The 215,145-nt window shown below is 63.7% G+C and carries 192 protein-coding genes; 133 read left to right on the top strand and 59 right to left on the bottom strand.

Annotated elements, in window-relative coordinates; all coding sequences use genetic code 11:
* Positions 1-142 precede the first annotated feature (142 nt).
* Positions 143-1,045: a hypothetical protein gene (locus ACIQUG_RS25760; RefSeq protein WP_402324974.1), complete on the top strand. Its 903-nt coding sequence runs from the start codon at positions 143-145 to the stop codon at positions 1,043-1,045.
* 136 nt (positions 1,046-1,181) lie between these two features.
* Here the strand turns inward: ACIQUG_RS25760 and ACIQUG_RS25765 are convergent, their stop codons facing one another.
* The 7 genes from ACIQUG_RS25765 to ACIQUG_RS25795 form a co-directional block, all read right to left on the bottom strand.
* Positions 1,182-2,105 carry a response regulator gene (locus tag ACIQUG_RS25765; RefSeq protein ID WP_402324975.1) on the bottom strand — a complete coding sequence of 308 codons (924 nt, stop codon included), beginning with the start codon at positions 2,103-2,105 and terminating at the stop codon, positions 1,182-1,184.
* Positions 2,098-5,484: an ATP-binding protein gene (locus ACIQUG_RS25770; RefSeq protein ID WP_402324976.1), complete on the bottom strand. Its 3,387-nt coding sequence runs from the start codon at positions 5,482-5,484 to the stop codon at positions 2,098-2,100. The genes ACIQUG_RS25765 and ACIQUG_RS25770 overlap by 8 nt, the downstream gene beginning before the upstream one ends.
* Before the next feature lie 201 nt (positions 5,485-5,685).
* On the bottom strand, positions 5,686-7,089 hold the full coding sequence (locus tag ACIQUG_RS25775; protein ID WP_402324977.1) for a CehA/McbA family metallohydrolase: 1,404 nt from the start codon (positions 7,087-7,089) through the stop codon (positions 5,686-5,688).
* Between the two features lie 7 nt (positions 7,090-7,096).
* The gene (locus ACIQUG_RS25780) at positions 7,097-8,200 is read right to left on the bottom strand and encodes an ABC transporter ATP-binding protein (protein WP_402324978.1); all 1,104 of its coding nucleotides are present in this window, start codon (positions 8,198-8,200) and stop codon (positions 7,097-7,099) included.
* Positions 8,201-8,213: 13 nt separating this feature from the next.
* Complete coding sequence (locus ACIQUG_RS25785) at positions 8,214-9,047, bottom strand: carbohydrate ABC transporter permease (protein ID WP_402324979.1); 834 nt, start codon at positions 9,045-9,047, stop codon at positions 8,214-8,216.
* Positions 9,047-9,955, bottom strand: a complete 909-nt coding sequence (locus ACIQUG_RS25790; protein ID WP_043617508.1) for a carbohydrate ABC transporter permease — start codon at positions 9,953-9,955, stop codon at positions 9,047-9,049. Before ACIQUG_RS25790 ends, ACIQUG_RS25785 begins: the two co-directional genes overlap by 1 nt.
* Positions 9,956-10,071: 116 nt before the next feature.
* Positions 10,072-11,433: an extracellular solute-binding protein gene (locus tag ACIQUG_RS25795; RefSeq protein WP_402324980.1), complete on the bottom strand. Its 1,362-nt coding sequence runs from the start codon at positions 11,431-11,433 to the stop codon at positions 10,072-10,074.
* 232 nt (positions 11,434-11,665) lie between these two features.
* Here ACIQUG_RS25795 and ACIQUG_RS25800 point away from each other — a divergent pair, with 232 nt between their 5' ends.
* Both ACIQUG_RS25800 and ACIQUG_RS25805 read left to right on the top strand, forming a co-directional pair.
* Positions 11,666-12,706: a LacI family DNA-binding transcriptional regulator gene (locus ACIQUG_RS25800; protein ID WP_402324981.1), complete on the top strand. Its 1,041-nt coding sequence runs from the start codon at positions 11,666-11,668 to the stop codon at positions 12,704-12,706.
* Between the two features lie 11 nt (positions 12,707-12,717).
* Positions 12,718-14,652, top strand: coding sequence for a DUF5054 domain-containing protein (locus ACIQUG_RS25805; RefSeq protein ID WP_402324982.1), 1,935 nt, complete (start codon positions 12,718-12,720; stop codon positions 14,650-14,652).
* On the opposite strand, the gene ACIQUG_RS25810 is transcribed toward ACIQUG_RS25805, so the two are convergent.
* A complete protein-coding gene (locus tag ACIQUG_RS25810; protein WP_402324984.1) occupies positions 14,639-15,949 on the bottom strand; it encodes an adenylate/guanylate cyclase domain-containing protein in 1,311 nt (436 codons plus the stop codon). The genes ACIQUG_RS25805 and ACIQUG_RS25810 overlap by 14 nt on opposite strands.
* A 325-nt stretch (positions 15,950-16,274) precedes the next feature.
* Here ACIQUG_RS25810 and urtA point away from each other — a divergent pair, with 325 nt between their 5' ends.
* The 6 genes from urtA to ACIQUG_RS25840 all read left to right on the top strand — a co-directional run bounded on the left by urtA (position 16,275) and on the right by ACIQUG_RS25840 (position 22,777).
* Entirely contained in the window at positions 16,275-17,567 is a 1,293-nt protein-coding gene (gene urtA / locus ACIQUG_RS25815; RefSeq protein ID WP_402324985.1) for an urea ABC transporter substrate-binding protein, read from the top strand.
* Between the two features lie 172 nt (positions 17,568-17,739).
* On the top strand, positions 17,740-19,356 hold the full coding sequence (urtB, locus tag ACIQUG_RS25820) for an urea ABC transporter permease subunit UrtB (RefSeq protein ID WP_402324986.1): 1,617 nt from the start codon (positions 17,740-17,742) through the stop codon (positions 19,354-19,356).
* On the top strand, positions 19,353-20,513 hold the full coding sequence (urtC, locus tag ACIQUG_RS25825; RefSeq protein WP_402324987.1) for an urea ABC transporter permease subunit UrtC: 1,161 nt from the start codon (positions 19,353-19,355) through the stop codon (positions 20,511-20,513). The genes urtB and urtC overlap by 4 nt, the downstream gene beginning before the upstream one ends.
* 4 nt (positions 20,514-20,517) lie before the next feature.
* On the top strand, positions 20,518-21,282 hold the full coding sequence (gene urtD / locus ACIQUG_RS25830) for an urea ABC transporter ATP-binding protein UrtD (protein ID WP_402324988.1): 765 nt from the start codon (positions 20,518-20,520) through the stop codon (positions 21,280-21,282).
* 35 nt (positions 21,283-21,317) lie between these two features.
* The gene (urtE, locus tag ACIQUG_RS25835) at positions 21,318-22,013 is read left to right on the top strand and encodes an urea ABC transporter ATP-binding subunit UrtE (RefSeq protein WP_043617532.1); all 696 of its coding nucleotides are present in this window, start codon (positions 21,318-21,320) and stop codon (positions 22,011-22,013) included.
* Between the two features lie 305 nt (positions 22,014-22,318).
* Complete coding sequence (locus tag ACIQUG_RS25840) at positions 22,319-22,777, top strand: Rrf2 family transcriptional regulator (protein WP_029742909.1); 459 nt, start codon at positions 22,319-22,321, stop codon at positions 22,775-22,777.
* A 47-nt stretch (positions 22,778-22,824) separates the two neighbouring features.
* Here ACIQUG_RS25840 and ACIQUG_RS25845 read toward each other — a convergent pair whose 3' ends face one another.
* Entirely contained in the window at positions 22,825-23,538 is a 714-nt protein-coding gene (locus ACIQUG_RS25845; RefSeq protein ID WP_402324990.1) for an SDR family NAD(P)-dependent oxidoreductase, read from the bottom strand.
* A 51-nt stretch (positions 23,539-23,589) separates the two neighbouring features.
* On the opposite strand from ACIQUG_RS25845, the gene ACIQUG_RS25850 reads away from it, so the two are divergent.
* From ACIQUG_RS25850 to ACIQUG_RS25860, 3 genes are all read left to right on the top strand, one after another.
* Complete coding sequence (locus ACIQUG_RS25850; protein WP_402324991.1) at positions 23,590-24,207, top strand: Crp/Fnr family transcriptional regulator; 618 nt, start codon at positions 23,590-23,592, stop codon at positions 24,205-24,207.
* A 66-nt stretch (positions 24,208-24,273) separates the two neighbouring features.
* Complete coding sequence (locus tag ACIQUG_RS25855; protein WP_402324992.1) at positions 24,274-24,849, top strand: class I SAM-dependent methyltransferase; 576 nt, start codon at positions 24,274-24,276, stop codon at positions 24,847-24,849.
* A 140-nt stretch (positions 24,850-24,989) separates the two neighbouring features.
* A complete protein-coding gene (locus ACIQUG_RS25860) occupies positions 24,990-26,216 on the top strand; it encodes an acyl-CoA dehydrogenase family protein (RefSeq protein ID WP_402324993.1) in 1,227 nt (408 codons plus the stop codon).
* 79 nt (positions 26,217-26,295) lie between these two features.
* On the opposite strand, the gene ACIQUG_RS25865 is transcribed toward ACIQUG_RS25860, so the two are convergent.
* Both ACIQUG_RS25865 and ACIQUG_RS25870 read right to left on the bottom strand, forming a co-directional pair.
* Positions 26,296-27,693: an LLM class flavin-dependent oxidoreductase gene (locus ACIQUG_RS25865; RefSeq protein ID WP_402324995.1), complete on the bottom strand. Its 1,398-nt coding sequence runs from the start codon at positions 27,691-27,693 to the stop codon at positions 26,296-26,298.
* Positions 27,694-27,772: 79 nt separating this feature from the next.
* Positions 27,773-28,990 carry an SfnB family sulfur acquisition oxidoreductase gene (locus ACIQUG_RS25870; protein WP_402324996.1) on the bottom strand — a complete coding sequence of 406 codons (1,218 nt, stop codon included), beginning with the start codon at positions 28,988-28,990 and terminating at the stop codon, positions 27,773-27,775.
* A gap of 395 nt (positions 28,991-29,385) precedes the next feature.
* Between ACIQUG_RS25870 and ACIQUG_RS25875 the strand changes: the two genes are divergently transcribed.
* The 14 genes from ACIQUG_RS25875 to ACIQUG_RS25940 all read left to right on the top strand — a co-directional run bounded on the left by ACIQUG_RS25875 (position 29,386) and on the right by ACIQUG_RS25940 (position 46,798).
* Entirely contained in the window at positions 29,386-29,772 is a 387-nt protein-coding gene (locus ACIQUG_RS25875) for a hypothetical protein (RefSeq protein ID WP_043617543.1), read from the top strand.
* A gap of 156 nt (positions 29,773-29,928) precedes the next feature.
* On the top strand, positions 29,929-30,831 hold the full coding sequence (locus ACIQUG_RS25880; protein ID WP_402325205.1) for a LysR family transcriptional regulator: 903 nt from the start codon (positions 29,929-29,931) through the stop codon (positions 30,829-30,831).
* Positions 30,832-30,930: 99 nt separating this feature from the next.
* Entirely contained in the window at positions 30,931-31,419 is a 489-nt protein-coding gene (locus ACIQUG_RS25885) for a GAF domain-containing protein (protein WP_402324998.1), read from the top strand.
* 57 nt (positions 31,420-31,476) lie between these two features.
* Positions 31,477-32,595, top strand: coding sequence for an FAD-dependent oxidoreductase (locus ACIQUG_RS25890; protein ID WP_402325000.1), 1,119 nt, complete (start codon positions 31,477-31,479; stop codon positions 32,593-32,595).
* Positions 32,596-32,810: 215 nt separating this feature from the next.
* The gene (locus ACIQUG_RS25895) at positions 32,811-33,755 is read left to right on the top strand and encodes an ABC transporter permease (protein WP_043617548.1); all 945 of its coding nucleotides are present in this window, start codon (positions 32,811-32,813) and stop codon (positions 33,753-33,755) included.
* A complete protein-coding gene (locus ACIQUG_RS25900) occupies positions 33,752-34,570 on the top strand; it encodes an ABC transporter permease (protein WP_192450370.1) in 819 nt (272 codons plus the stop codon). Before ACIQUG_RS25895 ends, ACIQUG_RS25900 begins: the two co-directional genes overlap by 4 nt.
* Entirely contained in the window at positions 34,567-36,195 is a 1,629-nt protein-coding gene (locus tag ACIQUG_RS25905; protein WP_402325002.1) for an ABC transporter ATP-binding protein, read from the top strand. The genes ACIQUG_RS25900 and ACIQUG_RS25905 overlap by 4 nt, the downstream gene beginning before the upstream one ends.
* Before the next feature lies 1 nt (position 36,196).
* Positions 36,197-37,054, top strand: a complete 858-nt coding sequence (locus ACIQUG_RS25910; RefSeq protein WP_402325004.1) for a serine hydrolase — start codon at positions 36,197-36,199, stop codon at positions 37,052-37,054.
* Positions 37,055-37,085: 31 nt separating this feature from the next.
* The gene (locus ACIQUG_RS25915; RefSeq protein WP_402325005.1) at positions 37,086-38,630 is read left to right on the top strand and encodes an ABC transporter substrate-binding protein; all 1,545 of its coding nucleotides are present in this window, start codon (positions 37,086-37,088) and stop codon (positions 38,628-38,630) included.
* 112 nt (positions 38,631-38,742) lie between these two features.
* A complete protein-coding gene (locus ACIQUG_RS25920; protein WP_402325007.1) occupies positions 38,743-40,182 on the top strand; it encodes a M20 family metallopeptidase in 1,440 nt (479 codons plus the stop codon).
* A 250-nt stretch (positions 40,183-40,432) separates the two neighbouring features.
* Positions 40,433-41,692 (top strand): plasmid partitioning protein RepA, encoded by a 1,260-nt coding sequence (repA, locus tag ACIQUG_RS25925; protein ID WP_402325009.1) that lies wholly within the window; start codon positions 40,433-40,435, stop codon positions 41,690-41,692.
* A 5-nt stretch (positions 41,693-41,697) separates the two neighbouring features.
* Positions 41,698-42,777, top strand: a complete 1,080-nt coding sequence (repB, locus tag ACIQUG_RS25930) for a plasmid partitioning protein RepB (protein WP_402325011.1) — start codon at positions 41,698-41,700, stop codon at positions 42,775-42,777.
* 341 nt (positions 42,778-43,118) lie between these two features.
* Positions 43,119-45,962 carry a DNA translocase FtsK gene (locus ACIQUG_RS25935; protein WP_402325012.1) on the top strand — a complete coding sequence of 948 codons (2,844 nt, stop codon included), beginning with the start codon at positions 43,119-43,121 and terminating at the stop codon, positions 45,960-45,962.
* Between the two features lie 158 nt (positions 45,963-46,120).
* Positions 46,121-46,798: a DUF930 domain-containing protein gene (locus ACIQUG_RS25940; protein ID WP_402325013.1), complete on the top strand. Its 678-nt coding sequence runs from the start codon at positions 46,121-46,123 to the stop codon at positions 46,796-46,798.
* A 77-nt stretch (positions 46,799-46,875) separates the two neighbouring features.
* Here ACIQUG_RS25940 and ACIQUG_RS25945 read toward each other — a convergent pair whose 3' ends face one another.
* The 6 genes from ACIQUG_RS25945 to ACIQUG_RS25970 all read right to left on the bottom strand — a co-directional run bounded on the left by ACIQUG_RS25945 (position 46,876) and on the right by ACIQUG_RS25970 (position 50,940).
* Positions 46,876-47,754 (bottom strand): SDR family NAD(P)-dependent oxidoreductase, encoded by an 879-nt coding sequence (locus ACIQUG_RS25945; protein WP_402325015.1) that lies wholly within the window; start codon positions 47,752-47,754, stop codon positions 46,876-46,878.
* Complete coding sequence (locus ACIQUG_RS25950; RefSeq protein WP_402325016.1) at positions 47,751-48,533, bottom strand: hypothetical protein; 783 nt, start codon at positions 48,531-48,533, stop codon at positions 47,751-47,753. Before ACIQUG_RS25950 ends, ACIQUG_RS25945 begins: the two co-directional genes overlap by 4 nt.
* A 10-nt stretch (positions 48,534-48,543) precedes the next feature.
* On the bottom strand, positions 48,544-49,131 hold the full coding sequence (locus tag ACIQUG_RS25955) for a protein-S-isoprenylcysteine O-methyltransferase (protein WP_402325207.1): 588 nt from the start codon (positions 49,129-49,131) through the stop codon (positions 48,544-48,546).
* Between the two features lie 186 nt (positions 49,132-49,317).
* Positions 49,318-49,887: a hypothetical protein gene (locus tag ACIQUG_RS25960; RefSeq protein WP_402325018.1), complete on the bottom strand. Its 570-nt coding sequence runs from the start codon at positions 49,885-49,887 to the stop codon at positions 49,318-49,320.
* 144 nt (positions 49,888-50,031) lie between these two features.
* Complete coding sequence (locus tag ACIQUG_RS25965) at positions 50,032-50,163, bottom strand: ABC transporter (protein WP_082006004.1); 132 nt, start codon at positions 50,161-50,163, stop codon at positions 50,032-50,034.
* 189 nt (positions 50,164-50,352) lie between these two features.
* Positions 50,353-50,940 (bottom strand): L,D-transpeptidase, encoded by a 588-nt coding sequence (locus ACIQUG_RS25970; RefSeq protein WP_402325019.1) that lies wholly within the window; start codon positions 50,938-50,940, stop codon positions 50,353-50,355.
* 336 nt (positions 50,941-51,276) lie between these two features.
* Here ACIQUG_RS25970 and ACIQUG_RS25975 point away from each other — a divergent pair, with 336 nt between their 5' ends.
* The 13 genes from ACIQUG_RS25975 (at position 51,277) to ACIQUG_RS26035 (ending at position 68,778) form a co-directional block, all read left to right on the top strand.
* Complete coding sequence (locus ACIQUG_RS25975) at positions 51,277-52,032, top strand: SDR family NAD(P)-dependent oxidoreductase (RefSeq protein WP_192450384.1); 756 nt, start codon at positions 51,277-51,279, stop codon at positions 52,030-52,032.
* A gap of 178 nt (positions 52,033-52,210) precedes the next feature.
* The gene (locus ACIQUG_RS25980; protein ID WP_402325022.1) at positions 52,211-53,284 is read left to right on the top strand and encodes a LacI family DNA-binding transcriptional regulator; all 1,074 of its coding nucleotides are present in this window, start codon (positions 52,211-52,213) and stop codon (positions 53,282-53,284) included.
* 19 nt (positions 53,285-53,303) lie between these two features.
* On the top strand, positions 53,304-54,050 hold the full coding sequence (locus tag ACIQUG_RS25985; RefSeq protein WP_192450385.1) for a transporter substrate-binding domain-containing protein: 747 nt from the start codon (positions 53,304-53,306) through the stop codon (positions 54,048-54,050).
* Positions 54,051-54,129: 79 nt separating this feature from the next.
* The gene (locus ACIQUG_RS25990) at positions 54,130-55,785 is read left to right on the top strand and encodes an amino acid ABC transporter permease (protein WP_402325023.1); all 1,656 of its coding nucleotides are present in this window, start codon (positions 54,130-54,132) and stop codon (positions 55,783-55,785) included.
* 10 nt (positions 55,786-55,795) lie between these two features.
* The gene (locus tag ACIQUG_RS25995) at positions 55,796-56,458 is read left to right on the top strand and encodes an SDR family oxidoreductase (RefSeq protein WP_402325208.1); all 663 of its coding nucleotides are present in this window, start codon (positions 55,796-55,798) and stop codon (positions 56,456-56,458) included.
* A 13-nt stretch (positions 56,459-56,471) separates the two neighbouring features.
* Positions 56,472-59,504 (top strand): aminotransferase class III-fold pyridoxal phosphate-dependent enzyme, encoded by a 3,033-nt coding sequence (locus ACIQUG_RS26000; protein WP_402325024.1) that lies wholly within the window; start codon positions 56,472-56,474, stop codon positions 59,502-59,504.
* A 194-nt stretch (positions 59,505-59,698) separates the two neighbouring features.
* A complete protein-coding gene (locus ACIQUG_RS26005) occupies positions 59,699-60,847 on the top strand; it encodes an ABC transporter ATP-binding protein (protein WP_402325025.1) in 1,149 nt (382 codons plus the stop codon).
* A gap of 21 nt (positions 60,848-60,868) precedes the next feature.
* Positions 60,869-62,098: an ABC transporter substrate-binding protein gene (locus tag ACIQUG_RS26010; protein WP_402325027.1), complete on the top strand. Its 1,230-nt coding sequence runs from the start codon at positions 60,869-60,871 to the stop codon at positions 62,096-62,098.
* Positions 62,099-62,117: 19 nt separating this feature from the next.
* Positions 62,118-63,077, top strand: coding sequence for a carbohydrate ABC transporter permease (locus ACIQUG_RS26015; RefSeq protein WP_402325029.1), 960 nt, complete (start codon positions 62,118-62,120; stop codon positions 63,075-63,077).
* Positions 63,070-63,882, top strand: coding sequence for a carbohydrate ABC transporter permease (locus ACIQUG_RS26020; protein ID WP_402325031.1), 813 nt, complete (start codon positions 63,070-63,072; stop codon positions 63,880-63,882). Before ACIQUG_RS26015 ends, ACIQUG_RS26020 begins: the two co-directional genes overlap by 8 nt.
* A gap of 4 nt (positions 63,883-63,886) precedes the next feature.
* Positions 63,887-65,590 (top strand): amylo-alpha-1,6-glucosidase, encoded by a 1,704-nt coding sequence (locus ACIQUG_RS26025; protein WP_402325032.1) that lies wholly within the window; start codon positions 63,887-63,889, stop codon positions 65,588-65,590.
* Between the two features lie 14 nt (positions 65,591-65,604).
* Positions 65,605-66,639: a LacI family DNA-binding transcriptional regulator gene (locus ACIQUG_RS26030; RefSeq protein ID WP_402325034.1), complete on the top strand. Its 1,035-nt coding sequence runs from the start codon at positions 65,605-65,607 to the stop codon at positions 66,637-66,639.
* A gap of 126 nt (positions 66,640-66,765) precedes the next feature.
* Complete coding sequence (locus tag ACIQUG_RS26035) at positions 66,766-68,778, top strand: beta-galactosidase (protein WP_402325035.1); 2,013 nt, start codon at positions 66,766-66,768, stop codon at positions 68,776-68,778.
* Positions 68,779-69,057: 279 nt separating this feature from the next.
* On the opposite strand, the gene pcaF is transcribed toward ACIQUG_RS26035, so the two are convergent.
* The 3 genes from pcaF to ACIQUG_RS26050 are packed head-to-tail and all read right to left on the bottom strand — an operon-like array spanning position 69,058 to position 71,917.
* Positions 69,058-70,263, bottom strand: coding sequence for a 3-oxoadipyl-CoA thiolase (gene pcaF, locus ACIQUG_RS26040; protein ID WP_402325036.1), 1,206 nt, complete (start codon positions 70,261-70,263; stop codon positions 69,058-69,060).
* Positions 70,263-71,045 carry a CoA-transferase subunit beta gene (locus ACIQUG_RS26045; RefSeq protein ID WP_205236215.1) on the bottom strand — a complete coding sequence of 261 codons (783 nt, stop codon included), beginning with the start codon at positions 71,043-71,045 and terminating at the stop codon, positions 70,263-70,265. The genes pcaF and ACIQUG_RS26045 overlap by 1 nt, the downstream gene beginning before the upstream one ends.
* An 11-nt stretch (positions 71,046-71,056) precedes the next feature.
* A complete protein-coding gene (locus ACIQUG_RS26050) occupies positions 71,057-71,917 on the bottom strand; it encodes a CoA transferase subunit A (protein ID WP_402325037.1) in 861 nt (286 codons plus the stop codon).
* 178 nt (positions 71,918-72,095) lie between these two features.
* Between ACIQUG_RS26050 and ACIQUG_RS26055 the strand changes: the two genes are divergently transcribed.
* From ACIQUG_RS26055 to ACIQUG_RS26070, 4 genes are all read left to right on the top strand, one after another.
* Positions 72,096-72,851 carry an IclR family transcriptional regulator gene (locus tag ACIQUG_RS26055; RefSeq protein ID WP_402325039.1) on the top strand — a complete coding sequence of 252 codons (756 nt, stop codon included), beginning with the start codon at positions 72,096-72,098 and terminating at the stop codon, positions 72,849-72,851.
* Positions 72,852-73,489: 638 nt separating this feature from the next.
* Positions 73,490-74,389, top strand: a complete 900-nt coding sequence (locus ACIQUG_RS26060; protein WP_402325040.1) for a LytTR family transcriptional regulator DNA-binding domain-containing protein — start codon at positions 73,490-73,492, stop codon at positions 74,387-74,389.
* Positions 74,390-74,562: 173 nt separating this feature from the next.
* Complete coding sequence (locus ACIQUG_RS26065) at positions 74,563-81,441, top strand: autotransporter domain-containing protein (protein ID WP_402325042.1); 6,879 nt, start codon at positions 74,563-74,565, stop codon at positions 81,439-81,441.
* Positions 81,442-81,750: 309 nt separating this feature from the next.
* A complete protein-coding gene (locus ACIQUG_RS26070; RefSeq protein ID WP_402325043.1) occupies positions 81,751-82,413 on the top strand; it encodes a sulfite oxidase-like oxidoreductase in 663 nt (220 codons plus the stop codon).
* Here ACIQUG_RS26070 and ACIQUG_RS26075 read toward each other — a convergent pair.
* A complete protein-coding gene (locus tag ACIQUG_RS26075; protein ID WP_402325044.1) occupies positions 82,398-83,063 on the bottom strand; it encodes a TetR/AcrR family transcriptional regulator in 666 nt (221 codons plus the stop codon). The genes ACIQUG_RS26070 and ACIQUG_RS26075 overlap by 16 nt on opposite strands.
* On the bottom strand, positions 83,048-84,517 hold the full coding sequence (locus ACIQUG_RS26080; RefSeq protein ID WP_402325046.1) for an amidase: 1,470 nt from the start codon (positions 84,515-84,517) through the stop codon (positions 83,048-83,050). Before ACIQUG_RS26080 ends, ACIQUG_RS26075 begins: the two co-directional genes overlap by 16 nt.
* Before the next feature lie 31 nt (positions 84,518-84,548).
* Here ACIQUG_RS26080 and ACIQUG_RS26085 point away from each other — a divergent pair, with 31 nt between their 5' ends.
* Positions 84,549-84,992 carry a hypothetical protein gene (locus ACIQUG_RS26085; RefSeq protein WP_402325047.1) on the top strand — a complete coding sequence of 148 codons (444 nt, stop codon included), beginning with the start codon at positions 84,549-84,551 and terminating at the stop codon, positions 84,990-84,992.
* Positions 84,992-85,933, top strand: a complete 942-nt coding sequence (locus tag ACIQUG_RS26090) for a sterol desaturase family protein (RefSeq protein ID WP_402325048.1) — start codon at positions 84,992-84,994, stop codon at positions 85,931-85,933. The genes ACIQUG_RS26085 and ACIQUG_RS26090 overlap by 1 nt, the downstream gene beginning before the upstream one ends.
* A gap of 29 nt (positions 85,934-85,962) precedes the next feature.
* Here ACIQUG_RS26090 and ACIQUG_RS26095 read toward each other — a convergent pair whose 3' ends face one another.
* The gene (locus tag ACIQUG_RS26095) at positions 85,963-86,850 is read right to left on the bottom strand and encodes a LysR substrate-binding domain-containing protein (protein ID WP_402325050.1); all 888 of its coding nucleotides are present in this window, start codon (positions 86,848-86,850) and stop codon (positions 85,963-85,965) included.
* A gap of 272 nt (positions 86,851-87,122) precedes the next feature.
* Here ACIQUG_RS26095 and ACIQUG_RS26100 point away from each other — a divergent pair, with 272 nt between their 5' ends.
* The 5 genes from ACIQUG_RS26100 to ACIQUG_RS26120 are packed head-to-tail and all read left to right on the top strand — an operon-like array spanning position 87,123 to position 92,347.
* The gene (locus ACIQUG_RS26100) at positions 87,123-88,118 is read left to right on the top strand and encodes an ABC transporter substrate-binding protein (protein WP_402325051.1); all 996 of its coding nucleotides are present in this window, start codon (positions 87,123-87,125) and stop codon (positions 88,116-88,118) included.
* A gap of 42 nt (positions 88,119-88,160) precedes the next feature.
* Positions 88,161-89,525 carry an MATE family efflux transporter gene (locus ACIQUG_RS26105; RefSeq protein WP_402325052.1) on the top strand — a complete coding sequence of 455 codons (1,365 nt, stop codon included), beginning with the start codon at positions 88,161-88,163 and terminating at the stop codon, positions 89,523-89,525.
* Positions 89,522-90,529: a FecCD family ABC transporter permease gene (locus ACIQUG_RS26110; protein WP_402325053.1), complete on the top strand. Its 1,008-nt coding sequence runs from the start codon at positions 89,522-89,524 to the stop codon at positions 90,527-90,529. Before ACIQUG_RS26105 ends, ACIQUG_RS26110 begins: the two co-directional genes overlap by 4 nt.
* Positions 90,529-91,557: a FecCD family ABC transporter permease gene (locus ACIQUG_RS26115; protein WP_402325054.1), complete on the top strand. Its 1,029-nt coding sequence runs from the start codon at positions 90,529-90,531 to the stop codon at positions 91,555-91,557. Before ACIQUG_RS26110 ends, ACIQUG_RS26115 begins: the two co-directional genes overlap by 1 nt.
* 7 nt (positions 91,558-91,564) lie before the next feature.
* Complete coding sequence (locus ACIQUG_RS26120; RefSeq protein WP_402325055.1) at positions 91,565-92,347, top strand: ABC transporter ATP-binding protein; 783 nt, start codon at positions 91,565-91,567, stop codon at positions 92,345-92,347.
* Positions 92,348-92,393: 46 nt separating this feature from the next.
* Here the strand turns inward: ACIQUG_RS26120 and ACIQUG_RS26125 are convergent, their stop codons facing one another.
* On the bottom strand, positions 92,394-93,842 hold the full coding sequence (locus ACIQUG_RS26125) for an NCS1 family nucleobase:cation symporter-1 (protein ID WP_402325056.1): 1,449 nt from the start codon (positions 93,840-93,842) through the stop codon (positions 92,394-92,396).
* Positions 93,843-94,088: 246 nt separating this feature from the next.
* On the opposite strand from ACIQUG_RS26125, the gene vapB reads away from it, so the two are divergent.
* Positions 94,089-94,322 carry a type II toxin-antitoxin system VapB family antitoxin gene (gene vapB / locus ACIQUG_RS26130; protein WP_402325057.1) on the top strand — a complete coding sequence of 78 codons (234 nt, stop codon included), beginning with the start codon at positions 94,089-94,091 and terminating at the stop codon, positions 94,320-94,322.
* A complete protein-coding gene (gene vapC, locus ACIQUG_RS26135) occupies positions 94,322-94,729 on the top strand; it encodes a tRNA(fMet)-specific endonuclease VapC (protein ID WP_043626407.1) in 408 nt (135 codons plus the stop codon). The genes vapB and vapC overlap by 1 nt, the downstream gene beginning before the upstream one ends.
* Positions 94,730-94,741: 12 nt before the next feature.
* Here the strand turns inward: vapC and ACIQUG_RS26140 are convergent, their stop codons facing one another.
* Entirely contained in the window at positions 94,742-95,629 is an 888-nt protein-coding gene (locus tag ACIQUG_RS26140; RefSeq protein WP_402325059.1) for a helix-turn-helix domain-containing protein, read from the bottom strand.
* Between the two features lie 121 nt (positions 95,630-95,750).
* Between ACIQUG_RS26140 and pobA the strand changes: the two genes are divergently transcribed.
* Positions 95,751-96,923, top strand: coding sequence for a 4-hydroxybenzoate 3-monooxygenase (gene pobA, locus ACIQUG_RS26145; RefSeq protein ID WP_402325061.1), 1,173 nt, complete (start codon positions 95,751-95,753; stop codon positions 96,921-96,923).
* 62 nt (positions 96,924-96,985) lie between these two features.
* Here the strand turns inward: pobA and ACIQUG_RS26150 are convergent, their stop codons facing one another.
* The gene (locus tag ACIQUG_RS26150) at positions 96,986-97,561 is read right to left on the bottom strand and encodes a GNAT family N-acetyltransferase (protein WP_402325063.1); all 576 of its coding nucleotides are present in this window, start codon (positions 97,559-97,561) and stop codon (positions 96,986-96,988) included.
* Positions 97,562-97,648: 87 nt separating this feature from the next.
* Complete coding sequence (locus tag ACIQUG_RS26155; RefSeq protein ID WP_402325064.1) at positions 97,649-98,563, bottom strand: LysR substrate-binding domain-containing protein; 915 nt, start codon at positions 98,561-98,563, stop codon at positions 97,649-97,651.
* A gap of 302 nt (positions 98,564-98,865) precedes the next feature.
* Between ACIQUG_RS26155 and ACIQUG_RS26160 the strand changes: the two genes are divergently transcribed.
* The 16 genes from ACIQUG_RS26160 (at position 98,866) to ACIQUG_RS26235 (ending at position 115,540) form a co-directional block, all read left to right on the top strand.
* Entirely contained in the window at positions 98,866-99,972 is a 1,107-nt protein-coding gene (locus ACIQUG_RS26160) for an extracellular solute-binding protein (protein ID WP_402325065.1), read from the top strand.
* A 114-nt stretch (positions 99,973-100,086) separates the two neighbouring features.
* A complete protein-coding gene (locus ACIQUG_RS26165) occupies positions 100,087-101,073 on the top strand; it encodes an ABC transporter permease (RefSeq protein WP_156133980.1) in 987 nt (328 codons plus the stop codon).
* Positions 101,073-101,867 carry an ABC transporter permease gene (locus tag ACIQUG_RS26170; RefSeq protein ID WP_127889868.1) on the top strand — a complete coding sequence of 265 codons (795 nt, stop codon included), beginning with the start codon at positions 101,073-101,075 and terminating at the stop codon, positions 101,865-101,867. The genes ACIQUG_RS26165 and ACIQUG_RS26170 overlap by 1 nt, the downstream gene beginning before the upstream one ends.
* Positions 101,867-102,949: an ABC transporter ATP-binding protein gene (locus tag ACIQUG_RS26175; protein WP_402325066.1), complete on the top strand. Its 1,083-nt coding sequence runs from the start codon at positions 101,867-101,869 to the stop codon at positions 102,947-102,949. The genes ACIQUG_RS26170 and ACIQUG_RS26175 overlap by 1 nt, the downstream gene beginning before the upstream one ends.
* 69 nt (positions 102,950-103,018) lie before the next feature.
* Complete coding sequence (locus ACIQUG_RS26180) at positions 103,019-104,128, top strand: NAD/NADP octopine/nopaline dehydrogenase family protein (RefSeq protein WP_402325067.1); 1,110 nt, start codon at positions 103,019-103,021, stop codon at positions 104,126-104,128.
* The gene (locus ACIQUG_RS26185) at positions 104,129-105,316 is read left to right on the top strand and encodes a glycine C-acetyltransferase (protein ID WP_402325068.1); all 1,188 of its coding nucleotides are present in this window, start codon (positions 104,129-104,131) and stop codon (positions 105,314-105,316) included. It begins immediately after the preceding gene.
* Positions 105,317-105,329: 13 nt separating this feature from the next.
* Positions 105,330-106,364 (top strand): L-threonine 3-dehydrogenase, encoded by a 1,035-nt coding sequence (tdh, locus tag ACIQUG_RS26190; protein WP_402325069.1) that lies wholly within the window; start codon positions 105,330-105,332, stop codon positions 106,362-106,364.
* Between the two features lie 129 nt (positions 106,365-106,493).
* Positions 106,494-107,489, top strand: coding sequence for a LysR family transcriptional regulator (locus tag ACIQUG_RS26195; RefSeq protein ID WP_402325070.1), 996 nt, complete (start codon positions 106,494-106,496; stop codon positions 107,487-107,489).
* A gap of 63 nt (positions 107,490-107,552) precedes the next feature.
* Positions 107,553-108,653 carry an extracellular solute-binding protein gene (locus tag ACIQUG_RS26200; protein ID WP_402325072.1) on the top strand — a complete coding sequence of 367 codons (1,101 nt, stop codon included), beginning with the start codon at positions 107,553-107,555 and terminating at the stop codon, positions 108,651-108,653.
* A 78-nt stretch (positions 108,654-108,731) separates the two neighbouring features.
* On the top strand, positions 108,732-109,712 hold the full coding sequence (locus ACIQUG_RS26205; RefSeq protein ID WP_402325074.1) for an ABC transporter permease: 981 nt from the start codon (positions 108,732-108,734) through the stop codon (positions 109,710-109,712).
* A gap of 10 nt (positions 109,713-109,722) precedes the next feature.
* A complete protein-coding gene (locus ACIQUG_RS26210) occupies positions 109,723-110,514 on the top strand; it encodes an ABC transporter permease (RefSeq protein ID WP_192450441.1) in 792 nt (263 codons plus the stop codon).
* 4 nt (positions 110,515-110,518) lie between these two features.
* On the top strand, positions 110,519-111,589 hold the full coding sequence (locus tag ACIQUG_RS26215) for an ABC transporter ATP-binding protein (RefSeq protein WP_402325075.1): 1,071 nt from the start codon (positions 110,519-110,521) through the stop codon (positions 111,587-111,589).
* 13 nt (positions 111,590-111,602) lie between these two features.
* Positions 111,603-113,072 (top strand): NAD(P)-binding domain-containing protein, encoded by a 1,470-nt coding sequence (locus ACIQUG_RS26220; RefSeq protein WP_402325076.1) that lies wholly within the window; start codon positions 111,603-111,605, stop codon positions 113,070-113,072.
* Between the two features lie 31 nt (positions 113,073-113,103).
* The gene (locus tag ACIQUG_RS26225; protein WP_402325077.1) at positions 113,104-113,610 is read left to right on the top strand and encodes a CMD domain-containing protein; all 507 of its coding nucleotides are present in this window, start codon (positions 113,104-113,106) and stop codon (positions 113,608-113,610) included.
* A gap of 1 nt (position 113,611) precedes the next feature.
* Positions 113,612-114,190, top strand: coding sequence for a peroxidase-related enzyme (locus ACIQUG_RS26230; RefSeq protein ID WP_402325079.1), 579 nt, complete (start codon positions 113,612-113,614; stop codon positions 114,188-114,190).
* Positions 114,191-115,540: an MATE family efflux transporter gene (locus tag ACIQUG_RS26235; protein ID WP_402325080.1), complete on the top strand. Its 1,350-nt coding sequence runs from the start codon at positions 114,191-114,193 to the stop codon at positions 115,538-115,540. It begins immediately after the preceding gene.
* An 18-nt stretch (positions 115,541-115,558) separates the two neighbouring features.
* Here ACIQUG_RS26235 and ACIQUG_RS26240 read toward each other — a convergent pair whose 3' ends face one another.
* Entirely contained in the window at positions 115,559-116,797 is a 1,239-nt protein-coding gene (locus ACIQUG_RS26240) for an NAD(P)/FAD-dependent oxidoreductase (protein ID WP_402325081.1), read from the bottom strand.
* A gap of 24 nt (positions 116,798-116,821) precedes the next feature.
* Positions 116,822-117,646 (bottom strand): M55 family metallopeptidase, encoded by an 825-nt coding sequence (locus tag ACIQUG_RS26245; protein WP_402325083.1) that lies wholly within the window; start codon positions 117,644-117,646, stop codon positions 116,822-116,824.
* A gap of 109 nt (positions 117,647-117,755) precedes the next feature.
* Here ACIQUG_RS26245 and ACIQUG_RS26250 point away from each other — a divergent pair, with 109 nt between their 5' ends.
* The 19 genes from ACIQUG_RS26250 to ACIQUG_RS26340 all read left to right on the top strand — a co-directional run bounded on the left by ACIQUG_RS26250 (position 117,756) and on the right by ACIQUG_RS26340 (position 138,671).
* Positions 117,756-119,213: a M81 family metallopeptidase gene (locus ACIQUG_RS26250; protein ID WP_402325084.1), complete on the top strand. Its 1,458-nt coding sequence runs from the start codon at positions 117,756-117,758 to the stop codon at positions 119,211-119,213.
* Positions 119,214-119,388: 175 nt separating this feature from the next.
* A complete protein-coding gene (locus ACIQUG_RS26255) occupies positions 119,389-120,021 on the top strand; it encodes a helix-turn-helix domain-containing protein (protein WP_402325085.1) in 633 nt (210 codons plus the stop codon).
* Positions 120,022-120,144: 123 nt separating this feature from the next.
* Positions 120,145-121,686 carry an ABC transporter substrate-binding protein gene (locus ACIQUG_RS26260; RefSeq protein ID WP_402325086.1) on the top strand — a complete coding sequence of 514 codons (1,542 nt, stop codon included), beginning with the start codon at positions 120,145-120,147 and terminating at the stop codon, positions 121,684-121,686.
* Between the two features lie 133 nt (positions 121,687-121,819).
* Positions 121,820-122,833, top strand: a complete 1,014-nt coding sequence (locus ACIQUG_RS26265) for an ABC transporter permease (protein ID WP_402325087.1) — start codon at positions 121,820-121,822, stop codon at positions 122,831-122,833.
* Between the two features lie 2 nt (positions 122,834-122,835).
* The gene (gene ddpC / locus ACIQUG_RS26270) at positions 122,836-123,744 is read left to right on the top strand and encodes a D,D-dipeptide ABC transporter permease (protein WP_402325088.1); all 909 of its coding nucleotides are present in this window, start codon (positions 122,836-122,838) and stop codon (positions 123,742-123,744) included.
* A gap of 2 nt (positions 123,745-123,746) precedes the next feature.
* Positions 123,747-124,766: an ABC transporter ATP-binding protein gene (locus ACIQUG_RS26275; protein WP_402325089.1), complete on the top strand. Its 1,020-nt coding sequence runs from the start codon at positions 123,747-123,749 to the stop codon at positions 124,764-124,766.
* Positions 124,763-125,755 (top strand): oligopeptide/dipeptide ABC transporter ATP-binding protein, encoded by a 993-nt coding sequence (locus ACIQUG_RS26280; protein ID WP_402325090.1) that lies wholly within the window; start codon positions 124,763-124,765, stop codon positions 125,753-125,755. The genes ACIQUG_RS26275 and ACIQUG_RS26280 overlap by 4 nt, the downstream gene beginning before the upstream one ends.
* Positions 125,756-125,982: 227 nt before the next feature.
* Positions 125,983-126,354, top strand: a complete 372-nt coding sequence (locus tag ACIQUG_RS26285) for a hypothetical protein (protein WP_402325209.1) — start codon at positions 125,983-125,985, stop codon at positions 126,352-126,354.
* A gap of 61 nt (positions 126,355-126,415) precedes the next feature.
* A complete protein-coding gene (locus ACIQUG_RS26290) occupies positions 126,416-127,240 on the top strand; it encodes a creatininase family protein (protein WP_402325091.1) in 825 nt (274 codons plus the stop codon).
* A gap of 63 nt (positions 127,241-127,303) precedes the next feature.
* A complete protein-coding gene (locus ACIQUG_RS26295; protein WP_402325210.1) occupies positions 127,304-128,917 on the top strand; it encodes an ABC transporter substrate-binding protein in 1,614 nt (537 codons plus the stop codon).
* A 259-nt stretch (positions 128,918-129,176) separates the two neighbouring features.
* A complete protein-coding gene (locus ACIQUG_RS26300) occupies positions 129,177-129,668 on the top strand; it encodes an AAA family ATPase (protein WP_402325092.1) in 492 nt (163 codons plus the stop codon).
* Positions 129,669-130,029: 361 nt separating this feature from the next.
* Entirely contained in the window at positions 130,030-130,794 is a 765-nt protein-coding gene (locus ACIQUG_RS26305; protein ID WP_402325093.1) for an IclR family transcriptional regulator, read from the top strand.
* Positions 130,794-131,906: an ABC transporter substrate-binding protein gene (locus tag ACIQUG_RS26310; protein ID WP_052201714.1), complete on the top strand. Its 1,113-nt coding sequence runs from the start codon at positions 130,794-130,796 to the stop codon at positions 131,904-131,906. Before ACIQUG_RS26305 ends, ACIQUG_RS26310 begins: the two co-directional genes overlap by 1 nt.
* Before the next feature lie 121 nt (positions 131,907-132,027).
* Positions 132,028-133,746 carry an ABC transporter permease gene (locus ACIQUG_RS26315; RefSeq protein ID WP_402325095.1) on the top strand — a complete coding sequence of 573 codons (1,719 nt, stop codon included), beginning with the start codon at positions 132,028-132,030 and terminating at the stop codon, positions 133,744-133,746.
* Positions 133,739-134,818, top strand: coding sequence for an ABC transporter ATP-binding protein (locus ACIQUG_RS26320; protein ID WP_402325097.1), 1,080 nt, complete (start codon positions 133,739-133,741; stop codon positions 134,816-134,818). Before ACIQUG_RS26315 ends, ACIQUG_RS26320 begins: the two co-directional genes overlap by 8 nt.
* A gap of 21 nt (positions 134,819-134,839) precedes the next feature.
* Positions 134,840-136,054, top strand: a complete 1,215-nt coding sequence (locus tag ACIQUG_RS26325; protein WP_402325098.1) for a CaiB/BaiF CoA transferase family protein — start codon at positions 134,840-134,842, stop codon at positions 136,052-136,054.
* Positions 136,051-136,899: an HpcH/HpaI aldolase/citrate lyase family protein gene (locus ACIQUG_RS26330; RefSeq protein WP_402325100.1), complete on the top strand. Its 849-nt coding sequence runs from the start codon at positions 136,051-136,053 to the stop codon at positions 136,897-136,899. Before ACIQUG_RS26325 ends, ACIQUG_RS26330 begins: the two co-directional genes overlap by 4 nt.
* A 36-nt stretch (positions 136,900-136,935) precedes the next feature.
* Positions 136,936-137,961: a hydroxyacid dehydrogenase gene (locus tag ACIQUG_RS26335; protein ID WP_402325102.1), complete on the top strand. Its 1,026-nt coding sequence runs from the start codon at positions 136,936-136,938 to the stop codon at positions 137,959-137,961.
* A gap of 23 nt (positions 137,962-137,984) precedes the next feature.
* Entirely contained in the window at positions 137,985-138,671 is a 687-nt protein-coding gene (locus ACIQUG_RS26340) for an RraA family protein (RefSeq protein ID WP_402325104.1), read from the top strand.
* A gap of 201 nt (positions 138,672-138,872) precedes the next feature.
* Here ACIQUG_RS26340 and ACIQUG_RS26345 read toward each other — a convergent pair whose 3' ends face one another.
* Both ACIQUG_RS26345 and ACIQUG_RS26350 read right to left on the bottom strand, forming a co-directional pair.
* The gene (locus tag ACIQUG_RS26345; RefSeq protein WP_402325105.1) at positions 138,873-139,484 is read right to left on the bottom strand and encodes an outer membrane protein; all 612 of its coding nucleotides are present in this window, start codon (positions 139,482-139,484) and stop codon (positions 138,873-138,875) included.
* A 97-nt stretch (positions 139,485-139,581) separates the two neighbouring features.
* Complete coding sequence (locus tag ACIQUG_RS26350; RefSeq protein WP_402325106.1) at positions 139,582-140,736, bottom strand: ATP-binding protein; 1,155 nt, start codon at positions 140,734-140,736, stop codon at positions 139,582-139,584.
* A 398-nt stretch (positions 140,737-141,134) separates the two neighbouring features.
* On the opposite strand from ACIQUG_RS26350, the gene ACIQUG_RS26355 reads away from it, so the two are divergent.
* From ACIQUG_RS26355 to ACIQUG_RS26380, 6 genes are all read left to right on the top strand, one after another.
* Positions 141,135-141,971 carry a MurR/RpiR family transcriptional regulator gene (locus tag ACIQUG_RS26355; protein ID WP_043614872.1) on the top strand — a complete coding sequence of 279 codons (837 nt, stop codon included), beginning with the start codon at positions 141,135-141,137 and terminating at the stop codon, positions 141,969-141,971.
* Positions 141,972-142,095: 124 nt separating this feature from the next.
* Entirely contained in the window at positions 142,096-143,217 is a 1,122-nt protein-coding gene (locus ACIQUG_RS26360; RefSeq protein WP_402325107.1) for an ABC transporter substrate-binding protein, read from the top strand.
* A 60-nt stretch (positions 143,218-143,277) separates the two neighbouring features.
* On the top strand, positions 143,278-145,023 hold the full coding sequence (locus tag ACIQUG_RS26365; protein WP_402325108.1) for an ABC transporter permease: 1,746 nt from the start codon (positions 143,278-143,280) through the stop codon (positions 145,021-145,023).
* Entirely contained in the window at positions 145,020-146,120 is a 1,101-nt protein-coding gene (locus tag ACIQUG_RS26370; RefSeq protein WP_402325110.1) for an ABC transporter ATP-binding protein, read from the top strand. The genes ACIQUG_RS26365 and ACIQUG_RS26370 overlap by 4 nt, the downstream gene beginning before the upstream one ends.
* Entirely contained in the window at positions 146,117-146,722 is a 606-nt protein-coding gene (locus tag ACIQUG_RS26375; protein WP_034801808.1) for a histidine phosphatase family protein, read from the top strand. Before ACIQUG_RS26370 ends, ACIQUG_RS26375 begins: the two co-directional genes overlap by 4 nt.
* Before the next feature lie 22 nt (positions 146,723-146,744).
* On the top strand, positions 146,745-148,430 hold the full coding sequence (locus ACIQUG_RS26380; RefSeq protein ID WP_402325112.1) for a Na/Pi cotransporter family protein: 1,686 nt from the start codon (positions 146,745-146,747) through the stop codon (positions 148,428-148,430).
* An 82-nt stretch (positions 148,431-148,512) separates the two neighbouring features.
* Here ACIQUG_RS26380 and pcaQ read toward each other — a convergent pair whose 3' ends face one another.
* The gene (pcaQ, locus tag ACIQUG_RS26385) at positions 148,513-149,439 is read right to left on the bottom strand and encodes a pca operon transcription factor PcaQ (RefSeq protein WP_402325113.1); all 927 of its coding nucleotides are present in this window, start codon (positions 149,437-149,439) and stop codon (positions 148,513-148,515) included.
* A 93-nt stretch (positions 149,440-149,532) separates the two neighbouring features.
* On the opposite strand from pcaQ, the gene pcaD reads away from it, so the two are divergent.
* The 5 genes from pcaD to ACIQUG_RS26410 all read left to right on the top strand — a co-directional run bounded on the left by pcaD (position 149,533) and on the right by ACIQUG_RS26410 (position 153,279).
* The gene (gene pcaD / locus ACIQUG_RS26390) at positions 149,533-150,345 is read left to right on the top strand and encodes a 3-oxoadipate enol-lactonase (protein ID WP_043614862.1); all 813 of its coding nucleotides are present in this window, start codon (positions 149,533-149,535) and stop codon (positions 150,343-150,345) included.
* On the top strand, positions 150,338-150,742 hold the full coding sequence (gene pcaC / locus ACIQUG_RS26395; RefSeq protein ID WP_034801802.1) for a 4-carboxymuconolactone decarboxylase: 405 nt from the start codon (positions 150,338-150,340) through the stop codon (positions 150,740-150,742). The genes pcaD and pcaC overlap by 8 nt, the downstream gene beginning before the upstream one ends.
* Before the next feature lie 12 nt (positions 150,743-150,754).
* Positions 150,755-151,504 carry a protocatechuate 3,4-dioxygenase subunit beta gene (pcaH, locus tag ACIQUG_RS26400; RefSeq protein WP_402325115.1) on the top strand — a complete coding sequence of 250 codons (750 nt, stop codon included), beginning with the start codon at positions 150,755-150,757 and terminating at the stop codon, positions 151,502-151,504.
* Complete coding sequence (pcaG, locus tag ACIQUG_RS26405) at positions 151,504-152,118, top strand: protocatechuate 3,4-dioxygenase subunit alpha (RefSeq protein ID WP_402325116.1); 615 nt, start codon at positions 151,504-151,506, stop codon at positions 152,116-152,118. Before pcaH ends, pcaG begins: the two co-directional genes overlap by 1 nt.
* Before the next feature lie 105 nt (positions 152,119-152,223).
* On the top strand, positions 152,224-153,279 hold the full coding sequence (locus ACIQUG_RS26410; RefSeq protein WP_402325118.1) for a 3-carboxy-cis,cis-muconate cycloisomerase: 1,056 nt from the start codon (positions 152,224-152,226) through the stop codon (positions 153,277-153,279).
* Between the two features lie 21 nt (positions 153,280-153,300).
* Here ACIQUG_RS26410 and ACIQUG_RS26415 read toward each other — a convergent pair whose 3' ends face one another.
* Together ACIQUG_RS26415 and ACIQUG_RS26420 are read right to left on the bottom strand one after the other, a co-directional pair.
* On the bottom strand, positions 153,301-154,038 hold the full coding sequence (locus ACIQUG_RS26415) for a FadR/GntR family transcriptional regulator (protein WP_402325120.1): 738 nt from the start codon (positions 154,036-154,038) through the stop codon (positions 153,301-153,303).
* A 108-nt stretch (positions 154,039-154,146) separates the two neighbouring features.
* Positions 154,147-154,935, bottom strand: a complete 789-nt coding sequence (locus ACIQUG_RS26420) for an NAD-dependent epimerase/dehydratase family protein (protein ID WP_402325122.1) — start codon at positions 154,933-154,935, stop codon at positions 154,147-154,149.
* A gap of 287 nt (positions 154,936-155,222) precedes the next feature.
* Between ACIQUG_RS26420 and kdgD the strand changes: the two genes are divergently transcribed.
* From kdgD to ACIQUG_RS26450, 6 genes are all read left to right on the top strand, one after another.
* Positions 155,223-156,134, top strand: coding sequence for a 5-dehydro-4-deoxyglucarate dehydratase (gene kdgD / locus ACIQUG_RS26425; RefSeq protein ID WP_402325123.1), 912 nt, complete (start codon positions 155,223-155,225; stop codon positions 156,132-156,134).
* A gap of 20 nt (positions 156,135-156,154) precedes the next feature.
* Complete coding sequence (locus ACIQUG_RS26430) at positions 156,155-157,297, top strand: mandelate racemase/muconate lactonizing enzyme family protein (protein ID WP_402325126.1); 1,143 nt, start codon at positions 156,155-156,157, stop codon at positions 157,295-157,297.
* Positions 157,294-158,166 (top strand): amidohydrolase family protein, encoded by an 873-nt coding sequence (locus ACIQUG_RS26435; protein ID WP_402325127.1) that lies wholly within the window; start codon positions 157,294-157,296, stop codon positions 158,164-158,166. The genes ACIQUG_RS26430 and ACIQUG_RS26435 overlap by 4 nt, the downstream gene beginning before the upstream one ends.
* 121 nt (positions 158,167-158,287) lie before the next feature.
* Positions 158,288-159,265 (top strand): TRAP transporter substrate-binding protein, encoded by a 978-nt coding sequence (locus ACIQUG_RS26440; protein WP_043614729.1) that lies wholly within the window; start codon positions 158,288-158,290, stop codon positions 159,263-159,265.
* A 79-nt stretch (positions 159,266-159,344) separates the two neighbouring features.
* Entirely contained in the window at positions 159,345-159,866 is a 522-nt protein-coding gene (locus ACIQUG_RS26445) for a TRAP transporter small permease (RefSeq protein WP_402325128.1), read from the top strand.
* The gene (locus ACIQUG_RS26450) at positions 159,867-161,147 is read left to right on the top strand and encodes a TRAP transporter large permease (RefSeq protein ID WP_205236266.1); all 1,281 of its coding nucleotides are present in this window, start codon (positions 159,867-159,869) and stop codon (positions 161,145-161,147) included.
* A gap of 71 nt (positions 161,148-161,218) precedes the next feature.
* On the opposite strand, the gene ACIQUG_RS26455 is transcribed toward ACIQUG_RS26450, so the two are convergent.
* The 3 genes from ACIQUG_RS26455 to ACIQUG_RS26465 form a co-directional block, all read right to left on the bottom strand.
* Entirely contained in the window at positions 161,219-161,551 is a 333-nt protein-coding gene (locus ACIQUG_RS26455) for a tetratricopeptide repeat protein (protein ID WP_402325130.1), read from the bottom strand.
* A gap of 25 nt (positions 161,552-161,576) precedes the next feature.
* The gene (locus ACIQUG_RS26460) at positions 161,577-162,173 is read right to left on the bottom strand and encodes a flavin reductase family protein (RefSeq protein ID WP_402325132.1); all 597 of its coding nucleotides are present in this window, start codon (positions 162,171-162,173) and stop codon (positions 161,577-161,579) included.
* A 151-nt stretch (positions 162,174-162,324) separates the two neighbouring features.
* Positions 162,325-162,933 carry a superoxide dismutase gene (locus ACIQUG_RS26465; RefSeq protein ID WP_402325133.1) on the bottom strand — a complete coding sequence of 203 codons (609 nt, stop codon included), beginning with the start codon at positions 162,931-162,933 and terminating at the stop codon, positions 162,325-162,327.
* Between ACIQUG_RS26465 and ACIQUG_RS26470 the strand changes: the two genes are divergently transcribed.
* Positions 162,932-163,708, top strand: coding sequence for a helix-turn-helix transcriptional regulator (locus ACIQUG_RS26470; RefSeq protein WP_402325134.1), 777 nt, complete (start codon positions 162,932-162,934; stop codon positions 163,706-163,708). The two genes, ACIQUG_RS26465 and ACIQUG_RS26470, sit on opposite strands and share 2 nt — an antisense overlap.
* Positions 163,709-163,768: 60 nt before the next feature.
* On the opposite strand, the gene ACIQUG_RS26475 is transcribed toward ACIQUG_RS26470, so the two are convergent.
* The 5 genes from ACIQUG_RS26475 to ACIQUG_RS26495 form a co-directional block, all read right to left on the bottom strand.
* On the bottom strand, positions 163,769-164,536 hold the full coding sequence (locus tag ACIQUG_RS26475) for a 3-hydroxyacyl-CoA dehydrogenase (protein ID WP_402325136.1): 768 nt from the start codon (positions 164,534-164,536) through the stop codon (positions 163,769-163,771).
* A 105-nt stretch (positions 164,537-164,641) separates the two neighbouring features.
* Entirely contained in the window at positions 164,642-164,962 is a 321-nt protein-coding gene (locus ACIQUG_RS26480; RefSeq protein ID WP_051659531.1) for a FliM/FliN family flagellar motor switch protein, read from the bottom strand.
* Between the two features lie 155 nt (positions 164,963-165,117).
* Positions 165,118-165,474, bottom strand: coding sequence for a hypothetical protein (locus ACIQUG_RS26485; RefSeq protein ID WP_402325138.1), 357 nt, complete (start codon positions 165,472-165,474; stop codon positions 165,118-165,120).
* Between the two features lie 307 nt (positions 165,475-165,781).
* Positions 165,782-166,045, bottom strand: a complete 264-nt coding sequence (locus tag ACIQUG_RS26490; protein WP_402325139.1) for a hypothetical protein — start codon at positions 166,043-166,045, stop codon at positions 165,782-165,784.
* Complete coding sequence (locus ACIQUG_RS26495; protein WP_402325140.1) at positions 166,042-166,845, bottom strand: DUF899 domain-containing protein; 804 nt, start codon at positions 166,843-166,845, stop codon at positions 166,042-166,044. The genes ACIQUG_RS26490 and ACIQUG_RS26495 overlap by 4 nt, the downstream gene beginning before the upstream one ends.
* Before the next feature lie 243 nt (positions 166,846-167,088).
* Here ACIQUG_RS26495 and ACIQUG_RS26500 point away from each other — a divergent pair, with 243 nt between their 5' ends.
* From ACIQUG_RS26500 to ACIQUG_RS26525, 6 genes are all read left to right on the top strand, one after another.
* Entirely contained in the window at positions 167,089-168,933 is a 1,845-nt protein-coding gene (locus tag ACIQUG_RS26500; protein WP_402325141.1) for a phospholipase D-like domain-containing protein, read from the top strand.
* Positions 168,934-169,241: 308 nt separating this feature from the next.
* Positions 169,242-170,414, top strand: coding sequence for an ABC transporter substrate-binding protein (locus tag ACIQUG_RS26505; protein ID WP_043614704.1), 1,173 nt, complete (start codon positions 169,242-169,244; stop codon positions 170,412-170,414).
* Positions 170,415-170,592: 178 nt separating this feature from the next.
* On the top strand, positions 170,593-171,459 hold the full coding sequence (locus ACIQUG_RS26510; protein WP_205236273.1) for a branched-chain amino acid ABC transporter permease: 867 nt from the start codon (positions 170,593-170,595) through the stop codon (positions 171,457-171,459).
* Positions 171,456-172,460, top strand: coding sequence for a branched-chain amino acid ABC transporter permease (locus ACIQUG_RS26515; protein WP_402325142.1), 1,005 nt, complete (start codon positions 171,456-171,458; stop codon positions 172,458-172,460). The genes ACIQUG_RS26510 and ACIQUG_RS26515 overlap by 4 nt, the downstream gene beginning before the upstream one ends.
* Positions 172,460-173,224 carry an ABC transporter ATP-binding protein gene (locus ACIQUG_RS26520; protein WP_402325143.1) on the top strand — a complete coding sequence of 255 codons (765 nt, stop codon included), beginning with the start codon at positions 172,460-172,462 and terminating at the stop codon, positions 173,222-173,224. The genes ACIQUG_RS26515 and ACIQUG_RS26520 overlap by 1 nt, the downstream gene beginning before the upstream one ends.
* Positions 173,205-173,921, top strand: a complete 717-nt coding sequence (locus ACIQUG_RS26525) for an ABC transporter ATP-binding protein (protein WP_402325145.1) — start codon at positions 173,205-173,207, stop codon at positions 173,919-173,921. The genes ACIQUG_RS26520 and ACIQUG_RS26525 overlap by 20 nt, the downstream gene beginning before the upstream one ends.
* A 35-nt stretch (positions 173,922-173,956) precedes the next feature.
* Here ACIQUG_RS26525 and ACIQUG_RS26530 read toward each other — a convergent pair whose 3' ends face one another.
* The 3 genes from ACIQUG_RS26530 to ACIQUG_RS26540 all read right to left on the bottom strand — a co-directional run bounded on the left by ACIQUG_RS26530 (position 173,957) and on the right by ACIQUG_RS26540 (position 180,617).
* Positions 173,957-175,963, bottom strand: a complete 2,007-nt coding sequence (locus tag ACIQUG_RS26530) for a CHASE2 domain-containing protein (protein WP_402325146.1) — start codon at positions 175,961-175,963, stop codon at positions 173,957-173,959.
* Positions 175,963-179,631 (bottom strand): FecR domain-containing protein, encoded by a 3,669-nt coding sequence (locus ACIQUG_RS26535; RefSeq protein ID WP_402325147.1) that lies wholly within the window; start codon positions 179,629-179,631, stop codon positions 175,963-175,965. The genes ACIQUG_RS26530 and ACIQUG_RS26535 overlap by 1 nt, the downstream gene beginning before the upstream one ends.
* Before the next feature lie 299 nt (positions 179,632-179,930).
* Positions 179,931-180,617, bottom strand: coding sequence for a GntR family transcriptional regulator (locus tag ACIQUG_RS26540; protein ID WP_402325149.1), 687 nt, complete (start codon positions 180,615-180,617; stop codon positions 179,931-179,933).
* 204 nt (positions 180,618-180,821) lie between these two features.
* On the opposite strand from ACIQUG_RS26540, the gene ACIQUG_RS26545 reads away from it, so the two are divergent.
* From ACIQUG_RS26545 to ACIQUG_RS26580, 8 genes are all read left to right on the top strand, one after another.
* Entirely contained in the window at positions 180,822-181,865 is a 1,044-nt protein-coding gene (locus ACIQUG_RS26545; protein WP_402325150.1) for a 4-hydroxythreonine-4-phosphate dehydrogenase PdxA, read from the top strand.
* A gap of 75 nt (positions 181,866-181,940) precedes the next feature.
* The gene (locus tag ACIQUG_RS26550) at positions 181,941-182,927 is read left to right on the top strand and encodes a Bug family tripartite tricarboxylate transporter substrate binding protein (RefSeq protein WP_402325152.1); all 987 of its coding nucleotides are present in this window, start codon (positions 181,941-181,943) and stop codon (positions 182,925-182,927) included.
* A gap of 78 nt (positions 182,928-183,005) precedes the next feature.
* The gene (locus tag ACIQUG_RS26555) at positions 183,006-183,506 is read left to right on the top strand and encodes a tripartite tricarboxylate transporter TctB family protein (RefSeq protein WP_043614681.1); all 501 of its coding nucleotides are present in this window, start codon (positions 183,006-183,008) and stop codon (positions 183,504-183,506) included.
* Between the two features lie 119 nt (positions 183,507-183,625).
* Positions 183,626-185,164, top strand: coding sequence for a tripartite tricarboxylate transporter permease (locus ACIQUG_RS26560; protein WP_402325153.1), 1,539 nt, complete (start codon positions 183,626-183,628; stop codon positions 185,162-185,164).
* A gap of 88 nt (positions 185,165-185,252) precedes the next feature.
* Complete coding sequence (locus ACIQUG_RS26565; protein ID WP_402325155.1) at positions 185,253-186,191, top strand: sugar phosphate isomerase/epimerase family protein; 939 nt, start codon at positions 185,253-185,255, stop codon at positions 186,189-186,191.
* Positions 186,192-186,204: 13 nt separating this feature from the next.
* On the top strand, positions 186,205-187,923 hold the full coding sequence (locus ACIQUG_RS26570) for a dihydroxyacetone kinase family protein (RefSeq protein ID WP_402325156.1): 1,719 nt from the start codon (positions 186,205-186,207) through the stop codon (positions 187,921-187,923).
* Between the two features lie 340 nt (positions 187,924-188,263).
* Entirely contained in the window at positions 188,264-188,788 is a 525-nt protein-coding gene (locus tag ACIQUG_RS26575; protein WP_034800084.1) for a DUF992 domain-containing protein, read from the top strand.
* Between the two features lie 185 nt (positions 188,789-188,973).
* Positions 188,974-189,570, top strand: a complete 597-nt coding sequence (locus ACIQUG_RS26580; protein WP_402325157.1) for a DUF922 domain-containing Zn-dependent protease — start codon at positions 188,974-188,976, stop codon at positions 189,568-189,570.
* A gap of 32 nt (positions 189,571-189,602) precedes the next feature.
* Here ACIQUG_RS26580 and ACIQUG_RS26585 read toward each other — a convergent pair whose 3' ends face one another.
* Genes ACIQUG_RS26585 through ACIQUG_RS26600 form a run of 4 tightly spaced genes read right to left on the bottom strand, consistent with a single transcriptional unit; the run spans position 189,603 to position 192,575 of the window.
* Entirely contained in the window at positions 189,603-190,217 is a 615-nt protein-coding gene (locus tag ACIQUG_RS26585; RefSeq protein ID WP_043623290.1) for a DapH/DapD/GlmU-related protein, read from the bottom strand.
* Entirely contained in the window at positions 190,214-190,921 is a 708-nt protein-coding gene (gene phnL / locus ACIQUG_RS26590) for a phosphonate C-P lyase system protein PhnL (RefSeq protein WP_034800087.1), read from the bottom strand. Before phnL ends, ACIQUG_RS26585 begins: the two co-directional genes overlap by 4 nt.
* Before the next feature lie 2 nt (positions 190,922-190,923).
* Entirely contained in the window at positions 190,924-191,700 is a 777-nt protein-coding gene (gene phnK / locus ACIQUG_RS26595) for a phosphonate C-P lyase system protein PhnK (RefSeq protein WP_043623284.1), read from the bottom strand.
* Positions 191,697-192,575: an alpha-D-ribose 1-methylphosphonate 5-phosphate C-P-lyase PhnJ gene (locus tag ACIQUG_RS26600; protein ID WP_402325158.1), complete on the bottom strand. Its 879-nt coding sequence runs from the start codon at positions 192,573-192,575 to the stop codon at positions 191,697-191,699. The genes phnK and ACIQUG_RS26600 overlap by 4 nt, the downstream gene beginning before the upstream one ends.
* Positions 192,576-192,619: 44 nt before the next feature.
* Here ACIQUG_RS26600 and ACIQUG_RS26605 point away from each other — a divergent pair, with 44 nt between their 5' ends.
* The gene (locus ACIQUG_RS26605) at positions 192,620-192,811 is read left to right on the top strand and encodes a hypothetical protein (protein WP_402325159.1); all 192 of its coding nucleotides are present in this window, start codon (positions 192,620-192,622) and stop codon (positions 192,809-192,811) included.
* A gap of 29 nt (positions 192,812-192,840) precedes the next feature.
* Here the strand turns inward: ACIQUG_RS26605 and ACIQUG_RS26610 are convergent, their stop codons facing one another.
* From ACIQUG_RS26610 to phnG, 3 genes are read right to left on the bottom strand one after another with little or no spacing between them, the layout of a single operon-like run.
* The gene (locus tag ACIQUG_RS26610; protein WP_402325160.1) at positions 192,841-193,950 is read right to left on the bottom strand and encodes a carbon-phosphorus lyase complex subunit PhnI; all 1,110 of its coding nucleotides are present in this window, start codon (positions 193,948-193,950) and stop codon (positions 192,841-192,843) included.
* A gap of 3 nt (positions 193,951-193,953) precedes the next feature.
* Positions 193,954-194,562: a phosphonate C-P lyase system protein PhnH gene (gene phnH, locus ACIQUG_RS26615; protein ID WP_402325161.1), complete on the bottom strand. Its 609-nt coding sequence runs from the start codon at positions 194,560-194,562 to the stop codon at positions 193,954-193,956.
* The gene (gene phnG, locus ACIQUG_RS26620) at positions 194,562-195,029 is read right to left on the bottom strand and encodes a phosphonate C-P lyase system protein PhnG (protein ID WP_402325211.1); all 468 of its coding nucleotides are present in this window, start codon (positions 195,027-195,029) and stop codon (positions 194,562-194,564) included. Before phnG ends, phnH begins: the two co-directional genes overlap by 1 nt.
* Positions 195,030-195,113: 84 nt before the next feature.
* Here phnG and phnF point away from each other — a divergent pair, with 84 nt between their 5' ends.
* The 3 genes from phnF to ACIQUG_RS26635 all read left to right on the top strand — a co-directional run bounded on the left by phnF (position 195,114) and on the right by ACIQUG_RS26635 (position 197,548).
* Positions 195,114-195,869 (top strand): phosphonate metabolism transcriptional regulator PhnF, encoded by a 756-nt coding sequence (gene phnF, locus ACIQUG_RS26625; RefSeq protein WP_402325162.1) that lies wholly within the window; start codon positions 195,114-195,116, stop codon positions 195,867-195,869.
* Between the two features lie 161 nt (positions 195,870-196,030).
* Positions 196,031-196,888, top strand: coding sequence for a selenium-binding protein SBP56-related protein (locus ACIQUG_RS26630; RefSeq protein WP_402325163.1), 858 nt, complete (start codon positions 196,031-196,033; stop codon positions 196,886-196,888).
* Between the two features lie 33 nt (positions 196,889-196,921).
* Positions 196,922-197,548: a hypothetical protein gene (locus ACIQUG_RS26635; RefSeq protein WP_402325164.1), complete on the top strand. Its 627-nt coding sequence runs from the start codon at positions 196,922-196,924 to the stop codon at positions 197,546-197,548.
* Positions 197,549-197,564: 16 nt separating this feature from the next.
* Here the strand turns inward: ACIQUG_RS26635 and ACIQUG_RS26640 are convergent, their stop codons facing one another.
* Both ACIQUG_RS26640 and ACIQUG_RS26645 read right to left on the bottom strand, forming a co-directional pair.
* Positions 197,565-198,257 carry a glutathione S-transferase family protein gene (locus tag ACIQUG_RS26640; RefSeq protein WP_402325165.1) on the bottom strand — a complete coding sequence of 231 codons (693 nt, stop codon included), beginning with the start codon at positions 198,255-198,257 and terminating at the stop codon, positions 197,565-197,567.
* Positions 198,258-198,350: 93 nt separating this feature from the next.
* Entirely contained in the window at positions 198,351-198,941 is a 591-nt protein-coding gene (locus ACIQUG_RS26645; RefSeq protein WP_402325166.1) for a VOC family protein, read from the bottom strand.
* A 264-nt stretch (positions 198,942-199,205) separates the two neighbouring features.
* Between ACIQUG_RS26645 and ACIQUG_RS26650 the strand changes: the two genes are divergently transcribed.
* The 5 genes from ACIQUG_RS26650 (at position 199,206) to ACIQUG_RS26670 (ending at position 202,597) form a co-directional block, all read left to right on the top strand.
* Positions 199,206-199,646: a hypothetical protein gene (locus ACIQUG_RS26650; protein WP_402325167.1), complete on the top strand. Its 441-nt coding sequence runs from the start codon at positions 199,206-199,208 to the stop codon at positions 199,644-199,646.
* A 101-nt stretch (positions 199,647-199,747) separates the two neighbouring features.
* Positions 199,748-200,752 carry a GNAT family N-acetyltransferase gene (locus ACIQUG_RS26655; RefSeq protein ID WP_402325168.1) on the top strand — a complete coding sequence of 335 codons (1,005 nt, stop codon included), beginning with the start codon at positions 199,748-199,750 and terminating at the stop codon, positions 200,750-200,752.
* A 104-nt stretch (positions 200,753-200,856) separates the two neighbouring features.
* Entirely contained in the window at positions 200,857-201,456 is a 600-nt protein-coding gene (locus ACIQUG_RS26660; protein ID WP_402325169.1) for a hypothetical protein, read from the top strand.
* Positions 201,456-202,046, top strand: coding sequence for a hypothetical protein (locus ACIQUG_RS26665; RefSeq protein WP_402325170.1), 591 nt, complete (start codon positions 201,456-201,458; stop codon positions 202,044-202,046). Before ACIQUG_RS26660 ends, ACIQUG_RS26665 begins: the two co-directional genes overlap by 1 nt.
* Positions 202,047-202,057: 11 nt before the next feature.
* A complete protein-coding gene (locus tag ACIQUG_RS26670) occupies positions 202,058-202,597 on the top strand; it encodes a hypothetical protein (protein WP_402325171.1) in 540 nt (179 codons plus the stop codon).
* On the opposite strand, the gene ACIQUG_RS26675 is transcribed toward ACIQUG_RS26670, so the two are convergent.
* From ACIQUG_RS26675 to ACIQUG_RS26695, 5 genes are read right to left on the bottom strand one after another with little or no spacing between them, the layout of a single operon-like run.
* Positions 202,578-203,900, bottom strand: coding sequence for a hypothetical protein (locus ACIQUG_RS26675; protein ID WP_402325172.1), 1,323 nt, complete (start codon positions 203,898-203,900; stop codon positions 202,578-202,580). The two genes, ACIQUG_RS26670 and ACIQUG_RS26675, sit on opposite strands and share 20 nt — an antisense overlap.
* A gap of 12 nt (positions 203,901-203,912) precedes the next feature.
* Positions 203,913-206,051 (bottom strand): methylmalonyl-CoA mutase, encoded by a 2,139-nt coding sequence (gene scpA / locus ACIQUG_RS26680; RefSeq protein ID WP_402325173.1) that lies wholly within the window; start codon positions 206,049-206,051, stop codon positions 203,913-203,915.
* Positions 206,052-206,091: 40 nt separating this feature from the next.
* Entirely contained in the window at positions 206,092-208,095 is a 2,004-nt protein-coding gene (locus tag ACIQUG_RS26685) for an acetyl-CoA carboxylase biotin carboxylase subunit (protein ID WP_402325174.1), read from the bottom strand.
* A gap of 32 nt (positions 208,096-208,127) precedes the next feature.
* Positions 208,128-208,418 (bottom strand): hypothetical protein, encoded by a 291-nt coding sequence (locus tag ACIQUG_RS26690; protein ID WP_402325175.1) that lies wholly within the window; start codon positions 208,416-208,418, stop codon positions 208,128-208,130.
* A gap of 11 nt (positions 208,419-208,429) precedes the next feature.
* Positions 208,430-209,962 (bottom strand): acyl-CoA carboxylase subunit beta, encoded by a 1,533-nt coding sequence (locus ACIQUG_RS26695; RefSeq protein ID WP_402325177.1) that lies wholly within the window; start codon positions 209,960-209,962, stop codon positions 208,430-208,432.
* 158 nt (positions 209,963-210,120) lie between these two features.
* Here ACIQUG_RS26695 and ACIQUG_RS26700 point away from each other — a divergent pair, with 158 nt between their 5' ends.
* From ACIQUG_RS26700 to mmsB, 4 genes are all read left to right on the top strand, one after another.
* Positions 210,121-211,539 carry a short-chain fatty acyl-CoA regulator family protein gene (locus tag ACIQUG_RS26700; RefSeq protein WP_402325178.1) on the top strand — a complete coding sequence of 473 codons (1,419 nt, stop codon included), beginning with the start codon at positions 210,121-210,123 and terminating at the stop codon, positions 211,537-211,539.
* A 197-nt stretch (positions 211,540-211,736) separates the two neighbouring features.
* Positions 211,737-212,879 (top strand): isobutyryl-CoA dehydrogenase, encoded by a 1,143-nt coding sequence (locus ACIQUG_RS26705; protein WP_402325180.1) that lies wholly within the window; start codon positions 211,737-211,739, stop codon positions 212,877-212,879.
* Between the two features lie 23 nt (positions 212,880-212,902).
* On the top strand, positions 212,903-213,961 hold the full coding sequence (locus tag ACIQUG_RS26710; RefSeq protein WP_402325181.1) for an enoyl-CoA hydratase/isomerase family protein: 1,059 nt from the start codon (positions 212,903-212,905) through the stop codon (positions 213,959-213,961).
* 58 nt (positions 213,962-214,019) lie between these two features.
* A complete protein-coding gene (gene mmsB, locus ACIQUG_RS26715) occupies positions 214,020-214,916 on the top strand; it encodes a 3-hydroxyisobutyrate dehydrogenase (protein ID WP_402325182.1) in 897 nt (298 codons plus the stop codon).
* Positions 214,917-215,145: the final 229 nt, after the last annotated feature.

Consider the following 215,145-nt stretch of genomic DNA (forward strand, 5'->3'; position numbering starts at 1 on the left):
GGTTTATGTTCGGTGTTACGTGCTTTTTGCCTTTTTCAACCGATCTGGGTGCTCGGGTCCGCCTAAAGGCGCCCGCCAGCCACCGGTTCATTTCACGCGGTCGCAAGCAACGAACAGCGGCTACGCTGTCAGGGGGCTGCCCGTGACGGCGCGACCCGAATGTGTCCGCTCCCCGCACGACGAAACGCCGTTCACGCCTGCGCGGCTGGTCGGCGATCCGCTCTTTGGGGAGGCCTTGCGTCAGGCGGCTCTTCATATGGTTGCGATCCATGACGCCGCTCCGCGCATCGTGCGCTATACTGCCAGCCTGAGAAAATGGCTGCTCACTCAAGCCATCCTGACGTTGCACTTCGAGCGGCTGACCGATCCAACCCGCCCGGACCTGACGACGGCAAGGCTGATCGACTTTATCGCCGGCAACAACGTAGCCAGCAAGAACACGGCAGCGGCGCACCTGGCCGAGATGCGCAACTATCGACTGCTTCTCGATGCGGAGCAGGGCGGCGACAAGCGGATCAGGCCCCTGATCCTTTCCGATGTCGCCGAGGACCTGATCCGGCAGTGGTTCGAGGGGCACCTTTCATCGCTCGACAGGCTCGACGAGGGGACAAGGCTGGCGCAGTCGCAAACCGAGCCGACCTTGATGCATCATGCGCTCCCGCGTGCGATGCGGCGGCTCATCGCGGATCGCGCCTGGTGCGACCCACCCGAAAGCATCGCCGCTTTCGTCTCGACGGAGTCAGGCAGCAACATCCTGCACGACCTGGTGGCGCGGCTGCCGACGGGCGTCCTGCCCGATCAGCGGATTTGGATCGGGCCCCTCAAGCCAGGTGAGATCTCCAGCCGCTACATCATCTCGCGCACCCATGCGCAAAGGGTTTTCGCGCGTGCCGGTGATCTCGGCGTTCTCGGCTGGGAGAGTTCCGGCAGCCGCGGTCCGCTCTGGATTTCGCGCGACCTGGTCGACGATTACCGCCATTGGCAAGCGGTCAAGTTTGCCGCACTCGATGAGGCCTTCGCCTGGGCAACGTTGCAGGCAAGGTGAGCGGCGGGCGCGGCCTGAGCGCGTGCAGATTGCTGCTTGCGATGCGTGCCGGTCGGCTGTCGCTTTCAGGAAGTGCTGACCCGCCCATGACGCTGGACGTGCGGCAGCAAGAAGCGGAAATCGGACCGCAGCCTGCCTACAGACTGTGCAGAACTTGCGTGGCTTTCACCGCGGCGGACGCCCGGTTCTCGACGCCGAGCTTCACATAGATCTGCTCCAGATGCTTGGTGACGGTGCGCGCGCTCAGGCCGAGGATCTCGCCGATGTCGCGGTTCGCCTTGCCCTTTGCGATCCACAGCAGCACCTCCGATTCCCTGGGGGTCAATGCGAAGTGCTGACGCAACACCGCATCGTCTGAGCGCCGATTTTCCGCCGTCAGACGGAAGAGGTGTTCATTCGGGCCGATCGAGCCGAGGAAGGATATCTGCAGCGACGACTGCTCGGGCTGGTCGAGCATGAAGCTGCCGTCTTCGGGCGCGCCTGCGCGCAGGCGGGTTGCTATCCAGCCCGCGATGCGCCGGGTGACGATTGCCATACCATCGTCGCGGCCGGTTGCGGCGTTGACGAGACGCGTTGCCTGTGGCGTCGACCAGCAGACGCTCCCGTCGCCGCGCACCGCGAGCAGATGACGGCCGGCCGCGTCGAGGGCGACCCGTGCGCTCTGGGCCGAGCGGGCATTGGAGAGATGTACGCGGATGCGCGCTCTCAACTCATCGATGTTGATCGGCTTGGTCAGATAATCGACGCCGCCGGCTTCAAGCGCGCGCACCACGTGTTCGGTCTCTGTCAGCCCGGTCATGAACAGCACCGGCGTCTGGCCGACGGCGGCGTTGCCCTTGAGGCGGCGGCAGGTCTCGAAGCCGTCGATGCCGGGCATGACGGCATCGAGCAGGATGACGTCGGGCGTGATGCGCTCGGCAATCGAAAGGGCGGCGTTGCCGGAGGTCGCGATCAGCACGGAAAAGCCGGATTGCTCCAGCGCTTCCGTCAGGAAGCCGAGCGCCTCCGGGGAATCGTCGACGAGAAGCACGATGTCGCGGCGGGCGCTGGTCTCAGCCATGGGCATCGTCTCCGTTGGCCGCGTTGTTCTTGAGGAAGGCGTCGTAGCCCGAGAGGTCGAAGGCCTGCACATAGGCGCGGGCGGCCTCGGCAAAGGGCTGGTGTTCGGGCTGCAGGGCAATCTCCGTCAACTTGGCCTCGATGCCCCTGACATAGCCGATCTCTCCAAGGCGGATCAGTTCTTCGACGTGGTAGGCATCGGGGCGCCTCAGCGGCTTCGAGACCGGTGCCGGGCCGGCTTGCTTCTCTTCTCCCTCGTGAACCCAGGTGAGGCCAAGGTGCACGGCGAACTTGTCGGCGAGTTGGCCGACCGGGAAGGGTTTGGCGAGCGTGTCGTTGTGGCCGCGGAACGCTCCGGTCGCCGAACCGTCGCCGATATTGGCCGACAGCATGATGATCGGCGCGACCTGTCCGCCCTGGCGCAGCCGATCGACAAGCTCCCAGCCGCTCATGCCCGGCATCGAGATATCGATGAGGAAGAGGTCGGCGCCGAGGTCTTGAAGCAGCGCCAGGCAATCGGCTCCGGACGCGGCGGTCAGCACCTTGAAGTCCATCGGCACGAGGATCTCGCGCATGAGGTCACGATGGTCGGCGTTGTCGTCGACGACGATGATGGTGCGGCGCGGGCCGAGATAGGAGGTGATGCGGCGCGGGGCCGCGGGAGGTAGCGGTCGGTCGACCGCCGACAGCATCAGCCGCACGCGGAAGCTGGTGCCTTCCCCAAGCGCACTGGTGACAGCGATTTCGCCGCCAAGCGTCTGCGTCAAAAGCCGCGTGATCGTGAGGCCAAGGCCGAGGCCCGGCATGCTGCCTTGATGTTCGGCCTCGCCGCGCTGGAAGGGATCGAAGATGCGCGGCAGGTCCTTGTCGGCAATGCCGCGGCCGCTGTCGGCAACCGTGAAGGTCGCCACCTGGCTGCGATAGGCGACATCCAGACGAATGCCGCCGCGCTCGGTGAATTTCAATGCGTTGGACAAGAGATTGACGAGGATCTGGCGCAGGCGTTTCTCGTCGGTCTTCACGTAGCGTGGCAGGCTGGCGGCGCGTTCATGCTCGAAGCTGATGCTCTTGGCCAACGCCTGCGGGCGAAACATCTCGACGATCTGGTCGAGGAAATCGTGAATGTTGATCTCGTTGGAATAGACCTGCAGCTTGCCGGCCTCGATCTTGGAGATATCCAAGAGGCCGTCAATCAGGCCGGAGAGGTGATCGGCGCTGCGCTTGATGACCTTGATCGCGCCCTGGCGCGCCGGCGGTATCGTCTCGTCGCGCTCCAGCACCTGGGCGTAGCCGAGCACGGCATTGAGCGGCGTTCGGAGTTCATGGCTGAGGCCGACGACATAGCGGCTCTTGGCGCGGTTGGCTGCTTCCGCCGTTTCCTTCGCCTGCTGGAGTGCAGCGTCGGTCTTCTTGTGGGCGGCGATTTCTTTCAGGAGCAACGTGTTCTGTCGGGAGGATTCTTCCTCGGCGACCACGCGGCTGTCATGGGCAAGCACGTAGAACCAGGAGACGATACCGGCGAGCACGGCAAAGACGAAGAAGACGACGGCGACGGTGCGCTCGACGACGGCAGCGACCTCCCGGGACGTGCCGGCCGTCTGGTGGGCGATCATTGCGAGGATGAGGCCGATGCCGGCGATCGACAGCACCGCGGAGATGGCGTAGCGGCCGAGCCGCGTCGCGAGCTTCTCGGTGACGGTGCGGGGAAGCAGTGCGTTGGCGACGGTCGCGACCTGAGCGTTGAAGCGCGCCTTCGGCTTGCACATGTCATGGCAGCGGCTATCGAGCGAGCAGCAGAGCGAGCAGATCGGCGCCGCATAGGCCGGGCACCAGGCCATGTCCTCCGGCTCGAACGGGTGCTCGCAGATCGAACAGGTGATGTCCGTCCGGTTAGCCCAACTCCGGCGCGGTTTGCGGGCAAGGTAGAACTGGCCGTCGGTCGCCCAAGCGATCGCAGGCGAGGCGAGGAAGGCGGCGACCAGCGCGATGTAGGGCGCAAGCGAGGCAGCGATTTCGCCGAAGGCGCCGAAATGCGCCGTCAGCGCCACCGTCGCCGAGATCGCCATGGCGCCGAGGCCGACAGGGTTGATGTCATAGAGATGGGCTCGCTTGAATTCGATGCCGGGCGGCGACAGACCGAGCGGCTTGTTGACGAAAAGATCCGCTGAGATGGTGCAAAGCCAGGCCATGGCGATGATCGAGAAGACGCCGAGCGTTTCTTCAAGCAGCCGGTAGATGCCGAGCTCCATCAACAGAAGCGCGATCGCGACGTTGAACACCAGCCAGACGACGCGGCCCGGGTGGCTGTGGGTGAGCCGCGAGAAGAAATTCGACCAGGCAAGCGACCCGGCATAGGCGTTCATGACGTTGATCTTCAGCTGCGACACGACGACGAAGGCGACCATCAGCAGCAGGGCTGCCGTATCGGAGGGGATCATGTAGCCGAAGGCGGTGTAGTACATCTGCGCCGGATCGGCGGCCTTGGTCGATGGCACCCCGGCCGAAAGCGCCAGCACCACCAGGAAGGAGCCTGCGAGCAATTTCGGCGCGCCGACGATCACCCAGCCAGAGCCGGCGAGGAAGACGGCGATGCGATGATGCAGCTTGCGCTGACCATCGGGCGGCAGGAAGCGCAGGAAGTCGACCTGCTCGCCGATCTGTGCCATCAGCGCGAAGATCACGGCGGACGCCGCGCCGAACTCGACGAGATCGAACGGCGCGAAGGTACCGGGTGGACCGGAGGTGTGATGCATGCCCGCATAGGCGAGCCAGGCGCCGACCTTTTCCCAATCGGCGAAGGCGATGAAGACGAAGGGCAGGACGTTGAGCACGATCCAGAACGGCTGCGTGATCAGCTGGAACTTGCTGATCAGCCGCACGCCGTGGGTGACGAGCGGAATGACGACGACCGCACTCAGGATGTAGCCGATCCATAAGGGAATCCCGAGCGCCAGTTCGAGCGCGCCCGACATGATCGAGGCCTCGATCGCAAAGAGGATGAAGGTGAAGCTGGCATAAATCAGCGAGGTCACCGTCGAGCCGATATAGCCGAAGCTGGCGCCTCGGGTGAGGAGATCGATGTCGACGCCGTGGCGGATGGCGTAGCGGCTGATCGGCAGCCCGACGGTCAGGATCATCAGGCTGGCGACGACGATCGCGACGATCGCGTTGGTGGTGCCATAGGACATGGTGATGGCGCCGCCGATCGCTTCCAGCGCCAGAAACGAGATCGCGCCGATGGCCGTCTGCGAAATGCGCTCGGACGAAAACCGCCGGGCGCTCTTGGCGGTGAAGCGCAGCGCATAGTCCTCGAGCGTCTGGTTGGCGACCCAACGATTGTATTCCCGCCTTATGGGAATGATGCGCTGGCGTGCCGCCATGGGGGTCCTAACGTGCCGTCGAGGGAATTTATGCCTCTTTTCTTAGCACGGAAGATTTCTGCTTAAAATTGCTGCAAACGAAAAATTTGCCGCGAAGGGCAGATTGGGTTGCGGCCGATCCCAATCGCCATCGGTCGGCGACCGGCAGCGACGGAAGCCGATGCCGTGAAAACCATTTCAAGCGAAAGCAGGAAGCAAGCGTCAGGCGGGGCGGCAATAGATTGGGTTGCTGATCGCCCGGCGGATCGTCTGGCGGGCGAGATCCTCCTCGGAAAGCTGCCAGGGTAGGCTTTTGCCGGCGAATGCGTCGCGGAACTCGGAAACGATCGTCTCGCGGCTTGCGACGGCGACGATTTCGGTCCGGAGGAAGCGATCAGGCGAACCGGCATAGTGGCCGGTCCAATCGTCGGCTTCGATCACCTGTTCGCTGACAATGCCCGAGGCGTCGAGCCACAGCAGCCTGTCGCCGCCGGCGCCGCGAACCAAAGCCTCCGCAGCCACCGGGCCAGCCACCGTCGATCCCATCGGCTGGCCGTTGGCAACGAGTTCCAGATGCGGCCCGGTTGGGCTCTCCGTGACATAGCCGTGGCCTGACTTCATGGCCCCGAGCACGGCGTCTTCGGAAAGCTCATTCAGATAGAGAACCGTCGTCGGCCGAGCAAGAACCAGCGGTCCCTCGGGCATCAGCCGTGCCGGCTGGTGGAAATCGCTGCCGCCGATCGCCGAGATCTTCAGGCCGGAGGCGAGGCGCTGCTGGTAGCGCTCGAGTGACACCCAGTTCCACGCCAGCCAATGGGACTGCCAGACCTCCATGCAGTCGATTTCGGGCAGGTCGTAGTCCCAGGGGATGGTCGGCTTGTCGTGGTTGACCGAGAGCAGGCCGCCACGCTCGTGTACCATGCGCGCGAGCGTGTGGGCGTGCTCCGGCTTCGTCATGCGAAAATCGATCCAGTCGTCGACGCCGAAGACATTGGCGTGGCCGACCGCGGTGGTGATTTCCATGGCACGGATGAAGACGAGGTCGGCGGAGGAATGCGGGTGAAAATAGCGCCGCTGGGTGATGGTGTTGTGGTCGGCAACCGCAAGGAAATCGAGACCTGCCTGGCGGGCGGCGGCGTGCAGCAGTTCGGGCGAGCCGGCCGCATCGGAGTGGAAGGTGTGGCAGTGCAGATCGCCGCGATACCATTCGGCCTGTTTGCGCACCGGGAACGTTCTTTCCGGCTGCGGCACGATGGAGCGCGGGCTCTTGTCGAAATCGACCGTCACGCGGACATCGGCGCCTTCTTCGGGGATTTTGTAAAGACCGAGCATCACCTTCCACTGGCCGGGCGGTATCTCGCCGTGGATGTAACCGGGCGTGGCGTCATCGGTGGCGATGAAGAAGCGGTCGCGCGCCCCGCCGCTCCAGCCGCGAAAACCTTGGCTGGCCGGGTAATCGGTCGCCCGCGGATCGAGAGCGCCGAGATCGATGATGCAATCTTCCGCCTTCGGATAGCTTAGCGTGGCGTCGATGCGCGTCACCCCATCGGGCACCGCGAAGGGCAGGTAGAAATAGGGGTCGGCCGCCTGATGCTGCCGGGTGATCCGCACGAAAAATTCCTGCATGGTTGCCTCAGCGCTCGTCGGCGTCGGGAATGCGGGCGCCGCTGTCGTCGAAGAGGGTAATGTGCCTGGCGTCGAAGGCGAGATGGACTGATGTTCCGACCTTGATCTCGTCGTCGGTAAAGATGCGTGCGGTCACGCGACCGTTGTCGCCGCGCTCCAACGTGACGAGGCTCTCCGGTCCCATGTTCTCGTTGGCGAAGAGTTCGCCGGAAACCACATTCGGGTCACCCGCGGCAGCAATGCGCAGATGTTCGGGGCGGACGCCGAGCGTCATCCTGCCGGATCTTGCCGCCTTGGCGATGGCGTCCGTGAGTGCGATCGGCGCAAGCTGAAGGCCGTCGGCGCGGAGGTGGAGAGCGCCTTCACCGACCGATGCCTCGACCGGCACCAGGTTCATCGGCGGGTTGCCGACGAAGTTGGCGACGAAGGTCGTCGCCGGCCGGCGGTAGATCTCGATCGGCGGCGCGAACTGGACGATCCGGCCCTTGTCCATGACGGCGATGCGGGTTGCAAGCGCCATGGCCTCGGCCTGATCGTGCGTGACGTAGACCGCGGTCATGCCCATGTCGCGCTGTAGGTGGTTGAGGAAGCCGCGCGCTTCGAGCCGGAGCTTGGCGTCGAGGTTCGAAAGCGGTTCGTCGAAAAGATAGACCTCGCTCGGATAGACGAGCGCACGCGCCAACGACGTTCGCTGCTGCTGACCGCCGGAGATCTGGCTTGGCAGCCGCTTCATCAGGTCGCCGATCTTCAGGACATCGGCGACTTCCTTGGCCCGGGCGTGGCGCTTGGTCTCCTGCTCGCCGCGCACTTTCAAGGGGTAAGCGATGTTGTCGGCGATGTTCATGTGCGGGTAGAGCGCATAGTCCTGGAAGACCATGGATATGCCGCGGTCCTTCGGATGCAAATAGGTCACGTCCCGTCCGCCGATCATCACCCGGCCGGAGGTCGGGGTTTCGAGTCCCGCGATCATGCGCAGGCTGGTGGTCTTGCCACAGCCCGACGGGCCGAGCAGGCAGATGAATTCGCCATCGGCGATCTGGAAGCTGATGTCGGGCACGGCGACGAAGGCGCCGAAGGTCTTGGAGATATTCTGGAATTCGACAGAGGCCATGACAGATTTCCGATTACGACTTGATGCCACCGAAGAACCGGAAACCGAATTTCCAGTTCACGAAGAGATAGAGGGCGATGACGGGCAGGGAGTAGATCAGCGAATAGGCGGCGAGCAGCGTGACGATCGGCGTGCCGGCCTCCGAATAGAAGGAATAGATGGCGACCGACGCCGGCATCAGCTTGTCGCTGCGCAGCAGGATGAAGGGGATGAGGAAGCTGCCCCAGATGTTGACGAAGGCCCAGACGACGACCACGACGATGCCCGGCCGGATGACCGGCAAAGCCACGTCGAAGAAGGCCTGCAGCGGCGAGGCGCCGGCGACCATTGCGCTCTCCTCGTAGGAACGTGGAATGGCGTCGATGAAATCGCGCAGAATGAACATCGCCGTCGGCAGCAGCCCGCCGGCAAAGACGAGGATCACGGCGAGATGGGTATCGATCAGGCCTGCCGCCGAGATGATCAGGAAAATCGGCACCATCGCCGCCGAGCCTGAAACGACCGACGAGAACAAGAGCAGGATATAGGTGACGGCACCCTTGCCCGGGATCGGCGAGCGCGAGAGCGCATAGGCGGCAAGCGTCGCCGCCGCGCCGACCAGCACGACGCCACCCGCTGCCTGGATCAGACTGTTCAGCAGGGCCTGCATCGCAAACGTGTTCTGGAAGACAGTAGTGAAGTTCGAGAGCGTGAAGGGCGAGGGGATCGCGAGCCCGAGTTCGGCACGCGCGTTGAACGGTGCGAAGATGAACCAGACGAGCGGCAGCGCGAAGACCGTGCCGAGGAAAGTGGCGGCGGCGGCAAAGATCGTGCGCCGCACGAAGATGTTCTGAGTTTTCTTCTGCATCATTCGGCCTCCACCGGCTTCTTGTGGGCAAGGCGAAGATAGACGAGCGCAAAGGCCAGGTTGATCAGCATGATGACGACGCCGACGGCAGCGCCCTTGCCGAACTCGAAATCCTTGAACGCGATGCGGTAGGTGTAGATCGAGAGGATCTCGGTGCGATAGGACGGCCCGCCATGGGTGAGCAGGAACGGCGTGAAGACGTTGAAGGTCCACATGGTGATGAGGATCAGGTCAGTCACAACGTGACCGCGGATCAGCGGCAGCGCGATGTCGCGCAGCTTCTGCCAAGAGGTGGCGCCGGCCACATCTGCCGCCTGGAAATAACTTGGCGGGATCGACTGGAACGCCGAATTGAACAGCATCATCGAGAACGCGGCACCCCGCCAGGTGTTGAAGAACACGATCACCCAGAAGGGCTGCTGCAACAGCCAGTCGCCGGGCGGCAGGCCGAGACCACGCAGGATCATGTTGAGCGTGCCGTTGTCGTAGTCGAGGAAGGCGAACCAGGCAAAGCCGATCACCACCTCCGGCAGGATCCAGGCGGCGATGACGGCGGTTTGCAGGAAGGATTTGAGCGTCGGCGTCACCGTCTGGCTGAGCCAGGCGAGCAGCAGGCCGAGCAGCGCCTGGCCGATCAGGGCCGAGAGCAGCACGAACTGGATCGTCAGGATCAGCGAAAAGCCGAACTGGCCGCGGGTGAAGAAGGTCGCGGGATTGAAGAGCGCGAAATAGTTCTGGAGGCCGACGAAATCGGGGTCGACGGCCGTGCGGCCGAGCAGCGTGCGGTTGGTGAAGGATACGAAGATCACCCAGAAGAAGGGAATGATGACGAAGACCCCGACGAGGGCCGACGCCGGTGCCAGGAAAAGCGCGCCGGCGCGCGTCGAAAGCAGGGAGAATTTCTTCATGCGCGTTTCATGCCCATATCCTGGATCGGGAGCCCGGCCACGGATGGCAGCCGGGCGCTCTGTCGTTGGATCGAAGCGGGATGAGGGCCTCGTTGCGGTCGCATCCCGCATTGGCGCTAGAGCGTGCTGACGGTGTTTTCTTCGCCGACGATGGCGATGACAGCCGCCTTGTACTGGGCCATTGCGTCCTCGGGCGAAAGCTCGCCGGAAACGACGCTTTCGGTCATGCGCTGGATCTCGGTCGAGACCTTGTTGTAGTTGGCGTCGTTCGGACGGGCCGTGGTGATCGGCAAAAGCGTCGTTGCCGTTTCCGTCAGGAACGGCGAGTTCGGGATCGCCACGTCGTCGCGGATGCGGATGGCCGGCTGGATTTCCTGGAACGCGTCGAGCTGCTCCTTGCTGTTCATGAAGGAAAGCAGCGCCCAGGATTCGGCAGGCGCGTCCGTATGCGGATTGATGACGAAACCAGTGCCGCCGGACATGGTGACGAAGTCCTGGCCGCGCAGGCCCTTGCCGGGTGCCGCGGCCGGCATCTTCTTCCAGGTCATGGTGTTGTCGCGATCGGCGACGGCGAATTCGGCGCCGGGCGCCGTCACCGAGCGATAGAACCAGTCGCCTTCCACCAGCATCGCCGTCTTGCCGTCGCGGAAATTGGCGAAGGTGCGGTTGCGGCCGTCGGCCAGCAGCTGCGCGCGCTGGTCGCCGAGCTTGTCGTCGACATAGATGGTCTTGTAGAGCTTCAGCGTGTCGAGAATGCCCTGGCTCGAAACGATGTATTTGCCGCTGTCGTCGGTGACCTGTTCGCCGGTGCCGAGCAGTGCCATCCAGTAGCCCTGCATCGTCGTCGCCTCGCCCATGGAGACGCCAGCATTGAGCTGCAGCGGGAAGCTGTCGGGCGCTGCAGCCTTGATCTTGCGGGCGGCATCGAGCAACTCGTCCCAGGACTTCGGCTGCCAGTTGTCAGCGTCGAGGCCGGCCGATTTTAACAGGTCCTTGCGCACGAAGATCATGCGGGCGTCGGTGCCAAGCGCAATGCCATAGGGCTTGCCCTGGTAGCTCATCAGCGCCTTGGTGCCGTCGGAGATGTGCTGCCAGCCCTCCCACTTCGGAACGTCTGGGCCGGCCACTTCCTCAAGCGACTTCAAGAGATTGCCCTGAACGAAGCTCGGGATCAGGAAGCCGTCGAAGCCAGAGACATCAGGGCCGGCGCCCGTCGAAAAGTCGAGCGCGAGCTGCTGCGTCAGTTGCTCGTCTTCGCCGCCGAACTGGGTGAGCTTGACGGTGACGTCCTTGCCTTCGGCCTTCATCTTCTCGGTAAAGGCCGGAATGACCTTCTTTTCGATCCACTCGGCCATGCCGCTGTTTACGCCGCCGATGATGCAGCGGCAGGTAATGTTGAGTTCGGTGGCGCTCACGGGTGCTGCAAAGGCGATGGCCGCGGCTGCGCCGAGCAATAGGGAATGAAACCTGGTACGCATGTTTTCTCCTCCCGGTCGATCCTCTCAAGGACCTATGTGTCTGGCTGCGACAGTCCGTCCCTCCTCCAGGGCCGGCGTCCCGACGATGGTCAAGAATGAACACGCTTTCATTTTTGTCAATATGGATCATGTATTCCGTACGTAAAATTTGGCGGAATATCTATTCTGCTTGACGAAATCGCCGCTTTGCTCTCTTCTGTGAATGAACACGTTTTCATTTTGTGACGGATTGATGAACGAGCGCGCCGACAAGAAAGCTGCCCGAGCCACCGCAGACCAGGTGGCGCGCGAGGCCAATGTTTCCCGCGTGGCGGTCTCGCGGGCCTTCAACCCGAACGCGTCGCTGAAGCCGGAAAAGCGCGACCGTATCCTGCAGGTGGCGCGTGACCTGAACTACACGCCCGACATGGCGGCCCGCTCGCTGGTCACCGGCCGCTCGCATCTCGTCGGCATGATCGTTCCCGACGTCTGCAGCCCCTGGGAGAGCCAGGAGATCGACGCGCTGACCACGGCACTGCAGGCGGAAGGCTTTGCCACGCTGCTGTTCAAGGCCAAGGCGGATTTCAGCATGGATCCGCGCCTTCTCACCTATATGCGCGGCTTCAACCCGGACTCGGTGATCGCCTTTACCGAGAACATCCTGCCCGATGTGCTTTGCGGCTTTCTCGACCGCGCCGTACCGATCTACGTGATCTACGACGACGTGAAGCAGTTTGCGGGTGCGGCCTCCGGCACGCTTTATGACCGGCTGCTCGTGCGCCAGAAGAACGGCATCGAGCAGGCCGTGGCGCTGCTTCAGGGCTATGGCGCGCGACGCATCGCGTATCTCGGCGGCAAGGCGCAGTCGCTCGCCAATGCCGAGCGCGAGCGTACGCTGAAGGAAACGCTGGCCGAACGCGGCATGGATGCGCCAGTCGTACTTGCCGGCGACTACACCTATGACACCGCTTACCAGGCGACGCTCGATCTCTTTCGGATCGGCGAAGGTGCCGATGCGATCTTCGCGGCCAACGACGTCGGCGCCTTCGGCGCAATCGACGCGCTGCGCCACGAACTCGGGCTTTCGGTGCCAGAGGACGTCAAGGTCGTCGGCTTCGACGACATCCCGCAGGCGCACTGGAAGAGCTACAACCTCACCACCGTGCGCATCGACCTCGAAGAGCGCGTGCGTGCGCTCGTCCGCCTCATCCTCATGCGGCTCAGGGCGCCCGATGCCGAGCCGTTTACCGAGACACTCAACACCCGCCTGATCGTGCGGGGCACCGTCGGCTGAAGGTAGCGAACATGACCGAAAAACGCATTCACGTCGTCTTCAAGACCCATCTCGATATCGGCTTTACCGATCACGCCGAGAAGATCCGAAAGCAATATCACGAGCGCTTCATTCCGCAGGCGATCGAGACGGGTGCGCATTTTTTCAACGAGAACCCGGACGAGCCGCAATTCATCTGGACGACCGGCGCCTGGCTGATCTGGGATCATCTGAATACACGTTCGAAGGAGGAGGTCGCCCGGCTGGAGCAGACGATCGAGCGCGGCCTGATCCGCTGGCATGCGCTGCCCTTCACCACCCATACGGAACTGATGTCGCCGGATCTTTTCAAGGCCGGGCTTTCCTATGCGCAGGAACTCGACCATCGCTTTGGCCTGAAGACGATCGCCGCCAAGATGACCGACGTGCCCGGCCATACGCTCGGCATGGTGCCGCTGCTCGCGGAAGCCGGCGTGCGCTTCCTGCACATCGGCGTCAACTCCGCTTCGCCGCCGCCGGAAATCCCGGATATTTTCCGCTGGCGGGCGGCGGGCGGCGAGGAAATCGTCGTCATGTACCAGCGCTCCTATGGCGAGACCTATTTCCCCGAGGGTCTCTCCGATGGCCTGAGCTTCGCCCATACCAGCGACAACATCGGCCCGCAGAGCGTGTCGCAGGCGGCCGAAGCCTATCGCGAAATCCTCAAACACGAGCCGGGTGCAACCGTGCGCGCAGCGACGCTGGAGGACTACGGCAAACTGATGTGGGCGGCGCGCGAGCGTTTCCCGATCGTCGAGACGGAACTCGGCGATAGCTGGATCCACGGCAGCGGCACCGATCCGGAAAAGATCGCCCGCTATCTGGCGCTGCAGCGGCTCTACGACCGCTTTGCCGGTGAGCGGATGACCGCAAGCCGCCAGGCCTTTGGCCGCAAGCTGGCGCTGGTGGCCGAACACACCTGCGGCGTCGACATCAAATCCTTCCTGCGCGACGAGAAAGCCTGGGCACGCCCCGCCTTCGAGGCGGCACGGAAATCCGATCAGCGCTTCCACTATACTGAGGCCTCCTGGGCGGAGCAGCGCGCCTATCTTGAACAGGCGGTGGCGGAACTCGACGGAGAAGATGTCGCGCGTGCGGGAGCGGCGCTTGTCGAGCTTGCCGCGCCACCGTGTCCTGAGCCCGCGAATTCTGCCACTCGGCTACAGGTGGGCGGCTGGATCATCGACCTCGATCCGGCCACGGGTGACGTCGCCGCCTTGACCGCGCCCGACGGCCGGACGGTCCGTGGCGACAAGGGTTCGCTGATCGCCTATCGCTACGAAAGCTATGATGCCGGCGACGTGCGGCGTCATATGGATACTTACCTGACCCAATGGATGGACTGGGCGGTGCTTGATCACGACAAGCCCGGGCTTGCCAATGTCGCGGAGGCCCGGTCGCAGAGTTATGCGCCCAGGCTTCGGGGTACGACGGCGACATCGATCGTCGGGGAAATGCCCATCGAGGCCGTGGAGCAATTGGGTGCGCCGGCCGAAATCGCCATCGACTTTTCCGCCGGCAAGGACGGCCTAGACATCCGGCTGACGCTTTACGGCAAGAACGCCAACCGCATGCCGGAAGCGAGCTTCCTGTCGTTCACGCCCGAGGGGCGTTCCGCGTGGGGGGTGCGCAAGATGGGGCATTGGCATGCGACCGACAATTTTGCCCGTGCGGGTGGTGCGCAGTTGCAGGCGGTCACGGCTGTTCGCGGGCAGACGGAAGGCGGTGTAGAACTCCTGGTCGAAAATCTCGACACGCCGCTGGTCGCGCCGCAGTCCTGGCCGTTCATGGCCTTCTGCAAGGACCTGCCCGACTATGCCTCGGGGGTTCGCTTCAACATCCACAACAACAAATGGGGCACCAACTTCCCCATGTGGTGGGGCGGCGATTTCACCACGCGCTTCAAGCTCAGCTTCAACGGTCGGTGATCGTCAGCGACTGCGGAGTGGTGGAGGGCTCGTCCTCGTTCGGGTGGGCCAGGTGGGCCTCCCGTTGGAGGCACCAGATGTCGACCGGAAGGCGACGACCCGGCAGCACGACCGCCTCGTGCGATATCCATGCGGCCTCCGGTGCGGGTCCTTGAAGCCGGCACATCAGCGAGGCGGAGACGACGAGCGGCACCTGCAGCGTCTTGGTCATGGATTCCAGGCGCTGGGCGACGTTGACCGCATCGCCGATGACAGTGAATTCGCTGTGGCAGCCGCTGTCGAGAACGCCGCCGACGACGGTGCCGTAGTGCAGCCCGATGCCGGCATCGAGCGCCGGGTGGTTGTTGCGCGCGTTGTGGTTCTTCCAGTCCGTGAGGATGTCGACGAGATCGAGTGCGCAGGCAAGCGCCCTGTCGGCATCGTCTTCCTTTGGCCTTGGCTGGCCGAAGACCGCCATGACGCCGTCGCCGATGAACTTGTCGACCGTACCGCCGTGTTCGAAGATCGTCTGCGAGACGAGCTGGCGGTATTCGGCAAGCACGAAGGCGAGTTCAGGTGCCGGTGCGGCCTCGGCAAAGCTGGTGAAATCGCGCAGGTCCACGAACATGATCGCGGCGCTGCGCCGCTCAAGGCCGAGCACATCGCCTTTCTCCTGAAGCGCAGAAACAACCAGCGGCGAGAAGAAGCGCGAGAGATTTTGCCGCCGCTGGTCGGCCTTCAACGCTTCCTTGCGCGTCCGGTCGTGGTCGCGCGCAAGAAGATAGATGGCAAAGGCGGTGAAGCCGAAGCTCACGGTCAAACCAAGATCCTGGTTGAAGAACGCTCCGAGCAGCGAAAGCGGACCGGACGCATCGTGCCTTGCCGCAGTCATGGCCAGCATCGTTACCCAGGATAGGAGCACAATGGCGGAAAAGAGCAGGACCAGGCGTCGCTCGAGCTTGAGGCCGACATGGACAAGCAGGATAAAGGCGACGACGAGGCTGGTCGTCGTCAGATTGTGGTTCGCCGTCACCGGACCGGCCAGGATATGGGCATAGAGCAGCAGCGCGACCAACAGCGCATCGAGAACGACGAAGAGGGTTGTCAGCGAGGTGCGGCCGGGCAGATAACGCGCCGTCGCCACCGACGCCACGCTGATGGCGAGGTAGCTGACGACGACGACCGCGTGCATGCGTTCCGCACCCGCATTGCCGCCGAGCAGCAGGCTTGCCAGCAGGATTGCGAAAGCAACGAAGCGCAGGGTCAGCGAACGCTTCTCCCGGGCGGAATCCCAATGCGGATGGAGTGAGGACGTCATGTCTTTCGGCATTCCCCTGCGTCAACGGCCGGCGATAGCCGCTCTGCTACCAGTCGATTCGCGTCGAATATGTGGCGAGGCCGCACGCCCGCTGACCTGCGCCCAGATCAGGTTCTAGGGCTTCCAACGATGGGAAGGTCAAGGCCGCTGCCGTCGCTGCGTTGCAACTGCCCGCGACCAGGCGATCTCTGGCGTTCCTCTTTGCCCCCGGCGCCTACGTAGAATGACGTATGTGCAGTGCAGCGTGGCTGTCCGATGATCCCCTCAAGCAGCGGCTAGAAGCACCGAAAGGCCAGTTGCTCCAGAACGAGAGGGGTTCCATCAGATGACTATCAAGGCAAGCGTGACCGGCGCATTCTTGGCCGCCATCCTGTCGACAACGGCGTTCAGTGGCGCTTTCGCCGCTGACGACACGATCAAGGTCGGCATCCTGCATTCGCTCTCCGGCACCATGGCGATTTCCGAGACGACGCTGAAGGACGCGATGCTGATGCTGATCGACGAGCAGAACAAGAAGGGCGGCCTGCTCGGCAAGAAGCTCGAGGCCGTCGTCGTCGACCCGGCGTCCGACTGGCCGCTCTTTGCCGAAAAGGCGCGCGAACTGGTCTCAGTCGACAAGGTCTCGGCGGTGTTCGGCTGCTGGACCTCGGTGTCGCGCAAGTCGGTTCTGCCGGTATTCGAGGAGCTGAATTCGATCCTCTTCTATCCCGTCCAGTACGAGGGTGAGGAAAGCCAGCGCAACGTCTTCTACACGGGGGCAGCACCCAACCAGCAGGCGATCCCGGCCGTCGACTATCTGATGGAGAACGAAAGCGTCGAGCGTTGGGTGCTCGCAGGCACCGACTATGTCTACCCGCGTACGACCAACAAGATCCTCGAAGCCTATCTGATCGCCAAGGGCGTAAAGCCCGAGGACATCATGATCAACTACACGCCGTTCGGTCATTCCGACTGGCAGACGATCGTCTCCGACATCAAGAAGTTCGGCTCGGCCGGCAAGAAGACCGCCGTCGTCTCGACCATCAACGGCGATGCCAACGTGCCGTTCTACAAGGAACTGGCGAACCAGGGCGTCAAGGCCGAGGACATCCCGGTCGTCGCCTTCTCGGTCGGCGAAGAAGAGCTTGCCGGCCTCGATACCGGCCCGCTCGTCGGCCATCTCGCCGCCTGGAACTACTTCCAGTCGGTCGACACGCCGGCCAACGCCGAGTTCATCAAGACCTGGAAAGCCTATACCAAGAACGACAAGCGCGTGACCAACGACCCGATGGAAGCGCATTACATCGGCTTCAACATGTGGCTGAAGGCGGTCGAGAAGGCCGGCACGACCGATACGGACAAGGTTCTGGACGCGATGATCGGCGTCTCCGTGCCCAATCTTTCGGGCGGCTACTCGACGATGATGCCGAACCACCACATCACCAAGCCGGTGCTGATCGGCGAGATCCAGGCCGACGGCCAGTTCGAGACCGTCTGGGAAACGCCCGGCCTCGTCGTCGGCGACGAATGGTCCGACTACCTGCCGGACTCCAAGGATCTGATCTCCGATTGGCGCGCACCGATGTCCTGCGGCAACTTCAACGTTGCCACCGGCAAGTGCGGCGGCAAGGGCTCCTGATTTCATCACCTAGTCAAAGGCCGGGCGGCTTGCCGCCCGGACAGTGATTGCATGACGAAAACTTGAGACAGGCATGCCCTTCGTTCGGCGGCGCGCACGAGCGAAGGGAGCCTGCCTGGGGCTATGACGGGTTTGTGCATGCGCCGCATGACCGGACCCGGACGAGGGGGCCATGTACCGAATTCTGCAGATCCTGTTTGTTGCGCTGTGCCTGGTGATATCGGCCCATGTGGTCGGTGCCCGCGCAGCCGAAGACCTCGGCCCGCTGATCGACCAGCTGGGCAGCGCGAAACTTTCCGACATGGACGACCACATAACGGCGCTGGCCAAGACCGGCGACGCGAAGGTCATTCCGGTGCTTGAGGCCTTGGGCGAGGGTGAGCTTTACCAGCGCAAGTCCGACGGCAAGGTCTTCCTCGTCAAGGCGCAGGGCGCAGACCTGTTGCTCGTCGATCCCGTGACCGCCGCCGAGGCCGGAACTGCACCGAAGGCGACGATGCAGAAGGTAAAGGTCAACAATGCCGTGCGTCGTGCGGTGCGCAGCGCGCTCGGAGGCCTTACACTCTTCAGTGACGACACCGGCGCGCGGATGAAGGCGGCACAATCCATGTTGCAGGCGCCAAATGCCGATGCGCTCGAGTCAATCGAAACGGCGATCGCAGCCGAAAAGGACGGGGCTGTGCGCCAGGTTCTCGACGAGGCCCGCGCGGTGACACTGCTCATCTCGGATCGCCCCGACGATCAGAAGCGCCAGGCGATCACGCTGCTTGCCGAAGGCAACGGGCGGAGCGGGCTTGCCGTCCTGACCTCTGCTCTCGCGACTGCCGATGTTTCTCTCAAACCCGATATCGAGGCGGCGATCGCCCGGATCGAGCAGACCCAGGCCTTCTGGAGCGCCGGGCAGAACGTCTGGTACGGGCTGTCGCTCGGCTCCGTCCTTTTGCTGGCGGCAATCGGCCTTGCCATCACCTTCGGCGTCATGGGCATCATCAACATGGCCCATGGCGAGATGGTCATGCTCGGGGCCTACACGACCTTCCTGGTGCAGGAGGTCATACGCAATGCCTATCCCGGCCTCTTCGACTGGTCGCTGGCGATCGCGCTGCCGCTTGCCTTTCTCGTGACCGGCGCGGTCGGCCTTGCGATCGAGCGCGGTGTCATTCGTTTTCTCTATGGCCGCCCGCTCGAAACGCTGCTTGCCACCTGGGGCATCTCGCTCATCCTGCAGCAGTCGGTGCGTTCGCTCTTCGGGCCGACCAACCGCGAGGTTGGCAATCCCTCCTGGATGTCCGACGCGTTTGATCTCGGCGGGCTGACGATCACCTGGAACCGCCTCTGGATCATCGTCTTCGCGCTGGCGGTCTTCGCCGCCCTCCTGTTTCTGCTGAAGAAGACGCCGATGGGGCTTCGGATGCGGGCCGTGACCCAGAACCGGCGCATGGCGTCCTCCATGGGTATTCGCACGCCGCTCGTCGATGCCCTGACCTTCGCGCTCGGCTCCGGCATTGCCGGCATGGCGGGTGTGGCGCTCTCGCAGATCGACAACGTCTCGCCCAATCTCGGACAGGGCTACATCATCGACAGCTTCATGGTCGTCGTCTTCGGTGGTGTCGGCAATCTCTGGGGCACGCTCGTCGGCGCCTTCTCGCTCGGCATCCTCAACAAGTTCCTCGAGCCCTATGCCGGCGCCGTGCTCGGCAAGATCCTTGTCCTGGTGCTGATCATCCTCTTCATCCAGAAGAAACCGCGCGGGCTCTTCGCGCTCAAGGGAAGGGCGGTGGAAGCATGATCACCTCGTTTCTGATGAAGTCAGCAGACCGCAGCATCCTCACGGTCGTGGCGATCCTTGTCGGCCTCGCCATGCTTGTCCCGGCGCTCAACCTCTTGACCGCGCCCGACCATCCACTGCACGTGCCGACCTTTCTGGTCTCTCTGTTCGGCAAGTATCTCACCTATGCGCTCCTGGCGCTGGCGCTCGATCTCGTCTGGGGTTTCTGCGGCATCCTTTCGCTCGGGCATGCGGCCTTCTTCGCGCTCGGCGGCTATGCCATGGGCATGTATCTGATGCGCCAGATCGGCGCGCGCGGCTCCTACGGCAATCCGCTGCTGCCAGATTTCATGGTCTTCCTCAACTGGAAGGAACTGCCCTGGTTCTGGCACGGCTTCGACATGTTCTGGTTCGCCGCCCTGATGGTGGTGCTGGTGCCGGGGCTGCTTGCCTTCGTCTTCGGCTGGTTCGCCTTCCGCTCGCGCGTCAACGGCGTCTATCTCTCGATCATCACCCAGGCGATGACCTATGCGCTGCTGCTCGCCTTCTTCCGCAACGACATGGGCTTCGGCGGTAACAACGGCCTGACCGACTTCAAGGACATCCTCGGCTTCAACATCCAGGCCAACGGCACGCGTGCCGCCTTGTTCGCGGCCTCGGCGCTGATGCTGGCGCTCTGCCTGATCCTGACGTCGGCGATCGTGCGCTCCAAATGCGGCAAGGTGCTCGTGGCCGTGCGTGATGCCGAGAGCCGGACGCGCTTCCTCGGCTACCGGGTCGAACACATCAAGCTTTTTGCCTTCACCGTCTCGGCGATGATGGCGGGCATTGCCGGCGCGCTCTATGTGCCGCAGGTCGGTATCATCAATCCCGGCGAGTTCGAGCCCGGCAATTCGATCGAAGTGGTGATCTGGACGGCGGTCGGCGGGCGCGGCACGCTGATCGGCCCGATCGTCGGCGCCATCCTCGTCAATGGCGGCAAGAGCATCTTCACCGCGGCGTTTCCTGAATTCTGGCTTTTTGCGCTTGGCGGCCTCTTCGTGCTCGTCACCCTGTTCCTGCCGAAGGGCGTCGTCGGAACGGCCGGCGGCTATCTCGCCCGCCGGCGTGCGGCGCGCAAGGCGCGGGCGGCTGAAGTGCCGGACAATCTGGCCGTTGAACCCATGGCGGCGGAGTAAGATCATGAACCAGACAATCGGGCAGACCAAGCCGACCAGCCTTCTCTATCTCGACGGCGTCTCCGTCTCCTTCGACGGCTTCAAGGCGTTGAATGCGCTCTCGTTCGTTATCGAGCCGGGCGAACTCCGGGCGATCATCGGCCCGAATGGCGCCGGCAAGACGACGATGATGGATATCATCACCGGCAAGACCCGGCCGGACGAGGGACAGGTGTTCTTCAAGGGCGAGGTCGACCTGACGAAGAAGGACGAGGCCGAGATCGCCTCGCTCGGCATCGGCCGCAAGTTCCAGAAGCCGACGGTGTTTGAAAGCCACACGGTGTGGGACAACCTCGAACTTGCGCTCAACCGCCAGCGCGGCGTGTTTTCGACGCTGTTCTATCGGGTGACGGCCGAGGACAAGGCGCGGATCGAGGAGATCCTTGCCACCATCCGCCTGTCTTCGCGTCGGGGCGATCTCGCCGCCAATCTTTCGCACGGCCAGAAGCAATGGCTGGAGATCGGCATGTTGCTTGCGCAGGAGCCGGAGTTGCTGCTGGTCGACGAACCGGTCGCCGGCATGACGGACGCCGAGACCGCGGAAACGGCCGTCCTGTTGAAGGAGATCGCCAGGACCCGGTCCGTCGTCGTGGTCGAGCACGACATGGGCTTCATCCGTGAACTCGGGGTCAAGGTCACCTGCCTTGCCGAAGGCGCGGTGCTGGCAGAAGGCTCAATCGATTTCGTCAGCAGCGATCCGAAAGTGATCGAGAACTATCTTGGCCGGTGATGGTCCACACCGAAAATCTTCAAGGAGGGCGCGCCATGCTCAGCGTCGAAAACGTCAATCTGCATTACGGCGCCGCGCAAGCGCTGCGAAACGTGTCGATCACGGCCGAGATGGGCAAGATCACCTGCGTGCTCGGGCGCAACGGCGTCGGCAAGTCGAGCCTGCTTCGGGCGATCACCGGCCAGCATCCGGTCAGCGCCGGCGCGATCGGCTTCAACGGCGCAGCACTCGCCGGCATGGCACCCTATCGGCGGGCAAAAGAAGGCATCGGCTACGTCCCCCAGGGGCGTGAGATCTTTCCGCTGCTGACGGTCAAGGAAAACCTGGAGACCGGTTACGCACCACTGAAGCGCGGCGACCGCTCGATACCCGAGGACGTCTTCAACCTTTTCCCGGTTCTGCGCTCGATGCTCGGCCGTCGCGGCGGTGACCTCTCCGGCGGCCAGCAGCAGCAGCTGGCAATCGGCCGGGCACTGGTGACACGGCCGAAGATCCTGGTGCTCGACGAGCCGACGGAGGGCATCCAGCCTTCGATCATCAAGGATATCGGCCGGGCGATCCGCTACCTCCGGGATTCGACCGGCATGGCGATCCTCTTGGTCGAGCAATATCTCGATTTCTGCCGCGAGCTCGCCGACCACGTCTACATCCTGGACCGCGGCGCTGTGGTCCACGAGGGCGCACCCGAAACGCTGGACACGCCAGAGGCGCGGAGACACCTCACGGTGTGATCGCATCCTGAACAGCGGCGCCTGAGGCGCTCCAACGCTGGATTTCGTGGGGCTTGGGGCAAGCGATGGCAGGCATTTGAGGCAAAACCGCCTGCTCAAGGGAGCGGAAATTTTCCCCTGCCATAAAAGCGCCTTCTAAAATCACTAAATCTATGCAGTAACTTACGTATTTTATTGAGAATGGTGCAGTTTGGGTGTACGACATCCTAAGCGAAAGAGTGCGGCCGTCACAACCCGTTTCCCCCGGTGAATGCCGCGGAACGCGGACTTGTGGCGGCTTTCCTTGTTCAGGAAAGTGAAGTGACATGTTGACCAAAAAAGGAAAATACGGGCTCAAGGCCCTTGTCGACCTGGCTCAACTTGAGCCGGGTGAGACCGCCTTCATCACCGAGATCGCCACGCGGAACAATATTCCGAAGAAGTTCCTGGATGCGATCCTGCTCGAATTGCGCAATGCCGGCATCCTGCGCTCGAAGAAGGGCCCGGGCGGCGGCTATTCGCTTTCCCGGCCGGCCTCCGACATCCGCATCGGCCAGGTCATCCGCACGCTCGACGGCCCCTTGGCGCCGATCCGCTGCGCCAGCCGCACCGCGTTCGAAGCCTGCGACGACTGTGCCGATCCGGTCAACTGTCATGTGCGCAAGTCGATGAGCAACGTTCGCGACGCGATCGCCTCGATCCTCGACAACATGACGCTGGAGCAATTCGCCGCCAACGACAACGCCTCCGAGATCGTCGCCTTGAGGGACGCCGAAGCCGGCTGACCTCGTCGGCTGTACCTGCTATCGCGCGCGACCGAACAATCGCGGCGTCAGAGCTTCCTGATGATCGCGGCGGCCGCTGGTGGCGCTATGATTTCGAGCAGGCGCAGCAGCCGTGCCTTGCCGACATGGATGCGGGTGGCGCCCGGTTCGAGCGCGCGCAGGATTTCCTTTGCCGCATAGGCCGCGCTGATCTTTCCCTTCCCCCGCCCCGAGGTCATCGGGGTATCGACAAGCGGCAGCACCATATCGACCACCCTGACCGCGCCTGCCTGGTGCTGGACGGAGAGCGCGTCCGAAAACATGCGCAGCCCCGCCTTGGTCACGCTGTAAACCGCAGACGTCGTCTTGGGATGGCAGGCGAGCGCTGAGCCGACATTGACGATGACGAAGGGGCGTCCGGGCGTCTTCGGCAGAAGCAGCCGCGACAGCAGCATCGGTGCTAGGAGATTGGTGTCGACTTCGTCGGCGATGTGCTCGACGTCGTAGTAGGGGTCATCGAAGCGGACATTGTGCTGGATGGCCGCGTTGTTGATGAGGCCGTCGATCGAATCCCCCGCCAGCGCGCTGCCGCAGGCAATGGTTGCGGCCCGATCGCGGAGGTCCACCACCCGGGTTTCGATCCGCCGTTTTCGCAGGGTCAAGTCCTGCAGCCGCTCCCGGTCGCGGCCCAGCGCGACGACATCGTGCCCGCCCGCAGCCAGTTGCAGTGCGATCTCCCTGCCGATTCCCGAGCTTGCCCCGGTGACGACGTAGCGTGCCATGTGATCTATTTCCCGTTGTTGCGCAGTCGAATCTGCAACGGGGGGACGGGGATGGCATTAACCGAGGTTAAGCGCGGACAGGGCGCTGCGATTTCGCTGTTCGAGCGCATCGCCGGGCACCCGTTGGCGCAGGCGGAGCGGCTAGCCGAGGCGATCCAGGTGCGCAGCATCAGGGCCGGCGAAACCGTATTCCATCAGGATGAGCCGCATCCCTATGTCTACGTGATCGAAAGCGGCCTGGTGAAGCTCACCTATCTGCGTGCGGATGGCGAGGAATGGATCAAGTCCTTCGCCATCGAAGGTCGGTTCTTTGCCAGCCTCTCGGCCCTGGTGCCCGCCGGTCGGGCAAGCTTCTCGGCGATCGCGGTCGAAGGTGGGCGCCTCGAGAGAATTCCGTTCGTGACGCTGCAGGCGCTGGCCGATGCCGATCTCGGCTGGTCGCGGATGATCCGAAGCGCGCTGATGATGCTGGCTGAGCGAAAGGAGCGCCGCGAACGCCAGTTCCTGACGCTGGATCCCGAGGAACGTTATCGCGCGCTGCTCGTCGAGGAACCGGAGGTGGTGGCGCGCGTGCCGCAGAAGGACCTCGCCGGTTATCTCGGCATCACCCCGGTCGGCCTCAGTCGCATCGCCAAGCGCGTGCGGGCGGAGGGTGGCGCCCAAGCTTAACCCGGGTTAATGCGCAGCATCCGACAAGGAGCGATACCAGCCGCCGTTGCAAAACGGAGGCTCATCTTGACCAAACAGAAAACGGCATCGGATTTCCTGCTCTTCCTCAGATCCTGGGCGGCAAGACCGCTTGAGGTCGCGGCGATCGCACCTTCAAGCAGGCGGCTGGCGGTCGCCATGACCACCGAGATCGGCCCGCTCTGCGGAAACGTGCTCGAACTTGGGCCCGGCACCGGAGCCTTCACGCGGGCACTGCTGCGCAATGGTGTCTACGAGGACAATCTCATCCTGGTGGAGCGCAATCCGGCTTTCGCGACCCTGTTGCGGGAGCGGTTCCCGAGCGCGACGCTGATCGAGGGCGACGCCCAGCACTTGGCGCTGCCGGCGGTGAAATTGGTCGGGGCGGCGATCAGCGGCCTGCCGCTTCTGTCCATGCCGGCGCAGACCGTGCGGGCGATCCTTTCGTCTGTCTTCCATCACCTTGCCGAAGACGGAAGCCTGTTCCAGTTTACCTATGGACCGCGATGCCCGATCTCGCCGCAGGTCCTCGGCGAGCTTGGCCTCAAGGCTTCGTTCCGGCGCTGGGTGCCGCTCAACCTGCCGCCTGCCAGCGTCTACCGCATTTCGCGGAGCTGCGCCTGAGGTACGCGGTCTCATTACCTTGACGGCGCGCGCCGGCTGGGCGGGTAGGACTTTCTCGGCCTCCTGCCCAAGTCGGAATCCATTTGCTGTTATTGTCTATAGAATAAGTTCATTATCGCGTCTCAACCAAGGAGAGGCGGATGAGCAACGTACACTTCCTGAGAGAGCCGGCGCCAGCGAGCGCCGAGCATGACGAAAGGCGCCGAGAGCTTTTCGCGCGCGCCGAGGCACTGTCACAGGATCTTGCCCGGCGCGGCGCCGAACTCGACCGGGTGGGCGCGCCGCCGCGCGAGGAGATCGCGGCACTCCGCCAGGCCGGTCTGTTGACGGCGCTGCATTCGCCGGAGATCGGCGGTGCCGGCTTGAACTGGGTCGACGGCTTGCGACTGGTGCGCATCGTCGCGCGCGGTGAAAGCTCGATCGGGCAATTGCTTGGTTACCACTACGTCAACAGCCAATACGTCTACTGGGCGGCCGCCGACCCCCGGCAGGCCTGGGTGCTGGGCGCCGAAACGGTGGAACGGCAGCTCTACTGGGGGGCCGCCGTCAACCCGCGCGACCCCGGGCTGACGCTGGAGCGACGCGGCGCACACTACGTCTTGAATGGCCGCAAGACGTTCTCGACCGGCGCCCATGTCTCCGATCGCATCAACGTCAATGCGACGCTCGACGGCAAGATCGCCAACTTCGTCGTGCCCACCGACCGCCCTGGCTATATCGCCAACGACGACTGGGACAATATCGGCCAGCGCCTGTCGGACAGCGGCAGCGTCGAGTTCCGCGACTTTCCGGTCTATGGGCGAGATTTCATCCTGCCGCTTGCCGATCCGTCCGACCCGCCAGCGGTGCTGGCGACCTTCAATACGCCGCTGATCCAGCTGGTCTTCGTCAATTTCTATCTCGGCACGGCCGAGGGCGCGCTGGCAGCAGCGCTCGACTACGTCCGCAGCACGACGCGCCCCTGGGTGACATCAGGCGTCGAACGCGCTGGCGATGACCCCTATATCCTCGAGGCGATCGGAGAACTCCAGACAAGCCTGAAGGCATCTGTCGCGCTTGCCGATGCGGCAGCGGCGGCGGTGGAAGCGGCCTTGTCGCAGGGCAGTTCGGTGACGGCCGAGGCACGGGGTGCGGCGGCGATCGAGGCCTATGCTGCCAAGGTGCATTCGACCCACGTGGCGCTCGACGTGACCGCAAGGGTATTCGAATTGATGGGCGCGCGGGCGACTGCCGGCCACTATCGCTTCGACCGTTACTGGCGCAACGTTCGCACCCACACGCTGCACGATCCGGTCGCCTACAAGGCGCGCGAGGTCGGCGACTTTGCGCTCAACGGGCGGATCCCGCTGGTCAGCCTCTACAGCTGAGCCTGACGCACAGGTACTTGTGCAAAAAAAAATCGCCGCCTGAACAAAGGTTCCGGCGGCGTTTCTGTGATGTCTTCGCTTAAGCGGAGGCTGCGACGGCCTGCCTCTGACCGGCGAGGTCGCGATAGCCGGCGCCCGGGTGCGGCGCCGCAAGCCTTGGACCGGCGCCGAAGAGCTTTTCTCGCAGCGTGCCTTCGCGGTAGCCGGTCTTGTAGACGCCGCGCCTTTGCAGTTCCGGCACCAGCAGGTCGACGGCGTCCTCAAAGGTCCCGGGCGTGACGGCATAGGCAAGGTTGAAGCCGTCGACATCGGTGTCCTCGACCCATTCCTGCAGCAGATCGGCGACCGTCGAGGGCGAGCCGACGAACACCGGGCCGAAGCCGCCGATGCCCACCCAGTCGGCCATTTCGCGCACGGTCCACACCCGGTCCGGGTCGATGGTCGTAAAGGTCTCGACGGCCGATTGCACCGCGTTGGTGTACCTGTGGCGCAGCGGTTCGTCCGGGGCGAACTGACCGAAATCGATGCCGGTCCAGCCGGAGATCAGCGCCAAGGCCCCCTCGTAGGAGACGTGCCGGCGGTACTCGTCGAACTTCTTTTTCGCCTCCGCATCGGTTTCGCCGAGGATCACCGTCTGCAGATTGAAGGCCAGGATTTCGCGCGGGTTGCGGCCGGCGCGCGCTGCCGCCTCGCGGACATTGGCGACGTAGCGCTTCAATACGGTTTTGGATGGCGCGGCGACGAAGATGCACTCGGCATGCGCCCCGGCAAAATCCTTGCCGCGGCTCGAAGAGCCCGCCTGGTAGAGCACGGGCGTGCGCTGCGGCGACGGTTCGCTGAGGTGAATACCGGGAACGGTGAAGTGGCGGCCATGATGGTTGATCGGGTGCACTTTTTCCGGATGGGTGAAGATGCCGCTTGCCCGGTCGCGCACGACGGCTGCGTCCTCCCAGCTTCCCTCCCAGAGCTTGTAGCAGACCTCCAGATACTCTTCGGCGAGATCGTAACGGTCGTCGTGGCGCGCCTGCTGCGCCTGGCCGATGTTGAGCGCGCCGCTGTTGAGATAGGAGGTGACGACGTTCCAGCCGACACGCCCCTTCGTCAGATGGTCGAGCGTCGAGATGCGGCGGGCGAAGGTATAGGGGTGCTCGAAGGAGAGTGAGGCCGTCAGCCCGAAGCCGAGATGCTGGGTCTCATAGGCCATGGTCGGCACCAGTTGCAGCGGGTCGTTGACCGGCACCTGGGCCGAATGGCGAAGGGCTGCATCCGTATTGCCGTTCAGCACGTCATAGACACCGAGCACGTCGGCGATGAACAGGCCGTCGAACTTGCCGCGCTCGAGCGTCTTTGCCAGATGCACCCAGTAGTCGAGATCCTTGTAGCGCCAGGACTGGTCGCGCGGGTGGGTCCAGAGCCCCGGCGACTGGTGGCCGACGCAATTCATGTCAAAGGCATTCAGCCGGATTTCGCGGCTCATGGGTTTCTCCTTCGGGCAAGGTTGGGCGTTGCCCGAAGCGCCGGTCACGCCTCGGGCCGATCGCGCGCGGTCGATGGGCTCAGAGTGCGCCGTTCTTCGGCGGTTTGATGCCGTTCAGGTGGTAGTTGCCGACGACGTGATGCTTCCAGCGCACCGGGTCGTGCAGCGTATGGGTGCGGGCGTTTCGCCAGTGGCGGTCGAGGTTGAGGCCGATCTTCGTCGATGCGGTGCCGGCGAGTTCGAAGAGCGTGTTGCTCGCTTCCAGGGCGATTTCGGTCGTCAGGACCTTTGCCGCGGCAACGGCGAGCGTCGCTTCGACCACGCTTTCCTCGGTGCCGTTGATCTGGGCGACGTCGACCTTCTTGCCGGCACGCTCGACCGTTGCCGTTGCCGCCTCCAGGCGAATGGCAAGCTGGCCGATGCGGGCGATCGTCAGCGGATCGTCGGTCGCCCGTTCGACGCCGCTGTCCATCCAGGGGCGGGCATGATTGCGCACGAAATCCAGGGTCTCGGCAAAGGCCGCGCGGGCAATGCCGAGGTCGATGCCGGCATGGATGATCTGGCCGACGGAACCGATCGTCGTCGGTCGCTCGAAGCCGCGGTGATGGCGCACCACCGCATCGGCCGCCACATAAACATTCTGCAGCACGGTCGTGCCGCTGCCGGTCGTGCGCTGGCCGAAGCCGTCCCAGTCGTCGATGATCTGCAAGCCCTCGGCACCACGGGGCACGAAGGCCATTGTCAGCTTGTCGTTCGGATCGAGCGCGAAGACGACGATCCATTCGGCAAAGAGCACGCCGGTCGAATAATATTTGCGCCCGTTGAGGCGGAAGCCGGGGCCGTCGGGGGAAAGCCGGGTCTCATAGTCGCCGACGGTCTTCGTGCCGCGCTCGGAAAGGGCGTTGCCGAAACGATCGCCGGCAAGCGCCCGGCCGAAGAAAAAGGCCTTCTGCTCCTCGGTGCCGTCGGTGCGCAGCGCCTCGAGAATGTAGAAATGGTTCTGCGGGATCTGGCCGATCGAGGAGTCCGCTTCCGAAAGAATGGCGGTGACTTCGGCAAGAACGGCATTGGAGACGTCTATGCCGTCATATTCCGGCGGCACGGTGATCGCCAGCAGGCCGGATTGGGCGAGCGCATCGAGCTCGTCGAAGGGCAGAATGCGATCGGTATCCCGCTCGTTGGCGCTCCCCGCAAATTCCGCCGCCAGCTCACGCGCGATCGACAGCGCTTCCTCTTCGCTTTCGATCCGGTGCGCCGGGGCTCTTGTTTTCTCGGATAGCCGCGAGATCGTTCCCATGTGACTGCTCCCTGTCGATTGAGGTGCATATCAGTGAATTATCTGGCCTGATCGGGTAAGATAGTATATTCTATAGAAATTATCGATTGGAGTATTTCGTTTCGGCCTTGATGGCGACTTGGTGTTTACCTTCGGGTCGGGATGGGTAAAATCGATTCGGGGGAAGGCCGGGGAAGAGGACCCTGGTGACGGTCGGCGGCGTGTATGCTCACCGATTTCCCGCCAAAATTGACTGCGGCTCAGGGAACCATCGCCCGATTTGTGCATTGCCTCATCGCCTGCAGTTTGACCCGTCGCGTGGCCCCAGAGTATCGGCCACCCGGCACGAACACAAATACATGCTGACAGAATTGGCCATTCGCGTTTCCCGGCCTTAACCACTGAAGGAGACACAAATGACGAATTTCCTGCCTGCTCTCCATGAAGGGCACGCCTCCATCACGCTGCAGAACCTGTTTCGTGATGCTCTGGAGGCCTATGATGACTGGGGCGCCAATATGCCCGAGCCCATCGTTGCGTTCGAAGGCAAGCGCATTCCCATCAGCGAGGTCTTCGACTGGATGAAACCTTGCACCGACATCATGCCGGCAAACCTCATCGGCATCGTGACGGACCGGCTGAACAAGCCGTGGAGCGGTGAGGGGCCGCTCGACGCCATGACCGTCTCGACGGCGGCGCGTGTCATGTCGGTGCTGACGCGGCGGCAGCTGCGCAGCTTCGGCCGCGGCTCGATCGAGATCTTCGCCGACCGCTTCAACCATCCGGTCCATGCCAGCGCGTGAGACCGGTGACCTCTGGGGAGCGCGTGCGCGCGCTCCTCGTTCCCGGCCGGTGTCCGGCACGGATTTTCCCGCAGCTTGCCCACCCCTTCCTTGAAGCATCGCCTTCCCGTAAACACGAGGGAGAGCAAGCGGATGTTCGAGCGGACCGGGGGCGGCGTGAATTTTCGACAATTGGAAGTGTTGCGCACGCTGTTGGCGACCGGATCGACGATCGCTGCCGCAAAGACCATGGGGCTCAGCCAGTCCGGCGTCAGCCGCCTGTTGCAGCAGCTCGAGGAAGAGCTGTCGCTGACGCTATTTGCCCGCGACAAGGGCCGGCTGATTGCGACGCCCGAGGCGATGAAGCTCGCCGAGGATGCGGAGCATATCTTGCTCGGCATCGACCGTTTCACCAATCTGGCGCAGGATCTGCGCAGCGGCGCCGTCGGGCCTGAGGTCGTTCGCATCGGCCTGCCGAACAGCATGTCCGAAACCTTCGCCCCGGCGATGCTCGCCGACTATGCCAAGGATTTCCCCGGCGTGCGCGTCGAAACTTTCTTCGACACGACCGTCGCGATCGCCCGCCTCGTCGAGCAACGCATCATCGATTTCGGCTTCCTGCGCTATGAGGGGCAGCTGAGTGCTGGCCTTGAAATGCAGCCGGTCGCAACCGGCCTCAGCGTCTGCGTCATGGAAAAGGGGCATGCGCTTTCGCAGCACCAAACCGTGACGCCGAAGGAACTGCGCGGCGTGCCCTTGATCCTCATCGGCCGCCGCCGGCCGACGCGGGTCATGCTGGACGAGATCTTCCGCAAGGCCGGCGTGCCGCAGAAGGTCAAGATCGAGACCCACAGCAACAGTTCTGCCTGTGCCTACGCGGCCTACGGCCTTGGGGTCGCGATCATCAGCAGCTTCTTTGCCAATCTGCACCGGCATCTCCCGATCGAGATCCGCCCGTTTTCGCCGCACCTTACCCAGGATTTCGGCGTTGCCACCGCGGTCGGCGTTCCGCTGTCGCTCGCAGCGCAGGCAATGATCGACTGCCTGAAAAGGCAGGTCGCCGCTTCGCAGCAGCCGTGAGACAATGGCCTGTCGGCTGCGGACAGGGCGCGCCATTGGCAATGGGGCGGGCGCGACACTACATTGCCGGCCGAGACGAACAGGGAATTGGATGGAATCATGTTTCAGGCGGCCGCAATCGACACAGGCGACAAGCACGCTTTCTACACGGAACTGGCCCAGCAGCTCGAATCGCTGCTTCACGGCGAGCCCAACCTGATCGCCAATGCGGCCAATACGTCGGCGCTGATGTTCCAGGCCATGCCTGATCTCAATTGGGCGGGGTTCTATTTCCTCGAAACCGACCAAGAGCTCGTGCTCGGACCGTTCCAAGGCAAGCCTGCCTGTGTGCGCATCGCCGTCGGCCGCGGGGTCTGCGGCACGGCCGTCAAGGAAGACCGCTCGATCCTCGTGGAAGACGTCCACGCCTTTCCGGGCCACATCGCCTGCGACGCTGCCTCGCGCTCGGAACTCGTCGTTCCGGTCCGGCGCAACGGCCGGGTGATCGGCGTCATCGATCTCGACAGCCCGGAGCCCGCGCGCTTCGATCGTGACGATCAGAACGGCGTCGAAAAACTTGCTGCGATCTTCGCGGCGGCGATCGCGTAGGGCCGCCGCGGTGGATGATCTGGCAAGGGTAGACAAGCTCCGGCTTCGGGGCGCGCCATGACGGATGCCGCTCCGACCGTGGATGTCGAAACGCATGCGCGTGTGGCCCGCAAGATCGACGTCGTCGTCATCGGTGCCGGCCAGGCGGGACTGTCTTCGGCCTATCATCTGAGCCGGCTCGGGCTGGTGCCTCACAGGCAATATGTCGTTATCGACCGGTCGCCGCAGCCGGGCGGCGCCTGGCAGTTTCGCTGGCCATCGCTGACCTTGAACACGGTCAACGGAATTCATGATCTCCCCGGCATGAAATTTTCCGAAGCGGTCGATACCAGCAAGGGCGAGGTCCACGCGGCCGTCGCCGTGCCGCAGTATTACGGCGCCTACGAGAAGGCGTTCGATCTGCCGGTCCGCCGGCCGGTGTCCGTCAAGGTCGTGTGCGACCGGGGCGAGCGCTTCAGGGTGGAGACGGATGACGGCGCCTATGCCGCCCGCGGCATCATCAACGCGACCGGCACCTGGGAGGCCCCCTATATTCCGCCCTATCCCGGCGCGGAGCGCTTCAAAGGGCGCCAGTTGCACACGAAGGATTATCAGTCGGCGGGGCAGTTCGCCGGGCAGCATGTGCTGGTCGTCGGCGGCGGCATCTCCGCCATCCAGCTGCTCGATGAAATATCGCAGGTGACATCGACCACCTGGGTTACGCGGGAGGAGCCGGCCTTTCGCGACGAACCGTTTACGCCTGAGGTCGGACGCGCCGCGGTAGCGATGGTCGAGGATCGGGTTCGCCGCGGCCTGCCGCCGGGCTCGGTCGTCTCGGTGACGGGCATTCCGGTGACACCTGCGATCATCGCCGCACGGGCACGCGGCGCGCTTGAGCGCCAACCGATGTTTGCCGAAATGACCGAACAGGGCGTGCGCTGGCCGGATGGACGCGAACTGGCCGTCGATGTCATTCTGTGGAGCACCGGCTTCAGAAGCGCGCTCGATCACCTGGCGCCGCTCCAATTGCGCAACACCGACGGCGGTATCCTGATGACCGGTCGGCTGGCGACGCAGGTGGCAAAAGACCCTCGGATCCATCTCGTCGGCTACGGTCCGTCGGCTTCCACCATCGGCGCGAACCGGGCGGGAGGCGCTGCCGCTCGCGAACTCTCAGATTTTCTTCATCTGACCTGACGGAACCGGCGCGATCGCGAAGGCTTCGTCGCCGGCAAGGCGGCGGGCAACGCCCGTCCCGCGGCGCTGAAGTTGCATGCCGTTTTCATAGAGGTATGACGTTTACTCATAATATTGCGCGATTTTTTCCAATCGATCATAGTCCCTGTAACAAGAGAGCCGACGGGCGGGAGAATCGCGGTAACGCGTGCGGCCTGCCTCAGTACGGGGAACCCATGATCAAATTCATTCTCAATCGCCTCGTGATGGCGATACCGACGATCGTAATCGTCTCGGTGGCCGTCTTCACGCTTATCCGCCTCATTCCCGGTGACCCGGCAGCGCTGATGCTCGGCGACATGGCCGAGCCGCAGCAGATTGCCGCGTTGCGCACGGAGCTCGGTCTCGACCGCAGCATCCCGGAGCAATTCGTCATCTGGGCCGGCAATATCCTCTCCGGGGATTTCGGCACCTCGATCGTCACCGGCGAGCCGGTGCTGCATCTGGTGGTCAGCCGCTTCTTCGTCAGCGCCGAAATCGTCGTCATCGCCGTGTTCCTTGCAAGCCTGATCGCGGTGCCGGCCGGCGTCATCGCCGCCTGGCGACAGAACAGCCTGACCGACCTGGCGCTCGTCGGTTCGGCGACCGTGCTTCTGTCGATCCCGACCTTCTGGCTCGGCCTTCTTCTGCTTCTCGCCTTCGGCCTGAAGCTCGGCTGGCTGCCGGTGCTCGGCTACGTGCCGATCTCGGAGAACTGGAAGGCCGGGCTTCTCTATCTGGTGCTGCCGGTCATGACCCTCGTCATCCACGAGATGGGCGTGATCATCCGCATGGCCCGCGCCTCGACGCTGGAGGTGCTCAGGCTCGACTACATCACCCACGCCCGCGCCAAGGGGCTCTCGGAAAGTGCCGTTCTCTGGCGCCACGCCTTCAAGAACGCCTTCGGACCCACCTGGACGATGATCGGCCTGATCCTCGGCAATCTGCTCGGCGGCATCGCCGTCATCGAGACGGTGTTCACCATTCCGGGTCTCGGCCGGCTGATGGTCGATGCGATCTTCCAGCGCGACTATCCTGTCATTCAGGGCTGCCTGCTGCTCGTCGCCTTCTCCTATGTCGTCGTCAACCTCGTGGTCGACCTCCTCTATCCTCTCTTCGATCCGCGGGTGGTGGCAGAATGAGAAAGCTCACTTTCAACGGCGTCATTGGCGGCGGCCTGATCGGCCTGCTGGTCGTCACCGCCCTCATCGGCCTTTTCTGGACGCCCTATGACCCGATGGCGCTCGGCTTCACCGCGCGCCTTGCCGCCCCTGGTGCAGCGCACTGGCTCGGCACCGACGAGTTCGGCCGCGATGTCGCCAGCCGCCTGATGGTCGGCGCCCGCGCCAGCGTCTGGATCGGCTTCCTGACCGTCACCTTCGCCGTCGTCTTCGGCACCTTCATCGGCATCGTCAGCGGCTATGCCCGCGGCTGGATCGATGGCGTGATCATGGCGATCAACAATGCGCTTCTGGCCTTCCCCGGCATCCTGCTTGCGCTCGGCCTGCTCGCTGTCTTCGGCGCCAACCAGTACGGAATCATCTTCGCGCTCGGCATCGCCTACACGCCGTCGATGGCCCGCGTGGTGCGCGGTGCAGTGCTGTCGCTGCGCGAACGTGAGTTCATCGAGGCGTCGCGGGTGATGGGCAACGGCGAGATCTACACGATGCTGCGCCATATCCTGCCGAACTGCCTGGCGCCGATCACGGTGCTTGCGACCTCGATGTTCGGCTGGGCAATCCTGTCGGAAAGCGCGCTTTCCTTCCTCGGCCTTGGCGTTCCGCCACCGGCGCCGACCTGGGGCAACATGCTCGCCGCCGGCCGCCCGTTCATCGAACAGGCCGTCTGGCTCGGTTTCTTCCCCGGTCTCTGCATCGCTCTCACTCTGCTCGGCATCAACCTTCTGGGCGACGCCCTGCGCGACAAGCTCGACCCCCGCATGCGAGGCCTGAAATGACCGGCAAGACCCTCTTAAGCGTCGAAGGCCTTTCGTTGGCCGTCAGCCATACCGGCAACCAGGTGGTCAAGAACGTCAGCTTCGACGTCGCGCCCGGCGAAATCGTCGGCATCGTCGGTGAAAGCGGTTCCGGCAAGACGCTGGCGACGCGGGCGATCATCGGCCTCATTCCGCCGGCCGTCCGCCATATCGGCGGAACGATCTTCTACCGGGGCAAGGATGTGCTCGGGATGAAGGACCGCGAGTTGCGTGAGCTTCGCGGCGGCGAAGTCGGCGTCGTCTTCCAGGAGCCGATGACCTCGCTGAACCCGTCGATGACCATCGGCCGGCAGCTCGAAGAAGGGCTGATCCTGCACACAAAGATGTCGGTCGAGGAGCGCCGCACCGCGATCCTCTCGATGCTTGGTCGCGTCGGCATCCGTGAGCCCGAGCGGGCCTTGACCGCCTATCCCCACGAGTTCTCCGGCGGCATGCGCCAGCGCATCATGCTGGCCTCGGTCATGCTGTTGAAGCCGGCCTTGCTGATCGCCGACGAGCCGACCACTGCGCTCGATGCCGTCGTCCAGCGCGACGTCATGGAGTTGATGGTCGAGCTGACCCAGGCCCAAGGCACGGCGGTGCTGCTCATCAGCCACGACCTGCCGATGGTTGCCCGCTACACCAACCGTTTCGTCGTCATGGAAAAGGGCGTCGTCGTCGAGCAGGGGCTGACCGAGAAGATCCTGCAGGCGCCGCAGCATCCCTATACCCGCAAGCTGCTCTCTTCGCTGCCGTTCCGCGGCGCGGCGCGTGAACTCGACACGACGCGCACGCCGATGGTTTCGGCGCGCAACATCGTGGTCGAATATCCGGGCCGCAAGGGGCTGTTCCGTCGCCACGAGCCGAAGCGCGCGCTGCATGGCGTCAGCGTCGATATCCACGTCGGCGAGGTCGTGGCGCTTGTCGGCGGTTCCGGCTCCGGCAAGACGACGCTCGGCCGCACCATCGCCGGCCTCGTCCAGCAGGCCGAAGGCGAGATCCTGTTCCAGGGCCGCGAGCGCAGCGCCGACTGGCGCGACTATCGGCTGAACTGCCAGATGGTCTTCCAGGACCCCTATTCGTCGCTTGATCCGCGCATGACCATCCAGGCGCTGGTCGAGGAAGCGTTGCGGCTCGTGCCGGATCTCGACACGCCGGCCAAGCGCCGCCGTGCGCTTGAAACGCTGGAGGAAGTCGGGCTCAACGCCGATTTCGCCAATCGTTACCCGCATGAACTTTCCGGCGGCCAGCGCCAGCGCGTGGCGATTGCCCGGGCGATCGCGCGGCGACCGAAGTTCCTGATTGCCGACGAGCCGGTTTCGGCGCTCGACGTCACGGTTCGCGCCCAGGTGCTGGAACTCTTCTCCAATCTGCAGAAGCGCTACGGCTTCTCGTGCCTGTTCATCAGCCACGATCTCGGCGTTGTCGAGCAGGTCGCCGACCGGGTCATCGTCATGCAGGACGGGCGCATCATCGAAGAAGGCGACCGCGATCGTATCTTCGATGCGCCGAAGGAGGCCTATACCCGCAAGCTGCTGTCCGCGATCCCGGCGCTCGATCTCAACCAGACCGGCGGCGTCACCCTCAAATGGCGTCTGGAGGCCTGAGATGAACACGGAAACCAAGACCGGCGCGATCGCGGCCGAACTCCATGCGATCGCCGATGCCGAGCCCTTCGTCACCCGCTTCCTCGTGCGCAACCTTCGGACCGGTGAAACCATCGGCCGCGGCGAGCGTGAGGAGACACCGTCGGCCAGCACCCGCAAGACCTCGATCATGATGGCGGCGCTGAAGGCCGTGGCCGAGGGGCGGCTCGATCTCAACGAGCGCATCACCTACGAAGCACGCCTCGCCCAGGAAGTGGCGAGCGGCATGTTCCGCTACCTGACGCCCGGGATCGTCATTTCGCTGCGCGACGCGATCGTCGGCATGATGGTGCTGAGCGACAATGTCTGCACCAAGATGGTGTTCGAGCGACTGACGCTCGAGGAGGTCGACGGCTACTGCAAGGCGCTCGGCATGGTTGGCACGCACCACCGCTTCCTCATACCGCCGCTGGCCCTGAAACCGGATCATTCGCTCGCCGATGTCACGACGACGACGGCCGCCGATCAGGTGATGCTGCTGGAATTGATCCTGGCCGCCGAGCACGATGCCGCGGCTGCGGCGAAGCTTGGCATTACGGTCGAGCTGGCCGCCTTTGCCGTGCAGACGTTGAAGAATCAGGTTCTCCGCTACGGCATCCGCGCGCGGCTGCCCTTCGATACGGTCGCCGCCTGCAAGGGTGGTCGTGGCAAACGCGGCCGCATGGATGCCGGTGTCGTCTATCGCGACGGCAAGCCGCTCTACGCCATTGCTGCCTTTACCGACGGTGTGCCCGCGCTGATGCCCGACGGTACGCCCGGCTACACCATCGCGCTCGAAACCATCGGCAAGCTGTCGCAGGCCTGCTGGCGCGCATTTTGAACCGACAACCAACAACAAGAGAGAGGAACCCATGAAAACCATACTTCTTGCCGGCACCATGCTGATGAGCGCGATCGCACTCGGCCATGCGCGCGACCTGACGGTTGCCCAGAGCTCGGACATCCGCAGCAACGAGCCCGGCGTCAACCGCGACGGCAACACCGACTCGGTGATCTTCCACATCGTCGAAGGCCTGGTCGGCTACGCCGAAAACGGCGAAGTGAAGCCGCTGCTGGCAAAGAGCTTCGAGGCCTCCGCCGATGGCCTGACCTATACGTTCAAGCTGCGCGACGACGTGAAGTTCCACAACGGCAAGCCGCTGACGGCCGAAGACGTGGTCTGGAACTGGAACCGCTACATGAAGCCGGAGACCAAGTGGACCTGCGCCGCTGACTTCGACGGCAGCAAGTCGATCAAGGTGACGAATGTCGCCGCCACGGATGCATCCACCGTGACCATGAGCATCGAGAAGCCCTCGGCGGTCTTCCTCGGCCTGATGGCGCGGCCGGAATGCGGCTACACCGGCATCGTCTCCCAAGAATCCGTCGGCGCTGACGGCGCCTATGTCGCGCCCATCGGCACCGGCCCGTTCAAGTGGGCCGAGTGGAAGAAGGGCGAATACGTCCGGCTCGAAAAATACGCCGATTACGTTTCGCCCGCCAATGACGGCAAGCCGGATGGCATGGTCGGCTCGAAGCGGCCGCTCGTCGACGGCATCAAGTTCATGGTGATCCCGGATGCGTCGACGGTAAAGACCGGCCTGCTTTCGGGCGCGCTCGATACGGCCGAAGTCTCGGCTGATCTCATTGCCGAGTTCAAGGACAGCGACACGATGCAGCTCATCGTCAAGCGCAACAACGGCAAGAACCTGCTCTACTTCCAGACCCGCGACAAGGTGCTGAGCAACGTGGCTGTGCGTCGCGCCATGGCCGAAGCGCTCGACCTTGACCAGCTCGTCGCTGCCGTCTCCAACGGCACCGGTGAAGCCAACGCATCGATGGTCTCGGCCGACTCGATCTTCTACTCCGACGTCCAGAAGAAGAAGATCCCGATTGATCTGGAAAAGGCGAAGAAGAACCTCGCCGATGCCGGCTATAACGGCGAGCCGATAACCATCATCGCCAACAAGCGCGGCAACGTGCCGAGCTTCCCCGCTGCCGTCGTCGCCCAGGCGATGATGCAGCAGGTCGGCCTCAACGTGCAGATCGAAGTGCTCGACTATGCGACCCAGGTCGATCGTCGCCGCTCCGGCAACTACCAGGTGATATCGCAGTCGGTGTCGCCGCGTCTCGATCCGGCGCTGATGTACAGCTTCTATGTCGGCAACAAGGACAAGAACGCCTCGCTGATGTGGGACAACCCGAAGGCGATCGAGCTGATGAAGGCGGCCTATGTCGAGGCCGATCAGGCCAAGCGCCAGGCGATCTTCGACGAGTTTCACCAGCTGATGCTCGAAGAGGTCCCCGGCATCTTCATGTACGACATGGTCGACATCTGGGGCGCCACCAAGAAGCTGCATGGCCAGCCGGTCTGGCAGTCCAACACCCGTCTTTGGGAAGTGACGCTCGACGACTGATGCGGGCGTAGCCCTTCCTCTCCAGCGGATGGCGGCCGTTTGCCGCCCTCCGCACCTCCCTAGACAAACTGCTGATGCGACCGCGCCCCGCGCCGTCGCAAAAGGATGATTGATGCCAAATCCAGCCGCACGAACCGCCCTTGTCGAAACGATCGAAGCGCTGAAGCCCGAATTCGCCGCAATGAGCGACGCGATCTGGGACCACGCGGAACTGAGTTTTCATGAGGAAAAGTCGGTAGCGACACAGATCGCCATGCTTGAGAAGCACGGGTTTCGCGTGTCGCGCGGGCTGGCGGAGATCGACACCGCTTTCGTCGGCGAGAGCGGGCAGGGCCTGCCGGTGATCGCCTTTCTCGGCGAGTTCGACGCGCTGGCTGGTTTGAGCCAGGTAGCCGGCGTTGCCGAAGCGCACGCCGAAGTCGACGGCGGTACGGGCCATGGCTGCGGCCACAATCTGCTCGGCACCGGCTCGCTGCTCGCCGCTGTCGCGCTTGCCCGCTACCTCAAGGAAAACGGCTTGCCGGGCACGGTGCGCTATTACGGCTGCCCCGGCGAGGAAGGCGGCTCCGGCAAGACCTTCATGGCGCGCGCCGGCATCTTTGCCGATGTCGATACGGCGCTGACCTGGCACCCGGCACCCTTCAACGGCGTGCGCTCGACCAACAATCTCGCCGTTCTCGAAATCTACTATCGCTTCAAGGGCGTGGCCGCGCACGCGTCGAACGGTGCCCATCTCGGCCGCAGCGCGCTCGATGCGCTGGAACTGATGAATGTCGGCGTCAACTTCCTGAGGGAGCATATGCCGCAGGATTGCCGCGTGCACTATGCGATCACCGATGCCGGCGGCAAGGCAGCAAACGTCGTCCAGGCCCGTGCCGAGGCGCTCTATCTCGTGCGTGCGCCGCAGATGCCGGAGGCCCTGGCGCTCGCTGCCCGCATCGACAAGATCGCCAAGGGTGCGGCGATGATGACGGAGACCGAGGTCGAGATCGTGTTCGACCGCGCGGCGACCAACCTGCTGCCCAACATCGCGTTGGAAACGGCGATCCACGACAACATGGTGGCGCTCGGCCCGGTGCCCTTCGACGAGGCGGATATCGCCTTTGCCAAGGACATCCAGAAGACGCTGACGGCCGAAGCAATCTCGAGCAGCATCCGGCTCTATCAGATCAAGGCCGACGTTTTCGCCAACAGCCGCATGGACGGTTCGACCGGACTGCATCTCGGCCTGCGCGATTTCGAGGGGCAGTCGCATTTCCGCGCCGGCTCGACCGATGTCGGCGACGTCAGTTGGATCACGCCGACGGCGCAATGCTGGGCGCCTGCCTGGGCGATCGGCACGGCGCCGCACACCTGGCAGGTGGTAGCGCAGGGCAAGAGCCCGGCCGCGCACAAGGCGTTTGCCCACGCGGCAAAATCACTGGCCACGACCGGTCTCGACCTGATCCTCGACGCCGATCTCTTGGCGCGGGCAAAGGCCGAATGGCGGGAAAAGACCGAGGGCAAACCGTACCAGTGCCCGATCCCTGATCATATCGGTCCCAAGCTCTGATTTCACTTTTTCGATGCTTGCAAACGCCCGCGCCACCCCGCGGGCGTTTCGTTTTGTGGGCGTCCGGAACGCCTGCCCGTCAAGCGCACGCGCCTTTGATTGGTGCCCGACTCTTGACGCGAATCGCAAGCTCCGGCATCTCTGTTACGGAGTTTTCCGAATAAGTGCCAATTGGCCGTATTTGAATTGAATCTCTGTTAGCGCGATGGGGCGCCGTTGGGCCGCTGACGCGCGCAAGGAGTATGGCAGAATGAATATGACGGCAACCCAGGCAAGACAGGACGCAGGCCACGCCCAGGCCCGGCGCCCGGCCGACGAGGCAATCGCGGCGGATGCCCGCGCGCTTTCCGAACAGTTGAAGGCGATGCGCGAGCGCCTGTTCCCGCCGACAGCGATGAAGACGCTGCGCAGCTTCACCTCGGGCGAGGCGGCCAAGCTGATCGGCGTTTCCGACGGTTACCTGCGCCAGCTTTCGCTTGCCGGCGAGGGACCGCAGCCCGATACCGGGCTTGGTGGCCGCCGTTCCTATTCGCTCTCCGACATCAATGCGCTGCGCCGGCATCTGGCCGAACAGGCTCTTGCCAAGGGCAACGCCGCCAAGGCGCGCAGCTATCTGAAATGGCGCGATGCGGAAGCGGGTGAACATCTGCAGGTGATCTCGGTCACCAACTTCAAGGGCGGCTCCGGCAAGACGACCTCTTCGGTGCACATCGCGCAATATCTCGCCATGACCGGCCACCGGGTGCTTGCCGTCGACCTCGACCCGCAGGCGTCGCTCTCGGCCCTCTTCGGCTACCAGCCGGAGCTCGACCTTACCGGCAACGACACGCTCTATGGCGCGATCCGCTACGACGCCGAAGCGCGGCCGCTGAAGGACATCATCCGCAAGACCTATTTCGACGGTCTCGATCTGGTGCCCGGCAATCTCGAACTGCAGGAGTTCGAGCACACGACGCCGCAGGCTCTGGGCGCGCGCCAGAACGGCACGGACGCGGGGCCGCTGTTCTTCGCCCGCGTTCAGGCAGCGCTCGCCAGCGTCGCCGACGACTATGACGTCGTCATCATCGACTGCCCGCCGCAACTCGGTTACCTGACACTGTCGGCGCTGTGTGCCTCGACGTCCGTCGTCGTCACCGTGCATCCGCAGATGCTCGACGTCGCCTCGATGAACCAGTTCCTCTACATGACGTCGGATCTGCTCAGCGTCGTGCGCGAGGCCGGCGGCGAACTGAATTTCGACTTCCTGCGCTATCTCGTCACCCGCTTCGAGCCGAATGATGGGCCGCAGGCACAGATCGTCGGCTTCATGCGCTCGCTCTTCGGCGACCGCGTGCTGACGTCGGCCATGGTGAAATCGACGGCGGTTTCCGATGCCGGCCTGACGAAGCAGACGCTCTACGAGGTCGGGCGGGAGAACTTCACCCGCGCCACCTATGACCGCGCGATCGAATCGCTGAACGCCGTCAACGGAGAGATCGAAACGCTCATTCACGCGGCTTGGGGGCGCTGACCGATATGGCTGGCAACCGCAAAAACGAACTGCGCGCACTCTTTTCGGGCAATGTCGCCCCGGCGGCGCCTGCCGCAGAAGTGGACGACAAGGCGCCTGCCGCACCAAGCGTGCAGCCGGCAAAGCCGGTCGTCGTCCCTGCAGCCCAGGCCGACGTGCCGCGGGCGGCCTCCGGCGCGATCAAGGCCATGGGGCTTTCGCTCGGCAGTATCACCCGCGAGGCGGAAGAGGCGCGCGCACTGCGCGAGGCCCTGCACCAGGGCGAGCGCGTCGTCGAGCTTGATCCGGAACTGATCGACGCGTCCTTCGTCGGCGACCGCCTGACCGATGGCGAGACCGACGATCCGGAATTCCTGGCGCTCGCCGACAGCATTCGCGACAGTGGCCAGCAGTCGCCGATCCTGGTGCGCCCGCACCCGCAGAAGCAGGGCCGCTACCAGACGGCTTACGGCCATCGCCGCCTCAACGCCGTGCGCAGCCTCGGCATCAAGGTCAAGGCCATCGTCCGGCCGCTGACCGATGACGAGCTGGTGCTGGCGCAGGGCAAGGAAAACGCCGAGCGGCGCAACCTGTCCTTCATCGAGCGCGCCATGTTTGCGTCCGCTCTTGCCGACCGCGGTTTCGACCGCAAGGTGATCGGCGAGGCGCTCGCAGTGCAGAAGAGCGAGCTGTCGCGCCTGCTTCAGGTGGCAGAAGGCGTGCCGCCGGCGATCGCCCGCGCCATCGGCCCGGCGCCGAAAGTCGGCCGCGAACGCTGGATGGCCTTCGGCGCGCTGCTTGAGGATATGGCGACCGTGGAACTGGCGCAGGAAGAGTGCCGCTCGCGCCGCTTCCTCGAAGCCGAAAGCGACCAGCGGTTCCAGATCGTCTTCACCCGCCTGTCGCGCAAGCCGAAGCCGGATGCAGCGGCGACCAAGCCGGAAACGCTGGTCGACGCCGGCGGCCGCGCCTTTGCCAAGCTCAAGCGCGACGGCAAGAATGCCCGCATCGAGTTCTCGGCCGATGTCGATCCCGCCTTCATCGACGAGGTGGTCGAGCTGCTTGCCAGGCATCATGCGGTGTTTGCGTCCGGCCGCGAAGGCTGAGCGAAGCCTACGTCTTAGATACGTCCGATCGGGCCCGCGTGATGCGCTCACGCGGGCCCGATTCGTTTTCCCGCTGGAGCCGGTGGCGACCCACCGCGGGCATACCTTTGTGAGCGCCGATATCGCCTTCATCCAAGAAATATTTTTGCCCGTATGAGGGCGGCGACGGGATGTCGCGGCCGCCTTGGGACGTCGGGCCTTGCCGTTGCATCAAGCCCACAGAAAGACGGCAATCGACCGCCGAGTCCGGTTCGAAACGGGGCGTTGGAAGGGACTTGTTAACCTTCATTTCCTATCGCTTAGAAGGCCCCGCGGCGATGTCTCTAGCTCTTCCAGGACCCATGCGTATTCCCAGGACAAACTTCTCACAGGCTGCTTTGCATGATGCAAACCAGGCGGATTATTTCGATGGTCCGCAGGATGATGCGTTGAGCGGTATGCCCACCCATGAGGCGGACCCCGCCGACCCCTATCAGTTGTACGAGGCGCCGGCGGCGCCCCGCCGGCCGGCAAACCAGCAGGCCGAAACCGCGAGCCGTGCGACCCGCCTCTATGGGCAGGGTTCCGCCTACGCTCCTGCACAGGTGACGTCGACGATGAGCGAACCCTTGCCGACCCTCTCGGAGATTGCCGGCCACTACGGTGATTCCACCTGGGAGAGCCATTTCTTCCTGGCCCCGAACGTGCGCTTTACCCGCACGCCCGAGCGCGAATTCATGAAGCGGCGCGCGCCGCAGGTCGATGAAAACGAAACGGTTACCGAAGCCGAAGAGGCGATCGTCGCGGTGGCGGCGGAGCCTGCTCCGGTCGTCGTCGAGCCCGTCGCGACGGCTCCGGTCGAACCCGCGCCGATCGAAGCTTCGGCCGCTGCTGCTGACGAGGTGCTGCAGGCCGAGGTCGCGCTGCCGTCCTACAGCCCGTCCGAACTGCTGCGCATGCTGACCAACCAGTTACCGACCTGGACCGCGGCACAAAACACGATCGAGCCGGCCATGCTCGAGCGCGTCGAATCGCCGGCCGATGAGGGCGTGGCCCTCGCGCCGGTTCTGACGACGCCGATCGCCGTTTCCGCACCGGTCGCCGAAGTGACGCCGACGTCCGCTCCGACCTCAGCCGAAGCTGCCGTCGACCAGAGCGCTGCGCATTCCGTCTTCCTGTCGGATTTCGCCTTCTTCGAATTCGGCCCGGCCGACGATGCAGACGTTGCGGGCGCCGAAGCCGTGCATCCGAAGCCCTTTGTCGAGACGCCCGCGCCGGCTGCGATGACGCCTGTTATCACTCCCGTCGCCGTTGCGCCCGTTGCGGTCACGCCGCCAGCGCCCGTGCGCCCGGTTGAAATCCGCCGCGTGCCGCCGACGGCGATCACCTCGCTGTTCCGCGTCGTGGACGTTCGTGGGGCAAAGCCCGAGGATATGCCGGCATCGCAGCCGCTTGCCGACGTTGCCCCGGCTCCCGTTGCCGTGGCTGAAGAACCGGCGTCTGTCGCTGCCGCTGACATCATCGACGCCGAACCGGTCGAAATCGAACAGCCGGCGCCGGTCGCCACGAAGGCGGCGATCACCATGCCGGCGCAGGTGACCCGCGCGCCGAGCAACATGCCGGCCATCGGCAAGACCGACCGCGCGCCGAGCGCCGACGGCTACGAGTTCCCGTCCGAGGAGCTGCTGCAGGAAGCGCCTGTCGGCCAGGGCTTCTTCATGACGCAGGAGCAGCTGGAACAGAATGCCGGCCTGCTTGAAAGCGTGCTCGAAGACTTCGGCGTCAAGGGCGAGATCATCCATGTGCGTCCCGGCCCGGTCGTCACGCTCTATGAATTCGAGCCGGCACCCGGCGTGAAGTCATCGCGCGTCATCAACCTTGCCGACGATATCGCCCGCTCCATGTCGGCGCTTTCGGCCCGTGTCGCGGTCGTGCCCGGCCGCAACGTCATCGGTATCGAACTGCCGAATGCGACCCGCGAGACCGTCTATTTCCGCGAGCTGATCGAATCCGTCGATTTCCGCAAGACCGGCTACAAGCTGGCGCTTTGCCTCGGCAAGACGATCGGTGGCGAGCCAGTCATTGCCGAACTCGCGAAGATGCCGCATCTGCTTGTCGCCGGCACCACCGGCTCGGGCAAGTCGGTCGCGATCAACACCATGATCCTGTCGCTGCTCTATCGCTTGAGCCCGGATCAGTGCCGCTTGATCATGGTCGATCCTAAGATGCTCGAACTCTCCGTCTACGACGGTATCCCGCATCTGCTCACTCCCGTCGTTACCGACCCGAAGAAGGCGGTCATGGCGCTGAAGTGGGCCGTTCGCGAGATGGAAGACCGCTACCGCAAGATGTCGCGGCTCGGTGTGCGCAACATCGACGGCTACAACCAGCGCGCCGCCGCTGCCCGCGAAAAGGGCGAGCCGGTCATGTGCACGGTCCAGACCGGCTTTGAGAAGGGCACCGGCGAGCCGCTGTTCGAACAGCAGGAAATGGACCTGGCGCCGATGCCCTATATCGTCGTCATCGTCGACGAGATGGCCGACCTGATGATGGTCGCCGGCAAGGAGATCGAAGGCGCGATCCAGCGGCTGGCCCAGATGGCGCGCGCTGCCGGTATTCACCTGATCATGGCGACGCAGCGTCCCTCGGTCGACGTCATTACCGGCACGATCAAGGCGAACTTCCCGACCCGCATCTCGTTCCAGGTGACCTCGAAGATCGACAGCCGCACGATCCTCGGCGAACAGGGTGCCGAGCAGCTGCTCGGCCAGGGCGACATGCTGCACATGCAGGGCGGCGGGCGTATCGCCCGTGTCCACGGTCCGTTCGTCTCCGATCTGGAAGTTGAACACGTGGTCGCGCATCTGAAGACGCAAGGCCGCCCGGAATACCTCGACACCGTCACGGCGGAAGAAGAGGAAGAAGAGCCGCAGGAGGAGACCCCGGTCTTCGACAAGAGCGCGCTTGCGTCGGAAGACGGCAACGAACTCTACGACCAGGCGGTCAAGGTGGTGCTGCGCGACAAGAAGTGCTCAACTTCCTACATCCAGCGCCGCCTCGGCGTCGGCTACAATCGCGCGGCCTCGCTGGTCGAGCGCATGGAAAAGGAAGGCCTCGTCGGACCGGCAAACCATGTCGGCAAGCGCGAGATCATCTACGGCAACCGCGACCATATGAGCGCGCCCGACAACGACGACATGGATTGATACCGGTCGCAGGCGTCGCCCAAAACACGGATATCAAGCCGTCGCTGGCAGATTGTCGGCGGCGGCTTTTCTATTGTCGCGTTGCTGGTAGTGTCGCCTGCGCCAGGAGCGGCCGTGATGCTTCCGGCCCTGATATCGCGCATGGGATGATCTGATCGGTGCAGGCAGTAACGCATCGTCGCAATGAGACACCGATCTGGCCAAGCCTGACGCTTGCTCTCATCCTTCATGCTTTCGCCGCGCTGGCGCTTTTCCTCCTCCCGTCAACGAGGCCACCTGTTCCGATCCCGGACGAGGGGATCGCCGTTCAGATACTGGAATTGCCGCCCCCACGCCCTGAGGTGGTGCAGCCAGTTCTCGGATCGCAAAATGCCGTCGCACATTCCGTTGGGGAGACGGCGCCTGCTACGGAAAGAGCGACGCCGCCACAGGCTGCCCAGCCGATGGTGCAAGCGAAGCGGTTCTTCTCGGCGGCGATACTGGCCGATTCACGCAGCAGACAGGCGCTGGAAGGACTTTCGCAGCTTGCCGCCGATGAGCGGATCGTCCAGCTCTGCAATCTTGAGGCAATGGAGCAGGTTCATCGCTGGCGCGTCGACTTTAACCCCGACTTGCTCGTCGCCTACGCCACGTCGAATATCCGCCTGACGGGCCGGGACCTCCGCGCCGATGGCGCCGCCTTTCGCAGCAGGGGGCGTTGGTTCAACATCAAGTTTGGCTGCGCTGTTGCGCCGGATATCAAAAGCGTCGTGCGGTTCGACTTTCAGGTCGGCGATGAAATTCCCAAAAGCGAGTGGGAGGCACACTTCCTTCCTTCAGGCGCCGAAGCCCACTGAGCGTCGCCATGGCCAGGGTCCGCCTGCACTCGGCGCATTTTGGTCAGGTACCGGACGAGAACAGGCCGCGAAGGGGATCACGCCGGGGCCGGTCCGCCTTTGGCGTGGCCTGCGCGGCAGCAGTGCTTGAGTTGCTTGCCGGATCCGCAAGGGCAGGGGTCGTTTCCGCGCAGTTGCAGGCGACCGACAAGCGGCAGAAGTGCTGAGGAGGGAAGGAGGTTGGCGATCAAGATCGCCAGCCTGGCGGACATGCCGGGAATGACCAGCCGCCGCCGGGCCTTGAAACCGCGCCAGGCGCATCTTGCCACGTATTCCGGTGTGGCTTTCGGAAGCGCTTTGAACAAAGCCGCCCTGTTGGCGCCGGATTTTTCGAGGAATTCGGTCGACACCGGTCCCGGCGCAACGCAGGTCACGGTTACGCCCGTCTTTCGCGTCTCCTGGTAGAGCGCCTCGGAAAAGGAGCGAACGAAGGCTTTGCTCGCATAATACATCGCCATGTACGGGCCGGGCGTGAAACTGGCGACGGAGGCCAGGTTGATGATGCCGCCGCGACCGCGCGCGACCATGCCCGGCAACAGGTGCAAAGTCAGGGCCGCTAGCGCCCGTACATTGACGTCGATCATGCCAATCTGGTCGGCAATCGGCAAAGCGGTCGCCGCGCCGCGCAGGCCATAGCCGGCGCTGTTGACAAGAACGTCGCATGCGAGGTCTTCGCGCGCGAGAAATTCGTCGAGGATGCGCGTGGCATCTGGGGCGGCAAGATTGACTGGCAAGGAGAAAGCCTCGCCGCCCGCCTGGTTGATCGCAGCCTCCACGACGCGCAAGCCTTCGATGGACCGCGCGACCAGAACGACCGGCGCGCCGTCTCGCGCGGCAAGCTCGGCAATTGCTCTGCCGATGCCCCGGGACGCTCCGACGACGACAATGGCGGCTCGTGGTGATTGCTGCAATGTCATGCGGAAGGCTCCGGCGCAGCGATGGGCGCGTTGTCGGCTTTCGTAAGGCCCGTCACCTCGTCTGCGATCTCGCCGTTCAATATTTCCTCGAAACGCGCCAGGGCGCGCGCGACGTTGGCGCCGTCCATGACGCGGTGGTCATAGTGGATTCTCACGGTAACCGATCCGTCGTCACCGATCGGCCCATAGTTGAAGATGGTCGTCAGCGGCGTCAGCGGATTGAGCGATTCAGCACCCAGGCCGGAATAGACAGATAATTGGAAGGTGCCGAAGCGGTGGCCCCGTTGGCGCCCCATGTTCAGGCTGAGCCACATCAGCAGCCGCCGCAACGGCGCCGGCAGGCGCGCGATCTTCAACGCCCGCCGAAATTCCTTGATCTCGAGCACGGGACGGGAACGGGCCTCCTGGAGCAGGGCGCTCAATTCGGCAATGGATCGCCGTTCGGGTGTCTTGATCGTGCTGAGAAGAACGACGCGCTCGCCTTCGTACTCGCGCTCGTGCGCCACGGACGCGATGCTTCCGGGGTACTCATAGAGTTGCGGTCTCGGAAGCTTGACATAGGCCCGGCGGAAATCTGGCGTCTCCTGCGAGAGTAACCCGTAGCCCTTGAGAAACAACACCATCCACGAGGGCCGATCCGAGCGGCTTGCGCGGGCTTTGTGCAACGCACTGATGTCCATCTGCCGCTGCACCGTGACCCGAGGCACGCCGATGGAAAATCGCATCAGATCGCCGACGAGGCGTCGTGCGGCGGAAAGCTTGATCGGTCGGCCCCGCATAGTGCCACCTCTAGTAGATATAGGGTATAATTCGCTTCGTCCTGTCCATGTATTCGCGATATTCGGGCCCGAAGAATTCCAGCATCAGGCGCTCCTCCTTGCCCACGCGCAGGAAGAAAAGAACAGCGAATCCAACAAGCCCCGCAACTCCGACCACCCAGTTCGACAGCAGCAGCATCTGGCCGAGGCCCATAAGCAGGAAGCTCGTATACATCGGGTGGCGGACGGTGGCGTAAGGGCCGGTGCTGATCAGCTTGTGTTTTTCGCGGATTTCCAGCGAAATGGACCAGTTGCGGCCAAGTTCCTTGTGCGTTCGACGGAAGGTCCAGATCGCCGCGGCGAACACAAATGCCCCAAGTCCGACCAGCCATGGTTGGGCGACGTAGTCGGCAAACCTCGGAATTCCTGTCGCGACATAGAGTGCTGGCACAATGGCAAGGCCGAGCGAAGCAGCAGCCAGGCCAATCGTATCGGTCGTCGATCGACGGTTGCTCATCACCCGCACACGCCTTGCACGGCGTTCGAACGGGTAACGGACGACATACCAGGCAATGATGCCCACGACCCAGACGATTTCGCCGATGGAAGCGGCAGACATGTTCACGTTGGCTCACCCAAGCTCTTTTGTGCGGATGCTGGTCCGCAGGTGGCAATCACGCACGAGACTGCCATGCGTCGCTCGGACCTGACAAGGCAATAAAACCGCAGCGGCCGAGACCGCCGTTGACGGGCGATGGAGGCGCTTCCTTGTGCCTGGTCAGGTGTGGCGTGGTGTGCTTGCCCGCTAGCCGCCGTTCATCTCACGCAGCCGCGTGATGAATTGCTGCGGCCTCAGCCAGATGCCAGGTGTCTTGTAACCCATGGAGCGCGCGATGTCGGCGACGAAAGCGTTGCAGTTGTAGATCGACGCCTGCCAGAAGCGGGCTTCGGATTTGAGCTTTCGGATCTTGGCAACGACGTCGCGGTATTGCGCCTCCGTCAACATGACGCGCCAGCTCGCCGACCTGTACTGTTCTTCGAGGTCGCCGTCGCTGGCGCCAGTTTCGGCCGGGACCGGCAGAAGGTGGCCAATAACATAGGGAGCTGTATCGCTTGTCGCGGGTGCAAGTCCCGCAACTTCCGGATTGACCATTGCTCCGGACTTGCTGAGCTGGCCGAAGATTACATAGGAGTGCCCGTAACTGAGCGCATAACGAGAGCGGAACTCGATGAAGTAGCCCTGATTGCTCTGTTGCGACGTGCCCGCATAGCTTGAGACAAACCGCGGCTGTGGGCCCTTATCTTGCGATTGACACGCCGTGAGCGCCAGTGTGGCCAATACGGCGAACGAAATAAGACCTCGTGAACGCATCATTCCTGCGCCATCTTTCCCGAATTCTGATGAGCACGCGAGAATGCCACCTAAGGCTTTCGGTCCGCGCGCCCCTACGAGTGGCCGGGCTGGCCACGATCAGATAGGGCGGGGAGGACGATGGTCCTCCCCGAACCAAGGTCAGAGTTATTTGTAAACGGGCGCCGGTTCTGCGGCCACCGGTGGTGGGGCCTTGCCTTTGCCTTTGCCGATGGTTCCGCACGCCGCGAGGCTGGCGACGGAAAGCAACGCAACTGTAACGATTAGGATTCTGCTCATCAATATGTCCTTTCCTCTGTGGTCGGAATGGTTATTCGAAGGCAACGCTTACAGTATTAGTAGCAATTCACGATTCGGCCTAGTGCGGAAAGAGCACACTCCCTGTCCGCTTTATCCTTACCAAAATCCAAACTGTGTTTCGGAACATTCCCGCCCTACTCCAATACGGAAGAGAGATAGAGTACGCTATCAAATGATCAATACCGGAGTTCCAATTGGTGTCCGTGCGTAGAGATCGACTATATCATCATTGGTTAGACGTATGCAGCCGTTTGAAACGGCCTGGCCTATAGTCCATGGTGCATTCGTGCCGTGGAGCCGGAACTTGGTGTCCTGTCCATTGCGATAAAGGTATAGAGCCGACGCGCCCAAAGGGTTGTGAGGGCCGCCTGTAACGCCGCCGGCGTATTGCGCCAGTTCCGGCTTGCGTCGGATCATGCTTGCGGTGGGCGTCCATGACGGCCACTCGGCCTTGCGGCCGACGACGGCTCGCCCTTTGAGTGTGAGCCCTTCCTCTCCGACGCCGATTCCGTAACGCATCGCCCATCCGCCGTTTTCGATCGAATAGAGGTAGCGTTGCGATGTATCGACGAGAATTGTCCCGGCCGGTTCCTTGCCGTCATACCGGACGTGTCTCTTTCGGTAGCGGGGATCCACACCCGGTGTGCCACCGTACAGCGATGGGAACGAAACGCCCTGCCAGCTTGAACTGCACCCGGCCAGCAAGCCAAGGCTGCTGATAAACAGGGCTCTCCGAGTAATGCGCTGATTGTCCATCTTTACCTGCTGAGAAAAATGGTACACCCCGACTCGCTTTTAGCATTACAATATTTGCCGGCAAAGTTCCGATCAGTCAAACTAAACCCTGCGTCAGCCTATGCGGTCGGAACAGGAGATATTTTTGCACGTTCCGCGGGAAAGTCTGCGCAAGAGTGATGTATTCGTGCGGACGAATCTGAATCGTGCTCGGAAATCTCATTAAAACTGCTGGTGATTTTCACGGCTTTCTGTGGACGGTGGGTCGATAAATCTGTGCTGCGCATCAAATGCATGAAATGATTTGCGACATCGCACACACTCGGTTGGTCGAGCGTGACAACTGGAAATGACGGTATGAATTTAGGCTTCACTGGCAAAGTCGCTGTGGTGACCGGCGCCGGTTCGGGAATCGGCGCGGCCGTATGCCGGCAACTCGCGGCCGAGGGCGCGGAAGTCATTGCTGCCGATGTCGATGCCGACGCAGTGCGCCTCGTCGTCGAAGATATTTGCGCGAATGGAGGCAAGGCCCATCACGTCGCGCTTGATGTCGCCGATTCTGCCGCCGTCGAAAAGCTGGTGAACTACGCCGTTCAGACCTGTGGTGGCCTGCATCTCGCAGTCAACAATGCCGGGATCGACGGCGTGCGCAAGGCAACCGCCGACTATCCAATCGACAGCTGGCACGCGCTGATGGACGTCAACCTTCACGGCGTTTTCTATTGTATGAAATACGAGATCGCGGCCATGGCGGCGCAGGGTGGCGGAGCGATCGTAAACACGACGTCCATTCTCGGTTCGGTCGCTCTGCCGACAGCCGCCGCCTACACGGCGGCCAAGCACGCAGTGGTCGGGCTGACGAAGGCCGCTGCGATCGAGTACGCCCGTAGCGGTATCCGCATCAATGCGGTGGCGCCCGGCTGGATCGACACGCCGCTATCGGGCGAAAATGCCGACGTGTCCAGCAGCCGGCGCATGATGTCGCTGCAGCCGATGGGACGCCGTGGCACGCCGCAGGAAGTGGCGGCCCTGATCTGTTTCCTGTTGTCGGAACAGGCAAGCTTCATCACGGGAAGCGTTCACCTCGTCGATGGCGCCTACACCGCTCACTAGCGGGCCGCGCACGCACCGTTCCAATCCCCTCCCGTTGTTCAAGGTACGAAGACGCGCGTCCGGCGTCGCGTAGCGTTTGCTGTGTGGTAGGAATAAAAACGTTTTTATTTTTCTTGAAAACGTTTTTATTGGCTGTTACCTCTAGTCTCCAGGAGAAAGCCTAAGCCTGGGAGGGTGCATGGCGACTGAGATGCACAGGGCGCGACGCACGCCGACGCCGACGATCAAGACCCTGGCGGAGATGACCGGCTATTCCATTGCCACGATCTCCAAGGCGCTGCGTGAATCGCCCGTGGTTGCGCCAGCGACCAGAGACATCATCTACAAGGCGGCACGCGAAGTCGGCTACCAGGCCAACGCTCGCGGCATGGCGCTTCGCACCGGCAAGAGTTTTCAGGCGGCCGTGCTGATGCCGGTGACGGCCGCGCGCGACTATGAATGGGACGGCGTTGAGTACACCCAGACCCTGAGCGGCATCAGCCAGGCGCTCGAAGGTACCGACTACCGCATGTCCGTGCATGTCATCCGCGATGCCGCCGATGGCGCGGATGCGGCGCGCCGCATCGTCGACCAGGGGCTTGCCGACGGTCTGATCTTCTCCGGCATTCTCGCCGACGATCCGCGCATCGATCTGCTCGTCGGCGAGGATTTCCCCTTCGTCTCGATGGGACGTTGCCGCGGGGATCTCGACTATGCCCATGTCGACATCGACAACGAATGGGCCGCGCATGCGGCTACCGCGCGGCTGATCGCCGGCGGCCACCGGCGGATCGCGCTGGTCAATCCGGAACGGCGGCTTTCCTACGCGCTCGACAGGATCGACGGCTTCGTCCGGGCGTTTCGCGAGGTCGGCCTGGAAGCCCCGACGGATCTGATTGCCGAGGGTGATCTCTCGACCCATTTCGGACGGCAGACGGTGATCGATTTCCTGCAATTCGACGACGCGCCGACCGCCTTCGTCTGCATCAACGAATCCACCACGCTCGGCGTGCTCTCGGGCCTCGGCAGCCTCGGGCGCCAGGTCGGCGTCGATGTCGATGTCATCGCCTATGACGACATCAATGTCAGCGCCTATTTCACGCCGCCGATCACCACTTTCTATCAGCCGATCGAGGTGCTCGGTCGCACGCTCGGTCAATTCCTGTTGCGCCGCATGGAAGGGGAGGACCCCAAGGCGCTGAGGCAGGTCTTCCGGCCGACGCTGATTGAGCGCCAACCCGACAATCTCGGCGGCCGTCTGATCCAAAACTAATCATCCAAGGAGGAGAACCATGAAGAAACTGATGATTGCCCTGGCCATTGCGGCCCTTGCTTCGAGCGTGTCGCACGCCGCCGATCTTGGCGGCAAGCTCTTGAAGGTCGGCTCCGACACGACCTCGCCGCCGATGGAAAGCATCGATCCGGCAACCGGACAGGTCGTCGGCTTCGACGTCGATGTCGTCAATGCCGTCTGCGCCAAGATCAACTGCCAGGCCGAATTCATCACCACCGGCTGGGACGGCATCTTCGCGGCCCTCGACCAGGGCAGCTTCGACCTTGTCGCATCGGGCGTCTCGATCACCGAGGAACGCAAGAAGGCGATGGACTTTTCCGACCCTTACATCGTCAACAGTCAGGCGGTGCTGATGCGGGCTGACGACCAGGGCATCACGCTCGACGCCTTCAAGGACGCCGGCAGGAAGCTTTCGGCCCAGGCCAACACCACCGACGCCCAGGTTGCCGAAAGCGTCGTCGGCAAGGAGAACGTCGCCGCTTACGATACGTTCAGCGCCGCGATCATCGCGCTCAAGAACAAGGACGTCGACGGCGTCGTCATCAACGGCGCCAATGCGGCTGCCTACGAGCGCGAGTTCGCCGGCGAGCTCGTCGTTGCCATCAAGGATCTCGAATCCGATCCGCTGGGCCTCGTCTTCCGCAAGGGCGACGAAAACGTCGCGGCCTTCAACGAAGGCCTGAAGATGATCAAGGACGACGGCACGCTCGACCAGCTGATCAGCAAATACTGGGGCCTCAAGTAAGCCTTTGAAATCGATCGGATCTGGAGCGTGCCGCGCTCCGGATCGTCTGTTTGTCTGTCCTGTGCCCCCGGAGGAATGAATGTCGTTCCTGAGAAGCGTGCGTCCGAGCAATCTGATCATCCTGACCGCGCTGCCCTTCATCATCTATCTGTTCATTTCCTCCGGCGACTATCAGCGCTCGCTGCGGGCGATCCTCGGCGTCGAGAACGGCTCGTCGGCCTTCGTGCCGGGCTTCCTGGCGCTGGCGATCGCGTTTACCTCGGGCATCGCCGTGCTCGTGTTCTCGCGCGTCAAGGCGCCGCGCCCGCGGCTTGCGAACGTTGCGGCGCTACTCAATCTTGCTGCCGCCGCGGTTCTCGTCATCGGCCACAACATCCACCCCTTCATCGCATCCGTCGTCGCTAACGGCGTCGATCCGTTCAAGTCGACGCTGATCGTCAAGGGCGTGACGCCGCGGCAGTTGACGGAAGCCGCGGACCTGATGGTGCAGGGCGTCGAAGCCTGGCTGTTCCCCGCCTATCTCGCCGTTACGCTGATCGGCCTCGGGCTTCATTTCGTCAGCAGCCGTCCGGAGGCCCCTTCCGACGGAAAGGCGCGTCGCGTCACCCGCTGGATCCTTGGTCTCACCAATGGCGCCGGTTTGGTCTTCGTCTTCTTCTTCGCCCATATCGCCTTTGCGGCCGGGGTCGCGACCACCATCCGCGCCGCGATCGCCGCCTATATCCTGGCGGCGCTCATGGGCCTTGTCTGGGTCGGGTTGTTGCAACTGCATTCGACCGTCAGAACCAGCCTCTATTTTGCCATTGCCACCCTTGTGCTGGCGGTTGCGGCCGGCTGGTTCCTGATGCAACCGCGCGACACCTACGTGCTCGCCGGTACGCTTGAGGGCAAGGTCGGCATCGTCACCAACACGCCGGCGGGCCTGATCAGCGCGGTGCGCTTCGGCCAGTATGACGGCGCGCCGCAGACGGAAACGCCGGTGCGCACCTTCGTCGGCCCGGCCGAGGCTCTCGCCTCGATTGCCAAGGGTGAGGGCGTTTCAGGTGCCCTGCTGCCGGCTGCCTCCGCGCCCGCCGACATGCCCGTCCTCTGGAAGACCGAGGCGCTGAACGATCGCGATCGTGCCGCCGGTGTCACCGTTGCCGTGCTTGCGATCATCCTTGGCCTACTCACTTTCGGCGGCTATCTGCATCAGCGCCATCCGCTGGCGATCGGCTCGGAGTTCATCGTCGACACGATCCGCGGCATCCCGATGCTGGTGATCGTGCTCTATGTCGGCCTGCCCTTGAGCGGGGCGCTCAAGGACGCGACGCAAGGGGTTCTCGATCCGCCGAACCTCATGCGCGGCATCGTCGCCATGGCGCTTGCTTATTCGGCCTATCTTGCCGAAATCTTCCGCTCGGGCATCAACGCCATCCCCGTCGGCCAGATAGAGGCGGCGCGCAGCATCGGTCTCAACCGCTGGCAGACGGCGCGTCTCGTCGTGCTGCCGCAGGCCTTCCGCATCATCATCCCGCCACTCGGCAACGAACTGATCGCGATCCTCAAGGACACGTCGCTCTTGTCGATCCTGTCGATCCGCGACATCACCCAGCGCATGCGCGAGTTCCAATCGGCAAGCTTCCTGCCGTTTGCACCCTACAACTCGGCGGCGATCTTCTACATCTTCCTGACGCTGGCTGCGGCAAGCCTCGTGAACATGGTCGAGCGGAAATATGACATCAAGCACCGCTAGACCCCGCACGGTGCTGATCACGGGCACCTCCCGCGGCCTCGGCGCGGAACTCGCGCGGCTTTATGCCGAAGATGGCTGGCGGGTGATCGCCTGCCAGCGGAGGTCGATCTCGAGTGAAGGCTCGGCGGATCGCTTGGCGCTGGATGTTGCCGATCCGGCATCGATCGCCGCCCTTGGGCGGTCGCTACAGGGCGTCGCGATCGACCTGCTGATTAACAACGCGGCCGTGCGCGGCGATATCGGGGGCCTTGCGACGCTTGAGCCGGGCGATTTTCTCGACGTGATGCGGGTCAATGCGCTGGCGCCGCTCTTGGTGACGCGGGCGCTGCTTCCGAACCTGTGCGCCGGCAAACAGCCTGTCGTCGCCAATATCAGCAGCCGGGCCGGGTCGCTCGCCGAAGGCACGCTCGACGATGACGACGGCGACTATGCCTACCGCTGCTCCAAGGCGGCGCTGAACATGGCGACGGTCAAACTGGCCCAGGATCTGAAGCGCGACGGGATCTCCGTCGTTTCGCTGCATCCGGGCTGGGTGCAGACGGATATGGGGGGCAGCGACGCCGTCGTTTCGGTGGCTCAAAGTGCGACCGGGTTGAAGGCAATCATCGACCGCACAGGTTTGGCCGATAGCGGCAGTTTCCGCGCCTATGACGGGCGGCGGGTTTCGTGGTGACAGGACAGTGAATATGGCAGACAGAGATTTGAGAACCGAGCAGGAAATGGCGACGATCCGGGCCTGGCTCACCGAGACCTACGGCATCGAGGCGAGCCTGTCGCCGCTACCGGGCGAGCACGATCTCAACTATCGCGTCTCCGCCGCCGATGGCCAGGAATACCTGCTGAAGCTGCACGCCGCCGGCGATGCGGACGAACTCGACATGCAGGTGGCTGTGCTCGAACACCTCGCGGCCAAGGCATCGGGCCTGCCGATATCGCGGGCGTTTCGTGATCATTCAGGCGGTGTCACCAGCCGGGTCGAACTTCGAGGTCCGCGCACCGCACGGCTTCTCTCCTGGCTGCCGGGTGATATTTGGGCGAAGGCGTCGCGGCGCGATACGGCAAGCGCCGAAAGCCTCGGGCGCCTGCTCGCTGGTCTTGATCGCAGTCTCGAAGATTTTTCCCATGCCGGCGCCAAGCGGCTCTATGCCTGGGACATCGGCCGCGCCGACATGCACCGCAAGCATGTGGAGCTGATCGACGGCGACGACAAGCGCAACGCGGTCGATGCGATCCTCGACCGCTTTGCTGCGGCGGTGCTTCCGCGTCTGGCGTCGTGCCCGATGCAGGTCATTCACAACGACGCCAACGACTATAACGTGCTGCTCGACAAGGACGGAACCGTCAGCGGCCTGCTCGACTTCGGCGATATGGTTGAGACCTGGCGGGTGATCGAGATCGCCGTCGCTTCCGCCTATGCGCTGATCGGCACTGCCGATCCCGTCGGCACGGTCGCAGCCCTTGCCGGTGCCTACCACCAGGTCAATCCGTTGAGCGAGGTGGAAGTCGAACTGGTCTTCGATCTGGTCATGACCCGCTACGCCGTCAGCATGTGCATCGCGGCAAAGCAGATCCGCGACAATCCCGAAAATACCTATCTGCTCGTCAGCCAGGAGGACGTCTGGCGCGAACTCAATCGACTGGAGGGTGAGAACCGCGCAATCGCCATCGCGCGCATCCGCGACGCCTGCGGTTTCGCACCGATCCCGCAGGCCTCTGCCGTCGTTCGCTGGCTCGAAAAGAACGCGCATGACTTCGCGCCGATCGTTCAGCCCTCGGTCAAAAAGCCGAAGGTGACGGTGTTCGATTTCTCCGCTTCGGGGCCTGAATCCGCGCAGTGGGCAAACCTCGACGCGGCGGAAGCCGAAGCACGTATCATGGCCCAGATCGGCAGCGAACGGGCTGCCTTCGGCATCGGCCTTTATGGCGAGGATCGAGGGATCTATCAGGGTGACGCTTACGAGACATCGGTCGAGGGCGCACGGCGCTCGGTGCATCTCGGCGTCGACATCTTCGCGCCGGCAGGCGAGCCGGTCTCGGCGCCCTTTGCCGGCAAGGTCGCCTTTATCCACGACGATGCGGTCGCCTTTGGTTTCGGTCCGACCGTTCTGCTGGAACACGAGATCGAAAACGGCGTTCGCTTCTGGACGCTTTACGGTCACCTGTCACGCGGCAGCGTTGCCAGGCTCACCGACGGGCAAGCGATCGCCATGGGCGAAGTTTTTGCCACCTTCGGTTCCGCTGACGAAAACGGCAACTGGGCGCCGCATCTGCATTTCCAGGTCGTTACCGATCATCTCGGCCTTGGTGGGCAGATGCACGGCGTCGGCGTGGGTGACCAATGGCAGGTCTGGCGCGAGGTGAGCCCGGATCCGAGCGTCGTGCTTGGCCTTTCGGTTCCGGTCTCGGTGATCGTGCCGCGCGACAAGCAATTCCTGGTCCGAGAGCGCCATCGCCGCATCGGCCGGTCGTTGAGCATCGCCTATAGCGCCACCCCCTTGAAGATCGTTGGCGGCGAGGGCGCGCATCTGATCGACGAGGAAGGCACGCGCTGGCTCGACATGGTCAACAATGTCTGCCACGTCGGCCATTGCCACCCGCGCGTCGTCAAGGCGGCGCAGGCGCAGATGGGTAAGCTCAACACCAATTCGCGCTATCTGCACGACACGCTGGTCGAATATTCCCGCAGGCTCGCGGCGCAGTTTCCGGACCCGCTCAACGTCTGCTTTTTCGTCAATTCCGGCAGCGAGGCGAACGACCTCGCGATCCGCCTGGCGCGCGCCTATACCGGCAACCGCGACATCATCACCGTCGACCACGCCTATCACGGCCACCTGTCGAGCCTGATCGACGTCAGCCCCTACAAGTTCGCTGGCAAGGGCGGCGAGGGGCAGGCGTCCCATGTGAAGGTCGCCGAAATGCCGGACCTCTATCGCGGACGTTATCGCTACGACGACGCGGATGCAGGTCGCAAATATGCCGAGGACGTGCGCAACCAGGTTGCGGCCCTTGCCGCCGATGGTCGCCGCCCGGCGCTGTTCTTCAGCGAGGGCATTCTCGGCACCGGCGGTCAGCTGTCGTTGCCGGACGGGTATCTGCGTGACGCCTATGCGCATGTGCGCGCGGCCGGCGGCCTCTGCCTGGCCGATGAGGTGCAGGTCGGCTTCGGTCGCGTCGGCAGCCACATGTGGGCGCACGAGCTGCAGAGCGTTACGCCCGATATCGTCACCATGGGCAAGCCGATCGGCAACGGCCACCCGATGGCCGCCGTCGTGACGACCGAGGCGATCGCGGCTTCCTTTGCCAACGGCATGGAGTATTTCAACACCTTCGGCGGCAATCCGGTTTCGGCCGAGATCGGCCTTGCGGTGCTCGATGTCATCCGTGACGAGCGGCTGATGCATCATTGCCGCGTCGTCGGCGACCGGCTGATGGACGGCGCGCGAACGCTCGCTCAAAAGCATTCGATCATCGGCGATGTCAGGGGCCATGGCCTCTTCAACGGCATCGAGCTGGTACGAGACCGCGAGACGCTTGAGCCGGCCGCACGCGAACTCGATTTCGTCATCGCCGAAATGAAGCGCAAGCATCGGATTCTTCTGAGCAGCGAGGGGCCACACCACAATGTGCTGAAAGTGAAGCCGCCGGCGCCCTTCAGCGCCGAGGATTGCGACCGCTTCCTCGATGCGCTGGACGATACGCTTCAGCGTCTAAGCGTCTGAGACAAAAGACCAAAAACGGCCGCCTCCGGGCGGCCGTTTTGTCATTGCCCGCTCCTCTTAACAGCAAAATCGGATCGATGCGATTTTCCGCTTTACAAGAAAGTTAAACGTTTTTATCGTGCATATAAACGTTTAACTTGGTGCTGTATCTGGGCCATTGGCCACGGCAGCGCTCCGCCGGCAGGGAGGGCCCGTTGGCAGCGATCCGCATCGACAATTTGCGCAAAGGCTTTGGTTCGCTCGAAGTCTTGAAGGGTATCAACCTCGATATCGCCGACGGCGAGTTCGTCTGCTTCCTTGGGCCCTCGGGCTGCGGCAAGAGCACGCTGCTGCGCTCCATCGCCGGGCTCGAGGATCTCGATGGCGGCTCGATCCATCTGGGTGAGCGCGACATCACCGACGTCGCCTCGGCCAAGCGCGATATCGCCATGGTCTTCCAGAACTACGCGCTCTACCCGCACATGAACGTGCGCAAAAACCTGTCCTTCGGCCTAGCGCTGAATGGCATGAAGCGTGACGAGATCGAGCGCCGCGTCGAGAACGCCGCCGACATTCTGCGCATCAAGGAACTGCTCGCCCGCAAGCCGCGCCAGCTTTCCGGCGGCCAGCGCCAGCGTGTGGCGATCGGCCGCGCGATCGTGCGCGAACCGAAGCTGTTCCTTCTCGACGAGCCGCTGTCGAACCTCGATGCTGGCCTGCGCGTCACCATGCGCGTCGAGCTTGCAGCGCTGCACGAGCGCCTCGGCGTGACGATGATCTACGTGACCCACGATCAGGTCGAGGCGATGACGCTGTCGGACCGCGTCGTGGTGCTCGACAAGGGCAAGGTCAGCCAGTTCGGCACCCCCCTCGAACTGTTCTACCAGCCGGCGAACCTGTTCGTTGCCGGCTTCATCGGCTCCCCGCGCATGAACTTCGTTTCGACCGAAGCGACCGGCCAGGTCGATGGATCCGTGACGCTCAATGGCGGCGGTCTCGCCCATCCGCTCACCCTCGAAATGCTCTCTGCGGCACCGATCGCCAAGCCGAAATCCGTCACCCTCGGCATTCGCCCGGACAAGATCGAGCTGGTCTCGGCCGAGGAGGGGCATCTCGTCGGCGATGTCAGGCTGGTCGAGCGGCTCGGCACCGAGAGCCATGTCCATATCAGCCTTGCGAATGGCGGCGACATGACCGCGGTCGTGCGCGGCACGCATCCGGTTTCCGCGCGCGAACGCGTGCATCTGCGCCTGGCCGCCGAACATTGCCATCTGTTCGACGGCGATGGCCAGGCGGTCGCGCGCCGTCTCGATGCCGAGACGCAGGCGCTCATCAATCAGGAAAAGGCAAAGCGGGTCGCGTAACCCGAAGGAGGAGGAGAAAGCATGCTCAACAGGAAGTCGATCATCGGCGCGCTGATGGTTCTGGCAATGGCCGGAACCGCGACGGCCCGCGCGGAAGAGACCTTGCGCTTTGCGACCTGGGACACGGACGAAAGCCTGGCGATCCAGCAGGAAATCGCCAAGAAGTTCGAGGAGAAGCACCCGGGCGTGAAGGTCCAGGTCGAACCCTATGCCGACGGTTACGACCAGAAGCTGATCGCAGCCTTCGGCGCCGGCAATCCGCCCGACGTCATGTATATGTGGAATTTCCCGCAGTACTATACGTCGCTGAAGCCGCTCGACGATCTGATCGCCAAGGACGCGGCCGAGATCAAGCCGGACGACTTCCCGCAAGGCCTGATGAACACGGTTCGCGTCGAAGGCAAGACCTACGGCATGCCGTCGGGCTTCACCACGCAGGTTGTCTTCTACAACAAGGACATGTTCGCCAAGGCCGGCGTCGAGGAGCCGAAGGACGGCTGGACCTGGGACGACCTGCGCGCCAAGGCCGCCAAGTTCCGCGACGAGCCGAACAAGGTCTACGGTTTCGCCGTCGACGCCAAACCCGACCCTTACGACTTCGAGCAGTTCCTCTGGTCGAACGGCACCAAGTACATCTCCGACGACGGCAAGAAGATCGACGGCTACATGAACAGCGATGCGGCAGCGCAGGTGCTCGACATGTTCGGCGACATGGCCAAGAAGCAGGAAGCGATCACGCTCAACCTCGGCGACGACACGTCGGGCAGCACGCTCTTCAAGGGCGGGAAGATCGCCATGTTCCAGAGCGCGATGTGGTCGAAGTCCGGCATCGACGCCTCCGGCATCAAATACGGTGTGGCGCCGCTGCCGAAGTTCGGCGACAAGACCGCCCATTCCGCGCTCGGCGTTTCGGCGATCTCGATCGCCAAGGATGCGGCCCATCCGGACCTCGCCTGGGAATTTGTCAAGTTCTTCTCCTCACCGGAAGCCGTTGCCATGCGCAAGAACGACCTGCCGGTGCGCACCAGCGTCGCGGAAGAAAAGGGCATGACCAAGGACCCGATCTACAAGCCCTTCTTCGACATCCTTGCGACCTCCAACACCGAGACCCACGCGTTCCTGAAGAACGCCAACTGGGGCAAGGTCCAGGACAATCTCGCCCGGGCCATCGAGGCGACGATGATCGACCAGGGCAATGCCAAGCAGCATCTCGACGAGGCGGTCGCCCGCTCGAAGCGGCTGATCAAGTAAGAAAAGGGAGCCCGGGGAGATGGACATGACCTATGCAACAGCCGCAGTGCCGGCCGCGGGCAAGCGCAAGCGCTCGGCGTTCGCCCGCCACATCGTGGCCTATCTGTTCATCTCCCCGTGGATCCTCGGGTTCCTGTTCTTCACACTCGGCCCGCTCGTCTTTTCGCTGACCATGAGCTTCTATGACTGGCCGGTCGTCGGGGAACGCACGTTCGTCGGGCTCGAGAACTATCGTTCCATGCTGTTTGAGGACCCGCAGTTCTGGGAAAGCCTCTGGATCACGGTGAAGTTTGCGGCGATCTATGTGCCGTTCAACATCGTCATGTCGTTCCTCTTGGCGTTGATGCTGCATCACATCACCTTTGCCAGCGGCTTCTTCCGCACCGCCTTTTACCTGCCGAGCGTCATTTCCGGCGTCGCGCTGGTGACGATCTGGAGCTGGATCTACAGCCGCGAATACGGCCTTTTGAACTTCATGCTGTCCTTCGTCGGCATCGACGGGCCGAACTGGCTCGGCGATCCGAACCTGGCGATCGTCGCGATCATTATCGCCAGCCTCTGGGGGCTTGGCGGCACCATGCTGATCCTCTTGACCGGGCTCAAGGCGATCCCGAAGGAACTCTATGAAGCGGCCACCGTGTCGGGCGTTCCCGGCTGGGCGCAGATGGTTTTCATCACGCTGCCGATGCTCGGGCCGATGCTGCTCTTCACCTTCATCACCTCGATCATCTCCGCCTTCCAGCAGCTGACGATCGCGTTGCTCCTGACCAAGGGCGGACCGCTCGGCTCCACCTATTTCTTCGCCATGTACATCTACGACAACGCCTTCAAGTATTTCGACATGGGTTATGCCGCCGCCGGCTCCTGGGTGATGTTCATCATCGTGCTTCTGCTCAGCCTCGGCGTCATGCGCTGGTCGGCTGCCTGGGTCTATTACGAAGGCGAAGTCCGCCAGAACGATGGAGAGCACAATGCGTAAGACGCTGCTCTATTCCGCGCTCATCCTGCTCGCGGCGCTGTTCATTGCGCCGTTCTACTGGACCTTCATGACGGCGATCAAAAGCTCGGCCGAGCTCTACCAGTTCCCGCCGGTCTTCTGGCCGTCGGAATGGCACTGGGAGAATTTTGCCGCCGCCTGGAACAAGCAGCCCTTCGGCACCTACCTCACCAACTCGGTGATCGTCGTGGTGCTGTCGACCATCGGCCAGCTGATTTCCTCGTCGCTGGTTGCCTATGGCTTTGCGCGCTTCCGCTTCCCGGGCCGCGACCCGCTGTTCATCCTCTTGCTCGCCACCATGATGATCCCGTGGGACGTGAAGATGATCCCGCTCTACATGGAGTTCAACCTGCTCGGCTGGATCAACACGCTGAAGCCGCTGATCGTGCCCGCCTATTTCGCCGACGCCTTCTTCGTCTTCCTGCTTCGCCAGTACATCATGACCGTGCCTGTCGAAATCGACGAGGCGGCGCGCATGGACGGCGCCAACGCCTTCGACATCTACTGGCGCATCCATCTGCCGCTGATGATGCCGGCGCTGGTGCTGGTCGGCACCTTCCACTTCATGAACGCCTGGAACGACTATCTCGGCCCGTTGATCTTCCTCAACGACCAGTCGAAGTACACGCTGACGCTCGGGCTTTCGATGTTCAAGGGACTGCATGAGGTGGACGTGACCTCGATCGCCGCGATCACCGTCATTCTCTGCCTGCCGCCGCTCGCGCTGTTCTTCGTCGCCCAGCGCTACATCATGGATGGCGCGGTCGGCTCGTCGGTGAAGGGATAACGGCATGCTGTTCGATATCGACACCGTGCCCTTCAGCCGCAGGGGCCGCTTCCTGACGCTCTCGACGATGCGGGTGCCCGGCCGTGACGGCGAACGCGCGCTTTACCTGCGCCATGTCGCCGGCGGCGACGAGCGGCCGTCGCTCGGACGCCTCTGCCGCGTCGAATTTCTCGACGCGACGGGCAAGACCGTGACGCCCGTGTTCGTGCTTTCCCCGGAACGGCTCGATGCCCGCATCGGTGACGGCACGGTCGCCTTCGTCATCGGCGAGGGGGAACGACTGCACGTATCCGGCAACCGGGCCGGTGTCCGTTTCCATCTCGAAGGCTCGCGCTACGATTATGTCTACCGCACGCCGACGGGCGAGGATTGCCTTGTCGCAGCGGTCGAGAACGTCAAGTTCATCCCGCGGGCGCTCGCCGGCGACTTGACGGTCACCGGCGCCTGGCAGCGCGATCATTCCGAAGACGTGTCCTTTGCGTTCTCGGGGGCAGGTTCCTTCGAGGGCCATGTCGATTTTTTCCGCACCGTACCGGCTGACGCTCGGCCCGGTCGCTTCGCCGAGGCGCTGTCCGGCGTAAACGGCGAGTTTGCCGAATGGCATGCGCGCGTGCCGAAGGGTGTTGCAGGCCAGGATGAGGCTCATCGCCTCGCGAGCTATCTGCTCTGGGCGAACGGCGTGCCCGCCGGCGGCTGCCTGACGCGGCCGGCGATCTACATGTCCAAGAACCACATGATCAACATCTGGAGCTGGGACAACGCCTTTTCCGCGCTCGGCGTCGCGGCCTTCGATCCGGAACTCGCCTTCGACCAGTTCGCCGCGATCTTCGACCACCAGGACGCCTCCGGTCTGCTGCCGGACTATATCAACGACCGCGACGTGCTGTTTGCCTTCACCAAGCCGCCGGTGCACGGCTGGGCGGTGTCGCTGATCGCCGCCGCCGATCCGCGCTTCCTGACCGCGGAGCGCAAGTCTTACCTGTGCGATGCCATCGGCAAGCAGGTCGATTACTGGCTGAGCCATGGCCGCAAGGATGCGGCGAGCCTGCCGTGCTATTTCCATGGCAACGACAGCGGCTGGGACAACGCCACATTCTTTGCCGAAGGCGGGCCGGTGATCTCGCCTGATCTGCCTGTGTTCCTGATCCTAGCCTGCGAGGCGCTGGCCGATCTTCTCGAAGAAGACGGAGAACGCCGGGCGATGTGGCGCAAGAAGGCCGACGACCTGCAGGCGCTGCTGTTCGAGCGGCTCTGGACCGGCGAGACCTTCGGAGCGCGACTGGCCGCGCACCCGGAGCGGATCCTGCCCGGCGACAACCTCATCCAGTTCATGCCATTGCTGCTCGGCGCGCGGCTGACGCCCGGGATGCGCGAAAAGCTCGTGGCGCGTCTTGTCGCCGGTGGGTTCATCACCGAATGGGGTCCGGCGACCGAGAGCCCGAAGAGTTCCTTCTACGAGGACGACGGCTACTGGCGCGGGCCGATCTGGGCGCCGACGACGATGCTCCTCTGGGACGGTCTGCGCCGGCAAGGCGAGATTGAACTGGCCGATGAGGTCGCGGAAAAGTTCTGTTCTCTTGCCAGCAAAAGCGGTATGGCCGAAAACTTCGACGCGCGCTCGGGGAGGGGCCTTCGCGATCGCGCATTCGCCTGGACATCCGCAGTCTATCTTGTGCTGGCAGCATCGCTCAGCGCCAACAGCCCGTGACGAGCAGAACCGCCATGCAGAGACCGACGATCAAGACCATTGCGCAGGAGACGGGGCTTTCCATCGCCACCGTTTCCAAGGCCCTGAAGCATTCGCCTCAGGTTCGCCCGGAGACGCGCGCGATCGTGATCGAGGCGGCGGAGCGCGTCGGCTATGAACTGAACATGCATGGCGTGCAGTTGCGCACCGGCAAGACCTACCAGGTCGCAGCCATCATGACTGCACCTGGCCCGAAGCAGAACGAATGGGAAGGCGTCGAATACGCCCAGCTCTTGAGCGGCATTTCCTGGGCGCTCGAAGACAGTCCCTATCGCGTCTCGCTCTATGCCGTCCGGAATTTCGAGGAGAGCCAGGCGGTCATCAAGCAGATCGTTTCGCTGAAGAAGGCGGACGGCATCATCATCTCCGGCACGCGCGCCGACGATCCGCGCATCCGCACGATGCAGGCGGCGGATTTTCCCTTCGTCACTTACGGCACCAGCATTCACAATGCGCCGCATGCCTATGTCGATGCCGACAACGAGCAGATGATCCGGGTGTCGATGGCGCGGCTTACCGAGCGCGGCCATCGCCGCATCGCGCTGCTCAACCCGCTGTCGGACCTGAGCTACGGCATCACCCGGCTCGAAGCCTACAAACATGCGCTTGAAGTCGCGGGGCTTCCCTACGACCCGGCGCTCGTCGCCCATGGCCGCCTGACGCCTGCCTTCGGCCGCGAGAACGTTTTGACCATGTCGGAACTCAGCAACCCGCCGACCGCCTATATCTGCGCCAACGAAGCCTCGGCGCTCGGTGCCTTCTCCGGTTTCCACGAGCGCGGTCTGGTGCACGGGCGTGACGCCGTGATCAACGCCACCGACGATCTCAATGTCAGCCAGTATTTCGCGCCGCCGATCACCACCTATTACCTGCCGATCAGCGAGCCGAGCAGCCTGCTCGGCGCCTATATCCTCAGGCGCATGGAAGGCGAGCCGCCGGAGGCGCTGCAGACGCTGCTCATGCCGAACCTGATCGAGCGCTGCGACGACCGCCTGAACCCGAACCGTTGACGAACTTCGCGCCCGTGCAGGGCGCTCATTCATGCCTTTGAATATAAACGTTTATATTCGTGGCCGTACTGACAAAACCCGAGGCCGGACCCAACCGGCCGTAAGACATGACGAAGGACCGGACCCGTGCACATGCCCCTGACGAGATCGAACCGCTTCAACGCCAAAGAGCAGCAGACCGACATGCTGGAGCTTGGTGTCTGCTACTACCCGGAGCAGTGGCCGCGCGAGAAATGGGAAGAGGATGCCCGCCGCATGGTCGAACTCGGCCTTGCCTGGGTGCGCATCGGTGAGTTCGCCTGGGCGAAGATCGAGCCGCGCTCGGGCGAGTTCCACTGGGAGTGGCTGGACGAAGCGATCGACGTGCTCGGCAAGGCCGGCCTCAAGGTGATCCTGGGGACGCCGACCGCCGCACCGCCGAAGTGGCTGATCGATCGCTACCCGGATATCCTGCCCGTCGACGTCAAGGGTGTGGTGCGCAAGTTCGGCGCCCGCCGCCACTACTGCTTCTCCAGCCGCCGCTACCGCATCGAGGCGGCGCGAATTTCCGAAGCCATGGCCGAGCGCTACGGCAAGAACGCCTTCGTCCATGCTTGGCAGACGGACAACGAGTACGGCGACCACGACACGATCTACAGCTATTCCGACGAGGCGCTGCGTGCTTTCCGCGAATGGCTCGAGGCCCGCTATGGCACGGTCGAGGAGCTGAACCGCGCTTGGGGCACGGCCTTCTGGGCGATGAACTATCTGAGCTTCGACGAGATCGAGCTTCCGAACAACCTCGTGGAAGAGCCGAGCCCGACCCATATCGTCGACTATATCCGCTTCTCGTCCGACCAGGTGAAGAGCTTCAACAAGGCGCAGGTCGACATCATCCGCAAGCATTCGCCGGGCCGCCCGGTGACGCACAACTTCATGTCGCAGAACACCGACTTCGACCATTACAAGGTCGGCGAGGACATCGATATCGCGTCATGGGACGTCTATCCGATGGGCGGGCTGCTCAACGGTCGTCTCTCCTCGGAAGACAAGGGCCGGTATCTGCGCGTCGGCGATCCGGACCAGCCGGCCTTCAACCACGACCTCTACCGCGCTGTCGGCAACGGCCGCGTCTGGGTGATGGAGCAGCAGCCGGGCCCGGTGAACTGGGCTTCGCACAACCAGTCGCCGGCCGACGGCATGGTCCGGCTCTGGACCTGGCTGGCCTATGCCCACGGCGTCGACATGGTCTCCTATTTCCGCTGGCGCCAGGTGCCGTTTGCGCAGGAGCAGTTCCATGCGGGCCTCTTGCTTCCAAACAGCGAGGCGGACCAGGGCTATCTCGAAGTCGCGCAGGTGGCCGAAGAGATGAAGCGCCTGCCGAAGGGTGAGCGTCGCGAGAAGGCCAAGGTCGCATTCCTACTCGACTACAATTCGCGCTGGGCGACGCGTGCTCTGCCGCAGGGCCGCACCTATCTCGCCTCGCAGATCGCGCTCGACTGGTATTCGACCGTTGCCCGCCTTGGCGTCGATGTCGATATCATCGGCCAGCACTCGGACCTCGAAGGCTACCAGCTCGTGCTGGCGCCGGACCTCGTCATTCCGGATCAGGCCTTCGTTCAGAAGCTTGCCGCATCTGGCGCTAAGGTGCTCTTCGGACCGCGCAGCGGCAGCAAGACCGAAAACATGCATATTCCCGACGGCCTGCCGCCGGGACCGCTCGCCGAGCTGATCGACGTCAGCGTCGCCCGCGTCGAATCGCTGCCGGAATTCCACGGCGAGAGCGTGCTGTATGGCAACGAGACCTATCCGGCTGGCGTCTGGCGCGAAACGGTTCGCACCAGCGAAACCGTGCTTGCGACCTTCGAGGGCGACTACCGCAACGGTGCTCCGGCGCTCGTCGGCAATGACAAGGCGCGCTACATGGCAACGGGCGCGCGGGGCGAATTGCTCGACAAGGTGATCGGCGATGCGCTCGGCTGGGCTTCGGTCGAATCGCTGGCGGATCTCGGTGATCTGCGCATCACCCGCCGCGGCAAGCTCACCTTCGCCTTCAACTACGGCAAGACCGCCGTGGACGTGCCGGCATCCGCCAACGCCAACTTCCATGTCGGCGGCCGCAAGCTCGGCCCCGTCGACGTCGCGATCTGGTCGGAATAGCAGAGGGCCGAGTGGCCGCTTCGGACGCTGACGGTGGTTTGGCGGGAGAGCCACACAATCGGCCTCATCCTCGCCCTCGTGGCGGGGATCCAGCGACCCGACGTCCGTCGGGTCAGGAGACTCTTTCGGCCCAAAGACTTGGGCCTGCTGGATTCCTGTGACAAGCACAGGAATGACGGAGACATTGGTTACCTCCGGCTTCTCAACCGCTCGAATCAAAGAGCCCGACTTTTTCGAAGGCCGGGCTCTTTGCGTTTCAGACGGCAATTGTTTTCGTCGTCAGACGCGCTCCAGCGCCACCGCGATGCCTTGGCCGACGCCGATGCACATGGTCGAGAGCGAATAGCGGCCGCCGGTCTCCTGCAGCTCAAGCGCCGCCGTGCCGGTAATGCGGGCGCCGGACATGCCGAGCGGGTGGCCGAGCGCGATCGCGCCGCCGTTGCGGTTGACGCGCGGGTCGTCGTCGGCAATGCCGAGGTCGCGAAGCGTGGCGAGCCCTTGCGAGGCAAACGCCTCGTTGAGTTCGATGACGTCGAACTGGGCCTGCGTGAGACCGAGGCGGGCCATCAACTTCTTCGATGCCGGAGCCGGGCCGAAGCCCATGATGCGCGGCGGTACGCCGGCGGTTGCACCGCCGAGGATGCGGGCGATTGGACGCAAGCCGTATTTCTTCGCTGCCGCCTCCGAGGCGATGATCAGTGCCGTCGCGCCGTCATTTACGCCGGAGGCATTGCCGGCTGTCACCGTCCCGCCTTCCTTTTTGAAGGGCGTTCCGAGCTTGGCGAGCGCTTCCATTGTTGTTGCACGCGGGTGCTCGTCGCGATCGACGATAACAGGCTCACCTTTTCGCTGGGGAATCGTTACCGAGACGATCTCCTTCGCCAGCCGGCCATTGGCTTGCGCTGCCGCAGCCTTTGCCTGACTGCGGACGGCGAAGGCATCCTGATCCTCGCGGCTGACATGGAAGTCCGCCGCGACGTTTTCGCCGGTCTCCGGCATCGAATCGACGCCGTATTGCTTCTTCATCAGGGGATTGATGAAGCGCCAGCCGATGGTCGTGTCGTAGATCTCGGCATTGCGTGAGAAGGCGGTATCCGCCTTTGGCATCACGAAGGGCGCGCGCGACATGCTTTCGACGCCGCCGGCGATCATCAGCTCGGCTTCGCCCGACTTGATGGCACGCGCTGCTGCGATCACCGCGTCCATGCCGGAGCCGCAGAGCCGGTTGATCGTCGTGCCGGTGACGCCGACAGGCAGGCCGGCCAGAAGCAGCGACATACGCGCAACGTTGCGATTGTCCTCTCCCGCCTGGTTGGCGCAGCCGAAGATCACGTCGTCGACGGCGTCCCAATCGACATCGGCATTACGCTCCATCAGCGCGCGAAGTGGGACCGCGCCGAGATCATCGGCTCGGACCGAGGAAAGCGAGCCACCGAAACGGCCGATCGGCGTGCGGATATAGTCGCAGATGAAAGCCTCGGCCATCACGCAGCCTCCCTGTCGCCCTGGTGGGCCTTCTTGGTGCGGGCGTTGATGTCGCGAAGGGTCTTGAGTTCCAGTTCCGTCGGTGCCGGCGTCTCGATCACTTCTTCGGCGAACTTGATGGCCCAGCCGCAATTCTCGACGATCTGCTCGCGCGTCACGCCGGGATGGATCGAGACGACGGTCAGTTCCTTGGTCCGCGGGTCCGGTTCCAGGATGCAAAGATCGGTGATGACGCGCGTCGGTCCCTTGGTTTTCATGCCCAGCCGCTCGCGGTGGTCACCGCCTTCGCCATGGCCCATGGAGGTGATGAAGGGGAGCTTCTCGACGAAGCCGCGCTTGGAAAGCGCCATAGTGATGAAGATGCGGCCGCAATTGGAGGCGATCTCCGGGGCCCCGCCGCCGCCGGGCAGACGGACCTTCGGATGGTCGTAGGGACCGACGACCGTGGTGTTGAGGTTGGCGAACTTGTCGATCTGCGCGCCGCCGAGGAAGCCTGTCGTGATGCGCCCGCCCTGTAGCCAGTAGCGGAACATCTCTGGCACCGAGACGGTGAAAAGCGCCGTGTCGCATAGCTCGCCGTCGCCGATCGACAGCGGCAGCACGTCCGGCTTGGTGCCGACCGTGCCGCTTTCGTAGATCAGCGTGATGTCAGGCGCGTGCGTCAGCCGCGCGACGTTGCAGGCCGCAGACGGCGCGCCGATGCCGACAAAGCAGACGTCATCGTTGGAAAGCGCCCGGGAAGCGGCAATCGTCATCATTTCGGTGGGGGTAAAATCGCTCATCCTATCCTCCCTCAAGCCGCTTTAGCCGGCTTGTTGCCAGCATGCTTGGCGAAATCTTCCGGCCGGGCATCGAGCACGTTTTCCTTGATCCATGCGGTGAAGCTGTCGCGGTCGCGGGCGATCTCGTCCCAGCCGATGTAGAAGGCGTTGGAGCGCGGGTAGTAGCCGTGTGCGTAGGATGGGAAGGCGCCACCCGGAACATGGGCAACCGATGTGACAGCCCAGCTCGGCAGCACGAGGGAATTGGGCGACGGCGGGTTAAGCTCGTCGACGATCTCCTCGACCGTGACGATCGAGCGCTTGGCGGCAAGAACCGCCTCTTTCTGCACGCCGACGATGCCTTCGATCAGCACATTGCCCTTCCTGTCGGCCCGTTGCGCATGGATGATCGTGACATCAGGGCGGATGGCCGGCACGGCGGCGAGCACCTCGCCGGTAAACGGGCAGGTGACCGACTTGATGTTCGGGTTCACCTTCGGCAGGTCGGCGCCGATATAGCCGCGCAACGTCGCAAACGGCAGGTTGGCAGCGCCCGCCTCATAGGCGTTGGCCATGGCGGCGTGGGAGTGTTCCTCGATCTCCAGCGGTCGCGGCCACTGGTTTTCGACCGCGTCGCGGAAGCGATGCAGCGAGCCGACGCCCGGATTGCCGCCCCAGGAAAACTTCATGCCGCGCGCCGCACCCACGCCGATCAGCTGGTCGTAGAGAATGTCGGGCGTCATGCGCACCAGATAAAGGTCCTTGCGGCCCTGGCGGATCACCTCATGGCCCGCGGCATAGGGGATCAGATGGGTGAAGCCTTCCATGGCGACGGTGTTGCCATCCCTGACATTGTCGCCGACGGCCTCGGCGAGCGAAACGATCTTCGCCATGTTTCCTCTCTTCATCTCAGTGATTTCTTGGCCTTTGTCGCCCGGTGGGCGGCAGGCGCCTTTCTCTTCCGGATACCAATAAGCGCCGATCGAAAGGCTCGGTCAAATATTTTGTGCGATATTTGACTTTTGTTCGTATATCGCACAAAATCAAACGGCATGATTGGGGGAGGCAGGGATGCGGGAAACGGATTTCGTCAGCGGCTTTGCGCGCGGGCTGACGGTGATCGAAGCCTTCGATGAAACGCGGCCGAAACTGTCGATCGCCGAGGCGTCGAAGATCACCGGGCTCGACCGAGCGACGGTGCGCCGGTCGCTGCTAACACTCTCCGAGCTTGGCTATGCCGACTATGACGGCAAGTTCTTCGCATTGACGCCGAAGATCCTGCGCCTCGGCCATGCCTATCTCTCGGCAACCCCGCTGCCGACGATCATCCAGCCCTATCTCGATCAGCTCTCCGACCGCGCCGGCCAGAGTGCCTCGGCCTCGGTGCTGGACGGGACGGAGATCGTCTACATCGCCCGCGCCTCGCAGAAGCGGGTGATGTCGATCAACCTGACGACCGGTTCGCGCCTGCCGGCCTATTGCGCCTCCATGGGGCGGGTGTGGCTCGCAGCACTTCCGGAGAACGAGGCGCGCGAGATCCTTTCGCGCTCGAACCTCAAGGCGAACACACCCTATACGAAGACGGATCCCGAAGACCTCGTCGCCGAGTTCCGCCGCGTGCGCGACCAGGGCTATGCGCTGATCGACCAGGAACTGGAACTCGGCCTTTGTTCCATCGCGGTGCCGCTCGAAAACGATCGCGGTCGAATCGTTGCGGCACTCAACATCGGTGCGCCGGCCGCGCATGTGGCTGCAGCCGAGATGGTGGAGCGCTACCTTCCGCTGTTGAAGGAGACCCAGGCCGCCTTGCGTGTAGTACTGAGGTAGCAGCTTTCAGCGTCGGCGCTTGATGTGTTGCGCGCGCAGTGTGGGTGCAAAAACGGTAGGAACCGCGCCAGCGCCGCAAGGGGCTGGCGTGCATTGCCTCCGCCGGCTCCGATGGTCGAACTGGCCAGCGACGGACCTCGGAGATCTCAGTGCGCCCTTGGCCGGCAACATGTTTCGTGGCCAGGCAGGTCCCCCTGCGTTTCATGCCGTGGATGGTTTGATGGTGCTCGTCCCACCGGCAAGAACCGGTCTGGGACGCTGGAACGCGCGAAACCGACCCAAAAATGTTTCCGTGAGGCAATGCAGTTTAGGCTTGCATTTGTTTTCCCCACAAATTCAAGTGGTCGCGCGGGTGGATGTCGACGGCGAAGAGCGCTGACACTGGACGATGGAGGGGGCCATCGCACCGCGAGAACCGGATATTTTTTCGAATTTTGCCCAGGGCCGCCTCTCGGTCACGTCTGGCTTTACTGCCACTGTTACGACCCGGATTGCCGGGAAACCCGAAATTTTACAGAGCGATTCCTTTTCGCCTTTAGCTATCGAGCGTCATGAATGAGCAATTGCACCCGTCCGATCATTCCATAGGCCTACCGCCCTACGAACTGATCGCGACGAACGAGCCGCCTTGCCCTGCCATGGGACAACCCACACGCGACTGGGCCTATCTGGCTGCCACCCACCTCATCGGTTCGCCGGCGAAGACGGCGATCGCCGCGATCCTGGAGGAAACCGGCAAGCTTGCCGGTGCCGACCGGGCGTGGATGTTCGAATACAGCGACGACCTTCTGCGTTTCCGCAACACCGACGAATGGGTGCGAGGCGGGGTGTCGTCGCATGTCGATGACCTGCAGCAGACGCCGGTCACGATGATCGGCTGGCTGCATCAGTGGCTGGTGGCCGGCAAGGCAGTCATGATCAACGATGTCGCAAGGCTACCGCGTCCGGCGCGGGCGCTTCAGGCGGAAATGCTTCGTCAGAACGACAAGAGCGTCCTCTGCGTCCCGGTCTTTCACGAGGGCAGGTTGCGTGGCTGCATCGGTTTCGATGCGACGAGGGCGTTGCGTCGGTGGCCTATCGAAGACGTCCACCAGCTTGCCCGCTGCGCAAAGCTGATCGGCATCGCGCGCTACGGGCGGCGCGCGCCGGCGGATAGCGAACGGGAGCCTCCTTTGCCCGTCACGACCGCGACCGTCGACCCGTACGTCCACCTGCATATGCCCGGGCGCTCGCGCGGGGTACGGCTGTCGGCCATCGTCGGACTTCGGTCCGCCAAGGACTACACCCAGATCTGGCTGAAGGACGAGGCGGCGGTGCTGGATCTGCGCCCGCTTTCATTCTGGACCGGCCTGCTGCCCAGGCCGAACTTCCTGCGCATTCATCGCACCGCGGTAATCAACCTGTCGCACGTGACCGAACTGGACCGCCATGCCGGTCCAACCAAGCAGGCCTGGGCCGTGCGTCTGCGCAGAATCGACGAGCCCTGGACCGTATCCCGCCCCTACAGGCAGGAATTGCGCAGTCGTCTCGGCATCTGAGATTTTCCACAGTGGCTCATTTCGCCGCTTTGTCGTTTCGTCGAACCCGTAGGTTGTTTCGTCGATAAGGCATTGTCGCTGTAGGGTTGTCGTGTCAGCCAGCACCCTGGAGAATTTTAGGGTATGGGGCGGAGGGCAAGCCTTTGAAAAAAATCAATTGTCAGAATCAGGGCTTGAGTAATGGGCTTGACGGCGATCAACGACCCTTGCGCCGGCGCCGGCCTTTGCTGCTCAGCGGCACGGCCGTGTGGGTTCTCGCCGCGTCGGGCCTTGTTCTCGGCATGGTTGCCACCACACCGGATGCGCAGGCTGGCGGAAAAGGTGGCGCCGGCGGCGCCACGATCGGCAGCGGCGGTGGCGTCGATGCAAACTTGCAGGGGACGCCAGGCGCGACTGCGTTTGCTTCCGGCAACGGCGGCGGCGGCGGCGGGCCGGGAGCGGCCGGCGGTGCGGGTAGCCAGCTCAATGCCGGTGTTGCCGGCAATGGCGGTGCCGGCGGAACCGGCGGTAGCCCGAACGGGGCGGCGGGTGGAAACGGGACAGGCAGCGGCGGCGATTACGGCGGCGGCGGCGGCGGTGGTGGCGGTGCGCACGGCGGCGCTGGAAACGCTGCCGGTCGCGGTGGCGACGGCGGGGCTTCGTCGAACGGCGACGGCGGTGGCGGCGGCGCCGGCGGATATGGCTGGATCGTTCCTTCGGGGAGTGTGAGCCTCAACGGAATGGCAGTTTCCGGCGGGCGGGGCGGTGACGGCGGAGCAGCGTCGGGCGGGATCGGCGGCAGCGGTGGCGACGGCGGCGATGGCGTGGCACTGGGTGGCGGCATATCTTTTACTACCAACGCGGACGTCACGGGCGGCGCTGGTGGCAACGGCGGCGCCGGCGGCCAAATTTCCCAGAAGCGCAACGGCGATGGTGGTCATGGCATCAGTGCGCTCTACGGCGGAACAGTGAGCATCAACGGCGGCACCGTGAAAGGTGGCCTGGCGGGAAGCGGTGGAACCGGCGGCACAAACGGTTCCGGCCTCTTCGGCAGCAACGTGGATGTGACACTGGGTGCTTCGGGCGCTATCCTCGGGGTCGGCGGTTCCAACGCGATGACCTTCAATGGCGGTACCAACACATTCCGCTTCCTGGCCGCATCCCCGGCAATCGCCGGAAACATTGCCATCAACAACGCCGCCAGCCTGACGATTGAACAGAACGGCAACGGGCGGCTGACCAATAACATTACGGGCAACGGATCCCTGACCAAAACCGGCAGCGGCACGCTGACGCTGGAAGGGATGAACACCTATACCGGGGCGACCAGCATTGCAGCCGGCGGTACGCTGGCACTCGTCGGCCAGGGTCGGATCAACGCCTCGAGCGGCTTGACGGCCAACGGCATCTTCGACGTCTCTGGTGCGGTCGCGCCGGCGGTCAAGTCGCTTGTCGGCAGCGGCCAGGTGGTGCTCGGCAGCAAGTCGCTGACGATCAACAACGCGACCGGCACGTTCTCCGGTGCGATCACCGGCACCGGCGACGTCAACGTCATGGCCGGCACGCAAGTCCTCACCGGCGCCAACACCTTTACCGGACAGGCGGGTACCAGTGTCGGCGCGACACTGCAGATCGGCGATGGCGGCGCGGGCGGTTCGCTCGTCGGCAACATTCTCAACAGCGGCGCGGTCGTCTTCAACAGTTCCGGCAACTGGACCTATGGTGGTGCAGTCACCGGCAACGGCACGCTCTCGCAGATCGGCGCGGGAACGCTGACGCTGACGACGGACAACACGACGGCCGGCGCGGTGACGATCGGCACGGGCAGCACCTTGCAGCTCGGCAACGGCGGCACCACCGGCTGGATCGGCGGCAACGGCAATTTCCTCGGCCCGATCACCAACAACGGCACGCTCGTCTACAACCGCTCGAACGATATCAGCCATGCCGGCATAATCAGTGGCACCGGCACGATTTCGCAGGCCGGTACGGGCAAGCTCACACTGACGGGCAACAATTCGCTGTTTGCCGGCGCAACGGCGGTGACGTCGGGCACGGTCGACATTAATGGCCAGCTTGGCGGCACCGTCAATGTCGGCACCGGCGGTACGCTCGGCGGAACCGGCAGGATCGGTGGCGACGTCACCGTCAACGGCAAGCTTTCGGCCGGCAACAGCCCGGGCACGCTGACAATCGGCGGTGACCTGACGCTCAATAACGGGTCCACATCGGTGTTCGAACTGAACGCGCCCGGCCTCGTCGGCAGCGCAGGCAGCAACGATCTGGTGAAGGTCGGCGGCGACCTGACGCTTGGTGGTGCGCTGGATGCCCGGGTGGCGTCGGCCGGTTACTACCGGCTGTTCGAATATGACGGTTCGCTGTTGGGCAGTTTTGCGTCGACGGCTGCGACGTCGATGGCACCGAGCTTCACGGTTGCCAGCCACGAGGTCCAGACCGGCATTGCCAACCAGGTCAATCTGTCGGTGCTCGGCACCGGCCAGACGATGCATTTCTGGGATGGCACGGACACGACCGGCAACGGCACGGTGAACGGCGGCAATGGCACCTGGTCTTCGACCGGGACCAACTGGACCGGCCGTCCGATGCGTGCCGGCATCAACGGCAGTTTCGGCGGATCGGTTGGCGTGTTTGCCGGCGCAGCCGGCGGCACCGTGAATGTCGTCGGCACGCAAAGCTTCGACACGCTGCAGTTTTCTGCGACCACCGGTGGCACGGGCTACACCCTCACTGGCGGGGTGCTGACCCTCAACCCGGCAAGCGGCACGGCAGCAACGATCAATGTCGACAGCGGCATCGCCACCACGATCGGCTCGGTGCTGCAGGATGGCGGGACCGGCTCAGCTCTCAACAAGGCCGGCAACGGCACGCTGACGCTGACGGGCACGAACACCTATACGGGTGCGACGACCATCAACGGCGGTACGCTGGCGCTATCCGGCACAGGCAGCATCGCCACCTCCAGCGGATTGACGGCCAACGGCACATTCGACGTCTCGGCGGCGGCCTCGGCGCAGGTCAAGTCGCTGACCGGAGGTGGCCAGGTGGTGCTCGGCAGCAATTATCTCGACATCAACAACGCCACGGGCACGTTCTCGGGCGCGATCACCGGTACCGGCGGCCTCAATGTCGCGGCCGGCACGCAGGTCCTGAGTGGCGCCAGCACCTATACCGGCGCGACGATGATCGCGGCGGGTGGTGCGCTGACGCTGTCCGGCCAGGGGCGGATCAACACCTCGAGCGGATTGACCGCGAACGGTACCTTCGACGTCTCGGCGGCAGGCGCGCCGGGAGTGAAGTCGCTGGCCGGTAGCGGTCAGGTGATGCTCGGCGGCAAGCAGCTCATCATCAGTGACGCGGCCGGCACGTTCTCCGGTGCGATCAACGGCACCGGCGGCATTTCTGTCAATGGCGGCACGCAGGTCCTGACCGGCGCCAACACCTTTACCGGCAGTGCGGTCACCAATTCAGGCGCGACGCTGCAGATCGGCAATGGCGGGGCGAACGGCTCGCTCGTCTCGAACATCCAGAACAACGGCGCGGTGGTCTTCAATCGGTCCGGCAATCTGACCTATGGCGGAACGATCAGCGGGACCGGAACGTTCTCGCAGATCGGTGCGGGCACGCTGACCTTGACGGCGGACAACAGCACCGACGGTGCGGTCACGATCGGCGCGGGCAGCACGCTGCAGCTCGGCAATGGCGGTACGACCGGCTGGGCCGGTGGCTCCGGCTCGATCACCAACAACGGCGCGCTCGTCTACAACCGCTCGAACGACGTGACCTACTCCGGCGCGGTCTCCGGCACCGGCACACTCACTCAGGCGGGCGCGGGCAAGCTGACCCTGACCGGCGACAATTCGCTGTTCAGTGGCGCAACGTCGGTGACCTCGGGCACGACCTACGTCAACGGCAAGCTTGGCGGCAACGTCAATGTCGGTACCGGCGGTACGCTCGGCGGATCGGGCGAGATTGCAGGTGACGTCACGGTCGATGGCACGCTCTCGGCCGGCAACAGCCCGGGTACGCTAACGATCGCTGGCGATCTGACGCTCAATAGCGGTTCCACATCGGTGTTCGAACTGAACACGCCCGGCCTCGTCGGCAGCGCGGGTGGCAACGATCTGGTGAAGGTCGGCGGCAACCTGACGCTCGGCGGTGCGCTGGATGCCCGGGTGGCGTCGGCCGGCTACTACCGGCTGTTCGAATATGACGGTTCGCTGTCGGGCAATTTTGCGACGACCGCCGTGACATCGACAGCGCCAGGGTTCACGCTTGCCAGCCACCAGCTCCAGACCACCATCGCCAAGCAGGTCAATCTGTCCGTGCTCGGCACCGGCCAGACGATGTACTTCTGGGATGGCGCGGACACGACCGGCAACGGCGCGGTCAATGGCGGCACAGGCACCTGGACATCCGCCGGCACGAACTGGACCGGCGACCCGCTGAATGCCGGCGTCAACGGCAGCTTCGGCGGATCGGTCGGCGTTTTTGCCGGCGCCACCGGCGGCACCATCAATGTCGTCGGCACGCAGAGCTTCGACACGCTGCAGTTCTCCGCGACGAACGACGGTAGCGGCTACACCATCAATGGCGGCGTGCTGAGCTTCAATCCTGCAAGCGGCACGGCGGCGACGATCAATGTCGGCAACGGCGTTGCCACCACGATCGGCTCCGTGCTGCAGAACGGTGCGACCGGGACAGGGCTCAACAAGGTCGGCAACGGCACGCTGACGCTGACGGGCATGAACACCTATACGGGTGCGACGTCGATTGCGGCAGGCGGCACGCTGGCGCTTTCGGGCCAGGGGCGGATCAACGCTTCGAGCGGCCTGACGGCCGACGGCACCTTCGACGTCTCGGCGGCGGCCTCGGCGCAGGTCAAGTCGCTGGCCGGCAGCGGGCAGGTGGTGCTCGGCGGCAAGACGCTGATCATCAACAACGCCGCCGGCACGTTCTCGGGAGCAATCACGGGCACCGGCGGCATCTCGGTCGGTGCCGGCACTCAGATACTGACCGGCGCCAACACCTTTACCGGCGGCGCGGGCATCTCTTCCGGCGCGACGCTGCAAGTCGGCGATGGCGGGGCGGGTGGAACTTTGACCTCCAACGTCACCAACTACGGTGCGCTCGTCTTCAACAGTTCGGCCAATTCGACCTATGCCGGCTCGATCACCGGCCCCGGCTCGTTCTCGCAGATCGGTACGGGCACGCTGACGCTCACCGCCAACAACAGCACATCCGGCGCGGTGACGATCGGCGCGGGCAGCACGCTGCAACTCGGTAATGGCGGCACGACCGGCTGGATCGGCGGCAGCGGCAAATTCGTGGGTTCGATCACCAACGATGGCGCGCTGATCTACAATCGTTCGAACGACGTGACCTATGCCGGGGCGGTCTCTGGCAGCGGCACGCTGTCCCAGGCGGGCACGGGCAAGCTGACCTTGACGGGTATCAATACCTTTACCGGCGCGACCGACATCACCTCGGGTGACCTGATCGTCAACGGTTCGCTCGCGAACTCCAGCCTGACCACGATCCGGCGCGGAGCGCGTCTCGGCGGCACCGGCACGCTTGGCAACACGACCGTCCAGGCTGGTGGCGTTCATGCCCCGGGCAATTCGATCGGCACGCAGACGATCGCCGGCAACTACACCAACAACGGCGTGCTGCAGATCGAGGGCACGCCCACAGCCACCGACAAGCTGATCGTCTCGGGCAGCGTCGATATCTCCGGTGCGACCCTTGATCTCCTGCTTTCGCCCAACACGGCGGCGAGCTGGAACCCGATCAACGGCCCGTTCATCCTGATCGACAAGACGAGTTCCGGGGCGATCACCGGCACGTTTGCGTCGATCGTCGACAATTTGGTGTTCCTTGATCCGACCGTCGATTACAGCGGCGGCGACGGCAACGACCTGTCGCTCAAGCTGACCCGCAACGATCTCAGCTTTGCCGGCGTCGGCCAGACCCGCAACCAGATCGCCACCGCCGTCGGTGTCGATCGTTTGGGGCTGACGAACCCGATCTTCAATGCCATTGCCTTCTCGGCATCGCCCGAAGCGGCGCGCAGGGCCTTCGACCTGCTTTCGGGCGAAGTGCACAGCTCGTTCCAGTCGATCCTGATCGAGGACAGCCGCTTCCTGCGCGATGCCGCAAACGATCGCTTGCGCACGGTGCTCGGCACAGTGGCGTCGAAGCAATCGAGCGAGATCACCGGCGCTATCGACAGCGGCGAACTTGCGCTCTGGAGCCAGGGCTTCGGTTCCTGGGGACGGATCGACGGTGACGGCAATGCCGCCAAGGCGGATCGCTCCATCGGCGGTTTCTTCGTCGGTGCCGATACGCAGGTGGACGAATGGACCGTCGGCGCGCTTGCCGGTTACTCGCGGTCCTCGATGGACATTGACGCGCGGTTTTCGTCGGCAACCTCCGACAACTATCATCTCGGCATCTATGCCGGTGGACGTTGGGGCGATGCGTCGCTCAGAACCGGCGCCGCTTATAGCTGGCACGATATCGAGACGAGCCGCACCGTTTCGTTCCCGGGCTTTACGGACAGCCTTTCTGCCGATTACAGCGCCGGGACAGGCCAGGTCTTTGGCGAGTTCGCCTATGCCTTCAAGGCCGGGTCGGTCGATCTGGAGCCGTTTGCCAACCTGGCTTATGTGCATCTCAACCGCGACGGCTTTGTCGAGCGCGGCGGCGCTGCCGCTCTCTTCGGCAAGGACGCCTCGCAGGACACGACGTTCACGACCCTTGGCCTGCGCGCTGCATCCAGTTTCGACCTTGGCGGCGTGCTGGCGACGGCCCGCGGCACCATCGGCTGGAGACATGCCTTCGGTGACACCTTGCCGCTGTCGTCGAACGGCTTCTCGACGGCGAGCACGTTTGCCATCGCCGGTGTCCCGATCGCCGAGAATTCTGCGGTAATCGAAGCCGGCCTTGATTTCGCCGTCGCGCCGGAGGCTACCCTCGGCTTCACCTACACAGGCCAATTCGGCGGCGGCGTCAGCGACCAGAGCGTCAAGGCAAATCTGAGCGTCAAGTTCTGATTGAACGCAGTCGTGCCAAACGGCCGTCGCCGGGATCCCGAGGACCCTGCGGCGGCCGTTTGGCGTTTCAAGGCTGGTTTTGACGTGCGATGCGCGTGGCATGCCGGAGCCAACGCGTCCAAGCTTCGGCCGCTCCGCACGTCGCCACGACGGAGGTGGTCGAGCGCTATCTGCCGCTGCTGAAGGACATACGAAGGGGCGGTACGCATGGTGCCGAGCCAACGACGCCGTGCGTTCGCGCTTGACGTTCCGCGACACCGCGCTTTCTATCTCGCCTGGGGTGTGAATTCGGGCTGGGAGTGGACCATCATGACTGACGATACGCAGCCGCCGGAAACCAAGCTGACGACGACGAAGCGGCGCTGGGCCGCCGACGGCAAATTCCTGACGGGGCGGATCGTGCGCCCCGAGGACGAGCGCCTTCCGCCTGGGCAACATCTGGTCAAGGACTGGCCGGTGCTCGACCTCGGCCAGCAGCCGATGATCCGGACGGAAAGCTGGCGGCTCGATATCACCGGGCACATCGAGCATCCATTGTCGCTCGATTGGGCCGCGTTCAAGGCCTTGCCGCAAAGCGACCGGCTCTCCGACATGCATTGCGTGACGACTTGGTCTCGCTACGACAACCGCTGGCAGGGCGTGGCCACACGCGATCTGCTCGACCAGGTGATGCCGAGACCCGAGGCGAGCCACGTCATGCTGACGAGCTATGACGGCTACACTACGAACATGCCGCTTGCGGACTTCGCCTCCGAAGACGCTATCCTTGCGACCGACTGGGAGGGCCAGCCGATCGGCCGTACCCATGGCGGGCCGATGCGGCTCGTCGTTCCGCATCTCTATTTGTGGAAGAGTGCCAAGTGGCTGACGCGAATCGACTTTCGCGAAGGTGACATGCCCGGTTTCTGGGAGCGCAACGGTTACCACATGCGTGGCGACCCGTGGCGCGAGGAGCGCTACTCGGACGATTGATCGGGGCGGGCGAAGGCCTGACGACCGCCGCCCGGCGCGTCCGGGTCCAGAAGCGACTGCAGCCCCGCAAGCTGGTAGCGCCAGAAGAGCGCTATGGCCGACTGGATGGACGGGCCGTCACGGTATTCACTGAGCGTATCGGCAATGGTGTCCAGCGTTCGGGTGAAGGTTCGCTCGAGCATGAAGCCCATCAGTGGCGTCAGGGCTTGCTCGCCGCCCTTGTCGGTCAGGTAGCGCGAAGCCAGCCGCACCATCTCCCGGATCATCAGCTTTCGAACATGGGCGTAGCGCGTGCCGTCGGCGCCGCGAAGCAGGATCAGCACCACGAGCCGCTGTTCGATCCAGAAGGACAGCAGTGCCCGGGCGTGCTCGGATCCGGAAGCATCGGCCTCCAGCCAGATGCCAACTGACCGCAGTTCCCGCACGCGGGCGCGCAGCAGGCGCAACAATCGCCCGGCAAGCGCCGGTGTCACGATCTCATAAAACAGCGCTTCCTTGTCGGCGACGTATTTGTAGATGTTGCTCGAACTGGTGCCCGCCCGTTCCGCCACATCGGCGAGCCGGGCCTTTTCGAAGCCTTGCTCGGCAAACACCGCAGCCGCAGCCGCAAACAGCCGCTCACGCACTTCCTGCTTCAGGCGCTGGGGCATGCGAGCCTTCCTGCAAGCTCGACGAGCCTTGGTTGCCAGGGGGCCGCCTCTTCCAGCTGGAAGGCAAGCGACAAGAGCAACGCGTCCTCGCCGGCTGCCGCCGCGAAATGGCAGCCGACCGGCAGCCCCTCGGGCGACCAGAAAAGCGGCGCCGACATGGCGGGCCATCCGGCAAAGGAGGCCACGTTGGTGAAGCCGGCGAGGCGTTCGGTAAAGGCGATGAGCTGGTCCGGACCCTCGGTCGGGCCTTGCGTCCCCAGCGGAAAGGCCGTGAAGGGGACGGTGGGTGAAAGCAGCACGTCATAGCCGGAGATCGCCTGATTTGCGCTCGCCTCGGCCTTCAGCGTTGCGCCGATCGCCTCCGTGATTGCCGTCTCCGGCAGCCGCCGGGCCCGGCGCACGAGCTCGACCGTGTAGGGCTCGAACAAGGTCTCATCGAAGGCGCCACCCATGGCGGCTGCAATCTGGTCGAACAGGCCGGAAAGAACAATTCCGGTCAGGTTGAAGAAGGCGCGGCTGGTTTGCTGAGCGTTGATGTCGGGGCCAGTGCATTCGACGATCTCGTGCCCCAAGACCGCACACAGCGTGATCGCCGCGTTAAGCGCGTCCTCGACTGCCTCAGACACGCCGCGCCCGAAGACATCGTGGCGATAGATGCCGATGCGCAGCCGCCTCTGCGGGCCACGGCGCATGTCGTCGATCGCAGGCAATGGTTGGGTCAGGTCCGGCCGTTCGGTTGCCGCCAACCACGCGGCGCTGTCGCGCACGGAGCGGCTGACGCAATGGTCGCTGATCAGCCGCGCCGTCGGCATCGCCGGCGGCAGGCCGGCATTTACCGTGCGGTCGCGGCTCGGCTTGAAACCGAAGAGCCCGCAGAAGGAGGAGGGGCCACGGATCGAGCCGCCCCCGTCGGACGCGTGGGCGATCGGTACCATGCCCGAGGCAACGGCCGCCACCGCACCGCCCGACGAGCCGCCGGTCGAAAGAGCGAAATTCCAGGGATTGCGCGTTGCGCCATGGGCGAGGGTTTCGGTGGTGCCGAGCAGGCCGAACTCCGATGTGGTCGTCTTGCCAAGGACGATCAGGCCGGCCTTGTCGAGAGCGTCCGTGTAATCCGATCCGGCTTGGGCGGGCTGTCCCTTGAAGAGGCGCGAACCGAAGCCGGCCGGGTGGCCGGGATAGGCAAGCAGGTCCTTGAGCAGGGTCGGAACGCCTGCAAACGGCATGTTCGCTTGCGGACGAAAAGCGCCGGCGCACTTGCGCGCGTGGTCGAAATCCTTGGATGCAAGCGCGTTGACGTGCGGCTCGCGCCTCTCGATGCGCCGGATGGCGGCTTCGACGAGTTCGAGCGGCGAGGCTTGACCCTTCGATACGAGACGGGCCTGTTCGGTCGCGTCCAGCGCAGAAAAGTCGTCCGATTCCAGTCGCGAGAGTTCGGGATTGGGAGCGCGCATCTTTCCAGCTTCCATTGACGATGAAAAGAGAATGATTGATTCTCTTTTCATCGTCAATGAGCGGTTGCATCCACAGGCGACTGATTGCATCTTCCCGTCTCCTGCAATGCTGGTGCAACCCACTCCCCGCAAAGCTCGTGCAACGTTTCAACAAAGGACGTTGTCGATGCGCCTGGCCATTTTACCGATGTGGTTGATCCTTTTCAGCGCGAGCCCAAGTCATGCCGAAGAAAAGGGAATGTGGATTGCGGACAATCCGTATCGGACCGTGCAGCCTTTGTACGATCCCTGTCGTGATGGTCGGTTAAGTGATGGAACGCCGCGAACCTGCGCCGAGATCAGGCGCATGTACCGGCATGGAAGAGGCGGCTGGTCCGAAGAGGACCATCGCCTGGATGCATGTAGCGACGGGCGCGTCAGCGACGGCCGGCCGCGCACATGCCGGGAACTGCTTGAATGGATGGAGCGTCGTTGATGAAGGCAGAGCGCAGAGGCACCGTGTCGAAGCTCGGACAGGTTTTTAGATTAGTGCTTGGGTATCTGTCCTGGCCGCTGGTGTTTTTCGGCGGGCTGCTTGGCGCGTACTACGCGTTCGCGAGCGCAAAGCCGATGGTCGGATTTGTGGCGGTCTATGCGGCCGCCGTCTTCATCCTGTTTCTTCTCGAGCGCTACATTCCCTACGAGCGGGGCTGGCTTCAGTCGGATGGCGAAACGGTGAACGACATCGGTCACACGCTGGCGACGAAGGGCTTGCTGCAGGCGGCAGGCTTGATCGCCGCCGTCTTTCCCATGTATGCCGCCAACATCCTGCAGCCGCTCGCAGCGCTCAAGTTTAGTCTCTGGCCATCGGATTGGCCGATGGTGCTTCAAGTGGGGCTTGCGGTGGTCGTCGCCGAATTCGGCCTCTATTGGTCGCATCGGATCGCCCACGAAAAGCTGTTCTTCTGGCGGTTCCACGCGCTGCATCACAGCGTCGTTCGCCTCTGGGTGATCAATACCGGCCGCTTCCACGTGGCCGATTCGCTGTTCAAGATTGCCATGAGCCAGATCCCACTCTATTGCCTCGGCGCTCCCCTGCACGTTTTCTGGTGGCTCGGCGCGGTCACGGCCTTCATGGGCATTCTCACCCATTGCAACGTCGACATGCGAACAGGTCCCTTCGACTATCTCTTCAGCACGCCGCGGCTGCACCGCTGGCATCATTCGAAGGACCTCCGCGAGGGCAACATGAACTACGGCGAGAACGTCGTCGTCTGGGACCTTTTGTTCGGCACCTACTACAATCCGGACCGTCCGTCCTCGACCGACATCGGCATCAAGGGCCAGATCGCCCGAGGCTTCCTGGCGCAACTGGCGCAACCGTTCACCAAGAACGGCGTGCGCGAAATCCTCGGCCTCCCGAAGCGACGCTCATGACCGCGTCGCGTGCGGAGCGGCATCCCCGGCTAGAGTTCCGCGTGGCCCCATTGCGAAAGCCACGTGGAAAAGCTGTCCGGTGTGCCCGATGGTGCGCGCCTTGCGATCTCGTACGCCCCGACGATCGGTGAGATCGACGGGCAAAGTGCGATCAGCTGGCCGCTTCTGAGCTCCTTCTCGATGAAGGCCGGGCTGACCTGCGCTATGCCGAGGCCGGAAATGCAGGCGTCGATGGCAGCCTCGTCCGTGTCGAAGCCGATGCTGCCGCCCTTCGGCTCGAAAGGGATCGCGGCCGCATCGCACCACCGCCGCCAGGACCAGGCGTCGGCGGTGTCGAGAAGGATCGGCAGGCCGAGCACGTCGCGGGCGTCGAACTCGCGTTCGGATCGCGCAAAAAACTGCGGCGAGCACACCGCGAGCGTGCGGTCCACCAGAAAGGCCAGCGCATGATCGTCGCTGTCGCCGCAGCGGCGATAGGTGATGGTGATGTCCGCCGGTTCGGCAGCACCCAGCGCCAGGGACTGGATGACGAGATCCTCGCTCGGATGCGCCTGCCGATAGGAGCCGATCCGGGGGATCAGCCAGCGGCGTGCGATGGTGATCGGCGCCTGGATCACCAGGCGCGAGCGTTCGGGGCTGACCGCGCGTGCGCCCGTTTCAAGCGTGGCGAGCGCACCGTTCACGTGGGTGAGGAACTGGCGCCCGGTGGCCGTCAGCGCAATCGCGTTGTGGCTGCGGTGAAACAGCGGCGTGCCCAGCGCGTCTTCCAGCGCCTTGATCTGGCGGCTCACCGCGCCCGGCGTCAGGTGCATCTCGGCGGCCGCGAGCGTCAGGCTGCCCGTGCGCGCCGCAGCCGAGAAAGCCGGCAGTACGCTGAGTGGCGGAAGCTTGAACCGTTTGGCTTGCGATTTTTTCATGCCGGCGTGAGAACCTTTCGCTTGCAAATAACTTGACCATAAATATCAACAATCCTCCATATTGGAAGGCAGGAAGCCTGATGTCGGGAGGTTTGTTGATGGCGATCGCGCGTTTTCTTGGTCTGAGGTTCGGCGCCTCGCAGCGGCGTGACGAAACCGCCCGCGGTTATCGGCATGTGCCTGCCGCAAGCGGCGAGCCATGCGGCGACGCGGCCGCCCGCCGGCTTTCGTCCTCCCGCAACGTTGACACCGCAATGGCAAGAGGAGCCCCCATGCCCAGCCCGCTTTTTGCAGCCGCATGCACGCGGCTGATCGGCGCCGTCGTTCTTGCCGGCTGCGCTCTCGGCCAGGCGGCCGATGCCGCCGCCGAAGACGCCGTCACCTTCAACGTGATCGACGATCGCGGTGTGGCGGTCACCATTCCGGCGAAGGCACAGCGGGTCGCCTCCGTTTCCTATTTCGCCGCGGATGTCGCGCTTGCCCTCGGCCTGAAGCCGGTTGCCACAACCTACATGGTGGAAGGCCGCCATCCCGATTTCCTCGGCGGCTATCTCGATGGCGTCAAGCAGATCGGCCAGCGTGCCACTCCGAACATCGAGCTGCTCGCGGAGGCAAAGCCGGATCTCACGGTCGCGATCCGCCGCTACACCGAAGGCAATGCCGCCCAGTACGAGAAGGTCGCGCCCTATCTCGCCTACGACCTCGAACTCTATGCCGACAGCGACCGCACCATCGCGCAACTGTCGACGATCCTTGGCCAGCCGAAACGCGGGCAGGAGATCAACGCTGCCTTCAAGAGCGACCTCGATGCCTTTGCAGCGAAGGCGCCGAAGGACAAACATCCGCGCTTCGTCGTCATGTGGGGCGGTGACATTCCCTGGGTCTTCCGATCGGAAAACATGACCGCGGCCATCCTGGTGGCGCTTGGCGGCGACAACATCGCCGGTCAGAACCCGACGCCGTCCGTTCCGGGGAACTGGGGCATGGAAATGAGCCTCGAAACCCTGCTGGAGAAGGATCCGGAGGTCATCTTCGTCTACGACTACGGCCCGGATCGCCCGCAGGAAAACAATCCGATCTGGCAGCAGCTCTCGGCGGTGAAGAACGGACGCGTGCATTATGTCGGCGACCATTGGGTCGAGGCGCACGGGCCGATCGCCCGCCAGATGGTGTTGCGCGAGGCAGCGCATCTGCTTTACCCCGATGCCTTTCCAGCCATCGACGTGAAGGTGGAAGCCCGCAAGTTCATCCCCGCCTCCATCCAGTAACAGGTGAACCGGCCCTTGCGTTTGCGGGGCCGGTAAATTCTCATGCCTCGTATCCGCCTTACAGTTTCCGAAGCGCGCCGCATCGTCCAGCTGGCAACGCCGCTGGCGCTGATACAGCTTGCACAGGTCGCGATCTCGACCACCGACCTGCTGATGCTCGGCTGGGTTGGCGCCGAGGCGCTGGCGGCTGCCGCACTCGGGCTCGCCGTGTTCAACCTGCTACGCACCATCGGATTCGGCCTGATCGTCGGCACCTCCAATCTGGTGGCCGAGGCATCAGGCGAAGAGGTTGCGCTGTCCCATTTGCTGGGTGCACTGAGCATTGCCGTCGTTGCCGGGCTGATTTCGGCTGCGTTGATGATGATCGGCGGCAGCGGCCTGCGCTGGCTCGGACAGGATGCCGGCGTCGTCGAGCTTGCGCGGGAATACCTGTTGTTCCTGGCGCCCGGTATCATCCCGCTCTTCTGCTTCTACGCCTATCGTGGGGTCGTCGTCGGCCGGCGTCAGGCGAATGTCCTGCTGGCGATCACGCTTGCGACCATTCTGGTCAATGCCCTGCTCGACTATGGCCTGCTGTTTGGTGCCTTCGGCCTGCCGAAGCTCGGCGTTCCGGGCGTCGCAGCCGCAAGCACGCTCGCCTACCTCTCGCAGTTCGCCGCCATTGCCTGGATCACGCACCGGCGGCTGTCGTTCTCGCGCCTCATGTCGATAGGGGAGCTCGTCGCAGCTATTCGGCGGCTGCTTGCGATTGGCATCCCGACGGCCGGATCCTACGCATCCGAGGCAGGATTCACGGCGCTCGTTACCCTCATGGTCGGCGCCTGGGGTGCCGCCGCGCTCGCCGCGCAGGCGGCGGTCAACCAGGTCGTCTATGTCGTCTTCATGCTGTCGGTCGGCCTCTCGCACGCGACTTCGGTCGGGGTCAGCGAAGCCTTTGCGGCCGGCGACAGCGAACGCGCCCGGCGGGTCGGCAGAATGGGGCTTCTGCTCGGCATCTCGGTTGCCTCCATCTTCTCGTTGGCATTCCTGCTGTTGCCTGCGCCGATCCTGGCTCTGTTTTCCTTGTCGCCGGCGGGCGCTGAGGGCTCAACCTACCTGGCTGCTTCCGCGCTGCTGTCCGTTGCGGCGCTCGCCCAATTGCCCGATTTCGCGCAGAACATCGGTATCGGCGCGCTTCGCGGCGTCGGCCGCGCCGCGAGCGGCTTCTGGATCACGCTTGCAAGCTATTGGTTGATCGGCGCTCCAGCCGCCTGGATCATCGGTTTCCAACTCGCTCCCGGCGCCACCGGCGTCTGGCTCGGCATGGCCCTCGGGTTTGCTGCCGCCGCGAGTGGCCTTTTCTGGGCCTTCCATCGGGCAACGACCGATATGGCCGCAACAGGGTCCGTTTCGGAGCAACGGGCATGAGCGAACAGGCGCGTGCGCCGATGTGGTTTGCAATGTTGCTCGCGGCGGCGCTGATCGTCAGCGTGGCGGCGCTGATCTTCGGCGCAAAGCCGATGACGCTTTCCCAGGCGCTGACGGCGTTGTCGTCGCCGGCAGGCGGCACCGACTCGATCATCGTCTGGACGCTGCGCATGCCGAGAAGCATCGCCGCCTATCTCGCGGGCGCGGCGCTCGCCGTCTCGGGCTACCTGCTGCAATCGATCACGCGCAATCCGCTGGCCGCACCCGACCTCACCGGCGTCACCGCCGGCGCCGTCGCCTTCATCGTCGCGACCTTCGTCCTTTTCCCGGCCGTTTCCTCCACGCTCTATCCGGCCATCGGCATGGTCGGCGGCTTGGAGGCCGCTGCGCTGACGCTGTGGGCCGCACGGGGTGGCCGGGCCTCGCCGCTGCATCTGGCGCTTGGCGGGATTACGGTTGCCCTGTTCTTGAACGCGGTCACCACCTACCTGCTCGTGCGGGGCGGACCACAATCGCCCTCGGTGCTGTTCTGGCTTTCCGGCGGCTTTCAAGGGAGATCCTGGGCGCAGGTCGGCTACATGCTGCCATGGATCGCCGTCGGGCTCGGCATTGCACTTTCCTGCCACCGCATCATCGCGCTCCTGTCGCTGGGTGACGAAGCCGCCGCCGGCATGGGCGCCAATCCCGCCCTGTGGAAGCTCCTGCTGCTTGTCGCTGCCATCTGCCTCGTTGCCGGCGTGACGCCGGTCGCAGGGCCCGTCGCCTTCGTCGGTCTGGCCGCTCCGCATCTCGTCCGGCTGTTGCGACCAGGCTCGGCGCTCTGGGCGCTTCTCCTCAACATCGCCCTTGGCGGATGCCTGTTGATGACGGCGGACGCGCTCGCCCGCTCGGTCGCCGCACCCCGGGAAATTCCGGTGAGCATCTTCACCGCGCTGATCGGCGGCCCGGTATTCATCTACCTGACGCAACGCGGGCCGCGGCCAGGTGCTGGAGGCGGGCGGTGATGACGAGGACCACGACGGAAGCACCGGCGCTTCGGCACACCTTGCTGCTGGTCGCGCTGTTCCCGGGCCTCTTGCTGGCGGCGATCCTGCTTGGCGTCGCCGACCTGCCGCTGTCGGATGTGATCGCCGTTCTTCTCGGCCGCGGATCGGACAATGCGCGACTGATCATCGAGACCATCCGGATCCCGCGCATCCTGACCGGCATTCTCGCCGGCATGCATTTTGCCGTCGCCGGCTCGCTGCTGCAGACGGTCACGCGCAACCCGCTGGCCGACCCGACCATCATGGGGATTTCCCAAGGGGCAACGCTGGCGGTGACCCTCTTCCTCTTCGTCGCGGTCTATGGCGTCGCTTCCGATGCCAACACGCTCTACGCTTTGCCGGTTGCCTGGCTGCCGCTTGCCGGCGCCATCGGCGGGCTTGCGGCCGGGGCGCTGATCTACGGCCTTGCCGTGCGTAAGGGATTGAGCGCTCTGCGCGTGACGCTGTGCGGCATCGCGATCGGCGCCTTCCTTCACGCGCTTGCCATGGGCATCATCGTCGGCTGGGGCAGCGCCCGGTTCGAGATCGTCATGCAATGGCTGTCCGGCAGCCTTTATGCTCGCGGCTGGGAGCACGTGGTCTTTCTGCTGCCGTTCACGATCGCTGCTGTCGCCGTGCTTCCGTTCCTCCACCGTTCGCTGGCGCTCTTGCGTTTCGAGGAGGACGTCTCACGCTCCTTCGGGCTGAATTATCGCCTGCATTTCACGCTGGTTCTTGCCGTTGCCTGCGTCCTGGCCGCCAGTGCCGTCGGCGTCGTCGGTCCGCTGATTTTCATCGGGCTCGTGGTGCCGCATCTCGCAAGGTTCCTGGCCGGCCGCCATTTTTCGGCGGTCCTGCCGCTGACGGCGCTCATCGGCGCGACGCTGGTCGTGGGGGCTGATCTCGTCGGACGGCTTGCCGGCGGCGCCGAGGAAATTCCAATCGGCGTCGTCACAGCCTTTGCCGGCGCGCCGTTCCTGCTCGTTCTTCTTCGCCGCTATCGATGAGGCCGTGATGCATCTCAAAGCCGCCGGCGTCACCATTCGCTATGCCGGGCATTGCGCACTCGCGACCTTCGCCCTGGAGCTCGGCCGCGGCGAAATCGTTGCGCTGATCGGCCCGAATGGCTCGGGCAAAAGCACCGCACTCCATGCGCTTGCGGGATTGACGGTGCCGGAGGCCGGCGACGTCACGCTCGACGGTCGGTCGGTGCGCTCTTGGAAGCGTCGCCAGCTGGCGCGCCGGCTCTCCTTCCTGCCCCAGGCACCGCTCTCGCCCGAGGGCATGACCGTCGAGCAACTGGTCCGGCATGGGCGTTTTGCCCATATCGGCGCCTTCGGCGGCTTTTCCACTGCCGATCGCCAGGCGGTCGATTGGGCGCTCGAGAGTGCCGATCTACGCGATATCGCGCACCGGGATCTGAGGGCTCTGTCGGGTGGAGAGCGCCAGCGGGCCTGGATCGCGGCAGCGCTGGCGCAGGAGGCGGAGATCCTACTGCTCGACGAGCCGACCTCATTTCTCGACATCGGCCATCAGGTGGAGGTGCTGGAATTGCTTTGCCGCCTGCGCCGCGAGCGGCAGGTAACGGTCATCGTCGCCATCCACGACCTCAACCAGGCCATGGCGATCGCCGACCGGATCGTGCTGCTGGCGAAGGGGCGGACCCTGTTTTGCGGCACGGCCGACGCGCTCGCCGGCAGTGGCCTGATCGAAACGACGTTTTCGGTCAGCGGCGCATTCGAGCGCCCGCGCGATCAGGCAGGCGCCGTCTATTTCAACGCTCACATTGCCACATGAGCGGCAATGCGCCCGGTGCACGTCGCCCGGGCGCATTGCTAAGCGGTCAGGCCGCAAAGGCCGGCTTGCGGGCGCTGATCCTCAAGACGTAGTAGATCGCTCCGCCGATGGCGACACCGAAGAACCAGCCATAGATGCCCCACCAGGCCGGCAGGATGGTGGTGAAGGTCGGCAGGATCGAGGAGAACAGCGCGCCGATGGCAAAGGCGATGAAGGCGCTGCCGTGCCAGCCGCCCTGGAAGCGGAACTCGCCATCCTCGTGATAGAGCGCCTCGACGTTCAACTGGCCGCGGCGGATGAGGTAATAATCGACCATCATCACCCCGAAGATCGGCCCCATCGTCGAACCAATGAAGTTGACGAAATGCGCAGCCCCTGTTTCCCAAGGGGCGAAGGGGTAGAGGATGAGGGCGATCAGCGCTGCGATGTAGCCGCCGCGCTTGAAGTTGATCTGCCGCGGGAAGACGTTGGCGAAGTCGAAGGCCGGCGACACGAAGTTCGCGACGACGTTGATGCCGAGGGTCGCGACCGCAAAGGTGAGTGCGGCGAGCAGTGCCAGGAACCAGCTGTCGAATTTCGCCGATATCTGGTCCGGATGCAGCAGCACTTCGCCATAGACGGCGAAGGCGGCGGTCGTCGTGACGCCGGCGACCAGGCAGAAGGCGAGCAGGTTGATCGGCAGGCCCCAGAGATTGCCCTTGCGCAGGGTCTTCACGTCGGTCGCATAGCGCGAGAAGTCGCAGAAATTCAGATAAAGCGCTGCGAAGTAGGTGATCCAGGTGGCCGCGACCGCCGCAAGTGCGGGGAAAGTGCCCGGTTCCCAGGGAACGCCCGCGTCTTTGGTTTTCTCGATGAGCACGTCGCGCGGGATTTCCGAACCGAAGGAGAAGGTGCCCGATTTGACGATCAGGTAGACGGCAAGGACCAGCATCATGATCCAGACGGCCGGGCCCGCCCAATCCTGGAACTTGCGCACGGTCTCCATGCCGCGCTGGATGATCAGCAGTTGCAGCGACCAGACGACGACGTAGCAGATCACCTCGAGCGTCGAATGGCCGAGCATGTGGCTGTTCTGGTGGAAGGCCAGCATGCCTTCGTTGCGAATGAGAAGGGCGACGATGGCGCCGGATGCCGCAGCGGTCTGCGCGCCATACCAGAAGCAGGCGACCACGGCGCGAACGAGTGCCGGTACGTTGGCACCGAAGGTGCCGAAGGAGGCGCGGGCGAGAACGGGGAAGGGCACGCCGGTTCGCACGCCCGCGTTGCCGACGAGGCTCATCAGGAAGAAGATCACCAGCGATCCGATGCCGATGGCGATGACGAAATTTATGAAGCTGCCGCAGAGCAGGAACAGGCTTGCTGCGAGGTAGTAGCCCCACAGGCTATGCACGTCGGATGTCCACACATTGAAGATGCTGAAAGCGCCCCAACGACGCTCCTCGGCCGGTGCCAGATCCTCGTTGTACAACGAGGGCGACGGATCGCGTACTGCCATGTCTTCCTCCGTATTTCCGCCGGGTCCCCCTCGGACCCGCCTTGATTCTGCTCCCGTTTTGAGTCGTTGCAAAAGTCTTTTTGGATTGCCGAGAGGCGGGAAGCCGGTCGTGGTCGAATATAACCAAGCTCCCTTCGATCAAAGCGACCAACAGGAGACAGCCGCGAGAGATCGCGTATATCCCATTGACATATCCTGCGACTGAAACCATCTTGGATATACACAAAGTATATCCCGGAGGCGGCAATGTCGGAACAGGGCGCAGTTTTTCTCAGCAACCGCAGTCAGGCGATCCGGCTGCCGAAGGCCGTGGCGCTTCCGGAGGACGTCAAACGTGTCGATATTGTCGCGGTCGGGCGAACGCGGATCATTACGCCCGCTGGCGAAGCCTGGGACAGCTGGTTCGATGGCGAGCCCGTAACAGCTGATTTCATGGTGGAGAGAGAGCAGCCGGAGGCCCAGGAGCGCGAGTCACTCTGATGCTGAAATACATGCTCGACACGAACATTTGCATCTACACGGTCAAGAACCGGCCGCAACAGGTTCGCGAGGCGTTTAACAGGCATCACGGACAATTGTGCATCAGCTCGATCAGCCTGATGGAGCTGATCTATGGCGCGGAAAGGTCCGCCATGCCCGAGCGCAACCTTTCGGTTATTGAAGGCTTTTCCGCCCGTCTTGAAGTCCTCAACTATGATCAGGGGGCAGCGACCCATACCGGACAGTTGCGTGCCGAACTCGCCCGCAGCGGAACTCCTATAGGGCCTTACGATCAGTTGATCGCTGGTCATGCACGCTCTCAAGGTTTGATCCTGGTGACCAACAACCGCCGGGAGTTCGATCGCGTGCCCGGCCTGCGCGTCGAGGATTGGACCACAGCCCCCTGACACTTGGCGTTGCTAAGCGCCAAGCCTGTCGCGCTCGGCGAGCCGCCAGGCGCGCGGCGTCATGCCCGTCTGGCGTAGGAAGAAACGGGAGAAATATGCCGGATCGGCAAAGCCGAGGCGGAAGCTGATTTCCTGGATGCTGGCGCGGGTGAAGACGAGTTCGCGTCTAGCTTCTCCGACGAGCTTTCGCGAAATCATTTCGTGCGCGCTGAGCCCGGCGATGGCGCGCGTGATCCGGTTGAGATGGGTGAGCGACAGGCCGAGTTCGCGGGCATAGGCGGCGGCCGGCCAATGGGTGCGATGGTGCTGCTGCAAAAGCGCCTGGAAGCGCTGGACCCGCCGTTCGTTTTCACTCTCGTTGCGGTCATCCCGCTCGTCGCTCGTCTCGTCGAGACGTGCCGTCAGCGTCAGGGCAGCGGTCAGATAGGCGTCGAGAAGATCGGCGCGGTTGCTGCGGTTGCTTTCCCATTCCCTGGCGAGGCGCGTAAGCGTTGCGGCGATGTAGGACGCATCCTCGCCACCGCCGAGCCGGATCAGATGCGGGGCGGCGAGCCAGGCGCCAAGGCGGCTGCGCTCGCCGGGCGTCGTCTTCAAATGTGAAGCGAGGATGGTGAAGACGAAGCCGTCGATGTCACGTGAGAAGCGGAAGCCATGGCTGAGCGCCGGCGGAACAGTGATGACGACAGGCGGTTCGATCATGTTGACTGCGCTGCCGAAGACGGCATCGCCGGAGCCGCCGGCAATGTACAAGATCTGAAAGAAACTCTCGTGGCGGTGTAGGCCGATCTCCCAGTGGTAGAGACTGCTTCGTGACGGGATCGTCTCGCAATGCAGCCAGAAATCCGGCCGTTCTCCAGACTTTTCGCCGTAGAGCTCGTAGGTCGGAACCGTCTTCTTCATGCCGCACCTCCTGAAGCCATGTTCGATTTGTGCAATTTCATGGCGGATTTGTCCATTGAGAGCGAAGCCGGCCCAGCGCAGATTTTGCCAAAAGACAATTCCGCTAATTCCGGAGGAGAGCATGCGCACCAAGGTCGTCATCATCGGGTCGGGCCCGTCAGGTCTGTTGCTCGGCCAACTGCTGACGGAGGCCGGCATCGACAACGTCATCGTCGATCGTGTCAGCAAGGACTACATCCTCGGCCGCGTGCGCGCCGGCGTGCTGGAGGAAGGCACGGTCGGTCTGATGAATCGCGCCAGGGCCGGCGCCCGTATGCACAAGGAAGGGCTGCCGCATGACGGCTTCTCGCTCGCCTTTGACGGTCGCGACCACCGTATCGATCTCAGGCATCTGACCGGCGGCAAACGCGTGATGGTCTATGGCCAGACGGAACTGACGCGCGACCTGATGGAGCATCGTGAGCATTCAGGGGCCGTCACGATCTACGAGGCGGCCAATGTCGAACCGCATGACTTCGATGGCCACCAGCCCCACGTGACCTTCGAGAAGGAGGGTACGGCCCAGCGCATCGATTGCGACTTCATCGCCGGTTGCGACGGCTTTCACGGTGTCAGCCGCAAGTCCGTGCCGGAAAAGGCGCTCAAGACCTTCGAGAAGGTCTATCCCTTCGGTTGGCTCGGTATCCTCGCCGACGTGCCGCCTGTCGATCACGAACTGATCTATGCCAACCATCCGCGCGGCTTCGCGCTCTGCTCGATGCGTTCGACGACACGCAGCCGCTACTACATCCAATGCGCGGTGAGCGAGAAGATCGAGGACTGGTCCGACGAACGCTTCTGGGACGAATTGCGCCGGCGCTTGCCGCAACACCATGCCGAAGCGATGGTGACCGGACCGTCCTTCGAAAAGTCGATCGCGCCGCTGCGCTCCTTCGTTGCCGAGCCGATGCGTTTCGGCCGCCTTTTCCTGGTCGGAGATGCCGCCCATATCGTACCGCCGACGGGCGCGAAGGGCCTGAACCTGGCCGCCAGCGATGTGCACTATCTCTTCGAGGGGCTGCTCGAACACTACCAGGATCGCTCGAATGCCGGCGTCGACGCCTATTCGGCGCGGGCGCTGGCGCGCGTCTGGAAGGCCGTGCGCTTCTCATGGTGGATGACCACGATGCTGCATCGCTTTCCGGATACCGGCGATTTCGACCAGCGCATCCAGGAAGCCGAACTCGACTACCTCACCCATTCGGTGGCGGCCGAGACGGCGCTGGCGGAGAATTATGTCGGCTTGCCCTACTGACTAGAGCATCCCGCTCTCAAGTGGAATCACTGGAGGCGGAAAGATGCTCTAGATTCAAAGTTCTAGAGCGTCCTTTGTGCGTTCTCTTGAACGCACGGTGCTCCAGCGGCGGCGCGCTCGGCCCATTCCCCTCTGAGCAGGCCGTAGATCGCGGTGTCCCACCTGGCATCCCCGACCTTGGCGGAGGAGCGCCGAACGCCTTCTTCCTGAAAGCCGAGGCTGCGGTAGGTGCGGATCGCCGCCTCGTTGAAGGTGTAGACGTTGAGTTCCAGCCGCTCGAAGGCAGGGTCGGCGAAAAAGCGGCGGGTCACTTCACGGAGGAATGGCTGGGCGAGGCCCTGTCCGCGCATGCGCGGATTGATGGCAACTCGGGCGAGGCGGCCGACGCCGTTTGCCCAGTCGAGCGCCACCTGCGCATGGCCGGCGAGCTTGCCGTCGACGATCCCCGCAAACATCAAGCGCTCGGGTTCAGCACCTTCGGTCTCGGCGAGCATCGCCTCGAGCTGTGCTGCTTCCAGCGGAAAGGAGAGGCCGGGGCCGCCCCATTGGACCAGCGCCTCCAGACTCGAAAACCAGTCGAGCATCTCGGGAACATGCGCTTCGGAAAATGCGTCAACACGGAGGGGAGTGGTCGGCATGGATCACCAGTTCTGTCGGACCCGCAATCTCGGTCTCTGATAGAGGCTTGTAAAGCCGCGAAATCCCGCGGGCCGCCACACGCGACCTCAGGCCGTCTCCATTGCTTGTCGCATGTCGTGGACCGTCGCGCGCGTCGCCTCGACATAGGCGTCGACCAGATGACGGTTCCGCGTGTCGCGCAACCAGCAGAGGCTGAGATCCGATGGGATGCTGGGCAGGAACGGCCTGATCGTCAGCCGGTCGCGCTGACCAAAGGCGAAGAGCGGGTCGACGATGGCGATCCCGAGCCCGTTGGCGACCATTTCACACACCGCAGGCGCCAGCGTCGCGTCCATGATGTAGTTCATGCGCGTGCCGTAGGTATCGAGCGTAGTTTCGATCTTCTGCCGGATGCGGTTGTCGGCGGCAAAGCCGATATAGGGTTCGCCGTGGATGTCGCTGGGCACGATCTCCTGTTTCGCGGCAAAGCGATGATCGCGCGGCGCGATGCACACGAGATCCCCACCGCGCAGCGGCACGCACTCGATGTAAGGGTTGTCCGTGTTGCGATTGATGAGGCCGATATCGACCTGCTTGGACAGCAGCCATTCGACGATGAACTGCGAGCTGCGGATCACCACCGAGATATAGGCGTCGCCGTGCCCGGCAAGGAAACGCTTGTTGGTGTGGCTGATGAAGAGGCCTGAGAGCGCCGGCATCACGCCGACCGAGATCTGCCCCAGTTCCTCGCGCCGGATCAGGTCGACGGCGCGCTCGATCTGCTTGATGCCGGCGAAGACGCGATCGATCTCCTTGTAGAGCCGCATCCCATGCTCCGAAGGAATGAGCCGCCCCTTGATGCGCTCGAAGAGTTCAAGCTCCGTATCTTCTTCCAGATGCGCCAGAAGCTTGCTCACAGCGGGTTGCGAGATGTGCAGGACCTCCGCGGCGCGGCTGACCGTGCCGCATTCGATGACGGCCTTGAGAGCCTCGATTTGTCGTAGGTTCGGTGCGCGCTTCATTTCATAACTTCATGCAGGTCCGAATTGGCTCCAGCCTAGCTTTGCGCGCGCAGGTTGACAATGCGTCCGCCCGGGGCCCCTGCAAAATATCGCCATTCGCGGTCCCGGCGCAAATGCTAGCCTATAACCTTTTGGAATGGACGCAGACTCAAAAACAATTAGACGGGTCAAATTTGCTGCGCTTATCTCTAGGCAGGCTGCAGTCGGGTCGATCCGGTTGCGCGATTGGCGACGGGATCAGGATAGCGCTCATGCGGCGCACTGACGCCATCGGGTCACGCTGGGAGGCGAGAGGAGGAACAATGATTATCGGGCAGAATATCAATCGCAGGAGCGCGCTCAAGCTGTTGGGGGCAGGGGGTGCTACGATGCTCGCCGCGCCTTACATCATCCGGTCGGCGCATGCGCAGGGCTCGGTCCTCAACATCACGACTTACGACAAGTTCCTGCCGCAGGATTTCATCGACCAGTTCCAGAAGGATAGCGGCATCGAGGTTCGCATCCGCCTGACCGACGACCAGGGCAAGCAGTACAACCTCTTGACGGCGGAAGGCGCAAATCCGACGACCGATATCGTGACAGTCGCGGGCCACCGCTACGGGCAGTTCATCGGCTCGAAACTGGTGGAGGCGCTAGATACGGCAAAGCTGCGCAACTGGTCGAACCTCAATCCCGCCTATCAGGATGCCGCCTGGGCGCGCTACGAGGGCAACCTCTGGGGATTGCCGATCCTTGCCGGCTACGAAGGCCTCGTGCGCAACACCGACTACGTGCCGGAAGCCGACAGCTGGGGCATCATGTTCGACGAGAAATACGAAGGCCTGACCGCTTACATGGCCGGCGATTTCATGTCGATCACCATGAAGTATCTCGGCCATGACGGCGATTTCGTCACCTACACCGACAAGGTTGAGGCGGCCCAGAAGGCCGCCAGCGAAGCGCGCGACCACCTTATCAAGCACAAGCATATGGTTCGCAAGTACTACGATGCGGCCAGCGAAGTGCAGCAGATGTTCATCAACGAGGACATCCACCTGGCGCAGGCCTGGTCGGGTCCTGCCGCCAAGCTGATCATGGACGGCGTGCCGGTCAAGCTCTCCGTTCCGAAGGAAGGCACTTACGGGTTCTGCTATACGCTGAACATCGTCAACAACGCGCCCAATGCCGAGAACGCCTACAAGCTGTTCGACGCGATCCTCGCCAATCCCGAGGTCGGCGCGGCGATGACCCGCACCTCCGGCTTCAGCTCGACGATCTCCGGCGTCGACAAGCTGCTCGACGACAGGGAGCGGCTGGCATCGACGCTGCCGCAGGAAGAGCTCGAGCGCGTCACCTTCTTCAGCTCGCTCAATCGCTCGATGAAGAACGAGATCATCGATCGCGCCGTCGCGGAACTGAAGGCGGCTTAAGCAATCGCGTCGTGACGACTGACTGACTGACCTCGCCGTGGCGGCGGGGTCGGAACGGTGACGCATGTCCTGCCAACACCCGTCGGGTCGCGGACAAGCTTTGGGATAAAAACAATGGCCGTGGGAACACATGCGGCAGGTGGCGGTATCCCCGTCCGCGCCGCGCACATGAAATACTCGACCGGTGTCGCGAGGGTGATCAACTCACCGCTCTATCGCTACACCCTGGGCGCGGTTGCCGAATGGCGATATGGGCGCATCCTGCTTCTGGCCGGCGTGCCGGTCGTCTGGATGCTGATGATGCACATCGGCCCCATCTACGAAATGCTGCGCATCAGCCTGCTCTCCAGCTATCCGCCGCAGCCGGGCGTGGAGGCCGAATTCACGTTCGACAACTACGCGCTCTTCTTCAGTGAAAAGCTCTACTGGATGCCGCTGCTGCGCAGCTTCATCTATGCCTCCATCGCAACGGCCGTCACCTTGGTCGTGGTCTACCCGGTCGCCTACTACGTGGCGAAGGTGGTTGCGACCGGTAACAGGTCGCGGGCACTGCTCCTGCTCCTGGCGCCGTTCTGGGCGGGTGAAATCATCCGCATCTTCTCGGTCATCATGCTGCTCGCCAATCGCGGTGCCGTCAACGTGCTCTTGCGCGAGATCGGCCTGACCGAGCGTCCGATCCAGATGCTCTACACCTCGTTTTCGATCAGCTTCGGCCTGGTCTACATGGTCTGTCTCTACATGCTGCTTCCGCTCTATTCGGCGATCGAGAAGATCCCGAAGTCGCTGCTCGATGCCTCCGCCGATCTCGGCGCGGGGCCGTTCACGCGCTTCCGTCGCATCATCCTGCCGCTTTCGCGCGATGGCATCGTGTCGGGATGCTCGCTGGTCTTCCTCACCTGCATGGGCGTGTTCGCCGCTCCCATTCTTCTCGGTGGGCCGACCACCAGCATGTTCTCCGAGACGATCAGCAGCTTCTTCCACGGCGCCAGCAGCCGTTGGCCGGCCGGTGCCGCCTTCGCGATGATCATGCTTGCCGCATCCCTCGTCACCGTCGGTCTGTTCATGCGGGTCGTCGGCGGCTCGAAGCAAAGGACATTCTGATGCGCGCCATGTTTCACGATTGGCCGGGACTGGCTCTGAAGTCCTTCTACTGGCTGTTTGTCCTGTATCTGTTTCTGCCGCTGTCGCTAATGGTGGCGGTCAGCTTCAAGGATGCGAGCTTCATTTCGTTCCCGCTCGGCAACCTGACGATCGACTGGTACGCCAAGGTTATCAAGGACAAGCAGTTCCTGGACGCCTGCCTCTACACCATCATGATCGCCGCGGCGACGACCGCCATCGCGACGGTCATCGGCGTCTGGATCGCGATGCTGATCGGGTCGCTGCGTGGCGCCGCTCAATACGTGGCCTTCGCCGTGGCCTGCCTCCCGGCCGTCGTGCCGGGCATGATCTCGGCGATTTCGCTGCGCATCTTCATCACCACCATCGACCTGCCGACCGGCACGGTCGCCATCATCCTCGGCCACGTCGTCCACGCCGTGCCCTTCGTGGTGGTCATGGTGCTGACGCGGCTGCGCTCGATGCCGGGCAATCTCGTCGATGCCGCCCGCGATCTCGGTGCCGACAGCATCGTCACCTTCTTCCGCGTCACGCTCCCCTACCTCGGACCGGCCATCTTCGGCGGCATGATCTTCTGCCTGCTGCTGTCGAGCGATGACTTCGTCCGCACCTTCTTCCTCGGCGGCTATCGCCCGACGCTGCCGATGCTGATCTTCGCCCGCGTGCAGTCCGGCATGTCTCCGGAAATCAACGTCATGGCGACGCTCGTCCTGGTCGTGACCGCCGTGGTCGGGCTCTACGCAGAATATCTCACACGTCGTTCGAGGATCCGCTGATGCAACCGGTTGTTCAGTTCGAAAATGTCCGCAAGAGCTTCGGCAGTTTTGTCGCCGTCGATAAACTCAACCTCAACATCGAGCGCGGCAAGTTTGTCACCCTGCTCGGCCCCTCCGGCTGCGGCAAGTCGACGACGCTGCGCATGCTCGGCGGGTTCGAAACGCCGACGGAGGGCCGCATTCTGCTCTCCGGCCGCGACGTGACAATGGTTCCGCCGAACCGGCGCAACGTCAACATCGTGTTCCAGGATTATGCGCTGTTCCCGCACATGTCGGTCGCGAAGAACATCGCCTTCGGCCTGGAGCTGAAGGGCGTCGACCAGAAACAGATCCAGAGGCGCGTCTCCGAACTCCTGGAGCTCGTGCAACTGCAGGATTTTGCCGGCCGCCTTCCGTCCGAGCTATCGGGCGGCCAGCGCCAGCGCGTCGCCCTGATGCGTGCTTTGGCACCGGATCCGGATGTTCTCCTTCTGGACGAGCCGCTTTCGGCGCTTGACGCCAAGCTTCGCCAGACCATGCAGATCGAACTCAAGGCGATCCAGGAACAGACGGGCAAGACCTTCATGTTCGTAACCCACGACCAGGAAGAGGCGCTCACCATGTCGGATACGATCGTGGTCATGAACAATGGCCGGATCGAGCAGATGGGTGATCCGGCGAGCCTCTACAAGCGGCCCGGTTCCGCCTTCGTGGCGACCTTCCTCGGCGAAACCAATCTGTTGCAGTCGGATGTCGTCGGCACCGAAGCCGGCGAAGCGGCGGTGCGGTGGAACGGCATGACGATCAAGGCGTCGGCTGGCGCGCTGTCCCCCAAGGCGGGCGATGCGATCTATGTCGTTCTGCGGCCGGAGGCGATCCAATGTTCGGCGCAGGAACCGGGCGTCGCCAACCGGATCCGGGGGCGCATCCGCCAGCGCGTTTTCAAGGGCAACCACACATCGCTCAAGGTTGAGATCGGCGAGGGGCATCTGCTCAACGCGCTCGTTCATCCAAGCGAGGTGGAAGGCCTCAGCCGCGACGACATCTGGGTCGGCTGGTCGTCTGAAGCGACCACGCTCATCCCCGCCCGCAACGCGGCTTAGCCGCAACATCTCGACGGCGGGCGCCCCGGTTGCGCCCGCTAACCGATATCAATGAAAGTGGAAAACGACATGCGCGTAGGTATCGCAGGTGCTGGCTCTATTGCCTTCGGCACCGCTGCACTTCTTGAAAAACAGGGACACAAGGCGACGCTCTGGTCGCCGTCCGGCACCGGAACCCAGGCGCTCGCTGCGGGAGAGAGCCTGACGGCCGAAGGCGCCATCGAAGGTACCTTCCTTCCGGCCGTTGCCGAAAGCGCGGAAGATCTGGTCAGCGATGCGGATGCGATCCTCATCGCGCTGCCGGCCTATGGCCATCGCTTCGTGCTGGACGCTATCGCGCCGCATCTGACCGCCGGCCAGGTGGTGATCTTCAGCTCGCACACCTCGTTCGGAGCGCTCTATCTCTCGTCGCTGCTGGCCGCACGCGGCATTACCTTGCCGATCGTTGCCTGGGGCACGACGATTGTCAGCGGCCGGAAGCTCGGTCCGGCGCTGGCGCATGTCAACACCATTCGCAAGCAGGTCGATCTGGCGACGGTTCCGGCATCGGAGAGTGCGCGCGGTCACGCGGTCTGCACGGCGCTTTTCGGCGAACATTTCGTCGATCGCGGCAGCCTGCTGGCGATCGCGCTTTCGAACCTCAACCCGCAAAACCACCTCGGCATCGCGCTCGGCAACATGTCGCGCATGGAGCGTGGCGAAAGCTGGGTGCAGGCCCAGAACGTCACGCCCAACATCGGTCGCCTATTGGAGACGCTCGACCGTGAGCGGCTGGCCGTTGCCGAGCGGTTGCAGCTGAAGGTGCGTGACATCTTCCAGCATTTCCACCTGTCGTTCCATGTGCCGGTCAGCACCATCTCGCAGATGAACCAGGAAATGTACCAGGCCGGAAACAACGGCACGGGCCCTGCTACGGCCGATAGCCGTTACGTGACGGAAGATGTCCCCTTCGGTCTGGTCGTCACGGCGCAGCTCGCGCGCCTCGCCGGATGCCCGGCAGACCTGCACGAGGCGGGGATCCGCATCTTTTCGGCCATGTACGGCCGGGACTTCGAAGGCGAGAACGACCTCCTTCCGGAGCTGGGCCTCGAACGGCTGGATCTCGAAGGGCTCGATGCGCTCTGCCGCACCGGCTTTCCGCCCGTTGCCGCTGTCGATCGAGCCGAGGGGCGTGCCTGAATGAGCGACCGCTTCCTGTCCCATCTCCGATCAGAACTCGAGGGCCTGAAGTCATCAGGATTGTACAAGTCGGAGCGTGTGATCACCTCGAAACAGGCGGGTGAGATCAAGGTCGCCTCGGGCGAGCGGGTGCTCAACTTCTGCGCCAACAACTATCTCGGCTTGGCTGACAATGAAGAGCTGGCGGAGGCCGGCAAACAGGCGCTCGACCGCTACGGCTACGGCATGGCCTCGGTGCGCTTCATCTGCGGCACGCAGGAGGAGCACAAACAGCTCGAAGCGCGCATCTCGTCGTTCCTCGGGATGGAAGACACGATCCTCTATTCGTCGTGCTTCGATGCCAATGGTGGCCTGTTCGAAACGCTGCTTGGCGAAGAGGACGCGATCATTTCCGACGCGCTCAACCATGCCTCGATCATCGACGGCGTGCGGCTGTCGAAGGCCAAGCGCTTCCGCTACGCCAACAACGACATGGCGGCGCTGGAAGAGGAACTGAAGAAGGCCGAGGGCAGCCGCTTCAAGCTGATCGCCACCGACGGCGTGTTCTCGATGGATGGCATCATCGCCAATCTCAAAGGGGTCTGCGATCTCGCCGACAAGTATGGCGCCATGGTCATGGTCGATGACAGCCATGCGGTCGGCTTCGTCGGCAGACATGGCCGTGGCTCGGCCGAGCATTGCGGCGTCGAGGGCCGGATCGACATCATCACCGGCACGCTCGGCAAGGCGCTCGGCGGTGCCTCGGGTGGTTACACCTCGGGCAAGGCGGAGGTGGTCGACTGGCTCAGGCAGCGCTCGCGCCCCTATCTCTTCTCCAACACGCTGGCGCCGGTGATTGCCGCCGCCTCGCTGAAAGTGTTCGACCTGATCGACAACGGCGATGCGCTGCGCGCGCGGCTTTACGCCAATGCGGCACTCTTCCGCGCCGAGATGTCGAAGCTCGGCTTCACGCTTGCCGGCGAAGGCCATCCAATCATCCCTGTCATGCTCGGTGACGCAGCCCTTGCCCAGGAGATGGCGGCACGCATGCTGAAGAAGGGCGTCTATGTCATCGGCTTCTCCTTCCCGGTGGTGCCGAAGGGCCAAGCGCGCATCCGCACGCAGATGTCGGCGGCCCACAGCGAACAGGACGTGCGCCGGGCGATCGCCGCCTTCGAAGAGGTCGGCCGCGACCTCGGCGTGATCTGAGGGAGGCAATCAAATGACGAACATGATGAAGGCGCTGGTGAAGTCGAAGGCCGAAGTGGGCTTGTGGATGGAGCGGGTACCGGTGCCGGAGATCGGCCCCAACGACGTGCTGATCAAGGTCAAGAAATCGGCGATCTGCGGCACCGACGTGCATATCTGGAACTGGGACCAGTGGGCGCAGAAGACCATTCCGGTGCCGATGGTCGTCGGTCACGAGTTCATGGGCGAGATCGCCGAGGTGGGATCTGCCGTCACCAAGTACCATGTCGGCGAACGGGTCTCGGGCGAGGGCCATATCGTCTGCGGCAAGTGCCGCAACTGCCGCGCCGGGCGCGGGCACCTCTGCCGCAACACGCTCGGCGTCGGCGTCAACCGGCCGGGCTCGTTCGGCGAGTTCGTCTGCCTGCCGGAATATAACGTCGTGCCGATCCCCGAGGACGTGCCCGATGAAGTGGCGGCGATCTTCGATCCGTTCGGCAATGCGGTGCACACCGCCCTTTCGTTTGATCTCGTCGGCGAGGACGTGCTCGTCACCGGCGCCGGGCCGATCGGCATCATGGGGGCGATGGTCGCCAAGCGCTCGGGCGCGCGCAAGGTGGTCATCACCGACATCAACCCGACGCGGCTGGCGCTCGCGAAAAGCGTCGGCATCGACCATGTCGTCGATGCGTCGAAGGAAAACCTTGCCGACGTGATGAAGGCGATCGGCATGACCGAGGGTTTTGATGTCGGCCTCGAAATGTCGGGGGCAGCACCTGCCTTCCGTGACATGATCGACAAGATGAACAATGGCGGCAAGATCGCCATCCTCGGCATCGCACCGGCCGGCTTCGAGATCGACTGGAACAAGGTGATCTTCAAGATGCTCAACCTCAAGGGCATCTACGGCCGCGAGATGTTCGAGACCTGGTACAAGATGATCGCCTTCGTGCAGGGCGGCCTCGACCTTGCCCCGGTCATCACCCACCGCATCAAAATCGACGAATTCCGCGACGGCTTCGAAGCGATGCGCTCCGGCAACTCCGGAAAGGTCGTCATGGACTGGTGAGGCCGCTAGGGCCGGCCTGATCCGGCCCTTTCGTCCCCCGTCCGAGAAAAATTGTCTTTTGTCACTAGAACTAAGAATGCGTTTTATGCACTATTGATCGTCCACCATGCAGGGAGCGCATGATAGCCGATGGAAGTACGCGATCTCGAGGCCTTTCTCGCCGTTATGTCGACGGGCAGCATCACCGGTGCCGCCCGCCTGCTCGACCGCTCGCAGTCGCAGGTGACGCGCCTGATCCAGGACCTGGAGACGACGCTCGGCTTTGCCCTGTTCGAGCGGAATGGCCCGAGGATCGCGCCGACCGACAAGGGCATTGCCTTTCATGAGGATGCGGAGCGCTTCGTCAGCGGCATCGGCCACCTGCGCAATCGCGCCAAGGCGATCGCCGGCAAGGAACCGGAGCCGATCGAAATCGCCGCGACCCCGGCCTTCGCGAGCGGCATCATCCCGATGGCACTTGCCGCGCTGCCGGACCATCTGCTGCCCCACACGATCAATCTGCGCAGCATGCCGGCCGAGGCGGCCGTGCAGTCGGTGTTTGCGCGCACCGCGGATTTCTGCGTCACCTCGCTGCCGGCCGATCAGCCGGGCCTGGAGGTGCAAGGCTTCTTCGAAGGGCGCTGCGTCGCCGCCGTTGCGCCGCACGATCCGCTGGCGGCGAAAGACGTGATCTCGATCGCCGATCTCGCCGGGCGCACGCTCGTCACCATGTCCAATCCGTTTCGGCTGCGCCACAGCGTCGATGAAGTGCTCGATGCAGCCGGCGTGCGTCCCAATCGGATCATCGCAACCAACGCGGCGCAAAACGCTGTGCAAGTTGCATCGCTCGGCCTTGGCGTGGCGATCATCGAGCCGGCGACCGCCTATGGCCTGCAATCGGCGCCCATCGTCGTTCGGCCTCTCGACGTCGAGATCCCCTTCCTGTGGGCGATCCTGTCGGCCGGCTCGCGCCCGCTGTCGGCCGGCGTCCGGGAACTCATTCAACGGATAGCGCGGATCGCGTCGGAGCGGATGCCGGATCTCATCGTGCACGATCCCAAGCAGATGGCGCGTATCGCCGAAAGAAGCTTTGCCGGCAGGAACGCCGGCAATGGTGCGCTGCCGGACGACCCGGCGGCGAAATAAAGGGGAGCAAAAAGCTCTGAACGCTCACATGGAAATTGAGCCTGCTAAAATGAGGAGAACGAGATGAACAATTTTGACGCTACCCGCCGATCGGCAATGAAGCTGTTGGCAGCCGGGGCGGGTGTGCTCGCAGCGCCTTCGATCATCCGCCCGGCCTTCGCCCAGAGCAAGGTCGTGAACATCACGACCTACGACAAGTTCGTACCGCAGTCCTTCATCGACCAGTTCCAGAAGGATACCGGCATCGAGGTGCGCATCCGCCTGACCGACGACCAGGGCAAGCAGTACAACCTCTTGACCGCCGAAGGTGCCGCGCCTTCCACCGATATCGTGACCGTCACCGGTCACCGTCTGTCGCAGTTCATGAAATCGAACCTGCTCTCGACGCTGGACACCGGGCGGCTGAAGAACTGGGGCAAGCTCGCCGCCGCCTACAAGGGCGCGCCGCAGCTCACCGTCGACGGCAAGACCTTCGGCGTGCCGCTGCTTGCGGGCTTTGAGGGGCTGGTGCGCAACACCGAATACGCCAAGGCCTCGGACAGCTGGGAGATCATGTTCGACGAGGAAAACAAGAACCTGACGTCTTACATCGTCAGCGACTTCCTCTCGATCGTGATGCGCTACCAGGGCAACGACGGCGACTACGTGACCTATGGCGACAAGCCCGATGTTGCGCAGGCCGCCACCAACCAGGCCCGCGACTTCCTCATTCAGCACAAGGACAAGGTCCGCAAATACTACGATGCCGGCTCCGAGTTGCAGCAGATGTTCGTCAACGAGGACATCTATCTCGCGCAGGCCTGGTCGGGACCGGCCGCCAAGCTTGTTATGGACGGCCACCCGATCGAGATCTCGGTGCCGAAGGAAGGCACGTTCGGCTTCCTCTATTCGTTCAACATCGTCAACAACGCGCCGAACGCCGACGCCGCCTACAGCTTCCTCGACGCCATCCTGTCGTCGCCGGAGATTGGTGCTGCGATGACCCGCCAGTCCGGCTTCTCGTCGGCCTTCGACGGCGTCGACAAGGTGCTTGACGACAAGGAGCGCGCCGCGCTGTCGCTGCCGCCCGAGCAGGTCGAACGCATCCAGTTCTTCAGCTCGGTCAACCGCGACATGAAGAACGAGATGATCGACAAGGCGACCGCCGAGATCAAGTCGGCCTGACCTCTCGAAATCCGGGCGATCGGCTGAGGCCGGTCGCCCGTCAAAAAATGGACTCTTCCAGAGCCGGGAACAAAGAGAATGCTGGATACGACAACACAACCGCCATCCGTCGGTTTGTCGACGGTACCGCGCTATGCCGGATGGATCGGCAGGGCGGCGCGCTCGGGGCTATACCGCCATACGATCGGACTGCTCGTCGAAAGCCGGCGCGTGCGTCTTGCCGTGCTCGCGGGCGTGCCGCTTGTCTGGATCGCCATGCTGCACATCGGTCCGATCCTGCAGATGGCCAATATCAGCCTTCTTGCCAACTACCCGCCACAGCCCGACAAAAGCAGCGAATACACGCTTTCGAACTACGCGCTGTTCTTTTCCGACCGGCTCTATTTCCTGCCCTTCGTGCGCAGCCTGATCTTTGCCGCTGTTGTTACGATCTCGACGCTGGTGATCGTCTATCCCGTCGCCTATTACGTCGCGAAGATCGTGCAGCCGAAGAACCGGATGCGGGCCTTGCTGCTCTTGCTCATCCCCTTCTGGGCCGGTGAGCTGATCCGCACCTTCTCGGTCATCATGCTGCTTGCCAATCGCGGGGCGCTGAACGTGCTGCTGCGCGAGTTCGGCTTCATCGACCGGCCGATCCCGATGCTCTACACCTTCTTCTCGCTGAGCTTCGGCGTCATCTACCTGCTCGCGCTCTACATGCTGCTGCCGCTCTATTCGGCGATCGAGAAGATCCCGACGCCGCTGATCCAGGCGGCAGCCGATCTCGGCGCCGGACCCTTCCAGCGGTTCCGTCGGGTCATCCTGCCGCTGTCGAAGGACGGCATCGTGTCGGGCTGCAGCCTCGTCTACCTGACAGCCGTCGGCGTCTTCGCCGCACCGCTGCTGCTTGGCGGCCCGAACGCGGTGATCTTTCCCGAGGTCATCGCGACCCTCTTCCACGGGTCGAACGACAAATGGCCGGAGGGTGCTGCCTTCTCGATGATCATGCTCGTGGTGTCGCTCACGACCGTCGGGCTTTTCATGCGGGTCGTTGGCGGCCGCTCCGTCCGGCTGATGTGAGGGCGGAACGATGCGAACCTATTTCAACGACCTTCCGAAAACCGCGCTTGGCGCTTCCTACTGGATCTTTGCCGTCTATTTGGTCTTGCCGCTGGCACTGATGATGGCGATGAGCTTCAAGGATGCGAACTTCATCGCCTTCCCGATCGGCAACTGGACGCTGTCCTGGTACGGCAAGGTGATCCAGGACAAGCAGTTCCTCGAAGCCTCGCTCTATTCGATCGGCATCGCACTCGCCACTACGATTTCGGCGACGATCATCGGTGTGTGGATCGCGCTGCTGGTTTCAGCGGAAAACATCTGGGGCAAGGCGATCATCTTCGCGCTCGCCTGTCTTCCGGCCGTGGTGCCGGGGCTGATCAACGCGATCTCGATGCGCATCTTCATCCGCGCTGTCGACATTCCGACCGGAACCTTCGCGATCATCCTCGCGCATACGGTTCATGCCGTGCCCTTCGTCGTCATCATGGTTCTGACGCGGCTGCGCTCGATGCCGGCCAATCTCGTCGATGCGGCGCGCGACCTCGGCGCGGATCCCTTCATCGCCTTCCTGCGCGTCACCATCCCCTATCTCATGCCGGCGCTCTTCGGCGGCATGATCTTCTGCGTGCTGACCAGCATCGACGACTTCGTCCGCACCTTCTTCCTCGGCGGCTACCAGCCGACCCTGCCCATGCTGATCTTCGCCAAGGTGCAAGGCGGCATGTCGCCGGAAATCAACGCCATGGCGACCATCGTGCTCGTCGTCACCACCGCCGTCGGCATCTATGCCGAGCATATCACCCGCCGTTCCAGGAGCTGACGCAATGCAGCCTGTCGTCCATTTCAAGAACGTCAACAAGTCCTATGGGGCGCTGACCGCCGTCGATGATCTCGATCTTGCGATCGCGCCCGGCCAGTTCGTCACGCTGCTTGGCCCGTCCGGCTGTGGCAAGTCGACGACACTGCGCATGCTCGGTGGCTTCGACAGCCCGACGTCGGGGGAGATCTACCTCGAGGGCAAGCCGATCTCGCACCTGCCGCCGAACAGGCGCAACGTCAACATCGTCTTCCAGGACTACGCGCTCTTTCCGCACCTGACGGTCGGCCGCAACATCGCCTTCGGCCTGGAATTGAAGGGCATGGAGAGTGCGGCGATCCACAAGCGGGTCAGCGATCTCCTTGCCCTCGTCTCCCTCCAGGACCATGCCGAACGCATGCCGGCGCAGCTTTCGGGCGGGCAGCGCCAGCGCGTGGCGCTGATGCGGGCGCTGGCGCCCGATCCGAACGTGTTGCTCCTCGACGAGCCACTGTCGGCGCTCGATGCGAAGCTCCGCCAGCAGATGCAGATCGAGCTGAAGTCGATCCAGAAGAAGACCGGCAAGACCTTCATCTTCGTCACCCACGACCAGGAAGAAGCGCTCACCATGTCCGACGTCATCGTCGTGATGAACAAGGGCAGGATTGAGCAGATGGGGGGACCGGACGAACTCTACGCCCGGCCGCGCAGCCGTTTCGTTGCGAACTTCATCGGCCAGAGCAATTTCCTCGAAGGCACGGTCGCATCGGTTGCGGGCGGGATCGCCGCCATCGAGTGGCGCGGCAATGTCGTGCATGCGGATGTGAACGGCACGTCGCCGATCCCGGGAGACGATGCCACGGTTGCGCTGCGTCCGGAGGCGGTTTTCTGCCTGTCGCGCAAACCCGAAGACCGCCCGTCGATGAAAGGGCGCATCGACCAGCGCGTCTTCAAGGGCGCCCACACGTCACTGACCGTCGTTCTCGACAATGGCAGCACCTTGGTGGCGCAGGTCGATCCGGTGGCGCTTTCGCAGATCGAAGGGGACGACGTCTGGGTGGGGTGGCGCGACCGCGATGCCGTCCTGCTGGCGAAGTGAAGGGAGATCGGGGATGACCGACAGTCAAAAACAGCAACAGCTTGCCGCGCTCAATGCGAGGGTAAGGCAGGATCTGAGCTATCTCAACTATCCGCCGGCCAACTGGTCGAAGCCGGTGACGACGGCGGCGGGCGAGGACGTCAGCGACGTGGTCGTGATCGGCGGCGGCATGTGCGGGCTTGTTGCCTGGCATGCGCTCACACGCGCCGGCGTCGCCAATCTGCGCATCGTCGACCGCGCGCCCAAGGGGTTCGAGGGTCCCTGGGTCACCTATGCGCGCATGGAGACGCTGCGCTCGCCGAAAATCCTTCTCGGCCCGGCGCTTGGCGTTGCCTCGCTCAGTTTCCGCGCCTGGTTCACCGCGCTGCAGGGTGAAGCGGAATGGGAGGAGCTCTTCCGCATCCCGCGGCCGATGTGGATGGATTATCTGCGCTGGTACCGCGATGTCATGGACATCCCGGTCGAAAACGACACGCACGTTACCCGCGTCGTGCCGCGCGCCGATGGGCTGCTGGAACTCGAAATCGCCGGCGGCGCGAAGCCTGCCATCATCACCCGAAAGCTGGTGATGGCGACCGGCCGCGACGGACTCGGCGAGCCGACCATTCCGGATTTCGTCAAGACCATGGAGCGGCATACCTCCTGGGCGCATTCGGCCGACGAGATCGACTTCGATCGCCTGAAGGGCAAACGGGTCGTCGTCATCGGCGTCGGCGCTTCGGCGGTCGACAATGCAGCCGAAGCCCTGGAGCAGGGGGCAGGGGAAGTCCGCCTTCTCGCCCGCCGTAAGGAGATGCCGACGGTCAACAAGCTGATGGGCATCGGCTCCTATGGCGTCACCGCAGGTTTTGCCGAGATTTCGCCGGAATGGCGCTGGCGGCTGATGGACTATGCCGCAAAGCAGCAGACGCCGGCGCCGCACAATTCCACGCTGCGCGTCAGCCAGCATTCGAACGCCTACTTCCACTTCGATTGCGGTATCCGCTCGATGAAGGAGGAGGGCGGAGAAGTCGTCATCACCACCACGAATGGCCGCATCTTCCGCACTGATTTCGTCATCCTCGGCACGGGCTTTTCGATCGATCCGCTGAGCCGCAGCGAGCTTGCTCCCTATCAGCACCAGATTGCCTGCTGGGATGACCGCTACGTGCCGCCGCCGGGCGAAGAGAACCCCGGGCTCGGCCGCTTCCCGTGGCTGAACGGAGACTTCTCCTTTACCGAGAAGGAGCCGGGGACGGCCCCGTGGCTGAAGGACATCCATTGCTTCAACTACGGCGCCTCCGTCAGTGTCGGCAAGGTCAGCGGCGACATCCCCGCCATCAGCGAGGGCGCGCTGTGGCTGGCGCGTGGGGTCGCAGCTTCGCTCTTCATTCGGGATGTCGACTACCATTGGGAAGCGCTGATCGCCTACGAAAAGCCGGAACTCGACGGGACCGAATGGGTGGATGCCGACGCGCCGACGCCGGCACAGAAGACGGCCTGAACCTCCCGCATTTCAGATGACAGGAAAACCAATGACCGCTCCATCGACAAATGACGTGATCGACACGGTTCTCGGGCTCGATCGCTTTCCGGACCTGCAGGCACTGCGCGAACAACGGGCGAAGCTAAAGCACTTGAGCCAGACGAGCTATCAGGCCGCCCTTCGCCCGGCCGATCCGCGCAACTTCTCCTATGCGCTCCGGGCAGCCCTTGCCGCGCGCATGGCGGCACTCTGGAAGTCGCAGGAACTCTCCGCGCATTTCCGGGCCTTGCTTGAACGCGAGGAGGAGGGCGCCGCCCTGGTGTCGGTTGCCGATCCCGGCAACAGCACCGAAGTTGCCGATCCGTGCCTTCGGGCGATCCTCGCCCATGTCGATCTGGTCACGCTTTCGCCAAAGGAGGCGACGCGCGCCAATGTCGAGAAGCTGCTGGCCGCAGGCCTCGACGACCGGGACATCGTCACGCTCGCCGGCCTGATCGCCTTCGTGAACTATCAGGTGCTGGTGGTGGCCGGCCTCAAGATGCTGAGGGATAACTGAGATGTCTGAAGCCGTGCACGAATTCACAGTCGAAGCGCTCGACTGGAAGCCCTATGTCAAACCGGTCGACGTCGAGACGGCGACGGCCGAGCAGCTCGACGCACTGAAGATCACGCCGTCCAACAAGAAGATCTCGGACTATGTGCTGGTTCTCGCCAATGAGCCGGAAACCCTGAAGGAGCGCACGCCGCTCTTCAACGACATCATGTATAGCGAGGGCGGGCTTTCCCGCGGTGGCCGGGAGATCGGCGCGCTTGCCGCATCCTTCGTCAACCGCTGCATCTATTGCGCCTCGGTGCATGCGGCGCGCTACATCCAGCTCGAAAAGCGGCCGGAGGTGGTGGACGAGATCTATGGCAGCGGCCTCGACGCGAACCTGCCGGAATTCGAGCAGGCGCTGTTCAATTTCGGCGTCGATCTCACGGCACATCCCGACAATGTCGGCGCCTACCAGTTCTACCATCTGCGCGAGATCGGCCTCGACGACCTGCAGATCCTCGATCTCATCCATGCGGTTGCGATCTTCGGTTGGGCCAACCGGCTGATGCATACGCTCGGCGAACCACATCGGCTGGATTGAGTGAAACACGCGTCTTCCGACCAGGCAGCGGTCTCTGTCCGCCCCTTCGACATCGCGCATCGCGACGTGCTTCGCATCGCGTTGCCGATGATGATCGCCTATCTGTCGAGCCCGCTTGTTGGGCTCGTCGCAACCGGCGTCATCGGCCAGTTGCGCGACGAGACCCTGATCGGCGGCGTGGCGCTTTCGACCGTCATCTTCGACGTGATCTTCGTCACCTTCAATTTCCTGCGCGGCGCGACCACGGGCTTTACCGCCCAGGCGCTCGGGGCAGGTGACCGGCGCGAAGAGCAGCGCATGCTCGCAAGCGGCCTCATCATCGCGCTTGTCGCAGGCCTGGCACTGCTTTTGCTTCAAAAGCCGATCGGCGCGCTTGGGCTTGCGGCCATGGGCGCTGAAGGCAAGGTCGCCGAAGCGGCCGCCACCTATTTTGCTTGGCGCGTGTGGTCGGCGCCCTTCGTCCTCTTCAACTTCGTGGTCTTCGGCTGGATCATCGGGCGTGGTGATGCGCTCTGGGGCATGATCCTGCAAACCCTGCTCAATGCGCTCAATGCCGGCTTGAGCGTGCACTGGGTCCTCGGTCTCGGCTGGGGTGTGGCAGGCGTTGCGGCCGCCTCTCTCGTCGCCGAAGCCGTCACAGCTGTGGCGGGGCTCTATCTCATCTGGGCAAAGACCGACCGGACAGCGTGGAACCTTCCGGATCTGACGGCCTTCCGCCGGGCCTTTTCGGTCAATGGCGACATGATGATCCGCTCCTTCGCGCTTTTGATCGGGCTTTCCTTCTTCACCCGCCAGAGCGGCATGCTCGGCATCGAAATCCTTGCGGCCAATACGATCCTGCTACGCTTCTATTTCTTCGGCGTCGCTTTTCTCGATGGGGTGGCAACGGCGGCCGAGCAGTTGGCCGGCCGTGCCGTCGGCGCGCGCTATCGGCCGGCTTTCGACCGTGCCGTCGGCTTGACCACGGTATGGGGCTTCGTCTTTGCCGGGCTCGTCGCGCTCTGTCTCTTCGTGGCCGGTGACTGGGTGATCGGCATCACCGCCCCGTCGGAAAGCGTGTCAGCACTTGCGCACGCCTACCTGCCCTATGTCGCAGCCCTGCCGATCTTCGGCATCGTCGCCTTCCAGATGGACGGGGTCTATATCGGCGCCACCTGGTCGAAGCAGATGCGAAACCTGATGGTCGCCTCGCTGGTGATCTACTTTGCCGCCTGGGCGATCCTGCAGCCGGTCTTTGGCAATGACGGATTGTGGATCGCCCTGATCCTGTTCCAAAGCGCCCGCAGCGTCGCCTTCCGGCTTATGTTGCCGCGGCTCGCCGACCGCACGTTTTCGACCGTGCGCCAATAACCGGGCTTTAGCGTTCCGCTATGCCCAGTCTCGGGTCGACGGCAACAGGGGCAGGGCCAGCGGATTGCCAGCGCGCCCGGCAACCTGCTCCGCCAACAGAAGTGCTGTCGTCGGCCCCAGGGTGAAGCCCTGGTGCCCATGGCCGAAATGAAACCACAGGCCCTTGTGCCGGCTAGGCCCGACGACGGGAAGCATGTCGGGCATGCAGGGACGAGTGCCCGACCATGGCGCCGATTCGATGGGGTCGCGCAGCGCAAAAAGCGTGCGTGCGGCGTTGACGGCGTGCCGTATCTGTCGCGATGCAGGGGCGGCGCCGAGTGGCGCCAGGTGCGCGCCGGTCAGGACGCGCCACCCGGCGTTCATAGGGGCGATCAGGGCGGAGCTGTCGATGTCCAGCATCGAAATGCGTGGGCCGTCCTTGCCGCCGAAGTGCCAGTGGTAGCCGCGCTTTAACACCATGGGGACACGATAACCGAACCGCGCCACAAGCACCGGCGACCAGGGTCCGAGGGCGACGACTGCGTTTTCAGCCGTGATATCGCCACCCTCCGACAGCACCCGCCAGCCGGTGCCGGTCTGCTGCAACGACATGGCATCGCCTTGGGCGACCTTCCCGCCGCGGGCAATGAAGAGCGCTGCGTAGCGCGAAACCAGATCGCCTGGGTCGCGGCAGGTCCAGGGCGAGGTCCAGTGGACGGCACCTGCCAGTCGGCTTCTGAGCGCAGGTTCGCTCGCCGCAAGTTCGTCTGACGTGAGCGCCTTAGACGGCACGCCGTACTCCCGTTTCAGGCGCTCGGCGGTGGCGATGGCCGCGTCGAGCTTTGCCGGCGAACGGTAGACCGCGCGCCAGCCCTCGCGGACGATCAGGTCGCCGGCATTGGCCGGCTCGACGAAGCGCGCGTGATCGTCGCTCGCCCGCAGCGCCAGCTTCGAATAGGCCGCGACGGTTCTCGCATAGGGCGCAGGCGCCGATTGCGTGAAATAGCGCCAGAGCGGCCCCGCCAGCCGCGGCATGTCGGCGAGCCGAAAGTCCGTATCGTTGCCGCGTTTCAGCGCCACCCTGACGATCTCGGCCAGGGAGCGCGGAAAGGCATAGGGTTCGACGGCCTCGGTCTGGATGATGCCGGCATTGCCGTAACTGGTTTCCCGGCCCGGCGCCTTGCGGTCGATCAGCACAACTTGGTGCCCGGTTTCTTGCAAGGCGAGCGCGGTGGAAACGCCGACCATGCCGGCGCCGAGGACGATAGAGGTGGTCATGGATTGGTTCCGCGGAAATGCTCGTCAGAAGGTGAGGCGGGAGTTGTAGCCGACCACGAATTGGATGAAGCGCGAGACGTCGACCATGTCGTCGCCCTTGTAGCGGATCGTGTAGCCGTCGGTCCGCTCGACACCCTTGAGATAGGAGAGATATTCGGCGGGGAGGCGGTTGCGGAAGACGATCTCAAGGACGGGGTTTTCCAGTTTGAACGGTTTTGCCGAGCCGGCTCTCGCCAGCGCCTTCTTAACGCCCTCGCGGATCCGGCGATGGGCGACGGCAGGCGTCAGGGTGATGGCCGATTGCGTACTGTAAACCTGCTTCACCGGCACCGTCACGATATCGCCGATCCGCTCCTTAATTTCCTCCAAGGCAACGTCGTCACCGGATGCGAGCAGCACCGGCACGCCAAAATGTCCGGCGATGGCGGCGTTGATGCCGGCCTCCGGCATGACGGTGCCATTGATGCGCACCTCAGCAAAGGCGGTGCCGCCGATCGTGTGCGACAGCACGCCGCTCGCATGGCTAGCGCCGGCGTGGTAGCCGAGAAGCATCGCGCCGACGAAGGAACCGAGTTCGACGCCCTGCATCATCATCAGCGGCCGCGGCCAGCTGCGCACGACCTGCACATAGTCCGGCAGGCGGTCGATCAGGATGCTCTCGCCATTTCCGTGGGAATCGCTGAGGATGACCTCCTCTACACCTTCCTCATGCGCAGCTTCGCAGGCGTGAACCACGGTGTCCGTCATCCAGCGCCGGGCGTTCTCGTACTCGAAACCTTCGGGCATCAGCTGGTCGCGGCTCACGACCCCGACGATCCCTTCGATGTCAGCGGAAATATAGATGCGCATTCCTGCCTCCCCGGTCAGCCGCGCAAGCGCGGATAATGCATTTGACTTTCCGACGATAAACATAGTTTTATGATTAGAAAATATCTTTCTTGATGGGCGGGAGGCGAAAATGAAACTTTTCATCGCGGGGCTGGATACGGAGACCAACACCTTCTCGCCCATGCAGACCGGCATCGAGGCCTTCCGCGAAAACCTGATCGCCTATGGCGACGCCACCGGCAAGCCGCTCAACTGCTGCTCTTCGCAAATGTTCGTCTGGCGCAACGCCGCTGAGGATAAAGGCTGGGACGTGGTCGAGAGCCTGTGCGCCGTGGCCGAGCCCGGAGGCCGGACGACGCGGGCGGTCTATGAGAGCTTCCGCGCCACAATCCTCGGCGATCTCAGGGCCGCTCTGCCGGTCGACGCCGTGATGCTCGCCCTGCACGGCGCCTGCGTCGCCGATGGCTACGATGACGTCGAAGGCGATCTGCTTGCGCATGTTCGGGAAGTGGTGGGGCCCGATGTGCCGGTTGCGGCGGAACTCGACCTGCATTGTCACATTACCGAACGCATGGTTGTCAGTGCGACCATGATCGCCACCTATAAGGAATATCCGCATACGGACATTGAAGAGGTTGCCGAACAGCTGTTCCGGCTGATGGAGCGCACACTTGCCGGCCAAGTGAAGCCGACCATGGGTCTCCATGATTGCCGTATGATCAACACCTTCCACCCGCATCGCGCGCCCTTGCGCGGCATCGTCGACCGCATGAAGGCGATGGAAGGGCAGGATGGCGTACTCTCGGTTTCCTTCGGTCACGGCTTCCCTTGGGGCGACGTGGAAGACGTCGGCGCCAAGATGCTTGTGGTGACCGACAGCGATCCGGAAAAGGCCGCGCGCACGGCGCGATCGTTCGGCCAGGAGATCTTCGAGGCGCGCGAAGAGATGCGCGGAGACTATCTTAGCATCGACGCGGCCCTCGACCGGGCGGTTGCCGCAAAGAGCGGCCCGATCGTGATCGCCGATGTCTCAGACAATGCAGGCGGCGGCGCGCCTGGAGATTCGACATTCATCCTGCGCCGCATCATCGAGCGTGGCATCGAGGATGTGGCCTCCTGCCTCTACTGGGATCCGATTGCGGTGCGTATGTGCCGCGAGGCCGGAGAGGGCGCCACCTTGGCGTTGAGGATCGGCGGCAAGGTCGGGCCGGCCTCCGGCGACCCGCTCGACCTGACGGTAACGGTCAGGCGCGTGGCTTCGGGCATGACCCAGCGCTTCGGGCCGACGCCGCTTGGCATCGGCGATGCCGTGTGGGTGTCTGCCGGCAGCATCGACATCGTGCTCAACACCGTGCGCACGCAGACCTTTCATCCGGAATGCATGACGGCGCTCGGGCTCGATCCGGCGAAGAAGAAGATCGTGGCGGTGAAGTCCAGCAACCACTTCCGTGCCGGCTTCGAACCCATTGCGCGCGACATTCTCTATGTCAGCGCGCCGGGCGCGTTGCAGCCGACCTTCGAGGATCTGGCCTTCACCAAGCTGACGCGCCCCTATTGGCCAAAGGTCGACAACCCCTTCGCCGAATAGGAGGCAGCCGGAGGCTGCAAGTGGTTGTGGGGCAGGGATTGCCGTCAACACGATGTTGATTTCGGCCACGTATTATAGGAAATGGTTTTCCTATCATGCCAATCGGATTCTGTGTTGCGGGCGGGCGAAACCCGGCGAGCACTTCGATGGCTGCAGGCAAATGGAGACGCCAACGATGACCGACGCGAAATCCAGCCTCGGCGAGATCCTCAAGGATATTCGCAATCGCAACCGCTGGACCTTGGCCGAAGTCAGCTCCATGACCGGGCTTGCGGTCTCGACCCTGTCCAAGGTCGAGAACAACCAGATGCAACTGACCTACGACCGGTTGATCCAGCTCGCCCAGGGCCTGAAGGTCGACATCGTCGAGCTGTTCGGGACGATGTCTGGCGCGGAAGACACCCCCAACATGCTGGGACGGCGGACCTATACCAAGTCCGGCGAGGGCCGGGAGATCGTCACGCAGAACTACGACTATCTCTATGTCTGCACGGAGATTTCGAAGAAATCGATGGTGCCGATCCTGGCGATGGCGCGGGCACGAACGCTCGAAGAATTCGGGCCGCTCATCCGGCACAAGGGCGAGGAATTCTTCTACGTCATCGACGGCGAGCTGGAGCTCCACACCGAGATCTACGCGCCGCTGCGGCTGAAGAAGGGCGATTCCTGCTACTTCGACGCCATGATGGGCCACGCCTATCTGAGCGTCAGCGACGAGCCGGCGCAGATCCTCTGCGTTTGCTCGACCCCGGAAACCGAATTGGTCTCCACGCTGGCAAACGCGCAGACGATCAAGCTCAAAAGCTGATCGAAACTAAAAAACGAATACGATAAGAAAAAATATTGCACTTAGGAAAATCGTTTCCTAGTCTAGCACTGCGGTGGGTGCCGGGAGGGCATCGCACGCCGCAGTTCTGGGGAGGACTACGAGATGAACGGTTCCAAGTGGAAATCGATCGGCATTGCATTGCTTCTGGCATCGACGCCGCTTTCCGGCGCCCTTGCTGCGCAGGACGTGCTGGTGCTGGCGCGCGCGGAAGATCCGCCGACGGCCGATCCGGGCATTGAGATCAGCAACAGCGGCTACACGCTCACCTATGCCGCCTATGAACGGCTCGTCGCCTACAAGGGGGCCTCGACGGAAGTCGGGCCGGAACTCGCCGAAAGCTGGACGGCCGACGATGCTGGCCTCGTCTGGACCTTCAAGATTGCGGCCGGCCACAAGTTCGATGACGGTTCGCCGGTCGATGCGGCCGCCGTCAAGTTCAGCTTCGATCGGCTGATGAAGCTGAAGGCTGGCCCGTCCGACGCGTTCCCGGTGCTGAAGGAGGTCGAGGTCGTCGATCCGCAGACCGTGAGATTTCACCTGACCGCGCCGTTTGCGCCTTTCATCTCGACGCTTGCCGTCTCCGGCGCTGCGATCGTCAATCCCAAGGTGATGGAGCATGAGAAGGACGGCGACATGGCGAAGGCCTGGCTTGCCGAACATTCGGCCGGCAGCGGGCCCTATCGCATCGCCTCCTGGGAGCGCAACCAGAGCATTGTGCTCGACCGCAACGAACACTACTCGGGCAGCCAGCCGGCGCTGAAGCAGGTGGTCATCCGCATCGTCGGCGACGTCTCGGCTCGCCGCCTGCAACTGACCAACGGCGATGCCGACATCATCGAACAGATCCCGCTCGATCAGGCAGAGGCGCTGCAGAAGGATGCCTCGGTCGTCGTCGAGAGCAATCCCAGCATGTATGTGAACTACATCTACATGAACAACCGCCAGCCGCCGCTGGACGATGCCAAGGTGCGCCAGGCGATCTCCTATGCGGTCGACTATCAGGGCATCATCGACGGCATCATGCTCGGCCAGGCCAAGCAGATGCGCGGTGCGGTGCCGAGCGGCATGTGGGGGCATGATCCCCAGGGCTTCCAGTACAGCTACGACATCGAAAAGGCCAAGGCGTTGCTGGCCGAATCCGGCAAGAGTGACATTCACCTGACCTATACCTTCTCGCAGGCCGATCCTGCCTGGGAGCCGGTCGGTCTCGCACTGCAGGCCTCGCTGGCGGAAATCGGCATCAAGCTCGACCTGCAGTCGGTCGCCGACACGACCAAGCGCGAGCTGGTCGCCAACGGCAAGTTCGACATGTCGCCCGGCGCCTGGACGCCGGACTTTGCCGACCCCTACATGTTCATGAACTACTGGTTCGATGCGGACAAAATGGGCGGGCCGGGCAACCGCTCCTTCTACGGCAACACCAAGGTGGCCGGACTGGTGAAGGAAGCGGCTTCGATCGTCGACGAGGAAAAGCGCAAGGCGCTCTATATCGAAGCGCAGAAGCTTTCGACGGAGGACGCGCCCTATCTCTACATCATGGAGAAGAACGACATCTTCGCCCGCCGCGCCGTGGTGAAAGGCTATGTCTACAATCCGATGCTGATCCAGGTCTACAACTTCGGAACGATGTCGAAGACGGAATGAGCAGGAACGGTCAGGCTGCGCTTGACCGATTTCGCTTCCCGGAAAACCTGCCGCCGGTCTCAGGGCCACGGCGGCAGGAGTTCACCGTTTCCCAAGCTAGGCCGGGGTTCCCGTGCCGGAAGGGCTGACGTCCATGGCAATCACCCGCATCATTCTTCCGCGCCTGATCCTCTTGCTCTTCGTCGTGCTCGGGGTCGCGGTCATCACGTTCACGATCTCGCATCTCATCCCCGGCGATCCGGCGCGCATGATCGCGGGCGACCGGGCAAGCGCCGAGACACTTGAAAATATCCGGCGCAACCTGGGTCTCGACCGGCCGGTCGTCGAACAGTTCACCATCTATATCGGCAATCTGCTGCAGGGTGATCTCGGCACGTCGCTGCGCACCAATCGCCCGGTTGCCGCCGATATCCGCACCTTCCTGCCGGCGACGCTGGAGCTTGGAACGGTCGCGCTCTTCATCGCGATCTGTCTCGGCGTGCCGCTCGGCGTGCTCTCGGCCGTCTACAAGGACGGCCCGATCGACCAGATCGCGCGCACCGTCTCCGTCTGCGGCATCTCGATGCCGGTCTTCTGGTTCGGCCTGATCCTGATCTATGTGTTCTACGCGAAATTCCAGATCCTTCCCGGCAGCGGGCGCCTGGCCATGGGCATCGTGGCGCCGGAGCGCATCACCGGCTTCCTGCTGATCGACTCGCTGTTGCAGGGCCGTTTCGACGCATTCCGCAGCGCGCTTTACCACATCATCCTGCCGGGCTTCGTGCTGGCCTTTGCCAACATGGGCGTGATCACCCGCCAGATCCGCGCCTCGATGCTCGACGTGCTGCAAGAGGATTATATCCGCACCGCGCGCGCCAGCGGGCTGCGCAAGGGCGTGATCATCTTCAACTATGCGCTCAGAAACGCGCTCATCCCTTCGATCACCTTGCTGGGGCTCGCGCTCGGCGACCTTCTCTACGGCGCGGTGCTGACAGAGACGATCTTCGCCTGGCCGGGCATGGGAACCTATGTCGTGACCTCGATCCAGACGCTCGATTTCCCCGCCATCATGGGTTTTACGATCGTCGCATCCATCGGCTATGTGCTGATCAACCTTCTGGTCGATCTCGCCTACATGCTCGCCGATCCGCAGATCAGGGAGGTCTGATCATGTCCGCCGTCATGCCGACAGAGCCTGTCGCGTCGAACGCAGCAATGCGCAGGACGAAGTCGTTCTCCGAGCGGCTGCGTTATCTCTGGTACCTCAGCCGCCGCAGCCCGCTGACGCTGTTGGGCGTCGCGATCATCCTGCTCGTCCTCGTGATGATCATCGCCGCACCCGTCATAGCACCCTACAATCCGGACAAGGTGTCACTGACGGCGCGCCTGTTGCCGCCGAGTGCTGCCCACTGGTTCGGCACGGACGAGGTCGGCCGGGACCTGTTCTCGCGGGTGATCTACGGGGCAAGGGCGTCTTGTGGCGCCGCCTTCATGATCGTCCTGATCTCGATGTCGGTCGGGGTGCTGATCGGCTGCTTCTCGGGCGTCGTCGGCGGCCGGGTCGACACCGCCATCATGCGGCTGATGGACGTCGTGCTCGCCCTGCCGGCGCTGGTACTCGCCATGGCGCTGGCCGCAGCCCTTGGTCCGAGCCTGTTCAATTCCATGCTCGCGGTGGCGATCGTGCGCATCCCTGCCTATGTGCGCCTTGCCCGCGGCCAGACGCTTTCGCTACGCGAGCAGGTCTTCGTCAAGGCGGCGCGCACCTTCGGCGCCTCGCCTTTCTACATCCTGCGCTGGCATATCCTGCCGAACGCGATGTCGCCGATCATCGTCCAGGCAACGCTCGATCTCGGCGGCGTCGTGTTGATCGCAGCCGCCCTCAGCTTCATCGGCCTCGGCGCCCAGCCGCCCACCGCCGAATGGGGCGCGCTGGTCAGCAGCGGTCGCAGCTACATGCTCGATCAATGGTGGTACGCGACCTTCCCGGGTCTTGCCATCCTGATCACGGCCATGGGGTGCAATCTCGTCGGCGACGGCATTCGCGACATGCTCGACCCGCGCTTGAGGGGCAGATGATGATGACCGGTACGACAGAACCACGCGGCCAGGCGCTGGCCATCAACAATCTGTCGCTGGAGTTTCCAACCTTCAGCGGTGCGATCAAGGCGCTCGACGACGTCACGATCAACGTCGGCAAGGCCGAGATCGTCGGCATCGTCGGCGAATCCGGCTGCGGCAAGTCGGTGACGACCATGGCCGCAACGGGGCTTCTGCCCAAAGGGCGCTATCGCATCACCGGCGGCACCGTCAGGCTCTTTGGCCACAGCACGCTCTCCATGGACGACGATCAATTGCAGGACCTGCGCGGCAAGGTGGTCTCGACCATCTTCCAGGAGCCGATGAACGCCCTCAATCCGACGATCCGCATCGGCAAGCAACTGACCGACGTCATCATGCGCCACGAGGAAATAGGCCTGGCAGAGGCAAGGCGCGTCGCTCGGGATAGTCTGGCCGACATGCTGATCGGCGAGCCTGAGCGGGTGATGAAGCTTTACCCGTTCGAGCTCTCCGGCGGCATGCGGCAGCGGGTGCTGATCGCCATGGCCTTCTCCTGCAATCCCGGTCTCATCATTGCCGACGAGCCGACGACCGCACTCGACGTCACCGTCCAGGCGGTGATCCTGCGGCTGATCCAGAACCGGGCGCGCCGCACCGGCACGTCGGTCATCTTCATCTCGCACAATGTCGCCGTCGTCTCGCAGCTCTGCGACCGGCTTTACGTGATGTATGCTGGGCGAATTGTCGAGCACGGCGCGACGCGGACCGTGCTCGAGACGCCGCAGCATCCCTATACCCAGGCGCTGTTGCGCTGCCTGCCGGAGCGGGTAGCGCCGAAGCAGGAACTCGAAGCGATCCCCGGTGCCGTGCCGAACCTTCTCAGCCCACCGGCCGGTTGTTACTTCCAGCCGCGATGCAAGGAAGCGGTCGACCAATGTCGATCCCAGTCTCCGCAACTGGCGGGGGCGGGCGGCCAGCAGGTGGCCTGCTGGCGCCGCGGGGGCGCGGCGGAACTTGTAGAACAGGGGGGCCGGCAATGATCGAAGGCGTTGGTATCATGACGCAACCGGTGCTCGAGGTCTCCGACCTGCATGTCCACTTCCCGGCGTCTCGCAACTGGTTGGGGCGGCCCACGTCCTTTGTGCATGCGGTCAATGGCGTGACGCTTGAGGTCCGTGCCGGCAAGAGCCTCGGCATTGTCGGGGAGTCCGGTTGCGGCAAGAGTACGCTCGCCCAGGCGATCATCGGGCTTGCGCCTTACGAACGGGGTAGGGTGGCGATCGACGGCGAGGATTTTCAGAAAGTGCAGGGCAAACAGAAACGCGCCCTGCGGCAGAAGATGCAGATCGTCTTTCAGGATCCGCAATCCTCGCTCGACCGGCGCCTGCCGGTCTGGCGGCTGATCAGCGAGCCGCTGCATATCCGCGGTGGACACAGCAGGGCCGAACTGCATGATAAGGCGGAGGAGCTGGCCGTTGCCGTCGGGCTCCGTCCGGAACATCTCGACCGCCTGCCGCACGAGTTTTCAGGCGGCCAACGCCAGCGCATCGCCATTGCCCGCGCGATCAGCACGGACCCGGAGCTGATGGTGCTGGACGAGCCGACATCGGCGCTCGATGTCTCGGTGCAGGCGCAGATCATCAACCTGCTCTTGAAGCTGCAGCGCGAGCGCGGGCTCACCTATCTGCTGATTTCGCATGACGTCGCGCTGGTGCGGCACTTCTGCGACGACGTCGCGGTGATGTATCTCGGCCAGATCGTCGAATCCGGCCCGGCCGATGCGGTGTTGCGCGATCCCCGTCACCCCTACACCCAGACGCTTCTGGCCGCGGCCCCGAGTTTCGAAAGCCCGCTGCCAGACATTGCCCAGGTGCGCGCCGGCGAGCTTCCCAACAACCGCAACCTGCCGGACGGCTGCTTCTATAAACAGAGGTGCGACCGGATCGGCGGCGGCTGCGAGGCAGGCCAGGTGCTGCGGCGCCTGAGCGAGAGCGCTCGGCATGTCAGGTGTCACCTGGCGCAGACGTAGAGGCGCAGACCACATGCGAGATCCGCGCCCACCGGCCGTAACCTGCGGCGTGACGCGGCGTCGTCTGTCTCATTTGATGCGCAGTTGCGATAGTTTGAGAAATATAATTTTCTTATAGGAAAAATAATTTGCTTGATATTTCCGACTGTGCAAATTTGTAGCCGCCGCCTTCGGGCGGTGCTTGCCAATCGGGGAACGCCTTTTCGCGACCCCGCCGCTTGCCGGAGATGAAATTGACTGACCCAACGCTGCTCGACACCTTTCGTCGTCCGGACCCCGCCGACCTGCCGACGCCCTTTGTCGAAATTGATGAAAGCAGGCGGATGCGCAATCTGCGCGGCATGCAGGCGCGGGCCGCTGCCTCAGGTGTCGCGTTGCCTCATATCAAGACCCACAAGAGCCTTGCGATCGCCCGCCGCTTTTCCGAGGAGCACAGCTTTGTCCGTTTCACCGACATGGCGCCCGCAATCGGCAGCCTCGTCCGCATCTTTCCCAATCATTCCTGCGCCGTCGTCGCGCAATTCGACACCGCCACCCTGCGGCAATCCGATGGGCGGGCGGTGACGCTGCGGGTCGATGCCAGGGGACGCCAGACATAGGCGCATGCCGCCGGCGTGGCGGCGAACAGATTTTGCTTTGAAGACATGAAAGAGGCCTGACATGACCAAGGAAGTTGAATGGGCGCGCATGACCGCGCCGAGTCTGCGCGAAATTGCCGGCAAGCCGGGCGCGCTTGCGATCCTGCCGATCGGCTCGCTGGAGCAGCACGGCCCGCATCTGCCCGTCATCACCGACACGGCGAGCGCGTCCGCAGCTGCGATCCGCGCCGCCCGGCTGGTTGCCGATGACGTTCCGGTCGCCGTTCTTCCGGGCTTGTGGACCGGCATGAGCGAACATCACCTGCCCTTCGGCGGCACGATCACGCTCGACTACGATACGCTGAGCCGCCTCATCCGCTGCATCGTCCGTTCGCTGAAGACGCTCGGCTTCCAGCGCCTGTTCATCGTCAACGGTCACGGCGGCAACATGGACCCGCTCGCCGTCGCGGTGCGCGAACTGGCGGTCGAGTTCGCCATGCCGATCGTCGCCACGACGCCGTGGATGCTGGCGCCGGAGGAGGCGTCAAAGATCTTCGAGGTCGACACGGGCGCACACCATGCCTGCGAAGGCGAGGCCTCGGTCATGCTGGCGATCGTGCCGGATGCGGTGAAGACCGAGATGTTCGGCCAGGCTTTCGGCAACCAGCAGCACCCAGTCGACGTGCCGGCCGACGTGTCGCGCTTCTATTCCTTCTCCGAACGCGCGCCGGTCACCGGCACCTGGGGCGATCCGCGCAGCGCGACCGCCGAAAAGGGGGAACGCTTCCTGGACCTGCAGGCGAGCGAACTGGTGAAGCTGATCCGCAACGACGTGCTCTGGACCAAGCCGGATCCGATCTGGACGCCCGGCCGCGGTCTCGGCACCACCGCCGGCAAGGCCGACTGATCTTTCCGGCGCAACTGCCGGCACATCGCATTCCATTCCTTTAGGGAGGACAGACCAATGAACATGAAATTCGCGCGGACGCGCAGCACCCTTGTCTCGCTCTTTGCAGCAACCATGCTTTCGGGCGCCGCACTGACGCCGGCCATGGCAAAGACGCTCGTCTATTGCTCGGAGGGTGCGCCGGAAGGGTTCGACGCGGCGCTCTACTCGGCCAACAGCACCTGGGACGCCTCGGCCGAGACGGTCTATGACCGGCTCACCGAATTCGCCCCCGGCACCACCAATGTCGTTCCGGGTCTCGCCGAAAGCTGGACCATCTCTGCCGACAATCTCGAATATACGCTGAAGCTGCGCACGGGCGTGAAGTTCCAGACGACGGACGATTTCACGCCAACGCGCGATTTCAATGCCGACGACGTGCTCTTCACCTTCAACCGCCAGATGGACAAGGACGACCCGTGGCACAGCTATTTCGCCGGCGCGAACTGGGAAATGTTCAACGCGATGGAGATGCCGGCGGCGATCAAGGAGATCGTCAAGGTCGATGACAACACCGTCAAGTTCGTGCTGAACCAGCCGGATGCGTCACTGCCGTCGAAGCTCGCGCTGAACTTCGGCTCGATCGTGTCGAAGGAATATGCAGACAAGCTGGCGGCGGAGGGGCGGCGCCAGGATCTCGACCGCAAGCCGGTCGGAACCGGACCGTTCCGCTTCGTCGACTACCAGCAGGACGCGGCGATCCGCTTTGTCGCAAATGCCGACTATTGGGACGGTGCGCCGAAGATCGACAACCTCATCTTCGCGATCACCACCGATCCGACCACCCGCATGCAGAAGCTTCAGGCGGGCGAATGCCACATCGCTCCATATCCGGCGCCGGCCGATATCGCCAAGCTAAAGGAAAATCCTGATCTCAACGTCATGGAGCAGCCGGGGCTCAACGTTTCCTATCTGGCGATGAACACGCTGGTCGCGCCGTTCGACAAGCTGGAGGTGCGCCGCGCCATCAACATGGCGATCGACCGCAAGGCGATCGTCGATTCCGTCTACCAGGGCATGGGACAGGTCGCCAAGAGCGTGCTGCCGCCGACGATGTGGGGCTATAACGGCTCGATCGAGGGCTATAGCTACGATCCGGAGGCGGCAAAGAAGCTTCTCGACGAGGCCGGCGTCAAGGATCTGAAGATGAAGATCTGGGCGATGCCGGTCAGCCGCCCCTATATGCCGAATGCCCGCCGCGCTGCGGAACTGATGCAGTCGGACCTCGCCAAGGTCGGCATCGGCGTCGAGATCGTCTCCTATGAATGGGGCGAGTACCTGAAGAAGGTGCGCGACGAGGCGCGTGATGGCGCAGTCATCCTCGGCGGCACCAGCGACAACGGCGATCCGGACAACCTGCTCAGCTACTTCTTCAGCTGCGCCGGCGTCGGCGGCGCCAACAATGCCAACTGGTGCTACAAGCCGCTCGACGAGATTTTCCAGAAGGCGCGGGTCAGTGCGGACCAGGGCGAGCGCACGAAGCTCTACGAAGAGGCCCAGGCGATCATCAGCGATCAGGCGCCCTGGGTTCCGATCGCCCATTCCACCGTCGTGCTGCCGATGTCGAAAAAGGTGAAGAACTACGTGATGGAGCCCCTGGGCTCGCATCGCTTCGACAAGGTCGACATCGAGGAGTAACCCACCCGATCCGGGCTCGCCGCCAGTCCGGTCCTTTAGACGAGCGTTCATCCGGTTCCGCTTGGGGCGCTGAAGTTTTCGGGCTTCAGTGCTCCCATGGGGCGGATGAATGACGGCGACAACCCGGCGGCCGCCGACAGCCGCGCCGGGCGTTGATCGCCGTGTTCGGGTTACTATATTTGCAACTCCCTGGTGCGGAGCGCAGCGGGTACGGAACGGTGCGCTTTGCGCGCAGCCGCTGACGACCCGAGGCGGCGAAATGGCCATGAGAGAAGGCAAGATGTGGTATATCCTCGGCGCGCCGGGATCCGGCAAAACGGCCGCCGTCGCGCATTTGCGCCACCTGCTTCCCCAGTCAGTGATCCTGGATTGGGACGCGCTGATGGAGCCGGCCGGGTTGCTTGCCGGCTGCGATATCAGCGAGAACGAGGCGACCTGGTCGCCCTATGCCGCGCTCGTCAGGAGGGCGGTCGAGATCGCGGATGCCGCCCGTGTTGTCCTGCTTGGCGTCTGTACGCCGGATGAACTTTCGGATTGGCCCGACGGCCAATGGCTCCTGCTTGATTGTAGCGACAGCGAGCGGACGAGAAGGCTCATGCATCGAGGCGAGGAAGATGCGGCAATCGGCTCTGCACTTTCGGACGCTGCCGAATACCGGAACCTTGGGCTCGAAACGCTCGATACCACTTCTTTGACAGCAGAACAGACAGCAGAGGCGATCGCCAGCATTCTGGCACGCGGCCGCCGCTAGAGGCGTTTCATGATGCCGCCTTCGGGTGATGTTCTGCGCAACGGGGGCGGCCCCGGTTCCGCCCCCTGCGTTCAACCTCTCCACTCAGCCACGGTCCTTGCATGCTGCTCGGTCCACCCGCGTATGACCGCGATCTTTCCGCGCGTGGGCTGCGAGTTCCAACCCGGTATGGCGCCTCGGTGAGGCGCGTTTGCGGCATCAGGCCCTGAGACAGATCGGATGGCCGCGCGTGCGGCGTCCTGGCAGCCTCACATGTTCACGAAACGGGATGACGCCGGCGAACGCCTTGACAAAGGCGAGTCGCTTCCGTAGCATTCACAATATAGCACACGTTCAATATATTGAACAAGAGGAAATTTGAATGAGCGGCCGCGGCGCGGAAAGAATCCTTGATCTGATCGAGTGGCTCGCATCGCGTGGCGAGGCCTCCACCCTGGCGGAAGTCGTTCAGGCGCTTGAACTGCCGAAGAGCAGCACGCTGCTTCTTTTGAGAACGCTGGTTGAGGGCGGGTACGTCACCCGGCAGGCCGATGGTCGTTATCTGCTGATCCGTCTGCCCGGCGAGCCGTCGGCGGACAACAATGGCTGGGGTACGATCCTGCGGGTCGCCGAGCCCATCCTTCGCGAGACGGTCGGTGCGATCGAAGAGACGGGCTTCATCGCCGTTCTCACCGACGACCGCCAGGTCCGCTACCTCAACAAGATCCTGCCGATGCGGGAGATCCGCTACGACCGCGACATCGCTGCGCCGCGCGTTGCGCACTACGTCGCCAGCGGTCTCATGCTGCTTTCCGGGCTGAACGACGGCGACCTCGAAGCCTATCTGCGCGGCGACGTCGCACGCGAGGACGATCCGGACGCAATCGCCGAGCGCGTCAGCGCCGCGCGCAGCGACGGCCATGTCGCCAATCTCTACGGACGTGTCGAGGGTGCCGCCGGTGTCGCCGCGCCGATCGTCGATCCGGACGGCCGCATCCTTGCCGTCGTCAACATTTCAGGTCCGCGCGAGCGGATCGCCAACAATCTCGAACGCGTCACCAAGGCGACGGTCGAGGCTGCGCGCCGCGCAAGTGAGGAGCTTTCGCGCCGCGTGATGAAGAACGGGAAAACCCACGGGAGGAAGTAATGACCTATATGAAAAGAGAGCTGGCCGGCTGGCTCGTCGCGGCATCGGCAGCGTTCTCGACCGGCGCCTACGCGCAAGAGCCGAAGCTGCCGGACTATTATCCGGCCGACTACGCCCAGCTCGTCGACGCATCGCGCAAGGAAGCCGGGCTCGTCGTCTATTCCAACATGGCCGACAACAACTGGCAGCCGGTAATCAAGGGCTTCAACGAACTCTATCCGTGGATCAAGGTCGAGACGCTGGACCTTGGATCCGGCACGGTGCACACGCGCTGGGAGGCCGAGGCGGGCAGCGGCGCGCGCACCGCCGATGTCCTGGTGTCGGGCGCCAACGACCGCTGGGCACGCTACGGCACCGAGGGCCGCATGCTCGACTATCCGAGCCCGGAGATTGAGCGCCTGCCAGGTTTCGCCAATCCGTACCCGGGCATCTTCGTGATGTCGGCGGATCCGCTCGTCATCACCTACAATGCCGCGCTACTTCCCGAAGGTCAGCGCCCGACCGGCTTCTCGTCGCTCGTCAAGGCGGCGGCGGCCGACAAGGCGAGCTTCGACGGCAAGATCACCACCTATGACGCCGCGCGCAATTCCTTCGGCCTCGCCGCCTGGTGGAAGACCCTGCAGGTCAAGGGTGACGAAGGCTGGAAGGAACTGCGCCAGATCGGACCGATGATCCGCGGCGAAGTCTCCGGCGGCCCGATGAACGAGAAGATTGCCACGGGCGAATATCTCGTCGGCATCGCCGTCTCGGGCATCACGATTTTCCCGCGCCTGGAACAGCCCGGCGGCGAGATCCTAGGCTTTGCCTTCCCGGACGACGGCACCCCGGTCATGCTGCGCGGCCTCGGTATTCCGAACGAAGCCGCCAACCCGAATTCGGCAAAGCTGTTCGTCGACTATCTGCTCAGCCGCAACGGCCAGACCCAGATCGGCAAGGGTGGGCTGACCCCCTATCGCGAAGACGTCGATGAGGCCGAGGTTCGCTACACCTACCAGGCGATCGCCGAGAAGGTCGGTATGGAAAATCTCATCGCCGTGGGTTTCGACCGGGCGCTGATCGACGACGCGGCGGGCTTTGCCACCAAGTGGACCGCCGCGATGGCCGGCAACTAACGGCCACGGGCAGGGCCGTCGAGCGAACCGATACCGGTCGGCGGCCTGTCCCCTTTTCTTAACAATACGAAGCCTGACGCCCGTCTTTCGCGCATGCGGACGGCCTTCGAGGACTATTGCCATGACCGAACTTGCAGCAGGGTCGCCAGCGCACGCAGGGCGTGACCGATCGACCGCAATCTTCTGGACCGTGAGTATCCTGACCACGATCCTCGTGATCGGGCCGATTGCGCCCATCATCCTCCAGGCCTTCCTGGACCAGCCGCTCTACAAGCCCGACGCCGCGCTGACCGCCGGGAATTTCGTTCGCCTCTTCACCGAGGCCGGCATGGGCAAGATCGTGCTCAACACGCTCTTCTTCGCCGTCGTGACGATGGTGGTGGCGCAGCTGTTCGGTTCGGTGATGGCGGTCATCGTCGGTCGCACCAATCTGCCCGGCCGCAAGTGGATCGGCGAGATCCTGATCTGGCCGCTGTTCGTCAGCAACCTCGTGATGGCCTTCGGTTGGTTCACGATGTACGGCCCGTCCGGCTACATCACCCTTGCGGTCAAGGCAGGGACCGGGCTTACCCCATGGAACCTCTACAGTCTGACCGGCATGAGCATCGTCGCAGGCCTCAGCCAGGCGCCGCTTGCCTATCTCATGTGCATCGGTGCCGTCACCAAGGCCGATGCGCAGCTCGAGGACGCTGCCCGTTCGGCAGGCGCCAGCCCGATGAAGGCGCTGCTCAACATCACCGTTCCGATGATGCGCCCGGCTATGGTCTACTCCGCAGTCTTGAATTTCGTCATCGGCATCGAGATGCTGGCGATCCCGCTCGTCTTCGGCGGCCCGAGCGGCATCCATACGGTGACGACCTTCCTCTACGACCAGGGCATCAACGCCGCCGTGCAATCCGACTACGGCATCGTCGGCGCGGGGGCCGTGATGCTGCTCGTGATCGTCGGCCTGCTCGTCTGGCTGCAGGGCCGCCTGATGAAGGACAGCGGCCGCTTCGTGACCGTGCGCGGCAAGGCCTCGCGCCCGTCGCTCGTGGATCTCGGGAAATGGCGCTGGGTCGCGTTCGCGGCGGTCACCGCCTATGTGCTCTTCACCATCGTCGCCGTCTTCGCCGGCATCTTCATGCGGGCGAGCGTCAGTTTCCTCACGCCGCTGGTTCCGTTCTGGAAGCTGCTGACCCTTGCCAATTTCGAGCTGATCTTCAGCCAACCCGGCTACATCAGGGCCATCCTCAATTCGGTGGTCATCTCGTTCCTCGGCGGCATCATCGGCACGGCCTGCGTGGTTCTGATCGCTCTCGTGGCCAAGCGCTCCGAGTACCGCTTCCGCCGTGCCCTGGAATATGTGGCCCTGTTCCCGCGCTCGTTGCCGGGCATCATTGCCGGTCTCGGCTTCTTCTATGCGGTGATCTGGGTTCCCGGCCTCGACATGATCCGCGGCACGATCTGGATCCTCATCGCCGCTTTCGTCGTGCGCTACATTCCGATCGGTTTCGGTGCGATCGCACCGGCGCTGTCGCAGATCGGCGAGGAACTCGACCGGGCGTCCCGCATCTCCGGCGGCGACTGGTGGACGACCGTTACCCGCATCGTCCTGCCGCTCCTGAAGCCGGCGTTGTTTTCAAGCTTCGCGCTGCTCTTCATCCACTTCTTCAAGGAATACGTGACCGCGGTTTTCCTCTACCAGCCGGGCTCCGAGATCATCGGCTCGACCATGCTCCAGCTCTACGCCCAGGGCGACAACGGACCCGTCTCCGCGCTGGCCACCATCCAAGTCATCATCACGGCCTTGTTCGTCTTCATGGCGCGCCGTCTACTGGGAGCCAAGATCTATGGCTGATCTCATCCTCGACGACCTCTCCATCAGCTACGGCTCCTACAAGGCCGTCAGCAACGTTTCGCTGACGATCCCGAAGGGAGAGTTCCTGACGCTGCTTGGACCTTCCGGCTGCGGAAAATCGACCACGCTGTTTGCGATCTCCGGGCTCAATCACGCAACCTCCGGCGCAATCCGGATGGGCGAGCGCGTGCTTTTCGACGGCAGAACCGGAACGGTCGTGCCGCCCGAGCAACGCAACATCGGCCTCGTTTTCCAGAGCTACGCGCTGTGGCCGCACATGTCGGTCGCCCAGAACCTCGCCTATCCGCTGAAACTGCGCAAGATCGGGCGCGCCGAGCAGGACGAGCGGATCAAGGAAGCGCTCGAACTGGTCGAGATGGCGCGTTTTGCCGAGCGCTACCCGTTTGAGCTTTCGGGCGGACAACAGCAGCGCGTCGCGCTTGCGCGTGCTCTGGTCTACCGCCCCGGCCTCCTGCTTCTCGACGAACCGCTCTCCAACCTCGATGCCAAGCTGCGCGAGCGGGCGCGCGTCTGGCTGCGTGAGCTGCAGGAGCGGCTTGGCGTCACGACCGTCTACGTCACGCACGACCAGGCCGAGGCGCTTGCCGTGTCCGACCGCATCGCGGTCATGGACACCGGCCGTATCCGGCAGCTCGGCACGCCGAAGGAGATCTATGAGACGCCGGCCGACGCTTTTGTCGCCGACTTCATCGGTTCGTCGAACTTCCTGAGCGGAACCGTGGTTGGCGGCAGCGGCGGGGCTGCCAGCGTCCGCCTGGACGATCAAACGGTCATCCGCGCCAATGCCGGTGCAGGTGGCACGGGCGAGAAGGTGGTCGTTGCGGTCCGTCCGGAACGTCTGCAGATCGTCGGCGGCGCCGGCGACAACGTCGTGCAGGCGACGGTGCAGGGCGGCGCCTATCTCGGATCCGTCTATCAGTATGAGCTTGTTGGCGCCGGCAGCACCTTCCGCGTGCAGACGAGCCGCGAGATCGCCGACAATCAGGTCTTTGTCTATGTGCCGCCGGAGGCCTCGACCCTGTTTTCCGCGCAATCCCGCCCGCAGGCCTGACGCATGAGGACGGATCAACCTATGACCAGGGAACCGAAACGCTTCGATGCGGATGCAAAGGGGCCGCTCCACGGCATTCGTGTCGTTGACCTCTCCCGCCTCGTTGCCGGAAACATGCTGTCGCTTCAGCTCGGCGATTTCGGCGCAGACGTGATCAAGGTCGAGCCGCCGGCCGGCGATCCGTTGCGCGACTGGCGCGACGGCGGAAGCTCGCTCTACTGGAAGACCTACGGCCGCAACAAGCGGTCGGTGATGCTCAACCTGCGCGAACCGGCGGCGATGGACGCGCTGTTCAAGCTGCTCGACACGGTCGATGTCTTCATCGAGAACTTTCGGCCGGGCACGCTCGAAGAGATGGGACTGGCGCCCGAAAAGCTTTTGGCGCGCAATCCCGATCTGATCATCGTGCGCATTTCCGGCTTCGGCCAGACCGGTCCCTACGCGGAGCTTCCCGGTTTCGGCACGCTGGTGGAAGCGATGAGCGGCTTTGCGGCGCGCACCGGATTTCCGGATCGCGAGCCGGTGCTGCCGCCGCTGGCGCTTGCCGACATGATCGCCGGTATCTACGGCGCGTCCGCCGTCAGCACCGCGCTTCTGGCCCGCGAGCGAGGCATTGCCCGCGGCCAGGTCATCGATCTTTCCCTGCTTGAGCCGATGTTCTCGGTGCTTGGGCCGGAGGCGGCGATCTACAAGACCACCGGCAAGATCAAGGAGCGTGTCGGGAGCGGTTCGAACACGACCTCGCCGCGGAACGTCTATCGCTGCGCGGACGGCAAGTTCGTCGCCTTGTCCGGCTCGACCCAGGCCGTGGCAAAGCGGATCTTCGAGATCATCGGCCGGGCCGACATGATCGACGATCCGCGCTTTGCCACCAACACCGACCGGGTTTTCAACCGGCCGCTGGTCGACGAGGCGGTGGGGGCCTGGTTCGCGACGCGCGATCGCGATGACGCACTCGACGTGATGCGGGAGGCGGGAGCGACCGTCGGTCCCGTCTACAACATCGCCGATGCCTTTTGCGATCCGCACTTCGTCGAGCGCGAGGTTTTCACCGAGGTCGAGGATCGTGATTTCGGTTCTCTGCCCATGCACAACATCCTGCCGCGGATGTCGGGAACGCCCGGCGTCTGGCGCAATCCGGCGCCGTCGCTTGGCGAAAACACGCGCGACGTGCTCGCGGAAGCCGGTTTGTCGACCGACGAGATCGATCTGATCATGGGAGGACGAACCGAATGAGGCTGCGCTCGCTCCTTTACGTCCCCGGCAGCTCGCCCCGGTTCCTTGAAAAGGCGCACGAACGCGGTGCCGATGCGATCATCGTCGATCTCGAAGACGCGGTCGCGCCGAGCGAGAAGGAAACCGCAAGGGCGGCGCTCGGCAAGAACCTGCCGATGGTCGGGCAGCGCGGCGCCATCGTCATCGTCCGGATCAACACCCATGACGAGGCCGCGATGCTCGCGGATGCAGCCGCAGCCTGCGAAGCCGGCGCCGACGCGCTCTACGTGCCGAAGGTGTCCTCGCCCGAGCTTCTGCACCGGCTCGACCGCCATCTGAAGCCGATCGAGACCGCGAAGCAGCGCAGGCCGATGCGCTTTGTGCCGCTGATCGAGGACCCGATCGGATTGCAGAATGTCGCGTCCATAGCGGCAGGGCCGCGGGTCTTTGCACTTTCGGCCGGTGGCGAGGACCTCGCCACATCGATGGCGGCGCAGCCGACGCCGGAGGTCCTGCGTCTGCCGAAGCTCCTGATCCATTATGCGGCGAAGGCGGCGGGGATCATGTCCTTCGGCTTGCTGCGCAGCACGGCCGACTATGCCGACAAGGTGGCGCTGACCGCTGCCATCAGGGAGGCCAAGGACTTCGGCTTCGATGGCGCGACCTGCATCCACCCGAGCGTCGTTGCCCTGCTGAACGACGGCTTTTCACCGTCCGAGGCCGAGATCGACCGCGCCCGGCGCCTCATCGAGGCGGCAGATGCGGCCGCAGCGGACGGCGTCGGTGCCTTTGTCTTCGAGGGAAAGTTTGTGGACCTGCCGATCGTCACACGCGCCCGCGCCTTGCTGACGCGCGCCTCACATTGACCGCCCCCAGCGTGGGGAAGCCTATTGGAGAAAACAGTGTCAAATCCTTCCAGCGCCATCGGGGAGCGCCGCAAATGGCGCGTTCTCGTGACCCACAATTCGATCGCCGAGAGTGCGGTCGAATTGCTCAACGCGCATGACTGCGACGTCTTCTTCTCGCCGCCTTACGATGCTTCCGACATCGTCGCCGCGCGTGCCGCCGAACTCGGTATCGACGCGATCATGGTCCGCCAGGGCCAGATCAACGAGGCGGTGATCGCCGCCTCGCCGAAGCTGAAAGTCATCGTCAAGCATGGCGTCGGCGTCGATAATGTCGACATCCAGGCGGCGGCTGACCGGGGCGTGCCGGTATTGCGTTCCATGGGATCGAACGCGCGCGCGGTCGCCGAACACGCGATCGCCCTTTCGCTGGCCCTGCTCAAGGAGATCGGCCCGCTGACGGCAGCGGTCAAGGACGGCCGCTGGCCGAAGCCGAGCTTCATGGGGCGGGATATCATCGGCACGGTGATGGGGCTCGTCGGCTATGGCGCGATCGGGCGGGAAACGGCTGCGATGGCCCGTGCGCTCGGCATGGACGTGATCGTCTACGATCCGCATGCGGCGGCGGGGCTCGCCGAGGCGAACATCGAAACCGTCAGCGACGTGGACGACCTCGTCCGCCGTGCCGATATCGTCAGCCTGCATTGCCCGCTGACGGCCGAGACGCGCCACCTGATCGACGCCCGTCGCCTTTCTTTGATGAAGCCGACGTCGTTCATCGTGAACACGGCGCGCGGCGGCCTCATCGACGAGGCAGCGCTAGCTATCGCCTTGCGCGACAAGCGCATCGCGGGTGCCGCCCTCGACAGCTTCGCCACCGAGCCGCCAGCCGCCGACAATCCGTTGTGGGCGGCGCCCGACCTGCTCGCCACGCCGCATATCGGCGGCGTGACCAAGGGCTCGTCAAAGGCCATGGCGGAAATCGCTGCGCGGCACATCATCAGCGTACTCGGCGGCGAAGCGCCCGACGCCTTCAGCCTAGCAACGCCGCAGAGCCTCGGCCTGCGCAAACAGCCAGCCTAACCGTTCCGAGGAGAGAACAAGATATGCCGATCGGTTTCCGAGTGAAGAACGACATGGAACGTGTCGATTCCTCCTATATTGAGGCGTTCCGCGCCTTGCCCGTCGCCAACGTGTCCGACAGCATGTCCCGGCTGGTTGCCGGCGGCGACCGGTTGCGCCCGATGCATGGCGGCGGCGTGCTTTCCGGCCCGGCGCTCACGGTCAAGACCTGCCCCGGCGACAACCTGATGCTGCACAAGGCGATCGATATCGCCAGCCCCGGCGACGTTATCGTCGTCGATGCCGGCGGCGATACCACCAATGCGCTGATGGGCGAGTTGATGCTGGCCCATGCGGTAAAACGTGGGGTCGCGGGCTTCGTCCTCAACGGCGCGATCCGCGACGCCGAGGCCATTCGCGCCCAGCACCTGCCGCTTTACGCAATCGGCGTGACGCACCGGGGACCCTACCGCACCGGTCCCGGCGAAATCGGCTTCCAGATCTCGATCGCCGGCATGGTGATCAATCCGGGCGATCTCATTCTGGGAGATTTCGACGGCGTGGTGTGCATACCCAGAGCCGATGCCGACACGGTTCTCAAGGCGACCCGTGCCAAGCACGAGGCCGAGGCCAAGCAGATGAATGCGACGGTGCTCGGCGAGATCGACCGGTCGTGGGTTGACCGCGAACTGGAAAGGCTGGGCTGCAGCTTCGTCGGCGAGGGCGCCTGAAACGCGCTCGTGAGCGCCCAAGATCGAAGGTGCCGATGCGGCCCGTTCGGCGTTGGCTCGCCCGGGGCGGGTTCGGCCGACATTCGGGGGACATGCCCGATTTTGATCGTGGCGGCGCCTGTGCAGGCGCCGCCGGTTGGCGAGGTGTTGCCGCTCGCCCGACCGGTGCTAGGGGGACGGTAGAACCGGTCGTATTCAAGATTAGAAGCGGAAATTCAGGCCCGTCTTGATCGCGTGATTGACCAGATTGCTCGAGCCCTTCACGCCACCGATCGTGGAGTCCACACCGTTGAAGCGGGTCTGGCTATACTCGACCTTGCCGGAGATGTTTTCGGTGAACCCCATCTCGGCGCCGGCGCCATAGGTCCAGCCCGTGTGCCAGCGATCGCCGGAGGTCACGGTGCCCTTGCCCTCGAAGCGCGCAGTGGTGACGCCGACCGTGCCGTAGAGCAAGATGTTGTCGAGTGCGTAGCCTGCCTTGGCCCGGGCGGTGCCGCTCCAGGTTTGCTGCAAGGCGCCGCCCTTGCCGACCTGGTACTGCAGGCCGCCGGCGCGCGCTGCCTCGATCTCACCGCCCACCACGAACTGGCCGATCTGCTGGTTGTAGCCGACCTGGACGCCGCCGTTGATCTTGTTCTTGCTGCCCTTCTGGTTCGAGGAGCCGGTGCCGATGTGGCCACCCGCGTAGGTCCCCGTCCAACGATCCACATTGGCAAAGTCGACGCCCGAATTGTTGAAATCAGCGGCCTGCGCCGTCGAAGCGGCTGCGGCAACGCTCAGAGCAAGCGCGGCCGTCGTGAAGTTGAGTGTCATCGATCGTTTCCTTTATTGTCGCGGACCGGTCCGGCCCGTTCAATGCGATCGGTTTGCCTCATCTGCTTGCAGGTTCCGCGCAGAGTTCATCGGGTTTTCATGGAGAGAGTACGCTTTGCGCGCCTTTGCTCCTGCAGTCGGTCGGCAAGGCGATTTCAAAGGTCATGCCACCGAACTCGTTTCGCTTCGCGCTGGTCGAACCGCCATGGGCTTCGGCGATCGCACGAACGACGGAGAGGCCGAGGCCGCTGCCGCCGCTTGCGCGCGATCGGGAATCGTCTGCGCGCCAGAACCGATCAAACGCGTGTTCGATGTCGAGATCGGACATGCCCGGCCCCCTATCCTGGCATTGGAAGATGGCTTCCGAACCCCTCATCTTCGCCACGATGGAGAGCCGGCTGCCGGGTGCATAGCGAGTGGCATTGTGCATGATCGCCAGTAAGGCCTGTCGAACCTTTGCGCGATCAAGCGTCATCGGCGCCCGGCTGAGGTCGAGCGATACCGGCATCCCCGCCTTGTCGAACTCGCCGAGCATCGCGGCGACGGCGGTCTCGACCTCCTCGCCCATGTCGCCCGGCTCCAGGCGGAGCTCCAGCCGCCCCACATTCGAGAGCGCCAGGATGCGAAGATCCTCGACGATGCTGGTCAGGTGATCGATCTGGCCGATCAAACCATCGTAAAGTTTGGTGGTTGGCTCGAAGAGGCCGTCGCGCATTCCTTGCAGGCGGCCGCGCAGCACCGTTAGCGGCGTTCGCAGTTCATGGGCGATGGCGTTGTTCTGGTACTGCAACTCCTTCTCCGCGCTCTCCAGCAGTTCGGCCATGCGATTGAAATGGTCGATCACGTCGTCGACCTCCCCCAGTCGTCGCGATCGAACCGGCACGCGGGTGGAGAAGTTTCCCATTGCAATCGCCTTTGCGGCATCGCGGATGAGCACCAGCGCGTTCACGATCCGGTGGCTGAGGCGACCGCCGATGATCGCAGCGATGATGAGGCTGACGGCGAGCACCGCGGCCATCACCAGGAGCTCGACCAGGGTGATCGGTTCGAGGACCGCGTCCGAGTGCATCAGGTAGAGGACGTACATGTAAATGAACGATCCCGACGTCAGTACCCCAATGGTGGCTGTCACCGCCAGAAACATGTGCTTCGTCAGAAGCCAGTTGAAGCCGCCGATCGCCCATTCCCTTTTCCTGGGATGGCTGCCCGGGATTGGGCCGACGGTTAGGTCTGTCGTTTGGGGATCGCTCATGGTGGTTCTCGGAGTTTCTCTGCAATCAGCGGTGCAACCGGCAGGCACAGGATTCGTTGAGGCCGTGTGTGGGTTGCGTGGAGAGGGCGCCGAAATCGGAGGAGCAATCGTTCGAGGACCCATGCCATCCCAGCGCAATCACGGCCGGCGGCGTCGGTTTGCGGCGCTTTGCAAAGAATCTGTCGGGTAACCGCAAAGGTTGCGGAAGTGCTTTCCCGAAGCGCGCGAAGGTAGGTTCGTCGGGGTGTGTGGCGGGTGGCCTGCAGGGCGGGGAGCCCATCCGCAACCAGGCCGTATCGGCCATTGCAGCCCCTTGCAAAGATTCTTGCATCATCATTATTGACGGCACGGAAAATTGCAGGAACGATGGATCCTGCAAATGAACTTGCGGGGACGTCATGACGATACTCGATCGCATTAAGACGCATTCCAGGCGGCTTACCGATGCGGATCAGAAGCTGATCACGACCATGCTGGAAAACCGGGCGGAGGCCGCGTTCCTGTCGGGCCCGCAGCTTTCCCAGCGCGCCTCCGTTCATGAGGCCACCGCCACCCGACTGGCGCAGAAGCTCGGCTACAAGGGTTTTCCGGACCTCCGCGCCCAGTTGCAGCGGGAGGTGCTGGACGATCAGGACGCGGCCAACCGCATGCGCCGCTCGGTCTCGAAGGTCGAGCATGGCGACTACCTGACCGATCTGATCGCAGCCGAGATCAGCGCGCTCGAAACGCTCGCCCGCTCGGTCGAGCAGGCGGACATCGACAGGGCCGCCGACATGATCTTTTCGGCGCGCCGGGTCTTCATCTTCGGGCAGGGGCACGCGCAATCGGTTGCCGGTTTCCTGCAGCGTCGCCTCGACCGCTTCGGCATGACCACGATCCAGCTGACGGGGCGCGGCCGGGACATCGCCGAGCGCCTGGTCGGCATGGAGGCGGGCGACCTGGTCGTGGCGCTTGCCTTTCGCAAGCAGCCGCAAAGCTACGGTCCGCTGGTGCGGCACGCGACGCGGGTCGGTGCGCAATCGATCCTCGTTTCCGATCTGGTCGGGCCGCTGATGGAGCCCGCCGCCGATCTGATGCTCGCAGCGCCGAGGGGGCGCTCGGGCAGCGAATTTCAGACACCGACGATCCCGTTTGCGATCGTCAACGCCATCGTGCTCACGATCGCCGGCCGCCATCAGGGGCAGGTGATCGGCAGGCTGGAGAAGCTGTCGGAGTTGTTCAACGACTTCGACTAGAGCGCTGCGCGTTCATACGCACGAAGGACGCTAATGCTTTGATCCTAGTGCATCTTTCCGCCGAAGGTGATCCCACCTGAAGGCAGGATGCTCTAGCGGGGAAATACAAAGGGAGGAGAACGAAATGCTGAAAAAACTGACCAGTGCCGCACTCGCTGCATGTCTCGCATTGCCAAGCTTGGCGATGGCGTCCGATTTTGACGGCCTGACGCCGCAGCAACTGCTGCCGCTCGCACAGAAGGAGGGGAGCGTCACCGTCTTCTCGCTGTCGAGCCGCATCGCCAAGATCGAAAAGGCCTTCGAGGAAGCCTATCCGGGCATCGACCTCATCGGCCTCGACATGAGCTCGACCAAGCAGATCGCCCGCATCGAGGCGGAACAGCAGGCCGGCGTGCATGCGGTCGACGTGCTCTATATCGCCGATACGCCTGTCGTGTTCACCAAGCTTCTGGAGGGAAAGCGGATCGTGAACTACGTGCCGCCGCGGGTCGCGAACGAACTGGAGGACCGCTACAAGGCGCCGCTTTTGACGCAGCGCCTCTCCACCAAGGTGCTGATGTACAACGAGAAGGCCTTTCCTGACGGTTCGCCCGTCAGCAATCTCTGGCAACTCACCCAGCCGGAGTGGCAGGGGCGGGTGCTGATGGTCGATCCGAGCCAGCGTGGCGAACTGCTCGACCTCCTGACCGAGATCGCGCTGCATCCGGACGAGATGGCCGCCGCCTACAAGGCCCATTTCGGCAAGGATATCGAAGTGGAAGGCGATCTTCAGGGCGCCGGCGAGCAGTTCATCAAGGACCTCTTCGCCAACGACCTGATCCTGGTTCCCAACAGCGACGTGCTCAACAAGTCGGTCGGCGACGTCAACGCCAAGAACCCGCCGGTCGGTTTCGGCACCTATTCCGACCGTCGCGACAACGAGAAGGAAGGCTGGGCGCTGCAGATCGCCAACAATGTCGAGCCGGCCAACGGCATCCTCTTTCCGGCGGTCCTGACGGTCGCCGACAAGGCGCCTCATCCGGCAGCCGCTCGATTGCTGATCGACTTCATGTTCGGCGACGACACGCCGACCGGCGGGGCGGGCTTCGAGCCCTTCAACGTCCCCGGCGACTACGCAACCCGCAAGACCATCGCCCACCATCCGGACTCGGTGAAACTCGATGACTTGAAGGCCTGGACGATCGATCCGGCAAAGACGGCCGCCGCGCGCGGGCGCATCGCCGACCTGATCATCACGCTCCAGTAACGGAAACCGTCTGTCGGCATGCTCTACACCGGGCGTGCCGACAGACGCCGAGGCCCTGACATGACATCCCTATCGATATCCGCACCATCGGGCAGCCGGCTGCTCCGATCGGGCTTCCTCTTGCCGGCACTTCTCGTCGCCATCGTCGCGATCCTGGTCGTCGCTCCGCTCTTGCGCATCCTCTTCACGACGCTGACGCCCGAGGGCATCGCGGCCTGGAAGGCCGTGCTTGCCAGCCCGCTCTCGGCCAATCTCTGGTGGCGACCGCTTTTCAACACCATGATCCTCGGCTTCAGCGTTGGCGCCGGCTGCCTGCTCATCGGCGGCTTCCTCGCCTGGCTGGTGGTGCTGACGGACGTCCCGGGCCGCCGTTTCCTCGGCCTGATGGCGTCGCTGCCCTACATGATCCCGAGCTTTGCCGCAGCCCTTGCCTGGGGCACGCTGTTTCGCAATTCGCGTCTCGGCGGTTCGGCCGGCTTCTTCGAGACCAGCGGCCTTGCCATTCCCGACTGGCTCGCCTGGGGTCTGATCCCGACGGCGATCGTGCTGATCGCGCACTACTATTCGCTCGCCTATACGATCATCGCCGCGGCCCTGAGTTCGGTCGGCGCCGATCTCGTCGAGGCAGGCCAGATGGCCGGCGCCAAGCGCCCACGCATCTTCTTCGGCATCATCCTGCCGGTCGTCACGCCGGCGTTGATTGCGGCCGCGTCGCTGACTTTCGCCGGGGCTGTCGCCAATTTCGCGGCCCCCGCCTTGCTCGGCCTGCCGGTGCGCATGCAGACGCTTTCCACGCGCCTCTTCGGCATGATCGAGACGGGTCAGAACGAACGCGGCTTCGTGCTTGCGCTGCTGCTTATTGCGGTCTCGGCGCTGTTCCTGTGGCTCTCTGATCGTATCGTCTCCGGTCGCAAGGCCTTCATCACCGTCACCGGCAAAGGCGGGCGGACCAAGCGCTTCCCGCTCGGCGCCTGGCGCTGGCCACTCTTTGCCATCGCCGTCGTCATCGGGTTTTTGACCACGGTGCTGCCGGTTCTCGTGCTGGCCGCATCGAGCCTGGCACCGCAAAGCGGCGCGCTGTTCTCCAATTGGACGCTGCATTTCTGGATCGGCGAAGGCGGCGGCGAGATGGCGCAGGGGCAGGCGGGCATCTTCCGCAATCCGGTGCTGATCGACGCCATCTGGAACACGATCCGTCTTGGGCTGGTCGTCGCCTTCACCACGATGCTGCTCGGTCTGGCGCTGGCCTATACCATCGTGCAGCGCCGCGGCAGCCTGCTTGCGACGCTGCTGAGCCAGCTCGCCTTCCTGCCGCTCCTGGTGCCGAGCATCGCCTTTGCCGCCGCCTATATCGCGCTCTTCGGTGCGCCGATCGGGCCGTTGCCTTCGCTCTACGGCACCTTCGCGCTGCTCGTCATTGCGGCATCGGCGCACAATCTGCCCTTTGCCGTGCAGTCGGGGCGCTCGGTGCTCGGCCAGATCTCCGCCGACATCGAGGAAAGTGCAAGGCTGACCGGCGCTGGACTGATCCGTCGCCTATTCGCGATCATCTTTCCGCTCGCGATCCGGGGTCTCTTTGCCGGCGCGATCCTCGTCTTCGTCAAGATGGTGCGGGACCTCTCGCTGGTCGTGCTCCTGTTCACCGCCACCTCGCCGGTGCTGAGCATGGTTGCCTATCGCTATGCCGCGGAAGGCTTCATGCAGTTCGCCAATGCCATCACCCTCGTCATCCTTGTCGTCTGCCTGGCTGCCTCCTTCGTGGCCCACAGCCTGCAGAACCGTGTCCAGAAATGGAAAGCACCATGAATGCCTTAGCAACCGGCGCCGCGGACGCCATCAAGATCCGCAGTCTCGTCAAACGATTTGGCGCCTTTACCGCCGTCAAGGACGTCAACATCTCGGTACCCGCGGGGTCCTTCCTCGTGCTCGTCGGTCCCTCCGGCTGCGGCAAGTCGACCCTTCTGCGCATGCTGGCCGGGCTTGAAAGCCCGAGCGAGGGCGAAATCGCCTTCGTCGGGCAGACCGTGTCGAGCGGTGCAGGCGGCGTCATTGCCGACGCCGGCAAGCGCAATGCCGGGCTCGTGTTCCAGAGCTACGCACTCTGGCCGCACATGACGGTCGCCGGCAACATCGCCTGGCCGCTGAAGGTTGCCAGATGGCCGCGCGACAAGCGCGAGCAGCGTGTGCGGGAAGTGCTTGCGCTTCTCGGCATCGACATGCTGGCCGAACGATATCCGGCCGAGATCTCCGGCGGCCAGCAGCAGCGCGTGGCGATCGCCCGCACGATCGCGCCGCAACCGAGCATCCTCCTGTTCGACGAGCCGCTGTCGAACCTCGACGCCAAGCTCCGCATCGAGATGCGCAGCGAGTTGATGCGCATTCACCGGGCGACCGGGGCGACATCGGTTTACGTCACCCACGACCAGGTCGAGGCGATGACCATGGCGACCCATGTCGCCGTGCTCAACAACGGTCGCGTCGAACAGTTCGGCAAACCGATCGATCTCCTGCGCAACCCGCAGACCACCTTCGTTGCGACCTTCCTCGGCACGCCGCCGGCAAACCTGATACCGGTGCACCGCGCCGGCGACGGTCTCGTCTTCGGCGATATGGTGCTCGCTCCGGCTTCCCTGGCCGCCGGCCGCGACGATGCGCAATTGCTCTACCGCGCCGAAGACGTGAGCGTCGGCGCGGTCGCCGGAGCGCCGTCGCTTACGGCCCGGTTTGCCGAAGCGGCCCCGATCGCGGGCCGAACCATGGTGACCGCCATGGTCGGCGAACTGCGCATCACTGCGATGGCCGACAGCTACTTCACCGCCACGCCGGGGGAGCCGATCCCCCTTTCCTTCATTCGCACACCCGATGCGGTTTTCGCCGCCACCGGAGAAAGGATCCAACAATGAGGCTCATCCTCATGCGCCACGGCGAGACCCAGTGGAACGCCGAACAACGCCTCCAGGGACAGGACAACTCGCTCCTGTCCGAGCGTGGGGTCGCGCAGGTCAGGCGTTTTCGCCCCTACGCCAAAGCGTTGAAGCCGGTTCGCATCATTGCCTCGGACCTCGGCCGTACGCGGCAGACGGTTGCGCTGATCGGTCATCCGGATGCACCGACCGACGAGCGCTTCCGTGAGCTGGACATGGGCGAATGGACGGGACGGCGCAAGCCGGACCTGATCGCCGAGCGTCCGGAGGAATATGCCGCCTGGCGGGCCGGCACCTTCACGCCGGCCAATGGCGAGACCTGGGGCGCCTTTCGCGGCCGTGTGGCCGAAGGCGTGCACGACTGGATGTCCCGCACCGAAGGGGACCTGCTCGTCGTTGCCCATGGTGGGGTGGTGCGCGCCGCCTGCCACGAATTCCTCGACCTTCCGCCCTCACGCGTCGTTCCGGTGACGCCGGGGACGGCGACCATCCTGCATTTCCCGCGGCGCGGCAGCATGACCGCGCAGCTGGAGGGCTACAACATCGGATCTGTCGCACCCGACGATTTCGTCGCCGACTGAGACTTGCGGCGAGGGGCATGAGATGAACTCCGGAACATTGGTTATCCTGGAACTTCTGGGTGGCGTGGCGTTGCTTCTGTGGGGCGTTCGCATGGTGCGCACCGGCGTCATGCGCGGTTGGGGCGACCGGCTGCAGCGCTTTGTCGAGGAGCGCCTGTCGAACCGGCTTACCGCCTTCGGCGGCGGGGTCCTTGCGACCGCCGTGCTCGGCAGCGCCACGGCGATGGCGCTGATCATTGCCGGGCTCGCGGGCGCCGGTGCGATTTCGGCCCAGACCGGGCTTGCCGTCCTGCTCGGGGCGGATATCGGCTCGGCACTTGTCTCCGGCCTCTTTGCCTCCGGCTCGTCGCTGGCGGGCGTGCTCGCTCCGCTGTTTCTCCTGACCGGTTATGTCGCATTCAGCGTGTCCGGCGAATTCCGGCCGCGAAACGCCGGCCGCATCCTGATGGGCCTCGGCCTGATGCTGATGGCGCTGAAGGTGATCGTGTCGGCGACGGCGCCGTTGCGCGAAGCCACGCTCTTCCACGACGTCCTGGAGGCGGTCGCGACGGAACCGGTGCTCGGTTTCCTCGTCGGTGCGATGCTTGCATGGCTGTTTCATTCGACGCTTGCCGTCATCCTGCTCGTCGCCTCGCTACTGATGAACGGCAGCCTCGAAGTCGCCGGCGCCGTCCCGCTCATCCTCGGGATCAATTTCGGCGGCGGCCTTCCGGCCGTTAGCGCCACGCTCGACCAACCGCCATCCGCCCGCAAACTACCGATCGCCAATCTTTTCTGCCGCGGTCTTTTGGCCGTGTCGCTGCTGCCCTTCGCGCGGCAGATCGTGGATATTGCCGGCCGTCTACCCACGGATCCCTTGCACGTCGCCGTCGGCCTTCACGTTGCCTTCAACCTGCTCGTTGCCGCCGTGTTCCTGCCGCTGTCGTCTTTCGTCGTCAGCCTTGTGGAGCGGTTGGTTCCACAAGCGCCGATCGCCGCCGACCCTCTGGCGTCCCCGCGTTATCTCGACAGCATGTCGCTGGAAACGCCGGCAATCGCGCTCAGCAATGCGACGACCGAAACGATCCGCATGAGCGAATTGCTGGAGCGCATGTTCCGGATGGCGCTGACGTCGCTGCAGGCCGGCAGGCTCGAAAACCTGAAGGAACTGTTGCCCGTGGATGCGCGGCTCGGCAACTACATGGCCTCGGTGCACGCCTATCTCGGACAATTGACACAGGACGGTTTGCTGGCCGGAGAGACCAGCCGGGCCCATGAGATCATGTTGTTTGCGAGCAATCTCGAACATGCGGGCGACGTCATCAAGCTGAGCCTCGCCGATCGCATTCGGGCAAAGATAAAACAGGACATCCAGTTTTCAGCGAGCCAGCGCGCGGCGATCGAGGCGCTCTCCGAGGTGATCGTGGCCTCGTTGAGACTGCTGCCGGCGGCTCTCTCGTCCAGGGATGTTGCGGCCGCATCGCGGCTCGCGGCTCAAAAGGACCGTTTTCGCGAACTCGAAGACGAAATCGTCCGGCGGCATCTTGGTGGCGAGCATTTGGAGACGGCGGCCGGTGCGAGAGACAATGCCCTCTTCATCGACCTGGTGCGCGACCTCCACCGGATCAATTCCGATATCGCAGCCGCCGGTTATCCGCTGGTGCAGGCGGCCGGCCTGTTGAGCAGCAGCCGGATTATGAATGTAGGAGCGGTTGCCGCTGCGAGATAACGGCAAGCGTGTGGTCGGCCGGTTCGATCGATACGCGACGGGTTCGCCGTCGCCTGCCGCGCGGCGCCGGTCGATCCCGCGCCTAGAGCTTGGCCGAGACTGCCGTCGCCGCCTCGCGAATGGTTTGCATCAGAAGCGAGAGGGCGAGCGTGGGTGCAGCGTCGGCGCGCATGGTCAGGCCAACAGGACCTTTCGTTTCGCTGGTGTCAACCGGCAGGATTGCGATCGTGCCGTCGTCGACATCGGCGGCGACGACGCCGGCGGAGATGATCCAGATCGCGTCGCTCGCCCGCACGAAGGCGCGGCCGAAGGCGTCCGACACCGTTTCGATCTGGTTCGGCAGGCTGGCGATGCCGTTGGTGATCAGGAAGCGTTCGACGAAGGGGCGGATGATCGAGGCCCGTGTCGGCATCAGCACCGGAAAATCCGCAAGCCGCGCAAAGGTGGAATGGGCGCCTGCCAGCAGCGGATGCCCGGCCCTGACGGCAAAGACCACCTGTTCCGAGTAGAGATGCTCGAAGGAAAAGCCGGTCATCTTTTCCGGCGCCGCAAGCCGCCCGACGACCAGATCGAGATCGCCGACGCGCAGCTGCTCGAGGAGGACTGCGTTCTCGCCGGTGACGATCTTGATGCGGGCGCCGGTCTCTTCCTTGAGGAACAGCGTCATGGCATGCGGCATGATCCGCGTCGAGACCGTCGGCAGCGCGCCGATGCGGACCGGCACGCCGTCGCCGGACCGTTCCTGCGAGACGGAATCGAGCCCCTGCCGAAGCGCCGTTAGCGCCGCACCGGCGTGGCGCAGGAAGACCTCGCCGTAGCGGGTTATCTTGATGCCGCGCCCGTCGCGCTCGAAGACGGCGACGCCAAGCACTTCTTCGAGTTCGCGGATCGTCTTGGTCACGGCCGGCTGGCTGACGTGCAACAGCTCGGCTGCCTTCATCACGCTCTTCTGCCGGGAGACCTCGACAAATGTCTGCAGATGGCGAAACTTGACCCGGGCGTCGATCATGGAATTCATAACCCTCGAGTTAATGAAATGCCATGAAATATCATTTTACCTAACCAGATTAAATATCCAATTTGGTGACGGAGGAGAGAGCCCGTGCAGTTTGCCCGTATCAACGACATCACGATCCATTATCAGGTGATCGGCGCCACCGGAGACCGCCCGGTGCTGGTTTTCGCCAATTCGCTCGGCACGGATTTTCGCATCTGGCGCGATGTCATCGTCCGGCTTGCCGGCGATTACGCCATCGTTCTCTACGACAAGCGCGGCCACGGTCTCTCGGATATCGGCCCGGCCCCTTACGCGATCGAGGATCATGCCAACGACCTGGCCGGCCTGCTCGACATGCTCTCGGTCAAACAGGCGATCATCTGCGGCCTTTCGGTCGGCGGCCTGATTGCGCAGTCGCTCTACCAGCGGCGACCGGATCTGGTGCGGGCGCTCGTCCTTTGCGACACGGCGCACAAGATCGGTACGGCCGAGAGTTGGGCGGCGCGCATCGCAGCGGTCGAGGAGAAGGGCATCGAGGCGATCGCCGACAGCGTGCTCGAGCGTTGGTTCACGCCCGCCTTTCGCCGTCCGGAAAACACTGCCCTTTCCGGCTACCGCAACATGCTCGTCCGTCAGCCGGTGACCGGTTATGTCGCCACCTGTGCCGCCATCCGTGATGCCGACTATACCGAGGCGGCTGCGCGCATCGCGGTGCCGACGCTTTGCGTCGTCGGCGATCAGGACGGCTCGACGCCGCCGGATGTAGTGCTGGCCACCGCTCGCCTCATTCCCGGTGCGCGCTACGAAGTCATCCGCGATGCCGGTCACATTCCCTGCGTCGAAAACCCGGAAGCCTTGACTGCGGTGCTTCGCGCCTTCTTCGAAATTGCAATGCATGGAGACAGGACCCATGAGTGACGCTTCTGCGCCCTCCGACCGCTATCGCCAGGGCATGGCCACACGCCGTGCGGTGCTCGGCGACAATCACGTGGATCGGACGCAGTCGGTTTCCACCGAATTCGACCGCCCCTTCCAGGAACTGATCACCGAAGCGGCGTGGGGGCATGTCTGGTCGCGGCCAACCTGGACGAAGCGCGAGCGCTCGATCGTGACGATCGCATTGCTCGCCGCCCTCGGCCAGGACGACGAGGTCGCCATGCATGTGCGCGCGACCGCCAATACCGGTGCCACCCGCGAGGATATCTGCGAGGCTCTGCTGCACGTGGCGATTTATGCCGGCGTGCCGGCGGCCAATCATGCGATCAAGATCGCCAAGCAGGTCTTTGCCGAGATCGATGCCGGCACGGCGGCCTGACGGGAGGAAGCGATGTCCGACAGAACCAACGCAAGACCGGAGACGGGCGCCTTTTTCCCGCGCGATCGTGGGTGGCACGCACCGGCGCTGACGCCGGGCTACAAGACCTCGGTGCTGCGCTCGCCGCAGAAGGCGCTGCTTTCGCTCGACGGTACGATTTCGGAAATCACCGGCCCGGTCTTCGGGCATTCGATCATCGGCGAACTCGACAACGACCTCATCCACAATTTCGCCAGGCCGGGCGAGAGCGCCATTGGCGAGCGCATCATCGTGCATGGCCGGGTGCTTGACGAGCGCGGCCGCGCCGTGCCCGGGGCGCTGCTCGAATTCTGGCAGGCCAATGCCGGCGGCCGCTATCGCCACAAGAAGGAAAGCTATCTCGCGCCGCTCGATCCGAATTTCGGCGGTTGTGGCCGCACGATCACCGATGCGAAAGGGGGCTACGCTTTCCGCACGATCAAGCCCGGTCCCTATCCCTGGCCGAACGGCGTCAACGACTGGCGCCCGGCGCATATCCATTTCTCGGTCTTCGGCCACGGCTTCGCGCAGCGGCTGATCACCCAGATGTATTTCGAGGGCGATCCGATGATTTGGAGGTGTCCGATCGTCAACACCATCCCGGACCGCCAGGCGGTCGAACAATTGATCGCTCCGCTCGACTGGGCAAACACGATCCCCTTCGACGCGCGCGCCTACAAGTTCGACATCGTGCTGCGGGGACGCCGCTCGACGCTGTTCGAGAACCGGATGGAGGGCAACTGATGGTTCAGCAACTCGGCTACCTCAAGGAAACGCCCTCGCAGACGGCCGGTCCCTATGTGCATATCGGGCTCACCCCGAACTTTTGCGGCATTGGCGGCGTCTACGAGGCCGACCTCGGATCGCGGATGGTGAACGGCGAGACGCGTGGTGAGCGCATCACCATCACCGGACGGGTGATCGACGGCGCCGGCGCGCCGCTGAAGGACGCGCTCGTCGAGATCTGGCAGGCGGACGCCGCCGGGCTCTACAATTCGCCGACCGAGATACGCGGTTCTGCGGACGCCAACTTCACCGGCTGGGGGCGCTGTTCAACCGGTGCCGACGACGGGGTCTTTTCCTTCGAGACGATCAAGCCTGGGCAGGTTCCCTACAGCCACGACCGGCAGATGGCACCGCACATCACCTTCTGGATCGTGGCGCGCGGCATCAATGTGGGGCTTCACACCCGCATGTACTTCCCGGACGAGGCGGAAGCCAACGCCGCCGACCCGCTGCTTGCGCGCATCGAGCATCGCCATCGCGTCGCCACGCTTGTCGCGACCGGAACGGCGCCTAATTATGTCTTCGACATTCACCTGCAGGGTGAGAAGGAAACCGTCTTCCTCGACATCTGAACAGGAATGTCACGCCTGGACACGGAGTGCCGCACGGTTGGCGCTTCGGGCAGCAGGTGGCATTTCGTTCGGCGAGCCGCATCCGCGACCAGAAACGGGGAAATCATGACCTATTCCGCCTTCGACCACCCTTATCTTTCCGGGTTGCTGGGGGATGAGGCGGTTGCCGCCGAGTTCTCGGCCTCCGCCGATATCCATGCGATGCTCGCCTTCGAGGCGGCGCTCGCGCGGGCCGAGGCCGTGCACGGCATCATCCCGGCCAAGGCTGCCGACCGGATTACCGAGGCATGCCGTGCCTTCTCGCCCGATGTCAGCGCGCTGCGGCGGGCGGTGGCGGCCGATGGGGTCGTGGTTCCGGAACTCGTGCGGCAGTTGCGGGCGATCGTCGGCGGCGAGGCGGCGGACCATGTGCATTATGGCGCCACCAGCCAGGATGTCATCGACACCAGCCTGATGCTGCGGATGAAGGCGGTCGCCGAGCTTTTCGCCGTCCGGCTCGGCAGCATCGTCACGGTGCTCGAGGAGTGCGACAACGAATGGGGTGAGCGCACCCTGATGGGGCGCACCCGTATGCAGGCGGCGATCCCGATCACCGTGTCGGACCGGCTGCGCAGCTGGATCGAGCCGCTGCTCGATCACAAGGACCGGCTGGAAGCCATGGACCGCGATCTCTTCGCCGTTCAGTTCGGCGGTGCCGCCGGCACGCTGGAGAAGCTCGGAGACCGCGCAGACGACGTGCGCGCGACGCTTGCCGAAGAACTCGACCTTGCCGACTTTCCGCAATGGCACAGCCAGCGCTCGGAGGTGGCGGATTTCGCCAATGCGCTGTCATTGATCACAGGCAGCCTCGGCAAGTTCGGTCAGGACGTCGCCTTGATGGCGCAGCAGGGCGACGAGATCGAACTTGCGGGCGGGGGCGGTTCGTCGGCCATGCCGCACAAGCAGAACCCGGTGGCAGCCGAAGTTCTGGTGGCGCTCGCCCGGTTCAACGCAACCCAGCTTTCCGGCATGCACCATGCGCTGGTCCACGAGCAGGAACGCTCCGGCGCCGCCTGGACACTGGAATGGCTGATCATGCCGCAGATGGCCGGTGCGACGGCGGCGGCGCTTCGTCTGGCTGGCGAACTCGTCGGCAACATACGCAGGCTCGGCCGCGCCTGAGCGGGCTCGCGGCCGGTTCCTTCAGCGGGCCGCGCGCAACATCGAGCGATAGCGTACCTGGCTGTTCTTGAGGTGCTGGCGCATGGCGCTGCGTGCCCCGTCCTCGTCTCCATCCTGGATGGCGATGAGGATGGCCTCGTGTTCCGCGATCAATCGCGACAGCTCCGCCGACGCCAGAACGGTTTCCTCGCCGCTCTCTGAAACCGCGCGTCGGGGGATGAGCGCCGTGCCCAGCATCTGGAGGAACTCGCTGAAGCGCGGGTTGTTGGTTGCCTGGGCGATTGCCAGATGGAAGTTGAAATCGGCCTCCGCCGTTGGCCGTCCCTCCGCCGCACTGGCGCAGAAGCTGTCGAACGCTTCGGCGATCTTTTCTTCCTGGGCCGGTGAGCGGCGAAGGGCGGCAAGCGCTGCGGCATCGCCCTCGACGGCGGTTCGCAATTCCAGCATCTCAATCAGCGAGGAGACGCGCGCAAGATCGATGCCGTGGAACGGCAGAGGGGTCGAAGGTGCAGGTTCCAGCACGAAAACGCCGATGCCATGCCGCGCTTCGACAAGCCCGCCGGAGCGCAGTGCCGCGATCGCTTCGCGCACGACTGTGCGGCTCACGCCGAACTCCTGGGTTAGCTGCGCTTCCGAAGGCAGGCGCTCCCCCGGCTTGTAATGCCCGGTGCCAATCTGGCCGCTGAGGGCGTCCGTCACCTTGGCCACCAGCGTCTTGCCTTGAGGGGCGGGTGTGTCGGGTGCGGTGACGTTGCTCATGGGTTTGGCCGTTTCTGCGACTTGGATGTTGTGTGTCTGGATACGCCATTGCCGATCGAGGGCGCAATCCATGGCTGGCTGCAATGCGCCGGAACCAGGGGCGATATCTCAATAAATCGGATCATCGACGAAGGCGCCGCCCTGATAACGCACGAGACTATCCCCTGGCTGCGGTTTGGGGGTGTTTTCAGCGATCTTCTGACGGAACACCTCGGCATTGTCCTTCGGGCGCCAGCCGAGCCAGGAAACATGCGAATTGTCCCACCAGCCGGCGTCGTTGGCCGATGCGCCCCAGATGACCGGACAACCGAGAACCGGCACACGGAAGACGGCCTCGACGAGCGACACGAAGTCGTCATGGGAAAGCCAGGTGGAGAGCATGCGGTAGTTGACGGGCTCGGGCAGGCAGGAGCCGATGCGGACCAGGGCAGTCTCCTGGCCGAACTTCTCGAAATACATGCGCGCCAGCGCTTCGCCGAAGCACTTCGATACGCCGTAGAGCCCGTCGGGCCGATAGGGCGCATTCGGGCCGAGCCGTTCGCCTTGCGGATAGTAGCCGATCGTGTGGTTGGTGCTGGCAAAGAGGATGCGCGGCCTGTTGTGGGCGCGCGCCGCCTCATAGAGATTGTAGAGGCCGAGAATGTTGCCGTCGAGGATTTCCGAGAAGGGGCGCTCGACCGAGATGCCGCCCAGATGCACGATCGCGTCACAGCCGGCGACAAGCTCGTCGACGGCGCCGCGGTCTGCCAGGTCGCACTGAACGCATTCTTCGTTTTCACCCGGCGGATCGAGCGGTGCGCGGTCTGACAGGCGGATCGTCCTTGCCATCGGGGCCAGCATTTGGCGCATGACGCGGCCCAACTGGCCCGCTGCGCCGGTGATCAGAAGTCGTTCCATCGCCTGTCCTCCCTCATGCCGGCCCAACGCTCTCGGCGAGTGCTAACCTGCATGTCATATGATGACCGCTAACATATAATATATCTATATTGCAACGCTCATCGGGGCAGGTGTTCGCTTGTTCGTTCGAGCGTTGCGCGGCTTTGTGCGTTAACCCAGTTCTTCTTCGGTCAGCGGTCGAGGGAAATCTCGATGTCTCATATGATGACTTGTATTATGACATATTGACATGCGTGTGATGACTTGCTTAGTAGGTCTTGTCGAGTTTGAGGGAGGGCCCGCACGAAATGACCCCTGAGCAAATCAAGGCCGCACTTGGATCGGGCCTGCTTTCGTTCCCGGTGACGCATTTCGATGCGGAGGGTCGTTTTGCGCCCGACAGCTACCGGGCGCATGTCGAGTGGCTGGCCGGCTACAGGGCGCCGGTGCTGTTTGCCGCCGGCGGCACGGGCGAGTTCTTCTCGCTGAAGCCGGACGAGATCCCCGGCATCGTCCGGGCGGCCAAGGATGTTGCCGGTGACACGGCGATCGTATCGGGCTGCGGCTATGGCACCGAGATGGCGGTCGACATCGCCCGCTCGGTCGAGCGCGTCGGCGCCGACGGCATCCTGCTCCTGCCGCACTACCTGATCGATGCGCCGCAGGAAGGGCTTTATGCCCATGTGAAGACGATCTGCCAGTCGGTCGGCATCGGCGTCATGGTCTATAACCGTGACAACGCGGTGTTGCAGGCCGACACGCTGGCGCGGCTCTGCGACGAATGCCCGAACCTGATCGGCTTCAAGGATGGCACCGGCGATATCGGCCTGGTGCGCCAGGTCACCGCCAAGATGGGCGACCGGCTGATGTATCTCGGCGGCATGCCGACGGCGGAACTGTTTGCCGAGGCCTATCTCGGTGCCGGCTTCACCACCTATTCCTCGGCCGTCTTCAACTTCGTGCCGGGCCTTGCCAATGAATTCTATTCAGCCCTTCGCGCCGGCGAGCGCGCCACCTGTGAGCGCATCCTCAACGAGTTCTTTTATCCGTTCATGGCCATCCGCAACCGCGCCAAGGGCTATGCGGTGTCGGCGATCAAGGCCGGCGTGCGGCTGCAGGGCTTTGATGCCGGTCCGGTGCGTGCGCCGCTGAAAGACTTGACCGAGGAGGAAGTCGCCATGCTCGACGCGCTGATCGGTGCGAACAAGCGTCGGAAATGAGCGTATTGCGAGGATAGCCCATGAAGATCGTCGCCGTCCGTACCCATCTTCTCGAACATCGGCTGGCCGTGCCGTTCGAAAGCGCCTCCATGCGTTTTGACCGTCGCGCCCATGTGCTGGTCGAGATCGAATGCGACGACGGCACGATCGGTTGGGGCGAATGCCTCGGGCCGGCGCGCCCGAACGCGGCGGTGGTTGCCGCCTATACGCCCTGGCTGATCGGCCAGGATCCGCGCCAGACGGAAAAGCTCTGGGCGATCCTCTACAATGCGCTGCGCGATCAAGGCCAGCGCGGGCTTGCGGTGACGGCGCTGTCCGGCATCGACATCGCGCTCTGGGACATCAAGGGCAAACACTATCGTGCCTCCGTCTCCATGCTGCTTGGCGGGCGCTGGCGCGAGAGCGTGCGGGCCTATGCGACCGGCAGCTTCAAGCGCGACGGCGTCGACCGGGTCTCCGACAATGCGCTGGAGATGGCGGAGCGCCGGACGCAAGGCTTCCACGCCTGCAAGATCAAGATCGGCTTTGGCATCGACGAAGACCTGCGGGTCATCCGGGCGGTGCGCGAGGCGATCGGCGACGAGATGCGGCTGATGATCGACGCCAACCACGGCTACACCGTCACCGAGGCGATCCGGCTTGGCAAGGCGGCGGCCGACTACGACATCGACTGGTTCGAGGAACCGGTCGTACCGGAGCAGCTCTCGGCCTATCGCGAGGTGCGCGCCGGCCAGCCGATCCCGGTGGCGGGTGGGGAGACCTGGCATAGCCGCTACGGCATGTGGCCGGCGATCGAAAGCCGCGCCGTCGATATCCTGCAGCCGGACCTCTGCGGCTGTGGCGGGTTCTCCGAGATGGCGAAGATCGCAAGCCTTGCGACGCTGCACGGCGTGCGCATCGTGCCGCATGTCTGGGGCACCGGCGTGCACATCGCTGCCGCACTGCAGTTCATGGCGGCGATGACGCCGGATCCGGTGCGGGTCAATCCGATCGAGCCGATCCTGGAGTTCGACCGGACGGAAAACCCGTTCCGCCAGGCGGTGCTGAAGACGCCGATCGAGGCGGTGGGCGGTGTCGTTGCCATTCCCGACGCACCCGGTCTTGGCATCGAGATCGACCGCGACGCACTGGCCAGCTTCAAGATGCCCGAGAGCGCACAATGATCGAGCGAACCCTGACCGGCCGCCCGCCTGAACCGCGCCTGCCGAAGGGCACGGTCGACGCGCAGATGCACATGTATCTCCCGGGGTTTCCGTCGCTTGCCGGAGGGCCGCCCTTGCCGGCCGAGCCACTACCGGATGCTGCGGCCTACCGCCAGGTCATGGACCGGCTCGGCATAAACAGGGTGATCGTCACGCAGGGCAACGCCCATCAGAAGGACAACGCCAACCTGCTCGCTTGCCTCGCCGAAATGGGCGATGTCGCCTGCGGCGTCGCCGTCATCGACGAAACCACGTCGGACGTGGATATGGGCGCGCTCGGCGAAGCGGGTGTTGTCGGCGCCCGTATCATGGATCTGCCTGGCGGGGCGGTGGGGCTCGACGCGCTGGAGGCGGTCGATGCGCGGGCACATGCCGCGGACTGGATGATCGCGGTGCAGTTCGACGGCAACAAGTTGCTCGACCATCTGCCGCGGCTGGCGCGCATCCGCTCGCGCTGGGTGCTCGATCACCACGGCAAGTTCTTTGCCGGTGTCGATCCGGATGGGCCGGAGATTGCGGCTCTCTTGACGCTGATCGATCGCGGCAATGTCTGGTTCAAGTTCGCCGGCGTCTACGAGAGTTCGCGCGACGGGTGGCCCTACGAGGATGTGGCCGCCGTCTCCAGGAAGATTGCTGCGCATGCGCCGGAGCGCATCGTCTGGGGCTCCAACTGGCCGCACAACATGATCCGCAAGACGGAAGACTATCCCGACGATGCGCGGCTCGCTGAGTTGGTGCTCGGCTGGCTTGCCGACGACCGGACCAGGCATCTGGCCCTCGTCGAGAACCCGGAACGCCTGTTCAAGCTGCCGACCTTCGCCGCGACATAGTTTCCGCGGGTGCTGGGAGGCGCCCGTGGAACCCACGACATGGAGATTTCGCATACCGGCCCGGACGGGCGGAAACTCGGTCTTGGGAGAGGCCGAAGCACGACTAGAGGAGGAGGAAAACATGAAGAAAATTGCAAGCATGCTTTGCGTCGCGATGGGGCTGGCGTTTGCCGGCACAGCGGCGCAGGCGCAGGAAATCACCCTGCGTTCGGCCGACATCCATCCGGATGGCTACCCGACCGTCGATGCGGTCAAGTACATGGGGCAATTGCTCTCCGAGCGCACCAACGGCCGTATCAAGATCGAGGTCATGAACAACGGCGTGCTCGGCGGCGAAAAGGACACGATCGAGCAGACCCGCTTCGGCGTCATCGACATGAACCGGGTCAACGCGGCGCCGTTCAACAACCTCGTCAAGGAGACGATGGTGCTGGGCATGCCCTTCCTGTTCCGCTCGACGGAACACATGCACAAGACCGTCGACGGTCCGATCGGCGACGAGATTCTCGCGGCCTTCGAGCCGCACGGGCTGATCGGTCTTGCCTTCTACGATAGCGGCGCGCGCTCCTTCTACACGACCAAGAAGCCGATCGAGAAACTCGCCGACCTCAAGGGCCTGAAGATCCGCGTGCAGCAGTCCGATCTCTGGATCGCGATGATGCAGGCCTTCGGCGCCAATCCGACGCCGATGCCGATGGGCGAGGTCTATTCTTCGCTCGAGACGGGCGTCGTCGATGGTGCCGAGAACAACTGGCCATCCTACGAATCCGCCCGCCATTTCGAGGTGGCCAAGAATTACTCGCTGACCGAACACTCCCTCAATCCGGAAATCCTCGTCATTTCCAAGATGAGCTGGGACAAGCTTTCCCCTGAAGACCAGACACTGCTCCGCCAGGCGGCCAAGGACAGCGTCGGCAAGATGCGCGAGCTTTGGAGCGCGCGCGAAAAGGCGTCCGAGGAGAAGGTTCGCGCTGCCGGTGCGAACGTGATCAAGGTCAACAAGGAGGAGTTCGCAGCCGCCATGGGGCCGGTCTATGACCAGTTCGTCAGCGATCCGAAGCTGAAAGACCTTCTCGAAAGGGTGAAGGCGGTCAAGTGACAGCGGCGAGGCCGGCTCCGGGATCGGGGCCGGCCCTCGCAACTGTTCACCGGATCGCCTTTGCCGAGGAGGAAGAAACATGCGTCGTTTCATGCGGGCGATACGTCCGCTTCTAGGCGCGCTGAGCCGCGCTTCGCTCTACATCGCCGGCATCGGCATGGTCGCAATGACCCTGATCGTCGGCTGGCAGGTCTTTGCCCGCTATATCCTGAACGATTCGCCGAGCTGGTCGGAGCCCTTGGCTCTCCATCTCATGGCCTGGTTCATCATGCTCGGTGCTGCCGTCGGCGTGCGCGAAAGCGTGCATCTCGGCCTCGATGTCGTCCGACACGTGATGAAGCCGTCGGTGCAACTGGCCATGGATCTGGCGAGCCTCGGGCTGATCGTCGTCTTCGGGCTGGCGATGGCCTACTACGGCCTGCTCCTTTCGGCCGGCACCTGGACGGCGACCATTCCGGTCCTCGGATGGCCAGGCGGCGTCGACTTTTTCCCGCTCATCGTCGGCGGCGCGATGATCGCCCTTTTTGCCGCGGAGCGCTTTCTCGACCAGTTTCTCGGTGTCGAACTCGCGGCCGATGTCGTCGTGCAGGAGATGGCCTGAATGGCTTACACTATCCTCTTCGGGGTCTTTACCCTCCTGATGCTCATCGGCATGCCGATCGCCTTCTGCCTCGGCATCGCTTCGTTCGCGACCGTGCTCTATCTCGGCCTGCCGCCGGTGGTGGTGTTCCAGCAGCTGAATTCGGGCATGAACGTCTTTGCCATGATGGCGATCCCGTTCTTCATCTTTGCTGGCGACCTGATGGTGCGCGGCGGCATCGCCAACCGGCTGATCCAGTTTGCCGCCGGGCTCGTCGGCCACCTGCGCGGCGGCCTCGGCCAGGTCAACATCGTTGCCTCGACGCTTTTCGGCGGCATTTCCGGATCGGCCGTTGCCGACGCTTCGGCGGTCGGGGGCCTGATGATCCCGCAGATGGCCAAGCGCGGCTATGACCGCGACTATGCCGTCAACGTTACGGTCAATGCGGCGATCATCGCGCTGATGGTGCCGCCGTCGCACAACATGATCCTCTATTCGATCGCCGCCGGCGGCAATGTCTCGGTCGCCGATCTCTTTACCGCCGGCATCATCCCGGGGCTCTTGCTCGCGCTTGCGCTGATGGTGACGGCCTATGTCGTTGCCAGGCGCCGGGGCTACCCGTCCGAACCGTTTCCGGGCTTTGCCAAGGTCTTCTACTACCTGCTCGCCTCGTTCCCCGGCATCGTCTTGATCGGCATCATCTTCGGCGGCGTGCGCTCCGGCGTCTTCACCGCCACGGAAAGCTCGTGCATTGCCGTGCTCTATGCCTTCCTCGTTGCGATGCTGGTCTATCGCGAACTCAACTGGGCCGGCTTCGTCGAGGCGGTGATGGGGGCGGTGCGCACGACGGCCATGGTGCTACTCGTCATCGGCATGGCGGCGTCCTTCGGCTGGCTGATGGCCTTCCTGCAGGTGCAGGCACTGATGATCAGCGCCATCGGCGCGATCTCGGAAAACCCGATCATCGTGCTGCTCGTCATCAACATCATCCTTTTGATCCTCGGTACCTTCATGGACATGGCGCCGATGGTGATCATCTGCACGCCGGTGCTGCTGCCCGTGGTCAAGGCCTTCGGCATCGATCCGGTGCATTTCGGTGTGGTGATGATCCTGAACGCCGGCATCGGCCTCAACACGCCGCCGGTCGGGACCGTGCTCTTCGTCGGCTGCGCCGTCGGCGGGATTACCATTCGCGAAGCGATGCGCACGATCTGGCCGTTCTTCGGCGCCAGCATCGCGGTGCTGATGGCGGTCACCTACATTCCGGCGCTGTCACTCTGGTTGCCCTCGGTCTTCCGGTGAGCTGATCGCCGGCGATACCTGCGGGCTCGGCATGGCTTGCCGGGCCCGCTCCATCCTGACCGCGGGCCCGGCTACTCGTTTCCGTTGGCGGCGAGACACTGGCGCTCGAGGCGCTTCAGAAAGACGCCGATTTCCTTTGCCGCCTGCAGATCGCCCTTCCGCTCGGCGACCGTACGGCCCTCGCGCCAGACCTGAATTGCCTCCTGGTGGCGGCCGAGCTTGAGGAGGATCGCGCCGCGCAGCTTCCATGCTGCCGAATAGTCCGGATCGAAGGCGATCGCTCGCTCGACATGGGCCAAGGCCGTATCGAAGTCCGCCTCCTGGAGGCAGATGCTGCCGAGCGTGAAGCGTAAAAGGGCATCGTCCCTGCCGTCCTGTAAGAGCTTTTCGAGCACTTGCCGCATGGCTTCCTCCTCCGCGATCGCCGGTTCAGGCCGCAGGCTTGCTTGGGCTCAGGGGCGCATGCCCATTGCTCGCCAGCGTCGGCAGCGATCTCGTCCTGTCGAGAGACTGATACCGGCGGCGGCCCCAGATCAAGGGGTCGGCATGGGCAGACGTCTCGGTTGCGACAATTGTTCCCACGAACAGCATATGGTCGCCCACCTCGACCGAAGCGCTGAGCAGGCAGTCGAGCGTGGCAGCCGCGCCGAGCAGCCTTGGTCGTCCGCTTGGCCAGTCCGCCCAGATGCCGACGAGATAGCGCTTCGATGCTTCGATCTTGCCGGCAAAGGCATCTGCGATCAGTTCCTGGCCCTCAGCCAGCATAGCAAGCGAAAACCCCCGCTCGGCGGCGATCAGCGCGGCAAGCGGACTGTCCGCCTTGATCGAAACGACGATCGAGGGCGGGTTGGCGGAGAGCGAGAAGGTTGCCGTCACCGTCCGGCCAAGACTGTCGGCACCCTTGCCGGCGCTCGCCACGCAGACGGTCGCGGCGAGATGCGACAGTGTATCGGCGAACTCCGGTTTCGACACGGCGAGGGCCGCATGGGCGTCGATGGCAAGGGAGGGCGGAGGTGTCTGGCGCATGGGGCTTCTTCCAAGATGAAATAGCCCGTGGCGGCGGGGAGACGCCACGGGATTTGCAGAAGCCTTAGCTCAGGCGGGGGCGAGCGGCTGCTGCAACTCTTCGACCGATCGGGGCGCGAACGTTTTCCAGTCCGCGCCGCGCTTCAATCGGTCAGGCGGACTTTAGTTCCGCTTCGGCAAACTCGTAGTTGGCAAGCTTGTCGAGGAAGTTCGAGGTGTAGTCCGGGCGACGGTTGCGGTAGTCGATGTAATAGGCGTGTTCCCAGACATCGAGGCCGAGCAGCGCCTTGCCCTCGTTGGTGGCAACCGGATTGGAGCCATTGGCGGTCTTCGTCACTTTCAACTTGCCGTCCTGGCCGAGTACCAGCCAGGCCCAGCCCGAACCGAACTGGCCGGTCGCGGCTGCCTTGAAGGCATCCTTGAAGGCAGCGACGCTGCCGAAATCTTCGGTGATCTTCTTTTCGAGCGCGCCGGGGATCTGGCCGCCCTTCGGCGAAAGGTTGTTCCAGAACAGGATGTGGTTCCAGTGCTGGCCGGCATTGTTGAAGACCGGTGCGAGTTCCGCCTTGCCATGGCTGAGGCGAATGATCTCTTCCAGCGACAGGCCTGCAAGCGAGGCATCCTTGTCGACGAAGCCATTCAGCGCCGTGACATAGGCCTGGTGATGCTTGCCGTGGTGAAACTCGATCGTCTCGGCGCTCATGCCGTTTTCCGAGAGTGCTGTGGCGGCGTAGGGAAGGGCGGGAAGTTCGAAGGCCATGGTCAAATCCTTTGCGGGCGGGGCACTCTCGATCACTTGTCTGCGAACCGAGGAGAGTGTATTTAGCAAGACAATTCTTTGTAAATCTGCGCGCGGGAATATGTCAAGCGATCACTTGTTAAATCCAGAGCAAAGCGCCGGCCGCACCCCGGGCGAGCGCATCATGCTGGCCCTCAAGCTACATGGGCCGCAGACCGCGGCAGCGCTCGGCAAACGCCTGGCGATCACCGGAGAGGCCGTGCGCCAGCAGCTCGTGCGTCTCGCCGAGGACAGGCTCGCCATGTCATGGTCTGAGGCAAAAGGCGTTGGTCGGCCCTCGCAGTTCTGGGGGCTGACGGCTGCCGGCCATGCGGAGTTTCCCGATACGCATGCGGAGCTGACCGTCCAGTTGTTGCGCACCATTCGGCAGACGCTTGGCGAGGAGGCGATCGACCGGCTGATCGCTGCCCGCGAGGACGAGACCCGTCAGAACTATCGAGCGGCGATGGTAGAGAAAGAGAGCCTGCGCGAACGGGTCGACGTGCTCGTTCGACTGCGGTCGCAGGAAGGTTATATGGCGGCTTGCGAGGATCCGGGCGACGGTACGCTGCTGTTCGTCGAGAACCATTGTCCGATCTGCGCCGCCGCGACCAGCTGTCAGGGCTTTTGCCGGGCAGAACTGAGCGTGTTCCGCGCGGTGCTCGGCCCCGGCGTCGAAGTCGAGCGCGCCGAGCATATCCTGGCCGGCGCGCGACGGTGTGCCTATGTGGTCAAGCCGGCCGCTCGGGTCGCCTGATCCTGTCAGGGCCACGGCCTGGTGCACGCCCGTCGACGGGCGCGGCCAACTCCAATCGTGTCAGCGGGCGCCCATGCGCAAGGCGCCGTCGAGGCGGATGACCTCGCCGTTCAGCATGCGGTTTTCGCAGATGTGCTGCACGAGTGCAGCGAATTCGTCCGGTTTGCCGAGGCGCTGCGGGAATGGCACGCTCTTGCCGAGCGAATCCTGCACTTCCTGCGGCATGCCGGACATCATCGGCGTTTCGAATATGCCAGGCGCAATGGCGACGACGCGGATACCGTGGCGCGCGAGCTCGCGGGCAATCGGCAGCGTCATCGAGACGACGCCGCCCTTGGAAGCGGCATAGGCGGCCTGGCCGATCTGGCCGTCGAAGGCGGCGACCGAGGCGGTGTTGACGATCACCCCGCGCTCGCCATCCTCACCGGGCTCCTCGCGCTGGATCGCCTCGGAGGCGAGCCGCAGCATGTTGAAGGTGCCGACGAGGTTGATCGCGACCGCGCGCGAAAAGCTGTCGAGACGATGCGGGCCGTCGCGGCCGAGCACCTTTTCCCCTGGCGCGATGCCGGCACAGTTTATGAGCCCGTGCAGATGTCCGAACCGGTCGAGGGCCGCTGCCACGGCTGTGGCGCCATCCGCTTCGCTGGTGACATCCGTCTTCTGGAAAAGCGCGTTGCTGCCGAGTTCGCCGGCCATCTGCTGGCCGGCTGCGGCGTTGACGTCGGCGAGAACCACGCGGGCGCCCGCGCTATGCAGCCGCCGGGCGACGGCCGCCCCGAGACCCGAACCGCCACCGGTAACGATAAAGACTTTTCCATCGATCAGCATATGAGGCTCCTCCCGTACCGGATCGTGTCGTTGAACTACCGACATAGCCTTGCTGGCTGTCGAAGCCAAGTTCCGCTGACGACGAGCCGCCTTACGTGCCGGAGCCTATTGGGCGCCGATCGGGGAGATTTCGATGATCTTGATGCCGATGGCGTTGGTGGCTTCGTCGAAGACGATCTCGCCACGGCCGATGACCATGCCGTTGACCTTGAGTTCCACCGGTTCGCCGAAGTTGCGATCGAGATGGATCGTGTCGTCCTGATGGAGTTTCGAGATCTGCGACACCGTCAGCTTGGCGCGTCCGATGACCGCTTCGATTGCAAGCGGAATGCCCTGAACTGCGCGTTCGCTCATGACGGAACGGCCTTCGAACGCAGGGCTTTCGTCGAGCTCGACCAGCTCATCCTGTAGCTTCTTGTTAATCATTCTGCACCATCCAAAGCACTGATTCACGACTCTTTAACAAAGAGTTGCGCCAGTTCGCCCTGGGTGGCAACCGTGGCTAAATGGGGGTTCCCCGTGCCTTGCAAGCGAGCGTTAACAAAGTGTTAACATCCACAATGCGGAGGCGGTGAAAGCCGTCAAAGCGTCACCGCAGCCCAGTTTCCGTCCCGTTTCTGGAATCCGATCATGCGGCGGCCACTCGGCAATTTGTCGCCGAGTCGCACGACATAGACGTAACCCTCGTACACCATCAGCCCGCGATCGCCGTCGCTGAAGAGGATCTGGAAATTCGGCGACTGCATCATCGCGGCGTCGACTTCGGCGCCGGTCACAGCCGGGGCGATCGCTGCGATCTCCGACGAAGGTTCTTTCGCTCCACGCATGTAGTAGAGCGATGCGGCGGCGGCTGTAACGAAAAGCAGCAGGCCGCCTGCCAAAGGCAACAGGCGGCTCTTGAAACGTGTCGGGTTCGGTTGAGAGGCGGCAACACTCAAGGTCAACTTCCTGATTCGCTGTATTTTCCGAACGGATCCGGTCACAGGTGGAAAGCGACTGATCTCTCCGGTCGATTCAATTGCCGGATATCTTGCCAAATCTACCTAGTGGAACCGTTCCGTACTTCAAGCCGAGAAGTCACTTGCTTCTCCGACTCGACAGCATGCCCACTCGCCGATTTCAGGGACATATGCCCTTCGGCGTTTCCACATCTTTTGCGTGCCGTGCGACAATAGCATGTCGCCGGATGATTTTTTAGCTCGCGACGCCGGCAACTGAAGGGCGCCGAGAGCAAAGACCGATCGCTCAGCTCTTTCTGATGTCGATCAGTTTCAGCCAGGGCTGAAGGTGAAAGGCGCCCATCAGCAGATACATGGCGGTCATCCCGCCGATCGCCGCATGTCCGGTGACGCCGCACAGCATCGGATCGGCACCGGCGGTTCCCATGTTCGAAAGAACGGCCATCAGGGCGAAGGTGGGGGCGGCGGCAAGCGCTAACCCCGCCGCTATCAAACGGGCGAGGGAGGGCGCCCGCCCGTCGCGCTCACCGGAGCGGGCGCCGACGCTCATGGCTTCGCGCTCGTGTCGGAAGCGCGCATAGCGGCCTCGCCGGCATCCGATACTTCGACCCATCTTTTGTCCGGGGCAGCGCCTTCGACGTAGCTGTCGTTCCAGTTCCACCACTTGTAGGTCGGGGTCTGCGGATATCCGGCCGGCGAATCCTCCCACACCTCCTGTCGGCCGAGCGGAGTGATGTCGAGATAGTTCCAGGTGCCGCCCATCTGTTCGTCGCCGCGGCTGTTGACGAGGTAGGTGCGAAAAAGCTGTTCGCCGTCGCGGAAGAAAACATTGTGGCCGTGCCACTCGCCCACGTCGAAATCGGCATCGAAGCTGTCGGTGATGGTGTACCAGGGCATGGTCCAGCCCATCCGCGCCTTCAGTCTGGCAATGTCCGCCTGCGGGGCGCGCGAGGCAAAGACCAGGGTCGTGTCACGGGCGTTGAGGTGAGACAGATGCGCGACCTGATCGGCGACCATCGAGCAGCCTCGGCAGCCGTGATCGGGCCAGCCATGCACGCCCGGTTCATAGAAGGCGCGGTAGACGATCAACTGGCGCCTGCCGGCAAAGAGGTCATGCAGGCTCGCCTTGCCGTCGGGGCCCTCGAACACGTAGGTTTTGGTCACGGCCATCCAAGGCATCCGCCGGCGCTCGGCGGCCAGCGCGTCGCGTGCTCGGGTGTGCGCCTTCTCCTTTACCAGCATTTCCTGCCGGGCCGTTTCCCATACCTGCTGTGAAACCACCGCCGGCTTCTGCATCGCCGGCTCGGCGTCCGCGCGTCCGTTGTCGCGTTTCTCGATTGTCTGAGTCATGGTGCCGTTTCTCCTCGTTTCAGCAAAGCTTCTCAACGCAAGGCCATGCCTCGCAGTCCTGAAGAGCTTGACACCGCAAGTGGGCGAGCGGGAGTAACAAGTGTGGCGGTGTTTTCGAGACGCTGCCGTGACCACCGGGCAGCGGCGCGGAGGGCACCAATCCAGCGCCTTTTTAGTTGTCGCTGTTGTAATTCCTTGAAGTTGAGCGAGTATGCTTGTCGCAACCACGCGCGGGAGGGCGGCATGCATTTCGTTTCGGATGCGGTTGGCGGGTACAAGGTCTTTGCCGTGTCGGGGGTCAACACGGTTTCGTTCGCGATCGACTATCGCAACGCCGACACCACCGGGCTTCTCGGTTTTGCAGTCGAGCGGCATGATCCCGCGGAAGGCGAGCGGTACTACATGTACGGCTTCAAGGTCTTCGAGACGGTGATCTCCCATCCCAACGAGGATACCGTCGTCCTGACCTACGACCATCCCGTCCAGAGTTTCGTCTGGGACGACTTCACGGCCAAGCCCGGTCGGCGCTACGACTATTATTTCCATCCGCTCACGGGCCACGCGAAGAACATCGATCGTTCGGCGCCTGCGATCCGGATCGGCATCAAGACCGAGCCGCTTTTCAGCGAGGAGACGCACGACATCTTCTTCAACCGCGGTGTCGCGAGCAGCCAGGCCTACCGGCGCCGTTTCGGAAACAAGCCGCCGGACAAGCTGGAAACGCCCGAAAAAACGCTCGAGGCGCTGCAATGGTTGAGCCGGGACCTCGACGAAGCGCTGCTGCGTTTCATCGACGAGGCGGAAGCCGGCGACACCCTGCTCGGCTGCTTCTATGAATTCAGATATCGCCCCGTCGTGGAAAGGCTGAAGGCTGCCTTCGAGCGCGGCGTGGACGTGAGGCTCGTGCTCGACGCGAAGGAAAATGCCTATACCGACAAGAAGGGCAAGTTCCACGAGAGCTTTCCTCGCGAGGAAAACAAAGAGATCGTTCGCACCGTAGGGCTTCCGAAGGCGGCGATCGCACGGTGGCGCGAGAACAATCCCGCCGACATACAGCACAACAAGTTCATGGTGCTGCTCCCCAAGGACCAGGGCCGAAAGCCGCAGGTCTGGACCGGCTCGACGAACCTCTCGATGGGCGGGGTGCATGGCCAGACCAATGTCGGGCATTGGGTCCGCGATGCCGATCTCGCCAAGGCGTTCGAAAGCTATTGGAAATTGCTCGCCGGCGATCCCGGCGCGGCAAAGACCGACAATGCTGCCGCGAGCAGGGCAAAGCGGAAAGCCTTCCGCAAGGCGGTTTCCGACCTCGCCGAAGTGCCGCAGGCGCCGGCGGATATTCCAGGCGGCGTGACGTCGATCTTCAGTCCGCGTGCCGGAAGCGCCGTTCTGGATATGTATGTAAAGGCGCTGGACGAGGCCCGCTCCTATGGCGGTGTGACGCTCGCCTTCGGGATCAACGACCGCTTCAAGCAGGCGTTTCTCGACAATAGTGCCCAGTCCGGCGTGCATCCGGTGCTCTTCCTACTCCTCGAAAAGCGCGACCAGCCGAAGGCCAAGGCCAAGAAGCCGTTCATTCCGCTCACGGCGCGACAGAACGTCTATCAGGCCTGGGGCTCGTATCTGCGCGATCCGGTCTATCAGTGGGCGCGCGAAACCAATGCGCGGGCGCTCGGGCTCAACACTCACGTCGCCTATGTGCATTCGAAGTTTCTACTGGCTGATCCCCTTGGCGCGGATCCGATGGTCGTTACCGGTTCGGCGAACTTCTCGGACGCGTCGACCAACGACAACGACGAGAACATGCTGCTCATCCGCGGCGATCGTCGCGCCGCCGACATCTACTTCACGGAGTTCAACCGGCTGTTCAACCACTATTATTTCCGCTCTGTCCGCGAGGCGACGGCAAAGAAGAAGTCCGACCGGGACAAGGCAGCGCGCGTCGGGACGTCGGAGGGCGCCGGGGCCAGTCTGTTCCTAGATGAAACGGGCGAATGGCTGAAGAAGTATGAGCCCGGCAAGTTGCGAGCCAAGCGCGTCCAGGTCTTCATCGACATGGCGCGGCCGGAAAACCTCCCGCCGATCTAGATAGGCAGCATCGATAGGCTGCGAACCCGCGATCGCGCCGCCACGGTGTGGTTTGCTATGCTCCCTGGTGTTGATCGCAATGGGCTGGCGCGCGTGCGGGAACGTGCGTGTCATGCGCTGGGGATTTCGGAGCCTCGGCTGGTCGAGGGGCGCCACCTGTGTCAAAACATAACCCCTAAATTATGATTGGCACCCCATATTTCATTTTTACATCACCGTTTGGCATGGCAAGCTGACAACCATCAAATCGACAGTCGTTTGCGACGAGGATGCGGGCGCGGGAGTGGCCGGCATCTCAGGGAGGAAATATGAAGCGGATGATTCTGGCTGCGGTTGCGGCCTTGGCGATGAGCGGTGCTGCCTATGCCGACACGATCAAGATCGGTGTCGTCGGACCGTTCTCCGGCCCCTTCGCCCTGCAGGGCAAGAACTTCAAGGCTGGCATCGACGCCTATATGGCGCTGAACGGCAGCAAGGTCGGCGACGACGATATCGAGATCATCTACCGCGACGTGCCGCAGGCCGATCCCGCCCAGTCGAAGGCGCTGGCGCAGGAACTGGTGGTCAAGGAAGGCGTGCAGTATCTCGCCGGCTTCTACTTCACCCCGGATGCCATGGCGGTGACGCCGCTGCTCACCCAGGCGAACGTGCCGCTCGTCATCATGAATGCGGCGACCTCGGCGATCGTCACCAAGAGCCCGCTCGTCGTGCGCACCTCGTTCACCACCTGGCAGACCTCGACGCCGATCGCCAAGGTTGCCAAGGACGCGGGCGTTTCCAAGGTCATCTCCGTCGTCAGCGACTACGGCCCGGGCGTCGATGCCGAAAACGCCTTCAAGGCGGGCTTCGAAGCGGCCGGCGGGCAAGTGGTCGAAGCGATCCGCATGCCGCTTGCGACCAACGATTTCTCGCCGATCATGCAGCGCATCAAGGATTCCGGTGCCGAGGGCGTCTTTGCCTTCCTGCCGTCCGGCCCGACGACGCTCGGCTTCGTCAAGGCTTTCAAGGAAAACGGCCTGAAGGACGGCGGCATCAAGTTCTTTGCCCCCGGCGACCTGACGCAGGAATCCGATTTGCCGGCTCTCGGCGAGGCCGCGCTCGGCATCCAGACGACGTTCCACTATGCGGTGTCGCACGACTCGCCGGAGAACAAGGCCTTCGTCGAAGCGGCGAGCAAGGCGATCGGCAACCCGGCCGAACTCTCCTTCCCGTCTGTCGGCGCCTATGACGGCATGCATGTGATCTACAAGATGATCGAGGCGACCGGCGGCGAGCAGGATGCGGCAAAGGCCGTGGAAGCCGTCAAAGGCCTTTCCTGGGTCAGTCCGCGCGGTCCGGTGACGATCGATCCGGAATCGCGCCACATCACCCAGAACATCTATCTGCGCGAAGTCGCGAAGGCCGATGACGGCACCTATTACAACAAGGAAATCCAGACCTTCGAGAAGCAGGGCGACCCCGGTCTCGCTGCGCTGAAGTAGTCGACCTGGGCGGGTGCCCGCGCGCCCGCCGACACCGATGACGCGTTGACCGGTTGCGCTTGAGCGACCGGCGCGCCTGCGGCGCTGCGGATGCTGGTGCCTGACTGCCGCTCCGCGCATAGTATGCGCACCTGATCCGGCGCAGCCAAATTTGGAAGAAAGGGCAACGGATAGCCCCATGCAAACCGTCCTCAGCATTGCGATCGACGCCCTTGCCTACGGCATGGTGCTCTTCGTCATCTCCATCGGCCTTTCGGTCACCATGGGCCTGATGCGCGTGGTCAATCTCGCGCATGGCGCCTTTGCCATGATCGGCGGCTACATTGCCTCCTACGCGGCACGCGATCTCGGCCTTGCCTATGGCTTTGCCGTGCTGCTCGCGATCGTTGGCACCATCATCATCGCCGTGCCGATCGAGCGGCTGCTCTATAGGCGGATCTACGGCGCACCGGAACTGACCCAGGTGCTGATGACCATCGGCATCACGTTCTGCATTATCGGCATCGCCAACTATGTCTTCGGTCCGACGCTGAAGACGGTGCCGCTGCCTGGCGAACTGCAGGGCTCGGTCGATCTCGGCTTCCGGGCGATCGCCACGCATCGCATCTTTGCGATCGTCTGCGGCCTCGCGGTTGCAGCCGGCCTCTGGTACGCGATCGAAAAGACCGCCTTCGGCGTCAAGCTGCGGGCCTCCGTCGATAATGCGGCAATGGCTGCGGCCCTCGGGGTGCGCACGGAAATCGTCTATGCGGTGAGCTTTGCTGTCGCCGTCGGACTAGCCGCCTTCGGCGGCGTGGTCGGCGCCGAACTTCTGCCGGTCGAACCCTATTATGCGCTGCGCTACATGGTGACGTTCCTCGTGGTCGTCTCCGTCGGCGGTGCCGGCTCGATCCCGGGCGCGCTCGTTGCCTGCCTGCTGCTCGGCGCGATCGATACGACCGGCCGTTATCTCATGCCGGAATTCGGCGAATTCTTCTTCTATCTGGCCGTGATCGCGATCATCTGCGTCTTCCCGCGCGGGCTCGCCGGGAGGGCCAAGGGATGACCATGACGACGACGAACGACTTGATCGCGACCGCTCCCGTGCGTCGGCGGTTCGGTGGCGGCGACCTCATCGGACTGGCGGTGATCCTGCTGGTCGCGGTGATAGGCTACTTCCTCTTTCCCAACAATCTGGCGCTCCTGACCCGGATCATCGCCGCCGCGCTTCTGGTGTTGTCGCTGGACCTCGTCACCGGCTACTGCGGTGTCGCGACGCTCGGGCACGCGGCCCTCTTCGGCGCCGGCGCCTATGCGGCCGGCATCGCCTCGGCGCATTACGGCATCAACGATCCGCTGGCGATGCTCGCTGTCGGCATCGTCGCCGGCGCGGTCGCCGGGCTTATCTGCGGGGTCGTCATCCTGCGCGCCCACGGGCTGCCCCAACTCGTGCTGTCGATCGCGCTCATCCATCTCTTCCACGAGTTCGCCAACAAGGCTTCGTCGTGGACCGGCGGCAGCGACGGGCTCTCCGGCATTGCGCCGACGGCGCTTCTCGGCCTCTACGAGTTCGACCTCTGGGGCCGCACGGCCTATGTCTTCGGCGTGGCTCTGCTTGCCATTGTCTTCGTCGTGCTGCGGCTGATCGTGCGCTCGCCCTTCGGCATGCTGTGCCGCGGCATCAAGGAAGATCCGATCCGCATCCGCTCGATGGGGGCGTCGCCAAAGATCGCGCTGACGAAAATGTACGTCATATCCGGTGCCGTTGCCGGCGTCGGCGGCGCGCTGAATGCGATCTCCACCCAGGTCGTCGGGCTCGACAGTCTCTCCTTTACGATGTCGGCCGAAAGCCTGGTCATGCTGGTGCTCGGCGGTACCGGCTCGCTCTTCGGCGCGCTCACGGGCACTGTCGTCTTCATGTTCTTCGAGGACGTCGTCTCGGCCGCCAATCCCTTCCACTGGCTGACGATGGTCGGCGCGCTGTTGATCGCCGTCGTACTCTTCGCGCCGAAGGGCATCTATGGCACCGCGGCTGCGTTCTTCGCCCGCCGCAAGGAGGCACGGTGATGCAGCCGATCTTTGAAGTCCGCAATCTGAAACGCGCCTTCGGTGGGCTTGCGGTCACCAATGACGTCAGCCTCAGCATGGCGCCGGGCGACCGGGTCGCGCTGATCGGGCCGAACGGTGCCGGCAAGACGACCTTCGTCAATCTCGTGACCGGCAATCTCAAGCCGGATTCAGGCGAGGTGCGTATTGACGGTGAGGCCGTGACCAGCGTCGACGCCATCGGCCGCGTGCGGCGCGGGCTTGTGCGGTCGTTCCAGGTGACGCGGCTTTTTGCCGACATGACGCCTTCCGAGCATGTCGCGCTCGCCGTCCTGCAACGCACCGGCCGCGCCGGCCGCCTGTTCGGCAGTTTTCTCGGCATGCCCGATGTCATGGCCGAGGTGGAAGACCTGCTCGGCAAGCTTGGGCTTCGGGAACTGATGCACCGCAAGGTGAGCGAGATCGCTTACGGTCAGCAGCGTTTGCTGGAAATCGCCGTGGCGCTGGCGTTGAAACCGCGGGTGCTGCTGCTCGACGAGCCCGCCGCCGGCGTGCCGCAGAGCGACACCGGTCGCATCGAGCAGGCGCTGGCCGATCTTCCTGCCGACCTCGCCGTCTTGATGATCGAGCACGACATGGATCTCGTCTTTCGCTTTGCCAAGCGCGTGGTCGTGCTGGCCGCCGGCGCGATCATCTTCGACGGTTCGCCGTCCGACGTGACGAAGGATCCGCGCGTGCGGGAAGCCTATCTGGGGAGCTATGCCAATGCCAGCCACGCCGCTTGAGGTGGAAAACCTGTCCGCCGGCTATGGGCCGACGCGGGTGCTCGAAGGCGTATCCTTTGCCGTTCCGGCGGGCGCCCGCCTTGCCGTGCTCGGCCGCAACGGCATGGGCAAGACGACGTTGCTTGCAACGCTTGCCGGCCAGACCCGCCGCTATGACGGCCGCATCCGCATGGGCGGGACGGACGTAACCGCGTTGCCGAGCGCTGCGCGCGCCATGCAGGGCCTCGGCTTCGTGCCGCAGGCGCGCTGCGTCTTCCCGACGTTGACCGTCGAGGAGAACCTCTTCGTCGGCCTCAAGAGCCGACCGAAAAGCGCGATCCAGGAAGCCTACGACATGTTCCCGCGTCTCTTCGAGCGACGGCGCAATCTCGGCAGCCAGCTCTCCGGCGGCGAGCAGCAGATGCTGTCGACGGCACGCTCCATCCTCGGCCGTCCGTCGATCCTGTTGCTCGACGAACCGCTCGAGGGCCTGGCGCCTGTTGTTTGCGAAGAGCTGATGAAGGCGTTTGCCGAACTGGCAAAGACCGGCGACATGACGATCGTGCTCGTCGAACAGCGAATCCAGAGTGCGCTCGACTTTGCCGACCGGGTGATCGTGCTCGAACGGGGCCGGATCGCCTGGTCAGGAACGCCGGACGCGCTGGCGGGAGATCACGACGCCGTCGAACGGTTGCTCGGCGTCGGCGGGCTCCACTGACCGCGCGACTGCTTTCGCCCGGTCACTTTCGCTCGTCACTTGGGTTCCCGCCTTGACGTATCGAGGCGGGAGCGTTCCCTTTCGTAGTAGCGCGCGAGCGGCGGCAGGGCGCTCTTCAACTGGTCGAACACCACGTCATGCACCCGAAGCGTGCCGTCATACTTGGCCTGCACGAAGGTTTGATGGCGTTCGAGCGCTTCTTTCTTCGCGCCGACGGCGACGGTGAAGACCGGCGATACGGCACTGCGGCCCTTGACGGTGATGCGATCGAGCTCGGCGACCGGGAAGGTCTTCTCGACAAGACGCGCGGTCTCCTCACCGAGGAGCAGGGAGATGCCATAATCCTTCGATGCGCCTTCGAGGCGGGAGGCCAGATTGACGGCGTCGCCAAGGGCCGAATAGTCGAAGCGCTGGTGTGAGCCCATGTTGCCGACGACGCATTCGCCGGTATTGATGCCGATGCCGATCCTCAGGCTTTGGGCCGATCGGCGGTCCCGTTTCGCCTCGTCTTCCAGTTCCCTGTTCACCCGTTCCAGCCGCGCAAGCATGTCGAGCGCCGCCCCGACGGCGTGCACGGCATGGTCGGGATCATCGAGCGGTGCGTTCCAGAAGGCCATCAGGCAATCGCCGATATATTTGTCGATGGTGCCGCCCTGTTCGAGCACGGCTTCCGAAAGCGGCGTCAGCAGCCGGTTGACCAGCGCCGTCAACCGCTCCGGATCCTCCTTCATTTCCTCGGCAATGGTCGTAAAGCCCCGGATGTCGCAAAAGAGGATCGACAGCGTGCGCCGTTCGCCGCCGAGCCTGAGGTGCGACGGGTCCTTCGCCAAACGCTCGACAAGGGCAGGGGAGAGGTACTGCTGGAAGGCGCGGGTGATTTCCCGACGCTTCCTGCGTTCCTCCGCATAGTCGAGCCCGGCCTGGCCGGCAGTCACGGCAAGGAACGCAAGGCCGGGGCCAAGCGGCGACAGGAAGACGTGGCCGAGGCGCATCGCGGCATAGCTGGCGGCGACGATGAGGCCGATGGCGACGGCCCCATAGGCAAGCGTGCGCCAGCCGGTCGTGCGCAGCACCGAGAAGGCCGCCAGCATCGCAGCCAGCGCAATGGCTGCAACCACATAGGGCCTCGCGGCGCGCTGTATGAAAAGCTCATGGGCCAGATTGTCGTAGATGGTTGCCTGCATCTCGACGCCCGAAACGAGCTTGTTCGAATGCACCGTGTCCGATGTGGTGAAGGCATCGGCCCCGCCTTCGGCGATCGATGGCGCATTCTGCAGGCTGAGACCGACGAGCACGACGCGGTCCTCGAACATGCCTTCGGGCAGGAAATTGTCGGGATCGAGCGCCTGGTAATAGGAAACGGTGGGATAGGTCCGCGCCGGTCCGAAAACCTGGATCAGCGCGTCCTTTGGCGGTGCGTGCGATTTTGCACCGGCGATGGCCGCGAGCACGGCGGCAAAGCCGTCCGGATAGTCGGGAACGGCACGCAACGTTCCGTCACCGCTGAGGCTGACGGAGGCGATCCCGGTCCAGGCGCCCTTTGCGATGAAGCGGGCGAGCGGCTCGGTGCGCACGAACTGGTCGGCCTGAGGCGTCTCCACCAGCGTCTGGTCGCCGGCAAGAACCACGTCCGCGCCGAGCGCCTTTTCCAACGCCTCGTCGTTGGCGGGATCGGCCGAAGGCTCGGCGAAAATCACGTCGATGCCGATCGCGCGGGCGCCGGCCTTGCGCAGCGCCTCGATGAGGTGTGCATGCAGGGCGCGCGGCCAGGGCCACTGGCGACCGATTTCGGCCATCGACGGTTCGTCGATCGCGACTATGATCGGGCTGTCCTCGGGCAGCGGGGGGCCGTCGATGGTCGACAGGTAGTCGAAGCTGCGCAACTCGTTCAGCCGCCAGGCATTGGTCAAGGTGGCGAGCGACAGCGCGATGGCGACGAACACCGCGAGCGCGAGAAGCTTGAGCCGCCGTTGCAGGAAACGGGGGCTGTCCCATTGTCCGGACCGACCACTCGATGCCTGCACCGTGACGCGCTCCTCCATCAGAACCGCACTTTGATCGTGCCCTTGAACGTTCGTCCCCAGCCGGGCAGGCCATTGCCCAGTTCGAAATCTTCATCGAGCAGATTGAAGGCCGCCAGATCGACCTCGATCTGCTTGTCGAACGGCTCCCACTGCAAGGCCGCGTCGAGTGTCCAGAAATCGTCGAGGTCTTTTCCACCACCGGGTCGCGCGCCGACATAGTTGGCAGCAACGGTCGTCTTAACGTTCGCCGTGCTGACCCAGGTCAGCGCCGCCTGAGCGGTGTTTTCTGGCACGAACAGCAGTTCTCCCGGCTGGTTGCCGGTGTGTTCCTTGACGTCGGCTTCCGTATGGGCCGCAGTCAGCGAGAGGCCGAAGCCGTGGCCGATGGCAAAGTTCGCCGTTGCGGCAACCCGGTCGAGCCCGACCTTGGCATAGGCGAGGCTGGTGGTGGAAAGCGGAATGTCGAGCGCGAGCTGCCGCACCTCCTGGTGCTGGTAGTCGAGCGCGGTGAAGAACCAGCTGTTCCATTCCGCGTCCCAACGCAGTGCCAGCGTATCGGCATAGCCTTCGGCGCCGAAGCGCAACTGGTTCGGCTGCAGGCCGACGATGCCGATCGGCGCAAGGGTGGCGACGTCGAAGTTGAGACCGTCGCGCATGGCGGCCGCGCGCAGCCAGTGCCCTTCGGCCGGCGCCCAGGCGATGCCGATTTTCGGCTCGAGCCTGACATCGCCATCGTTGACGCCTTCGATGTAGCGGGCAAAGAGGGCGGCTTCCGTCTTCAGGTCCGGCGTGATTTCGTAGATCGTGTCGACATAGGCCTTGGCGACGGTCTGTGTCGCGGACGTCGAACCGGATGCGATGACGGGCACATTGCTGCTGCCGGTGCTGACGCCCAGCGGATCGAAAATATCGAACGACTGCGATGACCTGACGACGCCGCCTTCGATGCCGTAGCGCCAGGTGAAATCGCCATCGCCGTAAAGGTGATTGATGGCGGCGATATAGGTTCGCTGCTTGTCGTCGCTTCGGCTGGTGGCAATATCTGGAAAGCGCGGGTCCGTGAGCCTGACCCGCTCGTTTTCCGTGGTGGACTGATCGGAGAAGAAGAACGCCGCATTGGCGATGTTGCGGTAGCCGAAAGTGTGGCTCCAGGCCACACCCGAGAGCAGTCGCGAGGAATCGTCGTCGCTCAGCCCGTCGAGCTTGAGAGGGGCGGCGCGGGGATCCGGGATGTCGAAAATACTGCGTTTGTCGTCGAGATCGCCGTAGTTGGCATAGGCGACGACCCTGTCATCCGGCGTCGGCGTGGCCGTCACGTAGCCATTGCCGCCAAGCAGGCGCGCTTCCCGCTCGATCGCCAGTCCATTGCCGATATCGATGGTATCGCGGGGTTTCTCCCAATGGACATTGCCGTAGACGCTGATCGGGAAGGGCGAGAACGTCAGTCCGCGCAGCTCCGCTTCGCCGATCCCGCCCTCATGGTCGCTGTCGGCGATGATGCCGCCTGCGACCGCGGCCTCGAAGAACGGCCGCTGGACGAGGTTTGCCGTGCGCTCGCGGCTTGCGAGCATGTGCGGCTCGATCAACAGCCCCTGGAAGAAGGCGGAGAAGCTTTGCGGATTGGCCGTGTTGACGACCGGGCTGCCATCGAAATCATAGGTGTTGAACAGCGGATTGACGCTGCCGCGGATCGCCTGGTCGACATAGCTCGATCCCGTGAACGGATCGAAGACCACATCGCCGTAATATTGCCCCCAGGCGTTCAGTCCCTGCAGGCGGAAGGCGTCGTTGAGCGTCGATCCGGCATCCTGATTGGCGCCGAGCGGAGCACTTTCACCGCCGCGGGCCCGGGTCCGCCGCATGAGCTCCTGCGCGTAGCGGATCGCCGCATCGGAATCGTATTCGTCGATCGCAATCGCGGTTCGAACGGTCGCGACGACGGGATCGTTCGGGTCGAGCCGGTCGGCATTGTCGAGGGCCTGTGCCGCCGGGATGCGATCTCCCTTTTCATAGTGCGCCGCCGAGAGCAGGAGCTGGGCGTTGGAGTAGGCGGGGTTGGCCGTCGAGCCGGCCAAAAGGTCGTCGATGGCCCTGTCCAGATCGCCGTTCTGCAAATGGTAGCGGCCGCGGGCGACGAGCATGAGGTCGAAGGAAGGATCGATTGCAAGTGCTGCATCTATCTCGCGCTTCGCTTCCGCGAGCCGCATTTCGTCCAGATATTGATAGGCCAGGTTGGCGTGGTAGAGCGGATCGGCCGGATCGAGTTCCACGGCCTTCCGGAATGCTCTCTCGGCGCCGCGATTGTCGCCCCGCTCGCTTTTTGCCAGGCCCACCCAGTTCCAGAGGGATGGGTCGCCCGGCGTAATTTCTAGGGCTCGCTCGAGATCCGCCAGCGCGCCCTCCCGGTCGTTTTCGATGAGCAAACGATACTTGGCGCGCGATTCCAGCGCGGTCGGATCATCAGGGTCGTTCGCAAGCGCCTTTTCGATACCGGCGCGCGTTTCGTCTCGATCGTCGAGCAGCATCGCGAATTGAGCGCGGGCCGCCGGAAGGAACGGATCGTCCGGATATCGCCGTTCCGCCTTCTTGATCGTGTCGATCGCTGCTCGAATGTCGGTGCGGAAGCCCGCGGTCCAGGCGGCAGCGAAGGCGCCATAGGCACCTGTTGCCTGAGACGGCGGCTCCTCGATCCGGTCCGGGTCGGCGAGAGCGCGTGCAAAATAGCCGCCGAAGGCCGCAACCGAGCGGCGGTCGGCGTCAAGCCCCGGTGCTGCCTTTTCGAAGAGCTGGGCCGCATCGCCGTAGCGGTTTTCGGAACCGGCAATCAGCGCTTCGACGAGGTAGGCGCGCGCGGCTTGAGACCGGTTGAGGCCGAGGCGTCGGGCCTGTTGAAGGGCGGCCGTGGCCTGGGACCGCCCGTCGAAGCGCAGCTGGATTTCGGCCAGCGTCAGCCAGTCTTCGGCTGAGCGCGACGCTTCCGGCCGGGCTTCGATCCGGTCGCGCGCATTGCGCATGTCGCGCACCTTGAGCGGGGTTGACGGCATCAGGGCAAAGGCGTCGCGCAGCGACAGATGGAAGAGCATCTGTTCGCGGTCCTTCGGCGTCACGATCACGATCTTGGTCGGCGCCTTCCCGATCGCGGCAACGGCGCCTTCGCCCTGCTTCACCGTGACGCTGCCGAGGTCGTTGCTGAGCTCGACCAGGCCTTCAAGCACGGTCAGGGAGGTCGTGTCGCCGGCGACCGTCAGCGTCCAGTCGGTACCGCGTATGGCGGCCGTTGCCGCCGGTGTGTCGATCGTCAGGCCCTGGCCACCCCGTTCCGCCCGCGCCCAGATCGTGCCCGACTGCAGTTCGAGATTGGTATCGCTGCCCGCGCTCGTATTCGTACCCATGCGCTTGACGCGCAGCGCCGTGTTGCGGCCGAGTCGGATCTGGGTGTGGTCGGAGAAAAGCACCGCCAGCGCCCCGGTCGCATTGGTGCGCAGGATATCGCCGGACAAAAGGTCCTGTGCGAGATCGACGAAGCGCCAGGTCGAAACGTCGACGAAGCGAACCTCCTCGCCGGATTTGCGGGCAATTACCGATCCGGCGACGGGTGGGGTTCGCTGAACCGGTTCAGCCAAGCCTGCGCCTGGACAGAGGATTGCCACTGTCGCAAGCAGTCCCCGAAGCTGTCGCCGCCCCATCTTCGTTCCCGTCTCCGCCCCACCGTGGATTCAGTGAATTTCGATCAGGGTAAAGTCAATAGAATTCGAATATTCTTAATTGCGCGCCAAGTAATATGGCCCGTTCGCGAGGCAAATCTGTAACGCTAGGGCGACGGTCGTTCTTTCCAATCTCTCAGTGCTGGACGCAACCATCGCATGGCAAAAGCAGGCGGCGCGAGAAATGCCGCGGCCGTTATCAACGGCTATGCAAAGTTCTGATAGAAGGCGCGACCGGGTGAGCCTGCCAGGGCTCACTTGCGCTGAAGCTGGAGCGTCGCCTACACCGCGGCGCGCACGCGTTCCCAGGCATTCATAAGGTGCCGACCGAGAACTTCGGAGAGCCTTGTCTTGTCGCGGGCTTCGAGCGCGACGATCATTTCTTCATGCTCGGCAACGGCCGCTGCCCATTTTTCAGGTCCCTCGTGGCCGATGAAGCGAATGCGCTTCAGCCGCGTCTGCAAGATCGCATGCATGTCCGCCAGGGCGACGTTTGCTGCCAGTTGGGCGATGGCCGAATGGATCTGCTGGTTGAGCTTGTAGTATTGCAGCCGGTCCCCGGCCTTGTATCGCGCGACCATCTCGTCGTGGAGCGCGCGAACTTCGGCGATGCCGGCGTCGCTGGCGGCTTCACAAGCGAGCTTGCCGGCAAGCTCTTCCAGCGTCTGCAAAACCGTCAGCATGTCTTGTACGTCCTTGGCGCTGAAGCGCTTGACGACGGCGCCGCGGCTCGGAACGAGCTCCACGAGCCCTTCGCTCGCCAGATACTTGATCGCTTCGCGCAACGGCGTGCGCGAGACGCCAAGCTGTTCGCCGAGTTGACCTTCATGCAGCCGCGTGCCGGGCGAGAGATCACCCTCGATGATCATGTCGCGCAGATGCGTGACCAGCGTGTCGTGCAGCGCAGTGCGTCGGATCGGGCCGGGGCCGCCCTCGGGGCGTTTCTCCAGAGAGGTAATTTCGTTCATCGTTTCGCTTCTGCATCTGGCGACTGAAGTGTCGGCCGTCTGTTCCCGTTCGCGCCAATTGAATCAGCGCTGTCTCATTAAAGCATGGAGACGGCCCCCGATATCGTCAACAGAAAATGCTGCATACAGAATACAAAAGACTTGATGCAGAATTTTGAATAACGTATGACGGCTTTCGAAAGAATGAAGTGGAGGACATCTCTCATGACGACCAACGGTGTAGCCGCTACCGGCGCGCGTCCTGTCATCGCGCTCGCTATGGGCGATCCGGCCGGCATCAGTCCGGAACTCACGGCAAAGCTGCTGGCGCTTTCCGATATTCGCGAGGCTGCCCACATCATCACGATCGGCGATCGTCGCATCCTCGATGAGGGTGCTCGCATTGCCGGCGTCACGCTCGATCTTGCCTCCTCGACCCTGGAAGGCGTCGCTGCTGCCGGGACCGAACGCCACGTGTTCGTCGACCTTGGTCATCTCGATCCGGCCGACGTCGTTCGCGGCGAGGCGACGCTTGCTGGTGGCACCTTTGCGACCCGCAACTTCCGCGTAGCGCTTGAACTGGCGCATGCCGGAAAGGCGGAGGCGGTCTGCTTCACGCCCTTCAACAAGAAGGCGATGCGCTTTGCCTATCCGGGCTACGACGACGAGATCCGTTTCGTTTCCGACGTTCTCAGCTTCACCGGCAAGGTCCGGGAATTCAACGTTCTCGAGAAGGTCTGGAACGCCCGCGTCACCTCGCACATTCCGATCAAGGAAGTGGCCGACAACCTGTCGGTCGAGGCGATCCTTGCCGAACTCGAGCTGACCCAGAGCTGCCTCAAGGAAGCCGGTTACAGCGAGGCGAAGATTGCTGTTGCCGGCCTCAACCCGCACGCCGGCGACGGCGGCAGCTTCGGCATGGAAGAGATCGACATCATCGAGCCTGCGGTCGAAAAGGCCAAGGCGCTCGGCTTCAACGTCGATGGCCCGTTCCCGGCCGACACGGTCTTCGGCCGTGCGCTGAAGGAAGGCTACAATGCCGTCATGACCATGTACCACGACCAGGGCCAGATCGCGATGAAGCTGATCGGCTTTGACAAGGGCGTGACCATGATGGGCGGCCTGCCGTTCCCGCTGTGCACGCCGGCTCACGGCACTGCCTACGACATCGCCGGCAAGGGCATTGCCGACGTCGGCGCCAGCCGCGAAGCGCTGCTTCTGGCCGTGCGCATGGCGAAGAAAAAGGCGGCACTCAAGGCTGCTGCCTGATTTCGCACGCTTTCAAGCAATAACGGCGCAGGAGGAGGTCTTGCGCCGCAGAACCACAAAAACGGGAGGACCCGCATGAAGAATACCGTATCCATCGCATGCATCATGGCAGCCGTTTTCGGCGTTGCCGCTCCGGCCGCCGCTTTCGAGCCCGACCGTCCGGTTGAATTCGTCGTCACCGCCGGCCCCGGCGGCGGCACCGACATCTTTGCCCGCACGATCCAGGCGATCATCGGCAAGTACGAGCTGATGAAGGCTCCGGTCGTTGTCACCAACAAGGGCAGCGCCGGTGGCGCCGAGGGCTTCGTCTACACGGCGACCAACAAGGGCGATGCCTACAAGCTCACCTTCGGCACGAACAACGCCTACCTCCTGCCGGTCCGCGCCAAGGTTCCCTACAAGATCGAAGACCTGACCCCGGTTGCAGCTCTTGCCTCCGACGAGTTCATTCTCTGGGTCAACGGCAAGGCGTCCTACAACACCGCAGCCGACTTTGCCGCCAAGGCAAAGGAAGGCGGCCTGAAGATCGGCGGCAGCCAGTCGAAGGACGTCGACCAGATCCTCACCTCGATGATCAACGAGGCGACCGGCGCGACGATCAACTACATCCCGTTCAAGAGCGGCGGCGAAGCAGCCGTCCAACTCGCCGGCGAGCACCTCGACGCCAACGTCAACAACCCGAGCGAGAACCTGGGTCAGTGGCAGGCCGGCATGGTCAAGCCGCTTTGCGTCTTCAAGAGCGTCAAGCTCACCAACGACGCCAAGGTTGCTGGCGACAAGGGCTGGAGCGACATTCCGACCTGCAAGGAGACGGGCATCGCCATCGACAACTACTCCATGCCGCGCACCGTCTGGCTGCCGGCTGGCGTTGACCAGGATGTGGTCAAGTTCTATGCCGACCTGATGCGCAAGGTTTCGGAAACGCCGGAATGGGCGAAGTACCTGACCGACACGTCGCAGTCGCCCGCCTACATTGCGGGCGACGACTTCAAGGCCGCCATCGAGATGGATGGCGCTGCTGTCGGCGAAGTGCTGAAGCGCGAAGGTTGGCTCGCCAACTAACAGGCGACGATCGGGACGGGTGCCATCTGGCGCCCGTCATTCGCTTTGACCCGTCATTCGGTTTGAAAGGTCACGATCATGAGCGAGAACGGTGCGAATGGGGTCTCCCGCTTCGCGGTTGAGCTTGGTGTTGCCGCGCTGACCGGCGCCTTTGGCGCTGCGGTCTGCTACGGATCTCTCGATATCGGCGCGGGCTGGACGGAATTCGGTCCCGAAGCCGGCTATTTTCCCTTCTACGTCGGCCTTCTGATCCTTCTCGGAAGCGTCGCCAATGCGATCCACGCCCTTGTCAAACATCGCGGGTCCGGCGAGATCTTCATCGACGGCCACCGCGCCAAGGTGGTGACGTCGTTCCTGCTGCCGCTGGTCGCCTTTGCCGGCGTATCCGCCTGGCTCGGCCTCTATGTCGGCACGGCGCTCTATATCGCCGGAACCATGCTCTTCCAGGGGCGCTACAAATGGTGGATCGCGTTGCCGTCGGGTATCGCCGTTTCGCTGTTTTTCTTCATCATTTTCGAGTTCGGTTTCAAGGTTCCGCTGCTCAAGGGACCGATCGAGGCCTGGTTCGGGATCTATTGATCCCGACCGCCCAACGGCATGTCGCGCAAGCGCTAACGACAAGCAAAAAATCAAAGACTTAAAGCGCAGGGAGCGGACCTCAAGGATCGTGACGCGCTTTAAGCCCCGGGAGGAATGACATGGAAAATATCGGTCTTCTGATCGATGGCTTCGGCCACATCCTCAGCTGGAACCATATCCTGCTGATGATGATCGGCGTCACGCTCGGCATTCTGGTCGGCGTGCTGCCCGGCCTCGGCGCGCCGAACGGCGTTTCGCTGCTTTTGCCGCTGACGTTCTCGATGGATCCCATCTCCGCCATCATCCTGCTCTCCTGCATGTACTGGGGCGCACTCTTCGGCGGATCGACCACATCGATCCTGTTCAACATTCCCGGCGAACCCTCGTCGGTGGCGACCACGTTCGACGGCTACCCGATGGCCAAGGCCGGGCAGGCGAGCCGGGCTCTGACACTCGCCTTCGTTTCCGCCGGCATCGGTGCGCTGGCCGGCGTCGTGATGATCACGCTGCTTTCCGGTTGGGTCGCGAACTTCGCGCTGCGCTTCTCGTCGCCGGAGTATTTCGCGGTCTATTTCCTGGCCTTTGCAAGCTTCATCTCGATGGGCGCGCAATCGCCCTTCAAGACGCTCGTCTCGATGATGCTTGGCTTTGCGCTTGCATCCGTCGGCATGGACACGATCTCGGGCGACCTGCGTCTGACCTTCGATATCCCGAGCCTGATCAAGGGTGTCAGCTTCCTGATCGCGGTCATGGGCCTCTTCGGCATCGGCGAACTGCTGCTGACGACGGAAGAAGGGCTGCGCTTCGAAGGCATCAAGGCGCGCGTCAAGCTCGTCGAGATCGGCCGCACACTGGTCGAGATCCCGCGCTACTGGTTCACGATCCTGCGCTCGACCATCATCGGTATCTGGATGGGCATCACGCCCGCCGGCCCGACCGCCGCTTCCTTCATGAGCTACGGCGTTGCCCGCCGCTCGGCCCGTGACAAGTCGAAGTTCGGCAAGGGCGACCCGCGCGGCGTCGTCGCACCGGAGACGGCTGACCACTCGGCCGGTACCTCGGCGCTGCTGCCGATGCTGGCGCTCGGCGTTCCCGGCTCGGCAACGGCTGCCGTCATGATGGGCGGCCTGATGATCTGGGGTCTGACCCCCGGCCCGATGCTCTTTACCGAGCGGCCGGACTTCGTCTGGGGCCTGATCGCGTCCATGTATCTCGGCAACGTCGTCGCCGTGTTCCTGGTGATCGCCACGGTGCCGCTCTACGCCTCGATCCTGCGCGTGCCCTTTGCGATCATCGGCCCGATCATCGTCGCCGTCATCTTCTCCGGCGCCTATCAGGTGGCAAACTCGGTCTCCGACATCTTCATGGTCATCGGCTTCGGCGTGCTCGGCTATGTCTTCAAGAAGCTCGACTACCCGCTGGCGCCGCTGGTTCTGGCCATGGTGCTCGGCGACAAGGCTGAGGACGCGTTCCGCCAATCGATGCTTCTTTCGGGCGGCACGCTGAACATCTTCTGGTCAAACCCGCTGGTTTCCTCTCTGATGGCGCTTGCTCTTGCCCTTCTGCTGTCGCCGCTTGTCTTCGGGCTGATCGGCCTCGCCCGCAAGCGCAGCCAAGATGCGGCTCCCCCGCATGGCGACGGCAGCGCGGCGGCTTGACGGAGCCGCCGCAACCCAAACGAGCGCATCGGAAAAACGCGGCGCGGGCCCCTTCGGGACTGCGTCGCAAGAATGAGTGAGGAAAACCATGGCGAAGCCATCGCGCAAATGGACCCGTGAAACCTGGCCGATCGCGGCCGCGATGATCCAGTATCCGAACGTGCTTGCCGATGGCAGCTCCGTTCAGGATCAGTCGGTCGAACAATGGGCAGAAACGCTTGCCGATGTCGTCGACGCCGGCTTCACCGAGCTCGACCCGACCGACAGCTGGATCCGGCTCGCCGATCTGTCGGCCTCGCGCCGGGATGACTTCGTCAAGCTGACGCGAGACCTCGGCCTTTCCATGCCGGCAATCTCGACGGCGCGTCGTAGCGTCATCGATCCGGAACATGGCGACGAATATCTCGCCTATGGGCATCGTGTCATCGACACGGCCGCGGCGATCGGCGCGGGCTCGGTCTCCTTCGGCTTCTTCGGGCCTTTGACCGACGCCCAGAAGAAGGCGCTCTGGTTCTGGACCGTGGATGGCGTCAAGAACCCGGAAGATCCGGCAATCTGGCAGAAGGCGGTTCAGCGCATCCGCGAACTCGGTCGCCATGCCGAGGAACTCGGCATCGAGCTCGCGCTCGAAATGTACGAGGACACCTATATCGGCTCAGCCGACAGCGCTGTGCGCTTCGTCACCGATGTCGGCCTTTCGAACGTCGGCATCAATGCCGACCTCGGCAATCTCGTGCGCCTTCACCGTCCGGTGGAGCACTGGCAGCCGATGATGGCCAAGGTTGCACCCTTTGCCAAATACTGGCACGTCAAGAACTACTACCGCACCGAGGATGAGACCTCGGGCCTGGTGGTCACCCATCCGGCGCCGCTGGAATTCGGCGTCATCAACTATCGGGCGGCGATTCGCATGGCCTTGGCGCATGGCTTCGACAGCCCGTTCCTCTGCGAGCATTACGGCGGCGACGGGCTCTCCGTCAGCGCCGCCAATCGGGACTATCTGAGGCGTATTCTGCCTCGCGACTAAGGGAAGAGACGCGATGACCACAATCTTTGACGCACCGGAAGAATTTGCGACGACCGCGCTTGCCGGATTCAGCTCGATCTACGCGCGCAACGTCCGTCTCGTGAAGGGCGGGGTCGTGCGCTCGACCAAGGTGCCGAAGGGCAAGGTCGCGGTCGTCGTTGGCGGCGGCTCCGGCCACTATCCAGCATTTGCCGGCTATGTCGGCCCGGGCATGGCGGATGCGGCCGTGGCCGGCGATGTCTTTGCCTCGCCGTCGACTGCGGCCGTTGCCCGCGTCTGCCGCCAGGCGAGCCAGGGTGGTGGCATTCTTCTCGGCTTTGGCAACTATGCCGGCGACGTCCTGAACTTCGGTGTTGCCGCCGAGCGCCTGCGCGCCGAAGGCATCGATGTGCGTATCGTGCCGGTGACGGATGACGTCGCCAGCGCGTCTGCAGAAACGCCCGCTAAGCGCCGCGGCATCGCCGGCGACCTCGTGGTCTTCAAGGTTGCTGGAGCTGCGGCCGAAGCTGGCCTCAATCTCGATGAGGTCGAGCGCGTCACCCGTCTTGCCAACGACCGCACCGTCTCCTTCGGCGTTGCTTTCGGCGGCTGCACGCTTCCGGGCGCCAAGGGACCGCTCTTCACCGTTCCGAAGGGCGAGATGGCGCTTGGTCTCGGTATCCACGGCGAACCGGGCATCCGCGAAGAAAAGATGGTTTCGGCGACAGAATTCGCCAAGCTGCTCGTCGGCAAGCTGCTTGCCGAGCGGCCGGCCGACGTGCGCAAGGTCGCACCGCTTCTGAACGGCCTCGGCTCGACCAAGTATGAAGAACTCTTCGTGCTTTGGGTCGCGATTGAAAAGGAACTGAAAGCGGCCGGCCTCGAGATCGTCGATCCGGAATGCGGTGAATTCGTCACCAGCCTCGACATGCAGGGTTGCTCGCTGACGCTGATGTGGCTGAACGACGAGCTCGAGACCTACTGGCGCGCTGCCTGCGATGCGCCGGCGCTGCGCAAGGGCGTAATCATCGCCACGGAACCCGCGACCGACACGCTCAAGGATGATGACGAAGCGATCTCCTTCGCGCCGGCTTCCGAGGCTTCCCGTCAGAGCGGCGTGTGCATTGCGCGGCTGATCGGCGAAATGGCCGAAGCGCTGAAGCAGGCGGAAGACGAGCTCGGTCGCATCGACGCCTTTGCCGGTGACGGCGACCACGGACAGGGTATGCGCCGCGGTTCGGCGGCGGCGGACGAAGCGGCAAAGGCCGCTGTGGCTGCCGGCGCAGGTGCCGCCAGCGTGCTGGCGGTGGCAGGCGATGCCTGGGCGGACCGGGCCGGCGGCACGTCGGGCGCGATCTGGGGCCTGCTGCTGCGCGCCTGGAGCAATGCCTTCAGCGATGATGCAGCCCCGAGCGATGCCGCTGTTGTCGACGGCGCCCGCCGTGCGCTCGATGGCGTGACCCGCCTCGGCCGCGCCCGTATCGGCGACAAGACGCTGGTCGATGCGCTGGTGCCTTTCGTCGAGACCCTCGAGCGCGAGTTTGCCGCCGGAAAGCCGCTTATCGAGGCATGGCAGGCGGCGGCAAAGGCTGCGACCGAAGCGGCGGAAGCGACTTCGAGCCTGACGCCGAAGCTCGGCCGTGCACGGCCGCTCGCCGAAAAGAGCATAGGCCATCCGGACGCCGGCGCCGTTTCGCTGGCGCTGACGGCTCGCGTTGCCGCCGGTGTGCTGGCGCAGGCCGCAAAGGCCTGAGATTAATTGTCTCCTCCGGTCGGGCGGCGTCGTCGCCCGATCGGAAACCTCTCCCGATGTGACCGCCTCTCTCTGCGCCGTTTGGCGCCGCCGTCACACGATGCCGCGCCAGCACGCGTTGGCAGAAGGCTCAAGCCCCGCCTTTTCGTGGCTTTTTCAACACTATCTGCAGTCATTGTTGGGGAAACCCGACCAATTTTATCATCTGCTAAAAGCTTGCCACGGAATCGCCTGATCGCGGGCTATGGCTTTGTTTTCCTGCAGCGTGCGCTATGTTTTTGAGTTCGCGTGCCGCCGGTCAAATGACAATCATTTCTGACGTTCCGAGAAGGAGACAAGAATGAAAAAGAGTTTTGCCGTGAAGGTGTCCGCAGCGTCTCTGGTTCTCGCTGGCGCGATCGCCGCAAACGCAGCCGATCTCGCGACAGTTCAACCGCAGCCTGAGCCCGACACCAGCAATGGCGTCAAGATCGGCTACCTCGACTGCAACATCGCCGGCGGTGTCGGCTACGTGCTTGGGTCGGCCAAGGAAGTCGATTGCGTCTTCCGCTCGACCATGGGCGCCGAAGCGTCCGACCACTACTCGGGCGCCATCCGCAAGATGGGCGTCGATGTCGGCTTCACGACGCAGAGCCGCCTGATCTGGGCCGTGTTCGCCCCGACCGCCGGCTACCACCGCGGCTCGCTCGGCGGCCTCTATCAGGGTGCAACCGCAGAAGCGACCGTCGGCGCCGGTATCGGTGCCAACATCCTCGTCGGCGGCACCTCCGGGTCGATCCACCTGCAGACGATCAGCGTGACCGGCCAGATCGGCCTCAACCTGGCCGCAACCGGCACGTCGATGACGCTGACGGCCGTCAACTAACCTCCGGCGTCGGGCCGGCGCTCCTCCCATGGCTGGCTCGGCAGGGACGCATATGACAACAAAGGCACCGCACACTCAGACGAGCGTGCGGTGCCTTTGCATTTTGCGCTGTCGCCATCCTCCGATTCGCGGTTAAGGAAGGCCGGCGGGAGTTGGGCCATGAGAGCGAATGTCGAGGGACCGGATTGAACAGAAGCCTTTGTTTTGGGCTGATTGCCCTTTGTTTCGCAAGCGCGCCGCACACCGCCTCGGCGGAATGGCAGGCGGTCGAAAAGGAAGCGCTCTACACCGTCAACGGACAGACGGGCGCGGAGCTCTATGCCTCGATCGGCGAGCGCGGCCCCAAGGCTGGTATCGGCAGGGCAATCGCCCACACCAATTTCAAGCTGACCTGGACGCGAAAATACGAAGAGCAGGGCGGCGCCTGTGTGCTGGCAGTGGCAAAGCCGAAGCTGATCATCACCTATACTTTGCCGAAACCGGCAAAGCCGCTGCCTTCAGGCACGCGCGAGAACTGGGACGTCTTCATCGACGGCGTGCGCAAGCACGAGCTCGTGCACGGCGATTTCATCAAGGAGATGGTGCGCGCGATCGAGCAGGCAACGCTGGGGTTCTCCGTTCCTGACGACCCGAAGTGCCAGAAGATCCGGACGGAAATGACCAAGCGCCTCGGTGCGCTCTCGCAGACGCAGCGCCAGCGCAGCCGCGACTTCGATCAGGTGGAACTGACCGATGGCGGCAACATTCACCAGTTGATCCTGAGGCTGGTGAATGGGCCGTAACGGCGCCGAACCTGTGCCCGGCGCCGTATCACTCAGGCGTAACGCACCAAAAATTCCTCGGCCGTCAGCTCGCGGAAATCGTCGAGTGCGCGGCGCAGGCGCTGGTGGTCCCAATCCCACCAGGAAAGCGCGTCCATGCGCTCGCCGACGCCTTCGTTGAAACGGTCGCGGATGAGCTTCGCCGGAACGCCGCCGACGATGGTGTAGGGGGCGACGTCCTTCGAGACCACCGCACCGGCACCGATGACGGCGCCGTTGCCGACGGTGACGCCCGGCAGAATGGTGGCGCCGTGGCCGATCCAGACATCATGGCCGATCGTCACCCGGTTCGACCGTCGCCAGGCGAAGAGATCGTGGTCGAGTTCGGTGTCGTCCCAATAATTCGGCGCGCGATAAGTGAAGTGATGCAGCGTCGCGCGCCAGGTCGGGTGGTTGGTGGCGTTGATGCGCACGGCGGCGGCGATGTTGACGAACTTGCCGATCGTCGCGCACCAGATCGAGCCGTCCTGCATGATGTAGGAGTAGTCGCCGAACTCGACCTCGTCGAGCCGCGAGCGCTCCTGCACTTCGGTGTAGCGCCCGAGCGTCGAATTGTTGACGCTCGCCGTCGGGTGGATGAAGGGCTCGAGCCCGAGCTTCTGGCTCATGCGGCAGCCTTTCTGGGCGAGAAGGCCGAAACGTCGAGGATGCGGTCGGCAACCGCGTCGCGCACTTCCTCGTCGTGGAAGATGCCGATCAGGGCCGTGCCCTTGGCCTTTTTCTCGGCAATCAGCTCGACCACGACCGCCCGGTTCTTCGCATCGAGCGAAGCGGTCGGTTCGTCCAGCAAAAGGATCTTGTGGTCGGTGATGAAGCCGCGGGCGATGTTGACGCGCTGCTGCTCGCCGCCGGAGAAGGTTGCCGGTGGCAGGCTCCAGAGTTCGCGCGGCAAGTTGAGCTTGTTCAGGAGTTCGGCCGCGTGGGTGCGGGCCTCTTCGAGCGGCATGCCGCGGGCCTGAAGCGGCTCGGCGACGATATCGAGGGAGGAAACACGCGGAACGACCCGCAGGAACTGGCTGACATAGCCGAGCGTGGTGCGCCGGACTTCAAGCACGGTGCGCGGCTCGGCGGTTGCGAGGTTCACCAGCTTGCCGTCGTGATCCATCAGGATCTGGCCTTCGTCGACGCCATAATTGCCGTAGAGCATTTTCAGGATCGAGCTCTTGCCGACGCCGGAGGGGCCGCCGAGAACGACGCATTCGCCAGCCTTCACCGAGAATGAGACGTTGGCGACGACCGGCCGGCGAATACCGTCGCGCAGGTGCATGGTGAAGCTTTTTGCGACTTCGGAAACAACGAGAGGAGTTGCCATGATCAGACCTGCAAAATCGAGGAAACGAGAAGCTGGGTGTAGGGCTCGCGCGGATCGTCGAGCACGCGGTCGGTCAGCCCCTGTTCGATGACGGCGCCATCCTTCATCACCATCATGCGGTGCGAGAGAAGGCGGGCGACGGCGAGGTCGTGTGTGACGATGATGGCGGCAAGGCCAAGATCATGCACGAGGCCACGCACCAGATCGAGCAGGCGCGCCTGAACCGAGACGTCGAGACCGCCGGTCGGCTCATCCATGAAGACGAGGCGAGGGGAGGTGACGAGGTTTCGGGCTATCTGCAGGCGCTGGCGCATGCCGCCCGAGAAGGCGCGGGGTTGGTCGTCTATGCGGTCGATGCCGATTTCCACCCGCTCAAGCCAGTCGCTGGCGGTGGCGCGGATGTTGCCGTAGTGGCGATCGCCGACGGCCATCAGGCGTTCGCCGACATTGGCGCCGGCCGAAACTGTCATGCGCAGGCCATCGGCTGGGTTCTGGTGCACGAAGCCCCAGTCGGTGCGCATCAGGAAGCGACGCTCGGCCTCGCCCATGCGGGCAAGGTCGCGGTACTGGCCGTCGCGCATGTGGTACTCGACGATGCCGGAGGTCGGCATCAGCCGGGTCGACAGGCACGAGAGCAGCGTCGTCTTGCCCGAGCCGGATTCGCCGACGATGGCGAGCACTTCGCCCGCATAGAGCTCGAAGGAGACGTTGCGGCAGCCGATGCGGCTTCCGTAGAACTTCGAGACGTCGTTCACTTTCAGAAGCGGGAGCGTACTCATTCTGCGGCCTCCTGGCGTGCGAGCATGTGACCTGCATGGCCACAGGCGCGGCGGTCTTCGCAATGATCGGTATCGGAGCAGACGAACATGCGTCCGCCCTTGTCGTCGAGGATCACTTCGTCGAGATAGACGTCCTCTGCGCCGCAGAGCGCGCAGGGCTTGTCGAACGTTTGGATCTCGAAGGGATGGTCGTCGAAATCAAGGCTGACGACGTCGGTATAGGGCGGCACGGCGTAGATCCGCTTTTCGCGGCCAGCGCCGAAGAGTTGCAGCGCTTCCGACATGTGCATCTTCGGATTGTCGAACTTCGGTGTCGGCGACGGGTCCATCACGTAACGACCCTCGACCTTGACCGGATAGGCGTAGGTCGTCGCGATATGGCCGTTGCGGGCGATGTCCTCGTAGAGCTTCACATGCATCAGCCCGTATTCCTCGAGCGCATGCATCTTGCGCGTCTCGGTCTCGCGCGGCTCGAGGAAACGCAGTGGTTCCGGGATCGGCACCTGGTAGACGAGCGTCTGACCCTCGGAGAGCTTTTCCTCCGGGATGCGATGGCGCGTCTGGATGATCGTCGCCTCTTTCGTCCGGGTGGTGACGGCGACGTCGGCGACCTTCTGGAAGAAGGCGCGGATCGAGACCGCGTTGGTGGTGTCGTCTGCACCCTGGTCGATGACCTTCAGTACGTCATGTGGCCCGAGGATCGAGGCCGTCACCTGGACGCCGCCGGTGCCCCAGCCATAGGGCATCGGCATTTCGCGCGAGGCGAAGGGCACCTGATAGCCGGGAATAGCGATCGCCTTCAGGATCGCCCGACGGATCATGCGCTTGGTCTGTTCGTCCAGATAGGCGAAATTATAGGTAGCAAGGTCGTTCATCGCCGATTACCCTTGAGTGTGTCGACCGCTGATGGGGCCAGGATGTGAGCGAGATAGTCGTCGGGGTGGTTGCGATCGTCGCGGCGGCGCTGGCAGTCCTCTATTGGGCCGCCCGCAACGCCCGCCGTGAGCCCGATACCAGGCCGCGCAAGGACGACGGTTCCGGTTACGTCGGTGCTGGAGGCGATGCCGGCGACAGCGGCGATTGCGGCGGTGGAGACGGCGGCGGCGACTGAACCTCTGTCGCCGATGGAGGCGTGAGCGATCATTCGGCCGCCTCCCGCTGTTCCTTCGACGCCTCGCCCGAATTCGCGGCGTCGTAGTCGCGACGCATGCGGCGGACGAGGTCGAGTTCAGCCTGGAAGTCGACATAGTGCGGCAACTTCAGGTGCTCGACGAAGCCGGTCGCCTGGACGTTGTCGGCGTGCGAGATGACGAATTCCTGGTCCTGTGCTGGCGCAACGATGTCCTCGTTGAACTCGTCGGTCCGGAGCGCCCGGTCGACCAGCGACATCGACATCGCCTTGCGTTCGCTCTGGCCGAAGACGAGGCCGTAACCGCGGGTGAACTGTGGTGGCTGCTTGGCCGAGCCCATGAACTGGTTGACCATCTGGCACTCGGTGACGCTGATCGAACCGACCGAGACGGCAAAGCCGAGTTCCGGCAGGTCGAGTTCTACTTCCACTTCGCCAATGCGGACTTCGCCGACGAAGGGATGGGTGCGGCCGTAGCCACGCTGGGTGGAATAGGCGAGGGCCAGCAGGAAGCCTTCGTCACCGCGGGCGAGTGCCTGCAGGCGGAGGTCCCGCGCCATTGGAAACTCCATCGGCTCGCGGGTGAGGTCGCCCATGACGTGGCCTTCGGGCATTTGGCCGTCACCCTCGATCAGGCCTTCACCGTCGAGAATGTCGGAGACGCGCATCACGTGTTCGCCGGGTTCCTTGACCGCCGGTTCTTCGACCGCCTCGTCAGCGATGAGCGACGGGTCGAGCAGGCGGTGGGTGTAGTCGAAGGTCGGGCCGAGGAGCTGGCCGCCAGGCAGATCCTTGTAGGTCGCCGAAACGCGGCGCTCGACCTTCATGTTGGCGGTGTCGACCGGCTCGGAATAACCGAAGCGCGGCAGCGTCGTGCGGTATGCGCGCAGGATGAAGATCGCTTCGATCATGTCGCCGCGCGCTTGGCGCACTGCGAGGGCTGCGAGCGCGCGGTCGTAGAGCGAGGCTTCCGCCATCACCCGGTCGACGGCAAGGCCGAGTTGCTCGACCACCTGGTCGATGGTGATCGAGGGAAGATTGCGGTCGCCGCGGCGGCGGTCGGCGAGAAGGCGGTGGGCATTGGCAATGGCGGCTTCCCCGCCCTTGACGGCTACATACATGGCTCACGCCTCCTTGAGCGAAAGACGGGTGGTGCGTGGCAGGCAGAGAAGCTGATCTCCCGCCGTCAGCACGAGATCGACGCCGCGCGGAAAAATCGCGCGATTGGCCGTCCAGAATTCAAGAAAGACGTCCGGCAGCCCCTTCACCGCAACGTCCGTCACGTCCTTGATACCGGGGCCCTTGGCGGTCAGCACCGGGCCGCCGGTCAGCGCCTCGACTTCGATGACGAGCGTCGTCGAGCGGTCCGGATATTCCTGCGTTCCGAGCGAGAACTGGTCGAAGCCGGGGAAGGCTGCGCCCTTTTCGATGAAGGCAAATCGCGCGTCGGTCTTGCTGGTGGTAAGCGGAGCACCCGTGTGGAAGGCGATCCACTGCGGAACGGCCGATTTGGAAAGCGCCGGCGTCAGCCAGACGGGCGTGTCATGGTCGCACAAGGTCAGCGCCACGGCGCCGGCGGCCGCAGCGAGCGGAGCGGGGGGCGTGCTCGTCGCCTCGATGCGCTTGATCGTGCCCGGGCGGGCAAAGCCATCCATCAGGTCGCGGAACACGGACTGGGCTGCAAAGACCGGATCGGCAAAGGCGCCGGCGTAAATCTGCGATTGGCTGGCCATCAGTCGTCTCCCCGGACCATGGTGAAAAAGTCGACGCGGGTGGCCGCGGTCTCCTCGGCCTTGCGGCGTTCTTCCTGGGCAAGCCGGTCAGCCACGCGGCCAAGCAGGGCATCGACGCCGACCCTGTCGCCGTCACGTTGGGCAAGGGCGTCGAAGATGGCCGCGAGCCGCGCGCGCTGCCGGTCCGTGCCGAGCAACTGCCCGTGGCCGATCTCGCCAGCCGAAAGGCGGATTGTGGCACGCGAAACAGTGGCTTCGCCGAGATTGAAGGCGTCGCCGCCGCCACCGATGCGGCCGCGCACCATGACAAGGCCGGTTTCAGGACCGCGGACCGGATGAACGTCCGGCTTGTCGGCAAGCGCTTCCCAGGCGGCGTTGAGCTCGTCGAGGGTTGCGCGGGCGAGCAGCCCCATGGCCTTCTTGCGCGCCGGATCCGGCGGGCTTTCCTGTTTCAGCTTCGCATCCATCATCTTCACCTCAAATGTCTATTGATCTAGACAACTGTACATCTTATACTTTTCCATAACTTCCGCAAATGACAGGCTTGTGACATGCCGACGCGAAAAGATCCGGCGACGAGAAAAGTGGTGGAGCGCCAGACGGGGGTCGCTCTATGGCGGCAGATCGCCGACCGGATCCGCCTGGCCATCAGCAATGGCGACTATGATGCGACCGGCATGGTGCCGCCGGAAACGACACTGGCCGGCGAGTTCGGCGTCAACCGGCACACGGTCAGAAGTGCGCTGGCGGCGCTTGCCGAAGAGGGGCTGGTGCGCGCCATGCAGGGGCGCGGTACGATGATTGAGCGCAAGGAGCGGGTGAGTTACCCGATCTCCAAGCGCACCCGATTCTCGCAAGGCCTTGGCCAGCAGGTGAAGGAGATCGACTCGCGCTTGCTCGGCCATTCCGAGCTGCCGGCAAATGGCGAGATCGCAAAGGCGCTCGGCATTTCGCCGGGTGACGTGGTAATCGAGCTCAGGACCGTCAGCAGCGGCGACGGTCGGCCGCTCTCGGTGTCCTCCAGCTACTACCCGGCTTGCCGCTTTCCCCGCATGGCCGAAGAGTTCGAGCGGCTGCATTCCGTCACCAAGGTCTTCGCCAGCCACGGCCTTCACGACTATGTGCGCGAGTCGACCGAGATCGTTGCCCGCCATGCGGATGCGGAGGAGCTTTCGATGCTGAAGCTTTCCCCCGGTGCGATTGTGCTGGAGGCGCAATCGCTCAATGCCGATCTTGACGGCAGGCCCGTGGAATATTCGCGCAGTCGGTTTGCGGCCGATCGCATGAAGCTTCGCATCGAGACATAGGGCGACGCGCCGGGGAGAGCGCCAGCCCTTCGGGCTGCGCACAGCCTCGGATACTCCAAAGCGAAATGAGGCAGAGGGCCGCATTTCCGACGCGTTTTTGCCGCATGACCGGAGGCAGCATCAGGAACCGCGCATTTAAGAATTCTCGAGGGGAGAATGTAATGGCGACGTGGCGACCCGATCCTTCCTTCTATCCATCACCGCGCATGGCGGCCAAGGCTCCAAAGGAAACGCTCGCCTATGTGGCGGCGTTCGATCCGGATCGAAAACGGCCGGACGCGATCGCGGTCGTCGATGTCGATCCGGCGTCCTCAACCTATTCGCAAATCGTCGGCCAGGTCGAGATGCCGAATGTCGGCGACGAACTGCACCATTTCGGCTGGAACGCCTGTTCTTCCTGCCTGTGTCCCAACGCGCCGCACCCGCATGTCGAGCGTCGTTATCTGGTGGTGCCGGGTTTGCGCTCCTCGCGTCTCCACATCATCGACACCAAGCCCGACCCGCGCAATCCGAAGATCGTCCGGGTGATCGAGCCCGCGGAAATTGCCGAGAAGGCGAACTATTCACGGCTGCACACCACCCATTGCGGGCCCGAAGGCATCTATGTCAACGCGCTTGCGGATCGCGATGGAAAGGCGCCCGGCGGCATCTTCCTGCTCGACCACCAGAGCTTCGACGTGCTTGGGCAATGGGAAATGGATCGCGGCCCGCAGAAGCTCGCCTATGATTTCTGGTGGCACCTCGGCCACGACACGATGATAACAAGCGAATGGCCGCAGATGGTCGAGATCAGCCGCGACGGCAAGCGGGTCTATTTCACCAATTCGCTCTATGGCGCCATCGACCCGCAGTTCTATCCCGAAGGCATCGACGGATGGATGGTCAAGCTCGATGTCGCCGATGGTGGCGGGATCGCGTTCGACGAGCGCTTCTTTGTGGATTGGCCAAAGGGCCACCGACCGCATCAGGTTCGCCTCGAAGGCGGCGACTGCTCGTCCGATTCCTATTGTTATCCGTGAGGAGGGAGCTGTGGTGCAGCCCGGTCACGGCGAATGACGGCGGTCTGGCCATGGCTCTCGCTCGCCGGCCTCGGCGCCTTTCACGGCCTCAATCCGGCGATGGGCTGGTTGTTTGCCGTGGCACTCGGGCTTCACCGGCAAAGCAGCCGGGTCGTCTGGCTGTCCCTGGCACCCATTGCGGTCGGTCACGCGATCTCGGTCGCGACCGTGCTGGCGGTGGTCGCAGCATTCGGCTCGGTGCTCGATCCGAACACGTTCAGGATCGCTGCGGCCTTGCTCATTCTCGGTGCCGCCGGCTACACCGCCGTTTATGGCCATCGCCATCGCGTCCGGATCGGGATGCGGACTGGCATGGCGGGACTTGCGCTCTGGTCCTTCCTGATGGCGACGAGCCACGGGGCCGGCCTCATGCTGGTGCCGGCGGTGCTCAGTCTCTGTCTTGCAGGTCACGCAGGCGACCTGGCGATGGCAAGTTCGCTGCCGATCTCGCTCGCGGCCGTCGCGGTGCATAGCATCGCGATGTTGACGGTGACCGCCGCGCTGGCGCTTGCCGTCTTCTCCTGGTTCGATCTTGCGGTCCTGCGTTCGGCCTGGATCAATTTCGATCGTCTTTGGTCGCTCGCACTCGGGGCAACCGGCGTCGTTCTTCTCATCCAATGAAGCGCAAGGCAGCCGCCTACTGACGCTGCGATTTCACATAGCCGATATAGCCACGGACATCGGCGGCGGGCTCGGCATAGGCAGGTCCGAGCGTTCGTTCGATATTCGCCACATAGGCCTTTGCCCAGTCCGGCAGGGCATAGTCGATCGCGGCCAGGAACTCGAGCGTTGCGGCGAGCCGGATATCGGCGATCGAAGGCTTGGCACCCCCGATGAACGGCTTGTCGCCGATGTAGAACGTCCGGAATACCTCAAGTGGTTCGGCGAGAGCTGCAACCGCCGCCTGCCGGGCGATCTCCTTCGTCGCCGCATCTGCATCGCTGCAGCCGACTTCGCCCGCGTAAAGGGGAAAGTTCAGCGCCGGATAGGTTGCGCGGGCGAGATAGGGATAGAACGTGCCGATCAAATAGAACATGGCGCTGTCGATCATCGCGCGTGCTTCTGGTTCCCTCGGGTAGAAGTCATCCAGCCCATGTTTGTTGCAGAGGTACTGCATGATCGCGCAGCTTTCCCAAAGCGCGCCTTTGGGCAGGTCCGCCGTCTCGATCATCGGTGTCAGATGCGAGGGCGCTCGGGCCAGATATTCGGGCGTGCGCGTCTGGCCGTAGACATCGTTTTCGTTGAAATCGAGATTGGCTGCCCTCAGAAACACGCGCGCCGTCATGTTGTTGACGCTGGGCTTGATGACGTTGAGCTGGATTGCGGACATGGCATTCCTCCCTTTTGAGCGCCATTCGGCAGGTGCCGCTCTTGCTTGAGCCACCTGCGCAAATCGAGCGGCCTTTCCCTGCGCCGACCGATGCTAGCGTCGGTCGTACGGGTCTTTTGCCAGGCTATCGGGCGAAAGCGTCGGTCGCGTGCGCTCGACCAGCGCCTCGATCGCATCGGCAAGGTGAACCTCGGCGATGTTGTAGTCGCCGCGAGCGACCCTCACCCTGTGGGCTTCCATCAGCACCTCGGCGTGGCTGTGGCCCGCAGGCGGTTCGAAGCGATAGGACGCCAATTCGACCAGCAATCCAAGCGGATCCTCGAAGTAGATCGAATCCATAAAGCCGCGATCCTTGACGCCGCTGTGCCGGATCTTTCGCTCGTCGAGCCGCTCCACGGCCTGGTTGAATGTCGCGCGCGAAACGGCAAAGGCTATGTGGTGCACGCAGCCCATGTCGGTCGGGGTGCGCTCGGGATCTGGCGTACGGTTCTCGTCGGTAAAGACCGTGATCAGGCGGCCATCGCCCGGATCGAAGTAGAGGTGGCTTTCGCTCGCCCGGTCTAGGTTCGGTTGCTCGAAAATGAAGGGCATGCCGAGCAACCCTTCCCAGAAATCGATCGACGTCTGCCGGTCGGCCCCGACAAGCGTGATGTGGTGAACGCCTTGCGATTGCAGTTTGCGCATAGCCGGCCTCTCCGGTTCGGCGGGCAATGTGGGCCGAATGGCTTCTGGCCCCGCTTTCTACCGCATGCAATTGTCGCCCGTCGCGGGCAGAAGGCAAGCGCCAATCACGGGGGAATTGGCGGGCGGCGAACGTCTTGTGGCCGGGCAATGCACAGCTTTGAGCCCACCTGATCTTGACCGCCTTCGATTTGGTTGTTTTTCTTGTGCGTCGCAATCAAAGAATGTGTCGCGTTTTGTCTGTCGGTCAGCGACGAGGAGGGAAGCATGAAGATCCTGTACAAGGCCGGCGTCGCCGGTCTGTTGCTTCTTTCGGCTGCCGCTCCCGTCAGGGCTGATGGTGATGCGTTTGTCGGACAGTGGCGGCAACTGACCTCCACGGCCGGGCAGTGCGACAAGTGCTATATCGGCATCGTCCGTCACGGCGACCTTTTGACCGTCAGCAGCAACAACGGCTGGCAGGCCGTGGCGAACGTCGAGCGTTTTGCCGACCTGCCGCTTGCCGCAGGCAAGGGACAGTGGCAGCCAACCGTTTCCGGCGCCTATGGCGGCAAAAGCTTCGGCATCCAGTTCGTTCGGCGTGGCGGGCAACTGCAGATGTTCATGGTGGTATCGCGGGGTGACGGGTCGCCCATGTCCATTCGCGCGACTTTCGAGAAGAGGCCCCCTGTCTCCGACGAGGGGCAGCAGCAGATTCACCGCATCTGATCCATTTCGCCGGTCACCGACCGGCGGCTCTCCTCAAAAGCCGGCAAAGCCTTCATCGTTCGACGACGGGCAACCGCCACTGGTGCCCGAGGCCGCGGCGAGTGCAGCCCCATGTTTCAGAAGGTCTCTTTCGACAAGACCCTGCACTGCTGAGCCGTGCCTGCAGAGGATATCCAACGATGCACAGTTTGAAGCTCAGGCCGATCCGCAGCGCGGATCTGCCCTTGCTGGAGGCGCGGCTCCAGCGCGAATTCGACAACCCTGACAGCGGCACGGCCTATCCGAGATGCAAGACGGCGGGGGAGCTCATCGCCGAGTTCAAGCTCTACGGTTTGGACTGGCGAAGGGAACTGAGAATCCTTGAAGCGGCGGATGGAAGGGCGGTCGCCGCCTTTGGCCTTCTCTATAGCCCCGAGGATCTCGGGAGTAGGACGATGATAAATCGCAGCGAGGCTGCGGTTGCCGTTGGACCCTATCGTTTCGACGAAGCGGCCGTCGCGACCGAGGACGTGCTCGCTTTTATGGAGCGGCTGGCAGGCCGGCGTTTTGGCTTCCTCAGGCTCTGCGTCAGCGCTGCAAATCTCGACCTGCGCGAAATTGCCCTCAACCGAGGCTGGATGGAGGGGCGCGAAAATCTGGAAATGGGTTGGGTTGCCGAGGGTCAACCGAAGTCAGAAGGTCGTGACGCTTGGACCGTGCAAAGACTGACTGGCCGTGACGATCCTCGCTTGCCTCAGCTTGCGGCTTTGTTCGCAGACCATTTTCAATGGGATGACGACTGCGCCGGTCGGTTGCGGGAATATCTGGCGGAAGGGTATCACGCCGGATATGTGCACGATGACAACGCCGTTCTCGGTGCGGCGGTCTGGCTGAAGGTCGCGGATACGGATTTCGGGCGGCTAGAGTACTTGGCCGTTGCGCCCGAAGCGCGCCGTCGGCAGATCGGGACCTCGCTTGTCCGGGCGACGTTGGACGATTTGCGATCCGCAGGGTGCAGCGAGGTTTTTCTCTGCATGGGTCCGTCGGCAACGGCCGCTCGTGCGGTCTACGTGGCGCAGGGCTTCGTTCCAACGCTCCGATATTCCACATTCGAGCTTTCCTTCTGAGATCGCTTTCGTCGCAGAAACCGTCTTCGGTACGCGTGTTTTGATTTCCGGGGCAAACTTTCCTATCTTCCGGTTGCAACATCTGCAGGGTGGATGGAGGACATATGCCGATCGTACGGCGATCGAAGATCAGGCAGCGCCTGCTGATCATGCTTGTCACCGGCATCGGCGGCATGGCGGCGGCTGCGATTTCCTTTGCTTCGGCGGTTTATGATGCAGCCAATCCGGTTCCCGTCCCGGTCATCGGCAAAGGCCAGGCGGTCGATACGGGCCGCTGGCAAGTGACCATCAACGGCGCCCAGATGTCGTCCCTGCCGCCGACCGGCACGAAACCGTTCGAACCGAAGCGGTTCCTGCTGGTGGATCTCGAAGTCGACAACCGGTCCGTCGCCACCAGCAACGGCTTCATGAACCTGATCACGATCCAGGATGACGCCGCTCCGCTGCACCCAAAGCCCACCTATTACCTGGCGCGGGACAAATGGATCGCCAGTGCGATCAATCCGAACATGCCGGAAAGACTGGTCGCGGCCTGGGAGTGGCCGGCGGACCGCCCGGAACCGCAGACGCTTTCGCTGGCGATCGGAAAACAGATCTACAAGCCGCGCGACAATCTCTATGGCGCGCCGAATTGGTTCGATGACGGTGCGGCTGCGGTCGTCGAATTGCCGGTCACGCAGGCCTCGGAGACGACGGAGCAATGATGTCGGCTTTCCGTACGCTGCTGCTTTGCGGCCTTGCGTTCGCCGCGCTTTATACGATGCGAAACAGCACGCCCGGCTACGGCGACATCACCGCGCCGATCGCCATTCACGGTGCTGTCGGCGAGCGGGCGGAAACGCGCGACTTCGCCTTCGGCGCGGCCAATGTGCATCTGGCGCGCCAGCTCAAGGTCGAAAGTTTCGGGCGGGTCAAGGACTACTCCACATCAGGTGTCTGGCTGCTCATCGAGGGCGCGGCCGTTGCCAAGACGGAAACGATGACGTTGATGTCTGCGGAGTGGCTGGCGGGCAATGGCCTGCGCTATGCGCTGAGCCAGCGGTTTTCGACCGTGCCGGGCTATCTGCCGACGGAGCGGCTCGAGCCCGGCCTGCCGAGGCCGGTGCTGCTTGCCTTCGAGCTTCCCGAGGCGGCCGTCGACAAGGGCACGCTGCTCGTGGCACGCAGTCGTGTGTCGCCGCTCGCCGAGGAATTGTCCATTGCGCTCGGCGACAAGAAACCGGCCGAGATCAAGCCGACCGTCACCATTGCGCGCAGCGGCAGCGGCGCGCCCTGGACGCTGGCCGCGCGCTGAGGGAGGCAGTCATGAGCGAGAAACGCACCTTCTGGACCTGCCTGCTGGCGCTGATTGTCGCGCTGCCGCTCGCTTTCGTCGCCCGCGCATGGGACAGCCTTCTTGAGAGCCAATGGCTCGCCGGCGGCAGTGCGGAAATCGTCGTCGAAGATGAGGCAGCGCAGGCCTTCGCCGGCGGGCAATGGAAACTTATGGATATGCGGCGCCTGCCTCGCACCGACGACGCACGCGTTATTCTCGCCGAATTCGAGGCATCGGCCACCGATCTCGCCGCTTTGTCGAAGGGCGCCTGCCGCGTCCGGCTGATCGACGGCAAAGGACGTCAGTTCGAACCGGTCACCCTGACCGAGCCGATCGTGCGAAAGATGTATCCGGAAGTGGCCGAGCGTCCGCGCTGCAGTGTCCTGGCCTTTGCCGATGCCAAGGCCGGCACGGCCGTCCGCATGGCCGAGAGCTTCATCGTGCCGGCGGAGGCGCGGGACCTTTCGCTGCGGATCGAATATCCAGGCGCCAGTGACGAGACGCTGGTGTTCAAGTGGACGCGTAGTTGATCTCTGCCTTATCGGCCTGACGGGAAACGGCATGTTCGAGCATCGCCGCCAAAAGGGTGATGCGCAGGGCATCGAGCACGATGCCGCCGTTGAGATCGCTGGGACTGCCGATGAAAAGGCTCAAGGCATTGAAAACGAGCCGCCAGCTTGCAAGATCAACCACGTCGAGCGTCCGTGTGGCCGCATACCAGGTCCAGGCGCCGAGCCAGGAAATGGCATTGTAGGCGACGATGAAAGCGAATAGTGCCGCCAGTCCCGAGCCGAGCGTCAGCTTCAGGCAGGTCCAGATCGGCGCATAACGGGAGCGATAATCGCTGACGAAGTGGTCGAGAAAATCGGCGACCCATTTGCGCAGCGTGCGGGCGCGGCGCGGCTTTGCTGATGCTGGGCGGGTGCGCTGTGTTGCGCTCGAAAGCTCGTAGCCGTTGATGATGGCCGCCATGACCAGCCAGATGACCGGAAGGAGCGCATAGAAGAACAGGCCTGTCGCCTCGCTGCTCCAGTCAGGCTTTCTCAGTTCCACCGGCACGAAGGTCTCGGCGGCGTACGCCATGCCGGTGAAGGCGAAGCCGTTCATGCTCAAAAGCTTGCCGGCGCCAAGCCAGGTGATCACCTGGTCCTTCCAGACCGACAGGCCGTAGAGACCGATGAAGATCCAGCTGGCATCTGCAGCCACGATCAGCAGTCGCCAGAGGGGCGCTTCGCTCCGCTTGCTCATGCGTTTTGCGCCCCAGCGCAACAGCCAGCAGAGCGCGATCGACACGAGAACGCCGCGCGATCCCAGAATATCGAAGAAGTTGGCTTTTTCGCCGAAAGCCACGGCAGCAAGTGCTGATCGCGAATATTCGCGCACGGTATCGCCGAGAAACCCCCAGGCGGCGTAGTAGGCAAAGAACGGCAGCATGGCAGCGGCGGTGACGGCGAGTAGCCTGCGCTCGGCCTTCGGCGCCTTTGTCTCAACAGGCGCCGCCGCTGGTTGCTGGCGGAGCGCTTCGAGTGCCGGCAAGCCCGGCCGAAGGACCATGAACATCAGCACGATGACGACGAGCTTCGCCAGCACGACGAGGGAGAGCGTGACCATGCCACCGAGCGGATGCTGCATCCCGATCCAGACCGCTGCCCGCATCAGGAGGTCGTGCGCGATGGCGCCGCAGGCGCCGATCAGCAGGAGCTGCGGCCAGAAGCGGGCGACAAGGCGCGCCATCAGGGCAAAGGGTCCGAACACTTCGGTGACCGACGTCATGGCGACACCATAGTTGCGTCGGCCGGTAACGACAACCGCTTGGGGCGAACGGAGAGACAATGCCCTCCGGCATCAGATGTTGCGGCGCTTGCCTTCGATCAGGTCGAGCACGGCGCGGGCCGCGTCGAGCACGTTGGTGCCGGGACCGAAGACGGCCGAGACACCATTCTCCATGAGGTAGTCATAGTCCTGGCGCGGGATGACGCCGCCGCAGATGACGATGACATCCTCGCCGCCGCGCTTCTTCAGCGCTTCGGCCAATTGCGGCATCAGCGTCTTGTGGCCGGCAGCAAGCGAAGAGACGCCGATGACATTGACCTTGCTCGCAAGCGCCATGTCGGCGGCTTCCTCCGGCGTCTGGAACAGCGGCCCGGCAAGCACGTCGAAGCCGATGTCGCCAAAGGCCGACGCGATCACCTTGGCGCCGCGATCGTGGCCGTCCTGGCCGAGCTTGGCGACCATGATCTTCGGCTTGCGGCCGAGCTTGGCCGAAACCTCGTCGAGGCGTCCGGAGAGCACTTCGAGTTCCGGCTCGCCCTCATAGGCTTTGCCGTAGATCTTGCTGACGACCTTGGGCGTTGCGGCATGGTCGCCAAAGGCGCCGCGCATCGCATCGGAGATTTCGCCGACGGTCGCACGCGCCCGTGCCGCTTCGACGGCGGCGGCAAGCAGGTTGCCTTCGCCGCTCAATGCGACCTTTGAAACAACGGCAAGGGTCTCTTTCACCTTCGCGCTGTCGCGCCGCCGCTTGGTCTCCTCGATGCGGCGGATCTGTGCGGCGCGCACGGCGCTGTTGTCGATTTCCAGAATGTCGATCGGCTCTTCGTTGTCGAGGCGGTACTTGTTGACCCCGACGATGATTTCCTCGCCCTTGTCGACGGCTGCCTGGCGGCGCGTTGCCGCCTCCTCGATCAGTCGCTTCGGCAGGCCGGCATTGACCGCACGGGTCATGCCGCCCATCGCTTCGACCTCCTCGATCAGCGCCCAGGCCTTTTCGGCGAGTTCATTGGTCAGGCTTTCGACATAGTAGGAACCGGCGAGCGGATCGACGACCTTGGTGACACCGGTCTCGTGTTGCAGGATCAGCTGCGTGTTGCGGGCGATGCGCGCGGAAAACTCCGTCGGCAGCGCGATCGCTTCATCGAAGGAATTGGTATGAAGCGATTGCGTGCCGCCAAGGGCCGCCGACATCGCCTCAAACGCGGTGCGGATGATGTTGTTGTAGGGATCCTGCTCCTGCAGCGAGACGCCCGATGTCTGGCAATGGGTCCTGAGCATCAGCGATGACGGCTTCTTCGGCTCGAATTCCTGCATGATCCGGGTCCAGAGCAGGCGCGCCGCCCGAAGCTTCGCCGCCTCCATGAAGAAGTTCATCCCGATCGCAAAGAAGAAGGAAAGCCGGCCGGCGAATTCATCGACGTTCAGCCCCTTGGCAAGGGCGGCGCGCACATATTCGCGCCCGTCGGCGAGCGTGAAGGCAAGCTCCTGCACCAGCGTCGCACCCGCCTCCTGCATGTGGTAGCCGGAGATCGAGATCGAATTGAACTTCGGCATCTCCTTTGCCGTATACTCGATGATATCGGCGACGATGCGCATCGACGGTTCCGGCGGGTAGATATAGGTGTTGCGGACCATGAACTCCTTGAGGATGTCGTTCTGGATCGTGCCTGAGAGCTTGTCGCGCGACACGCCCTGTTCCTCGCCGGCGACGATGAAGGAGGCCAGAATCGGGATCACCGCGCCGTTCATGGTCATCGACACCGACATCTCCTCGAGCGGAATGCCGTCGAACAGGATCTTCATGTCCTCGACCGAGTCGATCGCAACCCCCGCCTTGCCGACATCGCCTTCGACGCGCGGATGGTCGCTGTCATAGCCGCGATGGGTCGCGAGATCGAAGGCAACCGAGAGGCCCTTCTGTCCGGCCGCGAGGTTCTTGCGGTAGAAGGCGTTGGACGCTTCGGCCGTGGAGAAACCGGCATATTGGCGGATCGTCCAGGGGCGGCCGGCATACATGGTGGCGCGCGGGCCGCGCACGAACGGCTCGAAGCCCGGTAGTGACGCGAGATGATCGATGCCGTCGAGGTCATCAGCCGTATAGAGCGGTTTCACCGCGATGCCTTCGGGCGTCTGCCAGGTGAGGCTTTCCGGCGCGGCCTTCAGTTCGCGCTCGGCGAGCGTTTCCCAGTCCTTGATGGTTTTGTCGGTCATCGGATGTTCTCCCGGGTGATGGCGTCGACGGTGCTCGCCATCATTCGAATTCCATGATCAGTTCGTCGACCGCGAGGCTGGCGCCGGCGGCGACCGCCACGCGCTTGACCACGGCCTTCTTTTCGGCGCGCAGGATGTTCTCCATCTTCATCGCTTCAACCACGGCAAGCGCCTGTCCGGCCTCGACCGTATCGCCGGCCTTGACCGTGACCGAGGTAATCACACCCGGCATCGGGCAGAGCAGCATGCGCGACGTATCCGGCGGCAGCTTCTTCGGCATCAGCCGCGCCAGTTCGGCGACCCGCGGGCTTCGGACGTGCGTGACGACGTCGATGCCGCGCCAGCGGAGCCGGATGGCAGTTCCGACCAGATCGACTTTGACGCTCAGGGGTTCATTGTCGATGTTGAAGGTGGCAAGGGTGCGGCCGGGTGCCCAGTCTCCGGCGATGGTAACCGAACTGCCATCGGCAAATCGGACGAAGGCGCCGTCGGCGGATGACCCTGCCGTTACCGCGAAGGCGTGATCGCCAAGGGTGACCACCCAGTCATGGCCGAGGACGCGCCGGTGATTGCCAATCGTGCCGGAAATCTGGCTCGCGCGCTCCTGCAGCGCCTGATTGACCGAAACCGCGACGGCGGCAAGCTTGCGCAGTGCCGGTGCTTCCGCCGCAACGCCATGGAAGCCGTCGGCGAATTCTTCCGCGATGTAGGCGGTCGTCAGCCGGCCCTCTCTAAAACGCTGCTGCTGCATGACGGCCGACAGGAACGGTAGGTTATGGCCAATGCCTTCGACCTCGAACTGATCGAGCGCGTCGGCCATGGCCTCGACTGCCGTCTGCCGGTCCGGTCCCCAGGTGCAGAGCTTGGCGATCATCGGGTCGTAGAACATTGAGATCTCGCCGCCCTCGAAGACGCCGGTGTCGTTGCGCGTCACAGTGCCGTTGTCGCTTGTGCCCTCGACCGGGGGACGATAGCGCGTCAGCCGGCCGATTGACGGAAGGAAGTTGCGATAGGGATCTTCGGCATAGAGCCGGCTTTCGATCGCCCAGCCGTTGAGCTTCACGTCGTCCTGGCCGAAGGCGAGTTTTTCGCCGGCGGCAACCCGGATCATCTGCTCGACGAGATCGAGCCCGGTGATCAGTTCGGTCACCGGATGTTCCACCTGCAGGCGGGTGTTCATTTCGAGGAAGTAGAAGTTGCGCTTGCCGTCGACGATGAATTCCACGGTGCCGGCCGAGTGGTAGCCGACGGCCTTGGCAAGCGCGACCGCCTGCTCACCCATGGCCTTGCGGGTCTCGGCGTCGAGGAAGGGCGAGGGCGCCTCTTCGATGACCTTCTGGTTGCGACGCTGGATCGAGCATTCGCGCTCGCCGAGGTAGAGCGTATTGTCGTGCTTGTCACCGAGCACCTGGATTTCGATATGGCGCGGCTCGGTTACGAATTTTTCGATGAAGATGCGATCGTCGCCAAAGGCGTTCTTCGCCTCGTTCTTCGAGGACTGGAAGCCTTCGCGCGCCTCCTGGTCGTTCCAGGCTATGCGCATGCCCTTGCCGCCGCCGCCGGCGGACGCCTTGATCATCACGGGATAGCCGATCGAACCGGCGATCCGGACCGCCTCGTCGGCATCTTCGATCAGGCCCATGTGGCCAGGCACCGTGGAGACACCCGCTTCGGCCGCGAGCTTCTTCGAGGTGATCTTGTCGCCCATCGCCTGGATCGCGCCAACCGGCGGACCGATGAAGGCAACGCCTTCCTTTTCCAGCGCTTGCGCAAAGGCGGCGTTTTCCGAGAGAAAGCCATAGCCCGGATGAACGGCATCGGCGCCGGTCTTGCGGATAGCATCGATGATCTTATCGATGACGATGTAGGACTGCGCCGAGGGCGACGGGCCGATATGCACGGCCTCGTCGGCCATGCGCACATGCATCGCATCGCGGTCGGCGTCGGAATAGACCGCGACCGTCGCGATGCCGAGCTTCTTTGCGGTCTTGATGACGCGGCAGGCGATTTCACCACGGTTGGCGATAAGGATTTTCTTGAACATCTGTTTCTCTTTCAAATCCTGAGGGCTGCGCGTCAGCGTTTGAACTTGCGGCGATAGGGCAAAAGCGCGATCGACGATGCGGCGGCCGCACCGCCGAAGAGCAGCGCGAAGGGCACGACGACCATGAGGGTGGCAAGCACCGGGCTCGTCGAGCGGATGATGTGGGTCCCGACCGCGCCGATGTTGAGCCAGATGAGAACGCCGGCCGTTATGGCCCCGATCGCCACGCCGATTAGCGCATTGGCCGTCATGTAGCGCAGCATCTGCCAGTGGTCGCGCCGAGCCTCTTCCGGCGTCATCACGCGTTCCGGCTCCCGTTCCATCGTCGCCTCCATCAGAGCGGAATCGTGTCGTGCTTGCGCCAGCGGACATCCACCTGCTTGTTGCGCAAGGATGCAAAGGCCCGGGCGATGCGGCGGCGCGATGAATGCGGCATGATCACTTCGTCGATGAAACCACGCTCTGCCGCCACGAACGGATTGGCGAAGCGCTCCTCGTATTCCTTCGTGCGCGCCGCGATCTTCTCGGCGTCGCCGAGCTCCGAGCGATAGAGGATTTCGGTCGCGCCCTTGGCGCCCATCACGGCAATCTCGGCGGTGGGCCAGGCATAATTGACATCGGCGCCGATGTGCTTGGAAGCCATGACGTCATAGGCGCCGCCATAGGCTTTCCGCGTGATCAGCGTCACCATCGGCACGGTCGCCTGGCTGTAGGCAAACAGCAGTTTGGCGCCGTGCTTGATGACGCCGCCATATTCCTGCGCGGTGCCGGGCAGGAAGCCGGGCACGTCGACCAGCGTCAGGATCGGGATCGAGAAGGCATCGCAGAAGCGCACGAACCGGGCGGCCTTGCGCGAGCTGTCGATATCGAGGCAACCGGCAAGCACCATCGGCTGGTTGGCAACAACACCGACCGTCTGGCCTTCCATGCGGATGAAGCCGGTGATGATGTTCTTGGCGAAGCTCTGCTGCAACTCGAAGAAATCGCCTTCGTCGGCAAGCGCCAGGATCAACTCCTTCATGTCGTAGGGCTTGGTGGCGCTATCGGGGATGAGGCTGTCCAAACGCATTTCGAGCCGCGCCGGGTCATCATGGAAGGGACGAACCGGCGGCTTCTCGCGGTTGTTGAGCGGCAGGAAATCGAAGAGCAGGCGCACATGCTCAAGCGTTTCGATATCATTCTCGTAGGCCGCGTCGGCGACGGAGGACTTTTTCGTGTGCGTGCCCGCGCCGCCGAGCTCTTCGGCCGTGACGATCTCGTTGGTCACGGTCTTTACGACGTCGGGCCCGGTCACGAACATGTAGGACGAGTCACGCACCATGAAGATGAAGTCGGTCATGGCAGGCGAATAGACGGCGCCGCCGGCGCAGGGGCCCATGATGACCGAGATCTGCGGGATGACGCCCGAGGCCTCGGCATTGCGGCGGAAGACCTCGGCGTAACCAGCCAGCGACGCCACGCCTTCCTGAATGCGGGCGCCACCGCTATCGTTGAGGCCGATGACCGGCGCGCCGTTGCGCACGGCCATATCCATGATCTTGCAGATCTTCTGCGCATGGGTTTCCGACAGCGAACCGCCGAGCACCGTGAAGTCCTGGGAAAAGACATAGACCTGGCGGCCGTTGATCGTGCCCCAACCGGTGACGACGCCGTCGCCAGCGACCTTCTGGCCTTCCATGCCGAAGTCGACGCAGCGGTGCGTGACATACATGTCGTATTCTTCAAACGAGCCTTCATCGAGCAAGACCTCGATGCGTTCGCGCGCCGTCAGCTTGCCCTTGCCGTGCTGGGCGTCGATCCGCCGCTGGCCGCCGCCGGCTCTTGCTTCCGCCCGGCGGGCTTCGACCTGTTCTAGTATGGCGCGCATGGTGCCCTCCCGATTTTTTTGATGCCCGGCTTTTTCAATGATTGTGCAGAGGCGCTTCGACCTTCGCAATAGCGTCGAAGGTTGGATGGAAAAACGTCCCTTCATGTGCAAATGTGAAATAGAGAAATTTGTGAAACGTAAATTGCAAAGTTGCAAACATGGCGATCGGCAAGCTCTATATCGGCCGTAAGGTCCGGGAAATGCGGGAAGCAAACAAGGCGACACAGGGCCAGTTCGCTGAACGCATCGGCATTTCCACCAGCTATCTCAATCAGATCGAGAACAACCAGCGTCCGGTTTCGGCCGCGGTTCTGCTGGCGCTCGCCGAAAAATTCCAGATCGATATTGCCGAACTCTCGACCGGAGAGGGCGATCGCCTGCTTTCGGCGCTTTCGGAGGCGCTGAGCGACCCCCTGTTCGAGACCTATTCGGCCAGCCTGCAGGAGCTGAAGCTCGTCGCCCAGAACGCGCCGGGACTGGCGCATGCGCTGATCACCTGCCACCAGGCCTATCGCCGCAACAGCGAACAGTTGGCAAGCATCGACGACACCATCGGCCGCGGCGGGCCTTTCGTCGAAACCACGCCTTATGAGGAGGTGCGCGACTTCTTCCATTTCGTCGACAACTACATCCACGAGATCGATGTGCTCGCGGAGCGGCTGGCGGGCGAACTTGGGCTCGGCGAGGGCGACAATCATGCGGCACTGGCAAGCCACCTGGAGCAGCGCCATGGCGTTCGCGTGGTGCGCGGTGCCGCCGGTGACGAGGCCATCCGTCGCTTCGATCCGCGTGCCCGTATCCTGACGCTCAATCCATACGCGCCGCCGGCGACGCGCGACTTTCAGATCGCCCTGCAGATCGCTCAGCTTCATGCCCGCGAGGAGATCGACCGGGTGGCCGGCAGCGCCGGTTTCCGCACCGAAGAGGCCTATGAGATCTGTCGCATCGGCCTGCAGAACTATTTCGCCGGTGCACTGATCCTGCCCTACCAGGCATTCTCAAGGGCCGCCCGCGACCTGAGACACGATATCGAGCTGCTCGCCGCCCGCTTCGGCGCCTCATTGGAGCAGGTCTGCCATCGGCTCTCGACCCTGCAGCGGCCGGGGCAGAAGGGCATCCCGATCTTCTTTGCCCGCATCGACCGCGCCGGCAACATCACCAAGCGCCACAGCGCCGCCAAGCTGCAATTCGCGCGCTTCGGTGCCGCCTGTCCGCTCTGGAACGTGCATCAGGCATTCGAGACGCCGGGCCGGATCATCCGGCAACTGGCGGAGACGCCTGATGGCGTTCGCTACCTCTGTCTCGCCACCCAGATCACCAAGGGTGGCGGCGGTTTCCGCGCCGCGCAGCCGCGTTATGCGCTGGCGCTCGGCTGCGAGGTCTCCTACGCCGACGCCTTCGTCTATGCCGACGACATGGACCTCGGCAACCGTGCCGCCTTCGACCCGATCGGCATTTCCTGCCGCATCTGCGAACGGACGAAATGCGCGAGCCGCGCCGTACCGCCCTTGAAGCGTCGCCTGATCGTGGATCATGACTTACGTGGCGCTCTGCCGTATCGTCTAAGCGAGAGTTGATCGGGGCTGCCTGTTCATTTTTGAACAGACCCTGTGAGAAGTTGCATCTGGGCCTGGCGCAAAGTTGGTGTAACTAGGCCTCAATTGCCTGCAGCGACGCGCGTCCTCTGAGACGCTTAAAGGTCGCTGTAGCGCTCTGAGTTGCTGCAGGTTTAAAGGAAATCTGCAGCCGGTATGCGGTCAGGGAGGACATGCATATGGATTTTCGCCTGTCGGAGGAACAGGAGGCCATTCGTCAGATGGCGCTCGATTTCGCCCGCGACGAGATCGCCCCTCACGCGATCGATTGGGATCAGCAGAAGCATTTTCCGGTCGACACGCTGCGCGGGGCCGCGGCGCTCGGCATGGCCGGCATCTACGTCCGTGACGATGTCGGCGGCACGGGCCTGACGCGGCTCGATGCTGCAATCATCATAGAGGCGCTGGCGACCGGCTGCCCGGCCGTCGCCTCCTTCATGTCGATCCACAACATGTGCGCCGGCATGATCGACCGCTACGGTAGCGACGAACAGCGCCAGCGGCTGCTGCCGAAGCTTTTGACGATGGATGTGCTCGCGAGCTACTGCCTGACCGAGCCCGGGTCCGGTTCGGACGCCGCGGCGCTGAAGACCAAGGCGGTCAAGGACGGCACTGATTATGTCCTGACGGGCCAGAAGCAGTTCATTTCCGGTGCCGGCGAATCGGGCCTCTATGTGATCATGGCCAGAACTGGCGAGGACGGCCCCAAGGGCATCTCGACCTTCATCGTCGAGAAGGATGCGCCCGGCCTGACCTTCGGTGCCAACGAGAAGAAGATGGGCTGGCACGTGCAGCCGACCCGTGCCGTCATGCTCGACGGCGTGCGCGTGCCCGCTGAAAATCGCCTCGGCGGCGAAGGCGACGGCTTCAAGATCGCCATGGGCGGGCTCGATGGTGGTCGCTTGAACATCGCCGCCGCCTCGCTTGGCGGTGCGCAGTCCGCCTTCGAAAAGGCGCTGGCCTACGTTCAGGAGCGTCGCGCCTTCGGCAAGGCAATCGGCGAATTCCAGGCGCTGCAGTTCCGCCTCGCCGATATGGCGACCGATCTCGAAATCGCCCGCACCTTCCTCTGGCGCGCCGCCTCGGCGCTCGATGCCGGCGAACCGGAAGCGACGAAACTCTGCGCCATGGCCAAGCGCTTCGTCACCGACCGCTGCTTCGCCGTCGCCAACGATGCGCTGCAGCTTCATGGCGGCTACGGTTATCTCGCAGATTATGGCGTCGAGAAGATTGTCAGGGACCTCCGGGTGCACCAGATCCTTGAGGGCACCAACGAGATCATGCGCCTCATCGTTGCGCGTTCGCTTATCGGCCGGAAATAGGCCAGAAACGGGAAAGACCGCTCATGGAAATGCAGACGCCAGCACCAGAAGTGATCGTCGAGCGCCAGGGCGCGATCGGTCGGATCCGGTTGAACCGTACGCGCGCGCTCAACAGCCTCAACGTGCCGATGATCCGGTTGATCGCCGAAGCGCTGACCGCATTCGAAAACGACCCGGCAGTGGCCGTCGTGCTTGTGACCGGTGAGGGCGAGCGTGGGCTCTGCGCCGGCGGCGATATCCGCATGATCTATGAAAGCGGCCGCGAGCGTCCGGAGGAGGGTGCCCAGTTCTGGCGCGAGGAGTTCGTCGTCAACAGCCGGATCTCCAGCTACCGCAAGCCTTACATCGCCATCATGGACGGCATCGTCATGGGCGGCGGCGTCGGGATTTCCGCTCATGGTAGCCACCGCATCGTCACCGAGCGCACCCGGCTTGCCATGCCCGAAACCGGCATCGGCTATTTCCCCGATGTCGGCGCCACCTGGCTGCTGCCGAAGGCGCCGGGCGAGTTCGGCACCTATCTCGGGCTCACCGGCCGGGATATCGTTGCGGCAGATGCGATCCATGCGCGGCTCGCGGACAGTTTTGTCGCTGCGGACAGGCTGGAAGCACTGATCGTTGACCTCACCGCACTTGCGCCGATCGCAGGCAGCGCGGATGTCGATGGCGTGATTGCCAAGCATGCTTCGCAAGTGCCGGCAACGCCGCTTCAAGGCCATCTTGCCCTGATCGACCATTGCTTTGCCTTCGATACGATCGAAGAAATCCTCGCGGCGCTCGAAGCCGATGGTTCCGATTTCGCCAGGGAAACGCTTGCGCTCCTGAACTCCCGTTCCGCGCTCAGCATGAAGCTGACGCTCGATCTCCTGCGCGCCGGCCGCCGCAGCGCATCGCTGAACGAATGCCTGGAGCGGGAGTATTCCGCGACGCTCGGCATGCTCGGCAATCCAGACTTTTACGAAGGCGTGCGCGCCGCGGTGATCGACAAGGACCGCAATCCGAAATGGTCGGTTGGGCTCTCCGATGTCACGCCGGCCCTGCTGACGCGCTTCGACGGGAAGGATCATCCACCACTGTTCTAGCGCCTGAGGACGGGGCGCGGTTCGGCTTCGGCCGAGTTTCAATGCGAGGAGGAATGCCATGACGAAGATCGCCTTTATCGGGCTCGGCAATATGGGCGGTCCGATGGCCGCCAATCTGGTGAAGGCGGGCCATGCGGTCGCGGGCTTCGACCTGTCGGAGGCCTCGCGCAACGCCGCGGCGAAGACCGGCGTTTCCGTCGCCGGCTCGATTGCACATGCGGTGCGCGGCGCCGAATGCGTCATCACCATGCTCCCGGCCGGCGCCCATGTCCTCTACGTCTGGGACGAGCTTCTCGGTTTCGTCGATCCGGGCACGCTGCTGATCGACAGTTCGACGATCGACGTCGATAGCGCCCGCAAGGCGCATGCGCTCTCGGAAAAGATCGGCTGCCCCTCGCTAGACGCGCCGGTTTCCGGTGGCACCGGCGGTGCTTCGGCCGGCACTTTGACCTTCATGGTCGGCGGTAGCGACGAGGCTTTTTCGCGCGGCAAGCCGCTGCTCGACGCCATGGGCAAGAAGATCGTCCATTGCGGCGGTGTCGGTGCGGGGCAGGCGGCAAAGATCTGCAACAACATGATCCTCGGCATTTCCATGGCCGGTGTCTGTGAGGCTTTCGTGCTGGCGGAGCGTCTCGGCCTGTCGCACCAGGCGCTGTTCGACGTGGCGTCGACATCGTCCGGCCAGTGCTGGTCGCTGACGACCTATTGCCCGGTGCCGGGTCCGGTTCCGACCTCGCCCGCCAACAACGAGTATAAGCCGGGCTTTGCCGCAAGCCTGATGCTGAAGGACCTGAAGCTGTCGCAGCAGGCGGCGAGTGCCGCTGGAGCGACGACGCCGATGGGCGCACAGGCGGCGCAGCTCTATTCGATGTTCGAGAAGCTCGGTCATGGCGGTGAAGACTTTTCGGCTCTGATCCGTCTGCTGCGGGGCAACGACGAGGCGAAGGCCGGTTGACCCACCTTTGCCGGCGGTTTTCCGCCCGTTTACCCGGGCGGAAAGTGGCCGTTGCTGCTTGTGGATAGAAATACCGTTTGTTTTCAATGTGTTGTTAGAATTATGTCGGGTCCATGAAAATCCCTGTTGACGTGTTCGGGGATGGGGGTCTATAAGCCCGATCACTGACGAGGGCGGCGGCGCTGCTGGCGACGACGACCTTCGCTCTAGAGTTTCCTGGATTGGCTGA

Origin of the sequence: Ensifer sp. NPDC090286, from assembly GCF_044769565.1 — a bacterium.
Lineage (GTDB): Bacteria > Pseudomonadota > Alphaproteobacteria > Rhizobiales > Rhizobiaceae > Ensifer.

What these genes read in the sequence shown, in the direction of transcription:
- ACIQUG_RS25765 (WP_402324975.1), bottom strand. Translation starts at nt 2,105, where the DNA reads ATGGCTGAGACCAGCGCCCGCCGCGACATCGTGCTTCTCGTCGACGAT.
- ACIQUG_RS25770 (WP_402324976.1), bottom strand. Translation starts at nt 5,484, where the DNA reads ATGGCGGCACGCCAGCGCATCATTCCCATAAGGCGGGAATACAATCGT.
- ACIQUG_RS25775 (WP_402324977.1), bottom strand. Translation starts at nt 7,089, where the DNA reads ATGCAGGAATTTTTCGTGCGGATCACCCGGCAGCATCAGGCGGCCGAC.
- ACIQUG_RS25780 (WP_402324978.1), bottom strand. Translation starts at nt 8,200, where the DNA reads ATGGCCTCTGTCGAATTCCAGAATATCTCCAAGACCTTCGGCGCCTTC.
- ACIQUG_RS25785 (WP_402324979.1), bottom strand. Translation starts at nt 9,047, where the DNA reads ATGCAGAAGAAAACTCAGAACATCTTCGTGCGGCGCACGATCTTTGCC.
- ACIQUG_RS25790 (WP_043617508.1), bottom strand. Translation starts at nt 9,955, where the DNA reads ATGAAGAAATTCTCCCTGCTTTCGACGCGCGCCGGCGCGCTTTTCCTG.
- ACIQUG_RS25795 (WP_402324980.1), bottom strand. Translation starts at nt 11,433, where the DNA reads ATGCGTACCAGGTTTCATTCCCTATTGCTCGGCGCAGCCGCGGCCATC.
- ACIQUG_RS25800 (WP_402324981.1), top strand. Translation starts at nt 11,666, where the DNA reads ATGAACGAGCGCGCCGACAAGAAAGCTGCCCGAGCCACCGCAGACCAG.
- ACIQUG_RS25805 (WP_402324982.1), top strand. Translation starts at nt 12,718, where the DNA reads ATGACCGAAAAACGCATTCACGTCGTCTTCAAGACCCATCTCGATATC.
- ACIQUG_RS25810 (WP_402324984.1), bottom strand. Translation starts at nt 15,949, where the DNA reads ATGACGTCCTCACTCCATCCGCATTGGGATTCCGCCCGGGAGAAGCGT.
- urtA (WP_402324985.1), top strand. Translation starts at nt 16,275, where the DNA reads ATGACTATCAAGGCAAGCGTGACCGGCGCATTCTTGGCCGCCATCCTG.
- urtB (WP_402324986.1), top strand. Translation starts at nt 17,740, where the DNA reads ATGTACCGAATTCTGCAGATCCTGTTTGTTGCGCTGTGCCTGGTGATA.
- urtC (WP_402324987.1), top strand. Translation starts at nt 19,353, where the DNA reads ATGATCACCTCGTTTCTGATGAAGTCAGCAGACCGCAGCATCCTCACG.
- urtD (WP_402324988.1), top strand. Translation starts at nt 20,518, where the DNA reads ATGAACCAGACAATCGGGCAGACCAAGCCGACCAGCCTTCTCTATCTC.
- urtE (WP_043617532.1), top strand. Translation starts at nt 21,318, where the DNA reads ATGCTCAGCGTCGAAAACGTCAATCTGCATTACGGCGCCGCGCAAGCG.
- ACIQUG_RS25840 (WP_029742909.1), top strand. Translation starts at nt 22,319, where the DNA reads ATGTTGACCAAAAAAGGAAAATACGGGCTCAAGGCCCTTGTCGACCTG.
- ACIQUG_RS25845 (WP_402324990.1), bottom strand. Translation starts at nt 23,538, where the DNA reads ATGGCACGCTACGTCGTCACCGGGGCAAGCTCGGGAATCGGCAGGGAG.
- ACIQUG_RS25850 (WP_402324991.1), top strand. Translation starts at nt 23,590, where the DNA reads ATGGCATTAACCGAGGTTAAGCGCGGACAGGGCGCTGCGATTTCGCTG.
- ACIQUG_RS25860 (WP_402324993.1), top strand. Translation starts at nt 24,990, where the DNA reads ATGAGCAACGTACACTTCCTGAGAGAGCCGGCGCCAGCGAGCGCCGAG.
- ACIQUG_RS25865 (WP_402324995.1), bottom strand. Translation starts at nt 27,693, where the DNA reads ATGAGCCGCGAAATCCGGCTGAATGCCTTTGACATGAATTGCGTCGGC.
- ACIQUG_RS25870 (WP_402324996.1), bottom strand. Translation starts at nt 28,990, where the DNA reads ATGGGAACGATCTCGCGGCTATCCGAGAAAACAAGAGCCCCGGCGCAC.
- ACIQUG_RS25875 (WP_043617543.1), top strand. Translation starts at nt 29,386, where the DNA reads ATGACGAATTTCCTGCCTGCTCTCCATGAAGGGCACGCCTCCATCACG.
- ACIQUG_RS25885 (WP_402324998.1), top strand. Translation starts at nt 30,931, where the DNA reads ATGTTTCAGGCGGCCGCAATCGACACAGGCGACAAGCACGCTTTCTAC.
- ACIQUG_RS25890 (WP_402325000.1), top strand. Translation starts at nt 31,477, where the DNA reads ATGACGGATGCCGCTCCGACCGTGGATGTCGAAACGCATGCGCGTGTG.
- ACIQUG_RS25895 (WP_043617548.1), top strand. Translation starts at nt 32,811, where the DNA reads ATGATCAAATTCATTCTCAATCGCCTCGTGATGGCGATACCGACGATC.
- ACIQUG_RS25900 (WP_192450370.1), top strand. Translation starts at nt 33,752, where the DNA reads ATGAGAAAGCTCACTTTCAACGGCGTCATTGGCGGCGGCCTGATCGGC.
- ACIQUG_RS25905 (WP_402325002.1), top strand. Translation starts at nt 34,567, where the DNA reads ATGACCGGCAAGACCCTCTTAAGCGTCGAAGGCCTTTCGTTGGCCGTC.
- ACIQUG_RS25910 (WP_402325004.1), top strand. Translation starts at nt 36,197, where the DNA reads ATGAACACGGAAACCAAGACCGGCGCGATCGCGGCCGAACTCCATGCG.
- ACIQUG_RS25915 (WP_402325005.1), top strand. Translation starts at nt 37,086, where the DNA reads ATGAAAACCATACTTCTTGCCGGCACCATGCTGATGAGCGCGATCGCA.
- ACIQUG_RS25920 (WP_402325007.1), top strand. Translation starts at nt 38,743, where the DNA reads ATGCCAAATCCAGCCGCACGAACCGCCCTTGTCGAAACGATCGAAGCG.
- repA (WP_402325009.1), top strand. Translation starts at nt 40,433, where the DNA reads ATGAATATGACGGCAACCCAGGCAAGACAGGACGCAGGCCACGCCCAG.
- repB (WP_402325011.1), top strand. Translation starts at nt 41,698, where the DNA reads ATGGCTGGCAACCGCAAAAACGAACTGCGCGCACTCTTTTCGGGCAAT.
- ACIQUG_RS25935 (WP_402325012.1), top strand. Translation starts at nt 43,119, where the DNA reads ATGCGTATTCCCAGGACAAACTTCTCACAGGCTGCTTTGCATGATGCA.
- ACIQUG_RS25945 (WP_402325015.1), bottom strand. Translation starts at nt 47,754, where the DNA reads ATGACATTGCAGCAATCACCACGAGCCGCCATTGTCGTCGTCGGAGCG.
- ACIQUG_RS25950 (WP_402325016.1), bottom strand. Translation starts at nt 48,533, where the DNA reads ATGCGGGGCCGACCGATCAAGCTTTCCGCCGCACGACGCCTCGTCGGC.
- ACIQUG_RS25955 (WP_402325207.1), bottom strand. Translation starts at nt 49,131, where the DNA reads ATGTCTGCCGCTTCCATCGGCGAAATCGTCTGGGTCGTGGGCATCATT.
- ACIQUG_RS25960 (WP_402325018.1), bottom strand. Translation starts at nt 49,887, where the DNA reads ATGATGCGTTCACGAGGTCTTATTTCGTTCGCCGTATTGGCCACACTG.
- ACIQUG_RS25965 (WP_082006004.1), bottom strand. Translation starts at nt 50,163, where the DNA reads ATGAGCAGAATCCTAATCGTTACAGTTGCGTTGCTTTCCGTCGCCAGC.
- ACIQUG_RS25970 (WP_402325019.1), bottom strand. Translation starts at nt 50,940, where the DNA reads ATGGACAATCAGCGCATTACTCGGAGAGCCCTGTTTATCAGCAGCCTT.
- ACIQUG_RS25975 (WP_192450384.1), top strand. Translation starts at nt 51,277, where the DNA reads ATGAATTTAGGCTTCACTGGCAAAGTCGCTGTGGTGACCGGCGCCGGT.
- ACIQUG_RS25980 (WP_402325022.1), top strand. Translation starts at nt 52,211, where the DNA reads ATGGCGACTGAGATGCACAGGGCGCGACGCACGCCGACGCCGACGATC.
- ACIQUG_RS25985 (WP_192450385.1), top strand. Translation starts at nt 53,304, where the DNA reads ATGAAGAAACTGATGATTGCCCTGGCCATTGCGGCCCTTGCTTCGAGC.
- ACIQUG_RS25990 (WP_402325023.1), top strand. Translation starts at nt 54,130, where the DNA reads ATGTCGTTCCTGAGAAGCGTGCGTCCGAGCAATCTGATCATCCTGACC.
- ACIQUG_RS26000 (WP_402325024.1), top strand. Translation starts at nt 56,472, where the DNA reads ATGGCAGACAGAGATTTGAGAACCGAGCAGGAAATGGCGACGATCCGG.
- ACIQUG_RS26010 (WP_402325027.1), top strand. Translation starts at nt 60,869, where the DNA reads ATGCTCAACAGGAAGTCGATCATCGGCGCGCTGATGGTTCTGGCAATG.
- ACIQUG_RS26015 (WP_402325029.1), top strand. Translation starts at nt 62,118, where the DNA reads ATGGACATGACCTATGCAACAGCCGCAGTGCCGGCCGCGGGCAAGCGC.
- ACIQUG_RS26020 (WP_402325031.1), top strand. Translation starts at nt 63,070, where the DNA reads ATGCGTAAGACGCTGCTCTATTCCGCGCTCATCCTGCTCGCGGCGCTG.
- ACIQUG_RS26025 (WP_402325032.1), top strand. Translation starts at nt 63,887, where the DNA reads ATGCTGTTCGATATCGACACCGTGCCCTTCAGCCGCAGGGGCCGCTTC.
- ACIQUG_RS26030 (WP_402325034.1), top strand. Translation starts at nt 65,605, where the DNA reads ATGCAGAGACCGACGATCAAGACCATTGCGCAGGAGACGGGGCTTTCC.
- pcaF (WP_402325036.1), bottom strand. Translation starts at nt 70,263, where the DNA reads ATGGCCGAGGCTTTCATCTGCGACTATATCCGCACGCCGATCGGCCGT.
- ACIQUG_RS26045 (WP_205236215.1), bottom strand. Translation starts at nt 71,045, where the DNA reads ATGAGCGATTTTACCCCCACCGAAATGATGACGATTGCCGCTTCCCGG.
- ACIQUG_RS26050 (WP_402325037.1), bottom strand. Translation starts at nt 71,917, where the DNA reads ATGGCGAAGATCGTTTCGCTCGCCGAGGCCGTCGGCGACAATGTCAGG.
- ACIQUG_RS26055 (WP_402325039.1), top strand. Translation starts at nt 72,096, where the DNA reads ATGCGGGAAACGGATTTCGTCAGCGGCTTTGCGCGCGGGCTGACGGTG.
- ACIQUG_RS26060 (WP_402325040.1), top strand. Translation starts at nt 73,490, where the DNA reads ATGGGACAACCCACACGCGACTGGGCCTATCTGGCTGCCACCCACCTC.
- ACIQUG_RS26070 (WP_402325043.1), top strand. Translation starts at nt 81,751, where the DNA reads ATGACTGACGATACGCAGCCGCCGGAAACCAAGCTGACGACGACGAAG.
- ACIQUG_RS26075 (WP_402325044.1), bottom strand. Translation starts at nt 83,063, where the DNA reads ATGCCCCAGCGCCTGAAGCAGGAAGTGCGTGAGCGGCTGTTTGCGGCT.
- ACIQUG_RS26080 (WP_402325046.1), bottom strand. Translation starts at nt 84,517, where the DNA reads ATGCGCGCTCCCAATCCCGAACTCTCGCGACTGGAATCGGACGACTTT.
- ACIQUG_RS26085 (WP_402325047.1), top strand. Translation starts at nt 84,549, where the DNA reads ATGATTGATTCTCTTTTCATCGTCAATGAGCGGTTGCATCCACAGGCG.
- ACIQUG_RS26090 (WP_402325048.1), top strand. Translation starts at nt 84,992, where the DNA reads ATGAAGGCAGAGCGCAGAGGCACCGTGTCGAAGCTCGGACAGGTTTTT.
- ACIQUG_RS26095 (WP_402325050.1), bottom strand. Translation starts at nt 86,850, where the DNA reads ATGAAAAAATCGCAAGCCAAACGGTTCAAGCTTCCGCCACTCAGCGTA.
- ACIQUG_RS26100 (WP_402325051.1), top strand. Translation starts at nt 87,123, where the DNA reads ATGCCCAGCCCGCTTTTTGCAGCCGCATGCACGCGGCTGATCGGCGCC.
- ACIQUG_RS26105 (WP_402325052.1), top strand. Translation starts at nt 88,161, where the DNA reads ATGCCTCGTATCCGCCTTACAGTTTCCGAAGCGCGCCGCATCGTCCAG.
- ACIQUG_RS26110 (WP_402325053.1), top strand. Translation starts at nt 89,522, where the DNA reads ATGAGCGAACAGGCGCGTGCGCCGATGTGGTTTGCAATGTTGCTCGCG.
- ACIQUG_RS26115 (WP_402325054.1), top strand. Translation starts at nt 90,529, where the DNA reads ATGACGAGGACCACGACGGAAGCACCGGCGCTTCGGCACACCTTGCTG.
- ACIQUG_RS26120 (WP_402325055.1), top strand. Translation starts at nt 91,565, where the DNA reads ATGCATCTCAAAGCCGCCGGCGTCACCATTCGCTATGCCGGGCATTGC.
- ACIQUG_RS26125 (WP_402325056.1), bottom strand. Translation starts at nt 93,842, where the DNA reads ATGGCAGTACGCGATCCGTCGCCCTCGTTGTACAACGAGGATCTGGCA.
- vapB (WP_402325057.1), top strand. Translation starts at nt 94,089, where the DNA reads ATGTCGGAACAGGGCGCAGTTTTTCTCAGCAACCGCAGTCAGGCGATC.
- vapC (WP_043626407.1), top strand. Translation starts at nt 94,322, where the DNA reads ATGCTGAAATACATGCTCGACACGAACATTTGCATCTACACGGTCAAG.
- ACIQUG_RS26140 (WP_402325059.1), bottom strand. Translation starts at nt 95,629, where the DNA reads ATGAAGAAGACGGTTCCGACCTACGAGCTCTACGGCGAAAAGTCTGGA.
- pobA (WP_402325061.1), top strand. Translation starts at nt 95,751, where the DNA reads ATGCGCACCAAGGTCGTCATCATCGGGTCGGGCCCGTCAGGTCTGTTG.
- ACIQUG_RS26150 (WP_402325063.1), bottom strand. Translation starts at nt 97,561, where the DNA reads ATGCCGACCACTCCCCTCCGTGTTGACGCATTTTCCGAAGCGCATGTT.
- ACIQUG_RS26155 (WP_402325064.1), bottom strand. Translation starts at nt 98,563, where the DNA reads ATGAAGCGCGCACCGAACCTACGACAAATCGAGGCTCTCAAGGCCGTC.
- ACIQUG_RS26160 (WP_402325065.1), top strand. Translation starts at nt 98,866, where the DNA reads ATGATTATCGGGCAGAATATCAATCGCAGGAGCGCGCTCAAGCTGTTG.
- ACIQUG_RS26165 (WP_156133980.1), top strand. Translation starts at nt 100,087, where the DNA reads ATGGCCGTGGGAACACATGCGGCAGGTGGCGGTATCCCCGTCCGCGCC.
- ACIQUG_RS26170 (WP_127889868.1), top strand. Translation starts at nt 101,073, where the DNA reads ATGCGCGCCATGTTTCACGATTGGCCGGGACTGGCTCTGAAGTCCTTC.
- ACIQUG_RS26175 (WP_402325066.1), top strand. Translation starts at nt 101,867, where the DNA reads ATGCAACCGGTTGTTCAGTTCGAAAATGTCCGCAAGAGCTTCGGCAGT.
- ACIQUG_RS26180 (WP_402325067.1), top strand. Translation starts at nt 103,019, where the DNA reads ATGCGCGTAGGTATCGCAGGTGCTGGCTCTATTGCCTTCGGCACCGCT.
- ACIQUG_RS26185 (WP_402325068.1), top strand. Translation starts at nt 104,129, where the DNA reads ATGAGCGACCGCTTCCTGTCCCATCTCCGATCAGAACTCGAGGGCCTG.
- tdh (WP_402325069.1), top strand. Translation starts at nt 105,330, where the DNA reads ATGACGAACATGATGAAGGCGCTGGTGAAGTCGAAGGCCGAAGTGGGC.
- ACIQUG_RS26195 (WP_402325070.1), top strand. Translation starts at nt 106,494, where the DNA reads ATGGAAGTACGCGATCTCGAGGCCTTTCTCGCCGTTATGTCGACGGGC.
- ACIQUG_RS26200 (WP_402325072.1), top strand. Translation starts at nt 107,553, where the DNA reads ATGAACAATTTTGACGCTACCCGCCGATCGGCAATGAAGCTGTTGGCA.
- ACIQUG_RS26205 (WP_402325074.1), top strand. Translation starts at nt 108,732, where the DNA reads ATGCTGGATACGACAACACAACCGCCATCCGTCGGTTTGTCGACGGTA.
- ACIQUG_RS26210 (WP_192450441.1), top strand. Translation starts at nt 109,723, where the DNA reads ATGCGAACCTATTTCAACGACCTTCCGAAAACCGCGCTTGGCGCTTCC.
- ACIQUG_RS26215 (WP_402325075.1), top strand. Translation starts at nt 110,519, where the DNA reads ATGCAGCCTGTCGTCCATTTCAAGAACGTCAACAAGTCCTATGGGGCG.
- ACIQUG_RS26220 (WP_402325076.1), top strand. Translation starts at nt 111,603, where the DNA reads ATGACCGACAGTCAAAAACAGCAACAGCTTGCCGCGCTCAATGCGAGG.
- ACIQUG_RS26225 (WP_402325077.1), top strand. Translation starts at nt 113,104, where the DNA reads ATGACCGCTCCATCGACAAATGACGTGATCGACACGGTTCTCGGGCTC.
- ACIQUG_RS26230 (WP_402325079.1), top strand. Translation starts at nt 113,612, where the DNA reads ATGTCTGAAGCCGTGCACGAATTCACAGTCGAAGCGCTCGACTGGAAG.
- ACIQUG_RS26240 (WP_402325081.1), bottom strand. Translation starts at nt 116,797, where the DNA reads ATGACCACCTCTATCGTCCTCGGCGCCGGCATGGTCGGCGTTTCCACC.
- ACIQUG_RS26245 (WP_402325083.1), bottom strand. Translation starts at nt 117,646, where the DNA reads ATGCGCATCTATATTTCCGCTGACATCGAAGGGATCGTCGGGGTCGTG.
- ACIQUG_RS26250 (WP_402325084.1), top strand. Translation starts at nt 117,756, where the DNA reads ATGAAACTTTTCATCGCGGGGCTGGATACGGAGACCAACACCTTCTCG.
- ACIQUG_RS26255 (WP_402325085.1), top strand. Translation starts at nt 119,389, where the DNA reads ATGACCGACGCGAAATCCAGCCTCGGCGAGATCCTCAAGGATATTCGC.
- ACIQUG_RS26260 (WP_402325086.1), top strand. Translation starts at nt 120,145, where the DNA reads ATGAACGGTTCCAAGTGGAAATCGATCGGCATTGCATTGCTTCTGGCA.
- ACIQUG_RS26265 (WP_402325087.1), top strand. Translation starts at nt 121,820, where the DNA reads ATGGCAATCACCCGCATCATTCTTCCGCGCCTGATCCTCTTGCTCTTC.
- ddpC (WP_402325088.1), top strand. Translation starts at nt 122,836, where the DNA reads ATGTCCGCCGTCATGCCGACAGAGCCTGTCGCGTCGAACGCAGCAATG.
- ACIQUG_RS26275 (WP_402325089.1), top strand. Translation starts at nt 123,747, where the DNA reads ATGACCGGTACGACAGAACCACGCGGCCAGGCGCTGGCCATCAACAAT.
- ACIQUG_RS26280 (WP_402325090.1), top strand. Translation starts at nt 124,763, where the DNA reads ATGATCGAAGGCGTTGGTATCATGACGCAACCGGTGCTCGAGGTCTCC.
- ACIQUG_RS26285 (WP_402325209.1), top strand. Translation starts at nt 125,983, where the DNA reads ATGAAATTGACTGACCCAACGCTGCTCGACACCTTTCGTCGTCCGGAC.
- ACIQUG_RS26290 (WP_402325091.1), top strand. Translation starts at nt 126,416, where the DNA reads ATGACCAAGGAAGTTGAATGGGCGCGCATGACCGCGCCGAGTCTGCGC.
- ACIQUG_RS26295 (WP_402325210.1), top strand. Translation starts at nt 127,304, where the DNA reads ATGAAATTCGCGCGGACGCGCAGCACCCTTGTCTCGCTCTTTGCAGCA.
- ACIQUG_RS26300 (WP_402325092.1), top strand. Translation starts at nt 129,177, where the DNA reads ATGGCCATGAGAGAAGGCAAGATGTGGTATATCCTCGGCGCGCCGGGA.
- ACIQUG_RS26305 (WP_402325093.1), top strand. Translation starts at nt 130,030, where the DNA reads ATGAGCGGCCGCGGCGCGGAAAGAATCCTTGATCTGATCGAGTGGCTC.
- ACIQUG_RS26310 (WP_052201714.1), top strand. Translation starts at nt 130,794, where the DNA reads ATGACCTATATGAAAAGAGAGCTGGCCGGCTGGCTCGTCGCGGCATCG.
- ACIQUG_RS26315 (WP_402325095.1), top strand. Translation starts at nt 132,028, where the DNA reads ATGACCGAACTTGCAGCAGGGTCGCCAGCGCACGCAGGGCGTGACCGA.
- ACIQUG_RS26320 (WP_402325097.1), top strand. Translation starts at nt 133,739, where the DNA reads ATGGCTGATCTCATCCTCGACGACCTCTCCATCAGCTACGGCTCCTAC.
- ACIQUG_RS26325 (WP_402325098.1), top strand. Translation starts at nt 134,840, where the DNA reads ATGACCAGGGAACCGAAACGCTTCGATGCGGATGCAAAGGGGCCGCTC.
- ACIQUG_RS26330 (WP_402325100.1), top strand. Translation starts at nt 136,051, where the DNA reads ATGAGGCTGCGCTCGCTCCTTTACGTCCCCGGCAGCTCGCCCCGGTTC.
- ACIQUG_RS26340 (WP_402325104.1), top strand. Translation starts at nt 137,985, where the DNA reads ATGCCGATCGGTTTCCGAGTGAAGAACGACATGGAACGTGTCGATTCC.
- ACIQUG_RS26345 (WP_402325105.1), bottom strand. Translation starts at nt 139,484, where the DNA reads ATGACACTCAACTTCACGACGGCCGCGCTTGCTCTGAGCGTTGCCGCA.
- ACIQUG_RS26350 (WP_402325106.1), bottom strand. Translation starts at nt 140,736, where the DNA reads ATGAGCGATCCCCAAACGACAGACCTAACCGTCGGCCCAATCCCGGGC.
- ACIQUG_RS26355 (WP_043614872.1), top strand. Translation starts at nt 141,135, where the DNA reads ATGACGATACTCGATCGCATTAAGACGCATTCCAGGCGGCTTACCGAT.
- ACIQUG_RS26360 (WP_402325107.1), top strand. Translation starts at nt 142,096, where the DNA reads ATGCTGAAAAAACTGACCAGTGCCGCACTCGCTGCATGTCTCGCATTG.
- ACIQUG_RS26365 (WP_402325108.1), top strand. Translation starts at nt 143,278, where the DNA reads ATGACATCCCTATCGATATCCGCACCATCGGGCAGCCGGCTGCTCCGA.
- ACIQUG_RS26370 (WP_402325110.1), top strand. Translation starts at nt 145,020, where the DNA reads ATGAATGCCTTAGCAACCGGCGCCGCGGACGCCATCAAGATCCGCAGT.
- ACIQUG_RS26375 (WP_034801808.1), top strand. Translation starts at nt 146,117, where the DNA reads ATGAGGCTCATCCTCATGCGCCACGGCGAGACCCAGTGGAACGCCGAA.
- ACIQUG_RS26380 (WP_402325112.1), top strand. Translation starts at nt 146,745, where the DNA reads ATGAACTCCGGAACATTGGTTATCCTGGAACTTCTGGGTGGCGTGGCG.
- pcaQ (WP_402325113.1), bottom strand. Translation starts at nt 149,439, where the DNA reads ATGATCGACGCCCGGGTCAAGTTTCGCCATCTGCAGACATTTGTCGAG.
- pcaC (WP_034801802.1), top strand. Translation starts at nt 150,338, where the DNA reads ATGAGTGACGCTTCTGCGCCCTCCGACCGCTATCGCCAGGGCATGGCC.
- pcaH (WP_402325115.1), top strand. Translation starts at nt 150,755, where the DNA reads ATGTCCGACAGAACCAACGCAAGACCGGAGACGGGCGCCTTTTTCCCG.
- pcaG (WP_402325116.1), top strand. Translation starts at nt 151,504, where the DNA reads ATGGTTCAGCAACTCGGCTACCTCAAGGAAACGCCCTCGCAGACGGCC.
- ACIQUG_RS26410 (WP_402325118.1), top strand. Translation starts at nt 152,224, where the DNA reads ATGACCTATTCCGCCTTCGACCACCCTTATCTTTCCGGGTTGCTGGGG.
- ACIQUG_RS26415 (WP_402325120.1), bottom strand. Translation starts at nt 154,038, where the DNA reads ATGAGCAACGTCACCGCACCCGACACACCCGCCCCTCAAGGCAAGACG.
- ACIQUG_RS26420 (WP_402325122.1), bottom strand. Translation starts at nt 154,935, where the DNA reads ATGGAACGACTTCTGATCACCGGCGCAGCGGGCCAGTTGGGCCGCGTC.
- kdgD (WP_402325123.1), top strand. Translation starts at nt 155,223, where the DNA reads ATGACCCCTGAGCAAATCAAGGCCGCACTTGGATCGGGCCTGCTTTCG.
- ACIQUG_RS26430 (WP_402325126.1), top strand. Translation starts at nt 156,155, where the DNA reads ATGAAGATCGTCGCCGTCCGTACCCATCTTCTCGAACATCGGCTGGCC.
- ACIQUG_RS26435 (WP_402325127.1), top strand. Translation starts at nt 157,294, where the DNA reads ATGATCGAGCGAACCCTGACCGGCCGCCCGCCTGAACCGCGCCTGCCG.
- ACIQUG_RS26440 (WP_043614729.1), top strand. Translation starts at nt 158,288, where the DNA reads ATGAAGAAAATTGCAAGCATGCTTTGCGTCGCGATGGGGCTGGCGTTT.
- ACIQUG_RS26445 (WP_402325128.1), top strand. Translation starts at nt 159,345, where the DNA reads ATGCGTCGTTTCATGCGGGCGATACGTCCGCTTCTAGGCGCGCTGAGC.
- ACIQUG_RS26450 (WP_205236266.1), top strand. Translation starts at nt 159,867, where the DNA reads ATGGCTTACACTATCCTCTTCGGGGTCTTTACCCTCCTGATGCTCATC.
- ACIQUG_RS26455 (WP_402325130.1), bottom strand. Translation starts at nt 161,551, where the DNA reads ATGCGGCAAGTGCTCGAAAAGCTCTTACAGGACGGCAGGGACGATGCC.
- ACIQUG_RS26460 (WP_402325132.1), bottom strand. Translation starts at nt 162,173, where the DNA reads ATGCGCCAGACACCTCCGCCCTCCCTTGCCATCGACGCCCATGCGGCC.
- ACIQUG_RS26470 (WP_402325134.1), top strand. Translation starts at nt 162,932, where the DNA reads ATGGTCAAATCCTTTGCGGGCGGGGCACTCTCGATCACTTGTCTGCGA.
- ACIQUG_RS26465 (WP_402325133.1), bottom strand. Translation starts at nt 162,933, where the DNA reads ATGGCCTTCGAACTTCCCGCCCTTCCCTACGCCGCCACAGCACTCTCG.
- ACIQUG_RS26475 (WP_402325136.1), bottom strand. Translation starts at nt 164,536, where the DNA reads ATGCTGATCGATGGAAAAGTCTTTATCGTTACCGGTGGCGGTTCGGGT.
- ACIQUG_RS26480 (WP_051659531.1), bottom strand. Translation starts at nt 164,962, where the DNA reads ATGATTAACAAGAAGCTACAGGATGAGCTGGTCGAGCTCGACGAAAGC.
- ACIQUG_RS26490 (WP_402325139.1), bottom strand. Translation starts at nt 166,045, where the DNA reads ATGAGCGTCGGCGCCCGCTCCGGTGAGCGCGACGGGCGGGCGCCCTCC.
- ACIQUG_RS26495 (WP_402325140.1), bottom strand. Translation starts at nt 166,845, where the DNA reads ATGACTCAGACAATCGAGAAACGCGACAACGGACGCGCGGACGCCGAG.
- ACIQUG_RS26500 (WP_402325141.1), top strand. Translation starts at nt 167,089, where the DNA reads ATGCATTTCGTTTCGGATGCGGTTGGCGGGTACAAGGTCTTTGCCGTG.
- ACIQUG_RS26505 (WP_043614704.1), top strand. Translation starts at nt 169,242, where the DNA reads ATGAAGCGGATGATTCTGGCTGCGGTTGCGGCCTTGGCGATGAGCGGT.
- ACIQUG_RS26510 (WP_205236273.1), top strand. Translation starts at nt 170,593, where the DNA reads ATGCAAACCGTCCTCAGCATTGCGATCGACGCCCTTGCCTACGGCATG.
- ACIQUG_RS26515 (WP_402325142.1), top strand. Translation starts at nt 171,456, where the DNA reads ATGACCATGACGACGACGAACGACTTGATCGCGACCGCTCCCGTGCGT.
- ACIQUG_RS26520 (WP_402325143.1), top strand. Translation starts at nt 172,460, where the DNA reads ATGCAGCCGATCTTTGAAGTCCGCAATCTGAAACGCGCCTTCGGTGGG.
- ACIQUG_RS26525 (WP_402325145.1), top strand. Translation starts at nt 173,205, where the DNA reads ATGCCAGCCACGCCGCTTGAGGTGGAAAACCTGTCCGCCGGCTATGGG.
- ACIQUG_RS26530 (WP_402325146.1), bottom strand. Translation starts at nt 175,963, where the DNA reads ATGGAGGAGCGCGTCACGGTGCAGGCATCGAGTGGTCGGTCCGGACAA.
- ACIQUG_RS26535 (WP_402325147.1), bottom strand. Translation starts at nt 179,631, where the DNA reads ATGGGGCGGCGACAGCTTCGGGGACTGCTTGCGACAGTGGCAATCCTC.
- ACIQUG_RS26540 (WP_402325149.1), bottom strand. Translation starts at nt 180,617, where the DNA reads ATGAACGAAATTACCTCTCTGGAGAAACGCCCCGAGGGCGGCCCCGGC.
- ACIQUG_RS26545 (WP_402325150.1), top strand. Translation starts at nt 180,822, where the DNA reads ATGACGACCAACGGTGTAGCCGCTACCGGCGCGCGTCCTGTCATCGCG.
- ACIQUG_RS26550 (WP_402325152.1), top strand. Translation starts at nt 181,941, where the DNA reads ATGAAGAATACCGTATCCATCGCATGCATCATGGCAGCCGTTTTCGGC.
- ACIQUG_RS26555 (WP_043614681.1), top strand. Translation starts at nt 183,006, where the DNA reads ATGAGCGAGAACGGTGCGAATGGGGTCTCCCGCTTCGCGGTTGAGCTT.
- ACIQUG_RS26560 (WP_402325153.1), top strand. Translation starts at nt 183,626, where the DNA reads ATGGAAAATATCGGTCTTCTGATCGATGGCTTCGGCCACATCCTCAGC.
- ACIQUG_RS26565 (WP_402325155.1), top strand. Translation starts at nt 185,253, where the DNA reads ATGGCGAAGCCATCGCGCAAATGGACCCGTGAAACCTGGCCGATCGCG.
- ACIQUG_RS26570 (WP_402325156.1), top strand. Translation starts at nt 186,205, where the DNA reads ATGACCACAATCTTTGACGCACCGGAAGAATTTGCGACGACCGCGCTT.
- ACIQUG_RS26575 (WP_034800084.1), top strand. Translation starts at nt 188,264, where the DNA reads ATGAAAAAGAGTTTTGCCGTGAAGGTGTCCGCAGCGTCTCTGGTTCTC.
- ACIQUG_RS26585 (WP_043623290.1), bottom strand. Translation starts at nt 190,217, where the DNA reads ATGAGCCAGAAGCTCGGGCTCGAGCCCTTCATCCACCCGACGGCGAGC.
- phnL (WP_034800087.1), bottom strand. Translation starts at nt 190,921, where the DNA reads ATGGCAACTCCTCTCGTTGTTTCCGAAGTCGCAAAAAGCTTCACCATG.
- phnK (WP_043623284.1), bottom strand. Translation starts at nt 191,700, where the DNA reads ATGAGTACGCTCCCGCTTCTGAAAGTGAACGACGTCTCGAAGTTCTAC.
- ACIQUG_RS26600 (WP_402325158.1), bottom strand. Translation starts at nt 192,575, where the DNA reads ATGAACGACCTTGCTACCTATAATTTCGCCTATCTGGACGAACAGACC.
- ACIQUG_RS26610 (WP_402325160.1), bottom strand. Translation starts at nt 193,950, where the DNA reads ATGTATGTAGCCGTCAAGGGCGGGGAAGCCGCCATTGCCAATGCCCAC.
- phnH (WP_402325161.1), bottom strand. Translation starts at nt 194,562, where the DNA reads ATGGCCAGCCAATCGCAGATTTACGCCGGCGCCTTTGCCGATCCGGTC.
- phnG (WP_402325211.1), bottom strand. Translation starts at nt 195,029, where the DNA reads ATGGATGCGAAGCTGAAACAGGAAAGCCCGCCGGATCCGGCGCGCAAG.
- phnF (WP_402325162.1), top strand. Translation starts at nt 195,114, where the DNA reads ATGCCGACGCGAAAAGATCCGGCGACGAGAAAAGTGGTGGAGCGCCAG.
- ACIQUG_RS26630 (WP_402325163.1), top strand. Translation starts at nt 196,031, where the DNA reads ATGGCGACGTGGCGACCCGATCCTTCCTTCTATCCATCACCGCGCATG.
- ACIQUG_RS26635 (WP_402325164.1), top strand. Translation starts at nt 196,922, where the DNA reads ATGACGGCGGTCTGGCCATGGCTCTCGCTCGCCGGCCTCGGCGCCTTT.
- ACIQUG_RS26640 (WP_402325165.1), bottom strand. Translation starts at nt 198,257, where the DNA reads ATGTCCGCAATCCAGCTCAACGTCATCAAGCCCAGCGTCAACAACATG.
- ACIQUG_RS26645 (WP_402325166.1), bottom strand. Translation starts at nt 198,941, where the DNA reads ATGCGCAAACTGCAATCGCAAGGCGTTCACCACATCACGCTTGTCGGG.
- ACIQUG_RS26650 (WP_402325167.1), top strand. Translation starts at nt 199,206, where the DNA reads ATGAAGATCCTGTACAAGGCCGGCGTCGCCGGTCTGTTGCTTCTTTCG.
- ACIQUG_RS26660 (WP_402325169.1), top strand. Translation starts at nt 200,857, where the DNA reads ATGCCGATCGTACGGCGATCGAAGATCAGGCAGCGCCTGCTGATCATG.
- ACIQUG_RS26665 (WP_402325170.1), top strand. Translation starts at nt 201,456, where the DNA reads ATGTCGGCTTTCCGTACGCTGCTGCTTTGCGGCCTTGCGTTCGCCGCG.
- ACIQUG_RS26670 (WP_402325171.1), top strand. Translation starts at nt 202,058, where the DNA reads ATGAGCGAGAAACGCACCTTCTGGACCTGCCTGCTGGCGCTGATTGTC.
- scpA (WP_402325173.1), bottom strand. Translation starts at nt 206,051, where the DNA reads ATGACCGACAAAACCATCAAGGACTGGGAAACGCTCGCCGAGCGCGAA.
- ACIQUG_RS26685 (WP_402325174.1), bottom strand. Translation starts at nt 208,095, where the DNA reads ATGTTCAAGAAAATCCTTATCGCCAACCGTGGTGAAATCGCCTGCCGC.
- ACIQUG_RS26690 (WP_402325175.1), bottom strand. Translation starts at nt 208,418, where the DNA reads ATGGAACGGGAGCCGGAACGCGTGATGACGCCGGAAGAGGCTCGGCGC.
- ACIQUG_RS26695 (WP_402325177.1), bottom strand. Translation starts at nt 209,962, where the DNA reads ATGCGCGCCATACTAGAACAGGTCGAAGCCCGCCGGGCGGAAGCAAGA.
- ACIQUG_RS26700 (WP_402325178.1), top strand. Translation starts at nt 210,121, where the DNA reads ATGGCGATCGGCAAGCTCTATATCGGCCGTAAGGTCCGGGAAATGCGG.
- ACIQUG_RS26705 (WP_402325180.1), top strand. Translation starts at nt 211,737, where the DNA reads ATGGATTTTCGCCTGTCGGAGGAACAGGAGGCCATTCGTCAGATGGCG.
- ACIQUG_RS26710 (WP_402325181.1), top strand. Translation starts at nt 212,903, where the DNA reads ATGGAAATGCAGACGCCAGCACCAGAAGTGATCGTCGAGCGCCAGGGC.
- mmsB (WP_402325182.1), top strand. Translation starts at nt 214,020, where the DNA reads ATGACGAAGATCGCCTTTATCGGGCTCGGCAATATGGGCGGTCCGATG.